The organism is Aliivibrio sifiae (genome assembly GCF_002954715.1).
GTDB lineage: Bacteria > Pseudomonadota > Gammaproteobacteria > Enterobacterales > Vibrionaceae > Aliivibrio > Aliivibrio sifiae.
In genome coordinates, this window is the sequence record NZ_MSCP01000002.1 from 3,010 (window position 1) to 233,695 (window position 230,686).

General features: G+C 37.9%; 202 protein-coding genes and 3 pseudogenes (1 of these 205 cut by a window edge). 103 read left to right on the plus strand and 102 right to left on the minus strand.

From position 1 onward, the window contains the following. Window positions 1-2,106 (minus strand): Ig-like domain-containing protein (locus BTO23_RS11360; RefSeq protein WP_170066732.1); only part of this gene is annotated, 2,106 nt, incomplete at its 3' end. Window positions 2,107-2,657: 551 nt separating this feature from the next. Here BTO23_RS11360 and BTO23_RS11365 point away from each other — a divergent pair. Then, on the plus strand, window positions 2,658-3,965 hold the full coding sequence (locus BTO23_RS11365) for a TolC family outer membrane protein (protein ID WP_211295939.1): 1,308 nt from the start codon (window positions 2,658-2,660) through the stop codon (window positions 3,963-3,965). 2 nt (window positions 3,966-3,967) lie between these two features. Beyond that, a complete protein-coding gene (locus tag BTO23_RS11370; RefSeq protein ID WP_105063553.1) occupies window positions 3,968-4,573 on the plus strand; it encodes an OmpA family protein in 606 nt (201 codons plus the stop codon). Window positions 4,574-4,643: 70 nt separating this feature from the next. On the opposite strand, the gene BTO23_RS11375 is transcribed toward BTO23_RS11370, so the two are convergent. The 5 genes from BTO23_RS11375 to BTO23_RS11395 form a co-directional block, all read right to left on the minus strand. After that, on the minus strand, window positions 4,644-6,758 hold the full coding sequence (locus BTO23_RS11375) for a type I secretion system permease/ATPase (RefSeq protein ID WP_060991856.1): 2,115 nt from the start codon (window positions 6,756-6,758) through the stop codon (window positions 4,644-4,646). Window position 6,759: 1 nt separating this feature from the next. After that, window positions 6,760-8,685, minus strand: a complete 1,926-nt coding sequence (locus BTO23_RS11380) for an EAL domain-containing protein (RefSeq protein ID WP_105063554.1) — start codon at window positions 8,683-8,685, stop codon at window positions 6,760-6,762. Between the two features lie 4 nt (window positions 8,686-8,689). Then, entirely contained in the window at window positions 8,690-9,358 is a 669-nt protein-coding gene (locus tag BTO23_RS11385; RefSeq protein ID WP_105063555.1) for a transglutaminase-like cysteine peptidase, read from the minus strand. A 25-nt stretch (window positions 9,359-9,383) separates the two neighbouring features. Then, a complete protein-coding gene (locus BTO23_RS11390) occupies window positions 9,384-10,775 on the minus strand; it encodes an HlyD family type I secretion periplasmic adaptor subunit (protein WP_105063556.1) in 1,392 nt (463 codons plus the stop codon). A 211-nt stretch (window positions 10,776-10,986) separates the two neighbouring features. Beyond that, the gene (locus BTO23_RS11395) at window positions 10,987-13,086 is read right to left on the minus strand and encodes a tRNA(Met) cytidine acetyltransferase TmcA domain-containing protein (protein ID WP_105063557.1); all 2,100 of its coding nucleotides are present in this window, start codon (window positions 13,084-13,086) and stop codon (window positions 10,987-10,989) included. A 150-nt stretch (window positions 13,087-13,236) separates the two neighbouring features. Between BTO23_RS11395 and BTO23_RS11400 the strand changes: the two genes are divergently transcribed. After that, window positions 13,237-13,809: a nucleoside triphosphate pyrophosphohydrolase family protein gene (locus BTO23_RS11400; RefSeq protein ID WP_061003259.1), complete on the plus strand. Its 573-nt coding sequence runs from the start codon at window positions 13,237-13,239 to the stop codon at window positions 13,807-13,809. 87 nt (window positions 13,810-13,896) lie between these two features. Here BTO23_RS11400 and BTO23_RS11405 read toward each other — a convergent pair whose 3' ends face one another. Both BTO23_RS11405 and BTO23_RS11410 read right to left on the minus strand, forming a co-directional pair. Next, entirely contained in the window at window positions 13,897-14,871 is a 975-nt protein-coding gene (locus BTO23_RS11405) for a ParB/RepB/Spo0J family partition protein (RefSeq protein WP_105063558.1), read from the minus strand. Between the two features lie 3 nt (window positions 14,872-14,874). Further along, window positions 14,875-16,098 carry a ParA family protein gene (locus BTO23_RS11410; protein WP_061003260.1) on the minus strand — a complete coding sequence of 408 codons (1,224 nt, stop codon included), beginning with the start codon at window positions 16,096-16,098 and terminating at the stop codon, window positions 14,875-14,877. A 1,078-nt stretch (window positions 16,099-17,176) separates the two neighbouring features. On the opposite strand from BTO23_RS11410, the gene BTO23_RS11415 reads away from it, so the two are divergent. From BTO23_RS11415 to BTO23_RS11425, 3 genes are all read left to right on the plus strand, one after another. After that, window positions 17,177-19,162: a replication initiator protein RctB domain-containing protein gene (locus BTO23_RS11415; RefSeq protein ID WP_060991864.1), complete on the plus strand. Its 1,986-nt coding sequence runs from the start codon at window positions 17,177-17,179 to the stop codon at window positions 19,160-19,162. A gap of 353 nt (window positions 19,163-19,515) precedes the next feature. Beyond that, a complete protein-coding gene (locus BTO23_RS11420; protein ID WP_061003264.1) occupies window positions 19,516-19,863 on the plus strand; it encodes a RidA family protein in 348 nt (115 codons plus the stop codon). 64 nt (window positions 19,864-19,927) lie between these two features. Beyond that, window positions 19,928-21,235, plus strand: a complete 1,308-nt coding sequence (locus BTO23_RS11425) for an alpha/beta fold hydrolase (RefSeq protein WP_105063559.1) — start codon at window positions 19,928-19,930, stop codon at window positions 21,233-21,235. A gap of 64 nt (window positions 21,236-21,299) precedes the next feature. On the opposite strand, the gene BTO23_RS11430 is transcribed toward BTO23_RS11425, so the two are convergent. Beyond that, complete coding sequence (locus BTO23_RS11430; RefSeq protein ID WP_170066733.1) at window positions 21,300-22,073, minus strand: DUF4344 domain-containing metallopeptidase; 774 nt, start codon at window positions 22,071-22,073, stop codon at window positions 21,300-21,302. A gap of 204 nt (window positions 22,074-22,277) precedes the next feature. On the opposite strand from BTO23_RS11430, the gene BTO23_RS11435 reads away from it, so the two are divergent. Further along, on the plus strand, window positions 22,278-23,789 hold the full coding sequence (locus tag BTO23_RS11435; protein ID WP_105063560.1) for a DUF4832 domain-containing protein: 1,512 nt from the start codon (window positions 22,278-22,280) through the stop codon (window positions 23,787-23,789). A gap of 50 nt (window positions 23,790-23,839) precedes the next feature. Here the strand turns inward: BTO23_RS11435 and BTO23_RS11440 are convergent, their stop codons facing one another. The 9 genes from BTO23_RS11440 to BTO23_RS11475 form a co-directional block, all read right to left on the minus strand. Further along, on the minus strand, window positions 23,840-25,003 hold the full coding sequence (locus tag BTO23_RS11440) for an alpha/beta hydrolase (RefSeq protein WP_105063561.1): 1,164 nt from the start codon (window positions 25,001-25,003) through the stop codon (window positions 23,840-23,842). Window positions 25,004-25,072: 69 nt separating this feature from the next. After that, window positions 25,073-25,534, minus strand: coding sequence for a hypothetical protein (locus BTO23_RS11445; RefSeq protein ID WP_245922103.1), 462 nt, complete (start codon window positions 25,532-25,534; stop codon window positions 25,073-25,075). Further along, window positions 25,534-25,944 carry a hypothetical protein gene (locus BTO23_RS11450; RefSeq protein ID WP_105063562.1) on the minus strand — a complete coding sequence of 137 codons (411 nt, stop codon included), beginning with the start codon at window positions 25,942-25,944 and terminating at the stop codon, window positions 25,534-25,536. The genes BTO23_RS11445 and BTO23_RS11450 overlap by 1 nt, the downstream gene beginning before the upstream one ends. Window positions 25,945-25,988: 44 nt before the next feature. After that, window positions 25,989-26,480, minus strand: a complete 492-nt coding sequence (locus BTO23_RS11455; protein WP_105063563.1) for a hypothetical protein — start codon at window positions 26,478-26,480, stop codon at window positions 25,989-25,991. Between the two features lie 2 nt (window positions 26,481-26,482). Further along, entirely contained in the window at window positions 26,483-26,923 is a 441-nt protein-coding gene (locus tag BTO23_RS11460; protein ID WP_061003278.1) for a hypothetical protein, read from the minus strand. A gap of 2 nt (window positions 26,924-26,925) precedes the next feature. Next, window positions 26,926-27,273: a hypothetical protein gene (locus BTO23_RS11465; RefSeq protein WP_061003280.1), complete on the minus strand. Its 348-nt coding sequence runs from the start codon at window positions 27,271-27,273 to the stop codon at window positions 26,926-26,928. Between the two features lie 167 nt (window positions 27,274-27,440). Then, entirely contained in the window at window positions 27,441-28,667 is a 1,227-nt protein-coding gene (gene gltS, locus BTO23_RS11470; protein ID WP_105063564.1) for a sodium/glutamate symporter, read from the minus strand. A gap of 146 nt (window positions 28,668-28,813) precedes the next feature. Continuing rightward, window positions 28,814-28,984, minus strand: a complete 171-nt coding sequence (locus BTO23_RS21335; protein WP_155643447.1) for a hypothetical protein — start codon at window positions 28,982-28,984, stop codon at window positions 28,814-28,816. 255 nt (window positions 28,985-29,239) lie between these two features. Continuing rightward, window positions 29,240-30,346, minus strand: coding sequence for a M20/M25/M40 family metallo-hydrolase (locus BTO23_RS11475; RefSeq protein ID WP_061003285.1), 1,107 nt, complete (start codon window positions 30,344-30,346; stop codon window positions 29,240-29,242). Between the two features lie 287 nt (window positions 30,347-30,633). On the opposite strand from BTO23_RS11475, the gene msrB reads away from it, so the two are divergent. From msrB to BTO23_RS11500, 5 genes are all read left to right on the plus strand, one after another. Beyond that, complete coding sequence (msrB, locus tag BTO23_RS11480) at window positions 30,634-31,719, plus strand: peptide-methionine (R)-S-oxide reductase MsrB (RefSeq protein WP_281260285.1); 1,086 nt, start codon at window positions 30,634-30,636, stop codon at window positions 31,717-31,719. Between the two features lie 182 nt (window positions 31,720-31,901). Beyond that, window positions 31,902-32,588: a response regulator transcription factor gene (locus BTO23_RS11485; RefSeq protein WP_105063565.1), complete on the plus strand. Its 687-nt coding sequence runs from the start codon at window positions 31,902-31,904 to the stop codon at window positions 32,586-32,588. Window positions 32,589-32,590: 2 nt separating this feature from the next. Next, window positions 32,591-33,874: a sensor histidine kinase gene (locus BTO23_RS11490; protein ID WP_060992366.1), complete on the plus strand. Its 1,284-nt coding sequence runs from the start codon at window positions 32,591-32,593 to the stop codon at window positions 33,872-33,874. A gap of 306 nt (window positions 33,875-34,180) precedes the next feature. Beyond that, window positions 34,181-35,383 carry an efflux RND transporter periplasmic adaptor subunit gene (locus tag BTO23_RS11495; RefSeq protein WP_105063566.1) on the plus strand — a complete coding sequence of 401 codons (1,203 nt, stop codon included), beginning with the start codon at window positions 34,181-34,183 and terminating at the stop codon, window positions 35,381-35,383. A gap of 3 nt (window positions 35,384-35,386) precedes the next feature. Further along, window positions 35,387-38,497: an efflux RND transporter permease subunit gene (locus BTO23_RS11500; RefSeq protein WP_105063567.1), complete on the plus strand. Its 3,111-nt coding sequence runs from the start codon at window positions 35,387-35,389 to the stop codon at window positions 38,495-38,497. A 95-nt stretch (window positions 38,498-38,592) separates the two neighbouring features. On the opposite strand, the gene gfa is transcribed toward BTO23_RS11500, so the two are convergent. Then, on the minus strand, window positions 38,593-39,156 hold the full coding sequence (gfa, locus tag BTO23_RS11505) for an S-(hydroxymethyl)glutathione synthase (RefSeq protein ID WP_060991896.1): 564 nt from the start codon (window positions 39,154-39,156) through the stop codon (window positions 38,593-38,595). 594 nt (window positions 39,157-39,750) lie between these two features. Between gfa and BTO23_RS11510 the strand changes: the two genes are divergently transcribed. The 6 genes from BTO23_RS11510 to BTO23_RS11535 all read left to right on the plus strand — a co-directional run bounded on the left by BTO23_RS11510 (window position 39,751) and on the right by BTO23_RS11535 (window position 47,354). Next, window positions 39,751-40,623 (plus strand): patatin-like phospholipase family protein, encoded by an 873-nt coding sequence (locus BTO23_RS11510; RefSeq protein WP_060991897.1) that lies wholly within the window; start codon window positions 39,751-39,753, stop codon window positions 40,621-40,623. A gap of 58 nt (window positions 40,624-40,681) precedes the next feature. Next, the gene (katE2, locus tag BTO23_RS11515; protein ID WP_105063568.1) at window positions 40,682-42,133 is read left to right on the plus strand and encodes a catalase KatE2; all 1,452 of its coding nucleotides are present in this window, start codon (window positions 40,682-40,684) and stop codon (window positions 42,131-42,133) included. A gap of 258 nt (window positions 42,134-42,391) precedes the next feature. Continuing rightward, a complete protein-coding gene (trhO, locus tag BTO23_RS11520; RefSeq protein WP_105063569.1) occupies window positions 42,392-43,372 on the plus strand; it encodes an oxygen-dependent tRNA uridine(34) hydroxylase TrhO in 981 nt (326 codons plus the stop codon). Between the two features lie 220 nt (window positions 43,373-43,592). Then, the gene (locus tag BTO23_RS11525; RefSeq protein WP_061012260.1) at window positions 43,593-44,780 is read left to right on the plus strand and encodes a lytic polysaccharide monooxygenase; all 1,188 of its coding nucleotides are present in this window, start codon (window positions 43,593-43,595) and stop codon (window positions 44,778-44,780) included. 189 nt (window positions 44,781-44,969) lie between these two features. Beyond that, the gene (locus BTO23_RS11530; protein ID WP_060991901.1) at window positions 44,970-45,509 is read left to right on the plus strand and encodes a porin family protein; all 540 of its coding nucleotides are present in this window, start codon (window positions 44,970-44,972) and stop codon (window positions 45,507-45,509) included. 231 nt (window positions 45,510-45,740) lie between these two features. After that, window positions 45,741-47,354: an ABC-F family ATPase gene (locus BTO23_RS11535; RefSeq protein ID WP_105063570.1), complete on the plus strand. Its 1,614-nt coding sequence runs from the start codon at window positions 45,741-45,743 to the stop codon at window positions 47,352-47,354. A 105-nt stretch (window positions 47,355-47,459) separates the two neighbouring features. Here the strand turns inward: BTO23_RS11535 and BTO23_RS11540 are convergent, their stop codons facing one another. From BTO23_RS11540 to BTO23_RS11560, 5 genes are read right to left on the minus strand one after another with little or no spacing between them, the layout of a single operon-like run. Next, window positions 47,460-48,410, minus strand: coding sequence for a nickel/cobalt transporter (locus tag BTO23_RS11540; protein ID WP_146107792.1), 951 nt, complete (start codon window positions 48,408-48,410; stop codon window positions 47,460-47,462). A gap of 11 nt (window positions 48,411-48,421) precedes the next feature. Further along, a complete protein-coding gene (locus BTO23_RS11545) occupies window positions 48,422-49,081 on the minus strand; it encodes a DUF1007 family protein (protein WP_105063571.1) in 660 nt (219 codons plus the stop codon). Window positions 49,082-49,089: 8 nt separating this feature from the next. Beyond that, complete coding sequence (locus BTO23_RS11550) at window positions 49,090-49,974, minus strand: metal ABC transporter solute-binding protein, Zn/Mn family (RefSeq protein WP_061003294.1); 885 nt, start codon at window positions 49,972-49,974, stop codon at window positions 49,090-49,092. Between the two features lie 27 nt (window positions 49,975-50,001). After that, window positions 50,002-50,844: a metal ABC transporter permease gene (locus BTO23_RS11555; RefSeq protein ID WP_105063572.1), complete on the minus strand. Its 843-nt coding sequence runs from the start codon at window positions 50,842-50,844 to the stop codon at window positions 50,002-50,004. Window positions 50,845-50,852: 8 nt separating this feature from the next. Further along, window positions 50,853-51,524 carry a metal ABC transporter ATP-binding protein gene (locus BTO23_RS11560; protein WP_061003298.1) on the minus strand — a complete coding sequence of 224 codons (672 nt, stop codon included), beginning with the start codon at window positions 51,522-51,524 and terminating at the stop codon, window positions 50,853-50,855. A gap of 328 nt (window positions 51,525-51,852) precedes the next feature. On the opposite strand from BTO23_RS11560, the gene BTO23_RS11565 reads away from it, so the two are divergent. Next, window positions 51,853-52,476, plus strand: a complete 624-nt coding sequence (locus BTO23_RS11565; RefSeq protein ID WP_060991908.1) for a 3'-5' exonuclease — start codon at window positions 51,853-51,855, stop codon at window positions 52,474-52,476. A gap of 51 nt (window positions 52,477-52,527) precedes the next feature. Here BTO23_RS11565 and BTO23_RS11570 read toward each other — a convergent pair whose 3' ends face one another. Then, complete coding sequence (locus tag BTO23_RS11570) at window positions 52,528-52,740, minus strand: TIGR02450 family Trp-rich protein (RefSeq protein WP_061003299.1); 213 nt, start codon at window positions 52,738-52,740, stop codon at window positions 52,528-52,530. A gap of 170 nt (window positions 52,741-52,910) precedes the next feature. Between BTO23_RS11570 and BTO23_RS11575 the strand changes: the two genes are divergently transcribed. Further along, complete coding sequence (locus BTO23_RS11575; protein ID WP_061003301.1) at window positions 52,911-53,504, plus strand: TetR/AcrR family transcriptional regulator; 594 nt, start codon at window positions 52,911-52,913, stop codon at window positions 53,502-53,504. Window positions 53,505-53,600: 96 nt separating this feature from the next. Here the strand turns inward: BTO23_RS11575 and BTO23_RS11580 are convergent, their stop codons facing one another. Then, window positions 53,601-56,456, minus strand: coding sequence for a M16 family metallopeptidase (locus tag BTO23_RS11580; protein WP_061003303.1), 2,856 nt, complete (start codon window positions 56,454-56,456; stop codon window positions 53,601-53,603). Between the two features lie 397 nt (window positions 56,457-56,853). Continuing rightward, complete coding sequence (locus BTO23_RS11585) at window positions 56,854-57,399, minus strand: carboxymuconolactone decarboxylase family protein (protein ID WP_060991912.1); 546 nt, start codon at window positions 57,397-57,399, stop codon at window positions 56,854-56,856. Between the two features lie 632 nt (window positions 57,400-58,031). Here BTO23_RS11585 and rsgA point away from each other — a divergent pair. The 5 genes from rsgA to BTO23_RS11610 all read left to right on the plus strand — a co-directional run bounded on the left by rsgA (window position 58,032) and on the right by BTO23_RS11610 (window position 61,268). Then, window positions 58,032-59,093, plus strand: coding sequence for a ribosome small subunit-dependent GTPase A (gene rsgA, locus BTO23_RS11590; protein WP_060992367.1), 1,062 nt, complete (start codon window positions 58,032-58,034; stop codon window positions 59,091-59,093). A 186-nt stretch (window positions 59,094-59,279) separates the two neighbouring features. Then, window positions 59,280-59,696 (plus strand): glycine zipper domain-containing protein, encoded by a 417-nt coding sequence (locus BTO23_RS11595; protein ID WP_105063573.1) that lies wholly within the window; start codon window positions 59,280-59,282, stop codon window positions 59,694-59,696. An 82-nt stretch (window positions 59,697-59,778) separates the two neighbouring features. Then, a complete protein-coding gene (locus BTO23_RS11600) occupies window positions 59,779-60,321 on the plus strand; it encodes a porin family protein (protein WP_105063574.1) in 543 nt (180 codons plus the stop codon). Between the two features lie 128 nt (window positions 60,322-60,449). Next, window positions 60,450-60,893 carry a redox-sensitive transcriptional activator SoxR gene (gene soxR / locus BTO23_RS11605; RefSeq protein ID WP_105063575.1) on the plus strand — a complete coding sequence of 148 codons (444 nt, stop codon included), beginning with the start codon at window positions 60,450-60,452 and terminating at the stop codon, window positions 60,891-60,893. A gap of 123 nt (window positions 60,894-61,016) precedes the next feature. Then, on the plus strand, window positions 61,017-61,268 hold the full coding sequence (locus BTO23_RS11610; protein ID WP_060991916.1) for a hypothetical protein: 252 nt from the start codon (window positions 61,017-61,019) through the stop codon (window positions 61,266-61,268). Between the two features lie 76 nt (window positions 61,269-61,344). Here BTO23_RS11610 and BTO23_RS11615 read toward each other — a convergent pair whose 3' ends face one another. The 3 genes from BTO23_RS11615 to BTO23_RS11625 form a co-directional block, all read right to left on the minus strand. Beyond that, window positions 61,345-61,590, minus strand: a complete 246-nt coding sequence (locus BTO23_RS11615) for a hypothetical protein (RefSeq protein ID WP_060991917.1) — start codon at window positions 61,588-61,590, stop codon at window positions 61,345-61,347. A gap of 237 nt (window positions 61,591-61,827) precedes the next feature. Continuing rightward, window positions 61,828-64,662: a M66 family metalloprotease gene (locus tag BTO23_RS11620; RefSeq protein ID WP_105063576.1), complete on the minus strand. Its 2,835-nt coding sequence runs from the start codon at window positions 64,660-64,662 to the stop codon at window positions 61,828-61,830. Between the two features lie 181 nt (window positions 64,663-64,843). After that, window positions 64,844-65,746 (minus strand): LysR family transcriptional regulator, encoded by a 903-nt coding sequence (locus tag BTO23_RS11625; RefSeq protein ID WP_060991919.1) that lies wholly within the window; start codon window positions 65,744-65,746, stop codon window positions 64,844-64,846. Between the two features lie 306 nt (window positions 65,747-66,052). On the opposite strand from BTO23_RS11625, the gene BTO23_RS11635 reads away from it, so the two are divergent. Continuing rightward, complete coding sequence (locus BTO23_RS11635; RefSeq protein WP_060991921.1) at window positions 66,053-66,238, plus strand: hypothetical protein; 186 nt, start codon at window positions 66,053-66,055, stop codon at window positions 66,236-66,238. A 57-nt stretch (window positions 66,239-66,295) separates the two neighbouring features. Here the strand turns inward: BTO23_RS11635 and BTO23_RS11640 are convergent, their stop codons facing one another. The 3 genes from BTO23_RS11640 to BTO23_RS11650 form a co-directional block, all read right to left on the minus strand. Beyond that, window positions 66,296-66,478 carry a penicillin-insensitive murein endopeptidase gene (locus tag BTO23_RS11640; RefSeq protein WP_425427819.1) on the minus strand — a complete coding sequence of 61 codons (183 nt, stop codon included), beginning with the start codon at window positions 66,476-66,478 and terminating at the stop codon, window positions 66,296-66,298. Window positions 66,479-66,554: 76 nt separating this feature from the next. Beyond that, the gene (locus tag BTO23_RS11645) at window positions 66,555-67,157 is read right to left on the minus strand and encodes a flavin reductase family protein (protein WP_105063579.1); all 603 of its coding nucleotides are present in this window, start codon (window positions 67,155-67,157) and stop codon (window positions 66,555-66,557) included. Between the two features lie 327 nt (window positions 67,158-67,484). Beyond that, window positions 67,485-67,910 (minus strand): MarR family winged helix-turn-helix transcriptional regulator, encoded by a 426-nt coding sequence (locus BTO23_RS11650; RefSeq protein ID WP_105063580.1) that lies wholly within the window; start codon window positions 67,908-67,910, stop codon window positions 67,485-67,487. A 148-nt stretch (window positions 67,911-68,058) separates the two neighbouring features. Here BTO23_RS11650 and BTO23_RS11655 point away from each other — a divergent pair, with 148 nt between their 5' ends. Then, entirely contained in the window at window positions 68,059-68,361 is a 303-nt protein-coding gene (locus tag BTO23_RS11655; protein ID WP_105063581.1) for a DUF3861 domain-containing protein, read from the plus strand. A 3-nt stretch (window positions 68,362-68,364) separates the two neighbouring features. Here BTO23_RS11655 and BTO23_RS11660 read toward each other — a convergent pair whose 3' ends face one another. Beyond that, entirely contained in the window at window positions 68,365-69,534 is a 1,170-nt protein-coding gene (locus BTO23_RS11660; RefSeq protein WP_105063582.1) for an alpha/beta hydrolase, read from the minus strand. A gap of 176 nt (window positions 69,535-69,710) precedes the next feature. Beyond that, entirely contained in the window at window positions 69,711-70,625 is a 915-nt protein-coding gene (locus tag BTO23_RS11665) for an aldo/keto reductase (protein ID WP_105063583.1), read from the minus strand. 160 nt (window positions 70,626-70,785) lie between these two features. On the opposite strand from BTO23_RS11665, the gene BTO23_RS11670 reads away from it, so the two are divergent. The 3 genes from BTO23_RS11670 (at window position 70,786) to BTO23_RS11680 (ending at window position 73,334) form a co-directional block, all read left to right on the plus strand. Continuing rightward, window positions 70,786-71,676: a LysR family transcriptional regulator gene (locus BTO23_RS11670; protein ID WP_105063584.1), complete on the plus strand. Its 891-nt coding sequence runs from the start codon at window positions 70,786-70,788 to the stop codon at window positions 71,674-71,676. 212 nt (window positions 71,677-71,888) lie between these two features. Further along, a complete protein-coding gene (locus BTO23_RS11675) occupies window positions 71,889-72,371 on the plus strand; it encodes a GNAT family N-acetyltransferase (protein WP_105063585.1) in 483 nt (160 codons plus the stop codon). A gap of 21 nt (window positions 72,372-72,392) precedes the next feature. Beyond that, window positions 72,393-73,334: a LysR family transcriptional regulator gene (locus tag BTO23_RS11680; protein ID WP_105063586.1), complete on the plus strand. Its 942-nt coding sequence runs from the start codon at window positions 72,393-72,395 to the stop codon at window positions 73,332-73,334. Window positions 73,335-73,351: 17 nt separating this feature from the next. Here BTO23_RS11680 and BTO23_RS11685 read toward each other — a convergent pair whose 3' ends face one another. From BTO23_RS11685 to BTO23_RS11695, 3 genes are all read right to left on the minus strand, one after another. After that, window positions 73,352-74,581, minus strand: coding sequence for a carbohydrate porin (locus BTO23_RS11685; RefSeq protein ID WP_425427824.1), 1,230 nt, complete (start codon window positions 74,579-74,581; stop codon window positions 73,352-73,354). Between the two features lie 288 nt (window positions 74,582-74,869). Continuing rightward, on the minus strand, window positions 74,870-76,042 hold the full coding sequence (locus BTO23_RS11690; protein WP_105063588.1) for a dipeptidase: 1,173 nt from the start codon (window positions 76,040-76,042) through the stop codon (window positions 74,870-74,872). Between the two features lie 11 nt (window positions 76,043-76,053). Beyond that, on the minus strand, window positions 76,054-76,695 hold the full coding sequence (locus BTO23_RS11695; RefSeq protein ID WP_105063589.1) for a DUF3299 domain-containing protein: 642 nt from the start codon (window positions 76,693-76,695) through the stop codon (window positions 76,054-76,056). A 215-nt stretch (window positions 76,696-76,910) separates the two neighbouring features. Here BTO23_RS11695 and BTO23_RS11700 point away from each other — a divergent pair, with 215 nt between their 5' ends. After that, window positions 76,911-77,909, plus strand: a complete 999-nt coding sequence (locus tag BTO23_RS11700; RefSeq protein WP_105063590.1) for an AraC family transcriptional regulator — start codon at window positions 76,911-76,913, stop codon at window positions 77,907-77,909. After that, complete coding sequence (locus BTO23_RS11705) at window positions 77,906-78,877, plus strand: helix-turn-helix domain-containing protein (protein ID WP_105063591.1); 972 nt, start codon at window positions 77,906-77,908, stop codon at window positions 78,875-78,877. Before BTO23_RS11700 ends, BTO23_RS11705 begins: the two co-directional genes overlap by 4 nt. 31 nt (window positions 78,878-78,908) lie before the next feature. Here BTO23_RS11705 and BTO23_RS11710 read toward each other — a convergent pair whose 3' ends face one another. Beyond that, window positions 78,909-80,144: a dipeptidase gene (locus BTO23_RS11710; protein WP_105063592.1), complete on the minus strand. Its 1,236-nt coding sequence runs from the start codon at window positions 80,142-80,144 to the stop codon at window positions 78,909-78,911. Window positions 80,145-80,164: 20 nt separating this feature from the next. Further along, window positions 80,165-80,395: a hypothetical protein gene (locus tag BTO23_RS11715; RefSeq protein WP_245922104.1), complete on the minus strand. Its 231-nt coding sequence runs from the start codon at window positions 80,393-80,395 to the stop codon at window positions 80,165-80,167. Between BTO23_RS11715 and BTO23_RS11720 the strand changes: the two are divergent. Then, a pseudogene (locus BTO23_RS11720) lies at window positions 80,388-80,935 on the plus strand (TetR/AcrR family transcriptional regulator). The gene BTO23_RS11715 and the pseudogene BTO23_RS11720 overlap by 8 nt on opposite strands. Before the next feature lie 200 nt (window positions 80,936-81,135). Continuing rightward, window positions 81,136-81,474 (plus strand): cytosolic protein, encoded by a 339-nt coding sequence (locus BTO23_RS11725; RefSeq protein WP_105063593.1) that lies wholly within the window; start codon window positions 81,136-81,138, stop codon window positions 81,472-81,474. Window positions 81,475-81,550: 76 nt separating this feature from the next. Here the strand turns inward: BTO23_RS11725 and BTO23_RS11730 are convergent, their stop codons facing one another. Together BTO23_RS11730 and BTO23_RS11735 are read right to left on the minus strand one after the other, a co-directional pair. After that, window positions 81,551-82,795, minus strand: coding sequence for an NADH:flavin oxidoreductase/NADH oxidase family protein (locus tag BTO23_RS11730; RefSeq protein ID WP_105063594.1), 1,245 nt, complete (start codon window positions 82,793-82,795; stop codon window positions 81,551-81,553). Between the two features lie 113 nt (window positions 82,796-82,908). Further along, on the minus strand, window positions 82,909-84,006 hold the full coding sequence (locus BTO23_RS11735) for an alkene reductase (protein ID WP_105063595.1): 1,098 nt from the start codon (window positions 84,004-84,006) through the stop codon (window positions 82,909-82,911). A 300-nt stretch (window positions 84,007-84,306) separates the two neighbouring features. Here BTO23_RS11735 and BTO23_RS11740 point away from each other — a divergent pair, with 300 nt between their 5' ends. The 4 genes from BTO23_RS11740 to BTO23_RS11755 all read left to right on the plus strand — a co-directional run bounded on the left by BTO23_RS11740 (window position 84,307) and on the right by BTO23_RS11755 (window position 87,029). Next, window positions 84,307-85,218: a DMT family transporter gene (locus BTO23_RS11740; RefSeq protein WP_170066734.1), complete on the plus strand. Its 912-nt coding sequence runs from the start codon at window positions 84,307-84,309 to the stop codon at window positions 85,216-85,218. A 166-nt stretch (window positions 85,219-85,384) separates the two neighbouring features. Beyond that, complete coding sequence (locus tag BTO23_RS11745) at window positions 85,385-85,696, plus strand: helix-turn-helix domain-containing protein (protein WP_105063597.1); 312 nt, start codon at window positions 85,385-85,387, stop codon at window positions 85,694-85,696. Next, complete coding sequence (locus BTO23_RS11750) at window positions 85,681-85,992, plus strand: HipA N-terminal domain-containing protein (protein WP_105063598.1); 312 nt, start codon at window positions 85,681-85,683, stop codon at window positions 85,990-85,992. Before BTO23_RS11745 ends, BTO23_RS11750 begins: the two co-directional genes overlap by 16 nt. Next, window positions 85,992-87,029: a type II toxin-antitoxin system HipA family toxin gene (locus BTO23_RS11755; RefSeq protein WP_105063599.1), complete on the plus strand. Its 1,038-nt coding sequence runs from the start codon at window positions 85,992-85,994 to the stop codon at window positions 87,027-87,029. Before BTO23_RS11750 ends, BTO23_RS11755 begins: the two co-directional genes overlap by 1 nt. A 222-nt stretch (window positions 87,030-87,251) precedes the next feature. Here the strand turns inward: BTO23_RS11755 and BTO23_RS11760 are convergent, their stop codons facing one another. Beyond that, window positions 87,252-88,130, minus strand: coding sequence for a LysR family transcriptional regulator (locus tag BTO23_RS11760; protein WP_105063600.1), 879 nt, complete (start codon window positions 88,128-88,130; stop codon window positions 87,252-87,254). A gap of 99 nt (window positions 88,131-88,229) precedes the next feature. Between BTO23_RS11760 and BTO23_RS11765 the strand changes: the two genes are divergently transcribed. Then, complete coding sequence (locus BTO23_RS11765; protein WP_105063601.1) at window positions 88,230-88,592, plus strand: DoxX family protein; 363 nt, start codon at window positions 88,230-88,232, stop codon at window positions 88,590-88,592. A gap of 90 nt (window positions 88,593-88,682) precedes the next feature. On the opposite strand, the gene BTO23_RS11770 is transcribed toward BTO23_RS11765, so the two are convergent. From BTO23_RS11770 to BTO23_RS11785, 4 genes and pseudogenes are all read right to left on the minus strand, one after another. After that, a complete protein-coding gene (locus tag BTO23_RS11770) occupies window positions 88,683-89,318 on the minus strand; it encodes a CatB-related O-acetyltransferase (RefSeq protein WP_105063602.1) in 636 nt (211 codons plus the stop codon). Window positions 89,319-89,572: 254 nt separating this feature from the next. Further along, complete coding sequence (locus BTO23_RS11775; protein WP_105063603.1) at window positions 89,573-89,947, minus strand: hypothetical protein; 375 nt, start codon at window positions 89,945-89,947, stop codon at window positions 89,573-89,575. A 400-nt stretch (window positions 89,948-90,347) separates the two neighbouring features. Continuing rightward, window positions 90,348-90,596, minus strand: a pseudogene (locus BTO23_RS11780) (cyclic-phosphate processing receiver domain-containing protein); the annotation flags it as partial. A 44-nt stretch (window positions 90,597-90,640) separates the two neighbouring features. Beyond that, the gene (locus BTO23_RS11785; RefSeq protein WP_211295929.1) at window positions 90,641-91,363 is read right to left on the minus strand and encodes an SIR2 family NAD-dependent protein deacylase; all 723 of its coding nucleotides are present in this window, start codon (window positions 91,361-91,363) and stop codon (window positions 90,641-90,643) included. A gap of 114 nt (window positions 91,364-91,477) precedes the next feature. Here BTO23_RS11785 and BTO23_RS11790 point away from each other — a divergent pair, with 114 nt between their 5' ends. Both BTO23_RS11790 and BTO23_RS11795 read left to right on the plus strand, forming a co-directional pair. Then, window positions 91,478-92,461, plus strand: coding sequence for a helix-turn-helix transcriptional regulator (locus tag BTO23_RS11790; protein WP_170066735.1), 984 nt, complete (start codon window positions 91,478-91,480; stop codon window positions 92,459-92,461). Window positions 92,462-92,463: 2 nt separating this feature from the next. Further along, entirely contained in the window at window positions 92,464-92,988 is a 525-nt protein-coding gene (locus tag BTO23_RS11795; protein ID WP_105063606.1) for a GIY-YIG nuclease family protein, read from the plus strand. A gap of 23 nt (window positions 92,989-93,011) precedes the next feature. On the opposite strand, the gene BTO23_RS21455 is transcribed toward BTO23_RS11795, so the two are convergent. From BTO23_RS21455 to BTO23_RS11815, 4 genes and pseudogenes are all read right to left on the minus strand, one after another. Then, on the minus strand, window positions 93,012-93,629 hold the full coding sequence (locus BTO23_RS21455) for a cyclic-phosphate processing receiver domain-containing protein (RefSeq protein ID WP_211295930.1): 618 nt from the start codon (window positions 93,627-93,629) through the stop codon (window positions 93,012-93,014). Beyond that, window positions 93,626-94,066, minus strand: coding sequence for a hypothetical protein (locus BTO23_RS11805; protein ID WP_105063607.1), 441 nt, complete (start codon window positions 94,064-94,066; stop codon window positions 93,626-93,628). Before BTO23_RS11805 ends, BTO23_RS21455 begins: the two co-directional genes overlap by 4 nt. 603 nt (window positions 94,067-94,669) lie before the next feature. Further along, window positions 94,670-94,861, minus strand: a pseudogene (locus tag BTO23_RS11810) (LysR family transcriptional regulator); the annotation flags it as partial. Window positions 94,862-94,998: 137 nt separating this feature from the next. After that, window positions 94,999-95,880: a LysR family transcriptional regulator gene (locus BTO23_RS11815; protein WP_105063608.1), complete on the minus strand. Its 882-nt coding sequence runs from the start codon at window positions 95,878-95,880 to the stop codon at window positions 94,999-95,001. A gap of 186 nt (window positions 95,881-96,066) precedes the next feature. On the opposite strand from BTO23_RS11815, the gene BTO23_RS11820 reads away from it, so the two are divergent. Continuing rightward, window positions 96,067-97,257, plus strand: coding sequence for an MFS transporter (locus tag BTO23_RS11820; protein WP_105063609.1), 1,191 nt, complete (start codon window positions 96,067-96,069; stop codon window positions 97,255-97,257). A gap of 148 nt (window positions 97,258-97,405) precedes the next feature. On the opposite strand, the gene BTO23_RS11825 is transcribed toward BTO23_RS11820, so the two are convergent. Beyond that, on the minus strand, window positions 97,406-98,611 hold the full coding sequence (locus BTO23_RS11825; RefSeq protein WP_105063610.1) for a sugar efflux transporter: 1,206 nt from the start codon (window positions 98,609-98,611) through the stop codon (window positions 97,406-97,408). A 180-nt stretch (window positions 98,612-98,791) separates the two neighbouring features. On the opposite strand from BTO23_RS11825, the gene BTO23_RS11830 reads away from it, so the two are divergent. Next, complete coding sequence (locus tag BTO23_RS11830; RefSeq protein WP_061012316.1) at window positions 98,792-99,682, plus strand: AraC family transcriptional regulator; 891 nt, start codon at window positions 98,792-98,794, stop codon at window positions 99,680-99,682. Between the two features lie 20 nt (window positions 99,683-99,702). On the opposite strand, the gene BTO23_RS11835 is transcribed toward BTO23_RS11830, so the two are convergent. After that, on the minus strand, window positions 99,703-100,668 hold the full coding sequence (locus BTO23_RS11835; RefSeq protein ID WP_060991937.1) for a LysR family transcriptional regulator: 966 nt from the start codon (window positions 100,666-100,668) through the stop codon (window positions 99,703-99,705). 97 nt (window positions 100,669-100,765) lie between these two features. Continuing rightward, the gene (gene manA / locus BTO23_RS11840; protein WP_105063611.1) at window positions 100,766-101,971 is read right to left on the minus strand and encodes a mannose-6-phosphate isomerase, class I; all 1,206 of its coding nucleotides are present in this window, start codon (window positions 101,969-101,971) and stop codon (window positions 100,766-100,768) included. 512 nt (window positions 101,972-102,483) lie between these two features. On the opposite strand from manA (BTO23_RS11840), the gene BTO23_RS11845 reads away from it, so the two are divergent. The 3 genes from BTO23_RS11845 (at window position 102,484) to BTO23_RS11855 (ending at window position 105,281) form a co-directional block, all read left to right on the plus strand. After that, the gene (locus tag BTO23_RS11845) at window positions 102,484-102,888 is read left to right on the plus strand and encodes a hypothetical protein (RefSeq protein WP_425427825.1); all 405 of its coding nucleotides are present in this window, start codon (window positions 102,484-102,486) and stop codon (window positions 102,886-102,888) included. Between the two features lie 84 nt (window positions 102,889-102,972). Further along, complete coding sequence (locus BTO23_RS11850; RefSeq protein ID WP_105063612.1) at window positions 102,973-104,493, plus strand: NAD(P)-binding protein; 1,521 nt, start codon at window positions 102,973-102,975, stop codon at window positions 104,491-104,493. Then, window positions 104,490-105,281, plus strand: a complete 792-nt coding sequence (locus BTO23_RS11855) for a hypothetical protein (RefSeq protein ID WP_105063613.1) — start codon at window positions 104,490-104,492, stop codon at window positions 105,279-105,281. Before BTO23_RS11850 ends, BTO23_RS11855 begins: the two co-directional genes overlap by 4 nt. Window positions 105,282-105,405: 124 nt before the next feature. On the opposite strand, the gene uhpC is transcribed toward BTO23_RS11855, so the two are convergent. From uhpC to BTO23_RS11890, 7 genes are all read right to left on the minus strand, one after another. After that, complete coding sequence (gene uhpC, locus BTO23_RS11860) at window positions 105,406-106,746, minus strand: MFS transporter (RefSeq protein WP_105063614.1); 1,341 nt, start codon at window positions 106,744-106,746, stop codon at window positions 105,406-105,408. An 8-nt stretch (window positions 106,747-106,754) separates the two neighbouring features. Further along, window positions 106,755-108,251, minus strand: coding sequence for a signal transduction histidine-protein kinase/phosphatase UhpB (gene uhpB / locus BTO23_RS11865; RefSeq protein WP_060991943.1), 1,497 nt, complete (start codon window positions 108,249-108,251; stop codon window positions 106,755-106,757). After that, on the minus strand, window positions 108,251-108,859 hold the full coding sequence (gene uhpA / locus BTO23_RS11870) for a response regulator transcription factor UhpA (protein WP_105063615.1): 609 nt from the start codon (window positions 108,857-108,859) through the stop codon (window positions 108,251-108,253). The genes uhpB and uhpA overlap by 1 nt, the downstream gene beginning before the upstream one ends. 153 nt (window positions 108,860-109,012) lie before the next feature. Next, window positions 109,013-110,407, minus strand: coding sequence for a hexose-6-phosphate:phosphate antiporter (gene uhpT / locus BTO23_RS11875; protein ID WP_060991944.1), 1,395 nt, complete (start codon window positions 110,405-110,407; stop codon window positions 109,013-109,015). A 699-nt stretch (window positions 110,408-111,106) separates the two neighbouring features. Beyond that, on the minus strand, window positions 111,107-111,961 hold the full coding sequence (locus BTO23_RS11880) for a nuclear transport factor 2 family protein (RefSeq protein ID WP_172794730.1): 855 nt from the start codon (window positions 111,959-111,961) through the stop codon (window positions 111,107-111,109). 111 nt (window positions 111,962-112,072) lie between these two features. Beyond that, on the minus strand, window positions 112,073-112,951 hold the full coding sequence (locus tag BTO23_RS11885; protein ID WP_061029924.1) for an AraC family transcriptional regulator: 879 nt from the start codon (window positions 112,949-112,951) through the stop codon (window positions 112,073-112,075). A 15-nt stretch (window positions 112,952-112,966) separates the two neighbouring features. Then, window positions 112,967-113,680, minus strand: a complete 714-nt coding sequence (locus BTO23_RS11890; protein WP_105063616.1) for a GntR family transcriptional regulator — start codon at window positions 113,678-113,680, stop codon at window positions 112,967-112,969. Between the two features lie 226 nt (window positions 113,681-113,906). Between BTO23_RS11890 and mngA the strand changes: the two genes are divergently transcribed. The 3 genes from mngA (at window position 113,907) to manA (BTO23_RS11905) (ending at window position 119,979) form a co-directional block, all read left to right on the plus strand. Then, window positions 113,907-115,865, plus strand: coding sequence for a PTS 2-O-a-mannosyl-D-glycerate transporter subunit IIABC (gene mngA / locus BTO23_RS11895; RefSeq protein ID WP_105063617.1), 1,959 nt, complete (start codon window positions 113,907-113,909; stop codon window positions 115,863-115,865). A 184-nt stretch (window positions 115,866-116,049) separates the two neighbouring features. Further along, window positions 116,050-118,689 carry a mannosylglycerate hydrolase gene (gene mngB / locus BTO23_RS11900; protein ID WP_105063618.1) on the plus strand — a complete coding sequence of 880 codons (2,640 nt, stop codon included), beginning with the start codon at window positions 116,050-116,052 and terminating at the stop codon, window positions 118,687-118,689. A gap of 96 nt (window positions 118,690-118,785) precedes the next feature. Further along, window positions 118,786-119,979: a mannose-6-phosphate isomerase, class I gene (gene manA, locus BTO23_RS11905; RefSeq protein ID WP_105063619.1), complete on the plus strand. Its 1,194-nt coding sequence runs from the start codon at window positions 118,786-118,788 to the stop codon at window positions 119,977-119,979. A 75-nt stretch (window positions 119,980-120,054) separates the two neighbouring features. On the opposite strand, the gene BTO23_RS11910 is transcribed toward manA (BTO23_RS11905), so the two are convergent. Then, window positions 120,055-120,774, minus strand: a complete 720-nt coding sequence (locus tag BTO23_RS11910) for a TetR/AcrR family transcriptional regulator (RefSeq protein WP_105063620.1) — start codon at window positions 120,772-120,774, stop codon at window positions 120,055-120,057. Window positions 120,775-121,017: 243 nt separating this feature from the next. On the opposite strand from BTO23_RS11910, the gene BTO23_RS11915 reads away from it, so the two are divergent. From BTO23_RS11915 to BTO23_RS11940, 6 genes are all read left to right on the plus strand, one after another. Beyond that, complete coding sequence (locus tag BTO23_RS11915; protein WP_105063621.1) at window positions 121,018-122,091, plus strand: efflux RND transporter periplasmic adaptor subunit; 1,074 nt, start codon at window positions 121,018-121,020, stop codon at window positions 122,089-122,091. After that, on the plus strand, window positions 122,091-123,152 hold the full coding sequence (locus tag BTO23_RS11920) for an efflux RND transporter periplasmic adaptor subunit (RefSeq protein WP_105063622.1): 1,062 nt from the start codon (window positions 122,091-122,093) through the stop codon (window positions 123,150-123,152). The genes BTO23_RS11915 and BTO23_RS11920 overlap by 1 nt, the downstream gene beginning before the upstream one ends. Continuing rightward, window positions 123,152-126,214, plus strand: a complete 3,063-nt coding sequence (locus BTO23_RS11925) for an efflux RND transporter permease subunit (RefSeq protein ID WP_105063623.1) — start codon at window positions 123,152-123,154, stop codon at window positions 126,212-126,214. The genes BTO23_RS11920 and BTO23_RS11925 overlap by 1 nt, the downstream gene beginning before the upstream one ends. A 215-nt stretch (window positions 126,215-126,429) precedes the next feature. Next, a complete protein-coding gene (locus tag BTO23_RS11930) occupies window positions 126,430-126,978 on the plus strand; it encodes a DUF2799 domain-containing protein (protein ID WP_105063624.1) in 549 nt (182 codons plus the stop codon). Between the two features lie 177 nt (window positions 126,979-127,155). After that, a complete protein-coding gene (locus BTO23_RS11935) occupies window positions 127,156-127,569 on the plus strand; it encodes a VF530 family protein (RefSeq protein ID WP_045103503.1) in 414 nt (137 codons plus the stop codon). 358 nt (window positions 127,570-127,927) lie between these two features. Next, window positions 127,928-128,461, plus strand: coding sequence for a type IV pilin protein (locus BTO23_RS11940; protein ID WP_061003355.1), 534 nt, complete (start codon window positions 127,928-127,930; stop codon window positions 128,459-128,461). A 105-nt stretch (window positions 128,462-128,566) separates the two neighbouring features. On the opposite strand, the gene BTO23_RS11945 is transcribed toward BTO23_RS11940, so the two are convergent. Beyond that, entirely contained in the window at window positions 128,567-129,286 is a 720-nt protein-coding gene (locus BTO23_RS11945) for an SDR family oxidoreductase (RefSeq protein ID WP_105063625.1), read from the minus strand. Between the two features lie 162 nt (window positions 129,287-129,448). Here BTO23_RS11945 and BTO23_RS11950 point away from each other — a divergent pair, with 162 nt between their 5' ends. Next, the gene (locus BTO23_RS11950) at window positions 129,449-130,354 is read left to right on the plus strand and encodes a LysR family transcriptional regulator (protein WP_060991957.1); all 906 of its coding nucleotides are present in this window, start codon (window positions 129,449-129,451) and stop codon (window positions 130,352-130,354) included. Window positions 130,355-130,405: 51 nt separating this feature from the next. Here the strand turns inward: BTO23_RS11950 and BTO23_RS11955 are convergent, their stop codons facing one another. Together BTO23_RS11955 and BTO23_RS11960 are read right to left on the minus strand one after the other, a co-directional pair. Further along, window positions 130,406-130,618, minus strand: a complete 213-nt coding sequence (locus tag BTO23_RS11955; protein WP_005421814.1) for a helix-turn-helix domain-containing protein — start codon at window positions 130,616-130,618, stop codon at window positions 130,406-130,408. 11 nt (window positions 130,619-130,629) lie between these two features. After that, window positions 130,630-131,160, minus strand: a complete 531-nt coding sequence (locus tag BTO23_RS11960) for a DUF2975 domain-containing protein (protein ID WP_061003359.1) — start codon at window positions 131,158-131,160, stop codon at window positions 130,630-130,632. A 256-nt stretch (window positions 131,161-131,416) separates the two neighbouring features. Between BTO23_RS11960 and BTO23_RS11965 the strand changes: the two genes are divergently transcribed. Next, a complete protein-coding gene (locus BTO23_RS11965; RefSeq protein WP_105063626.1) occupies window positions 131,417-132,739 on the plus strand; it encodes a diguanylate cyclase domain-containing protein in 1,323 nt (440 codons plus the stop codon). Here the strand turns inward: BTO23_RS11965 and BTO23_RS11970 are convergent. The 3 genes from BTO23_RS11970 to BTO23_RS11980 are packed head-to-tail and all read right to left on the minus strand — an operon-like array spanning window position 132,723 to window position 137,526. Beyond that, on the minus strand, window positions 132,723-134,723 hold the full coding sequence (locus BTO23_RS11970; protein ID WP_105063627.1) for a diguanylate cyclase domain-containing protein: 2,001 nt from the start codon (window positions 134,721-134,723) through the stop codon (window positions 132,723-132,725). The genes BTO23_RS11965 and BTO23_RS11970 overlap by 17 nt on opposite strands. Continuing rightward, window positions 134,720-135,313, minus strand: a complete 594-nt coding sequence (locus BTO23_RS11975) for a YfiR family protein (protein WP_105063628.1) — start codon at window positions 135,311-135,313, stop codon at window positions 134,720-134,722. Before BTO23_RS11975 ends, BTO23_RS11970 begins: the two co-directional genes overlap by 4 nt. Window positions 135,314-135,315: 2 nt before the next feature. Then, window positions 135,316-137,526, minus strand: coding sequence for a TonB-dependent receptor plug domain-containing protein (locus BTO23_RS11980; protein ID WP_105063629.1), 2,211 nt, complete (start codon window positions 137,524-137,526; stop codon window positions 135,316-135,318). Window positions 137,527-138,118: 592 nt separating this feature from the next. On the opposite strand from BTO23_RS11980, the gene BTO23_RS11985 reads away from it, so the two are divergent. The 6 genes from BTO23_RS11985 (at window position 138,119) to BTO23_RS12010 (ending at window position 143,391) form a co-directional block, all read left to right on the plus strand. Beyond that, the gene (locus BTO23_RS11985) at window positions 138,119-138,562 is read left to right on the plus strand and encodes a PTS sugar transporter subunit IIA (protein ID WP_061003376.1); all 444 of its coding nucleotides are present in this window, start codon (window positions 138,119-138,121) and stop codon (window positions 138,560-138,562) included. Window positions 138,563-138,575: 13 nt separating this feature from the next. Then, the gene (locus BTO23_RS11990; protein ID WP_258132656.1) at window positions 138,576-139,979 is read left to right on the plus strand and encodes a PTS mannitol transporter subunit IIBC; all 1,404 of its coding nucleotides are present in this window, start codon (window positions 138,576-138,578) and stop codon (window positions 139,977-139,979) included. 53 nt (window positions 139,980-140,032) lie between these two features. Next, window positions 140,033-141,304, plus strand: a complete 1,272-nt coding sequence (locus BTO23_RS11995; protein WP_061036431.1) for a zinc-binding dehydrogenase — start codon at window positions 140,033-140,035, stop codon at window positions 141,302-141,304. A 68-nt stretch (window positions 141,305-141,372) separates the two neighbouring features. Continuing rightward, window positions 141,373-141,891, plus strand: a complete 519-nt coding sequence (locus BTO23_RS12000; RefSeq protein WP_060991965.1) for an MltR family transcriptional regulator — start codon at window positions 141,373-141,375, stop codon at window positions 141,889-141,891. A 9-nt stretch (window positions 141,892-141,900) separates the two neighbouring features. After that, complete coding sequence (locus BTO23_RS12005) at window positions 141,901-142,635, plus strand: nucleoside/nucleotide kinase family protein (RefSeq protein WP_060991966.1); 735 nt, start codon at window positions 141,901-141,903, stop codon at window positions 142,633-142,635. Window positions 142,636-142,644: 9 nt separating this feature from the next. After that, window positions 142,645-143,391 (plus strand): phosphatase, encoded by a 747-nt coding sequence (locus tag BTO23_RS12010; RefSeq protein WP_061012179.1) that lies wholly within the window; start codon window positions 142,645-142,647, stop codon window positions 143,389-143,391. A gap of 113 nt (window positions 143,392-143,504) precedes the next feature. On the opposite strand, the gene BTO23_RS12015 is transcribed toward BTO23_RS12010, so the two are convergent. The 4 genes from BTO23_RS12015 to BTO23_RS12030 form a co-directional block, all read right to left on the minus strand. Continuing rightward, window positions 143,505-144,713, minus strand: coding sequence for an MFS transporter (locus tag BTO23_RS12015; protein ID WP_105063630.1), 1,209 nt, complete (start codon window positions 144,711-144,713; stop codon window positions 143,505-143,507). 9 nt (window positions 144,714-144,722) lie between these two features. After that, complete coding sequence (locus tag BTO23_RS12020) at window positions 144,723-144,905, minus strand: hypothetical protein (RefSeq protein WP_061029891.1); 183 nt, start codon at window positions 144,903-144,905, stop codon at window positions 144,723-144,725. A 128-nt stretch (window positions 144,906-145,033) separates the two neighbouring features. Continuing rightward, entirely contained in the window at window positions 145,034-145,498 is a 465-nt protein-coding gene (locus BTO23_RS12025) for a hypothetical protein (protein WP_061012176.1), read from the minus strand. 462 nt (window positions 145,499-145,960) lie between these two features. Further along, window positions 145,961-146,497, minus strand: coding sequence for a DUF924 family protein (locus tag BTO23_RS12030; protein ID WP_060991971.1), 537 nt, complete (start codon window positions 146,495-146,497; stop codon window positions 145,961-145,963). A 205-nt stretch (window positions 146,498-146,702) separates the two neighbouring features. On the opposite strand from BTO23_RS12030, the gene BTO23_RS12035 reads away from it, so the two are divergent. After that, window positions 146,703-147,236, plus strand: a complete 534-nt coding sequence (locus BTO23_RS12035; protein WP_105063631.1) for a heme NO-binding domain-containing protein — start codon at window positions 146,703-146,705, stop codon at window positions 147,234-147,236. A gap of 19 nt (window positions 147,237-147,255) precedes the next feature. Continuing rightward, a complete protein-coding gene (locus BTO23_RS12040) occupies window positions 147,256-149,013 on the plus strand; it encodes an ATP-binding protein (protein WP_105063632.1) in 1,758 nt (585 codons plus the stop codon). A 51-nt stretch (window positions 149,014-149,064) separates the two neighbouring features. On the opposite strand, the gene BTO23_RS12045 is transcribed toward BTO23_RS12040, so the two are convergent. The 8 genes from BTO23_RS12045 to BTO23_RS12080 form a co-directional block, all read right to left on the minus strand. Further along, window positions 149,065-150,537 (minus strand): peptide MFS transporter, encoded by a 1,473-nt coding sequence (locus tag BTO23_RS12045; RefSeq protein WP_105063633.1) that lies wholly within the window; start codon window positions 150,535-150,537, stop codon window positions 149,065-149,067. A 264-nt stretch (window positions 150,538-150,801) separates the two neighbouring features. Further along, window positions 150,802-151,722: a M14 family metallopeptidase gene (locus BTO23_RS12050; protein ID WP_060991975.1), complete on the minus strand. Its 921-nt coding sequence runs from the start codon at window positions 151,720-151,722 to the stop codon at window positions 150,802-150,804. A 60-nt stretch (window positions 151,723-151,782) separates the two neighbouring features. Continuing rightward, window positions 151,783-156,198 (minus strand): DUF6701 domain-containing protein, encoded by a 4,416-nt coding sequence (locus BTO23_RS12055; protein ID WP_105063634.1) that lies wholly within the window; start codon window positions 156,196-156,198, stop codon window positions 151,783-151,785. Beyond that, on the minus strand, window positions 156,188-156,619 hold the full coding sequence (locus tag BTO23_RS12060; RefSeq protein ID WP_060991977.1) for a hypothetical protein: 432 nt from the start codon (window positions 156,617-156,619) through the stop codon (window positions 156,188-156,190). The genes BTO23_RS12055 and BTO23_RS12060 overlap by 11 nt, the downstream gene beginning before the upstream one ends. Then, a complete protein-coding gene (locus BTO23_RS12065; protein ID WP_060991978.1) occupies window positions 156,591-157,388 on the minus strand; it encodes a PulJ/GspJ family protein in 798 nt (265 codons plus the stop codon). Before BTO23_RS12065 ends, BTO23_RS12060 begins: the two co-directional genes overlap by 29 nt. Continuing rightward, window positions 157,388-157,951 (minus strand): hypothetical protein, encoded by a 564-nt coding sequence (locus tag BTO23_RS12070; RefSeq protein WP_061003402.1) that lies wholly within the window; start codon window positions 157,949-157,951, stop codon window positions 157,388-157,390. Before BTO23_RS12070 ends, BTO23_RS12065 begins: the two co-directional genes overlap by 1 nt. Further along, window positions 157,941-158,468: a pilus assembly FimT family protein gene (locus BTO23_RS12075; protein ID WP_105063635.1), complete on the minus strand. Its 528-nt coding sequence runs from the start codon at window positions 158,466-158,468 to the stop codon at window positions 157,941-157,943. Before BTO23_RS12075 ends, BTO23_RS12070 begins: the two co-directional genes overlap by 11 nt. Before the next feature lie 416 nt (window positions 158,469-158,884). After that, complete coding sequence (locus tag BTO23_RS12080; RefSeq protein ID WP_105063636.1) at window positions 158,885-159,799, minus strand: LysR family transcriptional regulator; 915 nt, start codon at window positions 159,797-159,799, stop codon at window positions 158,885-158,887. A gap of 139 nt (window positions 159,800-159,938) precedes the next feature. On the opposite strand from BTO23_RS12080, the gene BTO23_RS12085 reads away from it, so the two are divergent. Then, on the plus strand, window positions 159,939-161,243 hold the full coding sequence (locus tag BTO23_RS12085) for a DUF1254 domain-containing protein (RefSeq protein WP_105063637.1): 1,305 nt from the start codon (window positions 159,939-159,941) through the stop codon (window positions 161,241-161,243). 15 nt (window positions 161,244-161,258) lie between these two features. Beyond that, window positions 161,259-162,743, plus strand: coding sequence for a DUF1254 domain-containing protein (locus tag BTO23_RS12090; protein ID WP_105063638.1), 1,485 nt, complete (start codon window positions 161,259-161,261; stop codon window positions 162,741-162,743). Window positions 162,744-162,812: 69 nt separating this feature from the next. On the opposite strand, the gene ggt is transcribed toward BTO23_RS12090, so the two are convergent. Then, window positions 162,813-164,567 (minus strand): gamma-glutamyltransferase, encoded by a 1,755-nt coding sequence (gene ggt, locus BTO23_RS12095; protein ID WP_105063639.1) that lies wholly within the window; start codon window positions 164,565-164,567, stop codon window positions 162,813-162,815. Between the two features lie 289 nt (window positions 164,568-164,856). On the opposite strand from ggt, the gene BTO23_RS12100 reads away from it, so the two are divergent. Continuing rightward, window positions 164,857-165,858: an esterase/lipase family protein gene (locus BTO23_RS12100; RefSeq protein ID WP_105063640.1), complete on the plus strand. Its 1,002-nt coding sequence runs from the start codon at window positions 164,857-164,859 to the stop codon at window positions 165,856-165,858. 33 nt (window positions 165,859-165,891) lie between these two features. Here BTO23_RS12100 and BTO23_RS12105 read toward each other — a convergent pair whose 3' ends face one another. The 3 genes from BTO23_RS12105 to BTO23_RS12115 form a co-directional block, all read right to left on the minus strand. Next, the gene (locus BTO23_RS12105; RefSeq protein WP_105063641.1) at window positions 165,892-167,739 is read right to left on the minus strand and encodes a M3 family metallopeptidase; all 1,848 of its coding nucleotides are present in this window, start codon (window positions 167,737-167,739) and stop codon (window positions 165,892-165,894) included. Between the two features lie 116 nt (window positions 167,740-167,855). Further along, the gene (locus tag BTO23_RS12110) at window positions 167,856-168,467 is read right to left on the minus strand and encodes a glutathione S-transferase family protein (RefSeq protein WP_060991989.1); all 612 of its coding nucleotides are present in this window, start codon (window positions 168,465-168,467) and stop codon (window positions 167,856-167,858) included. 40 nt (window positions 168,468-168,507) lie between these two features. Next, the gene (locus BTO23_RS12115; RefSeq protein WP_105063642.1) at window positions 168,508-169,197 is read right to left on the minus strand and encodes a type 1 glutamine amidotransferase domain-containing protein; all 690 of its coding nucleotides are present in this window, start codon (window positions 169,195-169,197) and stop codon (window positions 168,508-168,510) included. A gap of 143 nt (window positions 169,198-169,340) precedes the next feature. Here BTO23_RS12115 and BTO23_RS12120 point away from each other — a divergent pair, with 143 nt between their 5' ends. The 6 genes from BTO23_RS12120 to BTO23_RS12145 all read left to right on the plus strand — a co-directional run bounded on the left by BTO23_RS12120 (window position 169,341) and on the right by BTO23_RS12145 (window position 175,773). Then, window positions 169,341-170,261: a LysR family transcriptional regulator gene (locus BTO23_RS12120; protein WP_060991991.1), complete on the plus strand. Its 921-nt coding sequence runs from the start codon at window positions 169,341-169,343 to the stop codon at window positions 170,259-170,261. Window positions 170,262-170,509: 248 nt separating this feature from the next. Further along, complete coding sequence (locus BTO23_RS12125; RefSeq protein ID WP_060991992.1) at window positions 170,510-171,880, plus strand: NCS2 family permease; 1,371 nt, start codon at window positions 170,510-170,512, stop codon at window positions 171,878-171,880. A gap of 204 nt (window positions 171,881-172,084) precedes the next feature. After that, window positions 172,085-173,581, plus strand: a complete 1,497-nt coding sequence (locus tag BTO23_RS12130) for an arylsulfatase (protein ID WP_105063643.1) — start codon at window positions 172,085-172,087, stop codon at window positions 173,579-173,581. Between the two features lie 124 nt (window positions 173,582-173,705). Continuing rightward, on the plus strand, window positions 173,706-174,089 hold the full coding sequence (locus BTO23_RS12135; RefSeq protein ID WP_105063644.1) for a DUF4345 domain-containing protein: 384 nt from the start codon (window positions 173,706-173,708) through the stop codon (window positions 174,087-174,089). 35 nt (window positions 174,090-174,124) lie between these two features. After that, complete coding sequence (locus BTO23_RS12140; protein WP_105063645.1) at window positions 174,125-174,802, plus strand: NAD(P)H-binding protein; 678 nt, start codon at window positions 174,125-174,127, stop codon at window positions 174,800-174,802. Window positions 174,803-174,846: 44 nt separating this feature from the next. Next, on the plus strand, window positions 174,847-175,773 hold the full coding sequence (locus BTO23_RS12145; RefSeq protein WP_105063646.1) for a LysR family transcriptional regulator: 927 nt from the start codon (window positions 174,847-174,849) through the stop codon (window positions 175,771-175,773). A 55-nt stretch (window positions 175,774-175,828) separates the two neighbouring features. On the opposite strand, the gene BTO23_RS12150 is transcribed toward BTO23_RS12145, so the two are convergent. Both BTO23_RS12150 and BTO23_RS12155 read right to left on the minus strand, forming a co-directional pair. After that, window positions 175,829-178,237: a beta-mannosidase gene (locus tag BTO23_RS12150; RefSeq protein WP_105063647.1), complete on the minus strand. Its 2,409-nt coding sequence runs from the start codon at window positions 178,235-178,237 to the stop codon at window positions 175,829-175,831. Window positions 178,238-178,398: 161 nt separating this feature from the next. After that, window positions 178,399-179,040, minus strand: a complete 642-nt coding sequence (locus BTO23_RS12155; RefSeq protein WP_105063648.1) for a hypothetical protein — start codon at window positions 179,038-179,040, stop codon at window positions 178,399-178,401. A gap of 475 nt (window positions 179,041-179,515) precedes the next feature. On the opposite strand from BTO23_RS12155, the gene BTO23_RS12160 reads away from it, so the two are divergent. Continuing rightward, window positions 179,516-179,809: a hypothetical protein gene (locus tag BTO23_RS12160; protein ID WP_060991996.1), complete on the plus strand. Its 294-nt coding sequence runs from the start codon at window positions 179,516-179,518 to the stop codon at window positions 179,807-179,809. A 14-nt stretch (window positions 179,810-179,823) separates the two neighbouring features. Further along, window positions 179,824-180,249, plus strand: a complete 426-nt coding sequence (locus tag BTO23_RS12165) for a hypothetical protein (protein WP_060991997.1) — start codon at window positions 179,824-179,826, stop codon at window positions 180,247-180,249. Here BTO23_RS12165 and BTO23_RS12170 read toward each other — a convergent pair. Next, a complete protein-coding gene (locus BTO23_RS12170; protein ID WP_060991998.1) occupies window positions 180,241-180,726 on the minus strand; it encodes a hypothetical protein in 486 nt (161 codons plus the stop codon). The two genes, BTO23_RS12165 and BTO23_RS12170, sit on opposite strands and share 9 nt — an antisense overlap. A 436-nt stretch (window positions 180,727-181,162) precedes the next feature. Between BTO23_RS12170 and BTO23_RS21590 the strand changes: the two genes are divergently transcribed. Then, the gene (locus BTO23_RS21590; protein ID WP_281260271.1) at window positions 181,163-181,285 is read left to right on the plus strand and encodes a hypothetical protein; all 123 of its coding nucleotides are present in this window, start codon (window positions 181,163-181,165) and stop codon (window positions 181,283-181,285) included. Between the two features lie 67 nt (window positions 181,286-181,352). Here the strand turns inward: BTO23_RS21590 and BTO23_RS21340 are convergent, their stop codons facing one another. Then, a complete protein-coding gene (locus BTO23_RS21340; RefSeq protein WP_060991999.1) occupies window positions 181,353-183,134 on the minus strand; it encodes a methyl-accepting chemotaxis protein in 1,782 nt (593 codons plus the stop codon). A gap of 259 nt (window positions 183,135-183,393) precedes the next feature. Next, window positions 183,394-184,083, minus strand: a complete 690-nt coding sequence (locus BTO23_RS12180; RefSeq protein ID WP_061029832.1) for a DNA-3-methyladenine glycosylase I — start codon at window positions 184,081-184,083, stop codon at window positions 183,394-183,396. Between the two features lie 155 nt (window positions 184,084-184,238). Here BTO23_RS12180 and BTO23_RS12185 point away from each other — a divergent pair, with 155 nt between their 5' ends. Further along, complete coding sequence (locus BTO23_RS12185) at window positions 184,239-185,168, plus strand: Gfo/Idh/MocA family protein (protein ID WP_060992001.1); 930 nt, start codon at window positions 184,239-184,241, stop codon at window positions 185,166-185,168. A 50-nt stretch (window positions 185,169-185,218) separates the two neighbouring features. Next, window positions 185,219-186,190, plus strand: a complete 972-nt coding sequence (locus tag BTO23_RS12190; RefSeq protein WP_061003434.1) for a LysR family transcriptional regulator — start codon at window positions 185,219-185,221, stop codon at window positions 186,188-186,190. A gap of 51 nt (window positions 186,191-186,241) precedes the next feature. Here the strand turns inward: BTO23_RS12190 and BTO23_RS12195 are convergent, their stop codons facing one another. The 6 genes from BTO23_RS12195 to BTO23_RS12220 form a co-directional block, all read right to left on the minus strand. Continuing rightward, complete coding sequence (locus BTO23_RS12195; protein ID WP_060992003.1) at window positions 186,242-187,342, minus strand: alkene reductase; 1,101 nt, start codon at window positions 187,340-187,342, stop codon at window positions 186,242-186,244. 199 nt (window positions 187,343-187,541) lie between these two features. Next, a complete protein-coding gene (locus BTO23_RS12200) occupies window positions 187,542-188,201 on the minus strand; it encodes a nitroreductase family protein (RefSeq protein ID WP_105063649.1) in 660 nt (219 codons plus the stop codon). 246 nt (window positions 188,202-188,447) lie between these two features. Beyond that, complete coding sequence (gene proX, locus BTO23_RS12205) at window positions 188,448-189,455, minus strand: glycine betaine/L-proline ABC transporter substrate-binding protein ProX (RefSeq protein WP_105063650.1); 1,008 nt, start codon at window positions 189,453-189,455, stop codon at window positions 188,448-188,450. A gap of 2 nt (window positions 189,456-189,457) precedes the next feature. Further along, a complete protein-coding gene (gene proW, locus BTO23_RS12210) occupies window positions 189,458-190,543 on the minus strand; it encodes a glycine betaine/L-proline ABC transporter permease ProW (protein WP_105063651.1) in 1,086 nt (361 codons plus the stop codon). Window positions 190,544-190,547: 4 nt separating this feature from the next. Further along, on the minus strand, window positions 190,548-191,735 hold the full coding sequence (proV, locus tag BTO23_RS12215) for a glycine betaine/L-proline ABC transporter ATP-binding protein ProV (protein ID WP_105063652.1): 1,188 nt from the start codon (window positions 191,733-191,735) through the stop codon (window positions 190,548-190,550). Between the two features lie 473 nt (window positions 191,736-192,208). Continuing rightward, complete coding sequence (locus BTO23_RS12220; RefSeq protein WP_105063653.1) at window positions 192,209-193,321, minus strand: NADH:flavin oxidoreductase; 1,113 nt, start codon at window positions 193,319-193,321, stop codon at window positions 192,209-192,211. A 427-nt stretch (window positions 193,322-193,748) separates the two neighbouring features. Between BTO23_RS12220 and BTO23_RS12225 the strand changes: the two genes are divergently transcribed. The 7 genes from BTO23_RS12225 to BTO23_RS12255 all read left to right on the plus strand — a co-directional run bounded on the left by BTO23_RS12225 (window position 193,749) and on the right by BTO23_RS12255 (window position 204,111). Beyond that, entirely contained in the window at window positions 193,749-195,215 is a 1,467-nt protein-coding gene (locus BTO23_RS12225) for a peptide MFS transporter (RefSeq protein WP_061012135.1), read from the plus strand. Window positions 195,216-195,573: 358 nt separating this feature from the next. Continuing rightward, window positions 195,574-197,058 (plus strand): dipeptide/tripeptide permease DtpA, encoded by a 1,485-nt coding sequence (dtpA, locus tag BTO23_RS12230; protein WP_061003443.1) that lies wholly within the window; start codon window positions 195,574-195,576, stop codon window positions 197,056-197,058. A 187-nt stretch (window positions 197,059-197,245) separates the two neighbouring features. Next, on the plus strand, window positions 197,246-197,596 hold the full coding sequence (locus tag BTO23_RS12235; RefSeq protein ID WP_105063654.1) for a rhodanese-like domain-containing protein: 351 nt from the start codon (window positions 197,246-197,248) through the stop codon (window positions 197,594-197,596). A 177-nt stretch (window positions 197,597-197,773) separates the two neighbouring features. Further along, window positions 197,774-198,601 (plus strand): CPBP family intramembrane glutamic endopeptidase, encoded by an 828-nt coding sequence (locus BTO23_RS12240; protein WP_105063655.1) that lies wholly within the window; start codon window positions 197,774-197,776, stop codon window positions 198,599-198,601. 116 nt (window positions 198,602-198,717) lie between these two features. Further along, window positions 198,718-198,954, plus strand: a complete 237-nt coding sequence (locus BTO23_RS12245) for a hypothetical protein (protein ID WP_060992021.1) — start codon at window positions 198,718-198,720, stop codon at window positions 198,952-198,954. A 238-nt stretch (window positions 198,955-199,192) separates the two neighbouring features. Continuing rightward, the gene (locus tag BTO23_RS12250; RefSeq protein ID WP_105063656.1) at window positions 199,193-202,390 is read left to right on the plus strand and encodes a DUF3427 domain-containing protein; all 3,198 of its coding nucleotides are present in this window, start codon (window positions 199,193-199,195) and stop codon (window positions 202,388-202,390) included. Window positions 202,391-202,410: 20 nt separating this feature from the next. Continuing rightward, complete coding sequence (locus tag BTO23_RS12255; RefSeq protein ID WP_105063657.1) at window positions 202,411-204,111, plus strand: class I SAM-dependent methyltransferase; 1,701 nt, start codon at window positions 202,411-202,413, stop codon at window positions 204,109-204,111. 38 nt (window positions 204,112-204,149) lie between these two features. Here the strand turns inward: BTO23_RS12255 and BTO23_RS12260 are convergent, their stop codons facing one another. Beyond that, the gene (locus BTO23_RS12260; RefSeq protein WP_105063658.1) at window positions 204,150-205,205 is read right to left on the minus strand and encodes an alpha/beta hydrolase; all 1,056 of its coding nucleotides are present in this window, start codon (window positions 205,203-205,205) and stop codon (window positions 204,150-204,152) included. A 564-nt stretch (window positions 205,206-205,769) separates the two neighbouring features. Between BTO23_RS12260 and BTO23_RS12265 the strand changes: the two genes are divergently transcribed. Further along, entirely contained in the window at window positions 205,770-206,717 is a 948-nt protein-coding gene (locus BTO23_RS12265; protein ID WP_105063659.1) for a hypothetical protein, read from the plus strand. A 73-nt stretch (window positions 206,718-206,790) separates the two neighbouring features. Here the strand turns inward: BTO23_RS12265 and BTO23_RS12270 are convergent, their stop codons facing one another. Continuing rightward, on the minus strand, window positions 206,791-208,179 hold the full coding sequence (locus tag BTO23_RS12270) for an SLC13 family permease (RefSeq protein WP_061003456.1): 1,389 nt from the start codon (window positions 208,177-208,179) through the stop codon (window positions 206,791-206,793). A gap of 648 nt (window positions 208,180-208,827) precedes the next feature. Here BTO23_RS12270 and gbpA point away from each other — a divergent pair. Both gbpA and BTO23_RS12280 read left to right on the plus strand, forming a co-directional pair. Then, window positions 208,828-210,300, plus strand: a complete 1,473-nt coding sequence (gene gbpA / locus BTO23_RS12275; RefSeq protein ID WP_105063660.1) for an N-acetylglucosamine-binding protein GbpA — start codon at window positions 208,828-208,830, stop codon at window positions 210,298-210,300. 58 nt (window positions 210,301-210,358) lie between these two features. Further along, entirely contained in the window at window positions 210,359-210,925 is a 567-nt protein-coding gene (locus tag BTO23_RS12280) for a cytochrome b (RefSeq protein WP_060992029.1), read from the plus strand. Between the two features lie 32 nt (window positions 210,926-210,957). Here the strand turns inward: BTO23_RS12280 and BTO23_RS12285 are convergent, their stop codons facing one another. Then, window positions 210,958-211,242 carry a hypothetical protein gene (locus BTO23_RS12285; RefSeq protein WP_060992030.1) on the minus strand — a complete coding sequence of 95 codons (285 nt, stop codon included), beginning with the start codon at window positions 211,240-211,242 and terminating at the stop codon, window positions 210,958-210,960. A gap of 113 nt (window positions 211,243-211,355) precedes the next feature. On the opposite strand from BTO23_RS12285, the gene BTO23_RS12290 reads away from it, so the two are divergent. Beyond that, the gene (locus BTO23_RS12290; RefSeq protein ID WP_061012126.1) at window positions 211,356-211,847 is read left to right on the plus strand and encodes a M48 metallopeptidase family protein; all 492 of its coding nucleotides are present in this window, start codon (window positions 211,356-211,358) and stop codon (window positions 211,845-211,847) included. Between the two features lie 29 nt (window positions 211,848-211,876). Here the strand turns inward: BTO23_RS12290 and BTO23_RS12295 are convergent, their stop codons facing one another. Next, the gene (locus BTO23_RS12295) at window positions 211,877-212,233 is read right to left on the minus strand and encodes a YkgJ family cysteine cluster protein (RefSeq protein ID WP_245922143.1); all 357 of its coding nucleotides are present in this window, start codon (window positions 212,231-212,233) and stop codon (window positions 211,877-211,879) included. Between the two features lie 311 nt (window positions 212,234-212,544). Between BTO23_RS12295 and BTO23_RS12300 the strand changes: the two genes are divergently transcribed. Next, on the plus strand, window positions 212,545-212,739 hold the full coding sequence (locus BTO23_RS12300; protein ID WP_060992032.1) for a hypothetical protein: 195 nt from the start codon (window positions 212,545-212,547) through the stop codon (window positions 212,737-212,739). Window positions 212,740-212,829: 90 nt separating this feature from the next. Here BTO23_RS12300 and BTO23_RS12305 read toward each other — a convergent pair whose 3' ends face one another. Next, the gene (locus BTO23_RS12305) at window positions 212,830-213,195 is read right to left on the minus strand and encodes a hypothetical protein (RefSeq protein WP_060992033.1); all 366 of its coding nucleotides are present in this window, start codon (window positions 213,193-213,195) and stop codon (window positions 212,830-212,832) included. Window positions 213,196-213,528: 333 nt separating this feature from the next. Between BTO23_RS12305 and BTO23_RS12310 the strand changes: the two genes are divergently transcribed. From BTO23_RS12310 to emrD, 6 genes are all read left to right on the plus strand, one after another. Further along, window positions 213,529-213,735: a DUF3283 family protein gene (locus tag BTO23_RS12310; RefSeq protein ID WP_060992034.1), complete on the plus strand. Its 207-nt coding sequence runs from the start codon at window positions 213,529-213,531 to the stop codon at window positions 213,733-213,735. Between the two features lie 89 nt (window positions 213,736-213,824). Continuing rightward, a complete protein-coding gene (locus BTO23_RS12315) occupies window positions 213,825-214,547 on the plus strand; it encodes a YebC/PmpR family DNA-binding transcriptional regulator (protein ID WP_060992035.1) in 723 nt (240 codons plus the stop codon). A gap of 215 nt (window positions 214,548-214,762) precedes the next feature. Next, complete coding sequence (locus BTO23_RS12320; protein ID WP_060992036.1) at window positions 214,763-216,268, plus strand: DEAD/DEAH box helicase; 1,506 nt, start codon at window positions 214,763-214,765, stop codon at window positions 216,266-216,268. A gap of 259 nt (window positions 216,269-216,527) precedes the next feature. Continuing rightward, on the plus strand, window positions 216,528-217,940 hold the full coding sequence (locus BTO23_RS12325) for a sensor domain-containing diguanylate cyclase (protein WP_245922106.1): 1,413 nt from the start codon (window positions 216,528-216,530) through the stop codon (window positions 217,938-217,940). A gap of 132 nt (window positions 217,941-218,072) precedes the next feature. Then, entirely contained in the window at window positions 218,073-219,518 is a 1,446-nt protein-coding gene (locus tag BTO23_RS12330; RefSeq protein ID WP_170066736.1) for a sensor domain-containing diguanylate cyclase, read from the plus strand. 273 nt (window positions 219,519-219,791) lie between these two features. After that, window positions 219,792-220,994: a multidrug efflux MFS transporter EmrD gene (gene emrD, locus BTO23_RS12335; RefSeq protein WP_060992039.1), complete on the plus strand. Its 1,203-nt coding sequence runs from the start codon at window positions 219,792-219,794 to the stop codon at window positions 220,992-220,994. Window positions 220,995-221,116: 122 nt separating this feature from the next. Here the strand turns inward: emrD and dbpA are convergent, their stop codons facing one another. Beyond that, window positions 221,117-222,505: an ATP-dependent RNA helicase DbpA gene (gene dbpA / locus BTO23_RS12340; protein ID WP_060992040.1), complete on the minus strand. Its 1,389-nt coding sequence runs from the start codon at window positions 222,503-222,505 to the stop codon at window positions 221,117-221,119. Window positions 222,506-222,846: 341 nt separating this feature from the next. Between dbpA and BTO23_RS12345 the strand changes: the two genes are divergently transcribed. Beyond that, a complete protein-coding gene (locus BTO23_RS12345; protein WP_060992041.1) occupies window positions 222,847-224,328 on the plus strand; it encodes a sensor domain-containing diguanylate cyclase in 1,482 nt (493 codons plus the stop codon). Window positions 224,329-224,384: 56 nt separating this feature from the next. Continuing rightward, window positions 224,385-225,119 carry a siderophore ferric iron reductase gene (locus tag BTO23_RS12350; protein WP_061029798.1) on the plus strand — a complete coding sequence of 245 codons (735 nt, stop codon included), beginning with the start codon at window positions 224,385-224,387 and terminating at the stop codon, window positions 225,117-225,119. Window positions 225,120-225,121: 2 nt separating this feature from the next. On the opposite strand, the gene BTO23_RS12355 is transcribed toward BTO23_RS12350, so the two are convergent. Then, complete coding sequence (locus BTO23_RS12355) at window positions 225,122-226,333, minus strand: MFS transporter (RefSeq protein ID WP_061012116.1); 1,212 nt, start codon at window positions 226,331-226,333, stop codon at window positions 225,122-225,124. A gap of 134 nt (window positions 226,334-226,467) precedes the next feature. Between BTO23_RS12355 and BTO23_RS12360 the strand changes: the two genes are divergently transcribed. From BTO23_RS12360 to BTO23_RS12375, 4 genes are all read left to right on the plus strand, one after another. Next, entirely contained in the window at window positions 226,468-227,235 is a 768-nt protein-coding gene (locus BTO23_RS12360; RefSeq protein WP_060992044.1) for an ATP-binding cassette domain-containing protein, read from the plus strand. 41 nt (window positions 227,236-227,276) lie between these two features. Next, window positions 227,277-228,167 (plus strand): iron-siderophore ABC transporter substrate-binding protein, encoded by an 891-nt coding sequence (locus BTO23_RS12365; RefSeq protein WP_105063661.1) that lies wholly within the window; start codon window positions 227,277-227,279, stop codon window positions 228,165-228,167. Window positions 228,168-228,184: 17 nt separating this feature from the next. Then, entirely contained in the window at window positions 228,185-230,182 is a 1,998-nt protein-coding gene (fhuB, locus tag BTO23_RS12370) for a Fe(3+)-hydroxamate ABC transporter permease FhuB (protein ID WP_105063662.1), read from the plus strand. Between the two features lie 180 nt (window positions 230,183-230,362). Beyond that, on the plus strand, window positions 230,363-230,686 hold the start of the coding sequence (locus BTO23_RS12375; protein ID WP_061012111.1) for an IucA/IucC family protein. 1,452 nt of this gene lie beyond the right edge of the window; 324 of the gene's 1,776 nt are visible here — the first part of the coding sequence; its start codon is at window positions 230,363-230,365; its stop codon lies beyond the right edge, outside the window.

The following is a 230,686-nucleotide window of genomic DNA, read 5'->3' on the forward strand; positions in this document are numbered from 1 at the left end:
ACCACCCGTTGCTGTGCCCGTTACCGCAATAGTTTGTCCGCTTTCTGCCGCGTTAATCACGTCATCTGTCGTGATTAATGCCACCGTTACGGTACCTGCATCTGCAACCAGATCGACCGTGTGGGTTGATGTCGCAATGCTGTTTACTTCGTTGCCCGCCGCATCGGTTGATGCCACGCTTACCTCGAACTCGGTGTCGGCTGCAAGATCGGCGCCCGCCACATCCACTGTCCAGTTACCATTTTCATCAACCGTAGTGTCGTAAGCCTGACCATTGATGGTCATGCTCACCACATCGTTTTCACCGATGTCGCCACCCGTGGCTGTGCCCGTTACCGCAATAGTTTGTCCACTTTCTGCTGCATTAATCACGTCATCTGCCGTGATATCAGCTACCGTCACGGTGCCTGCATCCGCCGATGTATCTACTGTATGAGTTGAGGTCGCAGTGCTGTTGACTTCGTTGCCCGCTGCGTCCGTTGACGCCACGCTTACTTCGAACTCGGTGTCCGCAGCCAAATCGCTACCCGCAACATCGACACTCCAATTACCGTTTTCATCAACCGTGGTTTGGTAAGCCTGACCATTTATGGTCATGGTCACCACATCATTTTCACTGATGTCACCACCGATTGCCGTACCTGTCACTGCGATGGTTTGTCCACTTTCTGCCGCATTAATCACGTCATCTTCGGTGATATCGGCAACAGTTACTGTGCCAGCTTCTGCAACCAGATCAACCGTATGGGTTGAGGTCGCAGTACTTTCGATTGTATTACCCGCTGCATCGGTTGATGCCACGCTCACTTCAAACTCGGTATCGTTAGCTAGGTCACTGCCCGCCACATCAACACTCCAGTTGCCATTTTCATCAACCGTAGTTTGGTAAGCCTGACCATTGATGGTCATGCTCACCACATCGTTTTCACCGATGTCGCCACCCGTGGCTGTGCCCGTTACCGCAATAGTTTGTCCACTTTCTGCTGCATTAATCACGTCATCTGCCGTGATATCAGCTACCGTCACGGTGCCTGCATCCGCCGATGTATCTACTGTATGAGTTGAGGTCGCAGTGCTGTTTACTTCGTTGCCCGCCGCATCGGTTGACGCTACGCTTACCTCGAACTCGGTGTCGGCTGCAAGATCGGCGCCCGCCACATCCACTGTCCAGTTACCGTTCGCATCAACCGTGGTTTGGTAAGCCTGACCATTGATGGTCATGGTCACCACATCATTCTCGCTGATGTCACCACCGATTGCCGTACCTGTCACTGCGATGGTTTGTCCGCTTTCTGCTGCATTAATCACGTCATCTGCCGTGATATCAGCTACCGTGACAGTGCCCGCGTCCGCTGAGGTATCTAACTCAAAAGCAGTTTTATTTGATTCAGGACCTGACCGCCCCGAACTATCTGTAATATCAGCAATAAACTCATGGGTCCCGTCATCAGGTACCGAAACCGAAAGTTCAATCTTTCCATTAACAATGTCATTTTCAGTAATCAAATACTTACTAACAATATTACCTGCACTATCACGTAATTCGAGTCTATCGCCATTTTCTGTACCTAAAGGTAAAATAACGTCAACTTGAATACCATCAACAGCATTAATTCCGTTAATAACACCGTTACTATCCATTTCAGTTATCGAGATACTTGGAGCGATCTTTACAACGTCATTATTTATTCCTGATATATCAAAACTTCCAGTCTCTCTGAAAGACTTATACTGCTCTAATAATGTTAAACTCTGAGTTCTTGATAAACCAATAGCTTCTAATGACGAAGTATCAAAATTCGTTTCTGCAATTGTACTTTTACCTATACGTTGAATCTCAGTAGAAGCAGTTAGGCTGGAACCACTCTCTTCACCTGCTGCAGGAGATTCGGATACCACACTAGGATCTTCTCCATTAGCGATAGCATTAAGTATGCTATTAATATCATTTTCTTCAGTCGAGTCAGCTACATCAACTGATATTTCACCTGATTCATGCTCTACAATAATTTCACCAGGCAGTATCGCCTCACCTGGATTAATCAATTTCAGACTACCGTTTGTATCAATAATGATGATCTGTTGTTCTGATGTTATTAAAGCCATGATATTAATTCCCAAATCCATTTATAAGCAAAGAGTATTTATTGCAACAATGCTAATCACACACTCCATTTATTCATCATATACGCAACAAGCTCGCTACATGATAAAAAAAGTAGAAAACAGCCAAAGAAATGAGTCGAAAATCAATTTTATTCTTCGTTATTTTAACTAGGTCACAAAACGTGATATTAATTCCACTTTATTTAGGCAAACAATGGTTCAAACTAAATATTTCCAAGTGATTAATATCAAAAACCCGATCAAAGTCTTATATGTAATACTTTTTTATTCATATTTAGATTGTGATTTTAAAAACCACGTCAAGTTAACTATTCTTTTAATATGAGAAACTATTAATTCATAAGTTTTCAATAGGTTAAACTTTGCTTTTTAAATAGATATCACGTAGCATTTCATTAATGCAAATTAAACAAAAAAACTACGAATTAGTGACAATTAACTTATTACTGAATAGCTACTTTTTACTAAATGTCATGTTCACTGCTCCCATAATTTAAGATGCCGTGATTAGGAGAAACACTTTGAAATGGATGAAACTTGCGACTTACAGTAGCTTGCTAGTTTTGAGTGTATCAGCTCAAGCACAAACGTTAGAGCAAGCAATATCACAGACACTAACAACTAACCCAGAAGTAAAGAAAGCATATAATGCTTATTTAAGTTTTGTGGCAGATAGTGATAGTGTTTCGGGAAACTATTTACCATCGATTGATTTAGATGCTGGTATTGGCTACGAACAAATTAATCCAGCAAGCGGTAATGATACGGATCTAACACGTAAAGATGCGACTTTATCCTTAACTCAATTAATTTGGGATGGATCCAATACTATTAATGATATGGATCGGACGGATGCAGAAGCTGAATCAGCCCGTCTACAACTGATCTCTTTAGCTGAAAATAAAGCATTAGATGTTTCCCAAGTATATTTGGATGCGGTAAAAGCAACTGAAATTCTTGCGCTATCTGAAAGTAATCTTTCAATTCATAAAAAGATCTATAAAGACATTAAAAAAAGAGCCTATTCAGGAATAGGCTCTACAGCTGATGTATCTCAAATAGAAGCTCGTATTGCTAGAGCTCACGGTAATCTACTTGCAGCTCAAAATAATTTGTTTGATACACATACTGTGTTTACACAAATTGTAGGTTCCCCACCTCAAGCACTCATTTATCCTAGAGCAGATGCCAATACTCTGCCTCTAAGTTTACAGGAAGGTATTGAACGAGCTTATGAGCATCACCCTGTTATTTTAACTGCACAGTCAGATATACAAGCAGCTAAATATCAATATGCGCAATCAAAAAGCACAAATTACCCAACGTTTTCTTTAGAAGCTGCACAAACATGGCGTGATGATGCTGGCGGTATTGAAGGGAACAGCGATGAATTTTCAGCAATGATCCGCATGCGTTATAATTTATACAACGGCGGTAGTGACAGTGCTCTTTCTGATAAGAGTGCATATCAATTGAACATGGCAAAAGACTTACGTGACAGTGCTTATCGTAATGTTGAAGAAGGATTTCGTCTGTCATGGAGTGCCTTAGATTTAACACTACAACAAAAAGAATTTTTAGCGGATCATGTAGATGCTGCTTCAGATACCGTTATTGCTTATGAAAAACAATATCGTATAGGCAAGCGTACATTACTTGATTTATTAAATACTGAAAATGAGTTGTTTGAAGCTCGTAAGTCTTATTTAGATGCTCACTATTCTGAACAATTTGCAAAATTTAGAGTTTTACATGCAACAGGCACACTTTTACCTTCGCTATTGATAGATACACCTAAAGAGTGGAAGCCAAACCAGTCTAAAGAAGAGGAGAAATAAGAATGAAAAATCTAATTTACCCAACACTTATTACGTCTCTTTTTTTAACAGCCTGTGTATCTGGAGACAAAGACTACATTGAGACTCCGAAATCCGATCAAATTGCCGATCTAAGAGACGATGATTACGATGGTGTAATTAACGCAAGAGATATTTGCCCAGGTACTCCTCAGGGGGCTGAAATTGACAATGATGGCTGTGCGGAATATGTAGAATATTCAGATAAAAAAGATCTTAAAATTCTTTTTGCTAATAACTCTTCTGAAATTTCACCCATTTTTAAAAGTGAAATTAGAACAATGGCTGAATTCTTAAACGAATACAAAGAAGCCTCAATTCAGTTGCAAGGTTTTGCAAGTCAACAAGGTAATGCTGAATATAATATTCGCCTTTCAGAACTACGAGCATCAGCAGTAAGAGTCGCGTTAATCAAATATGGTGTAGAACCAGATAGAATTGAAACCATTGGTTTTGGGGATACGCTACTAACAGCAAAAGGGGATTCAGCCGTTAGTCATGCTTTAAACCGTCGTGTAGTGGCAACAGTTGTTGGCTTTAAAGGTGACGTAGTAAACGAGTGGAACATCTTCACACGTAAGAAAAAATAGAACACTAATGATAATAGCGTAAACAAAAAAGAGGCCGTGAATTCACAGCCTCTTTTTTATTGAAAGTTAACTAACTAACCCCTCTTACTTTTCCTGTTTTTAGCTCATTTAAGACCTGGCTTTTAGGTCCATCAGCAATGATATGTCCTTTCTCCATAACAATAATACGGTCAACGACATCAAGCATTGACGTTTTATGAGTGATCAGAATTAAGGTTTCAGAGGATTTTAAGTGTGATAACTGATTCTTAAATAACATCTCAGAACGATTATCCATACTACTTGTTGGTTCATCTAATAATAATACTGGAGGGCGCCCAATAAGTGCTCGAGCGATAGCAACTGATTGACGTTGGCCACCAGAAAGCAGTAATCCCCCCTCTCCAACTTGACGCTCTAATCCTGCAGGATCTTGTTGTGTAAATGCAGTAACACCAGCCCGATTTGCAGCATCCATCATTTCAGCATCATCGGATAACTCTCGCCCTAAAATAATATTTTCTCTAATAGAACCATAAAATAGAGTAATGTCTTGCGGTACACAGCCTATATTACGTCGTACATCAACGTGATGAAGCTGAGAGATATCTGTATCATCTATTCGAACAGAACCTTCAGTAGCTTGATATAACCCCATGATAAGACGTTCTAGCGTTGTTTTTCCAGATCCAATCCGACCAATAATGGCAACTTTTTCTCCAGGATTAATCGTAAGGCTAATGTCTCTAACCGCTGCAACTTGAGATTCTGGATAACTAAAATTCACCTTATCTAGTTCAATTTTTCCTTGAAGTATCGGGCGATGGATATAACGCTTCTCTTCTTCTTGTTCATCAGGCATTGCCATCAATTGCTCAATAATCGTCATTGATGATTTAGCTTGATTATAACGTGTAGATAACAGTGATATTTGAACTAATGGCCCAATGGCTTTGCCACTAAGCATTGTTGAAGCAATCAATGCCCCCATAGTTAAATCACCATTAGCAATCAGATAAACACCAACAATAATCATCCCGATATTAACCGCTTGTTGTACAAAGCCAGCCATATTTTGAATTGAATCAGTAATACGTCTGCTTTTGATGCTCCAATTTGAGATATGTGTTACTGCTTCTTCCCATTTATATTGAAACTGACTCTGAGCATTAAAAATCTTTAATGTTTCTAAACCAACTAAACTCTCAATTAAATTGGCATATTTTTGCGAAGCCAGGCGAGAACCTTCTTCTATTGTTTTCTTCAAAGGGCCTTGGATAATTGCAGCATGGATCAACAACAAAACAATACCAACGATAGGAACAAGAACAATTGGCCCTGCAACAAGATAAATAACGAACAAAAATAATAAGGCAAACGGAAGATCGATCAATGCAGCTATCGTTGCTGAAGTAAAAAACTCTCGAATAGATTCAAATTCTTGTAGATGCCTAGCAAAAGCACCTACAGATGGCGGCCTAGCCTCCATCCGAATACCCAGTACTTTCTGAAATAATTTAGATGAAATTAATACATCTGATTTTTTTCCAGCAACATCAATGAAATAGCCTCGCACATATTTCAGAATAAAATCAAAAATAAAGACAACAAAAATACCAGATGCTAGTACCCACAATGATTCGAAAGCTAAATTTGGCACCACCTTGTCATATACTAATCGAGTAAACATTGGTGTCGCAATCGCAAAGATATTAATTAATATAGAGGCAATGAAAACATCACGGTAGATATGTTTAGACTCAAACAAGGTACTCCAAAACCAATGTCCTTCTCGCTTCTTTAATATTTCAGGAGAACGATCGTCATATCTAAATTGTTTTTTCAACAGAAAATACCGTCCAACATACTGAACAGACAGCTCTTCTATTGAAATAGATATTGGCATCATGCCTGAACTAGCGGTTATTATTTCAGCATGTTCATTATCAGCATCAAAACCAATTAATACACAAGATTCACCACCTTTAAGTAAAAGAACCGCAGGCAAAACAAGTTGGGGGATTTTTAATAACTCAGTTTGGTTTTCTTTCGCAACTAAACCGGCTCTCTCTGCCGCACGAGAGAAAAGAAAAGGCGTTAACTTACCATCTTGTAAGGGTAAACCATTTATTAAGGCTTCAGGTGAGTTCACTTGCCCATAATAGCGACCAACGTAGCACAGTGAATGCAATAATGAATCTTTCATTTTATTCACCCTTTACTTTTTCGTTAACAAAAAAGCCTTGGAAAACATCAACATTATGCTCAGAAAGCAGCTCAAGCTGTTCTTTATTTTCTACTCGCGATGCAATAGTAATAATTCCTAAATTTTGAGCAGTTCTTGAAATTGAAGCAAGAATATAGCGTTGCTTTTCATCATCGAGTTGATGAGTAAATAAATAATCTAGCTTCACGTATTTAGGCCTAAAGGTTTCTATATATTCTAATGATTCAAAATTTCGACCAAAATTATCAACACCAAATTCAGCGCCAGATGAACGGATCACATTACATAGTAGTGCCGTATGATCTTCATTTTCAATAAATGACGTTTCTTGGATCTCAAAGTGAAGCTGTGATGCTATCGATTTATTTTTCTTCAATGAGTTTGTCAACCAACGAACAAAACTTGGGTCTTCAATACTTCGGTTTGCTAAATTAATCGCAACTGGTTGAGTTATTTCACCACTAACAATACGTTCAATCATTGTACTAATAACAAATTGATCAAAGGAGGTTGTTTCATTTAACTGCTCAAGAGCAAATAGATATTGATTCGCAGAATATCGTTGATTATCTTTTTCAATTGCAGAAAAGACTTCTTGATGAAAGATAGATCCAGCACGTGTTGTCGCTAATTGTAATGTAAAATCAAACAGGTGTTCATTTATGGCTTCATCCACAAATTGTTTCCATTGCTGTTTACCCATTAACTCATGTTCACTTTCATCAGCTATATAACCAAATAGTAACTCAGGACTAGCATGAGCTTGAGTTAGTGCATTATCAGCTAACGATAGAATATCTGTCGTTGTTTTCCTTGATTCATTAAATACTACCCCAAGGTTTGCATCAATAGGTGTAGTTGCTGTTGGATCTCCCTTAATATCTTGGGTATACGCTATAATATTTTCTGCGGCTAATTTCAGCTCATCTTCTTCAATGTTCGGAAAAATAAAACCAAATTCATAAGAATTAAGTCGCGTAAGAATGACATTTGTTGAAGGTAATGTGATCTTTAGTAAATCAGAAAGCTCTCTAACTTTTGCGTCTCCAGCCTCATAGCCTTCTTCTTCATACACTTTACTTATAAAATTCACCTTAAATAAAGCAATGCCTCCTTTAGCCGATTCAGATAGCCAAGTATTTAATTGAGCCATAAAGAAATCTCGATTTCCAAGTCCTGAAATAGGGTCAAGATAAACCTTATCTCTCAACTTCTCGGCTTCTTTGGCTTGTGATTTAAAGCTTTGTGCTATTTGAGATGACATAGTATTGATACCTACAATCACGGCTTCTAAATCTTTCGTTTTTGGCATCTCTAATTCATTACTAAAATTATTTTCTGAAACTTCTTTCATTTTCACAATTATTAATTGTAATGGGGCTAATGCCCTCTGAACAACAAAAGCAATGATAATAACGCCAGCCAACATAATGATTGCAAAAGTAGTTAGTAGCTGCGTAAATGCCAGCCATAACTGTTGATAAGCATAAGCAGGGTTAGTAACAATCTCTACTTCTGCCAGCTGTAACCAACCACTAGTAATAATACGATTTTCTGAAATAACACGAAATAAATGCAGCTCAGAAAACCATTGGGGTACTGCATCTATTCTTAATGGATAAACTCTAACTATCTCATCATTAGTACTGAGTAACGTTAAACGTACAGCAGAATAATAACTACCATCGAATAAAGCGTTAATAACAGATTCAGCAGCAACTTTATCTTCATTTTCTAGATATGGCGCCAGTGCTAAACCAACAGTATTGATACTGTTGTTTACTTCCGATCGTTGTTGATTTTCCAAAAATGCTTTTGTATTAAAAAATTCAATGGCAAAGACAGAGATCATTAATATTAAAAAGACGGCTGTCATCCATGATACTAGCTGTTTATATAATGTCATTTGGCTACTCATCATAATTTATAATTGGGTGGTTTAATCTCAGGCCTTTATTTCTTGCTCGTAAATCATTCCATAAACTTAGTCGCGAAGATTTACCTGCCTGTTGTCCATTTCCTTTACCTTTCATTAACCACAGATGTTGACCATTAAAACTATAAATAGGCAATAAATCTGTACGTTCTGTGGCTGGTTTTATTTCTTTATCTATATTATCTAAAATCAACGGAACTGAAGATGGTGTAGGGTAATACGCCAAGACCATATGAAATTGATTTAGCTCTAACGCTTTCAAATAAATTAGTCTTAATTTTTTATCTGACACACCTAGCTCCAATAAAGAGAAATACTTTGCAATAGTGAAATCTTCACAATCTCCTGCATTACTCCCCAAAAACTCTAGTGGTGTAGCCCAATAATCTTTTTCCCCCCAAAGCTTAATATCATCAACAAAATACAATTGATTAAAAAATTGGTTGATGCTGACTAACTGTTCTTTCTCTGTTTTATTATCTAACTCTGAAATGAGTTCACGCCAAGCATTAACTCGTTTTGACGCCCTCTCTCCATACTCTTCTTTTACTGCTTTAATCCAAAGGTTATCTTGTTTGGTTAAAGCGATTGTTGCTAGAGAGAATATAGTGAGAGGGATAATGAATAACCACTTAGCTCTCATTATTTATTATTCTCCTTATTCATTATTACTCTTTAAATGCAGAACCTTTTACTTGGATGATAGGTTTGAGTAGATAATCTAAAACACTTCGCTTTCCTGTAATAATATCTACAGACGTTGTCATTCCTGGAATAATATAAAACTGTGTCTTCTCAGCTAAATCTTCTTGTGACGTTCGAACTCTAACCAAGTAAAAACTATTCCCTTCTTCATCCTGAATAGTATCAGCACTGATATGCTCTAACGTTCCTTTCAATCCACCATAACGAGTAAAATCATAAGCACTAAATTTTACAATAGCAGCAAGGCCTGGTCTTAAAAAAGCAATATCTTGTGGTGCAATTTTAGCTTCAATCAATAAAGTATCTTCAGTAGGTACAATCTCAATTAAATCCATACCCGGCTGAATAACACCACCGACGGTATTAATGTAGATTTTCTTAATAGTTCCCGTAACAGGAGAAAGTACAATGGTTCGATTTACTTTATCTTTCAATCCCACTTGTGATTCTGTTAATGCTGAAAGCTTGTCTTGTATGCTATTTAATTTTTCTTGTTGTTCAGAACGAAATTTAAGTGCAGCATCAATTCGGTTTAATACAGCTTCTTGAATGGTTGAGGTTAATACTGGTATTTTTAATTCAGTTGACGTTAACTCTCGTTTTGTATCATTAACTTGTCTTTGTAACTTAAGAAGCTCAATTCGAGGAACTACGCCTTCATCTGCTAACGGTTTAGTGATATCTAACTCTTTCTTAGCTAGTCCATAGCTTCCTTTTAAACTTCGAACACGAGATTTAATTTCAATAAGGTCTTGTTGCTTTTGTTTGACTTGTTGATCAAATACATAAATACGGTTTTTTAAGTTATTCATATCTGCTTCGTATTCTGTCATTTGTCTTCTAACTACAACTGGATTTTCTTTAATGAACTCATCTTCAAATTTTAATTTATCGGTAGATAAAATTACTGACTCTTTCCAACGTTTTTTATTATTAATGTCTTGAATTAAAATACTGTCCATTGAAGCCGATAGTTGCATTGCACTTGCGGTAAGATTGATAAGTTGTTTTTTTCGTTCTCTAAAATCAGAACGGAAACGAGTATCATCAATTAATAATAATTGTTGGCCTTTTATTACCTTATCCCCTTCCTTGACTAGCATTTCTTTTACTAAACCACCTTCAAGGTTTTGAACTACTTGCAATTGAGAAGAAGGAATCACTTTACCTTGACCAACAGTAACCTTGTCGATCTCAGCCCACGATGCCCAAGCAATCGCGATACCGAAAAAGATAGCTATTATCCATAAAATAATTTTTGCGTTTGTTGGTGTATTTAAAAGTAAAGCAGCAGTTCTATCATCAACGAAATCCAGCTCTTCTTTCTTTAAATTATTAAATCCCTTTTCATTCATTTCAGTATCCCTAGACATCGTATAAATGAATAACATTCCTATTACATTAAGAATATAGCATTTATGAATAACTCACTAGATTAATTATCTGTATTTTAGGAGCTTGATTACAAAATGAGAAAAGAATTGATTGGGGAAATTTACAGTGTAAATCAAAACTCGAATAAAGGATTTACACTGTAAATTAGGATGTGATTTTAAATTGAAGATATTACGATTTACACTGTAAATTATAAACCATCGCTTTAATTGATTCGCGAAGCGTTCTTTCTGCGTTCTTGCGACCAACTAAATCACATTGAGCGACGACTAATGACCAATCTTGGACTTGAATCACTTTAGTTATAACAACCTCTATCTGCTGATTAGTTAACGAAGCAAACGTTGAAAGATTAGATAATACAAACTGACGTAATTCAAACTGAATTAGCTCAAAGCCTAAACCACCTTCAATAAAGATATTAATGCGTTTTTCCATTAAAGGTTTTATTGGTTCAATATTAGAAACTCCCATAAGCAAACTGTGAGTTTCATGATGATTCAAACTAGAAAAAGTAGACATTAATTGTTCAGGGAAAGACGTTTTAAAATAATCTATCGCGACAGGTAACCAAGCATCAGCTTTGTTACTTAATGGCTTCACCGCCAATAATGAATGCGTTCCACTGGCTTTATCTTTACTAATCCCTAAACGAACGAACTTAAAACCAAGGGAGTTCCAAAAATTATTAAGCTCTGCTGTTGAACCAAAGCTAGTACTAAGATAATCAATACCTTTTGTTGAGTAATAGTCTTCAATCGCTTTCATAAATTGAGAGCCAATTCCATTATGTTGATAGCCAACGGCAACCGCAATTCGCATCACTCTAATACTGGTTTGCAACGCAGGTTCATCAATGCATAATGTTTGAGTTAACGATACCGGAGCTAAATGACCTTTAGGTCTTCTTCTTCCATATTGAATATCATTAATTAAGTCGTTATCTAGCTCACCTTCTTTTGATAATAAGGTACAACAAAGTAATCGTTTTGAGTCTTTCTCAATCCCTACCCAACAAGAAAGCGTTGGATCCATTAATAATGATAGCCAATCATTTGGCGAGGTCTGATAGTGAGCGGAAACAAGTAATGAAAATAAAGATTGGGCAAGATCAGTATTGTCTAGCAAATCAGAAATGAGCAAAGAAGAAAAATCTATTGATAATGAAGATATATCCTCCAATGAAGAAGAGGTATCATCCATATGATTCAATAAAAATACAGAAGACAACCAAAGCTCGAGTGGATCATTCATATTCCATCGGATCGGTTGTTTCATTTCAATAACACGATAACTAGGACGTAATTGCGCTAGTTGCTTCTTAAATTTAATTTCAAAGCCACGCCCTGTTCCTTCATAACCATTAATTGTTGTAGAAAAAACCATACGTGAATACTGTTCAATTAAAGAAAGTAGCATAGGTGCTGGAATAGCAGCGGCTTCATCAACGCATAATAAATCTAGATTTTTAGACACTCTCAATAATTCATCAGGGGCAATATAAATAATTTGAGTTTCATTAATCGTTAACTGATTTTTTTGAATACTCACTTTTAGGTTATTAAGTAATGCGATCCTCTCTGCATGCATAAATATTTCATCAACACTCGCTCTTTGAGGGGCTGTAATTCCAATCGTTAACTTACGAGTTATTGCTAATTCAGCAATCGCAATTCCAATAGCAGATGATTTTCCTCTCCCGCGATCTGCGGTCATAACTAATGGACGCTTAGCATGACCAGTAACAACCTTCATAATCCCATGAACGGCTTTCTCTTGATCCAGTGAGCGATACATAGAAGTATGAACAATTGGCTGATTTAAGGGTGGTATTTGAGGTAACACATAACTAGACTCTGATTCTTTTAAGCAAACAGCAAGATGTTCAAAGTTCTTTAGCCAACGTTTTACGACTAAAGAAAGTTTAGAATCCGTTGATTGAATAAAAAAAACTAATCCGCCCCCAATGACTGTGCCGCAAATTGCATTAATAGCATTTGCATTAAATTCATCAGAAATATCGATTATCAGGAAATCACTCTCTTGGCCTAGCTTCTTTAATCCAGATTTAATTGAAAGTGGTGTTAAAGAGGCTATTTTCAATTCACCATACAATTCAACGCACTTTGACTCTAGTTCTTGAGTCATAAAATAAGACTCAACCAATGCCTCACACCAAGATTTTGTACCTTCAATAAGTATAGGGTAACGAATGTTAGCCACAGCAGCATACGAAGAAATTGTATTTAAGATTGACAGTGCTGAATGCATTGCAAAAGCCCATTAAGATAAGAGAAATGAAAGGTAAATTGTAGCATGAGATAGATATTTTCTTTCTATTCAGAAAAGAAAGTATGACGATACAAATAAGGAAAAGGTATAATACCATCACATTTAAGATTTCATCATTTAGGAAATATCATGCATTTAAGTCAACTAACACAACCTATTTACGAAAAGCTATACCAAGATATCTCTCAATTCAGAACAACATTTGACTTAGTAGTTGAAGCTCCTGAAACTCTAGATGAAAAAAATGACCTATTACATACTTCATTAGCTATTGAAGAATTAACAGAGCTAGCAGAAGCAGACAGCAAAATAGAACAAGCAGATGCAATTGTTGATACGGTTTATGTATTAATGGGACGAGCTGTTCATCTAGGCACAAAAAGGCTAGAGGATAATTTAAGTATCTCTTACTTAGTCGATTTACTATTAAACGTAGCGAAAAATTTAAATATAGATTTTTTACCATGTTGGGATGAAGTTCATTCAAGCAATATGAGTAAAGTATGTAAAACAGAAGAAGAGTACCAAGCAACATTTGCTTTCTATGCAGAGCAAGGCATTGAATTAATGTCGACAGAAAAAGGCGGATTTATTATCGCTAAATGTGCAAAGAATGTAGAACTAGATAATAAAGTAATTAAACAAGGTAAAGTTCTAAAATCAGTAAACTACCGTCCAGCGGATCTTGCCCCACTTGTTTAATACTAATTAGTATTGCGGGCTAGACATAAAAAAAGAGCCAGATTTAGTTAACTAAGTCTGGCTCTTTTTTATTAAAGAAAAACGAGTTTAAGATACTTTCTGACTAATATAAGCAAGAATATCTTCCATTAATGCATCGTCTACTTTTTTCAAATTTAATGTTAATGCAGAACCTTTACGCTTATAAGAAGCTCGCCCTTTCACTAATTCAGTACTTAGTGGCTTGGCTGCCTCTCTTTTCGGTAGTAAATCTTCAACCCAAACTTCAATAAGCTCTGTTACTTCTTTAGTCATTCTACTTACGCCAAGCGCTGTAGAACGGGTCCAAACAGCTCCTTGCTCGCCAGCACACTGTCCAAGTAAGGTTTTTTGTTCTTCGTCTGACAACGTATTATAGAGCTTATGAAGCTTAACGACTGTCGGGCGACCAATTTCACTCACACTTGGATATGCTTGTAATAATTCTAGAGGTAATGTGGCCGCTTTAAGAGCACCACTTACCAAAGCTTCACTGCATTGACACACTTTAGCCAATTCTTTTTGATCAGCTACATCACCACGAGCGAGCATTGCATGCATTTCTTTACCGCGTTCATATAATGAAAGAGGTTTGTGAGCATTTGCTACATCAGATAGAAACTTAGCGTGTTTTGTATTAATGCCTTCAGCAACATAGATTAAGAAATCTTGTTCTGCCAAAATACATGACATACGACGACGGCTACCGTCAAGGACCTCAATTTTTCCACCTTCAACAATACGACCAACAGCAGGATATTGCTGACCTCGGTCACGTAATGTCGTTAAAATATCAGATAAAGCGTGCTCAGTTAAAAATGATTGTTCGCGCGCATTCTCAGCAAAAACGACAGTGGAGTTACGAACTTCACCAGCTGGGATTTTACGTAGTTCAAACGTCACCATATCTTCACCAGCAACGGCTAATTCAATGACTTGAGCTTGAGATTTTGCTGCTTTTTGTGCTTCTACTGATGTTGTTGCTCTACGCTTATTTGTTTTACCAAATAACTTAGCGTTTAAGTCAGAAGTTTTAATTGCCATGGATTAGTACTCCCCTTTATTTAACGAATTCCAGTGACTGTGAAGTACGCGTTCAAACTCTAATGCACTTTTCTTAACCGCATCTTGAGCAACAGCAAGTGTCTTTTTACCACCTTCAAAATCAGCGGCTGTTAAATCAAAAACAGTACTGTATGTATCAGCACAAATCTCAAATGCACGACTTCTTGGTATCGTCGCCATCATCACTTGATCAGCCAATAAATAATTCATCTCAGTTAATACTGACACTTGCTTTTTATTATCGTCTTCAAACATGGTTGGCATTAAACGAACAAACTCTAATCCATGCCAATCTTCAGGAAACATCTCATATACTGTAGGTAAATGTTGAAAGAAATTAACCGTTGATGCCCAGTCTAAACGTTTTGCAGCACATGGAATTAATAATGAATTAGATGCATACATAGCATTCCATACTAATGGATCTACGTGTGGGCCAGTATCAATCATGATGACATCAAATTGATCAGCAATAGGATCGATAACCTTCTCTTTCAATAACTTAACAATATCTAAAGAGCCATTAGTTGATAAATCTTGCCACGCTTCAGCGTTAAACATTGCATCTTCAGGGAATGCTGAAATCGTTTTTAAATTTGGGTATTGTGTATTTAAGAGCACATTTTTAGCCATAAATTGGCCATCAATCACTTCATTTTCAGGTACATTATCCAGCATAATATCAACAGCTGAATAAATAGTATCTTGCTCAGAAACACTGATTTGTGGATTTAAAAATAAGCGTAATGAGCCTTGAGGATCCAAATCGATTAGGCAAATACGGTAACGTTTTTCTAAATTCAACGCTAAGCAAGCAGCCAAATGCACCGCAGACATAGACTTACCAGTTCCGCCTTTTTGGTTCTGAACATTTACAACCCAAGGCTTATTATTAATGTTTTTCTTTTGTTCATGGAAAGCAGGCATACCAGCAGCATCCATTAACATATGAGCTTCAGTTAAGGAAATCGAATAATGGTTTGCATTATTTTTTGTAAATTGATGCCCTTCAGACTCTAGACGAATAATTGCTTCATCTAATTTTCTTCTTGTTAAACCAGAACGAGTTTCCATCATTGCTTTTGACATTGGAGGGAAATGTTCGTTATTTCTTTCTTCAAGCACCAATTCGATACGATCGGATTGTACTTGTTGAGTCTGCTCTGCCAATGCAGCTAAATTAGCAATGGTTTTTTCTCTGTTCATAATATTCGCCATTAATATAACTATGAAATTAATTGTACAGCAATAAAGATGCATTTCAACTAATTGCTGAACATGAATTTAATTATGTGATATACATTAAAAAGAAAAAATAACCGACAAAGCTGTTTTTTATGTTAAATAGATCACGTTTTTATCTAGATAAGTCATCGTTAAACTGCATAAAACAAAAGTGTTACGTTGTCACTAAAATAGATTTACAGTGTAAATTAACACGGAAGCGTGAAATAAAAGTCATATATTACGGAGATTGTATTTTCAATAAAAAAAACAAAAAAATAATAATAAAAACACATATTTTAAAGGAGTAAAGAAGAACAATAATTAGATAAAATGAAGCATGATCAAGGTATAAATGATAGATAAATTAAGCTATATACACTGTAAATCGAATTTAAATTAAAGGAAGCATGATCAAGAATACAAAGTTATCGGAAGCATGATACTAATCGCATAAATTACAGAGAGTGTATATTCTATAAGGGTTCTTAAAGGATCTTCTAATAAACAATAGGATTCAGAAATTCAAAATATAACTTGATCATTCTTCTGGATCCGAATGCCATACAAAAATCAGATCTAAATACATTAAAAATACGACTTAAAACAAAAAACGGAGCTTAAATTAAATCAATAAATAGAAAGTGCGTTAAAAGATACAATAATGACTAAGAACAAAGGTATAAATTAACGAATCAAGATCCTATCTGTGGATAACCTGTGACGATACCATGATCATTCTTCAATAAAACTCATGATCATAGATTCATATTGACGATGATCATGCTTTTGAATATTAGTGATCATAGATCCGAGCTTATATTGATCATGCTTTCTAGAAAGTCTTGATCATGCTTTCATTGCGAAAAAAAATAAACCATTTATATACAACAACTTACAAACAAAAAACCAACCAGATCATAGATCAATATAATCATATAGATCAGTATTAATCATAAAGATCAGTTTAAAAGAATAATAATTTTTTTCTTTCTTTAAAGATCCAATTCATTTAACCTATACGAAAGAATGATTAAAATACAATGAATGTCAGTTGAAAATGAATCATATAAAAACAGCAGATAACGAAAAGATCTACATTCCTCTTCCAAGAGATCACAAGGGAGGGCACTTATTTGAGATACCTACAAACTTAGTTGATTGGATCACTCAATATCAACATTTTAAAGGTGTCACAAAAAGTATTTTAGAATTAATGAATCTAATTTCGTTAAAAGGATTTTCATCGACTGATGGTTTAGTTTCAACAACTGAAATTATAGAAACAACAGATGGACATCTCACTAGAGCGGCAATCCAACAACGTTTACGTACAGCGGTAAGTATCGGATTATTCGATCAATATCCAGTTCGTTTTGAGCAAGGATTAGCTGGCAAAACTATGTTACATAAATTTATTAACCCATCTCAGTTAATTTCAACGTTAGGTATTACAAGTTTAAAATCTGAACAAAGTCATGAGCAAGAAAAACAAAAACGTTCAAAAGCATTAGCTCAAACTCAAGTTAACCGCCAATTTTTGACAGAACACGGACTGGCTATACCTCCAAGCATGAGAGATGAAGCTGATCAATTTGTTGTTTCTCCAACAAATTGGGCGGGGATCATAGATCAAGCGTTAGCGCCACCACGTACACGTAAGAATTATCAAAAAGCAATGGTCGCGATCTCTGGGACTAAAGCAATCATAGAAACAAGATCATCAAAAAATATCATGACTGTTGATGATCTAATGACTCTTTTTGCTCTTTTTACGCTAACTGTTCAATATCATGATCATCATCAAGATGATTATCATATCCAAACTAAAACTATGGGGAATAAAACCCCAATTTACATTACCGATATTTTAACATTACGTGGGAAAAAAGACTCAGGTCCTGCACGTGACTCTATCCGTGAAAGTATTGATCGTATTGAATTTACTGATTTCCAACTTCATGAGCTTACAGGTCGTTGGTTAAGTGAAAATATGCCTAAAGGTTTCAAAAGTGATCGCTTCCGTTTTCTAGCAAGAACGATTACAGCATCAGATGAAGCACCCAAAGAAGGCAAAGATGGTGAAATTAAAATTAAACCTAATTTGTATATTTTAGTCTGGGAACCTTCATTTTATGATGAATTATTAACCAAAGATTACTTCTTTTTATTCCCACCAGAGATTTTGAAGCAACATACGCTAGTATTTCAACTCTATAGCTTCTTCAGAAGCCGTCTAGCGCGTCGAATGACCGACAACCTACTCTTAAGTGAAATAAACCAAAAACTCGCTCGTAACGTTGATTGGAGACGGTTTTCTTTAGATCTCATTAGAGAATTAAAAAAATTAGCCAAAGATAAAGTGACCGATGAATTGTTTATTGTAAATCTTTGGGGCTACCACTTAACGATCTCGATGCTTGATAGCAATGAAAAATTACCAGATTATCAGGTAGATATTCGTTGTGATCCTGAAGAAGTGATCCGCTATTCCCGAGCAAGAACCACAAATGCAGGGAAGCGTAATATGGCGCCAACAATGCCAAACCCATTACGTAATGAGATCATGCCTAAACAGCAGCTTGATCAGCTTTCCACGATCATTGATGGTGAATTTGAACCAATTAAACGTAATACTGCTAACAAGTCAGGTCGTTTAGGTCGAAGAGTGAAGCTACGTAAACATTCTGCTGAAATTAATGCGGATGAATTAACGATTACATTAACTAAATATACTTCAGAACAGGCTTTAGAGCGTAGTATTACCGCATTATCAGCAATGACTGGTCACAGTTCATCATCAATTTCTGAAGAGTGTAAAGAATTGCAAGAAAAGTTGGATTACTTAAAAGTTGGGGGAGAAATACTACCTTACGAAACACTAAGTAAAACAATTGAGTTCTATAATAGCCAAGATCATGGAAAACACTTATCTATTGAGAACTTGATCGCAGGTCTTGCGGTACGAAGAAAGATCAGTAAATTAGTTTATTCTCAGAACTATGATCAAGACGTTTTAAGAGCTTTGGATGAAATGGCGGGGTAGACAGGCTATTGACATTCTTATAGCCATACTCTGACAAGGTGCTGACAAAAGAATAAGGCTGAAGGTTATTATTACAAACGAATAGACAACCTTTGTCCTTTACCAATCGAAAGATTGGCTCATATTGTTACACATCTAACTTTTATTGTTTTCAATAATCGTATTGGCGAGCTTAGTGCTCGCCGTTTTTTTATCTATCTATAAATCCTTCTCACACTCTCCGTATCCTATGGGGCCATGATCATTCTTCCATTATGAAATAAGGCTTTATCACTAACAGCTCTCGTATTTTGTTTCATTTTTTATTACTCTATGGGCCTTAATTATCCTAATTATTTGAAGTAGAGTTGAGCATGATTGAACGTCAAGAGACAAAACAACGTATGAGCCGTATTGTTAAGCATAATGGAACCATTTATTTGTGTGGCCAAGTGTGTGCCGATGCAACAAAAGACATTACTGAACAAACTCAAACGATGTTAGATAAGGTGGATCTATTATTAGAGCAAGCGGGTAGCTCTCGTGAACATATGCTATCTGCAACGATCTATATTAAAGATATGAAAGACTTTGCTGAAATGAACGCGGTATGGGATGCATGGGTTCCAGAAGGTCATGCTCCTGCACGTGCATGTGTTGAGGCTAGTATGGCTCGTGAAGCTTTACTAGTTGAAATATCAGTAGTTGCTGCAGAAAAATAACTTTAGAATCAATGGAATACTTAGTTTTTATCTAAAGCTAAGTATTTAGATATAAGGAAATATCATGCTTAAACAATCGGAATCCGCTTTTTATCTTGATGGGATAAAATATCAATCTCATTATTTTTCTCTTCCTCTTAATTACGATGATTACACTACAACCCCTGATCATGTTTCCGTATTTTTTCGAGAATTAGTAAAAACAGAAAATGAAGATCGTGATCTTCCTTACTTAGTTTATTTTCAAGGTGGTCCTGGGTTTCCTGCGATGCGTCCGTGCAGTAATTCTGGTTGGCTAAAGCGTGCATTAGAGCAGTATCGAGTGATCTTGTTGGATCAGCGTGGAACTGGATTAAGCTCTCCTATTACAATACAAACAATTGGCCACCTAGATCCAAATCAGCAAGCTGAATATTTAAGTCATTTTCGAGCTGATAATATTATTCGTGATGCTGAAGCGATTAGAAAGCATCTAAATATTGATAAATGGGCGATTATTGGTCAGAGTTTTGGAGGATTTTGCTCTCTAACATACTTATCCATGTTTCCCGATAGTTTACTTGCGTCTTACATTACCGGTGGGATCCCATCGATAATTCGGCATATTGATGATGTCTATCATGCGACTTATCAACGAACGTTAGATAAAAACAGTGAATTTTTTGCTCGATTTCCACGGGCACAAGAGCTGTGTGATCGTATTGCAGATACATTGCTTGATAATAAAACAGTATTACCTAATGGTCAGATGTTTACGGTTGAGCAATTTCAACAAATGGGGATCTGTTTTGGTATGGCTGGTGGACCTGAAGAGCTATATTTTCAGCTAGAAGCGGCTTTTGTTGAAATGAATGGCAAGCCTGAGTTGAGTTATGGTTTCTTGAACTACGTTTTAGGTCAACAATCACACTTAACTAATCCATTGTATGCCATATTACATGAATCAATTTATTGTCAGCACAATGCATCTAATTGGTCAGCACATCGCGTTAGGAATAACTACCCTCAATTTAATCATCATAAAGGCGCTCCACTGCATTTTACCGGTGAAATGGTTTATCCATGGTTCTTTGACCAACTAGAAACGTTAAAGCCGTTAAAAGCCGCGGCAGAGATTTTAGCGGCAAAGTCTGATTGGCCAAATTTATATAATGTTGAACAATTGAAGAAGAATACGGTGCCAATGGCTGCGGCGACTTACGTCAATGATATGTTTGTAGAATTTGATTTCTCGCGTGAAACATTACGTTCAATGGGCAATGCGAGGGCATGGATGACCAGTGAGTATGAGCACAATGGTTTGCGAGTTGATGGTGAGAAGATCTTATCTACTCTAATATCAATGGCTGAAGATATTAAAGCTATCCAATAAGAATGTTTATTGATCCAGAAGCATGATCAAGAAAGATTAGATCCCTTGATCATGCTTCTAGTGTTTATTCTGATCTCTTAAAATAATGATCCCAATTCTGACTTAATGACTCAAATTGAAACTCGCAAAACTCTTTTCGGTCTTTTAAATAATCATTTTCGACTTCATCTAATAAATTGCTTTGTTTTTCAGGATCGCTACCATAAACAAGGCATAAGGTAGAGAAATAGCGCTGTAAATCAAAACTATGCTCATCAATATACTCGCCGAAATCGTAGTAGTCAGGTCTATTTTCTGACTCAAAAGCAAACATATCTGCCGCGCTTATCGCAATATCATCGCCATTATCTACATAATTTAATAATAGGATCGTTGCAAAGTTATCAACCGCATCTTCTTCTTTTCCTAAAACTGGAATGTTTTGATCGGCTATAAAAGCGTGCCCACTCTCATGTAATAACGTATGAAGCAAGGTATCAAGTGCACCTAGTTGTGGTGATTTATTAAAACGTTCTTGATATTTATTTTTTGAAAAATAATCGAGTGATTCTTGATAAAACGAATAAGGGATATGTATAGCATGAGAGTTAGGATCATATAGCGGCCCATCTGTACTTCCGTATTGAATGGTAACGGTTTTATTGAACGAAAAATAATGATCGGACAGAGTTATTAGTGTGTCATTTATATCGCTTTCTTTTATTACCTGTTGAATTGTGACTTCTTGTTGGGTCAAAGGTTTTAAGTATTGCATTGAAATATTAGGGTTTGCAGCAGAGCTATATAAACTGATACTCATTAAGGCAATAAAGAGAGAGAAGCGGATAGGCTGTTTCATAGTTAGTCCATTAATCATGTCTTGAGTTAGTGGTAGCATAGTATAAGTAAAGTAAGGATCTTTAAGAATACATTCTTGATCATGCTTCCGTTTTAATTTCTATTTTTACTAAAACAAGAATTAAGGAAGATCTGACAGAAGCTTTACACTTTTTATTATTTTATTTTGTAAAATCTATTTAGTTTATCTGTTTGGTTTTTATTTATGCATTTTTTAAAAGTATCTCCTTTCTTGTTGCCGTTATTTTTAGTGGGCTGTGGCTCTGATGACTCTTCGCCAACAGATCCCATAAATTATTGTGATACTACAATGGGCAGTACAATAACTGAAAAAGGAGATTTAGTTACAACGAAGCCAAAAATTAGCTGTCAAGTATTAGTTAATCCTGATATCGGTTTTACTGATTTTCATTCAATATCCATTCATGATTATAAATACGGTGCTATTCCATCGTATCCAGAGACGAGTACAGTCTATTTTCGGTGGTATTGGTCTGAATTGGAAAAAAGTGATGGTGTTTATAATTATACTTTGATAGATAAGCAATTAAATGACGCTAAAGCGGCTGGTAAAAAATTGATGTTTCGAGTTATGGCCATGGGAGAGACAGATTCTGGTGAAAACTCAATACCTTTATGGTTTCATGCGAAAGGAAAAGACGTAGTTGTAAATACTGAAAAAACAGTATTTATACCTGATTACACATCAAGTGATTTTCGAACTCAAATTGAAGATTTACTTGCTGCATTAAGCGCTAAATATAATGATCCAGACGATATTACGAGTGTTGATATTGGCGTTATAGGTTCTTGGGCTGAATGGCATTTAGAAGAAGCTTATCCTAATGAACCAGCTTTAGGAGCGCACTTAAACGATAATACTCTTTTTGAATCACCATCTGCTTTTACAGAATATGTCACAATGCATCAATCTAATTTTACTCGTGTTCCAACTGTGATGTTAATTGGCTCTGAAGATAAGAGAGAGACATTTCTAGCAAGTGCTGTAGCAAACGGTTCTGGATGGAGAGCGGATTGTCTAGGCGATAAAGAGGGTTATTATGGTCCAGGTTGGAACCACATGGAAGATGCCTATCCTCATGCGCTTGATAACGCGAATGCAAGCGGTGCATGGAAACAAGCTCCTGTTCAATTTGAAACTTGCAATGACATGACATTGTGGAAAACAGCTCATAATTTTACTGAAAAAGATGTCACTGAGGTATTCGATTATGCACTCGACCACCACGCATCCTTAATTAATGCGAAATCAAAACCTATTCCTGATGAGTTTCAACCTGCCGTGAAAGAGGTACTGAAAAAGTTAGGTTACCGTTTTGAATTGTTGTCATTAACTCATCAAAAAGAAGTTATTGCTGGCAATTTAATAACGATTAATTCTGAATGGAAAAACAGTGGGGTAGCGCCATCGTATTATCCTTATCGCGTTGCATATCGTTTTGTTGATTCTTCTGGGAATGTAGAGAAACAACAAGATACCTCAAGAGAAGTGTTAGATTGGTTACCAGCAGAAACTAGAATGGTGGATGCACCAGTGATCGCTATTAATGACGATATCACTGTTCCAACTTTAGCTGGAGAGTATGATTTACAAATCGCTTTAGTCAATGATCTGGGAGATGCCAAAATTAAACTAGCGATTGATATGCCACAAAAAGACAACTGGTATTCTATATCAACGATTACAGTCAACTAGCTTAAAACAGCAAGGCCAATTCTATCTATGAGTTGGCCTTGCTACTGGCGTTATTTACTTGTCATGACACTATCTAAAATTTGCATGCTTTGCTTAAAATAAGGATTATAAGTTAAGCGTGCAAAAATTTTACCTTCTTCTCGTATTCCGTAAGATGAAAACCATACATTATCTCCTTCTTCACAAGCCAGTTCTTGCTCTTCTGTCTGTCCATTACTGCAAATTCTCACGGTCCCTTTTTCGCCATATTCTGGATTATTTGGTGAGAAGAGTAGTCCCATATGAGACCCATCGACTATTTTCAGATCTGGACGGTTCATACTGAATGTTGTGGCATTATTTGCAGGGAATGTATTTTCTCCCTGCCATACTAAGTGATTTTTCACATTAGTGAATTGGGTTTCAAAAACAGAGGTTGCAAATGTCGTATCGATAACATGGTCTCCCTCACTTGCTATCATAAATACAGGTTTGGTGTATTTTTTACCCTCAAGATCCTGCTGGACAATTTTTGCAGTATCATAATAAACCGCGGCACCATGCATAGGGAGAGAGTTATAACGGATAGGGTTAGTTTCGGGATCTTGATCTGCCCATGTCACAAAATAGCTTGCGATTTTTGCAAATTTCACGGTCGATGATCCCGGTTTAAATGCCGGAGAAAATAAAAGTAACCCTTCAATATCACTGTCTTTTAGCGCTTCAGATGTTACTAGATTAGCACCTGTAGAGTAGCCTCCTAACCAAACTTCTTCTGTTTGCTCTTTTAGCAATTGAGTATGGTGGTGGACTACATTTTGCCAATCTTCAAGACTAGGTAGCATGAGATCTGCCACTTTACTGCCATGCCCTGGAAGTAATATTGAGCGAACTAAATAACCTTGATCAGCTAGGTGCTGAGCAACATCAGTAAATGAAAAAGGGGAATCGCCTAAACCATGAACTAAAAGTACGCCTTTTCCATTAGGTTTATTTGGCTTTATTTCAAAAGGTAAATTTACAGCAAGTTCTTTTTCTAGATCATTACTTTTAAATATTCGATGTTCAGCTAACCATTGTTTGGTTTCATCCATGTATTGTTGAAAGCTGCTTTGTGAGTAGTTAGGCAGAGAGTCTGATGGAACATAATTAGCATCTATGGTCGATTGACTGCATGCGGCCAATATTGCCAGAGAACCAATGAATGCAAAGCGAGAAAATAACGATGAAATCACGTAAATGACCTGTTGAATGATAATAAGTGGAGTTAGTATAATATAGGCTGAATGAACAAAGCGTGAATATTATAGACATTCTAATGACCACTCCATATTTAAGCGTATATCTCCTGCAGGTAACAGTAACTCAGGCTTATTAATACGTGCTTTAATATAAACGTCTTTACTGCGAGGTGCTGATATCTCAACCCCTTGCGTCCAATAATCAACATTACCCTCATAATAGTTTGGGGTTTCTAATCTAAAATAAACGTTATTATTTTGAATTTCATCAGATAAATCACCTAAATCAAAACGACTTAAACGAAGAAGTAAGCGTGCATTTTTTCTGTTTGATATGAGTTTAAGTGTAATGGCTTGTTGATCATAATCACGACCAAAATTGAGACCTCCAGAATCTTCAATAACAACCAGCCCACAGCGCTCTTTTATCTGTTTCTTAAAGCTAAGTGTTGAGTGGATATTATCAGCACTTGCGAAGAATGGAAAACACAATATCAATAAAAAGAAGGTCAAACGATTCATCATTAGTTCACCATTACTCGAACGATAAAATCAGTGACGGCTTGCTCTGTAATGGCAATACGACTGATTGTTTGGTTATTTTCGATTGATACCTGATAACTTGAATTAAGAACAATGTCTTTATCATCATATTGGTAGTTGATAACAAGATCGCATGTAAGGAGGTTTCGTCCTTCTTTTTGCTCTAAGGCAGTATCTGTGTAATTTAGGCGACTGACGGTATCAATCAATTTTATCTTGGACCAGTTTATATATTCTGAATTAGATAAAGCATCGAAGATCCTACGTTCATGACTCGTTGATGCATCAAGACAATGTTTGGTGAAGTCTTCAACTTCATTTTTATTTAATACAGAGCTAGTTACATAAGGGCTTATCAATGGAAGACTAAGAATCAATAGGTATTTTTTCATGGTTTCCTCTTATAAAAATAAGCCCTACTAAAAGGACTTACGAATTAGTGACACTCAATGGTCCAAGTGGTTTTTATTTCATAATTATCATTAGCATCAAGATCACCCTCATCAATATTAACTCGTGCTAATAAATCGATATGGTTATTCTGTTTTATGTCATCACGCTCAATAATGGTTTTCTTTAACCATTCGTCAGCGTTTTGATCTACAGCGATTGTGCCCTCTGTTTTAAAATACACATCTTTTGATTCGATCTGGCTTTCAAAAGAAGAGGTATCAATCGTTGAAGCTTTAAAGTGAACGTGCTGGCCACTGTTACTGATTAGTTTCACTTGTGCTTTTGAACTGTTATAAGCATCGCCAAAGGCTAAGTCAGCACTCGCTTCTGTCGCCTCAATTCCGCATTGTTCTTCTACTGTTCCAGAAAAAATGACCTCTCCTGTCGTACTAGAATCGGGGGGGCTTGCATGAACGGTGAGAGTTGTTAGTAAAGAAGCCGCAGCAATCACCAAGGCGTGTTTTTTATTTTTCATATTTACTCCGAGAACGTTGTGTTAGTTTGTTTCATTTTAAGTAATCGATATTTTTCGGCTTCTATTTGTAGAAGCTTCAGTTCGTGCTCAGCTTGAGCGAGTTCTTCTTCTCGAGTGCGATCGCGGAGCTCGAGTTCATAAAGCCTTGTACAATCCACTCTATCTTCTCCACCAAATTGGAATGTAACAGCAGCATAAATACCGGCTTCATCTTGATTTTGGTGGTAGTAATTATTGTAATAATTGTCACTGTCTTCATTACCTGATGAGCCATAAGTTCCGACTTGAAATGTTTTTCCTGTTGCTATTGCTTGCTCACAAGAGGATCCACCAGAGGTTCTTATCCTATCTGTACCTGATGGATTTGAGAGGCTAGGAATAGGATTAGCAAATACAGGGATCGCTAAAGATAGTCCTAAAAGACAATTTAATAAGTAGCGCATAATTAATGCCTTTTAAATGACAAGTTGGTACAGACTTCATAGCTATTTGGTGAATCTGAGACCATGCGAGTGCACACCTTTTTCTTTGTGGTTTGGCTCGGAGGTGTTTTTACGGTTATATCAAGTTCAATTTCTTGGTTAGGCTTCAATGTGAGTTTTGTCGGAAATGACTTGTTATCGATTCTTAAATAGTAATCTGCTGATTGGTTATAGCGATTAACTAATACAAATTGAACTTGCGTTTTATCTGAATAAGTTTCGAATGTTTTATTTTTCCATTTATGGACATTGGCTTGGGCAAAAGTAGTACTGAATAAAAATAGAAAAACAATAAACGATATGACTTTCATAGCAATCTCCTAAGTAAATAGACTTAACAAGAAGCTATGTTATAAATTTAAGGAAATGATACTTACCATTTTACGCCAGAATATTTTTTAGTTATTTATGTTCGTATTTAAGCGCAAAAAAATAGCCCGATACTAGGTCGGACTATTTTTAGGTGAAAAGAGGAGTGTTATCCGACTATTCCAATAAAATAAGGAATAATAAGCGCGTTAGCGAGATCGATAAAAAAGGCACAAACCAAAGGCACGATAATAAAGGCTTGATGTGAATTACCATATTTTTGTGCCACTGCTGACATATTTGCCATGGCGGTTGGAGTAGAGCCTAGAGATATCCCTCCAAATCCTGCACAAACTACCGCTGCATCGTACGTTTTTCCCATAAGAGGGAAGACAACAAAGATAGCAATACATATAGCAATAAAGAACTGAGCAGCCAAAATAATAAAGATAGGGCCAGCTAAATCCACTAAAGCCCATAATTGCATACTCATTAAAGACATCGATAAAAAAGCACCTAATGCCATATCTGCTATCAGAGCAACCGCAGGTTTACGTGCAGGCCAACGAGTACCTGTTAAACGAGGGTAAGAGGTAGGAATTAGATTAGAAATTAAAATACCGGCAAACAAGCAACTTACGAACAAAGGAAGATCTAACCCAAGCCCAGACACCACTTCATTTAATATTGCCCCTAATATAATACAGATATGGATAGCGAGCATTGCGTCTAAAAAATCATAAGAGGTAATGCGAGTTTGCTTGGAATCTTGCTGAGTACCGACATCAACTTTTTCACCTTCAATGGCTTTTAGGTTGTGTTTATTAATTAAGTATTTTGCGATTGGTCCACCCATTAAACTGGCAAGAATAAGTCCAAAGGTTGCACTTGCTATACCTATCTCCATAGCTGTATTTAAATCGAACTGCTCGCCAATTTTTGGCGCCCATGCGATAGCAGTTCCATGCCCACCAATTAAAGAGACTGAGCCACTTAATAAACCAAAAACAGCAGGTTGATCAAGCATCAAAGCAAAGCCTATTCCAGTGAGGTTTTGAATGAACATGTACCCGATGGTAATACTCAATAAAATAATGAGAGGTTTGCCACCTTTAAAGAGATCTTTCAGACTGGCGTTAATGCCAATAGTAGTGAAGAAGTAAACCAGTAGAAGATCTCGAGTAGCTAAATCAAAAGAGACATCAATCTGTGTTACGTAGTGGAGAATGGCGAAAAGAACAGAAACAAGAATACCGCCAGAAACGGGTTCTGGAATGCTAAATTCTTTTAGCCAATAGCTCATCTGTGTTAGTCGACGACCTAAGAAAAGAACAATTATCCCAAGTGTAATAGCAAGAAACGACTCGATGTGTAATACACCGTCAACGAAGTTCATAAATAATCCTTTAATATGAAAATATCGTAAAAACTCATCATAACTGGGTTTGATAACGGCTTTTATTCTGTAAGGTAATTCCGTGAACTGTTTCTAATTTTTATCTTGTTCTTTTAATCGTAATCATCGCTCAATGAATAAATACATTAACGTTGATTCAAGAGTAAATAGTCATAGATATGAGTTGCTTCTGATTGGGTAGGGACGTGTTCATTTATCTGGATTAGTTGTTGTTTAATCATATAAACCCTAAAGCCTATGATACTGATCAAAACAAACGCGATGACGTAGAGGATTGTTGTTTTTGGTATGTTCATGTTGCACCCACCTTATTGAAATATCAATGATAATGACCGCTAGATGTAACCATTTACTTGTTTTTTAGACACAATAATAAAAGTTTTTTCACTATTGTTATTTATTAATAATAAGGGATTTTAGAAAACAATCTACCGTTGGCTTCTCATTTTTAACGGGATTTTTCACTTTCTTTTTCTCAGGTAATCTCATAAAAAAAGAGCGACTCTCAGTTGGAGTCGCTCTTCCATTTATGTATCAATCAAAGTCGGTAATTAACGAGTTAAGTACGCGGTTAAGAAACGGGTAATATCTACCATGTCAGAGACTTTAATAAACTCTTCAGTGGTATGAACTTTAGACATACCAGTAGAAAGGTTTACTGTTGTTAAGCCTTTTTCATTAAATACGTTAGCATCAGAGCCACCACCAGTAGATTTAGTGAATGGGCTAATGTTAATGCTTTCAAATGCTTCTTTAATGCTTGCAACATGTGCATTATCGTCTGAAATTTTATACGCGTTATAAGCACGAGTAGAGATGATCTCGATTTCTGCACCATGTTTATCAGTAGCAGCTTTAAAGGTTGTTTCCATGTGTTCAACTTGTTTTGCCAGTTTCACATCATCAAGAGAACGGGCTTCACCTTCAATGTATAGCTCAGGCATAACGATGTTGGTTGCTTGACCACCATGAACCACACCGATATTTGCCGTAGTTTCTTCATCAATACGTGCAAGCGTCATGTTCATGATTGCATCCGCGGCAACCGTTAGGGCATTGATGCCTTCTTCTGGCGCTAAACCAGCGTGAGCTGGACGGCCAGTGATGGTTACTTTTAGGTTTTGCTGACCAGGAGCAGAAGTGATTATAGTGCCAATAGGGCCGCCTGAATCGAGTACGATAGCGTGGTTAGATTGAATGTAGCTCATGTCGTAGTTTTTAGAGCCGTGTAAGCCGCCTTCTTCATAGACAGTAAACGCTAACTCAATAGTTTTGTGAGCGTGGTTATTTTCTTTAATAACACGCACCGCTTCCATTACCGCTGAGATACCCGATTTATCATCACCACCAAGAACGGTGTTGCCTTTAGAGCGGATCACTCCATCTTCAATAATAGGTTCAATGCCATTACCTGGAGTAACCGTATCCATGTGAGAGCTAAATACAATGCTGCCCTCTAACTCGCCTTCCAATCTTGCGTAAATATTAAAGCCGTTTGATACGTGCTCTGGCACGGGTAATTTAGTGACGGTAAAGCCTAGTTCACCTAGTTGTTCTGCAAGTGCTTCTGCAATCGCTTTTTCATTTTTTGATTCACTGTCGATTTGAACAATATCTAGAAAGTGATTAATTAAACGCTCTTGATTCACTTGAGTCATGATTTATCTTCTATATTGAAAGGGAACAGAAAACCACTCTAACCAAAGAAATTGCTTAGAAAGATGCACTGAATCAATAAATCGTCCGACAGCACTATCATATTTATGAGCTATATCTTAATAACGAAAAGCTATAACACAGAATTAATATTTAACAACAAATTGCAACTTTTTCGAAGCACATCACTCTGATAACTATATTAATAAGAAACCATAAAGAGGTTGATATGAGATCCCGATTAAAAATTACAACAGTTGCTCTACTGTTTGCTTCATTTTTTGCTGCTATGACGAGTTTTTTTTCAACGGCTGAGGATATGTCTACGCCAATGAAAGGAGAGTATGAGATAGCCACTCTTGCTGGAGGTTGTTTCTGGTGTACTGAATCTGATTTAGAAAAATTAGATGGGGTGGTGGATGTGGTTTCTGGTTATGCCGGAGGCTCATTAGAAAATCCAACTTACAAACAAGTGTCATCAGGAAAATCAGGTCATATAGAAGTGATTCAAGTGACGTTTGATCCTAAGATCGTTAGCTATGAGCAAGTGCTTGATCAGCTATTTAGACATATGGATCCAACGGATAGCAAAGGCTCATTTGTGGATAGAGGTCCACAATATCGTCCCGCTATTTTCTTCCATAATGAAGATCAGCGAGTTATTGCTCAAGAGTTCATGAATGAGATTGATGCTGCGAAAATCTACCCAAAACCTTTAGCTACAGAGTTAATTGAATTTAAAAAGTTTTGGCCGGCAGAAGATTATCATCAAGATTATTACAAACGTAATCCTGTGCGTTATAAATATTATCGTCACGGATCTGGACGTGATAAATACTTAGATTTGGTTTTTGGTGAAGGTAGAGAAGATAACCCAAAAACATTACGTCAGTATATTGATGAGCAAAAAATGGCTCAAAACGTTAAGCAATATTCCAAACCATCAGAGTCAGAAATTAAGAAGATGCTGACGGATAAACAATATTACGTAACGCAAAAAGAGGGAACAGAACGTCCATTCGATAATGCGTATTGGGATAATAAAGCCGAAGGTATTTATGTTGATATCGTCAGTGGTGAGCCTTTGTTTTCATCAACTGACAAATATAAATCTGGTACAGGCTGGCCAAGTTTTACTAAACCAATCAATAAAGCGTACATAACCGAGGAAGACGATTTTGCATTATTCAGTAAACGTACCGAGATCCGCAGTAAATTTGCAGATTCACACTTAGGACATGTATTTAGTGATGGGCCGAAACCAACGGGATTACGTTACTGCATGAACTCAGCTGCAATGCGCTTTGTAGCAAAAGCAGATTTAGAGAAAGAAGGTTATGGAGAGTATTTATATCTGTTTAATCAATCGTCGTAATTAGATATGTATTAACTTTATAGTTATAAAAATAAAGCCCCTATGATGAATGTCATGAGGGCTTTTTTATTTGAGAGGCTATTAACCGAAAATTAACCCACCATTGAGTATCATTCAGTATCAACGTAAATTGGGTAATATCAGCATTATAAGCCACGTAAATGCATCTAGGGATTAATGAAATGGGATTAAATAAATTGCAGCTTTTATTAGTTGAGGATGATATTGATTTAGCGACAGCCATTATTGACTATCTTGAACTTGAAGATATTCATTGTGATCATGCCGCAAACGGCGTATCAGGGTTATCTTTGATTCAACACAATAAGTATGATGCGATAATCCTCGATCTTAACTTACCCAAAATGAGTGGTTTAAAGGTATGTGAAGCAATGCGTTCAGAAGGTATTGATATACCAGTGCTGATGTTGACAGCAAGAGACACATTAGAGGATAAGCTTGCTGGATTTGCAAAAGGTGCGGATGATTATTTAATTAAGCCTTTTGCAATGGAAGAACTTATTGTTCGGACTCAAGTATTATCTCGTCGCCGTAGTGGGCAAATTAATAGACTCATCGTGGCTGATTTAGAACTTAATATTGATGAAAAAACGGTACAGAGAAATGCGGTTTCACTCAAAGTGTCCCCAATTGAATTTAAAATTTTAGACGCCTTGATGCGAGCAAGTCCTAATCCACTTTCTCGAGAAAAATTAATGCACAGTGTTTGGGGGGATGATAAACCTGACAGTAATAGTCTCAAAGTGCATATGTTTAAGTTGCGTAAGGCCGTTGATAGTGAATACGAAAACAAATTAATCCATACGATTATAGGAAGAGGGTTTGTATTAAAAAGAGAAGACGATTAATGATGAAGATACGACCAAGTCTCAGAATGTATTTTTTTATCTCAATGGTTCTTACTGGGGTGATAACCGTCATTGCTATGTCGATAGTGAGTGTTAATTTCTACTTTGCAGGTATCGATTTTTCTAAAAGTAATGCAATGGCAATAAGTGCGTATAAAGAAAAAGTAGAAAATGGCAAAGCTAATAAAATTAACGATTTTATCGTTACGACTCGTTGGCAAGATCTTCCGAACGAAATTCAAACTCATTTTAATCAGAATGAATTAGTCGAAAATGAGTTACTAAAATATATTGTTGGTATCCCGCTCTTTGGCCCACCAAAAGAAGGGTACTTTGTCATGATGATAAAAAGAAATGGTGAAACGCGTTATATTTCATCCATGTTCAATTCTGAACTTGATAAGGTACAGAGGCCGATTTCTAATTCTAATTTTTTATATATTTTTCTTATCGCACTCATCGCTATTGTTCTTTTATCATTAGTGCCTTTTTTTATTTTACGATATGTAGCGACACCAATAGAAAAGCTGATTGTATGGGCAAAGCAATTAGATAATGAAAAATTGTCACAACCGATACCTCACTTTTATTATTATGAACTGGATAGTTTAGCTTTGATTATTCAGTCCAGTTTACGATCTGTACAAGAAAGCTTAGAGCGAGAAATGCGATTTTTAGGTTATGCCAGCCATGAGTTGCGAACACCGATAGCGGTGACCCGTACGAATACGGAGTTACTGCAAAAAATGATTCAAAAAGGCGTGACTAACGAAAAAAAATTAATCGTCTTAGATCGTATTGAGCGAGCAAGTTTAACCATGACCGATCTCACTGAAACTTTATTGTGGCTTAATAGGCAACAAGGTAAACCACTGCCACTTAAAACAGTGAAAATTGGAGAGTTAAGTCAGCAATTAGCCAGCGATCTTAATTATCTTCTTATTGGGAAAGAGGTTGAAGTGATGATCAAGGCTGATGATACGGAGCAGAAGCTTCCAGAAGCCTTGTGTCGGATCATTATTACTAACCTCATTCGTAATGCATTTCAACATACATTTGACGGTATTGTACTTATTGAGCAATCGACTCACCACTTGTGTATTACTAATGAAAATAAAGCCGATAACACTGTTCAAGAAGAGCTTGGTTTTGGGCTAGGATTGGAATTGACCGAGAGATTGGTAAAACACCAACGTTGGAAATACAAGAATAATAAAACCGATAATGGTTACTATGTTAGCGTTGAATTTAATCATGTATCGCTTAAGCATAAGATCGGACGATAAGAATAATGAGGCGCCACTAGCATAACGTTATATCAAGATAATGACGTTATGCTAGTGGCGCTTTTGGTATCATGTTTATGAAATATCTAAGGAATCGTCAGTAAATCTGCAAACTTATTTAAGACGTCAAATTGGTCACCCCTCGATATCGCTACTACACTTCACCTTGCATATTAAATGTTTAAAGAGATAGGCATTTTCTTACTTTAAATGGTAAGTGCTTACTAATTATCTAATGAGTTAACCCCTTCTTAACCCATTGTTGGTTATGCTATTAACATATTCATTTTTATTAAAGGACTTTCCATGTTTGTCACTAAATCATTCAGATACTCCTTCATTTTTTTACTTTCTTTAACTGTATTTGGGTGCAGTGAACAAGCTGAACTGGATATCAGACCCGCTCAAAGCGTTCATGTTGACACTCTCACTCTTGAGCCTTCTACGTTAAGATTAACTACGGAGTTACCTGGCCGTATTACTGCTTTTAAAGAAGCGGAAGTTCGCCCTCAAATAACGGGTATTATTCAAAGTCGTTTATATCAAGAAGGGGGTTATGTTGAGGCGGGAGATGTTCTTTTTCAAATTGATCCTACGACATACCAATCAACCGTTAATAGCGCAGAAGCTCAATTAAATAAAGCATTATCCAGTCAACAAATCGCTCAAAAAGAAGTGAAGCGTTATGCAAATTTATTAAAGAAAAAGCTGACGAGCCAACAACTCTATGATGAAGCTGATTCTACTTATTTACAGGCAAAAGCAGAAGTAGCTATTCGCCAAGCAGAATTAGATTATGCAAATATTGAACTCTCTTATACGCAAATTAAAGCGCCGATTTCAGGTCAAGCTGGTTTTTCTCTGGTTTCTGAAGGATCTTTATTAACGGCGGGGCAATCAGATTATATTACTACGATTATTCAAACGGATAATGTCTACGTAGACATGAAACAATCGTCAGTCTCACTGTATAAACTGCAACAAGAGTTTCGAACAATGATTAATCAAAGGCCTATCGTTCCTGTCTCTATTACCTTAGAAGATGGGACAACCTATAACGAAGAAGGCCGATTAGAATTTGCAGATACTCAAGTTGAAGGATCGACTGGTACGGTAACGTTACGTGCCATTATTCCAAATCCTGATAATGCATTGTTAGCTGGGATGTATGTTCGCGCTTATATTTCTATGCCAGAAGCGCGTGATTATCTTGTTATTCCTCAATCATCGGTCGTTAGAAGTCAATCGGGTATTCCTTCTGTTTACGTTGTGAATCAAGACAATATTATCGTTAAAAAAACAATCGTGTTAAGTAATGAAGTTGGCAATGGTTGGGTTGTAAAAGAAGGACTTGAAGCGGGAGATAAAGTGGTGCTTAACAACCTGATGAATGTAAAAAATAATTTATCAGTCATTATTGATAGCGATAAAAAGTCCAACCAAAAAAGCGATACAGAAGACAGCATCAAATCAGATAACAGTGTATCTAACTCACCAGAGCAGGATTAATTTATGTCTAATTTCTTTATTAATAGACCCATTTTTGCTTGGGTGCTCGCGATTATCATTATGCTCTCTGGTATCGCTTCAATCTTAAATCTGCCTGTTGCTCAATATCCTACTATTGCGCCACCGGCGATCACTATTTCAGCGTCTTATCCTGGTGCGTCGGCAAAAACGATTGAAGACAGTGTAACTCAGGTTATTGAGCAAAGCATGACGGGGTTGGATAATCTGCTTTATATGTCATCGATCAGTGACTCTTCTGGCAGTGCATCGATTACGCTGACTTTTAGTGCAGAAACAGATCCTGATATCGCACAAGTACAAGTACAAAATAACTTGCAACAAGCGACTAATCGTCTCCCTGCTGAGGTACAAAATCAAGGTACATCGGTGACTAAAAGTACGTCTGGATTTATGTCTGTGACTAATATTTATTCACCAGATGGAAGCATGAGTGCGTCGGATATTCAAGATTATGCAAATTCGAGCATTAAAGACATTATTAGCCGAGTGAATGGCGTAGGTAGTGTTACTATCTTTGGTCCATCTTATGCCATGCGTATTTGGTTAGACCCAGCTAAATTATACAGCTATAACTTAACGCCAGTGGATGTTTCTGATGCGGTATCAGTACAAAACAGTCAAGTAACTGTAGGGCAATTAGGGGGAACACCAGCAACAGAATCACAGTTAATTAATGCCACTATTACCGCGCAAAGCTTATTAACGACAGTTGATGAGTTTAAAAACATATTAGTTAAAGTTAACGAGGATGGATCTCAGATCCGATTGGAAGATGTTGCTCGCGTAGAACTCGCAGGTGAAGATTTAAGTGTTATCCCTACTTTTAATGGTTACGACTCTTCTGGTATTGCGATCACATTAGCATCAGGGGCTAATTCGTTAGATACACAAGCGGCGGTTGATGCAAAACTCGCGCAATTATCAAAGGGATTCCCTGATGGATTATCTCTTGCTAAGTCGACAGATAATAATGAATTTATTCGCTTGTCTATTTCTGAAGTTATAAAAACACTCTTTGAAGCCGTCGCTCTGGTATTTGTTGTTATTCTATTGTTCTTACAGAATTGGCGTGCAACGTTAATTCCAACCATTGCTGTTCCCGTGGTGTTGTTAGGTACTTTTGGGGTCATGTCAGCACTCGGTTTCTCCATTAATACGCTAACTATGTTTGGTATGGTCCTCGCGATTGGTTTGTTAGTGGATGATGCGATCGTGGTGGTCGAGAACGTAGAGCGGATCATGCATGAAGAAAATCTTTCTCCACTAGAAGCCACCAAAAAATCGATGGGACAGATCACGAGTGCGTTGATTGGTATTACTATGGTGTTGGCGGTTGTGTTTATTCCTATGGCCTTTATGTCGGGTTCTACAGGGGTTATATATCAACAATTCTCTTTAACGATTGTATCTGCGATGGTGCTGTCTGTATTGGTTGCATTGGTGCTAACTCCTGTACTTTGTGCCACCTTACTTAAACCAGCAGATAAAGAATCGAACATTAAAGTTTTTATGGCATTTAATCGTCTGTTCGATAAGTTATTAGCGAAATATCGTGCGTCAATTCATCATGTATTGTTACGTCCGATTCGTTTCCTATGTATCTATGGATTACTATTTTCGGGTACTGCTTACTTATATAATGTTTTACCTAGTTCTTTTTTACCAAGTGAAGATCAGGGTGATTTCATGGTGATGGTGCAATTACCGACGGGATCAACATTACGAGAAACGAATGAAGTAATGAGTGATGTAAAAGATTACTTTGAAGAAAATGAAGTGGATACAGTAAAATCGGTATTTACCGTTGCCGGCTTTAATTTTTCAGGTAAAGGTCAAAATGCAGGGATGGGGTTCATTGGTTTAAAGGATTGGTTAGAAAGAACGGAAACAGGAACGGATGTAGATTCAATTATTCAGCGTACGATGGGGCATTTCTCTAGCTATAAAAAAGCTTCTGTATTTGCGTTTAGTAGTCCTGCAATTCGTGAATTAGGCCAAGCATCAGGATTTGATTTTTATCTTGAAGATGTTGGTAACCTTGGTCATGACGGTTTAATTGAAGTACGTAATCAATTATTAGGGAAAGCAGCTAAAAGCTCTGTATTACAAAAAGTAAGACCGAATGGCTTAGAAGATAACGCTCAGTTTTTCCTTGATATTGATTATGAGAAAGCCAAAGTGCTTGGTATTGAAATCGCCGATATTAATCAATCCCTGTCGATTGCGTGGGCATCTTCTTATGTAAACGATTTTATTGACCGAGGACGGTCTAAAAAAGTATACATTCAAGCAGACTCTGAGTACCGAATGACACCGGAAGATCTTGATCTGTGGTTTGTGCGTAATAACAAAGGTGAGATGGTTCCTTTATCTGCTTTTAGTTCATCGCATTGGGGTCAGGGTTCTCCACAGTTGCTTCGTTATAATGGTAATCCAGCGGTTGAAATATTAGGTGAAGCAGCTCCCGGCTATAGTACGGGTGATGCGATGGCCGAAATCGATAGACTCGCTGCTGAGTTATCTGATGATGTTCAGGTAAGTTGGACGGGGATGTCGTATCAGGAATTAGAAGCAGGTAACCAAGCGCCTATTTTATATGGGATCTCAATATTGATGGTATTCCTTTGTCTTGCTGCGTTATATGAGAGTTGGACAATTCCTGTTTCTATTATTTTAGTCGTTCCATTAGGCGTTCTTGGTGCAGTGGCCACTATTATGATGAGAGGGCTTGAAAATGATGTCTATTTCCAAGTTGGGGTACTCACAACCATCGGCTTAACTGCAAAAAATGCAATTCTTATTGTTGAATTTGCGAAAGAATTATATGAAAAAGGCATGAACTTAATAGATGCGACCATTCAAGCGTGTGAAATGCGTTTGCGCCCAATAATAATGACGTCACTTGCTTTTGTATTAGGGGTATTGCCTCTGGTTATAAGTACCGGCGCAGGAGCAAATGCGCGTAATGCGATTGGTACTTCTGTTATGGGGGGAATGATAGCAGCGACGCTTCTTGTTATTTATTTCGCGCCATTGTTTTTTGTTTTAATATTGAAAATCTTTAAATCGACAAAAAATAGTACAGACAATTAATTATGGATTAGGTTTATCGATAACCTAATTATTAATAAATGGCCTCTGATGTGTTTACGTTGGAGGCCATTTTTATGTATTAAATAAATTTGATCTTATTTATTTTGTGCAGCAATGTGAGTTGCAATTGCATCCATTAGTGCTGGAGATAGGCAATCGTAAGTAGGAAGGCCTAATTCTTCAAAGCGAGAACGGATAGCATCCATGTCTTTAGGATCAGTACCAGTTTCAATGATTGATGATACAAATGCAGCGAATTGTGGTGCTGAGAAACCTGCATCTTCAGACAATTCAGTGTGAACGAAATCTAAACCAAAGAATGGGTGATCTTGGCTATCAATACGGCCATACATGTGAGTTCCACATTCTTTACACGCGTGACGTTTGATTGTTGCTTTTTCATCGATAACAACTAATTTTTCAGCGTTAGCAATTACTTCAACGTTATCACGAGAAATTACGGCAACCTGAGAGAAAATCGCGCCTTCTGGCTTCCAGCATTTAGAACAGCCACAAGCGTGATTATGTGCAGTTTGTGCCGTTAGTTTTACTGCTACTTTATTTTCTTTACATTGGCAGTGTAATGTTCCGCCTTGAAAGTTCTCATCGGTTGCAGAAAAGCCATTATCAATTGCAGGGTGTAGTTTTGTAATAGTCATCTTTTGTCCTGTAAATACCTTAAATATTTTTCGTAGTGTAATGTTCAAGCAGTGAACCTTTATCAATATTTTATGTAGTTGTTTTCGTTATTTGAGCGCTCAAACGATGGAAGGTATTTTTCGCCTTTCTTTCTTTTGAAACAATACTGAAAACAGTAAATGATTATTACCATTACGTAATAATAAGTATTTTATTCGTCATTTACCTGTCTTTATTGTAATCATATATTTGATGAATTAATTCGTAAGTTACTAATATTTAATAGTAAAAATATTTTTTTGTTTTTAAGAAGAATGCGATAAAAAGAAAAATAGAATAAAAAAATAGCTTTTGCAGTGAAATGTATTTTATTAAATCAAAGTGGGAGGTGGAAAGTTATTTCACTTGTGATAAATGTTATAACTTTATGTTTATTAAACCTTTTTATTTAAAGGTTCAATCTATTCTTTGTTGAAAGGCGAGTTATAAATGAAGTTCATGATGTAAATCTATTTTTTGATAGGTTTTGTAAATCACAGCTATAAGTACAAGCGATTATCTCTTATTCTCTTTAGTGTTTATTCTATACCCATAGTTTATTGAAGGGTAAAGAGATGGCGAAGAGTGCATTAGTCGTTGAAGGTGGAGCAATGCGTGGTATTTTTGCTAGCGGCGTATTAGATACATTCATGGAGAATGAATTTATGCCTTATGATTTTGCTATTGGTGTATCAGCAGGTGCGTCTAATTTACTGGGTTATCTTGCTCATTATCCACAACGTAGTTTTGACGTAATTACTAAACTCGCTACAAATAAGCGCTTTTTTAATCTTCCTCGATTTGCACGAGGTGGGGATTTAGTTGATGTTAAATGGTTGATTGATGAATCAAATACAAGACATCCTTTAAATTTAGAACGCTTATTTAATTCTATACCTCTTTATGCCGCGGTGACTAACATTGATAGTGGTAATGCTGATTACTACCAAGTAAATAAAGATAACTTGAATGATGTTATGGAGGCGACAACAGCACTTCCTATTGCTTATAAATCAACACCTTGCTTTTCTGGTGGTTGTTATACTGATGGTGGTGTTGCTGATTCTATTCCTGTAAAAGAAGCGTATCGAAGAGGGGCGAGAGACATTACGGTTATTCTATCTCATCCTCTTAGCTATCAAATGAAAGCAACGCGATCACCTTGGTTAATGACGAAATTATTAGCTCGTTATCCTCAGATAGCACAAGCTATGTTAGTGAGAGCTGAAAATTATAATCAATCATTAGAATTTATTCGTAACCCGCCTGAAGGAACGACGATTCGAGTGATCGCACCACCAGAAGAATTTGCAGTTAAGCGACTTTCAATGAAGTCGCCTACACTAATTGAGGGATACCAAATGGGTGTTTCTTCAGGGTTAAATCATTTATCAAGTCGTGACGGTACTTTCGGGTTAGATATTGAAAATTGTCATTTCTGTGTTTAATACGACTTTTAGAAAACCATTTTTCCGTGCACTTTATAATAATATTAAGGAATGAGTAATGAGTAAGAAATTAACCACAGCAGCAGGTTGCCCTGTTGCACATAACCAAAATGTTCAAACTGCGGGTAAACGTGGTCCTCAACTTCTGCAAGATGTTTGGTTTTTAGAAAAACTGGCGCATTTTGATCGTGAAGTTATTCCTGAGCGTCGTATGCACGCAAAAGGTTCTGGTGCTTACGGTACGTTTACGGTTACTCATGACATCACCAAATACACAAAAGCAAAAATATTTTCAGATATTGGCAAAAAAACAGACATGTTTGCGCGTTTCTCTACCGTTGCGGGTGAACGTGGCGCGGCAGATGCTGAGCGTGATATCCGTGGTTTCTCTCTGAAGTTTTACACTGAAGAAGGTAACTGGGATTTAGCGGGTAACAATACCCCGGTGTTTTTCTTACGTGATCCATTGAAATTCCCTGATTTAAACCACGCAGTAAAACGTGACCCTCGCACAAATATGCGAAGTGCGAAAAATAACTGGGATTTCTGGACGTCATTACCAGAAGCACTGCACCAAGTTACTATCGTGATGAGTGACCGTGGTATTCCTGCGACATACCGTCATATGCATGGTTTTGGTAGCCACACATTCAGCTTCATCAATAGCGATAACGAACGTTACTGGGTGAAATTTCACTTTGTCTCTCAACAAGGCATTAAAAACCTATCAGATGCAGAAGCGGGCGAATTAGTCGGTAATGATCGTGAAAGTCATCAACGTGACTTGCTAGACAGCATTGATAACCAAGATTTCCCTAAATGGACATTGAAAGTACAAGTAATGCCAGAAGCTGAAGCGGCAACAGTACCTTACAACCCATTCGACTTAACAAAAGTATGGCCACACAAAGATTACCCATTAATTGAAGTGGGTGAGTTTGAGTTAAACCGCAATCCACAAAACTATTTCGCAGAAGTAGAACAAGCGGCGTTTAACCCTGCAAACGTGGTTCCGGGTATCAGCTTCTCTCCTGATAAAATGCTACAAGGTCGTTTGTTTGCGTATGGCGATGCACAACGTTACCGTTTAGGCGTTAACCACCAGCACATCCCTGTGAATGCTCCTCGTTGTCCTGTACATAGTTACCACCGTGATGGCGCAATGCGTGTTGATGGCAACTTCGGTAGCACATTAGGTTATGAACCAAATGACCAAGGTCAATGGGCAGAACAACCAGATTTCTCTGAGCCACCACTAAATTTAGATGGTGCAGCAGCACATTGGGATCACCGTGAAGATGAAGATTACTTCTCACAACCAGGTGACTTATTCCGCTTAATGACAACTGAAAAACAAGCGATTTTGTTTGATAACACAGTACGTAATTTAAATGGTGTGCCAAAAGAGATTCAACTACGTCACGTAACTCATTGCTATAAAGCTGATCCAGCGTACGGTGAAGGTATCGGTAAGTTACTTGGCTTCGATATTAGTGAATATAATTCGTAATTAATCTGGTTAATTAAATAAATACCAAAGCGTTAAGAGTTCTTCTTAGCGCTTTTTTTATGTTGTTTACATTGTAAATTCAAATCGACTCCCTCGGCTTCTGACTAAAAAAGAATCTCTTTTGATTAAAAACCACAAAAAGTGTCCGTATTTGTATCGTTAGACCTTCGCTATACTCCCCCCACAACTATAAGCCATTAGGCACATATTCATTGCTCTGGACTTACGATCCAGCCTCGCAAAAAAGGAAAGTTACCCATGTCTCAATATATCGTTTGTGCGTTATACAAATTTGTTTCATTAGAAGATTACATCGACATTCGTCAACCATTAACCCAAGTGTTAGAAGAGAATAATATTCGCGGTACATTGCTGCTGGCTAGTGAAGGCATTAATGGTACGGTGGCGGGATCTCGCAAAGCCATTGATACACTATTAGCTTGGTTTAAAAAAGACGCGCGTTTAGCTGATGTGGTTTATAAAGAATCAATCAATGACGTTCAACCTTTCAATCGTACTAAAGTGAAATTGAAAAAAGAAATCGTCACCATGGGCGTAGAAGGTATTGATCCTCTTCATGTGGTGGGTACATATGTAAAACCAGCCGATTGGAATGCACTTATTTCTGATCCAGAAGTGCTACTGGTTGATACTCGTAACGATTATGAAGTGGATATCGGTACATTCAAACACGCTGTTAACCCAAAGACAGAAACATTCCGCGATTTCCCTCAATATGTAGCTGAGAATTTAGATCCTGCTAAGCATAAAAAAGTAGCTATGTTCTGTACCGGTGGTATTCGTTGTGAAAAATCGACTGCCTATATGAAAGAACAAGGATTTGATGAGGTGTATCACCTTGAAGGTGGGATCTTAAAGTACCTTGAAGAAGTGCCAGAGGAAAACAGCTTATGGGAAGGCGATTGTTATGTGTTTGATGGTCGAGTTGCTGTTAATCATCAATTAGAAAAGAGCCATTATGATGTGTGTAATGCGTGCCGTTTACCGATCACAGACGAAGATAAGCAATCTGATTCGTTTGAAAAAGGCGTAAGTTGCCCTAAATGTATTGACCAACATAGTGAAGAACAAAAAGGTCGTTTTCGTGAGCGAGAAAAACAGGTGCAATTAGCGAATGAAAGAGGGGAAACTCACGTAGGTGGTGATGCTGCCAAGCTCATTGAGCAACGTAAGCAAGAAAAGAAAGAGAGAAAGCAACAACAGAGAACATCTAAGTAGAGTTTTGTATTGATATGCACCATAAATAATGAACTGACTCGAAAGAATAAAATAGGGTTGCATTTTACTCATTATTAGGTGGAAAGCAGGTAACAAATGCGTGAATAAAGCGTGTTTTTATCTTTGGTTTTATCGCCAATCCATCAATCCTTGCTAATTTTATAAACGAAAGTGAGGCGTTAATCGCCTCGCTTTTATTATTTATAAACAAGGATGAAATATGATTAATAAAATAAAAATTAATTCGTTAACTATTGCTTTTGTTGGCGCATTATCATCAATGGGTACGCAGGCGCATGGTTGGGTTGAATACCCAAGCGCAAGACAAAATACATGTTATCTTGATGGTGGATTTTGGGATAACACCATTCCAAATCAGGCATGTCAGGCGGCGTATGATGAATCAGGTGCGTTTCCTTTTGTTCAACGTAATGAAGTGGCGGCCAATGTACCAAACTATAAAGACATGGCTCATGTTCAAGCTATTGTCCGTGACGGAAATTTATGTTCAGCAGGCGACAATGCAAAAGCGGGTTTAAGTGTTGGGTCTCCTCATTGGCAAAAAACAGCGATTAGGCTAGATGAAAATAATCAGATTGAACTTATCTTTAATGCGACAGCTCCTCATAACCCTTCTTACTGGCAATTCTATTTATCTAATTCGAATTACGATCCAACCGTTCCATTAACATGGGGTGACTTAGATTTAATTGATACCGCAGGCAATGTGCCTGTAGGGGAAGATAAGAAGTACCGTATTAATATTACTCTTCCTGCGGGTAGAGCAGATTCGGCCATCCTTTATACTCGCTGGCAGCGTGAAGATGCTGCTGGAGAGGGGTTTTATAACTGCAGTGATATTTCATTTGATGGAACGGGGACAACTCCTCCTGGGCCGACTGATCCAGTAGATCCACCACCATCATATTCTGATTTAGGTTATTACATTAGCCAAGGATTTGGGCCAGTAGAATCAGGCGATACGGTTCGATTCAGAACGTTTGATGCGACAGGGGCGGAAACAACAGACATCAGTTTAGCCATTACAGTGAACAATACGACGACATGGTCAGCGGAACTGGCAGGACAATTTAACCAATTGAAAAATAAAGAATGGTTTATTGGTATTTGGCACCAAGAAATGAATCATTATATGTATGACACTAATAATATTTACGCAAATCGAGTGTTTGCACCAAGTGCAAATCTTAGTTATCAACTTTCTTTAATTAAAGTGGATACCACGCCTCCAGTAGAACCACCTGTTGAACCTGAAAATAAGTGGCACAACAATAGTACCTACAATGCAGGAGATAGTGTGACACATCAAGGAAGAACATGGGTTGCTCAGTGGTGGACAAAGGGAGAAGAACCGGGAACAACAGGCGAATGGGGAGTGTGGCGATAACATTTCTGATTAACTATTTAGCACATAAAGCCCTAGATGATTCTGGGGTTTTTATGTAATAAGTGTCACTTATAATTGATATAACGGTTGTTACTTAGCCACTTTCTTTTGAACTGAATATGATGTGCTCACTGATTGATTACCTAATTCAAGGATGGATTTTTATTAAACTAAATGAGAGTACTTATTATGACATTACGATTAAAATCACTTCTAGCAATATCACTTTTATCTTCACCAACTGTTTTTGCTAATTCTTTTGAAGGCCACCGTGTTGGTCTTGGCTTTACGGCGACGGAAGTAGAAGATGTGTGGAGTGGTGAAGATTATTCAGCGAATGGAATGACGTTTGAGTATGGCTATGATATTAACCGCATCGTTGGTGTTAATGTTTCATATAATAAGGGATCTGGTGATGTGTCTTTTATCGACATTGATACCAGCACGTTTAAGATTGATACCGACATTGGTTATACTTTTCAATTAACTGATTTTACGATTAAGCCCTACGGTGCAATTGGATTTTCGAAGTATAAAGAAGAATTTAGCATTGTAGACAATAAGTTAGGTTCATGGAGTGATTCAACCATATTTGTTGGTGTTGGTACAAGAGCGGTGTTCAACAATCATTTTTATACTGATTTACGTGTTGATTTTATGAATTTAGAAGATGAAGGAGAGGATGTATTTGTCGACCAATTCTCTTTTACGGTTGGTTATAAGTTTTAATTAATTCCTCGTTTTTAGCATTATTACAACGTTAAACACCGATATAAAGCTCTAGATTATTCTGGGGCTTTTTTATTGTGTATTAAAACGTCATATTCCTCGACAATGTGATCAAGATCTCTGTATAATCCGCGGCTAGATTTTCTCATTCATCATACTTTCGTCCTTCATCTTTTTGGCTCTCTTAATAGCCTAATCATGACTTGTCAGTAAACCCTAGGAATTATTTCGTTGATACAATCAAACAACATCACAATGCAATTTGGCGCAGAGCCTTTATTTGAAAATATTTCAGCAAAATTTGGCAACGGTAACCGTTACGGTTTGATCGGCGCGAATGGTTGCGGAAAATCAACCTTCATGAAGATTCTAAGTGGTGCATTAACTCCTAGTTCTGGCAACGTATCAATGACGCCGGGACAAAAGTTAGGCGTATTGAGTCAAGATCAGTTTGCGTTTGAGAAATTCAACGTAGTTGATGTTGTTATCATGGGTGATAAGAAACTATGGGAAATCAAACAAGAGCGTGATCGCATTTATTCACTACCAGAAATGAGTGAAGAAGATGGCATGAAAGTAGCCGAGCTTGAAAGCGAATTCGCTGAAATGGACGGTTACAGTGCAGAGAGCCGTGCGGGTGATATCCTAATTCAAGCGGGTATTGATGAAACACTTCATTTTGGCCTAATGCAGCAAGTTGCCCCAGGTTGGAAATTGCGTGTGTTACTAGCGCAAGCATTGTTTGCAAACCCAGATATCTTGCTACTTGATGAACCAACCAACAACTTGGACATTAATACGATTAACTGGTTAGCAGAAGAGCTAAACAAGCGTAAATGTACAATGATCATCATTTCGCACGACAGACACTTCTTAAATTCTGTATGTACGCACATGGCCGATATTGACTACGGTGAATTGCGTATTTACCCTGGTAACTATGAGTACTTCTTAGAAGCATCAAGCCTGATCCGTGATCAGCTATTAGCAGGCAACGCGAAAAAAGAAGCTGAGATCAGTGAGCTACAAGACTTCGTAAACCGCTTTGGTGCTAATGCATCTAAAGCGAAACAAGCAAGTTCACGTGCGAAGAAAATGGACAAAATTTCACTGGATGAAGTGAAATCGTCAAGTCGTATGAGCCCATCAATTAACTTTGGTGAAGGTAAGAAATTGCATCGCCAAGCGTTAGAGCTTGAAAACTTAGGCCATGGTTTTGAAGGCGAAGTGTTATTTGAAGGCGGAAACTTATTACTAGAAGCAGGTACTCGTCTAGCAGTAATCGGTGAAAATGGTGTAGGTAAAACGACATTCTTACGCTGTTTAGTTAATGACCTAGAACAAAACGAAGGTATTGTTAAATGGTCTGAAAATGCGTCTTTTGGTTACTGTCCACAAGATAGCACAGCTGATTTTGATAACGATCTAAGTATCTTTGATTGGATTTCTCAGTGGCGTACAGTTAAGCATGATGACTTGATGGTTCGTGGTATTTTGGGGCGTCTGCTATTCACTGCTGATGATACAAATAAGCAAGCTAAAAACTGTTCTGGTGGTGAGAAAAACCGTCTATTGTTTGGCAAGTTAATGATGCAAGACATCAATGTCCTTGTTATGGATGAACCAACCAACCACATGGATATGGAAGCGATTGAAGCATTGAACGAAGCATTAAAAGTGTACACTGGTACATTAATCTTTGTAAGTCATGACCGTGAGTTTGTTTCTTCTCTAGCGACACAAATTATTGATGTTAAAGATAAGAAAATAGTGAACTTCCAAGGTACTTATGAAGAGTACTTAGATCACCAAGTGAAAATGCTACAGGTTAATATTGCTAAATAAGCGTATTTCTAAGCAGTAAAATATTAAGTATATTTTAAAACGCGAGACTGGTTATCAGCTCGCGTTTTTTATTTCACTCTTTCTGAAAATTGACATCTATGGATACTAGGACAATATCGGCGAAAGCCCATAGCTTGGTGTTAAAATAAGGATTAACGCCATTGTTATTAAAAATAATCCAGCAAAGCATTTAATAAACATAGGAATGATTGCGTTAACATCAAAAGATGCATTGGAATAAAGTTGTATTACTTTTCTTCCTGATACCGTTAAAAAAGCGATTGTTGATGTCGTAATTGCAGTACCGATTGACATCAAAAAAGTACCAATAATACCAATCCAATATAAATGAGTTAAGCTGGAAAAGAACAATACCAAAATAGATCCAGAACAAGGTCTTAAGCCTATACTTAAAATAATCATTAAGTATTCTTTAAGACTTGATGCTGCTGATAATTTTTCCGGATCGGCTGAATGATTATGACCGCATCCACATTGACCATCGTGCTTATCGGGATGAATTGATGAATAAGAAACATAAAACGACTTAATTGCCTTATAAATCAATTGCACACCTAATATTCCCACAACACCACCACTATAAATGGTTAAGTCACTAACGGTGGCATTGAGTTTATGCATTGTTTCCTTCAATACAAAAAGAAATACAGAGACCAAAGTAACAGCAACTATTGCTTGTAAAATGGCTGCGCAAACAGTAATAAAAATACCTGCTTTGAATTTTGTATTACTTGTTGCTAAGTAGGTACTGACAACAACTTTGCCATGTCCTGGTCCCAGAGCATGTAATATCCCATATAAAAAACAGACGCCAAGAATGATTAATTGAGCGTGTTTTCCACCATCATAAAATTGGTCAGTTAAATAATCTAATGACTCTTTCTGCCAGTGAATACTGTTCATTAATATTACTGGCCAAAAATGCCAAAGAGCTAATATCAAAAGAGAAAAAACACTTGAGATGAGTAAGGCTGGCCTAACAATACTTTTTGTATTTGTCTCTATGGTTAATGGTTTTATGTTGTATATCTTCACAATCAACCTTACTAATTAGGTTTACAATTCAATTTGACGCTTTGAGTAAATATTTGTCCTAACTGATAATCAGGATTAGCATCAATAGGCAAAGTCATCGCTCTGTTTATTTGAGCCGTGGTAGGGTGAGGTTTAATTAACTGAACATGGCAACTGGATTTGAGTGTTGTAGCGAATGTGATATCACTTTTAGAACGCCATGACATATCGACATAATAGGTAGGGTCAAAAATTTTTAGAGTAAGCAGTTTGTTATGAAATTCATAAGGTTTTTCAAGACTCAGTGTAAAGGTTAGTTTTGCCTTCCCCTTATATGTCGTTAGTTGTTCGTCATTAACCGATTTGAATGTCATTGGTTTCTGCTCATGGCTTACATTAGTAAAATAGTGAGATTTCCCCATGTTATCGATGACTGATTTTACTAATTTTTTTAATGTTTCTTTTTGATGGAGAGGAGACATATCTTCCCCATCAAATAAATAAGCGGTTGTCATCCTATCGAATGTCCACTGCATTTTAAAACCGGTTAATGTATGATTTTCACCTAACACTTTCGCCTGTAAGTCGACCCATGAATGAGGATGTGCCCAAACGGAGGTTGATACAAAACTAATCAAAAAAAGTGCAAATTTTAGATATATACGGTAATTAAATTTAGTCGACTTTCTCATGACTTCACCTATTTCATTGTGTTAGCAATGATTGTTACATTATGTTCAAATGCTTTGGCATAAGTGTTTGCATCATTGGCATCTGAAAGTGCTTCTGGATACAATTTACCACCTTCTTTAGCCCCTGTGGCTGCACCAATTTGACGAACTAATCTAGGGTCCGCTTGGTCTTCCATGAAGTATGTGTTGATGTCTTCTGCTTTAATTTGAGTGATTAAACTTGCAACCTTTTGCGTACTTGCTTCAGACTCTGTTGAATACCCCTGCGGAGCTAAAAATTCAACGCCATATTCAGCGCCAAAGTACCCAAAGGCATCATGGCTAGTTAGTACTTTTTTCTTTTCCTTCGGAATTGCGTTAAAAGTATCGATTGCCCAGTTATTCAGTTTTGTTAGTTCTGCAATATAGCGGTGACCACGCTCTTTAAAATACTCGGCATCTTGAGGGTCTGCTAAAATTAATGCGTTCATCACATTTGTCGCGTACACAATGCCATTTGCCATACTATTCCATGCATGTGGGTCAACCATTTTTTCACCGTCATCAATCATGCTACGAGTTTGAATTCCGGTCGATGCAGTAATGACTTCACCTTTATAACCCGATGCTTTGACTAACCTTTCCATCCAACCTTCTAGGCCAAAACCACTAATAAAAACAACGTCAGCTTGGTTTAGCGTAATACTGTCTTTAGGGGTAGGGTAAAAAGCATGGGGGTCACTATTAGGACCAATTAACGAGGTAACTTCAACATGCTCGCCACCAACTTGTTTAACAATATCAGCCAATACTGAAAAGCTTGCCACGGTGTTTACTGTTTTTGCCATAGCGGAGCCGCTGCATAGCAAGATTAGTGTCGCGCTGGATATTTTCATTGCTTTTAATACATTCATTACTTTATTTCTCTATCTTATTTATGATCATTGTCTAAACATTCCTTTTTTATTTCCCCACAAAATCGACAGTACAAAAAAGAATGTGGCGGATAAAATAATTGCAGGACCAGCCGGAATAGATTGATACCAAGACCACGTTAACCCAATAATAGAGCTTAAGATCCCGAACATTATAGATAGGAGCATCATATTCATAAGTTTGTCTGTCCAGCATCGTGCAGAGATTGCAGGTAACATCATTAACCCAACCGACATCAATGTACCAAGAACTTGAAAACCGGCAATTAAATTTAAAACAACCAATCCCATGAATAATCCATGTATATACATCGAATAATGAGGAGATCGAATAGAAAAGAAATTGGAATTAAAGGATTCATATACGATAGCCCTATATAAAACCGAAAGGACGACTAAAGTAATACTAACTACGATGCCAATAAAAATGAGTGCGTTATTATCTACCGCTAATAAAGAACCAAATAGAAGATGTAATAGATCAATGCTATTTTTCTTATACGAAACGAGAATAACCCCAAGAGCAAGAGAGCCTAAATACAATCCAGCAAAGGTCGAGTCCTCATTTAAACGAGCCTTTCGGCTAATGACTCCAGATAAAAGGGTTACGACTAACCCTGCGACAAATCCCCCAATGCCCATTGATAACAAAGACATTCCTGAGAATAGATAACCAATAGCGACTCCGGGTAATACGGCATGGGATAGAGCATCTCCCACAAGGCTCATTCTTCTTAATAAAAGAAAAATGCCAAGAGGAGGTAAGCTCAGAGAAAGAATTATGCAGGCAAGAATAGATCGGCGCATAAACCCAAATTGAAGATAGGCATCAAATATATGAATAGACATAAATAAGGTTAATTCTCTTTTTCTACAGTAGGCATTTCATTAAATTCCACGTCATTACAACCAGTGTGACGGTCAAAGCGAATCAAGTGTGTAAAATTATTTTCAACAATCGTACTGTCATGTAATACCGCAATAATTGTTTTCCCTTCTGTATTCAGCTTCATTATTAGTGCTAATAACACTTGTTGTGTTTCTTCATCGATGCCCGTAAATGGTTCATCCATTAGCATAATGGGTAAGTCTTGCACTAGCATTCGGGCAAATAACATTCTTTGAAATTCACCTCCAGATAAAGCGTTAATGCTTACACTTGATAAATGAGCAATCCCAACTTGTTCAAGAGCGGTGAACACGCGAGCTTTATCTGGATACAGCCAATGTGTGATCTTCTTTCTAGGCCAGCAGCCCATTGAGACGACTTCAAAAACATTAATAGGAAAATCATGATCGATATGAGAATGCTGAGGTAACCAAGCGATATTTTGCTTTAGCGTTATTGGGCATGAAATATTCCCTGAAATAGCGGGTAATAATCCGCAAAGAGTTTTAGAGAAAGTGGACTTCCCGCTGCCATTTGGGCCAACGATGGCTGTCAAACTTCCTTGTAATATTTCTCCAGAAATAGAAGATGATATAGGAAGGTTTTGATAGCCAATAACCAAATCTTGAATAATCATCATGCTAGAGAAATAGCCCAAAAAATACCTATCCACACTAATGTAAACAAGGGAAGTAACAACATTATCCGGATGAGACCTGACATTGATAATATGTTTCTATTTATCTGAACGAGTATTTTATGCATTATGTAGACTTCGATATAACCTATTAATTGTTATGTTATAACGTAACAAAATGTAAGTTTTGTTGCAAATATTAATATCAATTAAATAAGCCCGTCATTGGTACATTGTTGTTTTTACTAAATGAATATCTGTATTTAGATGTGTTATTTATAAGGCGTAGAAGTGGTATAATCATCGATTAATTACTCATTTGGAATCTTTTGTGTCCCTTACTCTATCTGCAAATACCGTTGTTGTACTCGATTTTGAAACGACTGGCTTATCACCTAATCAAGGCGATCGCGCTATAGAAATTGGTGCGGTGAAGTTAGAAAATGGTGTCATTGTTGATCGTTTCCAAAAACTGATGAACCCCGGTTTTAGAGTGAGTTCGTTCATTGCGAATTACACTGGTATTACTAATGCTATGCTGGCAGAGGCGGATGATTGTGCAACGGTCATGCATAACTTTGCTGATTTTATTCAAGGGTGTAATTTAGTTGCTCATAATGCCTCGTTTGACCAACGTTTTTTAGATGCTGAGCTTGATGTAATCCAACGAGATTATGATGGGACATTTGCATGTTCATTATTGGTATCAAGACGATTAACTCAAGATGCGCCATCGCATAAGTTGGGAGAATTAGTGGCTTATCACCAAATAGATAACGATGGTGTATTTCACCGAGCATTGGCCGATGCAGAAGTTACTGCATCATTGTGGCAAGTGTTGTTGGATACTTTACAAAGTGATTATTCAATTACAAACCCTGATTTTTCATTAATGCAAAAAATTGCGAAGATGCCAAAAGGATCAATCGATCAATTTTTAAAGAAACAGGGTTAATTAAGGCACTATATCCTATAAACGCTTATGCTTTATTTCAGCATAAGCGTTTTATTTCCAGCCAGAAAGCCAATGTTCTTGGTTTTTTAACTCTTGCCAATCCAAGACTTGTGTTCGTTTTGTCATTACTGCTTCTATCAAACAATGTGTCACTTCATGCTCTTCAAATTCAATCTCTGTAATTAAAAAATGCTTTTCTTTTTTTACTGGATTAACTGCTGTCCATTTGCTGTTTAATAGTTTTTTAGGATTAATTTGATTCATCATCATTCCTCAGGTATTTATTTTTAAGTCATTGTTATGTGGTTTATAAAGCATAGATCAAATAGATTAAGTTCGTGGTTTAGATACAATGATTTTTAATCAAAACTGTATTTCACAATATAAACTGATATTATTGAACAAGTGTTCAGGTTTTTTGAGAGTGATTCATTATGGCAAAAACAGCCAAATTTAATAGAGATGATGTCATAGAGAAGGCGACCAATCTTTATTGGGAAAAGGGATTTCATGCGACTTCAATGCGTAATCTTCAAGATGTGGTTGATATGCGTCCTGGCAGCATTTACGCGACATTTGGTAGCAAAGAAGGCTTATTTAAAGAAGTGTTGCACAAATACACAGAGATAGGTGTTGGGCAAATTGCTGAATGTAAAGCCAGTAGCTCATCCTCTCTTGAAGCACTGAAAAATTTCATCACTTTGATTGTGTTTGAAAGCCAAAAATCGGCTCCAAGTGGCATGTGCATGCTAGCAAAAACGATTGCAGAATTAACTGAAGAGAACGCAGAGCTACTTGTTGAAACGAAAAAAATGCTAACAATCATGGAAGGTCAATTTATTATCTTACTAGAAGAGGCTCAACAGCAGGATGAGGTAAGTAAAGATAAAGATGCAGTTCAATTGGCGCGTTTTGTTCAAGTACAAATTATGGGATTAAGAGCCTACGCGTGCGCTAGTAATGGAGATGCACCATTAAAACAAATGATTGATGATATGTTTACTCTTTTACAAGAACGTATTAATTAATGTTTCGTACCAAGAAAGAATAGAATGTGTTTTTATTAAAACTCTGCCTTTATCTATTGTAAAGGCAGGTGCTTTAATTTTAGTGCAACAAGTGTTTTACCTTTTTTTTTGAGGCAATAACACGGCTTCAAATTGACTCACATCCGTTAAAAAATCACGTAATACGCTATCAACTTTTTCTTTTGTTGCTTTGCTGTTTGCTTCTAAATTCGTAAACATAAGCGCAGGAGTATTTGTTTCTAAGTAGCTGTGTTCCATTGCATTTAATGACCCTGTATTTGATTGTAAATAGTGATCGAACTGCTCAGAGTGCTGTTGTAATTTATAATGCAATATTCTCTCATCTATTCCCTTGTTGCCAATTTCTTTCAACACCTGTTTTGTTAGTATTAAGAGTTCATCAACTCGCTCTGGCGCACACATAAATTTAATTTGGCCTTCTGCTTGTGCATTATTAATGTTTTGCCAAAATTCACTTGTGACAGAGTAAGTACCAGAAGCCTTTTCTCGTAGTGTTAGATGTAATTGCTCTTCGATGATCTCACTAGACAGTCTTAAATAGTAATCGTTAGCGCTTGCCCATTTAAGCGGTTGAGTTAAATAAAGCTCCACCTCTGCACGAGGCTCCCTTAAGAAATATCCCGTGTAACGCTCTTTGGGAGATACAGAAGTCATAAAATAAGGTTCTCTAATTTGTGTTTTGACCTCAATAGAGGCGAGGTAAGTTGCTGCAAACTTCTCCATTTCTTTCGCTGAAATATCACCCACAATAAAATATGTATAATCCGTTTTATTGGTTATGTACTTTTGGTAGGTATGGCTAAGCATACTGGCAGTAAAGTTAGCAATCTCTAGGTTTTTTTCACTGTATGCCGTATCAATATTAGGGTAGCGTAATGAATAAACATTACTCAAAAATTTATGATATCCATCTATTGTATTTTTATACTGTGAGGTTTCGATTTTACTTTGATAGAGAAGGGCTTCAGACACAGGGCTTGAAGCGAGTTTTAAGCGAAATAATTCAAACATGCTTGCTAAGTTATCTTTGTTAGCCCAACCTGAGTAACCTTGTTGATAATCAGCTAATACTGTAGATATCGTAATAGATTTCCCCTGGAATATATGTTGTAAATCTGTTCGTGATATCTCACCAATACCGGTGTCATCGACTAAAATGGTGGCAACCCTTAGTTGATTGTATTCGTCTTTAGGTATTGAGCGTAACCCCCCCTTTGTTAGAGCTCGAAAATAGATTTTATTGGGCTCGGTATTATTGAATTGATAAACTAATTTGCTGCCATTGCTTAAACGATATTCGGTGATGTTATGGCTTTCCCACTCTTTTTCTTTTGTTATAGCCCCTTTTTTTATTGTTATATCAGGCAGAAGTGTGCTTTTTTCGTTCTTTATTCGAAGAGGTTGATATGTCGCTATTACACTTTGCCATAAGGAGGTTAATTGCTCAGCAGACATAACTATTTTTTGTTGGGTCACTGGTTGAGTCGTTAGCAATAATTTAGATTGTGGTTCAATAAATGAAAGGAAGGCATTGTTTATATCTTCCACTGTTATTTCATTTAAGAAGCGTTTTTCAAGCTCATAAATTTTTCTTTTATTACGGTACAATTCGCCATTATTTGCTGAATAAAGGAATTGTTCAACAAGATCAATACTGTCTGTTTTATTTGTCTTTGTTATTTCGTTGACGTCTTTTAATTGAGCAATCTTATTACTCACTTCTTTTGAGTTAAAACCTTGTTGTTTTAGCTGAGCAAGAAAGGTGATTAGATCTTTTGTTGCTTCATCATAATTATCTTTTAATAATTGGAGAGTAAATATCGATTGAATTGTTTCTTTTCCCGCTAGTGTTATATCGAAATTAACTGAATTAATTGAGCTAGATTCTATTTTCCTTAATTCTTGTAAACGTTGATTTAATAAAAGCGTCGCAATTCTTTTTGTTAAGTTTTCTTTATAGCGAGCATCGCAGTCTTCTGGTTGGTAATGAGAAAAAAAGCTTAATTCAATCGTTGGAAACGAGATCCCTTGTTCTGATACTGTTGCCGTTCGCCATTCATTCTTGATAGGTACACTGTAATTAATTGGGTCTAATGCTTTTTGTGGTCTTGGAATGCTCCCTAGTTTTTGCTTAATAAGTTGTTTAACGTCTGTAGCATTTATATCCCCAACAACGATAATTGACATGTTATCTGGGCGATACCATTTTTTATAAAATTCAATAAGCTGTTGCTTTGACATGGTCTCTATTGAGTGTGGATTACCAAGAATCGATCGCATTACATATTGAGAATCCGCCATTTCAATCGCAATTTTCTTATTGTGTAATCGTGTTATTGGACCTAAATAAGCACGCCATTCTTCTAAAATAATGCCTCGTTCGTTATTCAGTTCCTCATTCGAGATTGTGATATTACTTGTCCAATCAGAAATAATGTTTAACGCGAGATCTAACGTTTTTTTATCATTATTAGGAAGGTTCAATGTATAGATTGTATTTTCGTAATAAGTCGCGGCATTGACATCAATATTTGATGTAATACCAATGTTCTCTAGCTCTGTAAAAAGGCTGTGCTTTGGGTAATTTTTGGTTCCGTTAAAAGCCATATGTTCAAGAAAATGAGCAGTCCCTTGTTGATCATCCTCTTCATTGAGTGCTCCCGCTTTAACCAATAACCGGATATATACTTTTGACTTTGGAGTGTGGTTTTCAGCAAGATAATAAGTTAATCCATTATTAAGCTCTCCGATATCAATATGTGGGATAACCTTTGGTTTCGAAATATACTTATTGGTTTGATTTAAAATAGTAAGAGATGATAGATCAGATGTATTTTTATCCGAATTTTTTATAGGCTCTGCATGTATATTTAATATCAAAAAAAGCAAGAATGGTACGATGAGAATAATGATGTTTTTTAATCGAAACATAATTAGTTAACCTAAGTGATTATTATTATTCGTCATTCTAACAATAAAATATTTATGCGAGCAATATCACAAAACCAGTGATTCAGTGTGTGTATTATTTAAATTATGGTGATTTTTGTTTTTACTTTGTAATCACATCGTTACTGATGTAATCGTTGGAAAAGTAAGATTGTAGTGATACCAGTAGGTAAATGATAATTAATACTATTTGAGTTTATACTCTAAGTCATTATTAACATTAACAATTATCAAACAAATATTTTTTCAGGAAAATATGTTTTTTATAAAAGAAAGTAAAATTAAAGATGTTTTATTGGATTTGTTATATTTATTGACCAATTAAAATCGCAATAGATTAATTGCTCCTATTGCGATTCTTTAATTCAACTACGAATTTTTACTTCCATTTAAACTTTTCAAATGCACTATCTAATGGTGTTTTTGCAATGTGATTTGTATAGTTACTCATTACTTTTTGAGCCATCCCCAAAACAATTTCTAACAATTGTTGTTGAGTAAATCCAGCATCAAAGAAAGCCTGCATTTCTGTTTGAGAAAGCTCACCACGGTTACGCACCATTAAGAGTGTTGTTGCGTGCAATACTTGCAGTTTTTCTGTTGGCATTACTTCTCGATTACGGAGTGCTTCCGTTATTGCTGAATCGACTTTCATCATATGTGCAATGCCAGTATGAGCAGGAACACAATAAGTACAATTGTGTTCTACGTTAATGGTTTGCCAAACAACCGTTAACTCATCTGCATTGAACGATGACTCAGTAAATAATTTATGTAGGGTTTGGTAGCCTTCAAGTAGCCCCGGAGCTTCTGCCATAATGGCATGAAGGTTAGGAAGCATTCCATTTGCCTTAAATGAATTCTCTAAGATTGGTTGGCTTTTAGCTGGTGCTGACTCAATGGTATGAATAGTAAATGCAGTCATGATTTTTTCCTTAATCATTATAGTTATTGAATGTGTCATTGTGTAGATAGAGAAAACTATAATTTATTTTGAACGACTGTTCAATTATTTATTTGAACAGTCGTTCATTTTATTTGTAATTTTATTTTATCTATTTGATAAGTAATAGTTTTAAGAGTGAAAATTATTTATACAAGGATAAAGGAGGTTTTGGTTTGAGGTTTACTTGGAATTTAGATGGTTTTTACTAATATTTTAAATTTCTTGTTATTGCTTTCTTCAACTTTCTACATTAATCAATTTTTTTTATCGTAATCACAAGGCAAACTTGTTTTACATGAATAAAAGTGAGGCCTATTTTATATGTTTGAGCTGCTATAGAGAGCAAATATCTCTGTTGTAATAAAGTCAGAGTAAAATAATTGCTACCAAGATCTTAAAACGATAAAAAGAAGCTCAAATTGAAAAAGTATTATTGCTATTTATCCAATAGAAAGTGCTAGTATTCTCGCACTTAAATGGGAAGCGAAAAGGCAATGAATTCAGTTGTATAAAGAGTGTTTACCATTGATGTACAGTGGCACATAAATAACGTTATGGATGGCGTTAGTATGATCAATGGTAAACAATCTACCATATGTATGGAGCAACAAATGAGTGAGCAAATTCTCACACTATCACAATTAGGCTGGCGTCCTTATTTTCAACAACAACTGACTCTAGATGATTTAACCGAGTTTCAAACGGGTCGAATTATTGAACAACACCGAAGCAGTATTATTGTTTTGAGTGAGAAAGGTCAAGTGAGTTTATTACCACCATCGGGTGATGATCGTGTTTGTGTGGGTGATTGGGTATTGTTTGATGAAAATCTACGAATTCAACGTGTACTGGATAGACAATCTTTGTTTGATCGTAAAGCTCCAGGATCAAAAGTCGCAACGCAATTGATTGCCGCGAATGTTGATAATGTCATGATTGTCTGTTCATTGAATAACGACTTTAATTTAAGCCGTATTGAGCGTTACCTTGCTATTGCAAAAGAAGCAGAAGTTGAGCCAGTGATTATCTTAACGAAAGCGGACCTGTGTGACGATGTGGATGATAAGCAAGACCAAGTTCAAAAGCTGAATCGTATGATGAGTGTTTACAGTGTAAATGCGCTTGATATGAATGATCTGGTTGCTTTACATAGTTACTGTAAAAATGGTCAAACTATCGCTTTCTTAGGCTCATCAGGTGTAGGTAAATCGACACTTGTAAATGGACTGCTTGGGTTTGAAGCATTGAAAACTGGAGATATCCGTGAAGATGACAGTAAAGGCCGACACACGACAACGCATCGAGCATTAAAATTGATGCCTCAAGGTGGTCTATTGATGGATACCCCTGGAATGCGTGAGCTTCAACTTAGTGATTGCGAGCAAGGCGTAAATGCTACTTTTAGTGAGATTACCGATCTTGCTGAAAAATGTCGCTTTGGTGATTGTTCTCATATTTCAGAACCTGGTTGTGCGGTTTTAAAAGCGGTTGAATCAGGTCAACTTGAAGAACGCCGTTTAGTTAGCTTTCAAAAATTAATGAGAGAGCAAGCGATTAATGGTGCGAGTGTGGCTGAACAACGAGCAAAAGATAAAGCGTTTGGCAAAATGGTTCATGGTGCTATCGCTGATGCCCGTAGCCGTAAAAAAGAATATGAAACGAGTGCTTATTAATACCAGAGCATAAGTTTAAATAAAAACCGCCCGTCTTTGATTGGCGGTTTTTTTTGTGCTTATTTTTTGGTAAAGATCATAGCCTGATAAATAGTGGTTATCGGCGCTATAACTAATGTTCAATTCTCAGTCCCCTCGATCTCTCTTAATATTCTCCTGTCCCCACAAAACAGAGAGAGTTTATTTATGTTCTTCCTCAACAATAAATTAAAAGCAGTACTGATTGCCTCTACATTTGTTGTCACAGGATGTGCGTCACCAGCGATGGATGCAGAAAATGAGAATGCAGCAAGAAACCGAGGTGCAGTTGGTGGAGCCTTAGTCGGCGCTACTTTAGGTGCAGTAACCGGCGATGCTAGGTTAGCTGTAAAAGGTGCAGCGGTTGGTGGTGTAACTGGCGGAGTCGCTGGTTCAATGAAAGATTTAGAAGACTCTCGAAATAGTAAAGACGTTCAAGTTTTAGCGGATGGACATTCTCAAGATAATCGTAGTGATGCTGAAAAACGCCTAGCAGAGTTTGAAGCCGAAATTAAAATTCATGAGTTAGAGCAACAATTTGCGGATCTAGAAGAGCAAAATAAACAAGATAATAAAGAAAGCTAATTTTTATCTTATCCAATTTAAAAATAATTAATTTAAACCAATTTATTGAATGGATTCGATGATCAATTAAGTGAGATTTATTATGAACAATACACCTAAATTTTTATTAGTAAGCCTATTTACTTTAGCATTAACTCCTTCTGTATCTGCTTCTATTTTTGAAGCCAATGAGTTTAGTGGTCACCGTGTTGGTGGTGGTTATTCGAATACCGATTTGATTCTTGATAACCGAGCTTTAGATTGGGGTGATGGTATTAAGTTAGAGTATGGTTATGACATTAACCAAATCGTCGGTATCAATGCGTCATATCAGAATAATAACGGTAGCAAACATGGTATTGATCTTGATGGTAGTACTTTAAAAGTAGATTCTGATATCGGTTATACATTTCAGTTTGAAGAGTGGTCGGTAAAACCATATGGTGCGGTTGGTTTAGCTAGAGTGAATGAAAAAGCATCATATGATGGCTATAGCGACTCTTTTAAAGAAATTTCACTGATGGGTGGGATGGGGGTTCGTGCGAATTTAGATATGGGGTTATACACCGATCTACGTTATGACTTCTTCAATGTAGACCATCAAGACCAAGATCAGCTATCTCTTACTGTAGGCTACCGTTTTTAGTTAGCATAGATCCTCTAGTTTTTGATTAGAAGCAGCTCTTACTTTTTAGTAAGGGCTGTTTTTTTATCTGTAATAGTGTGTATAAACGTAAAGTAAACTTTATATTTACAATAATGCATGGAGTGATGATGCTAGATGAAAGAACACTGCTCACTATAGGGCAACTTGCTGAGCGAAGTGGGGTTGCTCATTCTGCATTGCGTTTTTATGAGACCAAAGAGTTAATCGTTTCTATTCGAACCTCTGGTAATCAACGTCGTTATCACCCTTCAATGCTTCGTCGAATAGCCTTAATTCAAGTGGCTCAACTTGTGGGGTTTACACTCGAAGACATCGCAAAAGAGCTTGAAGGTTTATCAATGAAAAAAAACGCCACTAAGCGTGATTGGGAAAAGGTTGCTAATAAATGGCAAAAAGACCTCGATGCAAAATTACACCAAATTCAATCATTAAAAGAAAATCTAACAGGCTGTATAGGCTGTGGTTGTTTAAGCATGGAAAAGTGTCAGTTATTAAACCCTGATGATGTTTTGTACGAAGATGGCAGCGGTGCGCAGCGAATTTTATCGTAATAATGATAAGAGAATAGGCTGAGATACAAAAGAGTAGCTTTGTACGATAGCAATTATTGCCTTGATAAGATAAAAACCGTACCATTCTGTGATTATCGATTTAGCTTACAAGAGAATAGTCATATGAGCCAAGAATTAGAAATGATCTCGAATCTAGAAGATCTAGAAACATTTATCGTTGCTGCTGAAAATGGTGGTTTCGGTCTAACTAATGTTGCTGGTATTGCCATGGCGACAAATAATAAAGATGGTCGTCGTTTTGTTGCGGTATTAGATGACAAACACCAACTATTATTGTCACGCTGGGTAACAGAAGAGGTGTTTCAAACAGGTCAAGATTTAGTGCGTAATGGATCAAATCGTACTACTCACTAATAGTAAAATATTCAATTAAAGAAAAGGGTTAAGATACTTCAATTAGAAGTGCTTAACCCTTTTTATTTTTTATCAATCAGTGATCTTCAATCGTTCTAACGGTATCTAAATAGCCGATGTACTTATTTATAAAATAAGGCGGGATGAAAAACACCAGAAGATACAAAGACTCACTAAAGAACAGTGATGCGATCTTTTCTTCATGCGTAAAGTAAGCAAGTAAAGCAAACATATCTAGAAAAATATAGAGTGTAGCTAAAACAATTGAAATAATTAAAGCTAAGCCAAGAAGATCTCTTAGCAAAACTTTGGGTATGGTCATTTTTATTCCCTCAAAAATGTTAATTCCTATTTAACTTACGCTTAATGTTCCGATGCTTTTTTGAGCTATATCAATATTTAATTTATGGGCGTGGAAAGTAAGATTTACTATTTGATAATTAAACGAAAACTAAAGGTTCATTAATTAAAAAAGGGTTAAGATACTTCTTATAAGAAAGCACTTAACCCTTTTGATATGTCTAATAAAACATCATATATGACGTTTTTAGAGTGTTAATTAATGATTGTGCTCTGTGTTATCACAATGCTTAGGTTCATAGTGTTCAGCTTGAATTCTTGGTGTATTTGTTGGAAATTCAATTGAACGTTTTTCTTCACTGCCATCTTGAACGGTATAGACTGGTTCAAGTGTTGGGGTACTGATGGTCATTGAGTTTAATACTTTTCCGTCACACACAATAGATGCTGATGCTGGATTCTCTGAACGTGCCACGTTTACATGGAACTTATTCATGTTATCCGCGTTACGACGGTTATTCTTCAGTGCAAATTTTTGAATATCGCCATTTTTCATGCTGACTTCTAATGCACACTCACTTATTGTTAAGTTAGCTGAATCGTCAGGATAAACATAACCATAAGAGCCGTGTAGTGCAGGGAAGATATAGCTATCCAGTTTTCCTTGAGGATCGTAGTAACCCACTAATGTTGTAACAGGAATACCAAATGACGTTGGGCGGATAACTCTGTTTTGCTCATATTCGCCATCTTGAATCCATGTTTGACCATCAGATACAAATACTAAACGGCTACCATAGTTAACAACAATAGTTTCCCCATTAATAGCTAAATTTGAGTTGTAGCCAGCATCAGAATTAAAGGTAAATATTTTGCCTTTATTTGTTGTCGATGCTGCTGGTACTGACATATCTCGTACCCAATGTCCGTTCCATGTAGACAGATCTACTTTATCAAAATTAGTTAATAACGTAGCGATATAGCTTGCATTAGCGTCCCATGGGTTAACTGATGTCGTTTCTAAATCATCGATTGAATGTGTGTACTCAACCATGCTCTCTGTTGCTTCATCCCACTTTTTAAAGCCTGTTGATGAGGTTTCATCAAATACAATTTTGCTTTCTAAATTCTTCTGGATAAAGTGCATTGAATACGGCGTGTACAGCGTAAATCGTTGTGCGCCATACATTGCCCAGCCACCCGCCATAGAATCAGAACCAAAGCTGAACATGCCCTTAAATGGTTCAACACATTGACCATCAAGACAGCTTTGACCACCATTGTTTGATGGTGAAAAGTTTGGAATAAATACATCACGTGAAGAATCCCAACCCCATGTAGAGTTAGTCATGTTGGCTGGTTTATGAATAGACCCTTCAAATCCACCAGGGTAGTGGCCTAAACCGTAATTATGACCCACTTCATGACTAAACTCATTACCGATAGAGCTATCAAGTGTCACCATCCCTGCGCCACCAGAACCACCGTGAGTTTGTACGCCATTGTTGTAGTTACCACGAGTGTTATGAGCAGTTAATTGAGCTGCTACATAAGGATTTTCGCTTTCACCAACACCTACACTTGAGTTAATACCGTAGTTTGCGTTGTTGATACCGATAGAGATTAACTCTTTACCAATACGTTGACGCATCGTGCCTGAGTGCCAGCCGCCGTCACTTGGGTCAAGATCTGTTAATAGCGTGCCATTTGGCAGCATTACTTCAGTAAAGTGTACCGGTTCATATTCACTTACCACCATTTTACTGATTGGAGCAGTTTCGAAATATTCGCGCTGTGCCGCTTTGTCGGTTTGGAAATGGAAAGCACCACGAGGCTCAACAAGCATACCTACATCAATGGTATGAAGCAGTAACTCAGTTGGAGCACCTACTTTAATTTGAGCTAATGTGCCTTTTTTACCTTGGTTTTCAAATGACAATTGAAGACCTGTATTAAGCCACTCTTTTGGTAGCTCAGCAGACCAAAAACCATCAGCATAGCCGATTTCATTAAAAATCAAATCGTCTTCTAGTACCCATGCACCATTAACGTTTTTAAACACGGTAGTTGTGCCGTTAACAATTGTTTTAGAACGTTCAGGATAGTAACTTACGTTTGAGTTATAACCTGCGCTTGAAGTAAATACGAAGGTTTTGCCATCTAATTTAGGGTTATTTTGCTCAAGTACAATGTCTCGGATCCAATGACCATTCCATGTACTTAGTTTTACTACATTGTGATCAGCTAGTGCCGCAGAAATGGCTTCACTTGATACTTCACGCACATTGAATGCAGTAGCGTCATTGTAGCTAAAATCAATATTCGGATTAGTGATTTCAGGCATAGCCATCACATTTTGAGCCAATGAATCAGGACGTTTCATCTCTAACGTGCCTAATTTTTTACCATTACGGTCCATTGCTGTTAGAGCTACTGATGCATATGAAACAAAGGGTTCTGTTGGCTTAAACATAACTTTTGTTGCACGCTGAGCAACAAGATGCATGCGTTTTTCTTGTTCTGTTGCTTTTGCTGGAATGATATGAGCTTGAGCAAATAGTACGCCACCAGAAAGATCGCCAACTAATGCATTCTCTAGTTGATTGGTGTTGAAGAACATTGTTGGTTTTTCAATAACAGGAGTACATTCAGAGGTGTCGATTTCGGTCGACATCGTGTTTTCCCAAATGTAATTTCCTTCATTATCTTTAGAACCTCTTGCTGCGGCATAAAGACCAAATGTACATTTTTCAGCGACATCAAAGGTTTCTGGGTAAATATCAAAACCGCCGTCGTACCAATATTTTTCCCACTTAGTCGGAAGAAAATCGAATACCGTTTCAAATTCTGATTCAAAATCCATCAGGCCAAATTTCACATTGCCATCAAAGTTGATTCTTAATCTTTTTCCTTTGTATTCAAGATACTTTTGGTCGCCATCTTGGGTGACATTTGCTGGGTCACTAGCAAGCGCAGCCAATTCTGCCATTTTACTGATAATGTGAACGCTAGCATCGTTTAGTGGGTGGTTTGCTGCGTACACGTTAGTTGCTAACGTTGCTCCAATGAACATACCTAAAATTGTCTTTTTCATATAACCTCAATTTTTATTATTATTTGATAAGTCAGCGTTTTGAATCGCCGTTTATTATTTTTGAGACTTATAAATTAAAAATAAAAATAAGATATTTAAATATTTTGAAAATCAGATATTTATTCCATATTGGAATGTATATAAATTGGATATGTTAAAATATTAGGTACTAAAATCGCTATTATTTACCTTTTATTCTTGTTGCGATGAAATCGACAGCAGCTTTTACTTTTGGTGTTGCATAAGCCAGTTTTTGGTACAGCATATAGACACCAAGCGTGTGATTTTGAGTGATATTTAATGGTTCATTAAAATGCAACTCTATTAATCGGCTATTATCAAAATAGGGTTGTAATACCCATCTTGGCATCATAATTATGCCGTGACCTTGGACTGCCTTATCAGCTAACCATTGTCCGTTGTTAGTCGTGAGTAAGCTAGGCGCTGATACATCTTGCCATTCTCCATTTATCTCACTTAACCAAGGCGTTGGACCATGAGGTGTTTTGAAGAATAAACCCTTATGAGTGGGTAAGTCTTTTGTGCTTTTAGGTTGCCCATATTGTTCAAGATAAGCAGGTGAGGCGGCAGGAATAAACTGATTATCCATCAGATGAATGGCAACGACTCGCTCATCAGGCGCAAAGCCGCCACGAATGGCAATATCTACATCATCTCTATCAAGTTTTGATATTTGGTCGTTGAGTTCGACATCCAATACAATGTCTGGATAGAGAAGTGAAAAATCATCCAAAATTGGAGCAAGAATACGCTCTCCAAAGCCAACCATTGAACTGATTTTTAGTGTCCCTGTCGGTGTGGTTTGATAATCTTTAACTGCTTTATCGCATTGTTCTAATTGCTGAATAAGTGTCGTTACTTGTGAATAATACTGTAAACCAACCTCTGTTAACGAGACGGTTCTGGTAGTTCGTTTTAATAACTGAGCTCCGAGTGAGGCTTCAAGATCTGCTATTCGGCGAGAGATAGAAGAAGCAGGTACATCAAACTTTTTTGCTGCTGCTGAGAAATTTCCAGCCTCTACCGTTGCTGTAAAATATTTTAATGCTCGTAATTGGTCCATAATTTCATTGTTGCCTTTTTAACAATAGAATTACGTATATTATCTTCTATATTTAATTAAAAATAGAGGTAGTTCAAAAGATGAAATTTGGCATCGTATCTTTATTTTCATCAACTTTCGTAAAGGTATTATTGTGCGTGGAGCAAAAATCAATACAACTAAATAACAATGTACTAGCAATTTTAGGTGGCTATTTTTACACCGAAATTACAAATATAAAAAACCTTGTAATTTATAGGGTAAAAATCTGGTTTCATGAAATGAAAGTGGTAGCATGATCAAATATGTTATTAAAGGAATGGAAAAATGGTTACGACGACTCCAACGCATTTTAAAGTTAAAGTGAACACTAGCAAAGGAAGCTCTTACTGGACACTTAGTGGTTCTACTGCCATTTTAGAAGAAGCTGCCGTATTTTCCATGGATTCGATGCCCGATTTTTTTCGACAATCTCTAACTCAGAATTTTATTGAATTGATGCCCGTCGAATAACATTTTACGAGCATAAATTGAATATTCAGTAACCATTATTTTATAGTTACTGGCTAATTAAAGAGCATTTAGCATCTCAGAACATTGCTTTGGCATAATTGGGGCTGATGCTCTTTTTTTCTGTGGAGTTGGATTTAATCGCCAACTTTTGGTCTCGTGACCACAACCATCTCCTTCTGGTGGTTCCGCTTGGTTAATACAATATTTGTCTTCTTGTGGGCAATTAAGACGTACATGCATATGAGCACTGTGTCCCCACCAAGGACGAACCTTACGTAACCATTCAGTGTTTTCACCATTATTAATAAATCATAGTTTATGAGCGAGATAATTGGATTCGTTCTCTTGTTAAGCTGTAATCAGCACCTGACATTCGAGCAATCGCATCCAATTTATCACTATCAATTTTTCCATCATAAACAGCATCATCGGCGACATGCACCGCAATAACATCACCTAAGATCAAATGCCCTGATAAGGTTTCATCACCGAGATCAACGATTTGATTTAATCGACATTCAAAGCTGACGATAGCATCAGATACTCGTGGAGGCGTAATAAAGTCCGAAGGCGCTTTTTTTATTCCTGCGTAATCAAATTCATCAATATTATGCTCAACGCTATGGCAGGTTTTATTCATGACGTCTAACTGAGAGGCACTCACAGTGTTGATGACAAATTCACCTTGTTCTCTAATGTTTTTTAATGTGTCTTTGGCTTCTGAATCTTGATTATACATTGGATTAAAGCAAAGAATTGGCGGGTTTGCACTTGCAACGGTAAAGAAAGAAAACGGAGCTAAGTTTACTTCTCCCTTTAGTGAGATACTTGATACCCATGCAATAGGTCGAGGTAATATCCCCCCAATTAATAGCTTATAGTTATCTTGCGGTGTTAAGTTTTTCGTTTCAAATCGCATGAGTTTATCCTTAAACAAGAATGGGATTAACAATATAGTAACCTAAATAAAGACGACATACTCTGGTAGATTGTCTTCTGAACGAACTTTATAAGATAGGTGAATTAAAGAACTGAATAGTTTGTTTTTAGTAGCGCAAGTTGCTGTGCTTATGAGGGTATTGACGTTAAGGTTATCTAAAGTGATTCAAAGATTAATTGCTCGTGAAGAAGGGGTAGCATCAATGAAACCTGAAGCTCCGAATTAGTCTTTAATTATGAATACTGTTTAATTACCCAAAATAAAAAGGGCGAATGTCGCCCTTTTCTTATGTTTATTTGGTAGAAACTAGTCGTTAAGGTTGCTTGCCATCTTTTCTGCAACACGGTTAAAAGCCGCTATTTCTTCTTTAGATAAATCCGTCGACATCTTTTCAAACATTGTTTTATCAATCTTTGAAATCTTTTTCATTATCTCTTTTCCGCTTTCTGTAATGCGAAGGCATTGGCTACGCTTATCTTTAAGATTTGGTTCTTTAATGATGAGTTTTTGCGTAAGTAAACTGCTTAGAAGACGAGTAACTTGAGCTTTATCGCGATTTAAATAGTTGGCAATATCAACCGCAGTACAATGTGGTTTGTGGTTAATAATTTTGATAACGCGTACATGCATAGGCGTGATACCAAGATCTAATTCTTCAATTCGATCATGCAAATTACGTTTTAATGTATGTACTAACGTGAACAAACTATCTAATGATTTTCTTTCGGACATATAAATATCACCATTAAAAGTAGTTGACTTTATCAACTAAAAATATATAGTTGATATTATCAACTTAATTGAGCGTTCTTTCAAGGGAAAGCTTAAATAGGTTAACTGTTAATCATGACACCATTAAGATTATTAGAAGGTATGAACTATGATCCCTAAAATCAGAAAAGATAAATGCTACCGAGTGATAATTGAGGAAATAACGCCAGAGCAAGAAACTGCTCAAACATTGGCGTTTGAATTTCAAGATCGTGAAGATTTATTTACTATTGTCGATAAGCTAAAACAAAAGAGTGGGTTAGAGCCAGAAGTTGCAACAAAGGTGGGTGTAGCATTGCGTTTATTAGGCCCAGTTATGATGGCAAATCGTAAGCATGAATTGTTTTCTGATTTTATGCCTCATTTTAAAAGCTTTATGCAAAACCTGAAGAGTAAAGTAAAAGAAAAATAAACCTTAGCGTGAGTTTACCAATTTATTGATTTCATTATCTAAATTGTCAAAGTATGGGTTCCATGTCAGCCGAGCATAAGCCTTTCCTTCTTCTTGATAACCCCATGCAGAGAACCACACGTTTTCTCCTTGTTTGCAGGATCGGGTTTGTTCGTCATTTAAACTATTGGTACAGATCCGTTTTTCTGCTTTTTTCCCATAATAACTATTGTTGGGCGAAAATAGTGGACTCATATGTGATGCGGTGCTGATATGTAAAATATCTAACGTCATCGGGTAGGCTTGAGTTCGTTGCTTTATTAGTAAACTTTGTTGATCGCCATACCAAATCAATTGACTGTTAGGGTTTACAAATTTATCTGCGAAGAATTCTGTGGTCGCTTGTGAATTAATAATGCTATCAGCTTCACTAATGGCGATTAAGGTGGGTACGGTAATTTCTTTATTGGCGATCGTATTTCTAAATGCAACTGCACTGTCGGAGTATTGAGCCATGCCGTGCATGGATATAGAGCTATATCGTGCAAAATTATTTTCTTTTTTTGATATACCATCCCAAAATACAGAAACGACTGAACTTAGTTTTTCTAATGTAGGATTCAGTGATTCAAAGCCTGGCGAGACAAAGACAAGACCATCAATGTCTTCATTATTTAATGTATGAATCGCCGTTAAATTAGCGCCAGTTGAAAACCCACTTAACCACACTTCTTGATAGTCTTTTTTAAGTAGATTGGCGTAATGGTCAACAATATCTTGCCAGTCTTGATATGTTGTTAAATACATATCTTCAGGCTTACTTCCATGGCCTGGTAACAAAAGAACCTGCACATAGAATCCTTGATCTGAAAATGTCGTAGCAAGATCACTAAAGCTATATGGAGAATCACCTAGTCCGTGTACTAGTAAGACCGCTTTTTTTGAGTGTTTATCACCACGCTCAAAGGGCATATTCATCGTTAATTCTTTTTCATGATCATCAGAGATAAAAGCACGATGTTCAGAGAGCCAATCTTTGGTTTCCGCTAAGTACTGATCAAATGAGGGCTGAAGATAATTGTAATACTGTTCAGATAAATGCAAAGGTTTTGATTGATTGGAAAAAACGGAGCACCCGACAACAGGAAGTAACAGCAAACAGAGGGCAGGTAAATACATAATGAATTTACGCACGATGATTCCTTAAATTGTGAAGAGTGACGATGAATATTGTTCCGATATCGTGATTAACGGTTAATTATGACGCAAAACCTGAAGAGTTAAGTGAAATAAAAGCAGGATATGAAATATTAATTTTATTAATTTCATATCCCAAATAGATGACTTAATGGAGAGATTAAAGGTGAGGCTTATGCGACACCATGACCTTTTGATGCAACCCAAACGCGGTACCATTGCTCAGTATTCATTTGCAATGCAAGTGCATTAACCGCTTCTTTTACTCTTTCGATTTTACCTGAACCAATAAGCGCAACAGGATTTGATGGGTGCTTTAATACCCAAGCGAAAATCACTTGCTCAATCGAGGTAGCACCTAACTCTTCAGCTAGTTCAGTTAATGTATGACGTAAGCGTATTGCTTGCTCGGTTTGTTCACTAAAGATATTACCGCCCGCTAAACATGACCATGCCATTGGTCTAACACGGTATTGTTGTAGCTTGTCACATACACCGTTTTCTAGAACATCAAAGTTCATTGGGTTAATTTCAACTTGGTTTGTCACCAAAGGCATATCTAAACGTGATTGCAGTAAATCAAATTGAGAAGAAGTGAAGTTTGATACACCAAAGTGTTTAACTTTACCGCTTTGTTTTAACTCGGCGAAGGCTTCTGCAACGTGATCGGCATTCATTAAGAAATCAGGGCGATGCACTAGTAATGTATCTAGCTGCTCTACACCTAAACGTTGTAATGAGTTGTTTGTTGAGTCTAAAATCGCTTGCTTACTGCTGTCATAATGAGAAACACGTTTTTCGCCATTTCCGGTAGCAATACCATTGATACCAAATTTAGATACTATCTCAATTTGATCACGCATTGTTGGATCAAGCTTTAGTGCCTCACCAAATAAGACCTCACAATTGCCAGCACTGTAAATTGCAGCATGGTCAACGGTTGTGATGCCCATTTCTACATGTGTTTTTAGAAAAGACAGACGCTCTTGTGCGTTCATTTCCCATGACTCTAAACGCCAATAACCTTGAATTAGATTAGAAAATGTAGGGCCTTCTGGTGCCATTAGTACTTTTTCAACATGACTCATAACAAACACTCATTAATGTGGGTAGGCCTCAATTATAACCACAATAGTGAAGATTGATTAAGTATTCATAAATGAAATAATTGTTCGTTATAAAAAACAATACAAACATTCTTTTTGTTATAGCATAGAATATGAAGCCCTTTTGATATGGATATAAAAAATGCAGCAACATAAAAAGATAGAGTGTTTAATGCTATTTGTTGAGATTGCTCAGCAACTTAGTTTTACTAAAGCGGCAAAAAACTTATCAATATCTAAAGGGTATTTATCTGATCAAATAAAAAAACTAGAAGCGGAATTTCAATGTGCTTTATTGGTGAGAACCACTCGGAGTGTTCGTTTAACGGCGGAAGGTGAAAAGATATTAGAGCAGGGAAAAAAGATCAAAGCGACCATGCTAGATTTAGATCGAAATGTTTATCAAACGCACAACAGCATTTCAGGAACACTACGCATTACCGCGCCAACCTTATTTACAGAGCGATTTTTACTGGATATTTGTTTTGAGTTTAAATGTTTGTATCCAGACATCAATTTTGTGATTGATTCGAGCTATGTGAATTATGACTTGCACCATGATGATTTTGATTTGGCATTTCGTGCCACATTACATCCACCTGAAAATATGGTCGCGAAATTATTATTCTCTTATCAGCACTGTTTGTGTGCCTCTCCTCAATATTTAGAGGAAAATGGTATTCCAAAGACAATTGACGATCTCTCAGCGCAGCAATGTTTGTCTGCTGTAGAAACTCAGCTATGGCCATTAAAATCCAAAGAGAGTGTTATTTCAGGTTGGTTAACTGTTAATGATCACCATCTTTTAAAACAACAAGCTTTAAATGGAAGGGGGATCATTCGTGTCGCTAACTATTATGTGGATCAAGAATTAGAAAATGGAACGCTGCAAAAAGTATTAGAAGATGAATTTGTTCAAGGCCAAAATATCTATTTGTTATACCCACAACTTATTTATCCGCCAGAAAAACTATCAACCTTTATTGCTTTTGTTCAAGAGAAGCTGAGGGATAGAAGGTATCAAAACAGATAAGTTGCTTAGAAGATGGAGTCGTTGATATCGTGCAAGAGGGCTTTGAAATTGCCCTTCGTATTGATAAGCCAAAGAACACCGGTTTGATTTTTAATCATAGCTAACATTACTTAATGTGATTTTTAATCATAACTGTGTCATCTTATAGTTAATTCATCAAAGACAAAATGAGTGATACAAAGATGAATGTGATGAATCCTAAGAGAGCAATTATGGGCCTTGAAATAGTAGAAGTGTCAGCAGAGCATGACAAAGAATTAAGCCGTGTTATTAAATGCGTAGGCGAAGAATACGGAGCCGTCGGTGAGGGTTTTGGTCCATCGGATGCCGAAGTGGATGCGATGAGTTTGTCTTATACTAAAGAAAACCGCAGCCATTATTTGGTCGCGCTATTGGATGGAAAAGTCGTTGGTGGCTGTGGGCTTGCCCCATTTGGTAATGATCAAAATACCTGTGAATTGAAAAAACTGTTCTTGCTTGAAGAGAGCAGAGGACTCGGCCTTGGAAAGCAACTTGCTACCGCGTGTTTAGCGTTTGGCAAAGAGCAGGGCTTTACTCAGTGTTATCTTGATACACTTTCTAATATGGTCGCAGCGGTGCGATTGTATGAAAAACTAGGCTTTGAACATTTACCACAACCTCTTGAAGAGACTCTTCATGGTGCGTGTGATGTTTGGATGCTAAAACAGCTGTAAATAAGAACTCAAGGATGAGGTATGAATAACTACAAACTGCTACGCCCGTTATACACATTGCTACAGACGCGAAGTTTGACTGAATCTGCGAGGCGATTAAATGTCACGCAATCAGCAATGAGCAGAACCTTAACTCAAATAAGATCCGCCTTTGATGATCCTATTTTGATTCGGGAGGGAAACCAGTTTGTAGTGAGTGAAAAAGGTGAGGCATTACTGAAGAAGCTGCCATCAATATTGCTTACCCTTGATGGCTTATATGAGGTAGAGGTTTTCTCCCCTAAAGAATGCACACGAGAGTTTTCACTGGCTTACACCGCCTTTCTTTCTGAATCCATTGTTCCAGTTATATGCAAAGAAATAGTGGCTCACGCACCTAATGCGTCGTTATATGCTCAGCTTTGGCAAGAACAACACATACAAGCGCTTTCTGACAATAAAATTGAGTTAGTTGCCTCCACGTTAGATCATTTTCCTGAGAACATTTATGGAAAAAAACTGATTGATGATGAGTACGTGATCATCATGTCTGATTCACATCCCTTAGCTAATCAGCCACTAAGTCAACAGGCTTACTTTGAATCAAAACATGTATTGGTTCATGGATTACGAGAGATGAAGCAATACGTTAGTGAGTTATTTCAGCAGCATAAGAAAAAAAGAAAAGTGCTCGCCAAGACCCCATCATTTACTTCTGCCATAGAACTTGTATGCCAAACCGATGCGCTTGTAACGGCACCCCTGCATATTGCGGGTCAATTTGCCGATAAGCTACCAATTACAATTCAACCGTTGCCGTTTGAGCTTCCACTTCATAGTTATTATTTACTTTGGCACAGTAAATACCAGAATGACTCTGCTCACCGTTGGTTTAGAGAGCAAAGCTTTTCACTGTTACAACAGCATTTAAAAGAGACATATGAAGAGGGCCATCGTTATTTGCCTATTACTAATGGAGGGTGAGGACTGCCGTTATCTAATTAGATAATAATACGAGCCCTAATCCCCGCCACCCATGTACTGTCTTCATTTGAAAAGGCAGGATCTTTAATATATTGAAGATTAGGCGTGAGTTCGACAAATTCACCCAGTACCATTTTGTAATATAATTCACTGGTTAATTGAGAATGACTTGAGTTTGAAATCGTATTAATGCTTTTCATTACATCAGAGAAGTCACTGTTCACTTCACTCCAGTTAAACGCAAACCCTAAGTTATTTTTTGCGTTTCCTAAGCCAAAATATCCGAGCCCAGCCGTTACTGATTTATTGTAGAGTGCGACATCTCCTTCAGAGAACCCTCCTCGTAAAAATGGCATAATTTGTGGTGTTGCCATAAAACTGGCTGAAAAATTAATACCTTGGCCGCTTTCTCCATCGACGAGACTATGCTGAGTCCCTGAGTCTAAATGCCAAAATGTTAGATGAATATTATCGGTGTAAATTTGCTCTTTCGACGCAGTCCAACCCAGTTCAAACGTAGTAAATAATCGATGGTCATTGAATAAAGTATCAAAGCCTTCTAATGGGTCGTCAGACTTACCTTTACCATCAGCCACACCTGCAATGGCATACATATTGTCAGTTATCATATGTCCAACAGCGAAGCCAAGAATACCATCATCAGGCAAGCCAATTGCACCTGCTCCAGTACTGAATGCAAGATTGGTAAACCCATTCCATGGACTTGCCAAAGCATAAACATCGACATAATCCGTGGTATCTAAATAACCCACCATAAATGAGGTATTACCGTTATTTAGTTTTTGTTTCCAATATAAATTGGTTAGTCGAGATCCTTGGTCACTGTAAGCTGGACCAATCATTCCACCATAACCAATTCCGTTGCCTGCTCCAGTAAAGTTACCTTGGAAAGCAAACTCTTTTGGTGTCATGTCAGAATAGCCATGGCGGTGTTCTACTTTCCACACAACACCTCCGGTATTACCTGTTTCTAGCCCGACTAAACTCCATGATCCATAAAAGCGTGCGACACCAGAAGAGGCTTTATCGTCACCGCCAGTCACAGGATCTGAAGCACTAAGTCCAAGTACCTGATAATCAAGTCCAAAGGTGAGATTATGTTGTTCCGCTAAGTTTTCACGCCAGCTTTTCTTTTGTCGAGTATTCTCAGCAAGTGTGTTATCGACAGTATCTGGGCTGCCAAAGTTCGCACTTGCGAATAGAGGTGTCGATAATGTAAGTGCGATACTTGCTCCCAATATACTGATAGGCAGTAGATAACATTTACGATTAATTTGAGGAGGAAGATACGATGTTGAGGAAGCAGTATTTTTATTCATAGGGCTTTCCTATAAGTGGCATAAAAAGAATATTATGACGAAGTTTTGATTATTAAATTGTCATTTTACGCCATTTTAAATAACTCTATTTAAGACTTAACTCATTAACTAGAGTGTTTGATAAAGAGAAAAATACCGCCTATCAGCCATTAACGACAGCATTAGGCGGTTTCGCAATTGTAATTTAGATCTGCATTACCAAGTCTGTTCCCAAACTCGCATTAAGTTTCCAGAATACATTTTCAGAATGTCATCATTTGAATATCCACGCTTCCAAAGCTCGTCAGTCAGTGCAGGTAAGAACTTAGCAAGTTCGGCTCCGCTGTCTGCACCACGATCAAATGCATCAATCATATAGCCAAAGTCGTTGTAACTTTGAGGACTGTTTTTAGCGAATGTTTTAACTAATTCTGTACTGAACATATCATCAGTAGCAATCCCAACATGATCTATGCCGACTAACTTGATGTAGTATTCAAGCATATCAGCGCCTTGTTCAGGGGTGATGTCGTCAGGGAAGATGCCATCTAACATCCATTCAGTAAATGTTGGGCTGACAACACCACCCATCTTCGCAACGCGGATAGCTTGTTCATCCGTAATTAAACGATAACAAGGAGCTAGTGCATCTTTCTTTATTTTTTCTTTCGGACTGCATTCATATAGCCCTGCAGGACCAGAATGAGAGAATACAGCAGGAACACCTGGATGTTTATCTTCCATGTAACTCATGATGTCCATGGTTGTTTGATATGAAGTATGACTCATGTCGACCAAAATACCGTTTTTCACCATTTCATCAATGAGTGAACGTCCCCAATCAGATAAGCCGATATCAGTATAATGAAGCGCTTCAATAACGCCTAGACCAGTTCGGTAACGACCGTTATAAACGAGCTGCATGGTATTTACCCCCATGGCTTTAACCGTTGCTACTTTATTAAGGTCACCATTTAAAATCGTTGGTGTTTGCGAGTTCCAAATGAAGACATATTTACCGTTTTCTTTTGCTTGCTTAATATCTTCCACGGTGTACCCAACGGTCATTGTGTTGGGGTGTTTATTGATAACACTTTGCCACTTATTACGTTCGGCTTCGAACTGTTCAAATGTGTAATACGTTGCCGCTAATGTGGCACTTACCCCGGAGATCCCTGTATCAATAGCTCGTTGAATGTAGTCTTCCATTTGTTTATCTTCTGTCCAACCTGCACCATATGGTGAGGCAAACATATCCATGACTAACGCGTCTTTTACAAATGCCTGTGCTTTTTTCGAAGCATCCCAGCTTTTACTTTCTTGACTGGCGTAAGCACTGCCTGAGGCTAATGCGATAGAGATTAATGACACTGATAATTTTTTAAGCATATCCTTTACCTTTAATTATAGAGCTCTACTGAAGTTGCTAACATTGTGTAAGCTGTATCGACTTCTGCGATACCATCTGATAATTGAACGTCTGATTTACTGTTGCCTGCGCTTAATTCTCCTTCGATCCACACTGGCGTATACAGACTAATTAATTCAATACCTTCTTTTGGAGTGACTAGTACGATTTGATTGGCCGGTGGTGGTGGTGTGTGAACACAAGCACCAGCTGTTGGTACAAGCAAAAATTGTGTTACTAGCATACCGTCCATTTCTAACGGCACGATGTAGCCAGGCAAGCGGCCTGTTTTACCAATTAAGCTTTTATTGATTGAGTTTTGGGCGGAGTTTCGTTGCTTTGCGATTTCAAGCCGTTGTTCTATTAGTTTTAGAATATCAATGTTGGAATCACTAAAGCGTTGAATCGCAATCTCATAGTTTGTTTTAAGTTCGGGGTTATTTTTATCTTCTATGTAATTCATAATGTTATACAAATCGTATTTTTGCATAGAAGAAAAACGTACAAATGGGTCAATGAAAGATTTAGATTCTTCTGAAACTAAATCGCGCCAACTCCATTGTTCAGAAGCATAACTATTCGAGCTCAAAAATAAGCAACAAACTAAAAATAGAAAACGGGAAAGTGAAATCATAAAGCGTTCCTTCGCTATGTTTTGATTCAAGAATACAGATTTAGAGATTATAACGATGTGCAATTTGCACCATTCAGTTTAATATAACGGATGATAAATGTTTCTGTATTGTTAATAAGAATGAATCTAACATAGAAATAATTAATATGTAACCTAACAGGTATCATTTTACGACACCTTTAATATCAATAATTTAGGTATAAGGATTTATCTATATGCGACATACAATCTCTTTAGTGAAATCCAACCATTTGCATCCTTTTATGGCGGTTTTTTCTACCATTGGTGTGTCGATAGAGCGTTCTCTTGAATATGTAGGGCTTAACCCAGACAAAGTAATTGAGGGTGAGGTTTTTATTCCAGAATATGCCGCATGGCACTTACTCGATTACGTTAGTCATTCACAAGGCATTGATAATTTAGGCAGCTATATTTCAGAACAATATGCATTTGACCGTTATGGGGCATTTGGTGAGCATCTTTTAAGTGCGCCTAGCTTGTATACTGCATTACAGCGTCTTATTCATGATTTGCGAGATCATGCTAATTATCAAAACTACTGGCTGCAAGAGAGAGGGGAATATGTAGAGCTATGCAGAATAGGCACTCCGGGAATTGATGTTGGTAAGCATCAGATAGAACAACACATTATGGTACTCTTTATTGAATTGGTGAGATCATATTTAGGAGAGACTTGGTCGCCAGAGTATCTAAATATTCAATCTAGCTCTGAGCGTGGAGTTAAGCTATCTTCAACACTGAGAGCTCTAAACATTACTTATGGGCAAGTTTATGGTGTGCTTCCAATACATAAGTCACAATTGCTGAAACACACAATGTTTGAAAAACCGGTGACGCCGATAAGTCTTTTACAAAGTAGTCCGTCTCTTGCTATTGACCAGCAATTATGGGATCTGATCAGTCAGAATACTTTTCACGGGCATGCCAATTTACAATCCGTGACCCGAGCTATTGGTGTTAACGAGCGGCATCTGCAACGAGAACTCGCAAATTTGAACACCTCATTTAGAGATATTTCTAATCTTGCTATTCGTCATAAGGCGATGACGTTACTTAATGAGATCACTCGCCCTATTCAATCTATTGCCCAAGAGTTGGGGTACAGCAATCCCAAAAATTTCTCGCGTGCGTTTAAAGTGCTAACAGGACTAAGCCCGAGTGAATACCGAATTTATAATCGAGACTCACTATGAGTAAAACTATTCCACTTATTCATAAAGCCGCCGCAATAATACAATTAGACATCCTCAAACAATATGTGGAAGATGTTTGGCCAATAATCAATGACGCTCAATTGCCTATTTATCTGGAGTCTACTTCTGCGAAATACATCCCTTTTCGAGTGTTTTCGAAACTATTACAGGCAACATCTGAGCAGATGCCATCACAAGAATTTACGACTTTTATACAACAGGGAGCTGAGAGGTATTCGATGGTCATTGATACCATTAAACCGCCTACTAAAACAAGGCTGCCCTTACTTGATGTATTAGGGGAGGCGCTTCCTATCCATCAAGCGGAATTCTTACATAACCCTCTAAATAAGCAAAACTCACAGCTTTGTCTTGAATTAAAAGTAGAGGATATGGAACCCTTTAGCTTAGTCTGTGAGCTTTATACGATTTGTGTTGCTCATTACTACTTAACTCGGAACTGCTCTGATATTAAAGAACCTTCAAAATATCATTTGGTATCACAAGAAAAATCCGGTTTAGATAAGCTTCAAATTTCAACTGACACTCCTCAATTTATGGGTCAACCGAACACGGCTCTTTTTTATCATTCTACAATTAATAAATTAGGGAGTTTACAGCAATCAAATTGGGAGAAAGTGAACCACTCTTTTTCTTCCCAACTTTCTGATGCGCTTGAAAGCTACATCGGACGACAAGATTTAAGTTTGGAAGCGTTTAGTGACATCATTGGCATTCCGGTGCGGACTATTCAGCGCCACTTGGCGCAAGATGGTTCTAGCTACAGAAAAATAAAAGAATCGTTAAATATAGCATTTGCTAAGCGAGTGATGATTGAAAGAGAGGCATCGATCTCTGATGTTTCTGAGCATTTGGGCTATGCGGATCCTTCTCAGTTTATTCGCGCCTTTAGAAAAGCAGAAAATCTTACGCCACTTCAATGGTACAAACGTAAACAGCAGTTATGAAAAATGCCAACGTTAATGTTGGCATCATAATTTAAGCTTTAGGTGTCCAAGTCTGCTGGTAGACTCGCATTAAGTTGCCTGCGAATAGTTTCGCCAAATCTTCATTTGAATAACCCATCTTCCATAATTCATCGACAACGCCTGCAATGTGTTTAGACAGTTCAGCACACCCTGTAGCGCCTTTGCTAAAGGCATCAACCATATACCCGTTATCCGCATATTTATTGGCATTAGCTATTGCAAATGGAACTACTTTAGCTGTCGTCATCATATCATCAGTTGCAATACCGACATGATCAATACCCACAACTTTTATCGCACCATCAATCATCTCTGCGAACTGTTTTGGAGTTATATCTTCAGGCCAAACGCCATCCATCATCCACTCAGTTGCTGTCACTGCTATTACACCACCCATTTTCGCTACAGTTTCAGCTTGCTCATCAGAGATCAATCGGTAACACGCAGCTAAGCGATAATCTGGATGATCTTTTTGTAGGTTTTTCTCGGCCATTCGTTGCTTTGTTTCGCTGAGAGTTTCATGTGGCTGACAATTATAAGTCGAAGCAATAGGGGAGTGTGAATAAATGACGGGCACCCCTTTATGATGCTTTTGCATATAGTCGGTAATATCTTCTGTTGTGTAATGAGAAGTATGAGACAAGTCTACGGTGATGCCATGTTTAACCATTTCATCAATAACGTCTTTACCGAAATCAGTTAGACCTGATTTATCGCCATTTATCATAGAGATAACTCCCGAACCTGTTAGTTCGGTTTCGTTATATGTCAGTTGCATTGTTTTAATGCCATATTCAGCCATTACAGCGACGTTTGAAGCGTCCCCTTCTAAAGGCATCGTTGTTTGGCTTGCCCACATGATGGCGTATTCACCGTTTTTATGCGCTAATTGAAAGTCTTCAACGCTACGTACATAACGGATGGGTGTTTTTGCCGCAGAGGATGCTTTGGTCCATTTTGCATGCTCAGATTTAAAGGCAAGCATATTCGGAGTATGGGGTGCTGCAATGGTTACTGAAGCCCCTGTGACTCCGCGTTCATGTGCTAAATCAATATACTGTGCCACTTCAGAATCAGAAGTAAAACCTACCGCACTAGGAGAGGCGTAAAAATCTAATACTAGGTTATCTTTCACAAATTCTTTTGCTTCAGGAGATGCGAATTCATACCAATCCTTAGTTTCAATTGATGCTGCGGCTGTAGTTGAAAGAGAGGCGATAACTGTAGCGAGTAATATTTTTTTCATAGCAATACCTTATACATTATTTAACGATTTAACCCGTAGTTGATGTAGAAGATAATAAGACAATTAATATAGAAAAATATGCATTTTACGCCACCAAGCAGAGGTTTCTGTAGTTTTGTAATGTTAAGTTTTTCACCAATCATAGGTGTTACCAGTGATACATTCTGTTCTTCGCTTAATGCTGATACTTGTTCTAGAGGATCTTTCCAATCATGCAGTGCTAGATCAAAAGTACTGTTGTGAATCGGCATCGAAAAAAGCAGAAGTGAATTAAAGCGTGAAGCGATTCTTACTGCGGAAAAAAAGCATTTCAAGATGATGGAGTGCAAAATACCAGTATGGATAAGCTTGCTGCATTGGCTCAGGTATCAAAGCGAACGGTGTATAACCATTTTGAATCTAAAGAAGCCTTAGTGATGGAGCTTTTGTCGGATTTATGGAAAAACTCGATGGGAGAAATGGAGACTGAATTTCCCCAAGATATCAGTGTTCAACATCAACTTGAACAACTACTATTTGCAGAATTAAATGTGATTGGAGATAAATCGTATTTAGATTTAGCGAAGGTTGACTTTGGGCGTTTTTTCTATAAGCCTGAAGCATTGCAGCAACAGATTGAGAAAATATCAGAGCAAGAAACTGCGTTATCTCGTTGGTTGCAGGTGATGATAGACACACAACAGTTATCAATTAAAGATAAGCATAAAGCGAGTGTTCAATTGCACAGTCTACTTAAAGGAAGTGCATTTTGGCCGCAGCTTGTCGGCATGCGAAATGAGCTATCAGAGTAAGAAAAACAAGAGCTAGTAGAAGAGACAGCGATGCTGTTTTTGAGCCGTTATAATGTGGGTGTAAATCAGTGAGTTTTGTTTTTAGATTAATAATCAAGTTGGCCTAATAAATGTTCGGAAATAACTTTAGCAACTAAATCTCTACTACGTTCTTCCCTAATAGTGATAAAATCGCCACACCAGAATAACCGAGAAACTCTATGTTTATCCATCATGTTAACGACATCGACTGGCTGGTGATTACAGCTTTTGAAGAACTGAAAACTTTATTTATCGAAGAAGCCGGTGCGATCCCTTTTTGCTTCTCTACCGCCAGCGAATTGAACCTGATTGATCAAGCCAAGCGCTCTTATGGATATTTGCCTACATTTAGCGGCGTAATCACCGATACCGGAACTTTTCAAAGCCAGGATAACGAAGAAGATTTGAATCCACAGCTTGCCTGCCTAGTTGAGGGGCGTGGTCGTATATTTATTTATCACGGCGGCTTTGTGGCTTTTGTGGATGACGAGCAAACCTTTATTACCCGAATTGACTGAATATTCTCTATGAGCCAATAAAAAATAACCCTACTTAAAAAAGCGGGGTTACTTGGATTCTGTTATTTTATGGGCTTTACGCTCTGCGCTTTTTAAACGCGTGCCAGCCTGCACTTAAAATGGTTTTAAATACCACACCAAAGGCGCTTAATTGAGGGTCAGCTTCTTTTCCATCAGCAATACGCCACATTTGATGTTCATACCAAACAAGCCCAACCATCGCCATTTTATCTAATACAGGTTTGCCCGTTGTTGGTTCGGCTAGTGGCATCCCATGGCTTGGGTCTTCAATTAGTTTATTAGGGAAATCAGGGTCAACTGCCATGGTTCGTGCAATACCAATAAAGTCAGTTGTAGAGGTATTTAAAGCTTCATTCATTGCAGGAGCAGTACGAAAACCACCGGTAACAACCAAAGGTGTGCTCACTAGCTTTCTTACTTTTTCCATGTAATCCATAAAATAGGCCTCACGTTTTACGGTGCTTTCTTTTACAGGTTTATTTTTATCTTTGGCTCCCATCATCGATGGACTCTCGTAAGTGCCGCCGGATATTTCGATTAAATCGATGCCGTTATCACTTAGAGTTTGCACAACCTGCATCGACTCATCTTCTGTGAACCCGCCTTTCATAAAATCGGCACTGTTCAGCTTAATACCCACCGGAAAAGCATCACCAACTTCTTTACGGATAGCGCGATACACTTCGAGAACAAAACGCAGTCGATTCTCTAATGAGCCACCCCATTTGTCGTTTCGTTGGTTGTGTCTTGAGGATAAAAATTGACTGATAAGATAACCATGAGCCCCATGAATTTGCACACCAGTAAAGCCAACTTTTTTTGCTAGTTTGGCACTGGTGGCGAACTTATTAATGATCTCATGGATTTCATTATCAGTGAGTTCTCGTGGGGTATTAAAGCCTTTTTCTAATCCGCGCTCTAGTGAGATAGCAGAGGGAGCAACAGGGTCTGCACATAAGAATTTAGGAATTTGTTTACCTGGGTGATTAAGCTGCATCCATATGTGTGAGTCGTTTTGTTTTCCGGCATTCGCCCACTCAGTAAATAACGTAAGATCACTTTGTTCATCTAAAACCACATTCTTAGGCTCACCAAGGGCAGTTCTATCCACCATGACATTCCCCGTCATCGATAAACCAATACCGCCTTTAGCCCAACGTTGATAGAGGGTTGCTAAACCAGAAGTGGGGTTATGCTGCTTATCGCCAAGCTGTTCACTCATTGCTGATTTGAACAAACGATTTTTAATCACTTGGCCATTGGTAAGCGTAAATGGGTTACTGATATTTATCGAATTCATATTTGCTCTTACTGTGACATTATTGTTATTTAGTATGCCCTAAATAGCGATTAACCCCACTTAAATAAGCAGGGTTATATGATTTATTTTTTGAACTCTAACTAGTAAGGCAATTACGCTTGATACTCAGGGTAATCTGTTAAGCCTTGCTCTGCACCGCCAAATAACGTATTTGGATCATGTTGAGCTAGAGGATAACCGTGTTTAATGCGAGTCGGTAAATCAGGGTTCGCAACAAATAGACGACCAAAGCTGATCATGTTTGCTAAACCGCTTAATAATGCTTGATCTGCTTTTTCGGTATTGTAGCGACCAGCATAAATAATAGTGCCTTTGAATGCGTCACGAATTGCTTCTTTGAATTCTGTAGGTGTCTCAGGAGCATCATCCCAATCTACTTCAGCAATATGCATATAAACCACATTGAGTTTATTTAATAATACAGCAGCAGCGGTGTAGGTTTCAGTTGGAGTCTTATCAATGGTCCCATTTAATGAAGTAAACGGAGCAAGACGAACACCGACACGATCATGACCAATAGCGTCAGTCATTGCTTTAACCACTTCGCCTAAAAAGCGCAGACGATTTTCGATAGAGCCACCATATTCATCGGTACGATTATTGGCTTCAGAATCAATGAACTGATTAATTAAATAGCCATTTGCAGCATGAAGTTCAATGCCATCAAAACCTGCTTCTACTGCATTTAGCGCAGCTTGACGATACTCTGCAATAACATCAGCAATGTCTTGTTTTGTCATTTCACGAGGTTCAACCACATCAACAAAGCCCGGAGCGTCAGTGCCATTATCAATAAACACTTTTACGTTTTCTGCTTTTAAGGCTGACGATGAAATAGGCTGTTGTCCACCAATATTGTCAGGGTGAGTAACACGGCCAACGTGCCAAAGTTGAGCAAAAATAGCGCCGCCTTGTGCGTGTACAGCGTCAGTGACTTTTTTCCAACCTGCAATTTGTTCTTGAGAGTAGATACCTGGAGTCCATGCATAATCTTGGCCCATTTCTGAAATTTGAGTGCCCTCAGCAATGATAAGTCCTGCACTTGCGCGTTGTGCGTAATATTGCGCCATCATGTCGTTTGCAATGTTACCTGGTTGGGTAGCACGAGAGCGAGTCATTGGCGGCATAAGAATACGGTTTTTAAGCGTAAGATTACCCAGTTGCATTGGTTGAAATAGTGCATTTGTCATCGGTAAATCCTCTTTGTGCTTATGCGAAGGTTCTTATTATCTAATTAATGGAAGCGATGTGGTGCTTCCCTTTGCCTAACTAACGGTTGTTATTTTGTATGGGAGTAAGATATACAAAAAAGAGGGGTACATAAAATTATGATTACTTATTATTTTAATAACAAAGTGTAATGATCTATTGTGGGGAGAGCAGATATTTGGAATCGAGCCTGAATGTCGATGTGATTAAGATAAGAGCTTTGGGTGCAGCGAGTAAACTAGGCTATTATTCATTACCTTCTAAATTTGATTGATGTCCTTATGCCTACCTTTTCTTTTTCACTGATCCCGACAGGGGTTAGATTTATGTTTCTTTCTGCGCTTGGATTTGCGCTCATGTCGGCGTGCGTAAAATACGTGAGTAATTATGGCATTCCAGTCTTTGAAATTGTGGCAGCAAGGGCGCTCGTTTCTTTGATCATTAGCTATGTAGATGTGAAGCGAAAAGGCATTTCGATATGGGGGAATAATAAACCCTTACTTCTTGCGCGTGGTTCGGTAGGCACGGCTGCGCTTATGTGTGTTTATTATGCAGTGACAACCTTACCCTTAGCTGAAGCAACCATTTTGCAATACGTTCATCCCATATTTACCGCATTACTTGGTGTACTTTTTCTGAAAGAACACATTCAAAAATCAACCATGATATGTATTGCTTTTTGTCTTGTTGGCTTGTTTGTTATGGTTCAGCCAAGTATGAACAGTGGCAGTACGAGTGAATTACCGACATTGAGCATTATTATTGCGTTATGTGGTGCTTTAGGAAGCTCGATTGCTTATGTGATAGTGAGAAAACTCAGTCAAACAGAAGACAGCTCAGTAATTATCTTTTATTTCCCATTAGTGGCGTTACCTATCTCAAGCGTACTTATTTGGAATGACTTTGTATGGCCAAGTTTGTTCCTTACGATGATCCTGATTTTAATCGGCATCTTCACGCAAATTGGACAATATGGTTTGACTAAAGCAATGCAAACCCAAGCGGCAGGTAAAGCCTCTGCTTATTCTTATGTTCAGATTGTCTTTTCTGCGTTATTAGGTGTTTGGGTATTTAATGAAATGCCATCAATCTGGACGTATATCGGTGGTGGTTTGATTGTGACCGGTGCGCTAATTAATGTATTTGGTAAGCAGTCTGTTTCTATTCCTAAGAAAAAGAACTCACTTAACTAAACGGAAGTTATTCGTACTGGTCAAATATGAGTTTTTTATCCTTAAAATAATATTTTTATTCATATATGGCGAAATACATAGTATCATTATTATGTTATTTGCCAAATATGAATAAACTAATCAGTTTTTTATTCGTATATTCATTTTTGATAAGAGGGTTGCTGTTATGGATACTAATGAAGCTCAAGTAAAGCTAACTTCGCTATATAATGAAATGCAGGGGCTTATCGATGAGATCACACAATTAAAAACAAACCCAAGCAGTAAACTCCGTCTTGATCATCAATATGCAGAGCTAGAAAAAATACTTCTAGAAAAAAGAAAGCAATTGGGCATTTCAATTGAAGATCTTGAACTGCAAACCGATATTTCTTTTTCAACGATACAGCGGATCTTAAAAGACCCTCATAATGCCAAGTTATCTAATGTTCTTAGCATTTGTAATGAATTAGGAGTGAAGTTATGGATAGAAAAGTAAATGTCTATCTGTATAAGCAACTCGCAGGGATATTAACTCAAAAAGACAATTGCTTTACTTTTACTTATAGCGAGAGTTATCGAGGAAAACCACTGTCTTTAAGCTTTCCCCTAAACGAGAAAAGCTTTACAGAAGAGCGCTTACATCCATTTTTTGCAAGCCTAGCCCCTGAAGGTTGGTTAAAAAAACGGTATTCAGAAATTCAAAAAATAGATGAAAACGATACGTTAGGCATGTTAATACAAAATGGAAATAACCTAATTGGGGCAGTTCGTTTAGAGAGGTTTGAAGAATAATGTATCCAGAAGATAAATGTTTAATCAGCCTGACTCCTTTAACGGATAAGAACCAGTCTCAAGATGAATATACCAAAGCAGGAATTAAATACTTAACGGCTGATCCAACAACAATAATGCGCCTACCTTTTACACGTAGCGGATTTATTACGGAGCAACCTAAAAAACAAAAAGGAATGAGTATTTCAGGGTATCAACCCAAGCTATCACTTGTTATCAATGAACAACAATTTAAAGTCGTAGAGAACGAAGCGCAGTACATCCTTAAGCCATCACCAGAAGAGTTTCCTCATTTAGCAGAAAATGAGCACGCCACTATGCTAGTGATGAAAGATTTAGGCTTTGTTATACCGGCGTTTGGGCTCGTTCGATTTAAAAAAGATGAGCAAGGTAATGAAGAGAAGGCGTTTATCATTAAACGTTTTGATCGCAATGAAAACAAAGAGCCGATCCATCAAGAGCAATTAGATGCGGCAATGAATATTGCGGAAAAGTATGGGAAAATCAAAGATGATGGCGAGAACTATGTGAGCTATGAGCGGATCTGGGATTTCCTTTCTGAAAACTTAGATAATACGTTACAACTTAAAAAAGATTTTTTTCGCCGAGTATTTGTTGCTTATCTATTGGGCAATAACGATTTACACCTTAGAAACTTTGGAATACTTCGCCCTGAAGTTGCAGAAGATAGTTTAGCCCCTGTTTATGATTATGTATCAGTTGCGCCATATAAAGAATACATCAGTGACCGAATGGCATTACCGTTGCTTAAATTGGAGGAAGGGGGAGAGGTGCAAAGCAATGGCTTTGAGAAGCACTCGCACTACACTGGCTATGATTTTATTCAGTTTGGTAACGCCATGAATCTAAGCCCAAAAATGACAATTAAACTGATGGATGACGTACTAAAGCATAAGGATCGTATTTTAAATATATATCGAGAAAGTTTTATATCTAAAGAGCAATATAGTGCAATAGAGAAGTGGATAATTTCGATAGCGTTTTATGCACAAGATCGGGATGAGTACATCCCTTAACTCAACAATACCGTGATCTTGAAAGTGATACCAATTCCATTAATTATCTGATCATTATTCCTGGTTAAATAACTCAATAGTTGCGTTAAAAATTATTATTGTAGAATAACTACTTATAAGAATTTTTTCCTTACTCTTAAGTGATTTTCCTGCGTAATAAATAGATCACCTAATTAGTTACATTGGTATTAATATTTTTATTGTCAGCGAGTAACGCTACCTCTAAGAAAAGTAATTTGAAATAAAATCAATGAAAGCACGAATGCGTTGGGGTTGGTGCTCACTATCTTTATAGACCATATACATAGGTAACTTCACCGTTTTATATTGTTCTAATATTTGCGTTAGTGAGCCCGATTTTAATTCGTGTTCTACCATCCATTTTGGCATTGCCGCTACGCCTTGCCCTAGTTTTGCCATTTGAACCAGCATCTCTGGGCTGTCACTTCGTACTTGTTCTTTTATCTTAACTTTTGTCTCTTTTCCATCATTGAAGCGCCATAGGTTCGATGGTGTCGATAACGAATAAGTTAGGCACTGGTGTTGTGCTAAATCCTCAGCAATTTCGATAGTAGGATGTTTTTCTAAATAATCAGGAGATGCAAAATAGATGAGTTCATTATCTATTATCCATCTTGCTTTTAGCCCTGAATCTTTGAGATAGGCCGCTCGAATAGCAATGTCTATATCGCTTTCAACTAAATCAACAAATTTATCCGATACCGATACATCAACAGAAAGCTCTGGATGTAAATTTAGGAATTCATTGAGTGGCACAGAGAGTTTTTTAACACTGAAAGCACTAGGAACAGACAGCTTTAAAGTGCCAGAGATGGACGTTTGTTCCTGTCGTAATTGAGATTCAACAAGGTTCATTTCATCAGTAAGTTTCAGCGCTAAATTTAAATATTGTTTACCGCCTGTTGTTAGACTGATAGCGCGAGCGTGACGATGAAATAAAGTAATGCCTACTTGTTTTTCAAGCCATGCAATCTTTTTACTGACCGCGCTTTGGGTCGTATTGAGTTCGTTCGCAGCAGCAGTAAATGTGCCTAAGCTAGCGACACGACTAAAGACTTTTAAACAATCAAACTTATCCATAGTCATTCCTATTTGGAATAGTAATAAGCCTAATATTAGCGTTCTTCTGTCCCAATTGGAATGCTTTAATGGCTCTATTGTTTATAGAGGAGTTAAATCATGTTGTTTATTCAAGGGTTATTAATCGCGTTTTTCTTGTTTGCTAGTTCAGTCAAAATGTTTGGTTGGGTAAAGGCGATATTTGAGCCACAACTTGCCTTCTTTCATCGTTATGGCCTGAACCGTGCGGCAATGTTTGCCGTGGGTGTTATTGAAGCCACAGGTGCTGTTGTGATGTTAGTGGGAATGTTTACAGCAAACCCAGAATTAAGTGCGATGGGTGCTAGTTTGATCACGCTAACTTCCATTGGGGCGATGTTCTTTCATTTTCGATTTGATACTTGGAAAGACGCGATTCCATCAATGGTGACGTTAGTGCTGTCTCTTATTATTGCGTTACCTTTATTAGAGAGATTGATTTAATTATTTTTGAATAAAAAATGGTGCGACACTGTCGCACCATTTGAAGGATTTGATAGTAACTACCTGATGATATTCAGTAACCGCTAAGTTCTAATTAAACGCATCATATGATGTAATGGCTTGTTTTAGTTGCTCAAAATCAGGGCTGCATAAATGCGGTTTGAGAGCATTGAATTTATCAGTAGGCCATTCGTAAACTTTAAAAGATAACAGCTCTTCTATCATGGAAGGCTCAAAGCGATATGTCACGTGTTTTGCTGGAGAACCTGCAACCACGCTATATGGCTCAACATCTTTGGTGACGACACTATTTGCGGCAATCACGGCACCTTCTCCAATCGTTACTCCGGGCATGATCATTGATCTCATGCCTAACCAAGCGCCATCATGAATGTGAGTATCCCCTTTGTTCGCATAAGAGTCGTCAATAAAGTCCATAAATGGGTATAAACAAAACCAATCTATTCTGTGGTTATGGTTTCCGCCCATTAAGATAATAACTTCAGCGGCGATACAGACGTAGTCACCAATATGTAGCTTATCGATTTCCCATCTTGGTTCCCATTGACGGCTGATTTTATCTCCGTGTAAATACCTCACAACAGAGTCTTCAAAGCCGTTATTCCAGCAATCACTGTAATAGCTATGGGTGCCTTTAATGTGAATGTTTTTGTTGGTTACGACTTCATGAAGTAACTGAAACTTTGACCAGTGTTTTTCTTGCATAATAAACCTTTAAACTTATATAAAAATAATGGGGTTAGCATCAATTTAAAATAAGTCAGTGGATTCTAGGCTGTTTCAGTAGGGGGGTAAGCTTCATGATTATTGTCCTTGCCGTTTGAGGGGATAATAACACATTGAGTTATTTTATAGGCTACTTTTGATATTTAGAAATCTTGAGAAGCCAAAACAAAAAAGGCATTAGCAACTTTGATGTTGCTAATGCCTAGAATTTGTCTGTTGAGCGTTATTAACGCTTATTCAACGTCGCAATCAGTACAGCATTGTAGAGCGATTTCGTGCTCAAATACCGCTACCTCGCTACCATCTTTTAGCAACTCAGCGATTTCATCTGCAACTTCTTTCTCATCGTCTGCTTCAATTTGACCTTCTAGATCTTCTTCAGAGTAACCGTAGAAATTCAGCAATAAGTAATCACGAGCTTCTGCTTTAGTACAAGTCACGTTTACTGAAAGATCGGCTTCAACGCCTTCTTGCTCGATAATTGCAGCCGCTTGGGCTACGACATCATCTTTCATTGTTGCTGTTAACCAACCAAGATCAGTGTTTACTTTGGTTTTTTTACAGTTAAAACAAGGCAGTTTGTGAAAGTAATATTGAAAGTTAGTCATAGGTAATTTCTCTTTGAGTGTTGTATAGCAAGATTATGCGTATTTTGGGGAAAAATACTATCTTAAATTAGGTTATTGCCCCGAAACTAATTTTCTGCGGACTCAAAGATAAGTAAATGAACCTCTAGGGCCTTAATTCAAAGATACCTATATTTTACTGTGACACTCTTGTTGTCACTAAAGGATAAATACGCCATAAGTGTGACACTTTCATCCAGAAAAGTGTCACCCTTAAAAGGGTATCTGTCATGAATAGGTTTGAAATCCAACGCAATATCGAGCGAAGATAAAGAGGATTGTTAAACAAGTCATACTTACGCTTGAATATCAATCCCTTGATATCATTGAATAGTTTATTAATACTGACAAAAAACCAGAGGGGTGATTAAAATATGTTCAGTTAATTATGAGTAAATGAAAGTAATGCTATGTTGGCTATACTTAGTGACATCTTATGCTCCGCCGACGAGGCTCTATGTATCTGAATCATTAGTAGCTTAAAATCTCGCACAGCAACAGCTTCTTCGACCCACAATACTACATCATAGCCAGTACTATGCTCATCGTATCTTAAGTCATGATCAATACTGATTTCAGTGACATCGCCTTTCTCCAAAAACACAATAGCATCTTCTGGCCAATAAACTCTGCACCAACCATGGAGGGTTTATCTCTTATCATCTAAGTAGACCATCATGTGCATTTACTATTAACTTCCAACTTTCGCCAGTTCTTACATATAACAGGAACTACATTTGTTGCCTTACCTCTCATGAACTTGTAACTAAAAGGAATTTTCCCTTTAATTTCAAGGGAAACAAGAGTTTTCTCAGCCCTAAATGGGGCTTTATTGAGTAAGCTAGCGGCTGGCTGAACTGATAGAGAGCTTCCAACCCCAAGTACTTTGTAAGCAGACTTAATATGTTCCCTCGCTTCCTCTAAGTGCATCACAGGTTCGCCAAACCAAACAATATTAGGTCTCAATTGGCTATTTAATTCACAATATTGACCAATCTCAATCCGCTTATCCCAGTCATAAGTAATTGAAGGTTCAATACTACTTTGTGCGCGGTTTAACTGCCCATGTAGGTGAATAACTTTCGAACTGCCAGCTCTTTCATGCAAGTCATCAACATTCTGAGTAATAATGACCACGTCATATACATCCTCTAACTCAGCTAGTGCTATGTGAGCTTTGTTAGGTTGTGCATTTTTTGCGGCAACTTTACGCTGATTGTAAAAGCTCAGCACTAGCTTAGGGTTACGCTCAAAGGCATCTTTCGTTGCTAGTTCATGAATAGAATAACTTTCCCATAAGCCATCACCATCTCGAAAAGTGCGCAAACCACTTTCGGCACTTATACCCGCGCCTGTAAACACAACAATCTTTCTCTTTCCTAGATTATTCACCATCATTTTCTCCCATGATCTAACTGTTGTGATTAATAGTAAGATGATAAGCGACACATCTTGACGCATAGCGTAATATTCTATACAAACAGCAATAACCAATTGATGTATAGGAATATAATGGACAGCGGATTGAGAAAAATATCAGTGCTAGCTAAGTTGTCACGACACAGAAAAATATCAGCTCCTGAAATCCAACAACAACTGATGGATGAAGGTGAATATGTATCACTTAGGACTGTACAAAGGGATTTAGTGGAGCTTTCAAGTAAGTTTCCGGTGTGTAGTGACGACAGTAAGCCTATTGGGTGGCATCTAAATAAAAACGCTGAACTCACTTTACCTGATTATGATTTAACTACAGCAATCACTTTTTCAATGGTTGATAAATATCTATCTAATTTGCTCCCTCCAGCTATGTGTGACCGCCTGACTCCTTATGTAAGGACGGCTAATCAGTTTCTAGCCGCTGAAAGTAAAAATCCAGCGAGTCAATGGCCAAAAAAGGTAATAGTTCACTCAAGAGGTCTGCCTTTGCAAACAAGTACAATTTCAGCTGAGACTATAGAAGCAGTCTATAGCTCTTTGCTATCTGAAATGTGTCTACAGCTTACCTATAAGTCTTTGAAATCAGGAAAAGAAACTAACTTTGTTTTTCACCCTCATGGCATTGTCGTGCGCAGTGAGCGTTCATACCTAGTCGGAAAATATGATGGTGATGAAGACATGAAGTCATTGCTGTTAAGCCGAATTGTAAACGCCGAGAAATCCCAAAGAATTGCAGATATAGACGTGAGCTTTTCTCTTGTAAATTACGTTAACAATGGAGATATGGAAGTAAAAAGAGGTGAGCGTAAATTAGAAGTAAAGCTATGGATAACAGAAGTTTTAGCAAAGATTTTAGTAGAAACACCGCTATCAAAAGAACAAATTATTAGTCCTGAAGGGGATGATTTTACAGTGAGCGCATTTGTAGATGACACAGATGAGTTCAGGCATTGGATTTTATCAATGTGTAATCATGCGACCGTGCTATCTCCTAGATCTTTACGAGAAGAGATCAAAGATACCTTACTAACCAGTATTTCTTACTATGAGGATTAGACATGACAACTAACGAGAACTTTGTACACAATACTCCAATAATTGATGTTTATTGGGAAGGCCCTTACACCATAGATAATATTGATGAAGCACAGAAAAGTGCTCACTGTTTATATCAAGTTTATGGGCCACACCCAGTCTATGGAATTAGCACTTTACTCTACATAGGGAAAACCGAAGCACAGACAATTGATAAGCGGATTAAGCAACATTCTTGGATTTCTAACCAAGCGGACGAGTGCAAAATTTATGTTGCGACATGTGCACTTTTTTCAAACTGGAAAAATTGGGGAGGAGACGAGCGAGAAAGATACGAGAAATTTGAAGAAATCAATGGAATAACAATTTCCAACCTCGAAGCACTTCTAATTTACGCTCATCAACCAAGTTACAATAGTCAAAGCCTAAAATCTACAGGCTTTACTAAGAAGGCATTTCGTATATTTAATTCAGGTTCACGGGTATTACTATTACCTGAAATCAGTACTCAATTTTATGCAGATCCAAATGTGACACATCCAGAGTAAGACGATTTAAGTGAGCGATTTAGTTAGTCGATGATATAGATTTTAATAATACAGTGCGATAGAGGATGTCGCGCTGATAAGTATACTTTCTCAATAAATTTGGGAGATAATGTTGAGCAGCTAAAAGCATTGGCATCAGTAACGCTAACAATATTACCCGAACGGTTATATGTCGTAATACAATAATCAAACTCGAAATCATCACATCCGCTAGCAAGTCCCTCTTCAGCTTCGTATAATTCTCGTAAAGGTTTACTTAATTCAAAAACAAGTTTGGAGATACATAACAGTTTTTCATTTAGTTTTTTGACCTTTGATAATTTAACTCTTTTAAAAGATTTGTTCTTTTTAGCCAAAATTTGGATAGCTTCTATTGCAGCAAGCATTTTAGAGCGAGCTGAGGGGTTTGAGCTATGTATAGAAATAATACTTGGTGGTTCATAACCATTTATTACAACATGTTCTTCTATCCAAAGTAACACGGTATATCCTGTGCCTATACCTTCATCATCACCTAAATCATGATCGAGGCTAAGAGCTGTCACATTGTGTGTTTTCAATATTTCAATGGTTTGCTGTGGTGTATATGTCCTTGTCCAACCGTTTGGTGTTGTTCGACAATCATCGAGATAAACTTTCATAAGGTCACCACTGAGAACTCAAAATGTATTTGCCGTTGAACATTTGGTAAAACTGAATAAGTTGCTCTTGCCACAACAGTTAATAGTAACTCCCATGTTGGAAATTGGTTTGATGTGATTTTTGACACAAATGCATTGTCGGATAAATAGACAATTTCTCCCTTAAAGTACCTTTGTCCATTATAGTCATAGAGAGGCATAAGTTCCGGTGGTTGAAAGTGCATTAACTCGAACTCAATAAGTTTGCTCACAATGGTAAGCAAACTATCTCCACAAGAAGCGAATTCAAGCTTTTCAATTAAATGAGATAAAAATAAACATTCAGTTACTGACTCACCATACTTCTCATATAGTCTGGAAATATCTTCACAGTTGTGGAATATCTGGTGTTGAATTGCAAAATAGTGCATAGCGAAGCGAAAGGTGTTGTTAGGCATAAAAACTCTCTCTAGTTGGTTGAAGAGAGTATGCATTGAGGATGCGACAGGGGCTGTCGTATTAAATGCTAATCAGGATTGTTCAAGATCCAAAGGCAGTGCTTGTTTACTATCAGAATAAAACTGTGTGCTTATTTCTGGTAGCAACAATGCTCTTTTTCCCGTATTGAACAGGCGAAATGGTTTTGCCGCAAAAGACGTCGACTTTAATCCCGCACTAGTGTAGCTCGGCTGGTGTGCATAGATTAATAGTGATTCGATAGCTGACAGCGTAATGCTCTTGAAGTCGTAGCGATCATATCGTTTTCTCTCATCCTTGTTCCAAGCTTTCCAGCCAGCAAAATTTCCGCAGGAAGCAATGTAAATTTGACAAAGATCAGCTTGGTTTTGAATCCAAGTATGCTCCTCAAGTCGTATGAAAATTTCATCTCTCTTTGACATACCAATGTAAAGCAAACTATCACAGCCATAGACAGGGTGACTGCCGTAAATTTGATAGAGACAATGTTCCTTAATTTCCTTAAGTTTCTTTAACGCATCTGATGAGTATGGACCTTCCCAATAAGCATCAATAATTGGTACTGCTTCGTTTTCTAAATTACACATATTTGCCGGGCTTTGTCGCTCTCGATTATGGGTTAGTAAGCGATAGTTAACAGGCTTGGACGTAAATGGACAATCTAGTACCTGTATATCCAGCTTATCGGCAAATGTTGTTGCGATACTCTCGGTCACCACCGCAATGCAATTACTAGTAACAACCATAGACATTAGCGACACAAGAGACGTACATTCAACCGCTCTATTGTGGGTAATGCCAGTCAGTTAAGTTGACTGGCATTTTTTTAGTTTGATGAAGCAGAGAGAGGCACTTATTGGTTGATACGAATGGTTAGCGCAAGCAAGTGAGATCATTCGTTTATATTATCGAACTATAGTGTTAACTTAGGTTGAATAAAATCAATAAATGCTGAGATACGTTTTGCAACAGATGATGATTTATAGAACACTGCATTAATTTGTTCTCTCCCTGTACTTGTCAGCTTCTCACTCTCTAATAGCGTAATTAACCGTCCTTCTTCAATATCTTTCTTAACCATAAAACCCGATAAACAAGCGATACCATTACCAGCTAAAGTTAGTTGTCGAACGGTTTCTCCATTACTAGATGTCAGTATGGGACTTAACGATTCAAAACCTTTCAAAGGCCAGACATTGAGAATTTTAGGCCCCGTAAATCCAATTGTGTCATGCTTAACTAAATCACTGCATTTCTTTGGAATCCCCCTATGTGATAAATAATCAGGAGTAGCAACAATATATAATAAACTGCGTCCAAGTAATCGAGCATGAAGTGTCGAGTCATTGAGAACACCAATTCTAATCGCTAAGTCGGTTTTCTTTTCCAATAGGTCAACAAAACCTTCATTAGAAGTGAGTTCCAAATCGATATGTGGGTATTCTTGATTAAATGCTTGTATTAGAGGTATGAGCTGATGGAAAACAAATGGACTGGCCGCATCTACTCGTAAGCGCCCTTTTGGTAACTCGCCGCGAGTGATGATCTCTTCCTCTGCTAGTTGGATCTTAATTAATCCAACTCGTACCGACTCTATAAATTGACGCCCTTCGTCGGTTAACTCTACTCGCCTAGTTGTTCGGTTAAGAATCGAGACCCCAAGTTGTTTTTCTACCTTACTCACCGCTCTTGATACACGAGCAACTTGAATATCTAATGCCTCTGCAGCTGCCGTAAATCCGCCACTATCGACTACCGTCAACAATATTTCTAAATCGTCAGACCGAGTTCTCATATCATTCCTTTTTCTGTTTTTTACTATCTTTTATTGCATATATAACAAATATCTTTTGTTAAAGCCTCTATTTTTCTCAACTATTGTTCCAAGCATAATGCCTTCATTGAAACAGATCGCGGTATCACAGGTAATCAACTTCACCTCATATCGCTCTATATAATACTAAATATAAGTGAGTAAATTATGCCCTTAGCACTTCTTGCATTGACGCTCAGCGCCTTTGCTATAGGAACAACAGAATTTGTTATTGTTGGGTTGCTCCCAACAATGGCTACCGACTTAAACGTCTCTTTACCATCCGCAGGGCTTTTAGTTAGTCTTTACGCCCTTGGTGTTGCCATTGGCGCGCCAGTTTTAACTGCGCTTACGGGTAAATGGAATCGAAAGCACGTATTACTAAGCGTCATGTCTCTTTTTGTCGCAGGTAATCTACTCGCATGGCAAGCTCCTAGCTATAGCACCTTAATCGCTGCCCGAATTTTGACGGGTTTAGCACATGGTGTGTTCTTCTCTATTGGTTCGACTATCGCTACAGGTTTAGTTTCTAAAGAAAAGGCGGCCAGTGCCATTGCTATTATGTTTACAGGTTTAACTGTAGCATTAGTCACTGGTGTTCCACTTGGTACTTATATCGGTCAAGCTTTTGGTTGGCAGTCAACGTTCCTTATTGTGGCCGTTTTAGGTTTAGTCGCGTTAATTGGTAGTGCTTTCTTAGTACCGAATAACCTTAAACAACCTCCAGTGTCAAAACTATCTTCACAACTGAAGGTACTAACACAACCACGATTACTATTGGTCTATGCCATCACGGCATTAGGCTACGGTGGGACATTTACTGCATTTACGTTCCTTGCCCCTATTTTAGAGCAAGTTTCAGGATTCAACCCTAGCGCTATTAGTTTAATTATGTTGGTGTATGGTGTTTCTGTCGCTGTTGGTAACATTTTTGGCGGGAAAATGGCGGATAAAATTGGTCCAATCAAAGCGCTGACTATCATTTTTTCAGGTTTAGCTGCTATCTTAGTCGTATTTAATTTTACTGCAGTTCACCCTATTGCAGCAGTGGCGACTATCTTAGTTTGGGGAGCGTTTGCCTTTGGGAATGTTCCAGGGCTGCAAGTGTATGTCGTAAAACTAGCAGAGAAACATACTCCTGATGCTGTTGATGTAGCTTCTGGATTTAATATTGCTGCTTTTAATGTGGGTATTGCTCTTGGTTCTTGGGGAGGCGGCTTGATTGTTGCGAAAGCAGGACTTATGCATACGCCATGGGTTGGCGCTATCATTGTTCTTATTGCACTAGCTCTCACTCGTTATAGTGGTCGACTAGACCGTCGTAACGAAGAAAAATGCGAAGCGCTTAAATTAGCGTAAACAAAATTTTTTAAATTTGACTATTGTTTGTTGGTAATTTTGCAAGTGGAGTATGAGGAGGAACTCCATTTTTAGTGGATAACAACTCTAAGCTATTTTGGGGCAGTAGCAGGTTAGCTATTACCCCAAAGCTTACACAGTGTGAACCCTAAACCTCTCCCGCCACCGCGCATTGGCCTTCAATCATTATCTTCTGTTTCTTCTCTAGTATTTCAAATACAATCAACAACACCGCAGCTATAACAGCACCAACAAAGCATAAATACAGTGCGCTGTAGTAGTTGTATAACTCACCCACCACACCCACCATCACGCTTGATACCAACACACTGATATTTAACATGTTTGAGAAAAGGGTAGACGCAGTACCTAATCGGTCTTTCATCATATCTTGTAATGCCACCATACCTAGCGTTGCACAAACACCAATAAAGAACCCATTTAATATTTGAGCAATAAGCATTGAGGTAAAACTCGTACTTGATAGCATAACAAGAAAGAAAAAAGCACCAGAGATAACACCAAGAATTATCACTCTAATTGTCCCTAATTTTTCAGCCATTTTACCTGCAGCAAGCATTACTGGGATCTCGCAGGCTGCCGCCATACCAAACATCAAGCCTAACCAACTCACATTTACTTGTAGTTCTTGTGAAAGATATAAAGGCATACTGGTGATGTATAAATTGTTGGCAGAAAAGGCAAATACAATGATAAAGCAGTATAGAACAACCATACGGCCTAATGGTTTATGTTCTGTACTCACTGCACTTCGTTCTTCTTTACTTACCACATTATCAGGAATGAATTTAGCGACGATCAAGACAGCGACAGATACTGTGACTGCTGATACTGCAAACGCGGCACTAAAGCCAAATTGTGCTTTAAGCATAAATGCGGCAGGAGGACCAAATACCCACGCAATAGCAAGCCCTGCTCGCATGGTAGCTAAAAAGTTTGTGCTGTTAGCTATGTGTCTATCGCCATATTCTCGGCCTAATGCAAATAATTGACCAAATGAAGCGCCACTTACACTACCAAACACAACTGCAACCGTTACGGCTAACCAATAATCTCGCACTACAACAAAACTAGATACCAATAATAAATAGCTAGTGAGCGATACAATTAGGATGGTTTTGCGGTTCCAATGGCTGTCTGAGCGTTTGGCAATAAAGTGAGAGACAAACACAGAACTACTTACTGCAAGCGTCATATAAAGACTGAGCATCATTGGTGATGCGCCAAGTTCTTCGACAATAAATAGGCTCGATAATGGATAAAAAAAGGCGCCGCAAAGCCCAGTAACAAAAGCAGTAAAAATAAACAATAAAGAGGTTTTATCTTTGTACATAGTGTAATTCCAAAACGAATAAGGAGGATATTTGATTTATGGGTAGTCTACTCAATCATGACTGTGGTGATTGATGTTATTCGAGCTACCTCTAATACTATTCATTCATTTTATAAGGTCTCTTTGACAGATAAGACTCATCGCGATAGCCTGACATCTTACCCATATTTAGGAATGGCAATGAAACCATTTAAAGAGCATATCCAAGATCAACCCAGTTTTGATTGGTTATTTAGAGAGTTTCATTGCAGTGTGAAAGAGAGTGAGTTTACTTGCTCTTGGCACTATCATTCTGAATATGAATTGGTGCTGTACCTTGATCCTGAAGAAGAGTTTCAAGGCAATTATTTTGCTGGAGATTCCATTGGTGAAGTTAATAACAACACGTTATTACTTTATGGGCCAGGCTTGCCACATATGGTGGCAGGGCGAAGTATAAAATCAGAGCGTTTGAACAATCACCATACCGTTATCGTGTGGTTTGCTCATCATTGGGTAGAGCGTTTACAGGTGGTGTTGCCAGAGGCGAGAAACATTAAGCGATTGTTGGATAACTCCGCGTATGGCCTTTCTTTTAGCTCAGATCTTGCGAAAAAAGTATCTAGATTGCTTAATGAAATAAAAGGGTTAGAACGCCATTATCAAGCGATAAAAATTATCGAAGTGTTGATCTGTCTTTCTGACGATATAGCAGCAAAAAAGTTATCAACTACGCCTTATCGTATTAAGCAAGTATCAGAAGATTCAGAAGTAAACCAACGTATAGAGCGAGCTTCTCGTTATATCGAAAATTATTATGGTGATGGGATTAAAATTGCCGACTTGTGTAAGAAATTACACATGAGTGAAAGTTCGGCTTATCGAATGTTTGAGAAGCATTATGGGATGAGTTTTTCTGACCACCTAAAGCAATATCGAATAGGAAAAGCGTGTGAATTGCTAGCGAGTACTAACTTACCAATCACTCTGGTGGCTGAACAAACAGGCTTTAAAAACATTTCTAATTTCAATCGCCAATTTAAAGAGCTAAAAATCATGACGCCGACAGAGTTTCGACGTCGATTTAATTAGTATTACGATGTCTGTTTATCTCATCGATCCATGAGTGATTTTGGAAGAGAAAAATTTGAACTAATAGATTCTGTAATTACCGACTTTAACCAACAATGAGGAGCACTGGTTAGCGTTCTTCTGTGTTCAATTAGGTAAATATTGACCATATATGGCTCAGTATCAAAAGCTTTTATTGCCGTGAAATTTGAATCTAAAATAGAGTCTTTTTCTAATAAGTGCCCGCCAATAATAAGACGATCTGTCCCTTTAATTGACTCGATTAATGTTGATAGTTGTCCTGATTTAAGGGCGACAGCTCTTTTCTTTCCCTGCTTAACTAGTTCTGAATCGAGAGGGTTTAGGTATTCTCCAGTGGAGCGAATGTCTAACGATAAATCTACAAATGAATATTCAAGACAATCATTAATCGTAATGTTTTCTTTTTGCAGTAAAGGATGGTTTGAAGCGCCATAAATGACAGGGTAAGTATAACCAATCTTTTCTGAGCGATATTCATCACTGACAACGATATCTTGAATGTGTATAGAGAAATCAACGTGACCTTCTTTCAACAATAAAATAGGATCAATGGCTGAGGGGTATTCTTCAAGTGTCACTTTAGGTGCTATATCATAAATGGCTTTGGCCAATGGTGCGGTAAGCAATTTACTCATCAGTGGTGGGGTTGATATACGGAAGGCCTTTTCACATAGCTCAGCAGAAAAAGTAGAGCTATTTACCAAGCTATCAATCGAAAAGAGAATTGCATCAAGTTGCACTTCTAATTCCAGAGTTTTAGCGGTCGGCTGCAAGCCATTTGATTCTCGATAAAACAATGGGTCATCAAATAAATCTCTTAGGCGCCCTAAGATGCGACTCATTGCTGGCTGAGAAAGAAATAGCTTTTCTGCAGCTCGCGATACACTTCTCTCTTTAATTAATACACTAAGAGGCACAAGTAAGTTGAGATCAATCCGAGAAAGTTCTTGTTCCAGTGTTTTCATATTACCTCTTAATGGAATTAATCATAAATAAAGATATTACATTGTAGTATATCAGTTGTTTAATTTTATGACTTTTGTAAATGTCACTTTGAGCTCATTAATTAAAAGCTCTGGCGACACGGCCATTACTGCTTAGTAGGTAGCTTTCAATATATGCAGGTACAAAAACAGAGTGTCCTTTAGGCAGTGTCATTACATCGCCAGCTTGGTTGCATAGCTCTAAATCACTGTCTATTGCCATTAATATTTCAGCACCGAGAACCTCAATTGCTGTCTCTTTTGGTGAATGGATAATGCCAAAGTTAAAATCACCAACAGGAATAGGATAGTTATCGCATAGCCCTTCTTTTTGGGGAGATAAAATCAAATTTTCAAAGGCAATTGGAATAAAGTTGGTACATTCTACAAGTTCATTTACGTCAATGTGTTTTGGCGTTAAGCCTGCACGCAGTACATTATCGGAGTTCGCCATTATCTCTAATCCCGTTCCCTTTATGTAAGCATGCGGTGTATTAGCACTTAAATACATGGCCTCACCTGATTGTAAGGTAATCACATTAAGAAGCAGTGGTGAAAACAGCCCAACGTCATAAGGATATTGGTGGTTTAGATCTATGATTAACGCAAAGGCAATTTGATCTTGATGAGCTTGAGCATAGGTTAATAATTGATCTAAAGCGTTGTGTTTTCGCTGCTCACTTAGGGTTAATAAACCGCTGAAAAATGTCTTTAACCCCTGAGGTGTAAGTGCATGACTAAAATCATTCACTAGGTCTGCTAATTCAAGAATATTTAGGGCTACAAAAAATCCCATAATCTCATCGTATTTACGAAACCCATTCATTGCTTGGTAGTCGGTAAGTGCGTAAACCAATTCAGGTTTATGATTCGTGTCTTTATAGTTTCGATGATCGGCGGTAAGCGGGATCTTTGCTTTTTCTTCTTTCTCAAACCCTTTTTCTGCTTGATTCTTACTTGGGTGAACCTGAATCGATAAAGCTTTATCTGCCGCGAGAATTTTAAATAAAAAAGATAAATCTCCAAACTCTTGTGCTATCTCAGAGGACAAATAAGCCGATTTATTGATATTTATTAACTCAGATAAAGGAATTAAGTGTTGATCAAATGTCACCATTGAGCAGCCTTTAGGGTGGGTTCCCATCCATACTTCTGCTTGTGGTTGCAATGATTTATTCTCAAAACCAAATAGATCATGAATAGAAGACGTACTTCCCCATGCATAGTTTTGAATTTTGTTTTCCATTGGGAAGAAAGAATGAAGTGATAAATGGTTTGATGACATGAATTTTTCCGTAGTTAACTCTTCGAATTGATTCGGAAGAAAATGATTTCAGTGGTGTTGGGTTATTTGAAATACTAGGGAGTAGATAGAAAAATGCATGAGATAGGGTCTTAGAATCGTTAAGAAAAATTCTTAGAAATGGCACGAAGATATAAAAAGCGTGAAAAGAGTCACACTGAAAAAAACTCATCTGAAAATGAATCTTGTTCGATGGAGATAGTGTGTTGAACTTTTAATAGTGAAAGAGGATTTTTAACCAGAGATAGGATCGTAAATATGGAAGCAAGTACAAATTTTTCACATATTATCTTGCGGATTAAGTATTTGCACTATGAATGTATATTGCTTATTTAACATTATGTTTTATGTATTGTTTCTGGTTTTTTGTGATGGTTTCATGCGTATTTTCTTCGTAAGAAATTTAATATTATGTTGTTGCGTCAAATTTTTAATTGATATAAGTTCTCATTTGGGATCATTCCCAATAATATAATGGAGAATATATAATGAAAATTAATAGCGTCATTGGCCTTTTTGCTCTTTGCTCTTCTGTTTTTGCTAATGCAAATGGAACGATTGTTTTTCCTGGTCAGAATGTGTCATCAGGAGGTGGTTCAGTGGTTTTTCCTACAGCACAGCACCCTGTGACTCTTGTTGGTGGCTATAACATTGAAGGTGGGGTATTTAAATCTCGAACTTATGATTGTGGGATTAATATTAGTGATTTAAACCTAACAGCAAAATTGGTTTGGGAAGGAGCAACTCCAAAAATAGAGATAGTAGGAGATGATGTATTTATATGTCGCTCATTGGTTAATAGTCCATTTGAATTAGATATTAACTCGTTATTAAATAAGTTACCAAATCATGAAATGTATCGCCTTGAAGTCGCTAATCACGTAAATATTAGACGATAGTTTATAGGGTTCATGTCTTCTTAATACGAGATATTTTATGTTTGGCCAGATAGAAATATCTGGCTTCTTTGTTCAAGGTAAATTATGACTAACAGATGCAAAGTAGAAAAAGGACCACTTAAAATTGCTATTTTTGGTGCGGGTATTTCAGGATTAGCGATAGCACATCAATGTGTTAAACAAGGGTTCGAAGTTGCGATATATGATAAAGAAATGAGTACGGGAGGAAAGTGCAGAGGTACAGTGATTGATGGAAAGGTTCATGAACTTACTCATCGTCAGTTATTTGCTAAAAACCATCATCTTATTAATTTTTTAAAAGAAATCCCCTCGAGTACAGGCAGTTGTTTAGATTCTATATACCCTCAAAATAGAGTGCAATTTCATTGGGGAAAGAAAAACAAAACAATGCAATTTCAGCGTCTTTATTTTAAAGGAATCGATAAGCTATTAGATGACGCAAAATCGGCGTATTCCATGATGTATTCTCAAGTTTCATTGATTGATATCTTGTGGTTTAAGAAGCAAATCCAAAGTGACCATAATCCTAGTGAATTGCTTAAAAAAACGGTCAGTGAATTTTTTGAATATCAAACAAGGCCTAGCTTAGCTGCATTTTTACAGCCAGTTTTATTAGGTTGGATTGGCTGCACAGACGATACACCTGCCTTATCCGTTCTTGATTTATTAAATAATAAAATAGGAGAGTTTCACCCTGATGCCCCGCAAGCTTATAGTCTTGGAATTCGAGAACCGATTGGTGATGCCATCATTACCCCTTTAACGCATTACTTACGAGAAAAAGGGGTTCAGTTTTATTTAGGGCATGAACTCAGAGCTTTACATTCAAATAATAAAAAAACGCGTGTTGATTATGTTGAACTTAAAGATAACGATCCTGTTAAGGCTGATTTTTATGTATTGGCATTACCCGCTCATGTTACTCAATCGTTATTAGGAGAAGTGAGTAAGACGTTGGATTATCGTTATGTATTTAGTCATGGCTTTCAATTTCATTTTTCTTCTATGCCTGAAATATTAAAAGATAAAACGGTAGGACTTGTTCTTGATTCACCATGGGGATTGAGCTATCACATAACAACGCGTGAAGAAGGTAATGTCTGTTTATCGGTGACTGCTACCGATTTGGATAAAGCGATGGGTGTGATGTATTTGAAGCCTGTATTCGAGTGTAATGAAGAAGAAGTTAGGGATGAATTATTAGCGCAATTATTTGATGAGTTGAGTTTACTGGATGACCCAACTTATGAAGGGTTTTATATTGGTTTAGGTGCAAAGATAGTTAATAAAAATGAAGCAGAAACTTACTATTCTGATTGGTTTATCGGTCCTCCTATTCGTAATGAGGATGGGGACCGTCGTTATTGGATTGTGCAGCACGCATTAACGCAACCCACGTCACAAAGTCAATTTCCCCTTGTTGTTGAGCATTATTCTAACGTTTTTTTAAGCGGTGAATATTTATATGACCCGAAACAAAAATGGCGCGTACCTGTGACATTAGAGCGTTGTATCGAAACGGCTAATTTGTGTATGGAGCATTTATCAATAAAGGCTTCATTACTGGCTACGGAGGTTGTGTGAAAACGATTCTTTACTCCCCTTTATCCAACCTCTTGTTTTTGCTTATTTGTCTTATTTATTGCTATGGATTTTATCTTCTCGTTCAAAGCTCTATTTGGATCGCTTTTGTGTTGACGTTAATACTTCCTACTATTTTTTTGCCTTTGATTCAACCTGTTGATAATTCAAATGAGATTAAACGTATCTTATTACTTGAAACGGGGTTTAATCTGTTGTGTTTTTTCGCTGTTAGTCAATGGATTAGCGTTGAGTATATTGATAAAGCGTTAGTGACCTTCTTTATTCTTCAAGCCTCTGGTTTTATGTTGGTTCAATGGAAAAAACGTGCGTATTTATCCTTGTGTCTTTCTGTATTTTTGGCATTAGCTATTGGGTTTTGGATAAGAGGGAGTGGACAAACTTTATTACTAAACGATGGTGAACTTTTGATTTTTGGGAAGAGTGCCCCGTGGCAGTTAATGATCATTTATGGTGCTTGGTTAACTCAATTGTTATTCGTTGAATATCGCCATGTTTTACCCAAAATGACGTTAGTTATCTGCCATATTGCATCGTTCTCTATTGCTGTTAGTGCTGATGATTTTTTTCATGCTCGGATAATTACCGCAAGTCATCTTCTGTTTCTTAGCCTTTGTTTTAACTTTAAACTCAGGGAGTGGGGAGGGAAGGATTTTGTCATTGCTGAATCCTTTAGTGGTTATGTAACAGCGGCACGAGTTCAATGTGGTTTATCGATTGTTCTAGTTTGTGTTGCTGCTATCTCTTTTAGTGGACTTATCATCATGTGATCTAATGAGGTGACCGTTATTTCTTTTATCCCCTAGAGTAGATCTTAAATCAATCTTCATTGTGATGACATTAATAGTGAAAATGAAACACGAGATACTAAAGGGGAGAAGTCGGATATCTAGCTTATAAACGAGGCCTTGTATCCATTGTTTTCTGGGGTGACTGAGCTTGTAAGAAGGGTAAAAGAAGAAGTCCTATTACAGCAGCGCATGTCGAAATAGTGACGAAGAAGCCTGTCCAGCCATAGGTTTCTAAAATGAGAGCCAATGGATAACCAGATAATGCCGCCCCCATATAAGCGAATAGACCAACAAAACCAGTCGCTGCTCCTGCGGAATCTTTGTGCGAGCATTCTGCTGCTGCCATACCAATTAACATTTGAGGTCCAAAGACAAAAAAGCCTATACAGAAAAGCCCAGCGGCTTGAAAAACAAAGTTAGTCAAAGGCATTAACCACAACGCAGACACCGATAAGAAGATCCCAATTGCAAACAAGATATTCATTGGTCCACGGTTGCCTGCAAATAACTTGTCAGAACCCCAACCCGCAACGAGCGATCCAATAAACCCACCAATTTCAAATAGGGATAATGCAGCGTTAGCATTGATTAAACTGTAGTTATGCTCTTCGGTTAAATATAAATTTCCCCAGTCATTGACCGCGGTTCTCACGATATAAACCAACACATAACTAAAAGCGAGTAACCAAATATACTTATTACTAAATACATAGGTTTTTAATATTTCTCGATAACTTAGCCCTTGCCCATGATTTTCTTGGGCTAATTCTAAAGGATCATTTCGCCACTTTCCTACGCTAGGTAATCCCATCGTTGTTGGTTTATCGCGTAAACGCCAACACACAATTAACCCAATAATAATGCCTATGATACCGGGCCAAATAAAGCCCGCTCGCCAGCTATAGTGCAAAGTAAGATAACCAACCAAAATTGGGATAAGCGCACCACCAATATTATGTGCAGTGTTCCATGTTGCCCAACGAAACCCACGCTCTGAGCGTGAATACCAAGTGGTTAGAAGTTTGGAACATGAAGGCCATCCCCAGCCTTGAAACCATGCATTCAGCATCCAAAGAGAGATAAAGGCCATTAAAGAGCTAGAAAAACCAAAAGCGATATTAATTATCCCCGTCGCTATTAAGCCTATACCCATAAAATAGCGTGGGTTTGAGCGATCAGAAATTGTGCCGGAGATAAACTTTGAAAGACCATAAGTGATATAGAAAAGGGTGCCAATTAAACCTATATCCCCTTTATCTAAACCTAGATCGGTGATCATTGCAGGCGCGGCATAGTTAAAGGTTTTACGGGTAAAGTAAAATCCGGCATACCCAACGTACATCCCTAGCATGATATGCAAACGCCAGTAACGATAGCTTTGGTTAACCTTTTCTTCACTTAATAGTGCGGTGTTTGAGGTGGTTGAGCGTAAAAATCCAAACATATCTATACTCACACTTTAGGTAACGCAATGCTGATTTTAGTACCAGAAAGCGGGGTGTTTGAGTTAATTAACATCTTTCCTCCAAGAGCTTGAACACGTTCTTGCATACCGCGAACGCCCATTCCTTTCATTAAATCTTGCACTTTAAAACCAATGCCGTTATCAGAAATTAAAAGCGTCACTTGGTTATCAAGCATAAGCGTAATATGGATCTCACTGGCCTCTGCATATTTATAAGCGTTGTTTAATGACTCTTGGCATAAACGAAAAATGGTGACTTTGAGCGTATCACTTAAACACATGTAATCACCTTGCCAATTTAAGTTTATATCAACGCCATGATCAGAAAATTCCATTTCTCGGATAAGTTGTTCTACAGACTCTTTGAGATCGAGATCATCCAACATCTTTGGTCTTAGTTTCGTTAATAATCGTTTAGTGGTGTCATATACATTTAAGGAAAGTGTTTCTATCGTATCAGCACAACGAACACTCATCTCGGCGGCATCAATACGTTTTATGATGTTTGCCTGAGTTCGTATTGCGGTAATATTCTGACCAATTTCATCATGTAATTCACGAGCAATATCACGACGTACTGATTCTTCAGCGGTAATTAATTGGCGAGAGAGGTTTTGATTGCGTGAAAGCTCACTGCGTAGTTTATGGTTTAAATCTTTTTGTTTCTGCACCGCTAAACCAAGCAATATGCCTGTAATGGTTTGTGCAGAAAGAGATAATAGTAAGTCGGTAATTTCTAATTTAGATACGCCACTATGGGCTGCGATTAATGCGACGCTATTAAAGAGTGTGGCTAATAATGCACCTTGCCAACCGTAACGAACAGCAAGCAATATAATAGGGATCGCCATACAAAAAGGAGCAAAGCGTCTTAACTCTTCAGGCAAGCTCGTCTGTATAACAATACTGGCAATAAATAACAGGCTATACAGCGCAATATGCCGAATTTTAAATTCAACAACGGTATTTATTAAGTAAGAACTTAGTGGCGCCCATTTGTTTTGGAAGAGGTAATTCCAGACTAAATAACACATAGGGACTAACATAAGACCACCAGTGATACTGACTAACCACACCATATAAATCGAAGAGACATGGAAACCAACGGCAGAAAGATTAATAAAAGCCATGATAATGATAACGCTTGTCATGACTAATAGATGGCGATTTTGATCACCGTAGTAATAGCGTTTGGCCAATAAGGTTACAGGGATACTTAATGCACTGGCAATGAGGACGGTTAACCACTGAGGCTCATTAAGTAAAAGAGCGAGAGCAATTGTCAGGCCCCACTCTGCAATGTAAATGGCAGGCCAGTATCTTGTTCGTGTGTGCAGTGTCATCCCTAATCGTAAAGAAAAAGGAAACAACAAAATAGCCAGTTCAGGATCGTTAATGAAATAGTAGGCAATGACCCACAAGCAAAACCATGAACAACCAGCCATAAAGATGCCACAAACAGAAGTGGCTAAATAAGTTCGCATTAGTAAGCGTCTTGAGAGAACAGTTTGGCTAACTCAACGTTGTTTTTAACGCTCAGTTTATCCATTGCATTCGCACGGTGCACATGGACGGTTTTATGGCTTAGTCCCAATTCTGTTGCGATAGACCTAACATCTAATCCATTAGCAAGTAATTGACATACTTCGTTTTCTCGACGAGTTAACTGGCTGAGTGATGTGTTTCTTTTGACTGGTGTTGCGAGTTTTATTGCAATGTCAGGAGTAAGATAACATCCCCCGTTTGCTCCTGTTCGAACGGCTTGGATTAGCTCATCAGGGCTGCAACGTTTACTTAAATAGCCTTTTGCTCCCAGTTCTAAAGACTTTTCAACCATAGCGGGAGAGTCATGCACACTAAGCATAATACTGGCGATGCCAGAGGGAATATCTTCGAGCAGGCTTAAACCACTTTCATCCTGCATTGAAATATCTAAGATAACGACATCTGGATGACAACTCGGAAGTCCACGGCGAGCCTCTGCTGCAGAGCTGAATTCACCAACCACAGAGATATCAGATTCTAGACTGAGTAATTGGGCGAAACCAGAACGGACAATGACGTGGTCATCAACAAGTGCAACATTAATCATGATATTAACCAGAGTATAGAGTGAGAAACGGAATAAACTCCAGCGATAGGAGTGATAAGAGAATCAATATTAAGACGGAATAATGATACTTAATTGATAGGATGATTTGTATGATCTCGCGCGCTTTACGTGAGTTAAGCGCGCGAAAATTGATTACGCTTGTTGTGCAGCTAAGTGCAGTTTTTTAGCGTGACGGATCTTTTTCTCTTCAGCGATAGCGACAAAAAGAAGTAAGAAAATACAAATTGCAGCGGAGGTATCTAATGCGGCGAATGTGCCTTTCCAACCTGTTAGACCAAAGATAGGGGTACCATCGGCAATCATACCAAGGCCTAGTTTTGCAAAGCTGTCACCAATTAAGTAAGCGAAGGTGCCTTTAACACCATCAGCAACACTGATCGCTTTTTTAGGAACAAAACCAACAGCAGCAACACCAATCAATAATTGAGGACCAAACACTAAGAAACCAAGAATAAAGAGTGAACCAAGGTACATGAATTCGCTCGTCGCATTTTGATAGAACTCAAGAGATACAATGATCAAACCAAGAGAGACGCAAGCCACTAAAGCACGACGGCCATTAGCGAGGTCGGATAAATAGCCCCACATTAGCGTACCAACAAGTGCTCCAACCTCAAACAAAGTGAAGCCTGTGATAGCCGTTTCTTTTGATAGGCCAAGCTCTTGGTATGCGTACACGGTTGACCATTGATCGATACCGATACGAACAATGTATAAGAAAATGTTAGCGAAGCAGAGTAGCCAGATCACTTTATTTTTAAGTACGTACTCAACAAAGATCTCTTTTTTGGTCATTTGACTTTCTTCAGCAGCGGTATCTTCTTCACTGATTTCTTCATCAAAAAGTTCTTCTACCGTACCTAGGCCGTAAGCTTCTGGAGAGTCATTACCAAAACGCATTCCAATAAAACCAACGATGATCGCGATAATAGAAGGGAAAACGAACATACCAATAACGTTGCCGTTAAAAAAGTAGTTAGCACCAAATAGAGCGACACCAGCAGCACCAGCACCACCGACATTATGAGACATGTTCCATAGACCTAAATATGAACCGCGTTTATTACGTGGTGTCCATTTAGTGATGGTGGAATAACTTGATGGCCCACCTGTACTCTGGAAGAAACCGCTCAAAGCGTAAAAGGCAACCATCATGAATAAACTGGCACTGCCGCCGCCCATGCTGAAACTGAATCCTAGCATCGCTAAACCAGAAAGAATAAGCATGAAAGGTAAGAATTGTTTGGTGTTTTTACCATCGGCATAATAGGAAACAACCGTTTTACCAATGCCGTAAGTAATTGAAAATCCAAGGCCAATCAAGCCAAGTTCTGTCATCGATAATCCGTAAGTTGAAATCATGTCGTTTTGTGCGACATTGAAGTTCTTACGAATTAAATACATGGTTAGATAACCAATAAACACGACTAAGTAAGATTGTAGGAAAGGTTTAAACCACATCTTTCTTCTGACTTCTACCGGAAGATCTAGTGTCGGTTTTCTAACCTGCTCTAGGAACTTTAACATTGTGAACTCTCTTATAATGTATGAGGGTATGCATAAGAAGTTAATCCTTATGCGCTCTTTATATATTGGATTGGGTGAAATAGTAGAGAGTGGAGAGAAGGGCTGCATGAGAGAGGGTCTTAGAATGACTAGGAAAAATTCTTAGAAATGAACGGAGCGTATAGAAAGCGTGAAAAGAGTCACATTGTTGGGCTTTAAAAGAGAGTGAAGCGATTGCTGTGACTTTGCTGGCTAGTTATTAGATGGGAAAGATTACATTTTTAGCGTGAACAGCATCAAATTCAATAATTCAAAGAACAGCTATCGTTTTTTACGAAGGCATTTTAAAATATTGAATTTGATGATGTGATTCAGGAGCAATAGAGATAAATAATCATACAGATTGATGCTATAAAAGTGATACTTTCGATGAGCCATTCTTTGTCATCCCAGCCGAGCATTCTAATTTCTGATGGGGTGAAGGTGATTTCTAAGTCTTCAAAATCTTCATTTAAATCGCACATAACACGTCCTCTCAAATAGTCAGTAAAGAGAGGTTATTTGTTTTATTTGTTTAATTAAATTTAATAATTTAAAACTAGAGTTTAGTTTTGATTAACTTAGTGGTGATGTTATGGATAAGTTTTAGCCCTAAAAAGGATGAAAAAGAGACTCTTTCATCCTTTAAAGTGTAGGCTATTTATTTGCTAGGTATCTTAGTTAAAACCCAAATTTACCGTTAGTGTTTTTCCATTCTTTTTCTTCAGAAATTGCTTCAACCGTGTCCCAATGTTCTACGATCTTACCGTTATCTAGGCGAAATAAGTCATAAAAAGCCACGTGCTTGTTCATGAATATCCCTTCACTGATAGAAAGTACGAAATTACCTTCTCCGAATACTTTATGATTAGTTGTATATGACATTGGCATATTTGCTTTTGTCAATTCACCTAACGCGATGCCTAAACCACTCAATCCATCTGCAATATTAGGGTTATGCTGTAAGTAAGCATCGTCTTCGTTATCAATAAATTGATTAATTTTCGCCATGTCGCCATTCATTAAAATGGTGTTTACGAAATCAGCCACAATCGCTTTGTTTTCTTCTGTTTTATCTAAATCCGTTATGGTAGTTGTGCCATCTAATTGCGTGCGACCACTTGAGTTTTTAGGGGCAATTTCTTGTAAGTTGTCCCAATGCTCGACGATTTTCCCCTCTTCAAAGCGGAACACATCAAAGCCCACTTTGGGTCCAAAGAAATTGTATTCAGTTTGAGTTATTACGTAATCTCCATCTTGCAGAGCACGAATCACATTGGCTTTGGCGCTCCCTTTTGGTAATTGCTGTAATACTTCCCCAAAGCCTGCTAAGCCATCTCCAACTGCAAGGTTATGCTGAATGTATTTGTTTGAATTAATGTAATTAATAGCCTCTGGATTACCCGTTTCAATACTTGAAATTACCGCTACCGCTTTGTCTTTATTGGTTGGTTGCTTTGGTGTCTCTGTGTTTGCAGCTGCGGTTAGGCTTAGAATGCTTGTTGCTAATACAGTGTGTTTGATTTTAGTTGTCATGTTTTTCATTTTGTTGTCCTCTGTTGGCTTGAGAACAATAATAGAGACATTCCAACGAGCTGTGCAGAGTGGATATGGGCTTAAAAATGGTGAATATCGAACCCGATAAACTTACAACTTAGGTGTGGTGTATTTCTTTTGAAATTGATTAGGGGTAAGGGAAGTCTGCTTTTTAAAGTACTTTACAAAATTGCTGGCGTCCTCAAAGCCAAAATCATAGGCGATTTGTTGAGAAGGGGCGTTAGTTACTATTAAACGTCGTTTCATTTCAATCAGAGTAAAGGCATCTATCATCTGTTTTGCGGTTAACCCAGTGGCGACTTTGCACACTTGGTTTAACGTTTTATACGTGGTGTTAATTTGGTTTGCGTACCAATTGGCATCACGGATGTGCCCAAAGTGTTTTTGCATTAGGGTAAAGAAGCGAGCGAGTTTGAGGCTTTGTTCTGTCGATAATTTATCGTGACGCATTTCAGGGCGTAAGCGGTGCAGCAACAGCGCCAATGCAGAGAATAAATACATAATAAGCAAGGGGTCTGAATTGTCTAATTTGATCTCGGTGGTTATCTCATTAATCAACGTTTGGCTGCGCTTATTGTTTACTGCGTCTAGACAAAGCAATGGAGTGTGTTGTTGGTTAAGGTGCGTTGGGGTGTAATTTGGCAAACGCATATTGGTATGGACGTTATCAAGAAAGGCTTGGGTAAATAGCAACACTTTGCCTTTTGGTTTTGATGACAAATCAAACGCATGAACTTGCTCACGCTGCACAAATATCATCGAACCGGCACGGAAAGGGTATTCTTGAAAATCCACCATGTGAGTACCTTCACCTTCCTCAATATAAAGGAACATGAAAAAAGACACGCGGTGCGGAGCTTCCGGATCATGAGACAGGGAGGTTCTTTCATACAAAGAAGACAGTTCGATGATCTCTAATTCAGCATTATTGCTTTTGTCGTGATTAAAACCAACATTAGGGATATTCATAACTGTCCTTTTTTATTAGTGACGTTTTGCAACCAAGGTAAATTTATAATCTCTTGGTGAGATAAAGTTACGGCTGTATTCAAAGACGATGTCACCCTTTAAATAGCCTCGACTGCGTTTTTCAATAATAGGCACGCCTTCTTCTGTATTCAGATAATCGGCAATGTCTTTGGTTGGCAGAATTGGCACTAGTTCTTGCTCGCTGCGATCAATTGTTAACCCTTTGGTATTCTCAATAAAATCGTATTTAGACTGTTGCATGACTTGATAAGACAGATCCGGGAAGAGAGCAACTGGTAACCACGTTTCTTCGACAGCAATCGGGTTGTTATCAATATAACGCACACGTTTTACGTAAAACATGTGTTCGTTCTCTGCAATATCTAAATGCTCTGCCATTACGAGTGATGCTTTTTGAATCTCAAACGCCAATACATCGCTGTGAGTTGCTACATCTAAATGTGCCCACTTCTCTTGAAAGTTCGATTGTTGGTAAATATCGTAATTTACTTTGTTCTCTTTTACGTAAGTACCACTGCCTTGCACACTTTCGAGTTCATCATTTTCTATTAATAGTTTTAATGCTTGACGGATAGTCACTCGGCTAACAGAAAATAGTTCTCGTAATTGCGCTTCACTTGGAAGTGCTTCACCGACTTTATATTCACCTTGGCTTATCTTCTCTCGGATAGCATCAGCAATTTGACGATACATTGGGAGTCTTGCCATTAAAACCTCGTAATTTTACTGTAAAAATTGTCTACACTAACTTGTATCATACGAATAAAAGGTAATAAGACAAGAATTAATGCCATTTGTATTTGATTTATAGGTAATACCTTTTTAATACAAATTGTGATGGTTGTGATAATTGTCACAGATAAGTTGTATTAAAAAGGTATTATTGTTTCCGTTACAAAATACAAACACTCATTCGTGACATGGGACAAAGGTTATGAAACTGACTACTCTTACAAATAAGTCGCTCATTAATCTGCAAACTACATTTAATAGCAGAGAAGAAGCGATTTATGCACTTGCTGACCAATTAGAGCAACAAGGCAAGTTACATAATAAAGATGAATATTTAGAGGCTGTATTTGCTCGTGAAGTAGAAGGACCAACCGCGTTAGGTGAAGGGTTAGCAGTACCTCATGGAAAAACTGATGCGGTAAAAGAAGCCGCATTTGCCGTCGCAACCTTAACGCGAGATCTAAAGTGGAAAGGCGTTGATGAAGATGAGGACGAAGACGTAAACCTTATTTTCTTAATTGCGATTCCTAATGCAGAAGCGGGTTCTACTCACATGCATTTACTGACGGAATTAACGACAACCTTAGTGGATGATGACGTTCGTGAAGCCGTATTAAATGCGACCACAGCAGAAGAGATTTTTGCTCTGTTTGATGGGCATAAAGAAAAAGAAATTGAATCATACAACTTAGATACAAATGCACCGACAATTGTATGCGTAACCGCGTGCCCAGCAGGTATTGCACACACGTATATGGCTGCGGAATACCTTGAAAAAGCAGGGAAGAAGCTTGGTTATAACGTCCATGTTGAAAAACAAGGCGCAAATGGTATTGAAGATCGTATTACTGCCGAGCAATTGAATAAAGCCGTCGCGTGTGTTTTTGCAGCGGAAGTTGCGATTAAAGACGTTGAGCGATTCAAGGGTATTCCACGAGTTGAAATACCAGTTGCAGAGCCTATTCGTCATGCCGAACGCATTCTTAATGACGCGATAGAAGAAAGTAAAAAAGGGCGTTCTGCCGATTTTGTGGAAGCAACAGACGACAAGCCTAAAAAATTACCACTGAAAACAGAATTAAAACAAGCCTTATTAAGTGGTATTTCGTTTGCCGTACCATTGATCATCGCTGGCGGTACAGTGCTTGCGGTTGCCGTTCTTATTGCTCAAATTTTTGACTTACAAGAGCTGTACGCGACGGATGGTTCATGGTTATGGATGTACCGTAAATTAGGTGGTGGCTTGCTTGGCACGCTAATGGTTCCAGTGTTGGCAGCGTATACGGCTTATTCTCTTGCAGATAAACCGGCGTTAGGTCCGGGTTTTGCTGCGGGTCTTGCGGCTAACTTGATTGGTGCGGGTTTCCTTGGTGGTGTTGTTGGTGGCTTATTAGCTGGCTATGTGATGCGTTGGGTGAAAGAAAATATTCGCCTAGCCCCTGCATTCAACGGTTTCCTTACGTTTTATCTTTATCCTGTGATCGGTACTTTGGTCGTTGGTAGTTTAATGTTATTCGTTATTGGTAAGCCTGTTGCGTTTTTAAACCAAGGTTTAACGGATTGGCTAAATGGTTTGTCAGGTACTAATGCCATCTTACTTGGTGCAGTGTTAGGGTGTTTCGTTTCATTCGATTTAGGTGGTCCTGTTAATAAAGCCGCTTATGCCTTCTGTTTAGGTGCAATGGCGAATGGTGTTTATGGCCCTTACGCCATCTTCGGTTCAGTAAAAATGGTGTCAGCCTTTACGGTAACGGCGTCAACCATGATAGCGCCTCGTTTGTTCAAAGATTTTGAAATTGAAACGGGTAAATCAACATGGCTACTTGGCCTTGCGGGTATTACTGAAGGTGCGATTCCAATGGCGATTGAAGATCCTATTCGTGTTATCGGTTCATTCCTTGTGGGTTCTATTGTAACTGGTGCAATGGTTGGTGCCGCAGGTGTTGGTTTATCTACACCGGGTGCAGGCATCTTCTCGCTCTTCCTATTACAAGATGGTGGCTTAGGCTCATTCACAGCGGCAGCAGTTTGGCTCGGCGCAGCTCTAATTGGTACGGTGATTTCAACATCAATTCTTATTATGTGGAGAGGCCACGCAGTAAAGAAGGGAAAGCTTGAATTGCAAAAGTCTGAAAAAGTAACAGCAGCAACTCAGAACTAACGATAAAACGATTGGAGTATCGGGTTTCCCCCTAAAGTTTCTCGATACTCCTCTCATCTAAACTTCCGACGTTATCGATACATCACGGGGTTTTAAATGAGAGAGGCTCCACACTCGATTTATTTAAACGACATTAATTTCATTATTGCGGCTGTAAAGCGGCGAGAAAATCAGGTAAAAAATTATGACTACTACATCACGCGTTCATATTACTCCACACATGCACTGGGATCGTGAATGGTATTTCACAACAGAAGAGTCTCGCATTCTTCTTCTTAATAACATGGAAGAAATCATGACCCGTCTGGAAACGGATCCAGACTACAAATATTACGTATTAGATGGTCAAACCGCGTTATTAGAAGATTACTTTGCGATTAAACCAGAACACAAAGAACGAGTGAAAGCGCTGGTTCAAGCCGATAAACTGATTGTTGGCCCTTGGTATTCTCAAACGGATACGATGCAAGTATCAGGCGAATCGATTGTTCGTAATATGATGTATGGTCTACGAGATTGTTTAGAATTAGGCAACCCAATGAAGATTGGTTACCTGCCTGATTCATTTTCAATGAGCTCTCAACTGCCAATGATTTATAACGGTTTTGGCATCAATCGCACCATGTTTTGGCGTGGTTGTTCCGAGCGTCATGGCACGAATAAAACCGAATTTTTATGGCAGTCAAACGATGGCAGTGAAGTAACGGCACAAGTATTGCCATTGGGCTACGCGATTGGTAAGTACTTACCTGAAGATGAAGAAGCACTACGCAGCCGACTAGATACTTATTTTAAAGTATTAGAAACGGCATCAGTAACCAAAGATATTTTATTGCCAAATGGTCACGACCAAATGCCAATTCAAAACAATATTTTTGAAGTGATGGACACATTGCGTTCGGCTTACCCTGATCGTGAATTTATGATGAGCCGCTTTGAAGATGTGTTTGAAAAAATCGAAGGCATGCGTGATCAACTTGATACCATTAAAGGCGAGTTTAATGATGGCAAGTACATGCGTGTTCACCGCAGTATTTCATCAACACGTATGGACATTAAACTTATTCATGCTGAAGTCGAGAATAAGATCGTCAATATTCTTGAGCCATTAGCGTCTATTGCATGGACATTAGGGTTTGAATATCACCACGGTTTGATCGAGAAAATGTGGAAAGAAAGCATGAAAAACCATGCGCATGACTCGATTGGCTGTTGTTGTTCAGACAAGGTTCACGCTGAGATTTTAAACCGCTACATTCTTGCTGATGACATGGCGACTAACCTGATTAATTTCTACAAACGTAAAATTGTTGATCACATGCCTGCTCGTGAAGGTTGTGACAAATTGGCGTTCTTCAACTTATCGCCTTACGTTCGTGAAGAAGTGATTAACACAACAATTACTATTCGTGCTCAAGAGTTTTCTATTTTTGATGATGAAGGCAATCAAGTTGAGTACTTCATTCAAGACCAACGCGAGATTGACCCTGGTAAAATTGACCGTCAAATTGTGCATTACGGTAACTACGACCCATTTATTGAATACGACATTCAAATTAATCAAATGGTACCAGCAATGGGCTTTACGACCCTTCATATTCAGGCAAATGAAGAAGGGCGTGTAAAAGTTGCAGCGCAAAAAGATTACCTTATGGAAAATGAGTTCTATCGCATTGATGTGAACAGCAACGGCACATTAAATATTTTCGATAAAGAAACAAAAGAGACGTTTGAGCAAGTATTGCGTTTAGAGGATGGCTCTGATGATGGTGATGAATACGATTATTCACCTTCTCGTGAAGAATGGTTGATTCACTCTGATGAGTTTACCGCAGAAAAAAGCATTAAACATGAAGGTTATCAGTCAGTTGCTTCAATCAAGTTACGTATGCAAGTGCCTACTAACTTAGAAGCGCGTGAATCACGTTCAAACCAAGATGCATTCGTGGATATGGATTGCCAAGTGGTATTGAAGCAAGGTTCTCGTCGTATTGAAGTACGTATGGAGATGGATAACCAAGCGGATGATCACCGAGTTCGAGTGTTAATTCCAACGAAATTTGTTACCGACACCGTTGTTGCAGATAATCAATTTGGGGTTATTACTCGCCCAACGAATGATCCTGCGATGGAAGTATGGGAAGAAGAAAAGTGGAAAGAAGCACCAATCCCTATTTATCAGCTAATGAATTTTGCAGCGCTTGAAAATGGCACCTCAGGCATGGCCGTAATGACAAATGGTCTGCGTGAGTTTGAAGTGATTGCTTCACATAGTGAGCAGCGTGACACGTTAGCATTGACGTTATTTAGAGGGGTTGGCGTGTTAGGTAAAGAGAATTTACTTACTCGTCCAGGTCGTCCATCGGGTATTAAGATCCCAACACCAGATTCTCAAACACGTGGAAAAATAGTGTGTGAATTTGCATTGTTTGGTTTTGCTGGCAATCACATTGATGCAAATGTAATGGCCGAAGCGCGTGATAACGTGACACCAATTCAGTGTTATAACAAGATCCCATACAACGCAATGAAGCTTAATGTTGGTGAACAAAATCTGCCATTAACGTTCAGCTTATTAGAGAAAGAGAAAAAAGGCACGGTATTAAGTGTACTGAAAAAAGCAGAAGATTCTGATGCATTAATTTTGAGAGTCTACAACCCTGCGGAAGTGGGTGAAGTAGAAGACGGCGTGAGCTTTACTCAAAATGTAATGATGTGGTCTGAAGTTCAAATGGATGAGAAAGCATTAGCAACAGAAACTCAAGTTGAGCGTTTTGGAGTGGTAGCCCCCTGCCAAGCAAAATCCTTTAAGGTGACTTTCTAGTTCTTATTCATAATGTATTTGCCTTCTCTCTTTTTATTGTTTTGCAGAGAAGGCCAATAGATTTCTAACACTTGTGACTGGTTTTTAGGTAGTACGATGCAAGCAAATTTATTTAAGTTAGACAATGTGATTCAAAATTATGCATGGGGTAGTCAGACATCTATTCAACAATTGTTTGGCATAGAAAATAAAGCAGGTGAACCTCAAGCAGAAATTTGGATGGGAGCACATCCAAAAGGTTGTTCAAAAGTGGAAGCAACAGGTGAGTTGCTGTCAGATCTAATAAAAAAATACCCGATTGAAACATTAGGTCGTTATACGCATCAACGTTTTGGTGATTTACCTTATTTATTTAAAGTATTAGCCGCAGATAAGCCATTATCGGTGCAAGTTCATCCAAAGTTGAGCGATGCAAAGTTAGGTTTTGAGAAAGAAAACCAACAAGGTATTGAGCTGGGTGCATTTAACCGTAATTACAAAGATGCGAATCATAAACCAGAGTTGGTATACGCACTGACGTTTTATAGAGCAATGAATGGTTTTCGTCCTATTGCTGAAATGGTCTCTATTTTTGAACAAGCCAATGTCTCGATATTATCTGAGGCAGTCGCTCAATTAAAAGGCTCGCCAACAAGCAGTGGCTTACAAGCTTTCTTTACTACGGTAATGAGTTTGACAGGTAAAGACAAAACCGAAGCATTAGCGCAGCTGATTGAAGGCTCTGATATTAAAGCCAAAACCAAAGTAGCGCGCGAGGCGTTCGGTATGGTTGTGGAATTTAGTGAAGAATTTTCTGACGATATAGGGCTGTTTTCGCCATTAATGTTGAATGTGATTGAACTAGAGCCGGGTGAAGCGATGTTTTTACATGCAGCAACGCCCCATGCTTATGTCCAAGGCACAGGTTTAGAGATCATGGCGAACTCTGACAATGTATTAAGAGCTGGGTTAACGCCGAAACACATGGACATTGAAGAGCTGATTTCTCATACCGAGTTCCACTCTATTTCATTTGATGACATTCGTTTACTCCCGATAAAAAAAGATTGTAAACAGAGTTACCCGATCCCTGTTGATGATTTTGGTTTTGAAATTATCGAAGTGGTTGAAGAGAGTGCTGAACAATATGTTCGTGGTGCTGAAATTCTCTTTTGTATTGAAGGGGAAGTGATTATTGAAAGTGACGATTCGGTGATTACACTACACGCGGGACAATCGGTCTTTGTGTGTAATAACGCAGATGTTTATAGCTGTAAAGGGAAAGGCACACTAGCTCGAGCTTATAATTAGTTACCTACTACGTATTTAACTTACTAATTTTAATGTAAAAAGCCTCTAATTATAGAGGTTTTTTTATGCGTATTTTTATTCCTGCTCTAACGGGCACTGAACATCAACCAATAATTCACTAAGGTGAGTTGGACAAAGCATCTCTTCTTTTGTAATCGCAAACTTTGAAGCCATGATTTGGTTAAATAAATTCCAGTGCTGTAATAACAGTTTTTCATGGTTATCTGCAAATTGTGGCCAGGTTTCAGACATCATTGGCGTTAAGCTTGATGCGCCATGAGAAAAAATCAACATTTGCCATTTGGTTTCCCAAATATCGAGTTTCCCATCTGGATTGGCTTGGTTGTATTCTTCAAAGAGATCTTTAAATATGGCTTCAAATTCACACTTGGTTTTTAAGAAATACTCAAGTAATGCATTGTCATCTTGGCGGATCGCATCAGCAATCATTTTGATCGGCTGTGGATTCATCAGCGTAAATGCAGACAGTTTAGTGATGAACAGGTAAATGCGATAACTGGGAGATTTATCTTCTGGAAGTGAGGCAATAATCGCGTGAAGATAGCTTTGCATGTGAGCATCGCAAGCATCACTTATTTCTTTCCAAATCATATCCTTACTACCAAAGTGATGACGAATAAGACTATGGGAAACGCCCGCTTTCTCACTGATATTACGCAGTGATACACGCTCGTAACCTAGCTCGCCAAACATCGTTGCCGCAACCATTAAGATTTGACATTTTGTTTGTTCAGCAGCTTCGGTACTTCTTTTTCCCTGCTTTTTCTCTGTCATTATTCGCCCTTAGTTTTTTGCTATGAATTACCAATATATACGCATTAATTGTTGCTAATGGAACTGGTTTCTGAACAGCCTAGTACGTATTTATGGCCTAAGCATACCAAGTTCAGCGCCTAACGCGTACTTAAAAATGCACTTTTAAATTATTTTACTGCACAGGTGTAAAATATATTGATCTACTTCAAATTAAAACTATACTGCACGGGTGTGTAGTAAATAATATGAGTGGAGATACTTGTGCGAAAACAAAATATAAAGCGCACATTCCTAGGAGCTGTAATGGCACTAAGTCTGTCAGGAATGCTTACTGGTTGTGAAAAGGCCGTATCGGAAACAACGGACCAAACAATTAAACCGGTAAAATTATTATCAGTAAAAGATTTAGCAATGGCGGATTCTGACGCGTTTCTTGCGCGTATTGATGCTACGTATCGAGCACAATTGTCATTCCAAGTGGGTGGTGAAGTCTCTGATATTAAAGTGAAAATGGGGCAAGCGGTAACTAAAGGTGAGTTATTGGCGTCATTAGATCCAAACGATTTACAACTGGCATTGGATGCAGCGAAAGCGCAATTTTCATTAGCAAAAACCCAATGGAGTCGCGCTAAGAGTTTGTATAGTAAGAAGCTTATTAGTACCAATGATTACGATCAGCGTGAGACACAATATCAAGCAGCGCTGGCAAATTACGAACAAGCAAAAACGGATTTAAGTTATACCGAAATTCACGCGCCTTTCTCGGGCATTACTTCGTATACCTACGTAAAACCGCATCAAATTGTGGGTGAAAAACAAGAGATCTTAAACCTGATTGATAACTCAACATTGGATGTGTCGGTAACCTTACCTATTAGTTATGTGGATTCTGTATCTATTCCAGCTCTAACCAGTAGTGATATGTGGGTGACGATGGATAATGAACCTAACAATCAAATTAAAGGTAGATTTAAAGAGATCTCAACACAGCCTAATTTAGACACGAACAGTTATGAAGCCATTGTGACTATGGCCCTGCCAGAAGGGCGTAATTTATTAACAGGCATGACTGGACAGGTTCATATTCCAAAACAGAAAAGCTCTGATTATTTGCAACTTCCCCAAAGTGCGTGGGTAAATAAAAATACCAACCAAGGGCAAGTGTGGTTAATGGATTACGAAACAAATACCGTCACTAAAGCGACGTTACCTTTAAACGAGCAAGGGCTAGTGATATCAGGTTTAAATGCAAACGACTATGTTGTGATTGCTGGTGTTGATAGCCTTGTTGAAGGTCAAACAGTAAAAGCATGGCAACGTGAGGAAGGTATTTAATGAAGCGTTCATTATATTCATTATTGGTTCTGTCTCTCTTTATGCTAACGGGTTGCCAAGAAGAAAAGGTAACAGAAACCAGTGAGCCTCTTTATATTTCAGGCTTTACAGTTGGCACGCCTGTGACTCAACAATTTCGCTCTTTTAAAGGCCAAGTTGTTCCTGCTGAGCAAACGCCTATTGCATTCCGAGTTACGGGTGAAATCCAAGAAGTACTAGTTAAAGCCGGAGATGTGGTTAAACAAGGCCAACTCATTGCAAAACTAGAAGACAGCAAGGTAAAACAAGCAGTTAACGATGCTAAGTCGCAGTATTCGCTAGCGTCAAAACAGTATCAACGCGGTAAAGAATTGAACCGTCGCGCTATGATTTCAAAAGCAGAGCTTGATGAGTTATTTGCGAATAGAGAATTGGCACAAGCGACGTATCGTTCAGCAAAAAACCAATTAATTTATACTTATCTTGTTGCGCCATTTAACGGCAAAGTGCTTGATGTCTATAAAGAGCAGTTTGAGCGAGCAGCCGCTGGTGAGTCAATTTTGAGTTTGTATCAAAATGATAAAGTGTATGTGCGTATTGATCTTTCAGATAACGTGTTGGCCATGATAAATCCTGAAACGAATCGAGACTCTTATCATCCGGTGACTACATTTGTTGGCTTATCTGACTCCTATTCAATGGAGTATTTGGAGCACACCAGTGAGCCAAATGCTCAAACCCAAACTTATGAAATGTACTTAACCATGCCTCAACCGAGCACCGAGATTTTACCGGGTACCAGTGCCACAGTGAATGTAGATATGGTAGAAGCAGGGATCTCATCAATAGATGGCTACCATGTACCAGTAACGGCATTGCAAGCAGGGCAAGAAGCTGGTCTGTTTTATGTCTGGATCATACGTGATGGGCAAGCCGTTAAAGTGCCAGTAACCATTCGTCAAATTAACGGTGAAGGGGCAATTGTGGCTTCTGGTATTACTCAAGGTGATGTTCTTGCCAACTCAAGCTTACGAAAATTACGTGAAGGCAAAAAAGTAACATTAGTGGAGAATAAACAATAATGAACATTGCTGAATATTCGATAAAAAACAAAGTCATTAGCTGGCTATTCATTGTTATTCTAACTATTGGTGGTATCACCTCATTCTTAGATTTAGGTCGCTTAGAAGATCCTGCCTTTACGATTAAAGATGCGATGATTATTTCTACTTATCCGGGGGCAACCTCAAAAGAAGTAGAAGAAGAGCTAACGTATCCGTTAGAAAAAGCGATCCGTAAATTACCTTACATCGATAAAATCACATCGACGTCCTCTAATGGAATGTCACAGATCATGGTGAGTATGAAGATGGATTACGGTCCAGATGAATTGCCACAGATCTGGGATGAAATGCGTCGTAAAATTAATGATTTGAAACCAACTTTGCCTCAAGGGGTTCAATCTTTACAGATCATTGATGATTTTGGTGACGTGTTTGGCGTAATGATGATGCTGACGGGTGACGATTATAACTATGTTGAACTAAAACGTTATGCCGACACATTAACGCGTGAATTAGAACTGATTGATGGCGTAGGTAAAGTGTCTATCGCGGGCGATCAACAAGAAATGCTGTTTGTTGAGATCTCACTCGATCGCTTAGCGGCACTGAACCTAGACATGAACACCGTGGCTGGCCTATTAAACCAACAAAATAACGTGGTTCAGGCGGGTGAAGTATTGGTTAATGGTGAGAGCTTAACTATTCGTCCAAGCGGCACATTAACTACAATTGAATCGTTAGAAGACTTGATTATTCATGGTCGTGATACGGGCAATTTGATCCGCTTGAAAGACGTAGCAACTATCAGCCGTGGTACGCAAGAGAAACCGAGCAATGTGATCCGATTTAACGGTAAAGATGCATTAAATATCGGTTTGTCGTTCGCATCTGGCGTAAACGTGGTTGAAGTTGGTCAACGTGTTCAAGAAGAATTAACCTATTTAGAATCCATTAAGCCAGCTGGATTAGAATTGAGCTATTTCTATAACCAAGCACAAGAAGTTGATACGTCAGTTCGTGATTTTATTATCAGTTTAGGTGAAGCGGTTGCGATTGTTATCGTCGTTCTATTGTTTGCAATGGGTATGCGAAGTGGTTTGATTATTGGTGTTGTATTACTACTGACCGTATTCGGCACCTTTATTCTAATGAGTTACAACAACATTGATCTTCACCGTATCTCATTGGGTGCATTAATTATTGCGCTAGGGATGTTAGTAGACAATGCCATTGTAGTGGTTGAGGGGATTTTAGTTGGTCTTAAAAAAGGTCGCACTAAAGTTCAAGCAGCAGCAGATATTGTAAAACAAACGCAATGGCCTTTATTGGGTGCAACCGTGATTGCCATTGCGGCATTTGCTCCGATTGGTCTGTCTGAAGATGCCACTGGCGAGTTCATGGGCGATTTGTATTGGGTGCTGTGTTATTCGCTATTTTTAAGTTGGGTAACAGCAATTACAATTACGCCATTCTTAGCTAATTTATTACTGAAAGAAGAAGATAAAAATATTGGAGAAGAAGAGGAAGCATATAAAGGATTCTTATTCACGGTGTTTGGTTCTTCACTGAAGTTTGCTCTGCGCTTTCGTTGGTTAACCGTAGCGTCATTGGTTGGTCTACTTGTGGTTGCGGTGATTGCTTTTGGTAATGTGAAGCAGCAATTCTTTCCCGCATCAAACACGCCAATGTTTTATGTAGATATGTGGATGCCAGAAGGTACAGATATTCGTGAAACTATTCTGCAAGCAGAGGCCGTCGAAAGCTATATCAATAAAGAAAGTAATATTGAGTTTGTGTCAGCCTCTATTGGCCAAGGTATGCAGCGTTTTGCTCTGACGTATCAGCCAGAAAAAAGCTACGAAGCCTATGCGCAATTCCAGATCCGTTCAACTGATCGTGAATCGATGTTCAGCTTGTTAGAAAGCCTGACTAACTCATTAGATAAAACGTTTGATAAGCCGACATTCCAATTCAAAATGATGGAATTTGGTCCATCGCCAGCTTCTAAAATAGAAGTGCGCATCTCGGGGCCTGATCCACAAATACTGCGTGAGCTAGCAACGAATGTTGAAGATATATTATTAACCGACTCTGGTGCACGTAATATTCGACACGATTGGCGTGAACGAACAAAAGAGCTCACACCTGAATTTAACGAATCAAAAGCACGTCGTTTAGGGATTTCAAAAGAAGATTTATCCAACACATTGCAAATGGCATTCGGTGGTTCAACGCTAGGTATGCTACGTGATGGTACACATACATTGCCGATTGTAACTCGTTTACCTGAATCAGAGCGTGTGGACTTTGAATCACTACAAAATGTGAAGATCTGGAGTCCGTCACTGCAAACCTATATTCCAGTTGATCAAGTGATCGATGGTGTAAACTTGGATTGGAGTGAGCCTCTTATTCAGCGCCGTGACAGAAAACGCACTATTACGGTCATGGCTGATCATGACTTATTAAGTAACGACACACCTGCAAGTTTATTCGCGCGAATTCACCCGAAAGTAATGGAAATGCCATTGCCAGAAGGGTATGAGATCACATGGGGTGGCGAATATGAATCATCAAAAGATGCACAAGAGTCTTTATTTGGTTCGCTGCCGATGGGCTACTTGTTCATGTTTATCATTACAATGTTGCTGTTTAACTCCTTTAAAAAGCCGCTAGTGATTTGGTTTACAGTTCCGCTTTCTATTATTGGTGTTTCGTTTGGTTTATTGAGTACTAATATGCCGTTTAGCTTTACCGCGTTCTTAGGCTTATTAAGCTTGAGCGGTATGATTTTGAAAAATGGCATTGTATTGCTTGATCAAATCAACCTTGAATTAGCATCAGGAAAAGACCCATACATAGCGATAGTAGATAGTGCGATCAGCCGTGTGCGCCCAGTGAGTATGGCGGCGTTAACGACAATACTAGGGCTTATCCCATTATTGTTTGATGCGTTCTTTAGCTCAATGGCGATCACTATCATGGCGGGTTTAGGTTTTGCGACCATTCTGACACTGATTGTAGTACCTGTAATATTTGCGATTTTGTTTAAAGTGCACCCAACACAAAGTCACACATAGAAAATACTGCCCTTGAGTAATATTTCTCACCAACCACAATGGCTTTAGAGTTTATTGTGGTTGGTTTTTTTATATCTAATTTTCCTCAATGACAGGAATATTATTTTATTTGAATTGGTATTCGTTAAGAAGACGGTGTTAAAGCAAGGGTATCTTCCTAAGCTATCCATTGATAATATAACTAAGATTTTTATAAAACCGCTTGGATATATATTATGAATAAAACCCTAACAGTAGCACTACTACTAAGTGCTACTTTAGTTACAGGTTGTACTACAATGACACCAGAAGAGTGTCAGAATGCAAACTGGCAAGCCATTGGCTATCAAGATGGAAAGAATGGCTCTGATTACAGTCTACTTCAAACATATGTAGAAGAGTGCAAAGAAGCAGGAATTAGTGTCGATCAGAAAGAGTGGTTTGTTGGCCAAAAATCAGGGTTAAGGCTCTATTGTTTACCTGATAATGGCTATCGTGTCGGGCTTGCAGGAAACCACTATAATGGCGTTTGTGCAAATGGAGAATTTGTAGAGCAATATAATCTTGGTTATAAAACGTATCAAATTGAAAAAGAGATCTCTGAAGTAGAATCAGAACTCCAGCAGATAAATTGGCAGTTAGATGCTCTTGATTCAAAAGAAAAAGATAAACGCAAACAGTTAAAAGAAGAACGTAAGCGTTTAGATATGAAGCGGATAGGACTCATGTTTGAAAAAACTCGGCTAGCGAAGCCTCAATATGGCTTTTCATTTGAGTTCTACTAAGTATAGTCAATGCCGCTGAAATCAGCGGTATTTTTTAGAATAGTGCTTTATGATGATAAAATCATGAGCATGATGAGTGAGAATATTTCAAGAGTAAAAGCTATATTTTGCGTGATAACCCTGTATAATCCGCCGCCTATTTACCTTGTTTGAATAACCAATACTTAGGAATTCCTTATGACTGAAGAAGAAAGAATTGAACTGCAACAGAACAACCCATTACACGGTCTTAAGTTAGAAATCTTACTGCAAGAGTTGGTTGATCATTACGGATGGGAAATTCTAGATACCGCAATGCGTTTAAACTGCTTCAACACAAACCCGTCAATGGCGAGTAGTGTTAAATATCTAAAGAAAACACAGTGGGCAAGAGAGAAGGTTGAAAACTTCTACTTGTATCGTTTTAAACGTATGCCTAAAGCGTCTGATCTTGAATATCAAATGCCTCCACGTTCACGCACATTCGCTCATGGTCTTGAGCCTCGTGAACCAATGGAATTGACGGTTGAATCAATTTTGCTTTCTCAAGCTAAATCAGCGTCGGCACACCAAGCACGTTCTCAAAACCGTGGTGGTAACTACCGCCGTTAATTGGTATAACGAAATGAACGGGTGTTAATTAAAAGGCACGTTCAGTTAAGTTAAAAATAAAAAGCCAAACAAGGTTATCCCTGTTTGGCTTTTTTTATACCTGTGTTTATTCATTCTCTAGGGTAAAGCAATGGATATTATTGGTATTTAAAATCTTGATTTTGAGAAATAACGACAAATGCTGTTTTTTTATACTTAATTTGCGACAGTGTTAAAAATTAACGATTCAATTACTTATTTGGGTTAAATTTGACGGTATAATGTACCAATAATGATAAAAATAATATTTAGTGCGTTATATAATGGTAAATTATCTCGCTAATTTATAAGGCTATGTTTAATTTTTACGAAGATAAATATGAAAAAACAAGTTGGATTTACTTTAATTGAGTTGGTCGTAGTTATTATATTGTTAGGTATTCTTGCTGTTATTGCTGCACCTAAGTTCTTAGGCATACAAAAAGATGCCAGAGACGCTCGTCTAGAGGGAATGAAAGGTGCGATTGCTTCTGCATTAGAGCTTGGATACGGTGCAATGGTTATTGCCGGCTTAGAGAATAGAGCTTATGTGTCTAATACTGCAGATGATGGAAGCAGTGGGTTGCCAAAGCAGGATCTCCCGTTTGATGGGTGTGAAGTTGGAGGGCCAAATAGCTGTACTTTTAGATATGTTTACCCTGACGCAGACAGTTCGTCGTTACCGATTCTTGTTTCTAATTTATCTGATCAAGATGAGACTGATTGGAAGATTTTACGTGACGGTAGTTCTAGTAACGTTGAAATTTTTATTGCCCCAAAAGAACATGATGATAAAACACAATGTGTTATTCGTTATGGCCCACCGACAAGTTTAGGTGGTGAATATATCCTAGATATTTTACCTTGCTTATAAAAGAAAAGACCATAAAAAGCCAAACAAGATTATCCCTGTTTGGCTTTTTTGTAACTTAATTTTTTATAGTGTAACTATAATATAGTTACGTTTAGTTAGTACTTATTATGGTTGCTGTTTAGTTGGAGCTAAAGCAATTTCACGGATACAAACGTTTTGAGGTTGTTGGTAAGCAAAAGAAACTGCACGTGCAATATCATCAGCAGCTAGAACGCCACCCATGCTTTCTTTCCATTCGCCGTAACCGTCTTTAATGTCTTGAGATGTTGTATGAGACAGAAGCTCAGTTTCAACCGCACCCGGTGCAATCGTTGTAACGCGAACGTTTGATAATGCCACTTCTTCACGTACGTTTTCAGAGATAGCGTGAACCGCAAATTTAGTACCACAGTAAGCCGCATGGCTTGGGAATGTTTTCTTACCAGCGATAGAACTGATGTTGATGATAGTACCTGTGTTGCGTTCCATCATAGGTGCTAGAACCGCTTGCATACCGTTTAGAAGGCCAATAACGTTTACATCAAACATTGTCTTCCACTCTTGTGCGTCTTGTGTGTCAATTTGACCAAGAAGCATTGCGCCTGCATTGTTGATTAGTGCATCAACAGGACCAAATTTAGCTTCGCCTTGAGCAATTGCGGCATCAAAAGACGCTTTGTTTGTTACATCCACTTTTACAGAAAGTGAGTTTGGTAGGTTTAGAGCTTCTAAACGCTCAATACGACGAGCAAGAAGAAGTAGAGGGTGACCTTCATCGCTTAAACGACGAGCGATTGCTTCACCAATACCAGAACTTGCACCTGTAATAACAACTAATTTTTTCATCTTCTATTTCCTCAATAAATTCAATAAGCAAGCGAACTCAGAACCCTGTTTCGTTGCGATGGAGGTATATTACTGTGACTTGTATTGTTGATATATAGTCATTTACTTGAAACTCTGTTGCTGTGCTGCAACAATAAGGGATATCTTTACTGTGGTGGCTTTATGATCAACCAAATCAATCTTACTGATATTCGCTCTTTTGTACTTATTGCTCGTTTAGGCAATTTTACCAAAGCGGCAGAAACCCTTGATGTGTCGCGCTCACATGTTTCTCGTCAAATAAGCAGTCTTGAAAAACAGATGGGCGTGACGTTATTAATTCGCACGACTCGTACTTTACGCTTAACAGAAGCGGGAAAGCATTTTTACTACCAGTGTGAGCAAGCTCTTCATACTATAGACCAAGCGCTGTTATCTGCTGTTGATGATGTGGAAAAAGTACAAGGAGAGATAAAAGTGAACTGCGTAGGTGGGCATTTAGGTGAGGTTGTTATTGCTGAGATCGTAAATACGTTTATGAAACAATACCCAGATGTATCGATCAGTTTAGATTTTAGTAGTAACCGAGTCGATTTGATTGAGGAAGAGTTTGATATTGCGTTTCGAATGGGAGCATTAGATGACTCAGGGTTTATCGCTAAAAAGTTATTAACCATAGAAATGGGAACATTAGCAAGTCCAGAGTATTTAGCTCAACGAGGCCGCCCGTTACATCCTAAAGAGTTAAATCAACATCATTGTCTAACGGGTTCTGTGCGTAAGTGGCATTTTGAATCAATTAAGACAAAAGAACATTATGATGTGACGGTTAAAGGGAATTTACAGTGTAAAAATGGACGGGTATTAGTTGCTGGTGCAATAGCAGGTAACGGCATAATTCGTGTACCTCTGATTTATTGCCAACAAGAATTGGATGAAAAGAAACTTGAACAAGTGTTTGAAGAGTGGGTGATCCCTAGTGTCGATTTCTCAGCCATTTATCATCGTGATCGTTATCAACCTAAGCGAATAAGGACATTTATTGATTTTGTGAAACAGCATTCAGAGTTATTTACTCGCATAAATTAAAAAACGCCATGAGACACATATGAGTGAGTCATGGCTATTTATTATCGAATATTATTCTTCTTCTGCTTGGTATTCTAAAATATCCGCAGGCTGACATTCCAAGTGTTTACAAATGGCTTCTAAGGTTGAGAACTTTATTGCCTTCGCTCTGCTATTTTTTAGTACAGATAAGTTTTGCTCAGTGATACCAATTAATTGAGCTAGCTGATTTGAGCGCATTTTTCGCTTAGCTAACATGATATCGAGGTTTACAACTATAGGCATACATACCGTCTCTAGATTGTGAGTTCTTGTTCTTCACGGATAAGGCTTGCTTCTTCCATCACTTTCGCGATAACTCGCACGATTAAGCCAACGACTAACATACTGATTTCACTGTCTGAAATGTTAAACCCACCTTCTACATTATCCTCAGTATAAGAGAGAGCAATACTAAGGAGTATATCTGATAACACTTTAACAAATGGCATCATAATTAAGATGTTAGCGATTTTACGATATCTAATGGTGTTATCAAGCGTAAACACTTGCCCTTTCTTGTATAAACGAAATAAAAGTATTAACTGCCATAAGATTGCGCAGGTTAATAGCGTTGGTAGCATGCTTGGCAGATAACCTAACGCTGAACGAGTGAAAGACAGTGGAAGAGTGACTTCAATAGGAAAAGTACTTTGGAATGATTGTGAGTTATAAAGGGTTGCGGCAAACCAAAGGGCAGTGTCCATTAATGGTAAGGCAACAAGCGCAAATCCAAAGACAATAAGCAGTTTTGAACTAAAAGATTGAATGTTATTTAAGTTATTCATGGTATTCCCTAATCATTATTTGTGGTGAGAATATATGGCTCTGGAAAATAAATGTCAATAAATATTTATCGTAAAACGATAACTTGTTATCGCCTTACGTTTTTTGTCTTTAAAGGTAAAAAGGAATATTTACCATCTTTATTTATGAAAAAATGACATTGAGCCATTAATTTAAAAGATTTATTGTCAGTATTGTAGATAGGGTCTAGTATTCAGAATAACGGATTGTTAAATGTTTATTATCAGGATTGATATAATGAATGTTCGCTTAAAATTAGCTCTATTTCTTTTGGTTTTATTCTCTATTTCTATTGTTGGTTCTATATTGACCTTTAAATTGGAATCTTATGGTGATGAGAAGCTTGCTTGGGTGATTCATACCCATAATGTGATTACTGATTCTGAAAAGTTGCTTAGCAGCATGAAAGATGCCGAGACAGGGCAGCGAGGTTATTTGTTAACCCAAGAGATTACTTATCTAGAGCCCTATTACACTGGTATGTCGAATGCTCAAAAAATGTTTCAAGAGCTAAGGTTATTAACCAAAGATACCCCAGAACAACAGGCCGCTCTTGATAATATTGATAAGTCAATGAAACTAAAGTTTGATGAATTAGCGTTGACAGTAGAGTTGACTCAGTACGACAATTTATCCCAAGCACTTAAAGTGGTAAAAGAAGATCGAGGTAAAGATTATATGGATAGCTTAAGAGCTGATCTGACTCAATTTATCAACATTGAGATGATATTGCTTGAAAAGCGTAAAGGGGACTTTAAAGAAAATCGAACGCAATTAGTCACGTTAATTAAAATGCAGATCGTAGTATTAATCTTCTTAGCTATCGCCACTATTTCCTTTATGAAGCGTAACTTGTTTGATCCACTCAACCTTTTACTTTCAAGTACTAAAAAAATGCAACAAGGTGAAAAATTAGAGATTGCAGATGTTGTAGAAAAAAATGAAATGGGCAACCTGCTTGCGGCTTTCTTTAAAATGAATGAAGTGGTACATGAAAAAGCAGAAGTGCTGGCGTATAAAGCACATCATGATGAACTCACAGGGTTACAGAACCGAAGTATGGTGAATACTGAGCTGCAATGCGCTATTCATCATGGAGAGAAAACAAACACTAAAGTTGCTGTTTACTTCTTAGATTTGAATAAATTCAAAGAGATAAATGATTCTCTAGGTCATGATATCGGCGATCAAGTATTAATCAAAACATCACAACTTCTGGCTGAAACAATTCGATCTAAAGATAAAGTTTTTCGATTAGGGGGAGATGAATTCTTGGTTATAGGACAAGATATCTCACAGCATTCTGGAATAAAAAAGCTGACATCTAAATTGTTAGAACAGTTCAAATTCCCCGTTATAATTAACGAGACTTCGATGCTTATATCGCCTTCGATTGGCGTGGCCATTTATCCCGATGATAGCGTCAAAGGAGAGGAGCTAATTAAGTTTGCAGACATTGCTATGTACGAAGCGAAAAAAGAGCAAGGCAATAGCTGTTGTGAGTTTGCTCCGTCAATGCTTAAAAGAGACGTAGACCAACCGCTTAATATTCATAAATAAATTCACTTTGTTGTCTTAAATGATAACGATTTTTCCCTAATAGTTTAGCGCGATACATCGCTTTATCAGCTTGTTGTAACGCGCTTTCTAAATCACTTCTGCTGTATTTATCCCAATAATAAACCCCAATACTTGCCGAGACTTTTGCTGTGTTATTTTTGATTATGATTGGTTGATTAATCGTATCTAAAATATGCTGCAATACAGTATTAATATTATGGTCTTCAGTTGATGTTTCTTTCGATAAATAAATACCAAGTAAGAATTCATCACCAGATAAGCGCGCAACAAGGTCCTTTTGGCAAACGCAGTGCGTTAGTCGTTGAGCAATTACTTTTAATAGCTCATCACCACATTGATGTCCATAAGTATCATTTACGGCTTTAAAGCCATCTAAATCAACAAAGAGCAGATAAGCAGATTCTTGTTGTTGATGTGATTTTATTAGACGTTGATATGCATTCTTACGGTTTGCTAATCCTGTTAACGCATCGTGATTGGATTCAAAACTTAGTCTTTTAAGTTCAAGTATTTGAGTTTGGTCACTGATTGAAACGATAAATGATTCAACTTTATTATCACTATTCTTAATGGTTTTTATGGTAACTAAACAAGGCAGCCAAGCAGAAGTGTCTTTCAGGTTATTGGATAGCTCAGAGCTAGAGACTTCGGCATTGATTTTAAGAAATCCATGAGTGAGTAATTGTTTAAAAACAGAAAAATTCAGGCCGAGAGTTTGGCGTAAATAAAGCTTGTTTAGATTATCAATATCACCAAAAATGCGAATGAATGCGTTGTTTTTTGTCTCTATGTTTAGCTTTCTAGTTAATACGATGACTGAGCTTGGATTTTGATCGAAAATCATCTCAGCCATGCGTTGGCGTTGCTCTGCAAGATAACGAGCACTGATGTCTTCAATATGAATCAGTGAGTTGTTGACTCCTGCAATAGGGTAGGTCGACACTTGGTATAACTGATTGGTCAGTTGATGACGAATTATGATCGGTTCTAAACGTTTGTGTTGTTCAATGTGTTCTTCTAGTGCTAATAATTTATTTATAGGTTCGAAATCATTGAATATGGCGCCAAGTGGGGCAGTGATAAGTTCAGTAGACGCATCTTGCTCATCATGGGTAATATAAGGCAATAATCGACGAGCAGCTGGATTGTAATAAGTGATTTTTTTATTTGGGGGAACAACTAATAATCCTTGTTCAAGAGAATCAAGCACTTGGTTTATATAATGGTTTTTATCTTCTAAATGCTGAAATGCTTGTGATAATAAGCTATCTCGATGGCTAAGATTATCTAGCATGTCATTAAAACAACGAGTCACCATGCCAAGTTCATCTGGATGTATGACTTCTAAGCGTTGGTTTGTTACCCCTTTTTTTATCACACTTTGCATCGAATGGAAGATAGATAATAAAGGGGTTGCGATAAGTCGATGTACTCGGTGAGCAAAAAACAAAGCAAATGCTGATAACAATACGCTTGTGAATAAGAAAATGGTGATTATTTGATTGCGTTGTTTAAACATCTTGTCTTTTGACGCCCACACAGTAAGGTTTCCCAGATGTTCATTATCAAGTGTTATTGGGTGAGTGATGGCAAAAAATATAGAACTATGGCAGTTAATATTTTGATTAATCCATTGGCAATTACTTGGCAAATTATCAAGCTTTGCAAACACTTCTTTGTTTGCGCCTTCGACATAGGCAGCAATGACTTCTGGGTCAAACGACAGAGCATCCATTTGGTCTAACCCTGTTTGCTTATCATTAAATATCAATGCGCCAGATAAGTTGCTTGCAATTCCTTGAGTTAAAATAGACGTTCGAGTGTATAAATTTGCACTGTGAGTAATTCCAACAAAATGAGCAACGCTGGCACCTAAAATGATGGTGCTAAGCGTTAACAGTGTCCAAATAGGATAAATGACTTTTTTGCGTAGTGGTAACGCACTGAACCAATGATGGATCATTGTTTTTCCTTAGCGCTAGCGATTTCTGAAACGGAAAGTAACTGTGAACGTAAAGAGAGTTCAGTTGGCGCTAGATTTTCTAAACTGATTAAGGGTTTGATTCGGTTATTCACTTTAATAAAAGCAATCATGCCCCCAGACGAAATGAAGGGTTTTCCATCACCGACTAAAATGGCATGTGGTTGCGCTGTTTTAAATTTTTGAATTTTAAGTGGGTTATTGGAATTTGAATAAATGATATGGCAGTGATGTTGTTTAATATCATTTACTGATGAATAAGGTATAAAAACGGCTTGAGCCGGTTTTTTATTGATTAAAGCTTCTAGGGTATAGCTGACATCTAAGGACGCTTCTGAGCAGAAGTTGAATTGCTTATTTGTGGGTGCAAAGTTTCCCCAAGAAGTTAAAAAGACGAATCTAAAGAGATAAACGGCTTTTAGCTCATGGTCTTGAATATTTTGGTTACTTGCTTGGAGCGAAAAACTACTGATTGGAAGAATGAGTAAAAGGATCAGGCACACCATCACTTTATGGCAAAAACCATAAAATGGTGGTGATAATGAACTTGCCCGTGCTTTTACTTTGAGCATAGCTATATGAAGCTCCAGCTCAATTCAGCATAGTATTGAGTACCGTTAGCAAAAGGATTAAATTGTTCTGAGTATTCTTTTACTTGGTCATTTCCTAGGTTTTCAGCACTGATTTTTATGCTTGGCCATGTTGGTTTGTGTTGCCAGTGAATTGACATGTCGAGTGTAACTAACTCTGGCCATACAAGATAATCCTCGCCATAGCTTTGATATGCGGCTACCAATTTGTCATCAGGCTTAGAGGCTGAAACGTAGTTAACAACAGAAGAAACCCAAAGTGTTGGATGAATATCCCACATCAGGTGCAATGTTGCATAGTGATTTGGTGTGTTTTCAAGATCTAATATTGGTAGATCGTTTGAACCACAAACAGATCCAGAACACTCGCCTTTAATCGTTTTATAGCTGTAGTTGGCATTAACTTGCAATACGTTAATTGGCTGCCATTGCATACTTAATTCACCACCCATCGTCTCTTGAGAAAGAGGGTCGATGAGTTGGGCATACATATCATGAATGACAGTACCAATAGCACCGTTTGAATGATCTTGGGAGATATAAACAAATCCCCCCTGATTCTGATACGCCCTTACATTATCGTGTTGACTATAAAATAGGCTTACACTGAACTGAAATTGGTTATGTTGCCAATAGCGATATCCAATTTCATAAGTATCAACGGATTCCATTTCTAGATCACGATTACCTAAGTATTTATAGGCTTGCAGATAATCAACAGGACCAATCGTGCCATTTACAGGTTTGTCATAAACATTTCCCGTTGCTGGGTCATAATAACCACATGAGCTACAAGAGTAATTTTCTTGAAACTGTGAATCTAACTCTAAACGAGCAGGTGTAATAACCGATCGACCCCAACCCATCCATAAGCGTTGATTATCCGTCAGTTTTTGCAGCAATCTAGCTTGTGGTTGAGAATAAAGCTCTTCAGTTATATTGGTATGCTGCCAGCGATTACCTAATGTAACCTCTGTTGATTCAGTAAGGTTTATGGTCCAGTTAGCATATAAACCATAGCTTTCATTTAAAAATTCATGCTCTTCAATTGTACGGACATAAGGCGATAGGTATTGTTCTTGCTCTGAAAATTGTGCGTATTCTTCATCGATAATACGTACGTTCGCACCAAGAGTCAGTATTCCCCAATCTTGAGTATTAAATGTATAACGACTGTCTAAATCTATACGAGTAAAACTTGCCGGTTCATTGGTGCTATCAGAGTCACTGTAGGTTACCCAAACCTGATTCTCCCATTGGTCGCCATCTGATTTTTCATGAAGGTATTGAATGCCAGCAAAGAGTTCTTGAGAATTCATTTCTGTTATAAACGCATCATAATCATCTTGATATGATGCCGGATCCAAAAATGCAGGAGTATAGGTTAACCATTGATAGTCTTCGCGTGATCGAATACCACCAAATTGAATCGAAACGGTATCTTGAAGATTTTGGTAGTCAGCACGTAAGCCAAATCGCTCAGTTTGTACTTTTAAGTCACGTAATTCTTTAAGGTGAGCGTCTTCATCGGTAAAAGGAGAGTGGTTTAATAATTCGATATAACCAGAGAGATGTGTGCTCTCGTTAAGTTGTATATTGTGATGCGCTTTGTATTCACGATAATCATAATTACCTACTGAGGCACTTACTTGTGCTTTAGGAGCACTTTCAGCATCTTTAGTGATGATATTTACAACGCCATTAACTGCGTTTCCACCCCACATAGTACCTACAGGTCCTAATACAACTTCAATGTGATCAACATTGTCTAAGCTTACAGGTAGAGTATCCCAATTTACGCCAGAGTAGAGGGGGTTAACGACACTGCGACCATCAATCATGACAAGTAATGTGTTGTTCTCACCTTGGTTTTTGCTGCGTGCAGAAATCGTCCAATCATAATCTGAGTACTTTGTGACATGAAGACCAGGAGCAAGAACTAATACATCTGCGATTGAGCGAGCACTAGAGCGCTCAATTTCTTTAGCGGTAATAACATGCACCGAAGCAGGGACATCAGATAAGCTCAATGACGTCTTAGTGACAGTGACTACCTTGGTGTCAGCTAATGAGTCTAATGGCATATTCAGCAATGCGTCGAGCTCATCGAATCCATCCTCTGTATTGGCAATAACAGGAAAAGACATAAAGAGGCATAGAGCATACAAAAATGGGATTCGAGATAGCGTCGGCATAATGTTCCATTAACACCAAATATAATTAATTTAAATGCAGGGCATAAAGTAAATACCCATTTTGTGTATTTTGAATTAAATCTTATATTTAAGATATTTTTCAGAAGTTTATTTCATTCAAAATGCGAGTGATCGTGAAATAAATTACATTTTAAAATGTTAATTATTTTGTGGCTTATATTTTAGGAGGAAGGAGTGACATTTATTGGTTATTTAGTGACAAAAAGAAGTAATAAATATAGCTAAAGTGATGATTCTCACATTATAGCCTTGATTCATTAGGTGAATTAGAAAAGTAAAAAATGCCAGCTATCACAAGTTTACACCTGTCAATTGGTCAAGCTTGATTTGTATCACAAAGTGGGTTTTATATTATTTTACTGTAAATGTGCGTCATGTCGGATTTAGCTTATTGAAATGTAGTAAAAATAAAATATGTAATTTTATTTCATGTCTATTTTGAGGGTTGAGGCATTTTAAAATGATTGACTCGTATTATTTGGAGAGGTTCGTCACAACTCTTGGTTCATTGCGGAGTGACCTCATATGTATTGATAATAGAACTATCAAATACAAACCAAAAGGCACGCTCATGTTATACGATTTAATTGACCATGATCTTATCGATGTTGTTAATCACAATAGTGATGCGTGGGAAGACGCAGTGAAAACGACAACCAGTTACCTAGAGAAAAAAGGTTATGTAACTGCAAATTATGCCGAGGCGATAATTCAATCTACTTATGATAATGGACCTTATTATGTTCTTTGCCCAGGTATTGCTATGCCACATGCTCGCCCAGAAGCGGGAGTATTAAAAACAGGTTTAGGCATTCACATATTTCCAACCGCCATTGAATTTGGTTCTGACCTTGGTCCTGCAAATATCTTATTAACACTTGCTGCAACAGATCCAGATACGCATATTGAAGTCATTCAAGCGTTAAGTGAAATGTTAGTGGATGAAGAAAATATCGCAAGATTAACCGCCGCCACTTCAAAAAATGAAGTGCTCGATATTATTAAAGCGTACTAAGAAGGAACGTCACGTGACAATAAATTTTAGAGCAAAAGTGCAAACCTTTGGTGGTCATTTGACCGCAATGGTGTTACCAAATATTGGAGCCTTTATTGCTTGGGGCTTTATTACCGCCTTATTTATTCCAACTGGTTGGATGCCAAATGAGCAGTTTGGTGAAATTGTTGGTCCTATGATTACCTATTTACTGCCATTACTTATCGGTTATACCGGAGGTCAGTTAGTTGGTGATAAACGTGGAGCGGTAGCCGGTGCTATCGGTACGATGGGGGTTATTGTTGGGGCTGATATTCCGATGTTCGTTGGTGCAATGATCATGGGGCCACTAAGTGCTTGGGCGATTGTTCAGTTTGATAAAAGGGTTGAGCATAAAATCCCATCAGGTTTTGAAATGGTGGTTAATAACTTCTCATTAGGCATTATAGGCATGATTTGCTGTTTGGTTGCTTATGAAGTTGTTGGCCCTGCGGTAACTGCTGCGAATCTTTTTGTGAAATCAGGTATCGAAGCGCTTGTTGCTACAGGATTCTTGCCTTTATTAGCTGTAATTAATGAGCCTGCAAAAGTGCTCTTTTTAAATAACGCGATTGACCAAGGTATTTATTATCCTTTAGGTCTACAAGCTGCCGCTGAAACCGGTAAATCTATCTTTTTTATGGTGGCATCTAACCCAGGGCCTGGTCTTGGTATGCTATTAGCGTACGCAAAATTTGGTCAAGGTTTAAGTAAGCGTTCAGCACCAAGTGCGATCATTATCCATTTCTTTGGTGGTATTCATGAATTGTATTTCCCATACGTATTAATGAAACCAATCATGATTTTGGCAATGATTGCCGGTGCAGCAACAGGTATTGCAACGTTTAACTTGCTAGGTGCTGGCTTAGTTGCGGGTCCTAGTCCAGGTTCGATTTTCTCTTACTTAGCGTTAACGCCAAAAGGTGGCTTTATCGCGATGATTGCAGGTGTTGCAAGTGCTGCGGTTGTCTCTTTCTTTGTAGCTAGTGCGATTCTTAAAATGAGTAAGAAAGAAGGTTCAGAAGATGAGTTTGAACAATCTATTACTAATATGAAAGAAATGAAAGCAGAAGGTAAAGCACAACCACAAGCAGTAACAGAAAAGGAGAATGATCGACCAATCCAATTCGTCGCTTTTGCTTGTGATGCAGGAATGGGTTCAAGTGCTATGGGAGCATCGACTTTTAAGCGTAAATTGGTTCAAGCAGGGTATGACATTGAGGTTAAGAACTTCGCGATAGAAAAAGTGCCAAGCAATGCTGATGTGGTAATTACCCATGAAAGCTTAGAAGACAGAGCAATAAAAGCCACAGGCTTACCAGTAATTACAATTACTAATTTCTTAAATGACCCAGCGCTTAATGAACTGCTAAATAAGATTGAGCAGCAACAGGCCTAACCTAAATTAATTTTTGAGAGGTGGACAGCACCTCTTTATTTGGAGATACGATCATGGTTCAAACAACGGCTGCGGTTATTTGCGGTGAAAAAAATATCCAATTACGAACGTTCGATTTACCACACATCTCAGCAGATGAATTATTAATTAAGAACATTTCAAACAGTATTTGTTTGTCGACTTACAAAGCCGCTTTGCTTGGCAGCAAGCATAAACGAGTTCCTGAAAATATAGCTGATGTTCCAGTGATTACAGGACATGAATATGCAGGCATTATTGTTGAGGTTGGTGAAAATTTAAAAGAACAATTTACTGCTGGGCAGCCTTTTGTTCTTCAACCCGCGATGGGATTACCGACAGGGTACTCCGCGGGTTATAGCTATGAAACATTTGGCGGTAATGCAACGTATTCGATTATACCTAAAATTGCGATTGAATTAGGCTGTGTGCTGCCGTACAAGGGATCATATTTTGCTGATGCCTCTTTAGCTGAACCAATGTCGTGCATTATTGGCGCTTTCCATGCAAGCTATCATACAACTCAGTATGTATATGAGCATGAAATGGGTATCAAAGAAGGTGGAACGCTTGCTCTATTAGCTTGTGCTGGTCCTATGGGCATTGGTGCTATTGATTATGCAATTAATGGCCCAGTGAAACCAATACGAATTGTCGTTACTGATATTGATGAAGAGCGCCTGTCTCGTGCAGAAAGCTTAATTCCAGTAAGTGCGGCAAAAGCTCAAGGAATTGAACTTATTTATGTTAATACTATTGAGATGGATGATCCTGTAACTTACTTAAAATCTCTGAACGATGATCAAGGTTATGATGATGTCATGGTGTATGCAGCAGTAGCACAAGTACTTGAACAAGCTGATGATCTTCTGGGAAATGACGGTTGTTTAAATTTCTTTGCTGGTCCAACAGATAAAGCATTTAAAGTCCCATTTAACTTTTATAATGTGCATTATGAATCAACCCATATTGTAGGTACGTCAGGAGGTTCGACAGGAGATATGTTGGAATCCCTTGAACTATCAGCTAACAATAATATCAATCCATCTTTTATGGTTACGCACGTTGGAGGACTACAAGCTGCGCCTCATACTATTTTGAATCAATTGGATATTCCGGGTGGAAAGAAACTTATTTATCCTCATATAGATTTGCCGTTAACTGCAATCGATGACTTTAAGTCACTCTCGGACCAAGACTCATTTTTTACTGAGTTAGACGCAATATTAGCGAAGAATAACTATGTCTGGAATGAGCACGCAGAAAAAGCATTATTAGAGTTTTATGACGTGAGTTTTACGGTTTAGTTCTATGAAGTTTATGTGGTAGCCTTGAGCCCTGCTGAGGTCGCCACATATAATAGAGAGGTTTTACGTTGATACAAAAAATTGAATTGTTAGAAGGGCTAGAGGCGTGTGAAAACGCAACTGATTTTCTTCTGGTTTCTAACAAATTAATTAATCTCAAATTAAAAGCATTACTTCCAAACGTCTTTGTTCAAGACAAATTGGTTATGGAATATGCTGTGGAGCCTCTTTTAAAAGAAGATGGTCCGCTTGTGACGACTGATGTTATGTCTAAACTGATTTTAGCTATGGGTAAGATTTCATTGGGAACTTACGCAGATATTGGTCTATATCATCAAGTGCTAGAATATGCAGAAAGTCAGTCAGATAAGGTGTCGTTTGGTCATGATATGGTTTATGACTTTATTACAAATCAAGCGATACTCTCAACACAGCAAGATAGTTTTTATATTGAATCAATCAATCAATTAAAGTTTTCTTCTTTTGAAATTTTCTCTCAAATGAGATACGAATCTCTGATCAAAACGGTACTTAAGCTGTCTTGTGAAATGTTGCTAGAAAAAATCGAAGAGGAAATAACGAAGTAAGGTTTCGTAATGAAAGTGAACTTAAACGTGAGTGGTTTTGATACAGAAGCATTTTTTTCGAATAAAGACATAGCTAAAATTCATAAGCCCTTAGTTGAGAAATTTACTCGTTTATATCAAGAGCAAGAAGAGAGGGTGATAGTCTTCTTATGTGCGCCTCCCGGCAGTGGAAAGTCGACCTTAGCGGCATTTTGGGAATACTTATCTCAGCAGTCACCTCAATTAGAACCACTACAGGTCCTTCCTTTTGATGGATTTCATTACACTAATGAGATTTTAGAAAGTAATACCATTCAACGAAACAATGAAACAATATCACTTAGAAATATTAAAGGGGCTTCTGAAACATTTAATTTGACGGATCTCATCGATAAATTAAAGCAGCTCCAAACACGTTCGCCAAAGTGGCCATATTATGATCGTAATCTACATGATCCCGTTGATGATGCAATTCAAGTGGATAAGAATATTGTTGTTGTCGAGGGGAATTGGCTATTACTAAATGAACCTGTGTGGTGTGATTTATATAAACTTGCTGACTTTACTGTTTTTATTGATACCGATGCTGATTTTCTAAAAGAACGCTTAGTAAATAGAAAGGTGAGAGGTGGTGCATCAGAACAAGAAGCGGTTACTTTTTATGAAAATTCGGATGCCATTAATGTCAATAAGGTCTTAACCCAATCTGTTCGGGCTGATCTGAATTTATACATGAATAAGAATGGTTCGTTTGAGATTCAATAGGAGATTGTCATGAATATTGTTGTAGATACCCATACTCATACACTTGCCAGTGGTCATGCTTATAGTACGATTATTGAAAATGCACTTTCAGCACAGAATAAGGGGTTAAAACTTCTTTGTACAACAGATCATGCTCCTGAAATGCCAGGTGCCCCCCACTATTGGTATTTCAATAACCAAAGAATTTTACCCCGCTTTCTTCATAATGTAGGGATCCTACGTGGCGTAGAAGCGAATATATTAAATGTAAAAGGTGAGATTGATTTACCTGCATCTTCTGATCAACATTTAGATTGGGTCATCGCAAGTTTACATGAACCAGTATTTGCTCCAGCAAGTGAAGCGGAACATACAGCAGCTCTTATTAATGTGATTAAGAGTGGGCGTATTGATGTATTGGGCCATTCTGGAAATCCAAACTATCCGTTTGATATAGAGAGAGTACTGCAATGCGCTAAAGAATATAATGTTGCGGTAGAAGTTAATAATACATCGCTCACAGGAAAGAGCCGAAAAGGAAGTGATGTTCGCTGCGATAAAATAGTAGCAATAGGAAAAGAGGTAGGAGTGTACTTTACAACAGGATCTGATGCGCATTTTTGTGAAGAAATTGCACAGTTAGATTTGGCAGTTACATTACTAGCAAAGTATGGTGTTGAAGAGAATAAAATACTTACAACGTCGACTTCTCGTTTTCTTAATTTTTTATTATTAAGAGGAAAATCTGCAATTCCAGAGTTTGAAGATCTTTATTAACATTAGTTTTAGTAAGTAGAATTGTGACCTAATTATTGAGTTGATATCAAACCTTCAAATAACAAAAAAGCCGATACGCGTTATAATGTATCGGCTTTGTTTTTATTTGAAAGTTAGGCTGTTTGTAATTTCAGTCTTTGTATTGGCTTATCATTAATTGGTAAGTGAATTAACGCCGCACAGAAAGCCAGAACAACCGTAGACCACCAGATTGGTTCGTATGAGCCATAGTAATCGTAAATACGACCGCCAGCCCAAGCGCCTAAAAAGCTACCAACCTGATGAGTAAAGAACACTAAACCATACAGAGTTGATAGGTAATGAGCACCAAAGATCTGACGAACTAAGCCAGATGTTAATGGCACTGTACCTAACCAACAGAAGCCAATTGCGCCACCAAAGATAGCCGCTGTGTGTTCAGTAACTGGTAGCGTTACAAATGCACCAATCACAATAGTACGGACAAAATACAGAGCAGACATTACGTGTCGCTTGCTGTACTTATCGCCCATTACACCCCAGAAATAGGAACCGAAGATATTAAAAATACCTACATAAGCTAATGCCATTGCCGCACTTGAAGCGGGCAGATCCTTATCAGCTAAGTAACTAGGTAAATGCGTAGCAATGAACATCACATGAAAGCCACATACAAAAAAGCCGGCATGAATTAGCCAGTAGCTTTTGTTAGAAAATGCTTCTTTTAACGCTTCTGTTAGGGTTTGTGTATTTTCTTCTTCTGTTTGTTTTTCTGATGGCTTTGCTGTCTTCATAAACAAAGCAAAGGTAATAATAAGCGTACATAGCATGGCGAATATTTGTAATGCAAATTGCCAGTTAAAATCATGCATTAAAGTTTGAGCACCAGGAATAACAGCAAACATACCAAAAGAGCCCGCTGCGGTTGTTAAACCAAAAGCTTTTGCTGCGTGTTCAGCAGGAACGACTTTAGCGACAGCACCTAAAATAATCACATAACTTGTGGCACTTAAACCAAAGCCGACTAATGCGCCAAGAGATAAATACAACATGCTTGGCTCAGTCGCTACTGATGTGAGAGCAAGCCCTAAAGCATAAGCAACAGCTCCTAACATTATAATGCGCTTAGAGCCCCACTTATCTGATGCCATACCAACAAATGGCTGGAAAACACCAAATAATAGGTTTTGTAGCGCGATAGCAAAGCTAAAAAATTCACGTCCAGTTTGGAAATGGTCTGAAATTGGCATCATGAAGATGCCGAATGATTGTCTGATCCCTAGACTGATAATTAAAATCCCGATCCCAAGCCATACTAGTGGTGGAAAGCGAAAAATACTCATAATGTGCTCTTAATGGTGGTGATGAGAGTGGTGGTGGTTATCGTCTTGACCTGTTTGCTGATGGCACCCACTATTTACTGCTTGTTGAGCTAATAAGTTCAGCAAAGCAGGTGAGTTATGAACGGCAATAAGGGATAAAACTAATAACACACTCATTCTGATCAATTGAGCGAAAATGGATTGTGAAAACATGCTGCGCTCTTAGGGTTAAAAATAAGAGCGCGAATAGTAGGGAAAGGGAGACTATGAAGCAAATGACTATTTGTAACGATAACTATGATTTTTGTGCATAGATTCTATAGAAGCATTGTCTTATTTTATTAATCGATTATTTCACCAACAACAACGTCTTCTACTTTGCTGTTTAGAAATAAATTACGTTTAATAATAGGTTCTACCGCAGCTAATGATGCAGTTACACCAGGCCAACCATCGGTATGTGCCGCTAGCTCTACATAAGCTACGTTATCTCTTATTCTAAAGTGTGTTACTCGACCTGAGTTTTTATAATTTGAAATTAAAATATCTTTTGCGCTACGCTCAGCAAGTTCTTTAAATGAGGTTTTAGGTATGCATTCACTCACAAATTGAACTGAGTTTAATGGATTCTCGCCACCCTCTTGCGAGAAAGTCGCCATAGAATCTCTATAATCTAAAATATGCTTTGGTAATGAAAAAAGGAATTCATCCTTGTTGCATACAACGGTTTCAGATTCAATCTCTTGCTCTAATTGGCAACCATTAAGAAAAAGTAAGAATGGAATGAGAGACAGTAATGTTTTCATGAATTGAACTCGAATGATTTATATATTCTATTAATAATATTAAGTCTATAGGATTACGTAAAAAAAGAGTGCCTTTATTTTAATAATTGTTCAAATAAAAGTAAAATAGAGACAATTCTTACTTTGATTTGTAGTCTGTAGTCTCAAAACTATTATGATATGAAGGTACGCAGATAAATAAAGGAAGAACGATGAAGTTTATTTGGTTAAAAATCGTAATTACTGTACTGGTTTTTGTTGCACTGTTTGGTGTTGTTTTTTATAAAGTGCAGAGTGGGGTTATGTAATTATGGGCTTTATACATTGCTTAATGATATCGAATCAAGGCGACTTATGCCCAAATTGTGGGGTAATTATTAGTATGCCTCCGAACCTAATGACTAACTGTTTAGGTTGCGGTTATGATTTATCTAAAGAGCAATTATCATAACCGCTGTAACGTTATTTTTACTGTGAATATTATTAGAAGCTGGAATTAGGCAGAGAAAGAAATATTAGTTCTTCAGTTGTACTTTTTCTGTCTAAAATCGCGTTACGGTGGGGGTAGCGGCCAAATCGGTCGATAATCTCTTTATGTTTTAACTCAAAGTCATAATTATTTTTGTTATCTAGAGAGTTAAAAAGAGCCAGCGCCTCTTTGTGAATCACGTTTGATTCACTGTGCATAAAAGGCATATAGAGAAAACTGCGCTGTACGTCGGATAAATGGGAATCAATTCCGAGGGATATGGCTTCTTGTGCAAGAGCTAATGCAAGAGGATCTTGAGAGAAAGCGTAAGGAGTGTTCCGGTAAATATTACGTGAAAACTGATCGAGGACGATAATTTCTGCTAATCGGCCTAATGGTTCTTTTCGCCATAAAAAAAGCTCTGCTTGAGAGGCTTGTTGTAAAATGGGTAAGAATCGATTTTTAATCATGTTATCAACGTCTTCATTGCTAACAAACCAGTCCTTAGGTTGTAATTCAGCAAACCAAAAATCAATAATTTCTTGATGCATATATCCCTCTCTTTAGAATGATGCTTACTGCTTAAGTGCACTTTAAAATAGTATGTTGCTGGGTTTTTATAAAAAATACAGGTTTCATGTCTAGTAAATGACAAAAACAGAATAAATATCAGTATATCAATTACCTTCTATTGCTATTTTTACCTAAGCTTAAGAGGTGAAATAATAAAAATATAAAGCGATAAAAGGGCGTAATATGAAAGGAATTATATTTTCAGAGTTTTTAGAGTTAGTTGAAGATACATTTGGGCTGGAAATTTGCCAAGAAATGCTCGATCAGAATAATGATGAAGGGGCTTATACCTCGGTTGGTACTTATGATCATAAAGACTTAGTTAAGTTGATCATTTCATTGAGTAAATTGACAGGCATTAGTATTGAAGATTTACAAGAAGTCTATGGTAAATCAATATTTTTAACCTTGTTTAATAGCATGCCAGGTTTGCATGGTAAATCCTCTTCGACGTTCGATTTTATTAGACAGGTAGAAAACTATATTCATATTGAAGTGAAAAAGTTATACGCTGATGCAAATCCTCCTCAATTTATCTTCATTTCAAATACCGACTCCGAAATGGTAATGGACTACATTTCAGCACGATGCTTCTCTCATGTTTGTTTTGGCCTAATCCAAGGGTGCGCAGAGTACTTCAATGAAAATATAGATATTCAAATGCAGGCGATACAACAAGATGGTTCTCAAGTTCGTTTTACCTTAAAAATGCAATGATGTGTGTTAAGAGGTGATTATGGATAATGATAAAATGGTCGAGCTATTAAACCGGAAAATGCAACGAGAAAAAGCGGCTCGTAAGGCAGCAGAAATGCTGCTTGAGCAGAAGAGCCGTGAGCTATTTATGGCTAAGCAATTAGTGGAAGAAACCTTACTTGTTGTACAAGAAAAAGCAGAAAAAGACGTCGCATTACTCCAATTGAAAGGGTATTTAGACGTTATTTTATTAGATTATAACCAAGCTTTTTTGAAAGCCGAACCGTCAAGTATACTCCTACAGCGTTTGTTGGACGATTTAGCTAGTATTGATGGGATTTCTGCATTATGTCTCACTGTTTTTCCTGAGTTTAACCTCCATGGGCACCTTCAATCTGTATTAATTGCCGGTGAATATTCACAATGTGATGATGAATTAGCGCATTCTAGTGCTGAGTTTAACTGGAGTCAGAATGGGGCCCATATCATTGTTTACTTGCATCATAAGAATGAACGATGCGGTTCACTACAATTTACGTTTAATAATCCACCAAGTAAGACATGGCATCAAACGATTGAAAAGCAATGTCGTTTGTTTTCTGAGATGTTAAGTGCCGCATTTATACGTCAACAACTGCTTGAAAAAACAATGATAGAAAAGCAGAGAGCAGAGAACTCGGAGCAATCAACCCGTGATTTTGTTGCCATGATAAATCATGAGTTACGGACGCCGCTTAATGGGCTTTTAGGATCTGCGGAGTTGATGGAAGACACTGAAATAACGAGTTATCAGCAAACGTTATTAACGACTATTCATCAATCAGGTGAGATGTTAAGGGTGATTATTAATGACCTACTTGACTTTAGTAAAATGAATGCAGGGATGCTTAAGTTAACGAGTATTCAATTTGAACCCGCGATATTGATTCAAACTATTAAACATATTTTTGCTCATCAGATAGAAGAGAAAAGGTTGAGTTTTGTTGTTGATATTGAAAATACATTACCCGTTGAATTGTGGGGCGATGTCGATCGAATTCAACAGATATTAGTAAACTTGATTGGTAACGCGATTAAATTTACGAAAGAAGGTGAGATCCGTTTTTCTATTTCTTGGCATGAAAATGCGTTGCGTTTTATTGTATCGGATAGTGGGTGCGGTATACCACTTGAAAAACAAGCGACATTATTTGATCCATTTACTCAGGTTGATAATTCAAGCCAACGACAGTTTGAAGGTACTGGCTTGGGGCTTTCTATTTGTAAATCACTCGTTGATAAAATGGAGGGTGAGTTAACGTTAAAAAGTGAGTTAGGTAAAGGCGCAGTATTTACGGCTATTATCCCACTAATTGTCGCTTCTGAAAAAAAACTGGAATTGAAAGAATGCACGGATTGTACTCATTCAATTGATGGACTTTCAGTCTTGGCTGTCGAAGACATTAAGATGAACCAAGTCATTTTGAATATGATGTTAGCTAAAGTTAATATACAGCCCGATTTTGCTAATGATGGTCAAGAGGCGTTAGGTTTCTTAGATCAGAAAGAGGTTGAGATTATCTTAATGGATTGCCGAATGCCAATAATGGACGGTTTTGAAACGACCAGAAAATTGAGAGAGCAAGGATACAGTAAACCGATAATTGCCTTGACCGCGGGAACAACATCAACAGAAGTAGACAGCTGTATGAGTGCTGGAATGGATGATATTTTACATAAGCCATATAAAGCAAAAGAGTTAGAGAAAATGCTAATGAAATGGAGTTGTTCTTCTTTTTCTGGTAACAAAAATACATAAAAAAGCCCAACGCTCATTACGAGTGCTGGGCTTTGTCTTTTAAATCAAGCGTTATGCATTTGATTCAGATAACGCGATTTCTGCTTGTTTACTGCTTTCAAGCATTTTACGAATAACAAACGAAGCAACAAATGCGACTACTACCATCACAACAGCAAGTATTGTTAATAACTGGAAGTAACTACCGTAAACCGTTTGCACAAACTCTTGTGTAATCACTTGGCCCTTTTCTTGAGCGATAGAGGTTGAGAATACGGCACCTACGATACCACTCAGAGCGATAGCAACAGAGAATAAGCTTACAGAGAAGTTCTCAATGTGCTTTGGTGCTACAGACAAGATGAATGCGACGACTAAACTACCCACAATAACTTCAGCGAACGCTTGGAAGAAGTGGATAAGTAAGAACACTTCAGGGCGAATAATCGCATCTTCACCAACACCCATAACCGCCATGGTTAAAATACCAAATGCAATTGCCGTTAAGATAAATGCAAAGCCAATTTTCGTTGCTGTTGAAAGGTGAATGTCACGCTTTTCAAGTGCAGAGAAAATCATAGCGATCACAGGACCGGCAATGATACACCATAATGGATTCATTGCCATTGATGCTTCTGGTGCGATAGGAATAAGATCAAACAGATCACCACGCATTGTATTAATGGTTACCATTGTCATTGATGTCATCATTTGACCATAGTAAACAAAGAATGCAGTGGTTAAGGCTGTCATAATAAGGATTGTGCCCATTTTTAACGCATCTGATTTTTCAGATTTAAGCATTAAGAAAATGAAATAACCAATTGCAGCTAAACCAATGGCATAAACGATGTTTTGGCCAATATCCATGTTGGAGAACATGAAGAACACAAGAGCGATCATCGCTGCAGAAGTAACTAAGAATGAAATCCAATTTTTAGAGCTTACTGGCTTCTGATCAATCTCTGCACCTACCGTTAATAGAGATTTACGGAAAATAACTAAAGTAGCTAAAGCGAAAAATGCCAAAATGGAAGATAACAAGAAGCTTCCGTGGAAACCAAGAACAAGCACAAACATTGGGAATAAGTATTGACCCAATAGAGCACCAACGTTATTAACCGAATAGTTTACAGGATAGCAATTCTCAAAGTGTTCTTGAGTATCAAAGGTACGTTTGTAAAGGCTAGGGTAAGACGGCGACATTAAACCACGAGCGTAACTTGCTAATGCGATACCACATAGTGCCATGGGTACATTCGTAGTGTACGAGCCAAGAACCAATAAAGCATAACCCGTAGAAAAGCCAAGATAACTGATCGTTAGTGAGCGATAAGCCCCTAAGAATTTATCAGCAATGAAGCCACCAGCAATAGCAAATAAAGGACCTATTGATGAGAAAGCACCAACCACCATCATGGTATCAGCTTCGCTATAGTTTAGCTCTTCAAGGAAAAAGCGAGTTAAAATGACCATTACGCCATAGAATGATAAGCCAAACATCATTTGGCAAAACATCATGGACTTATTTAGTTTGTTCCACATAAGGATTCTCTTTTAGATAATTACTCTTTGTATTTTACCATCAAAAGAATGTAACAAAGTACGTTATTCTTAAAGTTCCATTATGTAAATAGTGTAAGTAAGGGTATTTTTTAGGGTTTTATTTTATTAAATAGTAATAAATGTTTACATTATGTTCCTATTGATGAGTAAGTAATCAATAGTTAAATGGGAAATAGATGAATCATTCAAAATTTGGATTTCTTGAGTGAGTTCATCTATTTTCTAAATACGAGAACGTAATCGTTAACGTTGAGCTAGTAGGTACTCTAATGCGCCAATAATTGCAGCAACTTGAGCATCATTACACTCTTTATCTGTCACTTTATCACTGTCAGGATAAACTTCTGTTGTCGAAACAAAATCCGCATCGGTTAATCCTGCACATAATCCCAATTTCTTTGTTGGGTAGTTTATTACACCTTCTTGTTCGACATCTGAACCAATGATTTGGTTGTTCTCATCAGGTGGTGCAATGTGCGTTACAGTGCGAACTGAATCGATGATTGCTTTTTGAAATTCAGGCGCAGGCTTATCTGTATCCCCTACAGTATAGAAACCATCAGGAATATAACCTTCGATGTACTCTAATCCATCACGCGCGGCTAATGCAGGGCGAAACTCTGTTTCATCACTGTCGGTCGTTTCATGTAAATCGATATGAGCAAATACAGGCGTTTCTAATGAAGCGACTAATGCCATTAAACCAGCAGACTCTTCTGCTGGTGTGTCAGCGTAGAATGAACGGTTAGGATCGGTTGCTGTAGGATTCCAACGATTAATGACCTCGTAGCCCCAAGGGCTAACACAAGGTGCAACGACAATATTGAACCATTGACTGTAATGTTCTGCTTTAGTGTCTACAAATTGTAAGGCACCATGAACACCTGATGTTTCATAGCCGTGAACACCACCACTGATTAGAAGTGTCGGTTTCGCATTATCCCATTGGCGAGTTTTTATGCATAACAGTGGAAAGCGTGCTTTGTCGTACGATAATGCACCATATTGAGATACATCGAAACGATCAGAAAGCGCATTAATTTTGGTTACTACTTCTTCCTGATAAGAACGTTTGACTGTCATAGTAACAAGCCATGCTGCTTTTTCTTTTTCGTTCCAAGCTTGACCCGGAGTACCAATTGGATAGATGTAATCGTTTTTCATGGAATTTCCTTTATTCTTATGTGGCTTTGATGCCGTAGAGCAAACTGAGACATAATAACACTAATTCAGTTGCTCACGGCTCCATATAATACGATCGCTGCCTCTATAAATTCCGAAATGAATAATGGCTTGAATGGAATCTTCAAATGAGTCATTTCTGTCTGCATCTTGTTGTAGCCAAGGTAATTCAAGCAAAGAAAGAGTTGGGATTACTTTCCCTTGGTTACCATTACCTGGCGCACTAAACGTCATACTTGTTAAGCCATTATTAACGCTAGTGTCAGTCAAACTTGCTGATGTTGTTCCTTTTCCTACTGGTAATGCAGCAGGATCATTTCCTACATCAAAGGTGAAGTAATTCGGTTTTAGAGCCGTGCAATTGTCGCTATTCTTTTCAAAACGTCCTGCAATGTATGATTCTGTTGTTATTTTTGATTCTAAAGATGAAAGTTCAGAACCATAAGAATCAGCCATAGTAATACGTCCCCATTCTTGGCGATGCGTCGATGTGGCAGGGAAATGATAGTTAAGACACGTGCCTGATGAGTTTACTTTATAACAAATGCCATCAGCATCTTTTAAATCATCAGCCGTTAAGGTTAGTGTAATGGCATCATTAGTTGGCGCATGAGGAGCAAAAGGTTTCTTATAGCGTAATTCGGCATCTTGCAGTTGAACTTGATTTTTGTTCGTTAGTTTCACTACATTGCCCGGTTTAGCAAATCCACTACGGCGGTTAAGAATAGATAGACTGTCCGTATCGATAACTTCAATTCCAGAAGGCGCTGCGGCGTACGTTCTAAAATCCCATCCATTGCGGTATAGCCACCAATCACCAATGTTGTAATTTTGAAGCTGTCCACCAGTTTGAGAAAGCGGTGTTATTTCAAGCGTGGGAAGATCATCAAATTCAAAGGTTTGCCCCATGTAAGTATAAGAGCCACAGGCATCGGTAATGCTTGGTTGTTCAGCTGACATTGCAAAATAAGCAGGCGTAAAACGGCCAACACTGCCTGTTGATGCTGATTGAATTTGATAAGCGGTACTGCCAAGATAATTATCTGGCGGTGTTATTGATATATCAAAAACGCCGACTTCACTGATGCTTTGTGTAATGCGATAAGTACCATCTTGTGATGCGATGTGGTTGTATTCATTGACTAATAAATTACCAGCATTACCACCTGATGACGCAATAGGTGCGATCAATTGGTGATCAAGTAACAGCATGTTTTGTGCATAGTTAGGCGTTGTTGGGTTGTTTGCAATATAGATATCACTATCGCTTACCCATGCGTGCGCTTTTACATATAAATTAAATTCTTCTCCTGCATGAGCGAATATGGTGCAAGTTGGATCTTCTGAAGGGCAGCGACTATTCGCCGTTGAATTATTACTGTCAGCCACAAATGCACTCAATCCAAGAGGGAAGCTTACAAAAGTATCACTGCCTCTAATGATTTGTTGCTGAGGTAGAGTGTGTTTTACATTTAATTGTAATTGACCTGCATCAGAGTAATTTAGAGGGAGTTTCGCTTCGTTATTTACAAAATTTAAAGAAACGGACGTTGCTGACGATTCGGTATTTCCTACTGTTTTCCATGCATTATTTTCAACAATAGAGACGGTTGGCGAGCCAATAATATTCGCAGTGTTTGGGTTTATATAATCAGACCATAACTGAATTTGTTTGGTGCCAGTAAAAGTGTTACCACATCCTTTAATCGTCGCATACACAGGTTTATTTGCTAGCTTATCTGGAACAATAAGAGTTAACCCTTCAGGTTTGAACGTTAAAGAACAATTATTCTTACTTAATGACTGACCATTAATACTACACAAGGTATCACTAAATGGTTTGGTTGATGGTTCAGAACTCACAACGCCCAAGGTTACATTACCTTGAGTCGGTTTTCCGATAGATAAATTAGCAACGCCGTTACGCATGGTAATATGATTGCCATTTAACCAGTAACCATCACTGCCTAGATTTGAGGTATTTAAAGTAACATCAACATCATCAGTAAATAAAGTCGAGCAAGATTCATCAGCACAAGCTCGTAAAGTCACATCAGAGACATCACAAGTAGATCCTTCTCCTGAATGATCAAATTCAAAGTGATCTATTTGTTCTCCAATCGGCTTTGAGTACAAAGCACACACTTTGAAGTTGTCGATTTCATGAGTGTTATACAGTTGCCCTGTCGAGCCGGTTAGCGACATGATGAAATTTTCAGGAACCGCTGCTTGATTGTATTGAGGAGCAAGCACGTTGATAGGGCCGATAATTGTGCCAAAACGAGGGCTATCCCCTTTCCATTGGACACTGCGTTCAACTGTGACATTTGCAGTATTCCTGTTTCTTGAATCGATAGTAATACGGTAGCGATGTGTTTTGCTATTGCCGTTATTATTATCAATGTCAGGGGTTACTTTATTACCACTAATATAATTATAACCAGCGAAACTTTGCCCCGAACCTCTTAATACAACAGATTGATCAGTTGAATTTGAATTACGGTTTACTGAGCCGCCTTCTTTAGAGTAGTTACCATATTCATCAAGACCAATACCAAGCCAACCACCAGTAAAACCGGGCTTTACTGCCTCATAGTTTTTTTTGAATCCATAACCTAAAGGCCCACCAAAAGCGCCGGCTTGAGGGGTTATATTTGCATCAGAAAATACAATAGCAAGGCCATCAGCACCATTACCGCCATACGCCATATAATCAAATTCAACTTCAATCTTGTTACCAAGAGCAGGGTAAAGGTATTGATAAGATGATGCGGTAGATTGCGCCCTTTGCGCCTGTGTTAATTGTAAGCGACCATTAATAATTCTAGGGATAAAGTTACCACTACTCGCACTCGTTACCCAATTACTGTCGAGATTTCCATTGTTGAAGTTATCTTCGTAACAGGTCGGTAAGATATTATCTGGGCATGGGTGACGAAATTCATACAATTTATGAATTTGTGCATTACTTAATGCTTGGTCAAAAATATTCACTTCATCGATTAGACCATCAAAGGTACGAGACAAATCATAGTCATTAGCTACTTGTACCGGTTGAGTATTTTCTTTTAGGTGTCGTAATGGTTGCACGTCTTCAACAATCGATTTTACTTCTTGTCCATTAATAAAAATGGATGCTTTATTTCTATTATGTGCGTTATAGCGAATCGCAATATGAGACCAGCGATTTTCAGGAATGCTTTGGGAAGTAGTCAGGTTCATTGGGTAATTGGTGTTTTTTAGTTCCCAATACCAATTGATTTGACCACGAGAATTTAAATGAAATTCATAGTTACCATTTTTAGAAACTATAGTATAGAGCCTACCATTATGTGGATAAGAGCGAGGATTTACCCATGCACTCACTGTAATCTCGTCTTCGTTCGATAATTTACTGTTATGAGGCACTTCAATATATTGTGCCTGAGCGTGGTTAAAGTTGCCGTAACCACAGGTGCCCATTTTATTGATATCAATAGGTAGAGCTGGGTTGTCTTTTCTTGGTTGAGGTGAATTTTTAGTTGTGCCGTTAAAGCCATTTCCTGAGCTATCAAGCACTTCTCCATATGAACCATTCCAACTGTCTTCATCTAGGCGAAGTGATAATACTGGGAAAGCTGTCGGTTCAGGGGGAGTAACTTCATCATTGATACGGCTATCGCCTTCCATAAATAGTTTTTTACTTGAGACTCGTCCATTGATATAGCTATCATTATTTAATGAAAGAAGGCCATTTGCATACACATCACCTTCTAAAGAGGAGTCATTGTTTAGCTGTACATCATTAAATCCAACAACGGTCAGCGACGCACCTTGTTCAAGTGTGATTTTAGTGTCGTTATTCAAAAGAAAATCATAATAAACAAATAAACGTACGTCTCCGGAAATCTTAATATGCGCATCGTCACTGGTTGATATTTGAACGATCCAATAATCACCAGATGATAAGGTGAGGGTTGCGTCGTCTTCAAGAGCTAAACTATTGAGGTAAGTTGTGCCGCTTGAGTTTTTAAAGCTAGCGCGACATGAATTACGGAGTTCAACCTGATTATATTTTCGATTAGTAAATTCCTTTGAACCTGAATGACACTCTCTGTATTTAGAGGAGCTTTGGGTTTGGAAATAACCTAACGCTAAAGAGGGAGTGTTATAACCTGTGATTTCACATGATTGATAACCACCATGGCCATTATCGCAACTGTCACTTGGTAATCCTGCTCCTTTATTACTGGAGCAATAATTTAACGCCGCACCTTGAGTCTCATTAATTTTAGCTGAATTATTGAGTTCTAATTGAGCGTACTGGCAATTTCCATAATAACTTCCGTGCCCTTGAGCAATACCAGGAAAGTAAGTGTCACGATCGATATTTTGAAAAGCGTGTGCATTTAAAGAAAAAAAACATATACCAAGGAAAAACGATAAAAATCCGATTTTAGAAGACAAATTAGCTTGCATCGCGAATACCTACTTCAATAATACGTTGTAAGGTGGTGGAACCAAATTTACATTGAGCTGTACTGACCAACTGGTGGACGACTATCCCAGAATCTAACTTGCCATTATTTGAGCAGGTCACACTTGCGCTGCACTGAGACAAGCCATCGCCTTCAAAGGTATAGGTAACTGCGGTGTCTTTTGGAACGAAGCAGCTGCCTTCACCTGACATATAAAAAGCACTAATATCAAGTTGTACGCCCGATTGGGCAGCCATATTAGTGCGAGTACCCATAACGGCAGTGACTGTATGAGAGTTCACTTTTTGCTGGTTTTTCATCATCATTAGAGCAATAAAAGCCACAACAACAAGAATAAATACAGTAAGAATTAGGGCTGAGCCTTGTGAGCGACTAGGGCGTGTTGAAGATAAGAACATCATGATCTAATCTCACCTCTTCGTTATTATCGCTAAAAATAAATTGCAACTTAATTAAACCATTACGAACTAAAGAAGGATGCTCTATTTGGAATGAGGCAGTTTTGATATTGTCTGACATCAATTGACGTTTTCCGCTAGATAACCCAGTAGGGGATAATTCGCTACGCGATAATGGATAATCTGAATATCTAAATAGTTGAGACCCTTCTAAACAGTAAGCAAGTGGCGTTCGATACATATATAAACGATGGGCTGGTGAGTTGACCTCAAAACTCGTTGTTTGAGTTAAGGGAACATTGACCATTGTTGCATTCTCACCAGCGGTAAAGTCCACATCTTGTTTAACTTGAGCCATTCGTCCAGTACCATTTGTAGGAAGTGCAGATAATAAATTTGCTGCAGAGGTTGGCATGACAACCAGTCTGTCACCAAGTTTGATGGCTCTTTCTGGTAAAACCCGAACAGAAGTTGAACTCATTGGCGTTATTGGTAGACTTTCATAAACAGCAGTATTGACTATAGGTAACCACTCAATGCAGGTTTCTGTAGAGTTAACCTGAAGGCTATTTGGAACTGCGTCGCGGATCTCCTTATGCATGCGCTCTGTGACAAAGCGACCTTGGAGGATAAGTTCTTCTCTGTCAGTAGTATCAGCATACATTGTCATACTGTGTTGGATTATGGCACCAAGAGAAAGGCCAATGACGGCAAGTAATACAATTGAAATCGTCATCTCAATTAGAGTGAATCCACGATTAGATAAGCGCATTAAAAATTGCCTCTAATAACAGAGAACACATAATGTTGCCCACTTGGATCCGTCACATCAACAACAATACGCTTGCTGTTACCTGAAATAACATCAGGAACGCCATCCAGTTTTCTATTGATATTAGCATCATAGAAAACACGAATAGAAATAGAAAAATTCGGGTAGATTTGAGCTAAATCATCGCCTAATACATTTCTAACGCTGCCTGATAATCCATTAAAATCATCGACATCGTTAAATAAGGTGCGATCGGGAATACCATTGATAATCTCGGCAGGATCAGGACCTAGCTGAGCGGGAACTGTGCAGGTTTTACCTAATAGACTATTACATTCAGGTACTCCGCCATTTGGGCCGCTGTTCTCATCGTATTTGCGTCCGATGATTTCATCCATTACCGCAGCGCCTAACTCTGCCGCTTTAGTTGAATGAATAAGTTGAGCGCTGTCTTGAGCGCGTGGAAATAGCAATACAGTTAATGTCATCAATGCAAAACTAATCAGAATAATTGAAAGCACAATAGAGATTAAACTAAAGCCTGTTTGTTGATTAGCATGCATGGATATAGCCTTCCGTCTCAATACATATTTTTTGTGTTGATATACCATAAATAATTATTTCACAGCGCGTATTTGAGCATTGTTTAACTCTTCCTATTGAATCGAAATCTAATGCATAAGGTGTAGTTGGCGTGATTAAATTTGAATCAACCTTTAATGCAAAAATAGCATTATATTTTGCTAGCGAAGCAACGTAAGTGACATCTTGATTTTCAAGATATTCATCACTTTTTTGTGTATTAGGGAATGCAGTTGAGCAATTATCTGGTTTTTTATCTAGGTCGATTTGCTGTGCTCTATGTTCGTTAATTAACCAGCGATTACAAAAACCGTTTCTATTCATAGCTCGGATTTGTGTTAAGCGTAGTGAATGCAGTAATTCTGTTTTTAATGTTTGCGTCGATACGCTACTAATTCCGGAGAAATAGCTATTAGCACTGAGAGATACGATTGAGATTAAAACGATGACCGCAATAAGCTCAATTAAGGTGAATCCATGTATATGATTACGAGGCATTTTTTTCGTTACAAAACATTAACCGTATGAAAGTTTGACAGTCTACGGATAAAAGTTTTTAAGAGAAGTAAAATAAGCATAAATTTAGTGAGTACTTTCCTATTTTTATGTATATCCAATGTGAAGCATTTTCATATTCACAGTGTTTATTTGCGAGTTGCTTCAAATAATTTCCGATAATGCTTTATTGCTCACTTTTTGTTAACAGTCAATAAGTATTTTTTATAATCTGTATAAGATCTCGGTTTTGTTTGTTTTATTTGGCTTTGATTGACTTTAAAAAGAATTATTTTTCTCGGAATCTTGTCGTTGAGGTAAGTTTAATTAAATAAAGAGTTGTGATCGTGGCGATGAAGTTTGTACGCTCTACATGTCTTATTAGAGCGGTACAAACGGCGTGTATTTTGTAAAACGTTTTACTGATTGAGTTGAGTATTTACTAGTGTGGAAATTGAGGTGTTCAACCATTTTAATAGAGGGTCATTACGCCATTTTACTGCATATACAAACCCAAAATTACCCTGTGGTGTGTCTAATTTATTATCAAATTCAATATAACTAAAACGTTCTTCAAGGCTTTGTGCTAAGTGCTTAGAGCAAGGTAAGAGCATGTCTGATTGCTCAATTGCCTGTAAAATAATATTTAAATGTGAGCTACGCAGTTTAATGGACGGCATGATATCCATTGGTGTTAATATACGAGAAAGGTGGTCTTTTTTATCATTCCAATCTTGTATAACGTGAATGGCAATTGGGTAATGTTGGAAGTCTATTGCACTCATGACCTTACCAACATGTTCATGTTCTTTTCTACATACTAATACAAAAGAATCGATGCCTCCTTTTTTCTGTATTAAATGTTTCGGTAATTCCATAGGGAAGTAATTAATACCGTATTGCACGTTTCCTGCGGCGATATCATCAGGAGATGATTCAGTCCAATCAACAATGGTTAAAGATAGGTTTGGAGCAATGTGTGATATATGTTGAATTAAAATAGGCGCAAACCATTGAGCTATTGAAGAATTCATTGCAATAATGACATTACTTGATGCTGCTAGCGGTTCAAAAGGTTCGGCATTCCACATCAGTTCATCAATATCATTAAAAATGGCAGGAAGCGCTTGCGCTAATGCTTCTGCTTTAATGGTTAATTCAAAGCGTCCACTCTTTCTAATTAATAAATCATCTTGAAATAAATCACGCAGTTTACGAAGTGAACGGCTAATGGCTGATTGGCTTGTATGTAATCTTTCTGCGGTAATTGTAGTACTGCGAGTCTCTAATAAGATGGTTAAAATTCGCAATAAATTTAAATCAAAATTCTTCATTTAACATATCCATACTGATTTTAGGTTTAAGGCACTATATCAAATTAGATATAATCCGTATCAAAACTTGCTATTCGTTTTTTGTGGTTAGAGTTTTTATAGTGTAACGACTTAGTTGCGAACACGTTGGAGTAATAGAATGAAATTAAAACATATGATCGGTGCTGCTTGTTTAGTTGTTGGTAGTACAAATGCAGCATTTGCGCAGATCCCAGAGAAACTTGCAGAAGATGCATATCTTTATGCTTATTCAATGGATGAAGCGTACCAGTTTTTTTATGAAACAGCGGTAAAGTCTGATTATCCATTAAATCGTTTTCAAAATATTCGCAATTTGGCGGATGATACTTATACAGCGCATCCAACCATTAACAATGACACATTACATTTAATGGGTTGGTTAGATGTAGCGCAAGAACCGATTATTGTTAGTGTACCGAATATGAACGATGACAGGTATTGGATCCTTCATACTATGGACATGGGTCATTATACAGACAGTATGTTTGGTTCTCGTACTCGCGGTAAAGAAGGTGGACAGTTTATGTATGCTTCACCGACATGGAAAGGTGAAGTACCAGCTTCTGTTGATGAAGTGGTTAGAGTGGACTCAAATTTTGTGAAGCTGATGGGGAGAATCATGGCAAATGGTCCAGAAGATACTAAAATTGCTCAGTCGTATATGGACCAATGGAACATTCGAACATTATCTGAATACCTTGGTAAGAATGGACCAAAACCATTGGTTCGCCATTATCCAGATCCAGCGACATCTACATGGTTAGAAACAACAAACTTTGTACTGTGTGAAGGAAATTTAGCTCAGGCAGATAAACAGTGGTTACAACAATACAAATCAGTCGGCTTAGAAGCTTGTAAATATGAGTTCAATAATGAACAACTTAAAATGCAAACTATTGGTAAAGAGCAAGGTTTGAAACGTATCGCGGAATTATCAAATAAAGTAACAGATGCTCGTTTAATTTTAGGTACGCGCAAAAGTTTGGGTGATTCTAAACGTGGTATTTTCTCTGTTGGAACTTATGTTGGTCAGTGGGGCTTACCACCAGAAGAAGCTGCTTATCGTAAATTAGAAAAAGATCCTCAAGGCAATAAGTTAAATGGCGCAAAACACAGTTACACCATGCGCTTTAAAGCCCCTGATGTGAGTGAGTTTTGGTCAGTGACTGTTTATGGTGCTGATAATCGTTTAATGGCAAAAAATGATTTAAACAGACATAGCCGAGGAGATCGAACGTTAACCGCTGACAAAGATGGATACTACACTATCACGTTAAGTGCAGATGAGAAGGCAAACAAAAATAAATCGAATTATCTTCCGATCCCTGAAAAAAATTTCTATTTAGTTATGCGCCTATATGGTGCGAGTGAATCGGTACAAAAAGGGGATTATCAAATGCCTGAAGCGACGATTTCAAAATAATATAGGAATAGAATCATGAAATTAAATAGAATTTGCTTATTATTACCATTTGCTTTGTTGATGAGTGGTTGCCAAAGTACGAATGCTGCTGAAAATAATCAAGATGATATCTTACCTCCATCATTATCTTATGAACAAGGAGCAAAAGGGCCTACAGGTTCAATTATGACAGAAGGTTATGCAAGAGCCGTTGCAAATTATGCATATGCTTGGGGTTGGCCGATGGTCAATATGCATAACCGTCGTGAAGCCTTTAAGTTAGTGCCATATCAAGGGTATTTAGGTGGTGCAATGCCTGCCGCTCCTATTAATTATTTAACTATGTTGTCTGATTATATTTCACCCAATATGCGAGACATTGCTCACCCTAATCAAGATGTTGTATATGGGCTTGGTATGCTATCTCTGGATAAAGAGCCCGTTGTAATACAGGTTCCTGATTTTGGTGAACGCTTTTGGACTGTAATGGCTGAAGATCAAAGAACGGATAGTTTTGCGCAGTTAAGTAGTATTTATGGTTCTAAACCGGGGTTTTATATGATTGTGTCGCCTGAATGGGATGGTGAGATACCTAAAGGTATTAATCAAGTATTCCGTTCATCAACAGATCTTGCCGTCGTTATTCCACGTGTCTTTATGAATGATACAGCAGAAGATCGAAAAGCAATTCAACCTTTAGTGAATCAACTAGCTACTTACCCGTTGTCTGAATTTACAGGAACCATGAAAATTACAGACTGGAAAACATTGCCAGATATTCCTGAAGAAAAACAGACTAAGTCTGAGAAAAAATGGGTTAATCCAAATACGTTCTTTAGTGCAGAACAACTTGGCAGAGTGTTAGAAGAAGTCCCACCTCTTTCTGGTGAGGAAGCGATGTACGCGCAATTTCAAGAGTTATTAGTACAAGCCAAAGGTAATCAAGAGTTACAAGACATTTTGAACGATGTTGCTAACAAAGCAGAAACGGACATGGTAGATCCGTTATTCCGTTTAGAGAATGTAGGTAAAGAGATTAATAATTACTGGACCCGTCCGCAGGATAATGGGCGATTTGGTACTGATTATTTAACACGATTAGCAGTAGCTAAATCAAACATTTTTACTAATGATGTTACAGAAACCAGTTACCTTTACCAGTATAAGGATGGTAGTGGAGCTCGTATAAATGGAAATAACAATTATACGTTAACTTTTAAAAAGGGAGAGCTTCCTCCTGTGAAAGGCTTTTGGTCTTTAACTATGTATAACGCTAATCATTTCTTTGTATCAAATGATATTAAACGTTACTCAATTGGCACTAAGAATAAAGAGATGAAATACAATAAAGATGGTTCATTAACTATATATATTCAAAATAAAAAGCCGACTGAAGATAAGGTAGGTAATTGGTTACCTGCACCAAAAGATGATATAGCGATGACAATTCGTGCTTATGGTCCAAAAGACACAATGTTAAGTGGTGCTTGGCAACCACCTGCTGTTGTTAAAGTAAAATAACTATAATTTTTAAATTTGATAATCCCCACTCAAATATGAGTGGGGATTTTTTATTGGTCTGTAGAAGTATTATTGAGCTATCACTTTACCCTCACGGCGAGGATCAGCAGCACCCACAAGAGAATTCCCTTGCAGTTTAATCGCTTGAACCCCTGAGTTTAGCTCCTTAACTTGGATGGTAAATCCAAGCTTTTCTAACTTAGGAACCCATACTTCAGCGGTGGTGTCTTTTTCTATTTCAAATGCCCCAAATCGATTATTCATATTAGGTAAATCGATGGCTTGTTGTAGGTTTAAGCCCCAATCAAGATGAGCAACTAGAGTCTTAGCCACATAACCAATGATTTGACTGCCTCCCGGAGAACCAATCGCCATGTACGGTTTGTTGTTTTCCATGACAATGGTGGGTGCCATAGATGAACGTGGACGTTTCCCCGGTTCAATGCGGTTGGCAATAGGTACGCCATCAACTTGGCTGCGGAAAGAGAAATCGGTTAATTCATTATTTAATAAGAACCCACCGACCATTAAACGAGAGCCAAATCCATTTTCTATTGTGGTGGTAATTGAAACCACATTACGGTCTCTATCGACAATGGATAAATGACTGGTTGAAGGTAACTCAATCGCTTCATCTAATGCGTAATTCTTGGCATGAGACCACGGAGGTGATCCCGCAGAGGTTTTCGTTAATGCCTCTTTCCCTTTGAGTAATTCAGCGCGTTTTTCTAAATAATTGCTATCTAATAAGCCTTGAGTTGGCATTGGCACATAGTCACTGTCGGCCATGTATTTACCGCGATCAGCAAAAGCTAGGCGAGAAGCATCCCCTAATAACCTCCAACTTTGCACATTGTCTTTACCCATGCTAGAAATTGGATAATGGCTTAATACTCCCATTATTTGTCCAAGCGTCAATGCCCCTGAACTTGGCGGCCCCATCCCACAAATAGAGTATTGGCGATAAGGAGCACAAACCGGTTCACGCTCTTTTACTTGATAAGCAGTAAAATCGATTAGATTAAGTACCCCAGGGTTTGAGGTCTCATTTCTTACAGTGTTAACAATATCTTGTGCAATTTTGCCTTGATAAAAAGCCTTTGCGCCTTGCTCTGAAATTACTTGTAATGTTTTGGCATAATCAGGATTTTTAAGTTGTTGTCCTGCCTTAATTGGAGAACCGTCTTGATTAAAGAAGTAGGTTTTAGCGGCAGGAGAGCGTTGTAGAAACTCTTGGTCATTATCAACCAATTTTGCTAAACGAGGACTTACGGTGAATCCATTAGTTGCAAGCTCAATAGCTGGTTCAAACAAGGCTTTCCAATCCAGTTTACCTAGTTTTTGATGAGTATCCCACATCAATTTTATTGTGCCAGGAGTACCAACAGATCGCCCCCCGACTACGGCATCATAAAACTTAAGAGGTTGGCCTTTGTCATCTTGAAATAATTGAGGCGTCACTTCTAATGGTGCTGTCTCTCGCCCATCAAAGGTTGTGAGTTCTTGCTGTTTTCCATCCCAATATACAAGAAATGCACCGCCCCCAATACCTGATGATTGCGGCTCTACTAGCCCAAGAACCAATTGCGTTGCAACCATGGCATCAATCGCATTACCACCTTTACGTAGCATCTTAGCCCCCGCTTCACTGGCATAAGGGTTTGCAGAGGCGATCATCCACTCTTTTCCTTCAACGAGGTTCTGCTTGGTTAAGCCCGTTGCGGCTTCAGGGGCGACATTATCGGTCGTTTGAGCTGCAAATAAGGTTGGGACCATAAGAGAGGTTGAAACCAGTAACGCAAGAGTTGATGCTTTCCATCGCATAGGAATTCCTTAATTGTATTGGTAAGGTATTGGTAAAAGTGCAGAGATGTAAAATGAAGCCAGAAAAAGAGTGGCAGAGAAAATAAATGACGTCGAATAAGTTATAAGTGTTCTTGGTAGGTGTTCACATTTTAAACGAATTTGTCGTAGCAATCTTACCAGTTGAAGACGCAACTCCGATAGACATCACATCAATCAAGCATATCGCTCTTTGTTCCTCATATTAAGGGTGATAATTGAATGAAAAATACCCTATTATTGTTTGATATTGTGCTTATGGATGAACTTAATGAATCAAATGGATTTTTTGCGATGTGCCAGTGTTGGAGTACTTTTCAGCCTTACCGGCTGTTCGTCAAATTCTGTCAGTGATATTGATAGGATTGAAGAACCAAGCATGTTAACAAAGCAAACCTTACATATTGAAGGTTTAAAACACTGTAATAATGCCAATGATGACAGTATTCACTTAAACCCAGATGAGCCATTAACGGTTATTGTTCATGGCTGCTTCGCTTCTGCAGGTCAATTTAAAACCTTAGCGGATGTTTATGGTTTATATGATCAACAAGCTATCTGTTTTGAATATGATGACAGAAAAAGTTTAGAAGAAACCTCTGGGGAGCTTGTTTCTGCTTTAAATCAATTATCAGATGAAAACCCTGAACAACCTCTGCATATTATTGGCCATAGCCAAGGTGGATTGGTAGCTCGTAGAGCACTTACGGTTGATAGAGAAGATGAGAAAAAAGTCGCCACAAAACAACTGCAACTTACCACTGTATCTTCCCCATTTAATGGCATTGAAATATCGTCACATTGTGGCATGACTTCTCTACGGATTTTGTCTTTGGGGATTGTTGATTTGATCTGTTATGCAGTGACGGGAGAAAAGTATCAACAGATCCCACCAAACGCAGATTTTATTGAACAACCGGGTGATCTTCTTTCTTCTGTTTCTCAGCATTTAGTGATAAAAACGGATGAGCGTAATACGTGTCGAAGAACGAATGATGAGGGAATATGCGTCGAAGATGATTACGTTTTTAGCGTTAATGAACAGTCGAATCAAGAAGTGGATGATATTGTTAATGCGAATCCAATAACGGTGCAAGCAGGTCATGTTGAAATTGTTGGTAGTGGAGATTCTGTTCCGACGGATTTAATTGATATTTTAAAAGATCAAAAATTGCTGATTGATAATGGAAAAATTGACCAAGTAGAGCAAGCCCGTTTAGTTGAACAGCTTTATTTTCAAGAAGAAAGTTTTAATCAGTCTATATTGAAATAAATAGGGTGGCATAAATACCACCCTGAAATAGACTTATCGTCCGTAGGTTTCCATAATATACGCTTCAAATTCATCACACATTTTTGCGTTTGATTCAGCGTTACTTGCTAATGTTTTTGCACCATCAATCACCGTGATATTGGCATGTAATGGCGAAATGTCAGCTTGAGCACGTGTGTTCATGTCTGCAATCTTTTGTTGTTCTGTTTTCCAAGCATCTTCCACTGATAGATTACATTCATCCGCTAAGTATTTAGCATTAAATCCCTCACCAGTTAGGGCAATAATAGAATCATTATGATTTACGCTGTTGCCTGCATTCCAATAATGTTTCGCAAGTAAAGGCCCGATCTTAGGGTTATCTGCTAAGAAGCCGAATTTCTTAGTAAAGTATGCACGTGTTTGATAGACCGCCATGTGCGCCAACAAATAACCATGATAAGCACACGAAGCTTCATCAGACACTAAGTGTGGAATCGCCATTAATGGGCGAGGGCTGCATTCTAAGCCAAGAATCTTTTTCTCAGAAGCACGAGCTAACTTGGTGATGTTTTCTGGTGTTAAGTTTGAATCGCTTAGCTGGTATAAAGCACGTTCAAAATACGGCACGACTAAAATACTGCGCTCTTGGTACGCTTTAAACGGTTGTTTACTGTTGATCATCGCTTTAATGATACCGTCAGGCACTGGTTTTCCATCAGTATCTAACGCGTATTGTTTTAACCAATCAGCATCGGATAATAAGCTGTCACAAAACATAGATTGTGTTTCAGCATAAGCCATTGACGTAGGAGCAAATTCTTGTGAAAAGCATGGTGCATTCATCTTCACGTTAGAGAAATGTGCCGCATGGCCGCCTTCATGGAATAAGGTGTTCATACCGTCATAACCACTGCCAACTTGGTCTGGTTTTGCGTTGCTAGTAAAGTTAACTTTAGCGGCAACCCATTGGTCCTGATTATAAAAAGAAGGAATAGGACCGTGACAAAAACCATTCGGGTATTTGCCTTTACGGTCGAGTAAATCAAGGGTTAATTCTGCGCCTGAGAATTCAATATTTAAACGACCAAACGATTCTACCCAACGACGTAGTGATTTTGAGAACGGTACGTAAGGGTCTAAATCACGCATTACATCGCCAGCAAACGAAAATACAAAGTTGTGTGCGAGCAGTGATTCGTTTCCTTTGTTTGTGGCAAGTTGGTCTAAGCTGTTTTGATGACAATCGCGTGTGCGTTTCTCAAAGTCATCCAAAATAGTAAACAGCTCATCTGCGCTCATTTTCTCTTTTTTAGTGACTGAATAATCAAAAAAAGTATCAAACCCTTGAGAGCGAGCAAATTTGTTACGAAGTTTAATTAATTCAATAAAGCCGTTTTGTAATAACCATTGCTCTAAACCAAGAAACGCTTGGTGAGCTGATTGACGTGTTGCGGCATTAGCACTGGTGCGAACAATAGATGCTAACACAGGAAGAGAGCCTTCAACCGTGTCGCCTTCTTCGTTTACATACGTCATGGTGTGGTTCTGTTTTTTCTCAAACAAACCGGCTTCAAATTTGATCAGTTCTGCTTTGATATTTTGAGCTTGTTCTGATTCAATTGCATGAGATTCAAACGTGGCTAACCAACCTTGAAGGCCAATAATGGTTTGTTTTTTTTCTTGTTCATCAGCAATGTTTTCTGCGTGAGTTAGTTGCTCTCTGATGGCAGATATTTGTTCTGCATTACTCAAAAATTGAGTCCATGCCGTTTCTGCTTTAGTTGAGCCTTGGTGATCATCACTCAACCCCATATAGGTATCCCAAAAGAAATTTTCTTTAGTGCGATGAATAGAGAGATAGCGTTGGTTTAAATCATTAAGGTAAGTAGTGGCAGTCATTTTCATCCCTTTAAATACAGCGTATGCAAAGGATTATTATGACATAGATGATATGGGTATGAGGAGATTAAAATAGAAAGCTCAATCTATAACCGATCGAGCTTCATAAAATAAGCTTAGTATTGCGCTTCTAATTGGTCGGCTTTATTTAGTGCGGGATGCGTCTCTAATTGTTCAGAATAAGCACTGATATTAGGAAATAAGCCAAGCTGCCCACGTTGCTTTAGAATATCAACAATGAACGACATCATGATATCTGCACCAGATAAGGTATCACCCACAAGGTAGCGTTTATCGGCGAGTGAAGATTCAAAATAGTTAAGCACTTTACTCGTTTCTGCACTGGCATAAGCGGGTAAGAAGTTCATTTCAGCGCCGTCTTTCTCTACAAAAAGAGTTAGCAGTAATGGAAGCATGGCTGAGCTTTCAGCAAAGTGCATCCATTGTGAATATTCTACATAGTCGTTACTGCCTGCTTTTGGTGCTAGTTGAGTATTGTACTTATTAATCAAATATTCAGTAATGGCACCCGACTCCGCAATAATTAATCCATTATCTTCAATGACAGGGGATTTACCAAGTGGATGAATATCTTTTAATTCCTGTGGTGCAAGTTGAGTAACTTTATCTCTTTGATAGCCTTTAATCTGATAATCTACGCCCAACTCTTCTAGTAACCAGATAATGCGTTTTGAGCGTGATTTATTCAGGTGATGCAATGTGATCATGTGGATGTCCTATCTTTTTAATCGTGGTAATTATTGGATTCTATAGAGCAAGTAATAGCTTTTCAGCCGTGCTTTCAGAACTTGCTGGGTTTTGTCCAGTAATGATAAGACCATCTTGAATAACAAAAGATGCCCAATCACTGACTTTTTGATAGTCGCCGCCTTGTTTCTTAAGCTCATCTTCTAATAAAAACGGCACAATGTCTGTTAAGGCAACTGCTTCTTCTTCCGTGTTACTGAACCCCGTTACGGCTTTGTTTTTTACTATCGGTTGACCAGCAGTATTTTTTGCGTTCAATAATACCGCACCGGCGTGACAAACGGCGGCAACGGGTTTGTTGTTGCTCAGTAGTGTTTCAATAAGGGCAATAGAGTTTTTATCATCAACTAGATCCCATAATGGTCCGTGACCGCCTGGGTAGAATACAGCATCAAAATCATCAGCCTTGATGTCGTTTAGCGTGTGAGTACTTGCTAACTGTTGTTGTGCTGATTCATCGTTATCAAAACGACGAGTGGCTTCAGTTTGAAAGTTTTCTAATTCACTGTTTGGATCGATAGGTGGTTGTCCACCCAGTGGAGAGGCGAGTGTGATTTCAATGCCTGCATCCAGAAATACGTAATAAGGTGCCGCAAACTCTTCAATCCAAAATCCTGTTTTTTCGCCAGTATTACCAAGATCAGAATGTGAAGTCAGAACCATCAAAATGCGTTTTTTATGTGTTGTCATTATTCTATTCCTTTAATTATTGGTTGACCCTTGAAGAGATGAATCAAGGCATGGATAAAATATAGAGTGTAAACCTCAGTTAGACAATGCAGATTAATTTGATTACATTGATTTAAAAATTCGACTAATAAGGTGAGATAACAATGAAGTTGTCGTTTGAACAACTAAAAAGCATGGTGGTATTCACACATGTAGTGGATCAGGGTAGCTTTAGTGCGGCAGCAAAGCAGTTGGAATTATCACGTACCGTGGTTAGTTATCACATTAAGAAATTAGAAACGAACTTAGGAGTGACATTAATCAATCGTTCGACGCGAAGTTTGTCACTCACTGATGCGGGAATTGAATTTTACAGCAGTTGTCGGTTGATCTCAGAGCAAGCGCAATTTGCGAATCAGAAAATGGAAAACTATAAAAATGAACCTGAAGGGGTATTAAAAATAACGTGTCCTGTGAACATGGGATTACAGGTCATTGTGCCTGCATTGAACGTCTTTAAAGCGCAGTTTCCTAAGATTGAGTTGGATTTAATTTTGTCTGATGAGGTGATTAATATCATTCAAGAAGGCATTGATTTGGCCATTCGAGGAGCTGCATTGCCTGACTCTGGCTTAAAAGCTCGTAAGCTCTCTTCTTTACCTACTTGCTTATGTGCATCCCCAAGTTATTTAACTCGCTGTGGTAAACCGCTTACTCCTGCTGAACTAGAGCAGCACAACTGGGTGATGTATAAGTTGGGATCGCCAACGCTAGAGCTGACAAAAGGGACAAGATCCTATCGCATTAAAATGAGTGGCGATATCACCACCAATAATGCCGCAGCACGAACCGCTTTTGTTGAGGGCGGACACGGCTTAGGACGAATACCTGTTTATGATGCGATGCCTAAAATTAAAGAAGGCACGCTACAAACCTTATTAGATGATTATGAACTGGCAGATATTGAGGTGTATGGTGTGTACCCACCTGGTGCAACGGATTCTAAAAAAGTACGTTTATTGTTGGATTTTTTAATTCAATATTTTGATAGTGCGCACCCAAGAAGCTCAATGTTATTGGGATAATATTGAACACTGGCTATTTAATTAATAAGAATAGTGATAAAAAATGAGATTTATTTTTGGTTGAATTTTAGGTGTTTTTGTATAAAAAATACATAAATTACTTTTTTTTCATTTACTTATCTTATTATTGTAAGTGATTGTAATATCGTGACGACAACGATTGCTTATTTATATTTCTCTCAATTTGTGCAAAAATGCGCGCAGAAAATTAATCGCACTTTTATGCTACTTAGTTTAAGGAATGTTCCATGTCTCAGGGCAATGCGCAAAATACGGCACCACAATCCAATATGGATAGAAAACTTGATGGTTTCTTTAAAATTTCAGAACGCGGAAGTACCGTAAAAACTGAAATGATTGCGGGTCTTACGACATTTTTAGCAATGGTATATTCAGTCATTGTTGTTCCAAGTATGCTCGGTGCTGCAGGATTTGATACGGGTGCTGTTTTTGTTGCAACGTGTTTAGTTGCGGCTTTTGGTTCATTATTGATGGGCTTGTGGGTTAACTTACCAATGGCGATTGGTTGTGCAATATCATTAACTGCCTTTACCGCTTTTAGCTTGGTATTAGGGCAAGGTGTTAGTATTCCTGTTGCTCTTGGTGCTGTCTTTATTATGGGTGCATTGTTTACGTTAATTACAGTAACCGGCATTCGCCAGTGGATTTTAAATAACTTACCAACCGGTATTGCTCATGGTACAGGGATTGGTATTGGTCTGTTTCTTCTATTGATTGCTGCTGATGGCACAGGTCTTATTGTTAAAAACGCGCATGCTGGTTTACCTATTATGTTAGGTGATATCACGTCGTTCTCAGTAATGATGTCGGTACTTGGTCTTGCTGCTATTTTTGGCTTAGAAAAAAAACGTGTTCCGGGCGGTATTCTATTAGTGATTGTCGCTATTTCTATTATTGGTTTAATCTTCGATCCAAGCGTAACTTACAATGGCTTCTTTGCTTTACCTAGCCTAGAAACGGCAGATGGTGGTTCATTGATTGGTTCTATGGATATCATGGGCGCATTAACTCCTGCGATTCTTCCTGTTGTTATTGCACTCGTCATGACGGCGGTATTTGATGCGACAGGTACAATTCGTGCATTAGCAGGCCAAGCTAATTTATTAGATGAAGACGGTAAAATCATTAACGGCGGTAAAGCATTAACGGCGGATTCAGCAAGCTCAATGGTTGCAGGTTTAGTGGGTGGTGCTCCAGCAGCGGTTTACATCGAATCAGCAGCAGGTACAGCGGCTGGTGGTAAAACGGGTTTAACAGCAACGGTTGTTGGTGTTTTATTTCTTGTTATGATTTTCTTATCTCCAGTAAGTTACCTAGTGCCAGTTTATGCGACAGCTCCTGCATTAATGTACGTTGGTCTATTAATGCTAAGTAACGTGTCTAAGTTGGATTTTGATGACTCAGTAGATGCGTTATCTGGCCTTGTTTGTGCCGTATTCATTATTTTATCTGCCAACATCGTAACGGGTATTATGATTGGTTTTACTACGTTAGTTGTAGGTCGTATCTTTGCTGGTGAGTTTAAGAAATTGAATGTAGGGATTGTTTCAATCACGATTGCGTTGATTGTATTTTATGTCGGTGGTTGGGCTATTTAACGCTTAATATAACAAACGATGATGATTGAAAAACGGATGCTTAATCGCATTCGTTTTTTTATGCATGTAATAAAAACATCAGTATTAAATTGGTTTATTTTTTAAGCGTGTCCTATCTTTTAGATCAGATACTTGTACCAGAGCAAAGCACTTTTAAAAGTGATTAATGGTAACAATGAAAGTAATTAAAGATAAGGAATCATTATGAATAGGATGTTCAAGAATTTGTCGGTGACCGCTGCACTTTCATTTTCATTGGTAGCGAATGCAGCGCAAGAAAAGCCCAATATATTTGTTATTTTTACCGATGATATCGGCATTTCAAACCTCAGTGCTTATCACAATGGCGTAATGAGCAGTGATACGCCAAACATTGATAGCATTGCTGAAAAAGGGATGCTACTTACCGACTATTACGCTCAACCTTCTTGTACCGCTGGTCGCTCTGCCTTTTTGACTGGACAATTACCTGTGAGAACAGGGATGCACTCTGTTGGTTTACCCGGCGGCCCTGTCGGTCTTAATCAAGATACGCCAACGCTTCCTGAAGTATTAAAAACCCTTGGCTATACAACCGGTCAATTTGGTAAAAACCATTTGGGGGATAGAGATGAATTTCTACCCACAATGCATGGTTTTGATGAGTACTGGGGATGGCTATATCACCTAAATGCGATGGAATACACCGAAGATCCTGATTGGCCACAAGATGAAGCATTTCAAAAGTTTGCTCCACGCAATGTGATTCACTCCACCTCAGATGGTAAAGGCAATCAAACCATTAAAGACGATGGACGATTATCCACTGAACGGATGAAAACCTTAGATGATGAGGTGAACAAACACGCCATTAACTTCATCGAAAAAGCGGTTAAGAATAATAAACCTTTCTTTACTTGGTATTGCCCATCGAGAGGTCATGTTTGGACTCATTTATCTCCTAAGTATGAAAAGATGCTAGGAAAAAATGGATGGGGACTACAAGAAGTCGTGATGAAAGACTTGGATGATCATGTTGGTGAAATGCTCGCAAAAATTGAAGAATTAGGCATTTTAGATAACACCATTATAATCTTTACTGCCGATAATGGGCCTGAAATCATGACATGGCCAGATGGTGGTATGACGCCTTTTCGTGGCGAAAAAGGAACAACTTGGGAAGGGGGAGTACGTGCGCCTTTCTTAATTCAATGGCCCGATAAGATCCCGAAAAATACGGTGCATAACGGCATGTTTGATGGTATGGATTTGTTACCAACATTAGTTGAAGCTGCGGGTGGTCCGGCGGATGTCAAACAACAAATGTTGAAAGGTTACAAAGGCTTTAAAGCACATCTAGATGGTTACAACCAAATGGAGATGTTAACCACAGATGGTGAGTCGAATCGTAAAGAGTTGTTTTATTATGAAAGAGACAAGCTGCAAGCGGTACGTGTCAACGATTGGAAAGCACACTTTGTGGTGCAAAATCATGGCTGGAGTGGCGCTAAAGAAGAGTTAAATGCCCCATTACTGTTTAACTTACGTCGTGATCCTTATGAGCGTACCGCGGAAGAATCTGGCATGTATTTAAAATGGATGGGACAAAAAATGTGGGCGTTCGGTCCAGCTCAAGCAGCCGTTGGTCAGCACTTAGAAACATTTAAACAATGGCCGCCAGTTACTTCGGATACCGTAACCACTGGTGGTGTGGGCAACTAACTGACTAGAATCAATAAGTGATAGCAAAGGTGTAGGTATGTTTTTTTTCATTGTGATTAAGAATGTAAATACACCTTTATTTTTATGTATAGAGTAATATATACCAATATATAGGAAATATAATATGAATCGATTATTTTTACTTTCAGCGTCTTCTGGGTTAATCGTAATAGCGCTTGCCTATGGATTAATGCCTGCGCAATCTCTGCCTTTTCTGTTTGATATTGATCCAACACCAATTAATGTCACGCATATCTTCCGAGCCGTTATGGGGTTGTATTTAGGATTTGCTATGCTTTGGTTAGTCGGAGCATTCAATCAAAAATATCAATTATCAGCCTTGTATAGCTTAGTTGTTTTTATGGTTGGATTGGCGTTTGGACGTTTATTAAGTATGACTCTTGATGGGGTGCCAAACGGATTGCTTCTTTTCTATCTGTTTTTAGAGTTTGGATTTGGTATTCTAGGGGTTATTCTGATTAAAAACACAGAGAAAAACGCTGTGTGATTCTATTCTCAATTAAGGTTGAGTAAGGGCATATTATGAAGGAACCGTCATCTATCATTATTGCTGGGTCTACTGGTTTGATAGGACATCATTTATTGAATGAAGCCTTAAAAAACGAAGAGATTCAACACGTTTATAGTCTCACTCGCCGACCTCTTGATGATATATGCTCGAAGCTAATTCAGGTGATCAATCCTGAATTGACGATTGATAAAGAGCAAGTTAAAGATAATGTACCTAAGGTCGGTTTTATTACGCTAGGCACAACCATTAAAAAGGCTGGCAGTAAGGCTAGATTAAAAGCGATTGATGTTTCGCTAGTGGTGGACGTAGCTCAATCTATGCATGATATTGGCGTTGAGCGTATTTATGTCGTTTCTTGTGTTGGGGCATCAAGCTCTGCGTTTTCGCATTATTTAAAATGCAAAGGGGAAATGGAAGAAAAGGTATCTGCGATTGGTTTTAAAAATGTCACGTTTATGCAGCCAGGTCCTTTGTCAGGAACAAGAGCAAAAACACGATCCGACGAAGCGTTATTACAATGGATCATGAAACTCTTTAATCCATTGATGAAAGGCTTTTTATTAAACTATAAGCCGATCCATGGAGAAATTGTTGCTCAAAGTATGCTTGATTTAGCATTGAGAAATAGTGATAGCGAGGGGGGTTATCGATACACCTCAAGAGACATGTTTGCATTAATAAATAAGTAGTGTTTCACAGTGTATATTGTGATGAATAAAGGAATGGACAGTTAGTGCAGCAATTTGATTATAACTTACTAAATACGCTAGAAGTCTTATTAGAAGAACAAAGCGTAACCTCTGCTGCTTTACGATTGCATCTAAGTCAATCTGCAGTCAGCAAGCAGCTAGCTAAATTGCGTGAAGTCTTTGGTGATCCATTATTTGAGCGGACGTCTTATGGATTACGGGCAACCCCTAGAGCAAAGCAATTAGCACCAGAGTTACGTCAAGTATTACAACATCTGGAGCTATTTACTCGACCACAGCATTTTGAACCCAGTGAAAGCCAAAGAACGTTTGATATTCACATGGTTGAACCTGCATATTCTTTAACTTACCCTCATTTTATGCCTGAGATCTTAAAGCAAGCCCCCCAAGTCAATGTGCATGCAAAAACATGGCGTCGTGATAGTTTAGATCAATTATTACGCTGTGAAATTGATATGGCAATAAGTTGCTGGGAATGGGACTCACGCTCTAAATGGCATATGGAGAATATTCCCAACGAATTGAATTATGTTGAACTAGTTAAAGATCATGCGGTGTGTTTGGTACGAGAAGAGCATCCGCTATTTCAAGAAAAATGGGGATTAGATACCTTCTTAAAGTATCGTCACCTACAAGTGGTTTTTGGTGGTATCGAGCAATGGTTGTTGGATGACATTCTAAATTTAGAACACCTAAAACGAGATATTGCCGTTAATTTAACAGACTTTCATTCTGCCATGGAATTGTGTGAACACAGTGATTTAATTTTATGTGCGCCAGCAAAATACGTAGGCAACATGTTGAAAGGTTCACCGCTAAAAATATTATCAGCACCTGTAGAAATGGAAGCCGGCTGTTATGTTCTTATGTGGCATAAGCATTTTGATTTTGACCATTCACATCGTTGGTTTAGAGAGTTGATTATTGATCGAGTAAAAGCAGAGTATTAATGATATTACATGAGATTGGAGGTACAGAAAACGTACCTCCATGTAGAAATAAACCTTAGTAGCTATTAGATAAATCGTAGATACGCAAAGAGTGAGTTAGTGTCTCTAAATCGTCTCCCAAGTACTCCACTGTTATTGGTTCTTGAGGTAAAAGGGTAAAACTTGAATCACTGAACCTGCCTTTTCCATCGTGCTCTAAATGCACAAAGAAAGCAGGATAATCAGATTGCAGAGTAATACGATTATCTTCCTGAGTTACTTCAATATTGGCTTTTTTAATCGTCAGTTGTTTGATTGTTGGTGTAGCAAACCATGTATTTTGAACTTTCTCGCCATTAACCGTTATTTCAACAAAGAAAAAACTGTTATTGGCGCTGACTTGAAATTTCTCTTTTGTTAATGACCAAATGACATCATTACCATCTTCTTCAATAGAATAATTGATTGTCCACTGACCAAGAACCTCCCCATTGAAGTCCATCCAATACACATTACCGTCGATATGGTTTTCAAATCGGGAGTCATTTACGACTCTGATTTGAACTTCTTTATCGGTTTCTTCAAAAGGAATGTAGGTCGGTGCAAAAAATCGCTTCGCATGATAATGAAGTTGTTTCCAACGACCGCTGTATTCAATGCTAGACCAAGAACTTACTGGCCAGTTGTCATTTAATTGCCAATACAACATACCTCTGCAAATAGGACTTATCGCTCGCCAATATTCACAGCCTGTTTTAATCGCAATAGATTGCTGCACTTGGCTTAAGTACAGCATCTGCTCAAAATTGGATGGGAAGCGGAAGTAACGAGTAAACATTTCTGTGATGATGCTGTTCCCACGACCATTTTTTTGGTGCGCCTCAAATGTAGGTGAGGTGACGTTCCAATCATGCTCTGGAACAAAACGTTTTACTTCAGCAAAAGAAGGCCACGATTGAAACCCAAACTCTGAGCAAAAACGCGGTTTAATGTCTAAATAAGCACTGAATGATTTACCCGAATGCCAGACATCCCAGAAGTGCATATCACCACGATTATCGTTGTGCCATGCGTCACCAAAATCCATGTCACCATTACAAGGAGAGCTTGTCCAAAAACGTCGGCTAGGATCTTCTTCTGCAATCCATTGTGCGATATTACGGTTTAGACGGTCATAATTAACGGTGTAGGTTGTTTTGTTATTTTTGGATTCATCATACCAACCAATAGCACCAATCACTTCGTTGTCACCACACCAAAGTACAATCGATGGGTGGTCTTTAAGTCGGTTTATTTGTTGGCGGATTTCAGGTTCAACTTCGCTTAAGAAAGCCTCTGTCGAAGGATAGAGTGAACATGCAAACATCATATCTTGCCATACCATCAGACCGAGTTCATCACAAATCTCATAGAAGGTATCTGACTCGTATTGACCACCGCCCCACACGCGGATCATATTCATACTCGCGTCTTTTGCACTGCTTAACAATTCACGATAACGAGCTTCAGACTCTAAGCTTGGCATGGCATCCATCGGGATCCAATTAGCCCCTTTTGAATTGATAGGGAAGCCATTAATCACAAATTCCATTGCAGACCCAATGGTATCTACTTTATTGTTTAAGGTGAGTTGGCGAAGCCCTATTTTTTTAGAGATTGATTGAGTATTAAGATCAACATGCAAAGAGTATAATGGTTGTTCTCCGTATCCTGCTGGCCACCAAAGCTCTGGGTCTTCAATATGGAAATTAACGACAGTGAGCCCAGACCCACAAGTAGTGGTCATTTGTATTTGATCACCGAATGTCACTGTGAGTTCATGATCACTTATCTGGTCGTGATGAACTACAGCACTGACATCAACGCTTCCTTGCTGCCAAATCTGCTCAGTATGAACGGACAGTAACGTAATTTGATCAATCACTTCAATATAAACAGGATCGTAAATACCAGAAACCAATAAACAAATTCCCCAATCCCAGCCTGAGTGACATTGGGTTTTACGGATAAGATTCATGTGCGGAACTTGGTTGTTACCTACCGCCCAAGGAATTGGCATTGGCAGGGTATTAGCTCGTTGTTTGCCTTCTTCATTTACGCGCGAAAAATGCACTTCAATATGGTTCTCACCGAGTATTGCAAAAGGTTTGATATCAATTCGGTGTTGTTGGAACATATTTGTACTGCGTAATGCTAACTCGCCATTAATAAAAACATCAGCAAGAGTATCGAGACGGCTTAGGTTTAAGAGTAGTGAAGAAGCGCTGAGTTCTGATGATGAAAGAGAGAAAGTACGAGATAAATGCCAGTCGCATTCTCTTACCCATTGAACCTGTTTTTCATTGGTTTCTTGGTAAGGATCGGCAATGAGATTTGCACTCAATAATGCGTGATAATTATCTCCAGGAATAGACATTGGAATAGAGAGCTGAGAGTGTGTAGGCGAGGTTAGTGTCCAATCACCATTAAGAGAAACCTGCGACATAAAGAATCCTTCTGATGCCGTTGATATAGGGAGTATCAGAGAAGTGTATGTCTGAGTAGAAAATAAAAACGTGATGGCACTCTCGAACAAAACAAGAGTAAGTCGTTTTATTTATACAAATTAGATGGTTAGCACAATTATTTTTTGTTATTTTCACAACATTAACAGAGTTGAAAAAATTGACTGATTTCTTGCCCTGTTGCGACTTCTCTGTGACTTTCTTTTATTAACCAATTTAATGGATTTCTCACCCAAGGTTGAGGATCTTTTACAGGAAAGTCATCTACACAACGTAATCCAACAACATTCCAACCTTGTTGCTTACAGGTATTGATGCAGCGTTTCGCATGCCAAGATTGGGCAACGACCACAACATTACGTGAATGAATGTTGTTTAAGGCCTTACGCGCAATATCTGTGGTGGTTTGGTAATCCTTATTTTCAATAACACTGATTTGTCTGTCTTTAGGGAAGTGGAGTGCAATTTCTTGTTGAAGTTGTACATGTATATTGGGATGTAAATGCTGGATATTTGCAGCCAGTTCACTTAGTTGAATGTTTACATCAGGGCTGTCACCAAATGAGAAGGCAATTAAAGTGTCAGCTTGATTTAGATCCCCAAAAGGTATTAGAAACGGTTGACCTAAAGCAAGGTAATTTTCTAAGCGTTGTTTTGATGGTATTGGTAGTTGGTATGATGGATTACAGTAGCTAAATACTTGAGGATTAAGGCGTAAGGAAGAAGCAAAATCGTGGTGGATTTTGATATCAGAGTTTGAAAAGTAATTCATAAGATCACGCATTGCTTTATCCTTTTGAAAGAATGATAGCCACTGAGATTAACAATCCGTTGTTATATAATTAAGGCTAACAATGAAGCGATATTATGAGTAGAAATTAATCAACTAATGCGCTTTAATCTTATAAATTAAACTTTATTTTTGTAAGGTTATTTTGTTGTCAGAATTTATATTATTTAAAAAATCCATAGTATCACTTACTCTTATTGCTACATGGCTAGAAATAAGAATTAAAAATGGAAAGGTAATGTAACTTTGGGAGGTCAAAATTTAATGATCATAAATCAAGATGAAAACACTTAAACTAATGAACGTAATGTGATGAACGCCTCTTTTATAAAATAATTACATTGATAGCTAGGGTGTAAGTGAATACATTTATTCACATAGCTTATAAAAACTATTAACTCTAAAAATAAAATATCACACCAATTTCAAACCATTTTTGAGACGTTTTATTTAAATAGAGGAAAGTCACATGGCTAAGTATCAATTTTTTTGCATCCCTAATAGCGATCGCAAGCAATATACCTTTCTTGATATGAGTTCAAGCACATTTCTACGAGAGAAAACCGCGATATTAGATCAAGGTTTTGAGGTCGAAGATGATGTCATCTATGCCGATACTCCAGAAGAAGCGGTTGAAAAATTCAAATCAAACTTTATTTATGCTGTTGATGAATATGGCAAAACGAATCCTAGCTATGGTTTTGCTGTGTTTTTCCAATCCCTTTATAAAATGATTTTTACTAAGAAAGTAAATAATAAATAAGAAGGGTGAGAGTTATGGATAACATATTGTTTGAATCGGAAAAATTTAAATTAACAAGGACGAATTTCACTTATCAAGGACATAAAGAAGAAATAGAAAATATCTTAAGTCTGAATGTTATTGAATGGAGTAAAAAAGATCGAATCAAGTATGGAATGGGGCTGGGTATTTTCAGTATTATTATGTTTTATACTATTGGTTGGTTTTTAATATTACCTGTACTTGGGGCTCTAAGTGAGGATTTTTCATCATATTTTGTTGAAGCAACAACGTCTGTCGTATTTATCTTTTTCAGTGTGTTAGGTTACCTTTCTCGTAAAGGGTATACATTAGAATTAGAACGCAGTAATGGGAACAAAGGTACGATTGGAAAGAGTATTAAACGGTCTGATTTTGACCCGTTGCTCTTGGCGTTTATGCAAGCTAAAGCATCAAAATAGGTCGTCGAATGATAACTGAAGATGGTGCATGAAAATCACCCCCTTTGAGTCAGGCACAATCCCGTTTACGAGAGATATGGAGATTGTGTCTGTTACAGGGTAAGAAAGAGTAAGTTGAGGGATTAAATAAAGGCTAATGTCGTCATTAATATAAGTAATTATTTGTTCTTGTTCATAGCCTGTTACTACACCAACCATCGCTCCTAAACGAAATGACAACTTCTGTATTTTAAGGTCATTATCCATTCTAAAGTTCCAGCCAATAAGAGTGGAGTTATTATTATAAGAATTGATAAAATGAGCAGCACTAAAGCCATTGTTAATGCTAAAACCAATCAGTTTATGATTTTCATTATAATCATAGTTTCGGTCTACATGATGGTTACTGTAGCCTAAAAAAGCAATTTGAAGTGACACTGCAGAAGCGCCAAATGAATATAAAAATAAACAAAAGCTACATATTGAAATCCATTTCATATTATTCCCTAAGTTAAGAGCTATGAAATATAATAATAGTCAGAAAATATTGATTTTGCTTAATTTTTGCTATGCAATAAAAATCACATGCCCACAAATACAGTACCAAATACAGCTTGTTTCGCTATAAAACCACTCTTGATGTTGACGGCAGCATGGGCAAACTAACTTATTCATATATCCTCTATCATTCTTATTATTTATAGATTCAGTATGGGATCTATTTATGTTTAATCAAACCAATATCTGGGTTCGTCGGGCTCATTTAGACGTAAGCAACATTTATATGTAATTGTTACAAATAATGGTCAGGATATTTGATTTTTCGTCGTATTTTTATGTGCAAATTGCTCATGATTTTGGCCGCAGTCACATTATATATACCTTGTTATGTTTAAAATGAGTGACCGAAAAGAAATTTGCTCAAGGAGGAGTTATGTTGATATCGGAAGGGTTAAGTCCACTAACAGAGTTGGTTATTTGGATGAGCTACGCAGTGACTATTGTTTTAGCAGTACTTGCTGTTGGTATCGTACTTGAACTCAATAAAAAGGAATAATCTTCCTTCTTATTTTATATAAAGCACCTTATTTTAGAAAGGTGCTTTTTTAGTTATGTATGAAGGGCTAACTTGTTTTAAATTGTGAAACTTGCTCTTTCATTTCTTCTGCTTGCTTTGCAACCTGTTGGATCTCTGTAAGGCAAGCTTGCGCAGAATGAATATTACTTTCGGTTAAATCATTGAGTTCTGTGATGGTCTGGCTAACTTCATTCGTTGTTGTATTTTGCTCTTCAATCGCAGATGCAATTTGGATTGATGAATCAGAAATCGTCGCCATATCAATAATTATTTTATTTAAGATAGCTTCTGCGCTGCTTGCTTTTTCTACTGAATTTTCACCTTGTATACTGCACTGTTCAATATTGGTGACGACTTTGTCTGTTTGGGTTTGAATTGATTCAATGATAGCTCGAATCTCTTCAGTGGATGCCTGAGTTCGAGTTGCAAGAGATCGTACTTCATCTGCAACAACAGCAAATCCGCGTCCTTGCTCACCTGCGCGAGCGGCTTCAATCGCGGCGTTTAGAGCAAGTAAGTTAGTTTGTTCAGCAATGCTTTGAATCATTTCGACAACACTACCCACCTGACCAACAAATTCACTTAAACGAGATATATCGGCTTGGCTTGAAGATAAGGTGCCAGATAGTTGAGAGATCTCTTGAGATGCGGCCTGAAGTACGGCTTGACCTTCGGTGGCATTTTGATGAGATTGGGTGGCATTGGTCGCTGCTGCTTCTGTGTTATTTGCAATTTCAGCAACGGTTAAGCTCATTTCATTTACAGCCGTTGCCATCATCATTGTATGTTGTGATTGCATGTCAAAATCGCGTAATACACCTTCTAATTGAGTTCGCATTTCTGATGCACTTCCAGCTAAGTTGATAGATTTGAGTTGAGAATCACCAACTAAAGACTGAATTTTGTCTAATAAAACGTTAAAGCTTAGACCAATTTGACTGATCTCATCATTACTCATATTTTCAGTGCGAAGCGCGATATTATTAGTGTCTGTAATTTTTTTTATTACATTGGCTTGGTTTGTAATACGACGAACAATAACTAAGGATAAAGCAATAGAAAGTGAGATTAGTGAAATAATTAATAGGGCTGAGACAATGTATTGTTGCCAGTTTAGATAAGTAAGATGCTCATTCACTTTTTCATCAAGTTCTTTGGCAAGCAAAGAGAAGTTTTGCTCTACCTCAGCAGAGTGTAAGCGAGTTTGTCCTTTTAGGCCTTGATCGTATTTTAACCCTAGCTTGGTTTTTTGTTGAATAATTGAGTTTGCATAAGAGGCTAAATTAAATAATTCCCCCGCATAATTTGCCGTTGTAATCGGTATACCTTTTGCGATGCTGTCATCAAAAAAGAGTATTCCCTCTAGTAAAGTGACGTTCTGTTGGCGAAACGCTTTAGAGAAAAGCCCTTTTCTATTATCGTAATATTTCCCGAGTAAGCCATCTTTTTGGGTAAGACCAAGCTCTTGATAGGCAGAGACTAAATTCATAAACGTTACTTTATATTCTTCAAGTTCATTTTGGATGATGTCTTTTCGATTAAGGACGATTCCAAAGCTATCAAGAATATGAGAAATTTCTTGGTTCTTGTTGATAAATACCTGAGAGTTTTTTTCAAAAGTGGAGAGGTATTTTAAATTCATTCGAGCCATAAAATCTTTTTCATTGCGGCGCATATTTAACAGGCTGATTTCTAATTCAGCTAAGTCGAGGCGAGCCTGACTCAGTTGGTTGGAGTCTTGAGTAATTTTATATGCATATCCAAGTGTAAAAATCATGCCTAGCACACCAACAAGGCACAAAGAATAAAGTATGTGTTTAATTTTCATCTAATGATTATCCATAATATTGATTATTTTGCGACCATACGTGCTATTTTGTTAATTATCAATAGTGAGAATGCAATGGTGTGACGTATTTGGCTAGTTTATGGTTTGGCGTGTAAAGTGGTTTATTTTATATATAGGCTTATTACTTTAAAGGGTAATTAATAAACTTGCCGTATATCATATAGATAATGTTTTTTAAATTATGCTATAGCTAAATGGCCTGTAAATAAGACCATTTAGTAAGGGGATTATATTTTTATTACAGAATTCGGTTATCACCACAGCTATAGGCAATGATTTGGCTTATTTCAGATAAACTACGACCAGATTCACTCTTCCATTGTGAAAATGCCTTATTTGCTGCTTGCTGTGCTCGTTTAGTATCTCGCCCGCTGTCTATAATTCCGCAATTACGTAAATGAGATTCTACATCTGATGATAAAATAAAAGTATCAACGCCCATTTGACGTAAAGCGTATGCACCAGTATTTCCGCCTAAACGTTTCCCGTTTTTCTTTAAATATCCCCATAGACCAGTAATGTCATCACTCGGCCAGTTTGCGACCATTTTTCCAAAAGATCCGTATTTAAGACTTGCAATATTAATCATCATTGCATTGGCAGGGACCGTCATTACTTTTGTTAAGTGGCGGATAATTCGAGGATCTTGGGCTTTCTTTTCCCATGCTTCATCAGGTTGAAGTAATAATGGTTGAATTCGAAATTGGAAAAACACATCTTCAAATTCTGGCCATTTTTTGCGAACTACATTCCATGAGATACCACATTGAAATACCTTTTCTGTAAATGCAGCCAACCAACGGTCATCTGGAATTGTCGCTATTTCTTGTGGAGATAATGGCTTATGCAGTAGTTGTTCTAATTGTGCTTCTCCACCCTTACGTTCTGCTGCTCGTTGGTAGATGGATTCAAATTTTTCGATTGTCATGGTGTTCTCATCTAAAAGAGGCGATGGGGAGATTGAACCATAAATGGCAATTTTTTTGTATGATTTGTAATGAATTTTTCTCCAATAACTTTTAACATTCCAAGAATGTTAAAATAATTTAAATTATACTGAAAAAAGAATAAATAAGGACAGACATGAAAATTGGAATCATCGGTTTAGGGGATATTGCGCAAAAGGCTTATTTACCTATTATTACTCAGCGTCAAGATGTTCACCCTGTATTTTGTACTCGAAATGCAGATACATTAAAACAGTTATCATCGAAATACAGAGTGGATCAGATTTGTCGTGATTACCAACAATTGCTTGGTATGGGGGTTGATGCGGTGATGATCCATGCTGCAACCAACGTTCATTTTGATATTGCTTCTTTTTTCTTAAAAAATGGCATTCCAACATTTGTAGATAAACCATTAGCCGATTCAGCTGAAGAGGTTGAACAACTTTACGCTATTGCTGCACAACAAAACCAACCACTTTATGTTGGTTTTAATCGTCGTCATATTCCGCTTTATAATCAGTCTTTACCTGAGCTTGCGAAGGGAAAAGTGGGAGATTTAAGATCGTTTCGTTGGGAAAAGCATCGCCACGATCTTCCTGGAGATCTTCGCACGTTTATTTTTGATGATTTCATTCATCCTCTTGATAGCATTAACCTTAATGCTCAATCATCAGTTGATGATCTTTATATTACTCATCAACAAAAAGGGAACCAGTTGTCGAGATTGGATGTGCAATGGCAAGCAGGGAACACACTTTTACATGCATCAATGGACCGAAATTTTGGTATTACTACTGAGCGAGTCTCAGCAAGTTATGATAACTGTGCGTATGAATTTTCCTCTTTTACAGAAGGGAAAGTGTGGAAGAATAGTAGCGAACAAAAACTTAACTTGAAAGATTGGACTCCGATGCTTGCTAGTAAGGGGTTTGATAATATGCTTAAAGATTGGATTACAGTGATTGAAAAAGGCAGTATGGCGACTCATGTTATTGACCGTAATATAGCAAGCCACCAGTTAGCTGAACGTATTTATCAAAAAATACGTAATCAAATTAAATAATCGCACTCAGATTTCGGGCACTTTACTTCTATAGAATAAAAGGAACATTCATGTCACTGGTTAATCAGCTCTCGCTTTTTATTGATGTTGTGCAACAAGGCTCATTTACTAAAGCTGCGGCATTACATGATATGGATAATTCGTCATTATCTAAGCAGATTAAAAAGCTAGAAACTGAGCTTGGAGTACAGCTGCTTAACCGTTCTACTCGTTCCTTCTCTTTAACTCCAGCAGGTGAAGAGATCTTAGAGCAAGCTCATAATTTAGTGAGCACTATTGGGCATGTGCAAACCATTGCTGATTCTTATCATGCAGAGCCAAAAGGACGTATCCGAATTACTGCGCCATTGCATATCGGACAACACTATCTGCAACCTGTAATTAGTCAATTTATGAAGCGCTATCCTGAAGTGGAGATCGTCCTTTTGATGGATGATAAACGTTCAGATATCATTTCAGATCACTTCGATGTGGCTTTTCGATTAGGTCGATTAGATGACTCGAGTTTAATCGCGAAAAAAATTGCAGATATTCGCGCTGTTGTATTAGCTTCCCATGATTTTATTGCTCAATATGGTGAGCCAAAAACACCTGAAGAGTTAGTGAGTCTACCTTCGGTAATTTACAGCAATGGTTCATTGACTGTTGATGTTGTTAGATGCAGTGAAACACCAGATTCAGGTGTGTTTAATAATTATAAAATGAAAGGAAATTACAAGGTGAATGATGTAAGTACTTTGCTTACAGCAGTTCAAGATGGGTTAGGTTACGCTACGATAGCATCATCTAACTTGGCTCGTTCAATAGACGAAATGCAATTAACGCCATTATTAACAAATTACACTATTTGTAATCAAGGGTTAGCGGTTTATGCTATCTACCCACACAGACAGCAAACAGCTTTAGTTCGTGAGTTTATTGCAGCCGTTCAATCTTATATTGGTGAATCACCACGCTGGGAGCAACACATCCCGAACTTTGACACCATGTACCAAATAAATAAGAACGTAATAAAAAAATAACCCCACTCAAAAAAGCAGGGTTATAGATTATTTTCAATAAGATAGGCTTACTTAGATTGCTTGATATTCAGGGTAATCAAGTAAGCCTTTTTCAGCCCCACCAAATAACGTGCTTGGCTCGTGATTTGCTAATGGGTAATCGTTTTTGATGCGGCTTGGTAAATCAGGATTGGCAATAAATGGACGACCAAAGCCAACCATATCTGCAACACCACTGATCAATGCTTGCCCAGCTTTATCTGTATTATAACGGCCAGCATAAATAATGGTTCCTGTATAAGCTTCACGAATCGCTTGTTTAAATTCTGACGGTGTATCTGGCGCATCGTCCCAATCAACTTCAGCAATGTGCATATAAACCACATTTAGGTAATCGAGTAAAATAGCTGCAGCAGTGTAGGTTTCAACCGGTGCCTTATCTACTGTGCCATTGAGTGATGTAAATGGCGCGAGACGAACACCTACACGATCAGTGCCAATAGCATCGACCATTGCTTCAATAACTTCGCCTAAAAAACGTAGACGATTTTCTATACAGCCACCGTATTCATCATCACGATTATTTGCTTCTGAATCGATGAATTGATTAATCAAGTAGCCATTAGCCGCATGAAGTTCAACACCGTCAAAGCCAGCTTCAATTGCATTTAATGCCGCTTGACGATACTCAGCGACGACATTTTTAATATCTTGTTTTGTCATTTCACGTGGTTCAACAACATCAACAAAACCGGGCTCATCAGTACCGTTATCGATAAATACTTTTACATTCTCTGCTTTGATAGCCGAAGATGAAATTGGCTGTTGACCACCAATGTTGTCTGGGTGTGTTACACGACCGACATGCCAAAGCTGAGCAAAGATAGCTCCGCCTTTTGCGTGGACAGCGTCAGTTACTTTTTTCCAACCTGTGATTTGTTCTTGAGAGTAAATACCCGGAGTCCATGCATAGCCTTGAGCCATTGCTGATATTTGAGTTCCTTCAGCAATAATAAGGCCAGCACTTGCTCGTTGAGCGTAGTATTCAGCCATCATATCGTTAGCAGCATTACCAGGTTGGCTTGCACGAGAACGCGTCATTGGTGGCATTACAATACGGTTTTTAAGTGTAAGGTTACCAAGTTGCATTGGTTGGAAGAGTGCGTTTTTCATTGGTAGATCCTCTTATTTTACTCATAAATGGGTTCGCAAATTTTAAAAGAGGATATCGTGTTGGATGATAAAACTGAAATTATGATTTTTTATCGATTTAATAATGTTCTGTTATTATTTATTACGGTGAACACAAAAAAGGTCAGACATCTGTCTGACCTTCTATTTCTATGATTAGCACATAGGACTGCTTTGTATATTATAGAACAGTAATTACGTCTTCCATTGGTAGACGTGCTTTTGGAAGACCGTAGTTATAATCTTCAACGTCTTTGTGGTAACCCAGAGCAAGAGCAAAGTCACAAACGTAACCATCAAGCTCATCTTTAAATGTTTCGCCAATTAGCTGTGCATCAACGCCTTCCATAGAAGTAGAAGCGATACCCATACGAGCAAGCGTATGTAGTGTGTTGCCTAAAGCAATGTAAGATTGTGCTTTAGTCCAATTGCCGTTAAAGCCAGTTTCATCAGTATTTAATTCAACAAAACCGTACGCACCATCAAGCATATCGTTGTAACGTTCAGCAGGAAGGTGGCCTGAACTTACTTCTGCATCAACCACTTTTCTGTATTGGTCTTTATCAAACTTAGGGTTGTGTGCAAATAAAATCGTATGTGATGCTTCTTTTGCGTGCGGTTGGTTAAATTGGAACATGTTCGCGAATGTACCGTGGAAACGCTCTTTAGCTTCATCACTTTCAAGAACGATGAATTTCCAAGGCTGAGAGTTAATTGAAGACGCTGATAAACGGATAGCTTCTTTAATCACATCCATATCTTCTGCAGAGATGCGTTTAGTTGCATCGTATTTTTTAGCTGTGTAACGAGAGTTTAAATCGGCAATAATTGGATGAGTCATATCTACTTCCTAAAATAAGATGAACAAAAGCACAAGACAGAACATCCGTCTAACGCGTTGTTGATGAAAGTAATATAAATAAAACGAAGCAAGAGAAACAGAGCGTATTTATCCAATGACTATGGAACAAAAATACCATAATCCATTAAATTGAAAAATACCGAGATAAAAAAGGCCAGTAGCTTATGCTATTGGCCTTAATATTATTTACAAATAATGAGTGTAAACTAAATGTAAGTAGATAAACTATAGAGCTGCTTTTTTCGCTTCAGCAATCCAAGCATCGAATTGAGTACGGTTTGCTTTTATCCAACCGTTTACGTGTGATTCGATATCTGCGGTACTGTTTTTCCCTTTACTCATCATCATATTTTGAGCACTTACATCATTGATATTCAATTTAATGATTTCAAATAATTTTGCTGCTGATGGGTTCTGTGCTGCAAACTCTTTGTTTGCAATAATACGCATAGAGTTCATCTCAAAACCGTAGTTCTTACCGTTAGATAACGTAGTATCAATGTTCTTACGATCTCCAGGTAATGCAGAGAAAGGAACTTCCAACCATGTTACATCTTTATTAGGAACAAGCACGCCACTCACCCAGTAAGGAGTCCAAGTGTAATAAAGGATAGGCTCGCCATTCTTATAACGTGAAATCGTATCAGCAATGATGGCTGCATAATTACCTTGGTTATGAGTTACCGTATCTTCAAGTTGGAATGCAGATATTTGGTGTTCAATAACCATTTCACAGCCCCAACCTGGGTTACAGCCTGTTAGATCTGCTTTACCATCACCATTAGCATCAAATAACTTAGCAATTTTAGGATCTTTTAATTGACCGATATTCGTAATGCCGTATTTATCAGCGGTTTTCTTATCAATTAAATAACCTTGAGCAGCACCACTAACGTATTGACCTTGACGAAAGAACTTATCATCACCACCAGACATTTTGTATTTATCAGCATGAAGAGGGAACCAACCAACAGCTAAAAAAGTAGCATCGCCTTTTGCGATAGAGGTATAAGCAACGTTGTAATCCACTTCTTTTGTAGGTAATACATCATAACCAAGCTCTTCAAGTGCGCGGTTTACAATCGATGTTTGGAATGTCTCTTCAGCAACAGTAGATTGAAGTGCTTGAACGGTTACCCCTTCGCCAGGAAGTTTCTCTGCCCAAACATTCGTTGATAGAGCGAGTGTTGAAACGATACTTACTGTTAGTGCTTTCTTCCATGAATTAATCATTCTTATTTCTCCTTAAGTTTTAGTTCTGGTTTTTGTTCTTTCTTTTGAGCAAAAATACGTAGCAGGATAGAAACGGGTCCCATGTGATACCAACGCAGTTTAGTGTTACCTGCATTGACACCTAATACTTGAGTTATTCGGTCAAGTAAGATGGCAAGAATAACAATGCCTAAACCACCGACAGCAGCAAGCCCCATATCTAAACGGCCGATCCCTCGTAATACCATTTGACCTAAACCACCAACGGCAATCATTGAGGCGATAACTACCATTGATAGCGATAGCATTAAGGTTTGGTTTACACCTGCCATAATTGTTGGCAGTGCAAGAGGGAGTTGAATTCGGTACAGCATCTGTTTTTTATTCGCACCAAATGAATGGCCCGCTTCGATTAACTCTTCTGGTACTTGTTGAATACCAAGAATGGTTAAACGGACAACAGGTGGCAGTGCGAAAATAATGGTTACAACAACGCCCGGAACATTACCAATACCAAACAACATAACGATTGGAACTAAGTAAACAAAAGCGGGGGTTGTTTGCATGGCATCGAGTATTGGTCGAATAAATTTTGCAGCCGTTTTACTTCTTGCTAGCCAAATTCCCATGGGCAGGCCAATAAGCAGACAGAAAAAGACCGAAGTCATAACCAAAGCAAGAGTTGTCATTGCTTGAGACCATGCGCCGATAAGACCAATAACTAACAAGGATACAGCGGTTGATACGCCAAGTTTAAAGTTAGAAAACTGCCATGCTAATAAAAATAAGATAAGTAGCATGAAAGGGGCAGGCGTAGAAACTAACGTGGTTTCAAATGAACTCAAGATAAAATCGATAGGAACACGAATTGCTTGGAATAATGGGCGTCCATGTTCAACTAACCAATTCAAGCCTGATTCAACCCAAGTATCAACGGGTAGAACGGCTTCTTCAAATGGGTTCAAAATATCAAAAGGTTTGGTTTCAACTACTTCGCTGTTGAGCCAATCTGCCGTTGTTGATGTATCGCCAGTTTGACCCCAAGGATCAGCACTTGGTGCTGTTGTCGTTTGTGACCATGGGTCATTATTTGTTTGAACTGATGACATCGTTCTACCCCTTATCTAACGTCTGAAGTAGTCGTGATTTCGTCACAACACCAAAATAATTGCCATTCTCATCAACCACAGGTACCGAATAAGGTACATCTGCAACAACACCTAAAATGTCATTAATCGGTTGGTTTGGTTTGAGTGTTAAACCCTCAGGTAGCTGTGCACTGATAAGAGAACGGTTGTCGTTATGAGCTTCACCAAGAGAGTCGACAGAAACAATGCCAGAGTAGAGACTGCTTTTATCTACGACAATGCCGTATTCTCTGTCGTTATCCATTAAGTACTGAAGGGCAGAAGCTGGACCATCATGTTCTGATTTTTTAAACATCGCCGCTGGTTTTTTACGAGCAATGTCTTTTGCTGTTAAAACATTAGCGACATTAACACCACGGAAAAAGGCTTCTACATAATCATTAGCAGGATTATTAAGAATATCGTCAGGAGTCCCAACTTGAACGACTTCACCATTTTGCATGATGGCAATTCTATCCCCGATACGCATTGCTTCATCCAAATCATGGGAGATAAAGACAATAGTACGTTTATCATCATTTTGGAGACGAATAAGTTCATCTTGCATTTCTGTTCTGATCAAAGGATCAAGCGCAGAGAAGGCTTCGTCCATTAATAGAATGTCTGGGTCACAAGCCAATGCTCGTGCTAAACCAACACGTTGTTTCATACCACCTGATAATTCATCAGGGTAAGATTCAGCGTAAACATCCAGTCCAACTCTTTCTAATGCACTTAATGCACATTGTTTGCGTTTTTCAATATCAACACCAGCAAGCTCTAAACCAAAAGCAGCATTTTCGATGACTGTCATGTGTGGCATTAGGGCGAAGTTTTGAAAAACCATTGAGATGTTATTGCGGCGGACTTGGCGAAGCTCATCTTCAGAGATGTGAGCAATGTCTTTACCTCTAAGGAAAACATTACCTTTGGTCGGTTCGATGAGTCGATTTAGGAGGCGAACTAAAGTGGATTTACCTGAACCAGATAGGCCCATAATGACGAAAATTTCACCTTCTTGAATAGTGAGAGAGACGTCATTAACACCAATTGTTAATCCTGTTTTTTCAAAAACGTCATCTTTATTTGCGCCTTCATTAATCATTGAAAATGCGCGATCAGTGTCCTCTCCAAACACTTTATACAGTCCCTTAACTTCCAGTATGGGATTCATTTTTTAATTCCTTTGATTGAAAAATCATTAGTACTATAATTAAATTGACATTGTTTATCAAGGGTTCCTGTACGGTAAAGTTACGACTACTCTTCTTTTCTTGTTGTTTATAATAAAAAAAACAACACTTGTATTTGTTCTAACTTGTTGTTTTGTTGTTATTTTCTGTGTTTTTATCGTATATTCCATAATTGAGCATTATATTTTTTGTGAACATGAGGTAACAAGTTTATTATTGAATGAATAAGTGGCAGGTATGGTGTCTTTTGTAATTTAGTTCGAGTACGAACTAAAAGTGTGTAACTGTTCTTTAACCGCTTCAGATTACGGATATTACTCTGGATTGATATGGTTATGGACAGACAAAAGTTTGAGAGGGTAGTGAAGTGACAGGGAAGTCGTGATGGGTAAAATAAATGTTGCGGTTTTGGCCAAGGGTTAGTGAGGCACTAACCCTTATTGCTATCTATGCATTAGTCTTGTGATTTCTTAGGTTTTCTTTTCTTATACACCACACAGAAATTTCCACGTTTAGTTCGGCATTTAGAGCAACGCTCGCAGTCAACTTCTGCTCGGTTACCTTCTTTCCAACGTTTAATCAGTTGAGGCTCTGCAAGTAGAGGGCGTGATAAGGCAAAATATTGGATATTGGTATTCGCCAACATTGATTCCATGGCCGCAATGTCTGTTAGTCCACCAACCGTGATCACGGGTACGGAAATATCTTGGCTGATCGCATTACCATATTCATGAAAATAGCCTTCTTCTTGAAGCGTGTAGCCATCAAAAGATTCACCAATCATGGTGCTTGCATTACCGTGAATATTTCCTGAAATGATGATGGCATCAACGCCAATTTCTTCCAGTTTTCTACAGATAATGCGAGTTTCATCAAAGGTTAATCCGCCTTCAAAAAACTCAGATGCAGTGAGCTTAACTAAGATAGGGAAGCCATTACCAACCCGTCTTCTGATCTCGGCGTAAATCTCTAATAAGAACCTCATGCGATTATCTAAGCTACCACCGTATTCATCTTCACGACGGTTGTAATATGGGCTTAAAAATTGGTTAATGAGATAGGTATGTGCAGCGTGGATCTCTACGCCATCAAAGCCGGATTCTTGTGCTCGCTGACTTGCTTGAGCAAAAGCCGTAACGATGTAATCGATTTCATCTTTCGTCATCGCTTTGCCCAAGGTCTTTGTGCCTCTTTCACACACTTTACTTGGTGCAAATATAACTCTTTCACCTACATTGTAGGTTGTTTTTGTGCCGCCATAGGCAAGCTGCATGACGATTTTAGAATCATGAGTATGTACTAATTCGGTTAGCTTTTTATATTCAGCAATAAAAGAATCGTTATACATTCCCATCATGCCAGCATTTGGTTTTTCTTCTTCCACAATGTTTGCATAACCGGTAACAATAAGTCCGACTTCACCCTTAGCGAGTTCTTCGTAGATATCATATAGTTTATCGGTCATGTGACCGTCTTCGGTCGCCATGTTTTCCCATGTTGCGCTTCGCATAAAGCGGTTTTTTAATTTCATATTGCCAATATGGGTTTCAGTAAACAAAGTGCTCAAGTGTCATCCTCTTTAATTATGTTTTTCTGGTCACCAGAAGACTAAAAGGACAAAAAAGAACAGCCGTACACTCATTGGCAGGGCTGTTCTTTTTTTGTGCATTTTCGTCAGGTTTGATGAATCGTCGTCAATATAACCGACAATATAACTAAAAATCCTTAATCTATATTAAGAACCAGTCATATCGATGAGGGAATGCTTCTGATTGCTTGTCTTTTATTCAATTTTTTATAAATTTATCAGTTGGTTATATATGAGATTTTTATGTCATTTTTTGACCTCTATTTTTGAAAACTTATGTTGCACGAGATTTGCCGCAAACTTCTTGGTGTTTTAATCGTTGCTGTGTATGTTTACTCAATATTACTGAATAAGTACCGAAGTAACTTATTGATACTTATTCGATGCAGCAGTCACGAGGCAACAGATGAATACGATTAAACAACCAAAAGGGATATTCCATATTATTGCAATACAGATGTGGGAATTCTTTAGCTATTACGGCATGCGCTCTTTATTGATTCTTTTCTTAACGGAAAAGCTATTAATGTCAGACCAACATGCCTATGCCTTGTATGGTGCGTATACATCACTTGTGTATGTAACACCTATTATTGGTGGTTATTTAGCAGATAAGTACCTTGGTAATTACTGGTCAGTGGTTCTTGGTAGCTTGCTTATGGTTGGTGGGCACTTTGTATTGAGCATTCCAAGCAGTGATCACTCGACATTGTATTTAGCCTTGTCACTTATTATTTGCGGTTATGGCTTCTTTAAAACCAATTCTAGTTGTTTGTTAGGTGAACTTTATCAAACCAAAGAGCAAGAGCATGGGCGTGAAGCCGGTTTCTCTATCTCTTATATTGGTGGCAATATTGGCTCAATGATTGCGCCTATTTTATGTGGTTTCGCTGCAATGAAATGGGGTTGGAATGTTGGCTTCTCATTGGCCGGTATTGGTATGTTTATCGGTTTGTGTGTGTTTATCTCAGGCCGTAAATACTTTAGCCACGTAAGCCAACCAAATATGCCAGCGTTAAAGAAAAAAAGTGCCGGTATTCCACATTGGTCTTTATTGATCGCAGCAGTTGCAGTAGCAACGCTAGGTTTAGTCTTTGTGCTTAAAAACCTATGGGCAGGGTATATTTTATTTGTTATCTGTCTAATGTCTTTGGTTCATATCATTAATCTATATCGTAAAAGTGATGCAGAAGATCGTCAAAAGCTAAATTCAATCATGTACTTCATGTTATTTGGTACGGTTTTTTGGGCATTCGATCAGCAGGGTGGTAGTTCTATCAGCTTGTTCATTGAGCGTAACATTAATACTAATATTGGTGGCTTTACGATCCCAACGGCTTTTTTCCAAGCGATTAACCCAATTGCAGTTATTGTTGGTGGCGCAGCGGTTGCTTGGTTATGGAAAATTCTGGATTCAAAAAGTATCTCTGTAAGAACATTAACTAAGTTAAATATTGGTCTTTTATTATTAACCGCAGGGTTTAGCTTAATTACATTGTCTTCTAAATTAGCGATGGCCAGCGGTGAAACCACCTTTGTTTGGTTAATGGTTGGCTTGTTATGTATTGGGGTCGCCGAGCTGTTTATTGATCCAGTGGCCCTTGCTGCGATTACACGACTAAACCCACAAGGTGCAACAGGAACATTAGCAGGTATCTACATGCTTGCAGGGGGATCTGTAGCTAACTATTTAGCGGCTGATATTGCACAGTTTACCTCAACAGATACTGGAGCAAATGCAGGCACATTGGATCTGATTGTGTCAGCGACTCAATATCACCATGTATTTCAAAGTATCCTATTTGTGACGGTAGGCGTATTTGTACTTGGCATGCTGGTTGATTTTAAACACCGTAAACAAGCCGCAATGTAATTCTTCTTATGAGCAACAACAAATCATGGGGTTTGTTGTTGCTTCTATATCCTCTTTATCGCTTCTATTCTCTTTCGTCTTTGTAAGTCCTTCATTTATATTTCTTAAATTTCGCTCTGCATTAAAAGTCATTTTAAGTTGTCATCACTATGTCAGTAAAATTTGTTACTAAATGTTTCTTAGTGTTTCATTTTGTAAGTTGTTGATTAAATGAGACCTTATTGATGGTTCCAAAAATAGCATTTTAGATTTCATTTATGGCTAGTGATAACTAAATGTTAAATAAGTAAGTTGGTTGTGTAATTAGTAAAAAAGCATAAAAAAAATAGCAAACCACAACATACACAAGGATTTATTTATGTCTAACTTGAATGTATTCAAGCAGCCTAAGCAGTTTTATTTAATCTTTTCTATCGAGTTTTGGGAGCGTTTTGGCTTCTACGGTATGCAAGCCATTTTAGCTGTTTATTTGGTTAAAATTTTAGGAATGTCAGAGTCTGAGTCTTTCATTCTTTTTGGTGCATTCTCAGCATTAATCTTTGGCTCTGTAGCCATTGGCGGTTGGGTTGGTGATAAAGTCATTGGCACCAAACGAACCATCACACTCGGCGCGTTAATATTAACCATAGGTTACGCACTCTTAGGTGTTTCAGCATCAGCTGGTAATATTGGCGGTTCAGGTCTTATCTATGTTGCAATGGGCTTCATTACTATGGGTAATGGTCTATTTAAAGCAAACCCATCAAGCCTACTTGCTAAAGTATACGATCAAGACGATAAGCGTTTAGATGGCGCATTTACCATGTACTACATGGCGATTAACCTTGGCTCATTCTTCTCAATGTTACTTACCCCATGGATAGCAAGTCAGTTTGGCTACGGCATGGCGTTTAGTGTCAGTGCCGTTGGTTTGATCATTACCGTGATTAACTTCTTAATGTGTTCTCGCATGGTAAAAGGGGTAGGCTCAGAACCTGATCTAATTGCTGTAAATAAAACGCGGTACTTAGGCGTTGTAATTGGTGCCGTTGCATTGAGCTTCTTGTGTTCAGTACTGCTGCAACATCTATTTTATGCTCACGCTATTTTAGTGGTTGTTGGTATTACGATTGTTGTTCTTTACATGAAAGAAGCGTTCAAAATACAAGGCCTAGAACGCGCGAAAATGCTCGTTGCATTCGCATTAATGCTGCAAGGTGTTGTGTTCTTCGTTCTTTACTTTCAAATGCCAACGTCGTTGAACTTCTTCGCAATTCATAATATCGAGCATAACTTGTTTGGCTTATCTGTTGCGCCAGAGCAATTCCAAGCGTTAAACCCATTCTGGATCATGATTGCGAGCCCAATCCTAGCCATCGCCTATAACAACCTAGGTGAGCGCTTTGCAATGCCATACAAATTCGCATTTGGCATGGTGCTGTGTGCCTTATCTTTCCTTGTTCTAAAATTTGGCGCAAGCTTTGCAAACGCAGATGGCATCATGAGCTCAAACTGGTTAGTCGCTTGTTATGCTTTCCAATCATTAGGTGAGCTACTGGTTTCTGGTTTAGGTCTTGCGATGGTGGCACAACTTGTACCACAACGCATGATGGGGTTTGCGATGGGGATGTGGTTCTTAACCTCAGCAACTGCCGCTGTTATTGCAGGTTGGGTTGCAGCATTGACTACAGCTCCTGCAGGTTTAACAGATGCAAACCAAACATTAGCTATCTACAGCGATGTGTTTGGCAAAATTGGTTACGCAACAGCTATCGTAGCGGTAATTACACTAATGATTGCACCTAAGTTAACACGCATTATTCGTGGTGAAACAACAGGGCAAACAGAAGCCGCTAGCGCGTAATAAAAAAGAGCATCAGCTTAATTTAATCCAGTTGATATAAAAAGAAAGCCAGTGTTATTTCCTGATAAAGGTGAATACGCTGGCTTTTTTTGATCTCGCCTATAAATACGACCAACACTTTATACAGGAAATCACAATCCAGATTAAAATAAGACAAATTTTACTAAGCATTTAACAAGGACAATAAATGAAAATCAAAGCAGGATTGTGTCTGCTACTTGCTATGGCCTCTTTTAACAGTGTGGCCTCAGAGCGAAGCGATAAAGCGTGGGAACTTGTGGATCACGGTGCGTTATTAATTGATGTACGCACTCCTAACGAATTTAACCAAGGACACGTAAAGGGAGCCGCAAACCTTCCTTTAAACACCGTGAATACCGCCTTTGCAGACATAGATAAAAACACCCCAATTGTAGTGTATTGCCGCAGCGGTAATCGTTCAGGGAAAGCCATGAGTTACCTACAACAAGAAGGCTTTACTCAAGTACACAATGGTGGTGGTTTAGATGAAATGCTCTCAAGCCAACCGACAAAATAAATAACATTTAGAGTTCATTAAAAGATTATTGCTTAAAATATATTCACCTAATACAAAGTCCTTTAAAAATAGCGACAAAAAAGCGTATTTATCTTTTCATTGTAGCAACCTATAAGTAGGCTTAGCTTCACATTTAAGACGCGCTTAGACGTCGCTATTACTTTTAAAGGACTTGCTATGATTTTAGATATCTCAATGTGGATTTGGTTGCCACTCTCCCTAGCCATCATATTTGCTTTTGCTCATCAAACCAAACCCAGTTTAGCTCTGCTTGCTATTAGCTTAATCGGCGGATTAATAGAACAAAGACTCAATATAATAGGCTTAGTTGCCCTTATTGTTGGCCTCTTTATCGCTTATAAAACCCCAAGCCTAGAGCGCAAATGGCAGATAGGAGCTTACCTATTTCTCTTCCTTTGGTGTATCGCTCTTTTCCTACACCTAATACCAGGGTTTACCAATGCCAAAGTGCTTGATGCGGTTATTACTGGCCCACAAAGCATCCCTTTTTCAATGTACTTAAACCTAGATAAGCCATTCATCTTTTTTGGATTGCTACTCGCTTATCCTGCAATTTTAGGAAATAAGGTGACGTTGAATAAAAAAGCTATTCTACTCACCGCGATTCCATTATTTAGTTTATTACCAATAGCATGGGGATTAGGCGCTTTACAACCAGAGCTAACTATCCCTAATTGGTGGTGGTTATTTGCGTTAAATAACTTACTGCTTACTTGTGTAGCAGAAGAAGCCTTTTTCCGTGGTTTTGTGCAGCAATCATTAAGTAAACAATTTGGTTGGATAGCAGGCGTAGCAGTGGCAAGTCTATTATTTGGTTTAGCACACATTGGCGGCGGTTTACTCTTGGTTGCTTTTGCTACGCTAGCGGGTGTTGGTTATGGCTTGGTTTATCACTACAGTTCACGTTTGTGGGTTGCTGTGCTATTCCACTTCTTATTTAATTTTGCTCATCTATTGTTCTTCACCTACCCAATGATGAAATAAAAAACAGAGGCGCTCTTCATACTTACAGACAGAGCGCTTTCAGTTTTACTTGACCGCTACAGAACTTGGATCTAATGTGCCATAAAATAATAAAAATATCCTAGTCAGAGGTTTATATGAAAATAGAAGCGATTGGTAAAATTCAAACCGAATCTATTGAACGAGACAGAAGCCAAGAAGAGCTTAAAAACAGCATCAGTAATATGAAGATGCAAAACGAAGGCGTGTACGATCAGCAAGCCATCAAGTTCGCAATGAAGCGAGGTGAGCTAAAAGAAAAAGAGATTGAATCAAGAGTAAACCGCTTAAAAGTCTACATGGACCAACAGCGCAATTTAAACAACGTAATGTAAGCACCCTTCGGGCAACCTGCTTTATCTCGCGAATTGGGGTTGCTCATTCTTCGTAAACCCCAATGGCTCAACCAAGCCACAAAACGCTTCGCTGTGTCTTGGCCCTACGGGTCACAATCAGGGCTAGGTATTTTTATGAAATATAGAGCAAGTTTAATAGGTTTGACTATTTAATTATGCTTACTGCCTTTATTATAAGGTAATCATTTTTAGGTATATAAAATTTTAAAGGCTAACAGTGAAAGCATCTGGAATATATGAACAGCTTATAACTCAGCTTGTTGAGAAAAAATTGGAAAGTAATTCTAATGATTTTTATATCGGTAAGCGGAGCTTAGAAAAAGAGGAAGCCGCTATTTGGGTTACTCGTTTTTTAAGTCATCTAATTGAAAGAGTAATGGCGTGTATTCCAGATAATAATGATAGTCGAATATATGAACAAATCTCATTAGCTAACCGTATGATTCATTGGTTGAGTGAACACATTAATGATGATGATTTTATTTCTGAAAATCTATTGGATACTCAAGGGCGAATTTTAACTGCGTTATTTGATAAGGCGGATCCAATAGCAGCTGATCTTACTAAGTATGCAGAATCAATCATGCCAGAAACAGGACTAACTCATAGTGAGCTTTTTTGTGGCAGCAATGTTGGCGTTTCATTAGAAAGTGAGATTAAGCGTGAAATACAGTCTGCTGATGAAATATATTGGTTAGTATCATTTATTAAATGGACAGGTATCCGTATTTTTAAAAAGGAACTTGAAAATTTTACTAGAGCAGGTAAAAAATTACGAATCATTACTACTTCATATATGGGAGCTACAGATGCCAAAGCCGTTGAATTTTTAGCTTCGTTGCCTAATACCCAAGTAAAATTAAGTTACAATACTCAACGTGAACGATTACATGCAAAATCATATCTTTTTAAACGAAATACTGGTTATCACACAGGTTACATTGGCTCATCAAATCTATCCTATTCAGCTTTAACTAAAGGTCTTGAATGGAATTTGAAAATCACGTCACAAGAAATTTCTCAGGTAATTGATAAAAGTCTAAAGACGTTTGAAACCTATTGGGAATCAGCAGATTTTGAATTATTTGATGGTCAGAGTGAAAGTAAGGAAAAATTGAATCAAGCTTTACAAGAAGCTCGAGGTGGGAAAGGATTACCGGTCTCTAATTTTTATTTTGATATAACACCACACTCACATCAACAGCGGATACTTGAACAGCTTCAAGCAGAAAGAGATATTCATCAGCGCTATAAAAATTTAGTAGTTTCAGCGACTGGAACAGGTAAAACAATCATTTCAGCATTTGATTTTGAACGTTATTATAAAGCTAATCCAGAAGCTAATTTTTTATTTATAGCACACAGAGAAGAGATTTTAAAACAAGCACAAGGTGCATATAGAGGTGTATTGAAAAATAGTTCTTTTGGTGAACTATGGGTAGGTAATTATAAGCCTACTAGCTATAAGCATTTATTTACTTCAATTCAAAGTTTAAACAATAACCTAACAAGCTTAGGGTTAAGTCCAAGTTATTATGACTATATCGTAATAGATGAAGTTCACCATATTGCAGCTAGTTCTTATCGGTCTGTTTTAGAACACTTTTCTCCAAATATATTACTTGGACTAACGGCTACGCCTGAAAGACAAGATGGAGCTGATATCCTAAGTGATTTTGGTGGCGTAATAGCTGCTGATATTCGTTTACCTGAAGCGATCAATCAAAGGCTTCTGACTCCATTCCAGTATTTTGGTATAGATGATGATACTGATATATCGGCAGTTCCTTGGGTAAAAGGTCGATATGATATTGCTGAATTAACTCATGTATATACTCATAATGATCAGCGTGTATCTCGTATTATTCAATCATTGAATGAGATTGTTACTGATATTACACAAATGCGAGCATTAGCTTTTTGTGTTAGTAAGAATCACGCTAAATATATGGCCCAAAAATTCAGTCTATATAATATTCCCTGTGGTGTTCTTACATCTGACAATCGTAATGAGCGAGAATTGCAACTTCAGAGATTGAAATCTAAGCAAATACATGTGCTTTTTGTCGTTGATATGTTTAATGAAGGTGTAGATATTCCTGAATTAGATACTTTACTTTTCTTACGACCAACAGAGAGCCTAACTGTATTTTTACAACAATTAGGACGTGGTTTGCGTTTAACAAAAGGTAAAGAGTGTTGCACTATTTTAGATTTTGTTGGCAATGTGCGTCCGGATTATGATTTTACTCATAAATTTAGTGCATTGATGGATAGGACAACACAATCGATGGCGAAAGAAATCAAACAAGGATTTCCTCACCTCCCTCTTGGTTGTCGTATTGAGTTACAAGAAAAATCCCAAGCAATTATCCTGAAGAGTATTAATCAAGCAATATTAAATAAAAATAAACTTCTGAATTTAATAAGAAATTTTTCGAATGTAAGTAGTTTACCTTTAACGTTATCTAATTTTTTAGTTATTTATCCTCATATAAACCTAGAAGACATCTATAAAGTCAAAATTGGTAAATGTGGAGGGTGGCAAGCATTATTGCTTGAAAGCCGTGGATTATCCTTAGATAAAAAAGAATTAGATATTTACACTGCTTATTATCGGGCTATTAATAATCGCTTACTCATTTGTACATCACTTTCATACTTGAACTTTGTTAAATATGGTATTGAAAATGAATTTAATTGGGACCTCTATCAGGTTGAAGACTGTAAAAAAGGTTTAATGTCTTTAATGCTACATTATGATTACTGGGATAAATCAGGCCAGCACTGTGGATTTAGTGAACTTTCTGATAGCTTTAAGAAAGTTAGACATACTGAACTACAAAAAGAGATATTAGAAGTCGTTCAACTATTAATTAAGAGATTAAATGTAAATGAATTTAGCATGACTCCTTTTTCAAAGCTTGTAGCTAATGTAGTTCCTTTAAATATGCATGCTCGCTACCCTAAAGAGCATATATTGGTTGCTTTTGGTGATAGTTCATTTGAAAAGAAATCATCAAGTAGAGAAGGTGTTTTAAGTATTAAAAATGCAAATACTGAACTTCTTTTTGTGACATTAAATAAATGTGAAAAACAGTTTTCTGTGACAACGATGTATCATGATTATGCTATCAGCGATACCTTGTTTCATTGGCAGACTCAGAATAGCGCTAAGCCTCAATCTGGTCGAGGATTGAGCTATATACAGCAAGCTCAAACAGAAAAAACCTATGTTTTATTTGTGAGAGAACAAGCTAAAGATGAGTTTGGACGAACTATGGGGTTTGTTAATTTTGGTCCCGTTGATTTTGTTAAATATGAAGGGAGTCAACCAATGAACATAACATGGAAACTAAAGCATCCAATGCCTGCTTACATGTGGCATGATACCGCGAAACTTTCGATAGGTTGATAAGGCAGTACATAACAGTCATGAAGAACATTCAATTCTATAATCAACATTCAGAAGAGCTACTTCAACATTACACATCAGTAATGTTTGAAGAAGTTCATGCTAGTTGGAAACTATTCTGGCCATTTTCTGGTGAGAAAATTTTGGATGTGGGGGCAGGTGTTGGTCGAGATGCCAAATGGTTCTCAGATCAAAAATGTACTGTTATTGCGTTAGAACCCGCGAAGAAAATGCGAGATTTAGGTAAAAAATACACAGGCGAGCAAGTGCAATGGTTGGATGATTCATTACCTGAATTGAGCCATACCATCGGATTAGGTATGCGCTTTGATGTAATTTTAGTTAGCGCAGTGTGGATGCACATTCCACCTAGTTCCCGGGCTCGTGCTTTTCGAAAGCTTTCTAATCTTCTTGCTCCAAATGGCCGTTTGGTTATCAGTTTACGTCATGGTGATTTTAGTGATGGAAGAAACTCGTATTCATGTTCAACTGATGAATTAGCTCAATTTTCAAAAGATGCTTGTTTACATACTCGTTTAGTTACAGATATTGAGCCTGATGCGTTAAAACGTGGTGAGGTTCAATGGCAAACCATTGTGATGAGTTTACCTGACGATGGTTCAGGTGATCTTAATAAAGTCCGTCATATCATTGTTAATGACAGTAAAAGTTCAACCTACAAATTAGCACTACTGCGTGTGTTATTGCGTATTGCAGATGCTCATTCTGGTTGTGTGATGGATAGGACTGATGGCGAAGTTTCTATTCCGTTAGGGCTAGTTGCTCTTTATTGGATTAAAGCTTATAAACGATTAATTGATGTCGGAAATATCCAGCAAAACAGCAATACTAAAAAAGGCCTAGCATTTATAACTGAAGACGGGTGGGAGAAACTGACTCATTTATCGGCGGATGATTTAGCTATTGGCGCTGTATTTTGTAATGAAGACGCAAAAGCCTTACAAAAAGCAATACAAGCGACGATAAAAACTATGAAAGATGGACCTATTAAGTTTATTTATTCAGGCTCTTTAGAAGATAATAATCAAGAGTTTTCTACAGTAACCCCTTCTAAAAGACGTAAAGTTGAATCAAGTATCGTGCTCGATTCTGCTTTTTTTGAGAGCTTTGGTTCGTTTGTATTAAAGCAGAATCTTTGGGAGTGTTTCCGTCTTTATTATTCGTGGATTGAACCATTAGTGGTGAATCAGTGGATTTCTGAAATGCAGCGATTTGAGGCGAATAGAGAGAATAATATAACGCTACAAACGTATCATGATTGTTTAGTTTGGTTAGATAAAAAGCATGATACGAATCGTATTCGCTCGAAAATAGAAGACTTAAAATCAAAGGGCCATTCGATTCAATGTGTTTGGGGGCAAACTAAAATCAATGACGAGTATCATGTAGATCATTGTTTACCCTTTGCGTATTGGCCAAATAATGATCATTGGAATTTATTGCCTTCGAGTAAGGCGCTAAATTTAAAGAAAAGCGATAGAGTCCCTTCACTAAATCGACTTGAAAAATCTAAGCCAACAATTTTGGCTTGGTGGGAAATGGCATGGGAAAATCCAAATGAGCAGCAACGCTTTTTTAATGAAGCCGCTCTTTCATTACCAAATATTCCTCCTCAATGTAGGGATTTTGAGGAGGTGTTCAATGCTATGGGATTTCAAATTAAAGGAGTTCAAAGTCGTTTATTAGTTAGAGAGTGGTAAATATTCCCTACTTTTATTGATGAGTTAAGGAAGCTGTACTACCTCAGCCTACCTGACAGCTTCCCTCTGTTTTTTACAATCCCAATCGTTACGGGCTTTTTCACTTTTAAGCTTAATTCTCCGTTTGTTCTTTCTCGGGTTGGTATGGCCAATCTATCAATATCGCCTAATAAGGTTTGTGCTAAATCTTCCGCAAAGTGTTTGCAGTAAAAGTGCCATGAGTGGGTCCAATTATCATTAGTATCTTGCGAAAAAGGGCTGGTGAGTGATAACCAGTGGGCACCACAATGCACATTAACGACATGATCGGGGGCATTATTCGGGATCCCTACGCGTCCACAACGAGGAGATAGTCCAGAGCGGTTTATACCTGATATTTTTAAGGCCGTATCATAAGGACTTTGGTAATTAGTAATACGAGTGGATTGTTCAAACAAAGGTTGTGATTTGCTGTCATCTTTCTGTAATGATTTTTGGGCAATATCTCCCCCAATAAAACATATTTGGTTAACGTTCCAATGAATGCGTTGTAAGGTTCGGTTTTTACTGGCTTGGTAAAATGCTTCTCTAATCACATAAGCCCCAGTCGAATGCCCAAGTAAATGAACATCAATATCGCATTGGTTTTTACGTTCGTTGAGTTGGTTAATAGCTAATGGAGTGATCCCTGAAATAACCAATTGTAATGCACTTTGATAAGCATCCATCCTGTCTTCTAAATTGTTTAAAGTGTAAGGAGTGCAAGGCCAATCGAAGCTGACAATGGTGCCTATGAATCCTTGCTCTTTAAGGTTTTTATTTAACAGTTTATGGCGTTGTATGACCTCTTCTTGGTTATTGTTATACCCATGTACAAAGAAAAGAATGTTTCCTGTTTTAAATTGAGCTAATGGATGGTGGTCAGGGTGGTGCCCACTGGTTGCTGCTTTTGTTAACTCAGTAATCCAACGCTCTTGGTTTGTGTGATGAATATTATGATCAGAACTTATCGCATCATCAGGCAAGATCAAGTAATGAGCACAGGCCGCTTCATTTATGCATTGAGCGTTTATTGAGCCTTTTTTAGGGTGACGTGTACTTAATATGAATATCACTTAACATCCTTGTTACGTAATTTTATAAGCTTACAGAATAGAAGGTTTTTAAAAGATAAGAAGTCTTAGTGTAAGAAGTTGCGAAGGAGAGTTAAGAGGAATGAAATAAGCGTGCAAGATTGTCTTTTTTTTAAGAATTAAATGTCAATCTAATTTAATTATGTTTTATATCAGTAAGTTATTTTATATTAATATTTGTGAATCATGATCGTATGTTTGTGAATAAATGATACTAATTACTTTTTAAATGCAGCATAATGACTGCCATAAAAAACGCAAGAGAGTATTCTCTGCAATAAAAAAACCAGAAAGAAACAGAAAATACTGTTTCTGGTCTAGGTGATAGTGGCTTAAACAACATAGGGTAATGAGATGTTATTAAATGGTTCTCAGAGTTCATTCATGGTATTTATGGAATTTTTAATCGTAGGGTTAGCGATTGTGTTAATTCCGATGGCAATACATACACTTCGTATTTTGAGAGAGAAAGAGTAATCACACCTTTTCTTTCTTAATGTAAATTATTGGGTAAAATAGGGTTTTCTTCTTTAGTTCGGAAACCCTATGGCCCACTACTCCCTTATTGATATTCCTTTTAACCTCAGACACACTTGTTGGTTCTGTGGTGAGCCTTCGTTTGATCTTCTTTCTTTTCCAAAATCATCCCATCAAATCGCACAAATATCGCATCAGCCAATAGAGCTACCTGCTTGTAAAGAGTGTTTGTCCTTACCTACCGGTGGAGTGGTCGAATCGATCTGGTCGTTTAGAGATAATATTAAACATGCGTTAATGAACAAATACGCTAAACATTTAGGTATAGGATTACAGTGGACAAAAGAAGAGTTAGAAGACTCTGAGTTTCACGGTGCTATTTTAGAAGGGTTTGGTAAAAGTGCATGGCCAATGTATGAAATCGCAAAAGAACGAGTTGAGTATGTTGGGTGGGATATTACTGTCGATGGTGAACCGCTTGATGGTTATGATGAAAGTTATGGTTATGAGTTTAATGGTGTGCGCTATTTAAGTATTCAAGCATGTATTGAATACCATGTGAAAGCGTTATCGTTGGATCTTGTTTTACTTGAAACCTTGATTGAAATAGTGGGCTCTGAGCGCTTTGCTTATGCTTTACGTATTGCTGAGCTAAATCGAAACATTTCAAGCAGAGATCGCAATACCATTATTAATGAAGTCTTAAACCAAGAACAAGATAAGGCCGATATTGCAGAATATGAGTTATCAAATCAAACCACTCAAACACTGCCTTTAGTTTCTGTATTAATTGATGGCATGGTCGCTCAACCCGAAGCAATTGAATGGGCGATTAAAAATAAATGCATTAATTTAGGTATATTGGTTGAACAAGAAGATGCATTTTTTGATGAGTTTGAACATTTAGGCGGACCAATGGCATTTGCTTTGTTTGATGGCTTGCAGTCATATTTAAATGCAAGAACGGTAAAAGAATGGTGCGAAGAGAATGATCCAAATGATGAATTTTGGCGTTAACTGATAAGACTTCTTCTGTAAACATACGGCCTCTGTTTTTAGCAGAGGCCGTTGTTGTTTTTAAAGGTCTTAATTACGCCCAGAAGATAGAAGCAAATGCGGTTAAGATAACAATACAGACTAAGTTAAGGTAAATACCAACGCGCATCATTTCAGATTGTTTGATATGACCAGAGCCAAAGACTATCGCATTTGGTGGCGTGGCCACTGGCAGCATAAAGGCACAAGAGGCTGAGATTGCGATCATAGCTGATAACACAACCGGTGAGATCCCAAGAACTTCTGCTACGCTTGCAAATACCGGTATTAACAAAGCAGCACTTGCGGTGTTACTTGCAAACTCTGTTAAGAACACCACAAACGCGGCAACGGTAAGTATGGTAAATAAAATACCGGCTTGAGATAAAATATCACTCAGGCTATGTGCTAAAAAGCTGCTTGTTCCTGTTGCTTTTAAGATGTTACTTAAACAAATACCACCTCCAAATAACAGTAGAACGCCCCAATCCGTTGTTTTCTCGACATCTTTCCAGTGCACAACGCGAGAGAAGCCAAGTAAGACAATCGCCATCAGTGCAACCAAAGTATCGAACTTTGAGAACCCACCTAACATCGCATTAATAGGCTTACTAAAAATCCATAAAGTAACGGTAAGACCAAAGATCATTAGAGTGACGACTTTACCTTTGTCCCATGTTACTGGTTCGTGGTTAAGTTCAAACACTTCATTAAGGTTCGGTTTTAGCATTACGTATAACAGAGCAACAGTGACAGGTAATAAAATCAATGTGACGGGCACACCAAAGGCCATCCACTCTGTGAAACTTAACCCTACTTCGGCAGCAGCAATGGCATTTGGTGGACTACCAACAATGGTCGAAATTCCGCCGATACTTGCGCAGTAGGCAATTCCTAAAAGAACAAAGACATACGTATTGTGACCTGTTTTTGAGTTAACTTTACTTAGCACGCCTAAAACTAATGGCAGCATCATTGCTGTGGTGGCTGTGTTACTTATCCACATAGATAAACCAGCGGTGACACCAAAAAGCATATAAACCGCAGTACTCATCTTTCCTTTCGCTAAGACTAATACTTTATCTGCAATGACTTTATCCAGTTCTTGTCGGTGCAGTGCAGCTGCAAGAGCAAAGCCTCCTAAGAATAAGAAGATGATCGGATTAGAGAAGTTGCTCAAGGCTTTAGCGGTATCAAAAATACCAAAGGCAACGGCTAAAAGAGGAACAAGTAATGCGGTAATACTGACGTGTAGTGCTTCGGTAAGCCACAAAATAGCGACAAAAACTAAAATACTTAAGCCAAGAACAACCTCTCTTTCAAAAGGTAAAAAATGGTATAGAAGAGCAAAAAGAATAATATCACAGAGAATGATAAGGCTATTTTTATTTAGAAACCATTCCTTGGTATTGGTGGGTAAAGGTAGATGTTCGTTTTTGTGCATGTTGAGCTCCATTCTAACGATGAATTGTTTCTGATGAGCAAGATTTACTGTGGAATACAGAGTCTTATTCGATAGTTATTGATTAACTTTTTTTGTTATTGTCACAGAATAGTAACCTTAGTAAATAAAAGGTTATGAGCTTTGTCGTTTTGATCGTTTCTGTAATGTCATAAATATGCTTTGCTTCACCATTTAAACAGAAAATTACCGTTTATTGTTATTGTAATGTTATCTGATTTTCTATTAATAACATCACGTTATTCCTACTCATTCTTACTATTGGCTATTGACCTTTGTGTTGCTGTATCAGTATTTATTTGCTGATTATTCGTTATGAATTGATTCGTTTCGTGAATTAACTTTGTTTGATGTATTTGTTTTATTGCTATTTTATCCTTAATTTACAATTAGTTAGCCTATTTTCTTTTGTGATTTGACTTCCATTTTATGTCAATGTTAGTCGTGTTTATTTATGCTTTCGACTACATTCCACCATTCACGCAGTAGACTTATTAATTTATAAAATAAACAGAAAGCCATTCTCTTTTGTTGTTTTTAAATGTATAGGTTTCTCGCGTTGGCTTATCGTTATTACAGTCAATTAGCGGCGTGATATGAATAATATAATTATAATTTTAAGGAATAATGATGAACAAATGCTCAACAAAAACGTTCTTGGCGTTATCGCTGATTGCGGCTAGCACAGGGGTTTCTGCCCATGGTTATGTTTCTGAAACAAACGGTGGTATTGCAGCTTCACGTGCGGCTCTATGTAAATTCCCAACCTCAGATACACAAGAAAAAAATACAAATTGTGGCTCTGTTCAATGGGAACCTCAAAGTGTTGAAGGCCCTGAAGGTTTCCCAGAAAAAGGCCCAGCAGATGGTCAAATCGCAGGCGCAGGTTTAGTTCAATTTTCTGAGTTAAATGAGCAAACGTCTGATCGCTGGATAAAACGCCCAATGACGGCTGGCAAACACACGTTTGAATGGACGTTTACGGCAAACCACGTCACTAAAACGTGGAAATATTACATGACAAAGCAGAATTGGAATCAAAATGCAGTATTAACGCGTGATTCTTTTGATTTGACTCCGTTCTGTGAGCTTGAATACAACATGGAAAAACCACCTCTATATCCACAAACATTCTCTCATGAGTGTGTGGTTCCTGAGCGTGAAGGCTACCAAGTGATCCTAGCGGTTTGGGATGTGGGTGATACTGCGGCTGCATTCTATAACGTGATTGATGTAAAATTCGAGGGCGATGGTGGTGTGGTTGACCCAACTTGGACTCAAGGTGGACAAATCAATCCAACTCGTGATTTAAATGTGGGTGATAGTGTCTTTACTCGTGTTTTTGATGCTGCCGGTGAAAATAATGGATTATCAACAAGCGTAACGATTGAAAACGCAACTCAAGGACAAGCGAACAATTGGACTCATGAGTTAGCGACTAAGATCAACCAAGAGCAATCCAATATTGGTGCAGGTCAATTAAATGACAAAGGTGAGTTTGTTCCTGTATTTGGTTCAAACCCTGTGTATTTAAAAGCCGGCAGCGGCTTGAAGAGTGTTGAAATTGGTTACAAAATCGAAACACCAGAACCAACATACGAGTTAGATATTCAAGGTCTAGAGCCTATGTATATGATTGGTGATGAGGCTACTGAATTAGATCTTACTCTGTATGCGGTAGGCGATATTAACGTTGAACTAACGGTATATAACCACGCAAGAGAAGCGCTATCTAATGCTGTTGTTAACTTGAAAGATGGTGATGTTGAACCTGTAGTAATGACATTATCTAAATCAGAAGAAGGTCATCATATGCTTATCTCTCGTATCAAAAATACAGAAGGTGAGTTAATTGAACAAACTACATCTGATTTCCATTTAATGGAAGAGCAAACACCACCACCAGCAGGTGATTATGATTTCGTTTTCCCTGAGAACGTGAAAAATTACCAAGCTGGAACTAAAGTATTAGCGGAAGATGGTGCTATCTACCAATGTAAACCATTCCCTTATTCTGGTTACTGTGTTCAGTGGACAGAAACAGCAACAAGCTTTGCTCCTGGTGTTGGTTCTGATTGGCCAATGGCTTGGGACAAGATCTAACTAAAATCGATATTATTGGCCGTATTTTTTAATACGGCCAATTTTTTAAAGAGGTTATATGAACTTACCAACTTCTTATGATCGTTTTAGTCAAATATTGCATTGGGTTATGGCTGTCATTATCATTTATGCCACCATAGCTGGCTATGTTATGCATTTAGTCATTGATAGCGATAAAGAACTTTTTTATGCGTTATCAATTGTTAATATGTCATTAGCAACAGTAGGCACTATCTTATTTGTGGTTCGTTGGCTTTGGTCTTATTTCCGTCCAGCGGTTAAAGCGGTACAACACAATAATATGACTGAAGCGAATGTTGCGCATTTTATGCATGCGTTACTGTACTTCTTAATGTTCATTGTTTTTATATCGGGTTATTTGATGTTAGAAAACCCATACACCTTCTTTTGGTTATTTAGCATTGATAATATGGTTGAAGATCTGGCGATTAATCAATTCTTTTTTATGGTTCATCGTGTGGGGTGTGTTGTTCTTGCTGGTAGCGTAGTGCTACATATTCTTGCAGCTTGTTATCATCACTTTGTGCGAAAAAATAATCTGTTTGATAGAATGACTAAAAGTAATAAATATCTGAAAATGATGCAGTACGATCAAAACATATAGCAGCAAAAGGTCTTTAGAAATAAGGGCCTTTTTTATTTCACTCGCATTAATCTATGCTCTACGTTATTAAGCATCAATACCACGATTTGCGAGCGTTTCATTGCATCCACTTTCGCTATCATCTCTGCAGTATATTGTCTTCTTACCATCCACTGCATTGGTTCTTGAAAGTTATCCTCATTAATAATGAATGATTCATCATTTAATGTGCCTTCATGAATGTTAATAACCCAAATACGAGATTGAAACTCAATCACTTCACCAATGGCAGTTTTTATTTGATTAACGGTGTGAGCAAATGAGCGACGAAAATTCATAGAATCTCTTTGATTAGGGTCAGAAAGTGAAGAAAGAAGAGGGGTAGAGTAGCGATAAAGAAAGTAGGGTACAATAGTGCATTATAAGTAAAATGAGATCATGAGCAGAAACCATGACTAAATTGCGATATTTGAAAGGCTATCCTGAGCACATTTTAGCTCAAGTTGAACCCATGATAGCTAATGGTAAGTTAGCTGAATGGGTGAAAAATAAATACCCAACCATGCATGACATTACGTCAGAAAAAGCGTTGTTTGATTACACTCAAGCGCTAAAAAATAAGTACATTAAAAAATCATCGCCTTTAAACAAAGTCGTGTATGACCCTAAAATTCATATTGTGAATAACGCGTTAGGCTTGCATACGTTTGTTTCGCGTATTCATGGCAATAAACTGAAAGCAAAAAATGAGATACGTATTTCGAGTGTGTTTCGTAAAGCGCCTGAGCCTTTGTTGAGGATGCTTGTAGTGCATGAATTGGCGCACATCAAAGAGAAGGATCATAACAAAGCCTTTTATGCATTATGCTGCCATATGGAGCCTGATTACCATCAACTAGAATTTGATGCGCGTTTATACTTAACGTATTTAGAAACGATATAGATTTAATGCTGATTTAGACGTTGGGGCGTCTATTTATCGATGCCCTGCTCTTTACGCTCTTCTTCACATTCATAAGATGCCATTTCAAATTCACGACAGATCCATGGGCGATTTTCATAAATCGTACACATTAACGTGTCGCGATCAACTGCAGCACACCAACCATCATCTAATCGCAACATAACTTCGCTTCCCCACTCATCACGGTCGATGTACTCTTCTGGTACGCCTGTGTCAGTAATGATCATAACTTCTAATTTACAGCAGCATGCTTGGCAATTCTCGCAAGTAATACCAGAGGCGGTATTTAATGAGGCTGTTGTCAGTAGAGATTCAGTTGAAGATGATTCGGTAAGTACCGTAATGTCGATGGCGTTGATGGTCATAGTTGTCATTATTTTTATCAATGTAGAAACTTAGGGTAACTCACCTGAGTGGATATCACGAATAATAAAAAATAAATTTTGTAAATGATAAAAATATAGAGAATGGGTGACACTAAATACGTGATGTAAAGCAGGTGATTTTATTACGAGTAGAACCTTAAATGTAGTTCAACTGATACAATTAAAGATAGTGTTTTTTGGGAAAAAAATCACAAACCTAACTTAGGTCACATTATGAGATAAATAGGTTTAACAAGTGCAATTGGCTTTGCTAAACATACGTCTGAAGGGTATGAATTTAGGAGGTTATTATGTCTATTAATTCTATTGATCACGGTGAAATCACCGACATGAAAGGCAAGTATGATCTTGCTGATGAAGTAGTAACAAATATTACAGAGTGTCAGAAAAAAGCAGCAGCACGTCGTCGTATTGAAGCAATGCGAGAAATTAGAGAAAGTGGTCTTACGCTAGAAGAAGCGAAAGACTTGGGCCTTATCCATTAATTATTGAGTTCTACCTTCATACCTTCAGAGTTGTATTATTAATGCGCCTATTTACGGCGCATTTTTGTTGTATGTAATAATTTTAAACAATTAGCATCCACTATTTTCTATAGTTGAGCTTGATTCTGTCGTTGTTTTATTTCCTTGAGTGTAAAGAAAATAGCATTGTCCATTCTCTAATTCTTCAATTGAATCAGCAAAACCAATATAGGCTTTATCCTCATCAAATGATGTTAGTAAGCTATCTTGAGGATTAATTAAAGCAACAACCGATGTTGTATTGAGTTCTCGAGTTTTATCTGCCTGTTCCACAGATTTTTTTATTTGATCCAAAGTTCTTACTTTAGATTGATGTTCAATGTTTGATAAGAAAGGCTTTGCAGCGATACCAAATACAGTTAATACAATGAATATAATGATGAAGTTTCGAGTAGTGATTTGTTTATTATTTTGCATTATGAGCACTTAATCTCAGTAAGGTTTTGATATTTAAGCATTATTGTTATATTGCGACATTAAGCCGACAAAAATCTATTTAGGTGGTGATAATGTTGTAACTATTCATTATCGACAGTTATGGGAATATACTACCGCACTAATTGATAGAAAAGACATTAATGCGAGTATTATAATTAAGAATTGTGATAGTGTTTCAAATTTGCACATCTAGATATTTGGTGTGTGAATGGTTCTTTTGTCATTGGGGTTTGTGTGAATGTGGTTTTTTGGCTAGAAAATTTCACGGTGAAGTATTAAACTTTATCCGTAATTAATTAAATTGAGCTTGTTATGAAAAACCTGTCACTACTGCCTCCTAAAGAGAAAAACGAAATTGAACTTGATAAACAAGCGGCGTTCTTTGTTTGGAAGGTAAAAAATGCAAAAGCAGGTCCAGATCTTTGGATAACAGAAGCAAATAAGCTAGAAGATGAGGCGGAACGTCTCTTTTTTCAGCAATCTATTGAAAAATACAAGTCAAAAATGGGCGTAGCGTAAGGTTCCTTGATCTTTACTAGCGTATCACCTCAGTAATTTGGTAGAATCTGCCGATAATTTTAAGTCCACAAACATAAGAGAGAATCCCGATGGGAAGAAGTTTTGAAGTGCGCAAGGCCTCAATGGCTAAAACACAAGGCGCAAAAATCAAAGTTTATTCTAAATACGGTAAAGAAATTTACATGTGTGCTAAGAATGGCGGCCCTGATCCAGACATGAACTTGTCTCTAAAACATCTTATTTCGAAAGCGAAAAAAGATCAGGTTCCTACACACATCATTGATAAAGCAATTGATAAAGCAACAGGCGGCGGTGGTGAAGATTACCAACACGCACGTTATGAAGGTTTTGCACCAGGCGGCGCAAGCGTAATCGTAGACTGTTTAACAGATAACGGTAACCGTACTTTCCAAGACGTTCGCCAATGTTTTGTTAAAACTGGTGCTAAAATTGGTAGCCCAGGTACAAGTTCTCACATGTTTGATCACCAAGCTGTATTCCAGTTTAAAGGTGATGATGAAGAAGCAGTACTTGAAGCCCTAATGATGCAAGATGCTGACGTGACTGACATCGAGCTTGAAGATGGTGTGATCACAGTATTCGCACCAAACACTGAGTTCTTTAAAGTGAAAACAGCACTGGCTGCTGAGTTCCCAGAATTAGTTGTTGATGTTGAAGAAATTACATTCGTTCCTCAAAACCCAATGGCGGTTACAGGCGAAGATGCTGAGAAATTCCAAAAATTCTTAGATCTATTAGACGATTGTGATGATGTACAACAAGTTTATCACAACGCAGAATTAGAAGATTAATAGTAGACTTCAATTTAATCGATAAAAACCGAGCCATGTGCTCGGTTTTTTTATGGTTGAAATATCAATTAAATTAGTAATATTGTTATTTTTAAGTGGAATAAATTAGGCTTTGAAGGGTTATGGTAATCAAAGATTGAGTAATCTCTCAGTTGCTGTATCCTACAGCGCTCGCAGTTTTGCGCTTAATGAACATTGATAGAGTAAATTTTAGTATGGGTTTTACCTCTCTGGGCTTATCTGCCCCTATTTTAAAAGCTGTAGAAGCACAAGGTTACAGCACACCTTCACCAATCCAATTACAAGCTATCCCAGCGGTAATTGAAGGGAAGGATGTTATGGCAGCAGCTCAAACGGGTACAGGTAAAACAGCAGGCTTTACACTTCCTCTTCTTGAGCGTTTATCAAAAGGTCCTACACGTAAGTTTAATCAAGTTCGTGCATTGGTATTAACACCAACACGTGAGCTTGCAGCACAAGTACACGAAAGTGTTGAGAAATACAGCGTGAACCTTCCTCTTACTTCTGATGTGGTATTTGGTGGTGTTAAAGCAAACCCACAAATGCAACGTCTTCGTAAAGGGGTTGATGTATTAGTTGCAACGCCTGGTCGTTTATTGGATCTTGCTAATCAAAACGCAATCAAATTCGATCAATTAGAAATTCTAGTCTTGGATGAAGCTGACCGTATGTTAGATATGGGCTTTATTCATGACATCAAAAAAATCTTAGCGAAACTGCCTAAGAACCGTCAAAACCTACTGTTCTCTGCAACGTTTTCTGACGATATTCGTCAGCTAGCAAAAGGCCTTGTAAATAACCCGGTAGAGATTTCGGTAGCAACTCGTAATACAACAGCAGAAACCGTTGAGCAATCAGTGTACGTTGTAGATAAAACGAAAAAAGCTCGTGTTCTTACTAAGTTAATTAAAGACAATGACTGGAAACAAGTCTTAGTTTTCAGCAAAACTAAACATGGTGCAAACCGTTTAGCGAAAACGCTTGAAGAAAAAGGCATTAGCTCTGCTGCTATTCATGGTAATAAGAGCCAAGGCGCTCGTACTAAAGCATTAGCTAACTTCAAAAGCGGTCAAGTACGTGTATTAGTAGCAACAGATATCGCAGCTCGTGGTTTAGATATCGAACAATTACCACAAGTTATCAACGTTGATTTACCAAAAGTTCCTGAAGATTACGTTCACCGTATTGGCCGTACTGGTCGCGCTGGCGCAACGGGTAAAGCGGTTTCTTTTGTGAGTGAAGATGAAGCGGGTGAACTATTCGCTATTGAACGTTTGATTCAAAAAATCTTACCTCGCCACACGCTGGAAGGTTTTGAACCTACGCTAAAAGTGCCAGAATCTAGATTAGATACTCGCCCGATTAAAGCGAAAAAACCAAAGAAAGCGAAAGCTCCAAGACAAGATCATAAAGATGGTCAACGCTCTGGTGAAAACCGTAGTGGCCACAGACAAGGTGCTAAGCCTGCTCCAAGACGTAATACGGAGAACAAAGAAGGCGGCGTAGCTAAGAAAGAGGACGGTAATAATAAGAAGCGCCCTATGAATGGTGGTAAACCAACTAGCTCTGGTAAACCAAAGTCAAAGGGCAATGGTGAAAGTCGTGGTAATGGCAGTAACTTCTCTAAGCCAAAGGCTGATGGAACAAAGCCACGTCGTCAAGGCCCGCGTCCTGCTCGTAAACCTCAACCACAAAAATAGTGGTAAATAGGTCATAGAATTCAAAAGCCAGCTAAATTAGCTGGCTTTTTTATGCCTGTTACTGCAGATTCTTGTCTTAATTTTTAGAATTAGATTGTGTTACTTTTGAGTTGATGTGTTATTCGTAATACTGCTGTTAAAATCATCAATAAATTGTTTTTGAGTAAATTCTGTTCATGTACCTTGTTAATATTGATCGTTAGTGTGAATGTTTTGGGGAAAAATGAGGGTTAAGTGAATAGTTTTAGGTGCTTCATTAATGTTATTAGGAGTTGCTCTAGTTTGTGCGATTTCTTATGTATTAAAAAGCTATAATAAGCAAAGTCGGGTTATTGAAGATGAATTGAGGTTTAACGCTAATTTTGTTTCAATATGGCTGCAGACGGCTTTCTATCATTCCAATTCGGTATTAGATCAATTATCTGAAGATTTGACTGACAATGGATTTGTCGAATTAAGTGTTTCTGATAAGCACTATCAAGAACAAAGAGAAGTGTTTGAACTTCATCATCAAACGCTTATGAATGCGATACATGTTTTTGCTGTTGATAAAGATTGTGTGCTATTAAAAACAAAAACAATGGGTGGCGTTGATTTATCTTCACGAGAATATTGTCAGAAGTTAAACAATGACAATAGCGATATTGACTCGGTAATTACTGCACCATTTAAAGATATTACAAATCGAAGCGTGATTGTTCAAGGAGTGAAAATAACGGATAAAAAGGGCAACTTTGCAGGTATTGTTGGTCTATTAACGGATTTTTCATTTTTTACTCGAGCTTTACGAAGTGTAAACTTGTCTGAAGAATCAACAACGACTATTTTAAGTAGCGATTTTACAATATTGGCGACCAGCATCCCTAAGTTTTTGCCTATAGGTAAAAAGCTGGATCTTAACTTGATCCCACCTTCTGTACTTCGAGGACTTAAATATGATCAAGAGCTGATGTTTGATTCTAAAAAAGAATATAACGGCTCATCACAAAGCGTATTTATTAAGAAAGTATCAGATTTACCTTTTATTATTTTAGTCACTAAAGCAAAGCATTATTTGTTTAATCCCCTTTACGTAACCATCTTTACCGTTTTTTCTTTGATTCTTGCTCTGAGTATCTTTCTGATAAAAAATGCCTATTACTTCCATCAATTAGATAATGAAGCCCAGCGTTATTCAATCTTAGCACTGTTTGATGATTTGACTGGTTCGTGTAATCGTCGCTGCTTTGAATCGAAGATAACAAGTTACCTGACTGATTATCATATTCACCAAAAGGTGTTCTCTGTTGCTCTTTTTGATATCGATTATTTTAAACAGATTAATGATACTTATGGGCATGATATGGGAGATGAAGTATTACGTTTATTCAGCAAAGAATGTGAAAAAATATGCACTTCGGGTGATCTATTTGCTCGCTTAGGCGGCGATGAATTTGTGATGATATTGGCAAATAAAACAGCCCAAGAAGCAGAATCCATTATTATAGAGTTATTAAATAAGATTAGAGATCTATCGGTTACAACTACTATGGGAGAGTTGAGAATATCGAGTAGTATTGGCATTACGCAAGTGAACTCACCTGATGATGATTTTTCGGTGTTATTAGAGCGAGCAGATAAGGCGCTTTATGAAGTAAAAAGAGAGGGGCGAAATGGCGTCGCCATTCAATAAGGTGGTAATGTTTCGTTACTGAGATGCCTTGTTTCGTAAACTATACAGATGAAAAATTAAATTAAAGATTTCTTGTTGATGTAACTATTATTAGTGTAGCTTGTCTATAATCATTATTTATTTGGTTTTTACATGAAAGAAAGGGTATCTATTTTTTATGGTTCAATGTTATTTGTTATATTAATATCTACAACATTAGTCATTACTATTTCAAATAATTATCAGCAACATAATAAAAAATTAGAAAGTGAATTGAGGTTTAATGCAAACTTTGTTTCTACGTGGCTAAATTTAATATATAAGCATTCGCATAATGTTCTAGAAGGAATGGCGACCGATCTTCATAACAACCATTTATTGACTGTTCCTTTCAGTTCTTCTGTATTAAAAGAGCAGAAAGAATTATTGAGTATAGAAGCTGAAATGCTTGTGAATGCCTCCAATGTATTTGCGATTAATAACGAATGTATTCTAGTTAACGCTAGCTCTGATGTTGGTGCAGACCTTTCTTCGCGTGAGTATTGTAAACAAATACAAGAGAGTACCGAGCATGATATTTTTACGGATCCGTTTGTAAATTTATTTGGAAAAATAGTTGTTGCTCAAGGCGTTAGGGTTACAAATAAATCCGATCAATTTATAGGCATGGTTGGTATTTTAAGTAGCTTAGATTTTTTTTCTAGTGCATTGAACTCATTACATATATCGACAAATTCATCGGTATCTATTTTAAGCTCTGACCTTATGGTGTTAGCAACGAATGGGTCTGACTCACTGCAAGTAGGTAGTCGGCCTACTATTAGTAAAGAGTCGACTAAAATACTTCAAGGTTTGACTGACAATCAAGAAGTATTTTTTGAAGCAATGAGGAAGCACCACGGCTTTAATCAAATGGTGTTTGCCAAAAAAGTACCTGGTTATCCTTTTATATTACTCGTTTCAAAACCTAAGTACTTTTGGGCTGATTATGCATATATTTCAATTATCTTTTTCATTCTAATTATTTCGTTTGTCATTGCGTTATTAATGAAAAATACGGTTTTATTATCTAAGTTACTTTCTCAGAATGATCATTATTTTAAACTCGCTCTACATGATGAGTTAACAGGAATTTTAAATCGTCGAGGATTTGAAAAAAATACAAAGCAGGTACTTGAATCTGCAAAACAGGATCCAATCTCTATTTCTGCGGTTTTGTTTGATATTGATTACTTTAAACAAATTAATGATACCTATGGTCATGATAAAGGTGATGAAGTATTAAGACGATTTACAAGAGTATGCCAAGATCACATAACCCATAGTGATGTGTTTGCCAGACTTGGTGGCGATGAATTTGTCATGTTGTTGCCTAATAAAAATGGCCAAGAAGCCACACAATCCATTAGTGAGTTATTAGATAAGATCAGAATGATACGAGTTGAAACACCATTAGGAGAAATGAATATATCGAGTAGCATCGGTATTTCTGAAGTTCGTTCTTCTAAAGAATCAATCGCTAAGTGGCTAGATAGGGCAGACAAAGCACTTTATCAAGCTAAAAATAAAGGACGAAACTGTGTTGTTTTGACGGTTTAGCCTTGGTTTATAGAGCTAAACAAAATAAAGGTATTTATTTTGCTTTTCTTTATTTAGAAGTACGACATTTTTTCATTAGAAAAACTAATCCAAATCACATAAAAAATCTCTCCTGAAATAAGGCTGAATTTGATTGCCAGTTTTAGCTAATCGCCTTATTATCCGCCTCATTATAGAGGGCTACATTGCTCTCTTTTCTTTTTTGAATTTTGTTATCAATCTACTTAATTTAACTTATCTTATTAATATTTTGCTGTTTTTCGGAGAGCAGTCATGCAAAAGTCGTATTCACTTGCGACGTTCAGTTTCCTGATCGTTATTTTAGTTGCTGTTGGTCAAATGAGCCAAACTATGTATGTACCTTCTATTGGTTACATGGCAAGTGAATTCAAAGTAAGTCCAGCATCATTACAAGCAGTTATGGCTGTGTACTTAATTCCTTATGGCTTGTCACAGTTCTTTTATGGGCCAATTTCCGACCGTATTGGACGTCGAGTTGTCATTTTATCAGGTCTTACTCTTTATATTGCAGGGACATTACTTGCCCTATTTGCTCATGACTACACATTATTCCTAGCGGGCTGTTTTGTTCAAGGTTTAGGTATTGGTGCGGCAGGGGTAATGTGCCGTACTATCCCTCGTGATTGCTTTTCCGGTGAAGAGCTACATAGAACGAACAGCATTATTAGTATGTGTATGATGTTTTCTCCATTGTTGGCTCCTGTGCTGGGGGGCTATTTAACGGAAGCATTTGGTTGGCGTTCAAGCTACTTATTTTTAGCTCTGTTCAGTATTGCTGTATTAATCATAATGACAACGTCAATGAAAGAAACGCTGCCATTAGAAGTGCGTCGTAAAGAGCCTGTGTGGAAGAGCTACCGTCATGTATTGTCTGAGCACCGCTTCCAAGGGTATTTAATTTGCTTAGTTGCAACGTTTGCTGGTGTGGCTGTATTTGAAGCGGCAGCGGGTGTGTTGTTAGGTGGTAAACTTAAACTTCCAGCAACAACGGTGAGTATCTTGTTTATTCTACCTATTCCTGGTTATTTAGCTGGTGCGGCATTATCAAGTGTGATCGCAAAACGTTGGTCTGAAAAGAAATCGTTGGATGTGGGATTAGTATCGATTGTCCTTGGTGCCGCGATTGTTCTTGTTCCTGGAATTATGGGATTAACTACTGCACCGACATTGATTGGTGGCGCGGTATTGTACTTTTTAGGAGCGGGCATTTTATTTCCTGCAGCAACGACTGGTGCGCTATCACCTTTCCCACAACATGCGGGAACGGCGGGTGCATTATTAGGTGGTATGCAGAATTTAGGTGCAGGTTTAGCAACCATGGTTGCATCCATGATCCCTGCGAATAGCCAAATGCCTGTGGGGTTGATTATGTTCTTGATGTCATTGCTTGCGGTATATGGATTACGTAAAGTGCACTCAATTCCACCATCAAGCGAGATGCCATTAGCAATATAATATCGATATTGGTATAACAGAATTAAAAAGGCCGAGTAGAAATTATCTACTCGGCCTTTTTGTTATAACCTCAGCAAAGTGATTTATCGTGCTCGCTGAGGTTACATATATTATGTATGGTATTAACCGCGCATACGACTTACACGGAATGTACGCCCTTTCATTTTGCCTGTTGCGATTTTATCTAGTGCCGCTTTAGCAATTGAGCTATGAACAGCAACATAAGCGTGGAAATCAAACACGTTGATCTTGCCTACTTTCTTGCCATCAACGCCGTCTTTACCGGTTAATGCACCAAGAATATCACCAGGACGTAATTTGTTTTTCTTACCGCCATCAATCCAAAGTGTTACCATTTCTGGGTAGTGTGGTTGCTCACTTAGGTGATCTTCGCTTGGTAGTGGCTCATCATTAATAGTGATGCCCATGTAGTCTTCAATTTGAGCAAAGCTGTTAGTTTCTTTGTTATTGAACAAGCTTAATGCGATGCCTTTTTTACCAGCACGGCCAGTACGACCGATACGGTGAACATGAACTTCAGGATCTCGAGATAATTCGAAGTTGATTACTGCATCTAGAGATTCGATATCAAGACCACGAGCTGCAACATCAGTAGCAACTAGGATAGAGGTACTCTTGTTAGCAAAACGAACTAACGCTTTATCACGGTCACGTTGTTCTAAATCACCGTGAAGAGCAGTAACGCTGAAATCAAAATGACGTAATTCATCAGCGACTTCTTGAGTAACACGTTTTGTATTACAGAAGATAACCGTCGATTCTGGGCGGTGTTTAAGCAGTAAGATTTGAAGTGCTTTCAAGCGATCTTCAAAATCGTCTACTTTGTAGAAATGCTGTTCAATAGAAGTATTTTCTACTTTATCTTCTGCTTTTGCCATGATCGGATCATTCATGATGCGGTCAGCAATAGATTTTATTTGTGGTGGGAACGTAGCACTGAACAGTAAGTTTTGACGCTTAGCTGGTGCGTGATCTAATACCATATCAATAGCGTCTTGGAAGCCCATTTCTAACATACGGTCAGCTTCATCTAGTACAAACGTATTTAGGTTGTCTAGGTTTAAGTAACCTTTACGTAGGTGTTCTTCAACACGACCAGGAGTACCAACGATGATATGAGCACCGTGCTCAAGTGATCCGATTTGTGGACCAAATGGAACACCACCGCATAAAGTCAGTACTTTAATATTGTGGATAGAACGAGCAAGCTTACGGATTTCTACCGCAACTTGGTCTGCCAGTTCACGCGTAGGGCAAAGAACCAGAGATTGAACGCGAAAACGTTTTACATCTAGGTTCGCTAGTAGGCCTAAACCAAACGCTGCTGTTTTACCTGAACCCGTTTTCCCTTGGGCAATGACATCTTTCCCTTTCAGCATGAATGGTAAGCTTTGAGCTTGAATTGGTGTCATCTCTGTATAACCTAAAGTATCTAGGTTTTGTAGAAGAGATGGGTTCAGATCTAATGATGAGAAAGATGTTTGGCTCAAGGTGATTTCCTATAAACAAGTAGAAGCAAGGTAAGAATTACCTAATGGATGGCAGAGTAATAAGAAGAGGGCTAAAAAGCAAGTTAGATCACGTTTTTTCTGTTTATAAAAACAGCAAATAAAGGGAGCGGAGTAAATTTTTATTCAGAAGCGTTTTATTCGGGTTTTTAACGGCATTATTGACATAAATAAGAATGGTTATTATTTAAACAATGCATGTTAACTCAACTAAAGCTTAGGTAAATAAATGAATATATTATCATTAGCATTGATTTTACAAATTTATTACCTATGTTATATTCCGGCACGAAATAAAGTTGTCTCCCAAATATAGGAAAGGTATGAGGAAAAGAAGCGCATTTGTTTATAGCTCAATGATCATTGGATTCCTTATCTTTTTCCTTTCTGCGTTATATATTTACAATGCTTATCAAAGTGATCGAATTAGAGTGATTGATCGCCTTCATTTTAATGCGAGCTTTGTCGACCTCTGGTTAACAAAATCTTTTTATGATTCATCCCTTGTCTTAGAAGATATGGTTGATGACCTTTCCTCTAGTGGTTTGCATTCGAAAAATAGTACCGATCAAGACTATCAACGTGAGCTAGATTATCTTCGAGAAAAAGAGGATGCGCTCCCTAACGCAACCAGTGCTTTTATTGTTAATAAAGATTGCCTGCTAACTCACAGTAAGGGCTTTATTAATATTGATTTATCTCAACGAGAATATTGTCGAACGTTTAAGGCTCATCCTGAAAAAACGACAGTAGTAACCTTACCTTTTACCGATTTAGCTGGGCGAAATGTCGTGGTTCAAGGTCAAAAAATAACAAACGAAGACAATGAATTTTTAGGGATGATTGGTATATCGACCAACTTAACTTTTTTTAATTCGACTATCAGTCAATTAGACTTACCTTCTCCTACTGGCATTGCAATTCTAAGCTCTAATCTTAAATTATTGTCTTCAGTACCAAAAGGAAATAGCCTCATTGGTAAAAGAATCAATGTTGCGAAGATTAAACCTGAGGTTTTTGAAGCACTTTATAAACATGGTGAGGTTGTTTTTAATTCTGATATTTATAACGATGGAAGCATGGATACAATTTATGCTCGTAAAATTAAAGATCTCCCTTTCATTATTGTCGTAACAAGACAGCAAGACTATTTACGAACCATGGTGTCGGTTTCATTGCTTACTATCGTGGGCTGTTTCTTTGTCATTATTGGTCTTTTATTATTTAATTTACATTATGTGAAGCGAACAAAAGAACAAAAAGAGAAATATTCAGAACTGGCGTATAACGATTACCTTACTGGAATTAATAACCGCCGTTCTTTTGATTTAAAGGCGTCGCAAGTGCTTGCTACCTATCGCCGTAAGAGAAAGCCTTTTTCTATTATTATGTGCGATATTGATAATTTTAAAGAATATAACGATCAATACGGTCATGAAGTGGGGGATATTATGATCACTGCTTTTGCTGAAGCGTGTTTAAATAATTTGCGAGATTCAGATATCTTAGGTCGTTTTGGTGGTGATGAGTTTGTAATTTTAGTCCCTGAACAAAACTGTACCCAAGCACTTCTTGTGGCTAAAAAACTTCAAGAAGTTGTGCGTGACATTTCTGTTTTGGTTGAGGATACAGAGCTTACAATGACTTGTAGTATGGGCGTGAGCACAATTTCGGATCCTAAGATGACGATTCAAGAATTACTCAACATTGCGGATAATCGCTTATATGAAGCGAAAGAATCAGGTCGTAACTGTGTAAGATGCGATTCAAAAATTAACTGTAGTGATAATTATTTGCATTCATGAGTTTGGTTAGTTACTCTACTTACCCTTTGTGATTGTAGAGATAACGTGCCATTTTTATGCAGAATAATGATGTTTTTGAGTTGCTTTTTTCATTGTCTAAACAAGTCACTCCTTATTTATCTGGACAACTTTTATCGCAACTAACAACGGATGACGAGCAAGAGAATCTCCACATTTCTCGTGATAATAGTCTCTCTATTCAAGCGCTTTACGATCGTTTATCACAAGAGTCAGAAGAAGCAGGCAATGCATATTGGTTAACTCGAACCTGGGATTTACTTTGTTGGCAGCCAATCTATATTAGTTTCATTTCTGTTTATCAGCTTCACGCTATCCCTGATATTAAAAATATGAGTCAATTGGTTCAATCTAACTTTATTGCAGGGTTTACATTTCATCATTCCGAATTGACGTTTGGTTCACCTGAAAAGATTGTTCCCGTTGCTGCTTCACAATTAATGACCTTGTTTGATTCGTATCGAGAAGATATCTCTCTTTGGACTCGTATTCGTCCGGGTTTCACTAATCATTTAATAGCCGATGGATTATTAAACTGCGTTATTAAACTACAAACATTTCATCCAGAGCTATCAAATGAGTATTTAATCGAACAGGCAGAGTTATGGTTAACCGCTTTTAATTTACCTAATAAGCATTTATCAAGTTTAAAGGTTGATCTTGTTAGTAACCAGCTGAAACTTGTTCGTACCAGTTGCTGTTTAGTCTATAAATGCAATGGTAGGAATTTGTGTGAGGACTGCCCTCGTCATCCTGATAACAAAGGCTTATAACTCTATTTTTTCATTTCAACTATCTCTGCTATTTGAGGTTTCATAAAAGCAATTGCCATAATTACACTAGAAAATAGGATACAAATATAGATAGGATAAATAGGTGAGAGTGTAGACGTATAGGCCAACAATGAAGCAATGCCATATCCTAATGTGTGCGACATAGAAATATAACCGGCAACAATTCCAGGGTTGTAAGGATCCATCGCCGTGGCCTTTGAGGTATAAGCCGGTACAAGTAAAGCAGCTCCACACGCACTGATCGCCATTGCGATAGCTGTCGCCCAAATATTACCAATTAAAAAACAAAGAAAACCAGCCAGTAATAACAGAGAGCCGAGTTGATACATAACCAATAATTTAAGTTTTTTCTTTTTAACGACGGCAATTTGAGTTGTGAGTGTGACCGCTGCGCTGATAGTGAGTAATAACCCTATAGCATCACTTATTTTATTAGTATCCCACTGGGTGATACTTTTAATTAATGGTGAGAAACTGTATTGCAATAACGCAATGGTTAAACAAAGAGATAAACCAGTGAGCAAGTAAGGCACTAAATTGAGATTGGGAATAAAAGAATGCGCAGTGCTGCTTATTGGTTTTTCTATTATTTTAGGATTTGGTAGAAAAGCCGCGATTAATAGAGCCAAGAAAGGAAAAACCACCATCATAGCTAATGGAGAGAAAGGCCCTAGCTTTAATAAAATAATAGATAATACTGGACCAAGGAGGCGGCCTAAACTAAGTCCAATGCTGACTGAGGTGATAGCTTTTAGTCTGTTTTTTTCTCCGCAGATAAGAATGGCCCAGTGTTGGCTTGCGGGAACCATGCCTGCAACAGTACAACCATAAATGATCCTTGCTAACACTAAACCAATTAACCAATAGTGTGTTTCTGTTGGGTAATGACCACTTAGAAACGCAAAAGAGAGTAAAAGTAAAAAGCTGATACTCATGCCACATAACGCTTGCAGTACGACCTTTCTCGGTCCTTTTTTATCGCTGTATCTCCCCCAGAATGGCGCAGCAGGTAAGAATAGAAAACTACCGATCGCAATAACAATAGACCATGTTGGAAGAGAGAAGGCAGAGTGACTTACTAAAAAGGGTAAAGAGACTAATAAACCATTTTGCCCAATTCCCATTAGTGCAGCAATTAACCCTATGATCGTTAATTGAATTTTTGAATTGTGTATTCTTGTGATGAAAGGCATTCGAACTTCCTGTTTGAATTTATAAATCTTACGTATCCTACTTCTATTTTATGAGAATAAAAACAATTATCATTATCATTTCTTTGTGTTACAGTTCTGCGCATTACTCACGGACTGGATAATTAGCTTACCTCATGTACCAACTTGTTGATGCGTCGTTTGAAATTGACGGAAAACAGATCCTTCATCCTACTAATTTACTTTTTCCAAAAGGCAAAGTGACCACGTTACTTGGGCATAATGGCTGTGGAAAATCTACGTTAGTTAAATTACTTAGCCGTCAAAATATACCAACGGCAGGGACGGTTCTGTTTAATGAGAAAGCCGTTAATCTTTTATCCCACCAAGAGTTTGCTCTTAATGTTGCCTATCTTCCTCAGCACCCACCAATCACTGATGGCGTAACGGTTCGTGAACTTGTGTGTTTTGGTCGTTTTCCATGGAAAGGGGCTTTCGGGCGATACAGTAAACAAGATTACCAACGGGTTGATGACGCAATAGAAAAGGTAGGTTTAACGTTATTTAGTGATCGCTTTGTTGCTACCTTATCAGGAGGAGAGCGGCAAAGGGCTTGGGTTGCCATGTTATTAGCTCAACAAAGTCAGTGTATTTTACTTGATGAGCCGACTTCTGCACTGGATGTTGCTCATCAATATGAATTATTAACGTTAATCCGAGAATTAAATCAAACCTTAGGGCTGACGGTCATTATGGTATTGCATGATGTCAACATGGCGGCCAAGTTCAGTGACCATCTCATCGCATTGCATTCCGGTGAAGTTATTGCTCAAGGTGCGCCTGAGAGCTTAATGAATCAAGACACATTACAACAGATCTATGGAATGGAATTAGCGTTATTTCCTCATCCTGAAACCGGTCAACCCATCAGTTATATACCGTAAATATCACTGTTCGATTAATTAAAGAATAACAAGGAAGAAAGATGAATAAGATGTTTGGTTTGATAATGATGGTTTGTATCTCATCAGTGCAAGCAATGGAGATTAAGCATGAGCTAGGTAATGCTCACTTAGATAACCCCCCAAAGAAGGTAATAGCACTTGATTGGGCATTAACAGAAACGGTATTGAGTTTAGGTGTTAATCCAATCGGTATCGCAGATGTTAAAGGCTATCAAGAGTGGGTTAAAAACCCTGAATTGAATGGCTCTATAATGGATGTTGGTTCAAGAAGAGAACCTAATTTAGAGTTAATTACAGAGTTGAAGCCGGATGTTATTTTGATCAGTCAATATATGTCACCAATGTATGAAAAATTGAATGCGATAGCACCGACGTTAGTTTATACCACTTATAACAATAAAAAAACGCCCTTGGTTTCTGCAAAAGAGATCACGATTCAGGTTGGTAAGCTATTGAATAAAGAGCAACAAGCTCAAGATGTGATAGCAAAGACAGATCAAAGATTAAAAAAGAATGGTGATAAAATCCGCCGTCTTCAACCAAATAATAAACCTCTTCTTTTTATCCGCTTTGTTAATGATAAAACCGTACGAGTTCATAGTGATGGTTCATTAGCACAAGCGACAATTCATGAAATGGGGTTAGCAAACGCATGGTATGAAGCTACGAATATGTGGGGGTTTACAACCGTAGGATTTGAAGCGTTAGCGCAGCATCAGCAATCGAATGTATTGATCTTTGGTCCATTAAAAGAGACAGAAAAGAAGCAATTAACTCAATCGGCGTTATGGCAAGCAATGGCTTTCTCCCGAACCAATTCGGTATATGAACTTCCTGCTATTTGGACATTTGGTGGATTAATCTCAGCGCAGCGCTTTAGTGACAATATTACTCAACAACTTACTCAATAATTGTGAAAATAGCCGTTATGTTGACATTAAATCATCACTCTACTTTACCGCTTCAAACCATCAAAACATGTATTGGTCTTGTGACATTATTATTAATGATTATTTTAGGACTATTACAATGGACTGCGCCTTATTCCCAAGGTGTCGGTTTATTGTGGCAAACCATGTTTCATTATGACTCAGCTAATTATCAACATTTAATCACTCACCTTACTTATCTTCCACGTTTGGTTATTGCTTTATTGTGTGGTTTTGCGCTTGCTGTTGCTGGTTGTGTGATGCAATTTGTATTACGTAATCCGATTGCATCACCGACGACTCTTGGTGTGGCTGCGGGAGCTGAATTAGGCATGGTTCTTGGGATATTATTCTTGCCTGTAAACAGCATGATTAATGGATTTATTCCTGCATTTTTGGGAGGAGGGTTTGCCACAGGGTTGGTTTTTTTATTGTCTGCTAAACGTGGTTTTTCACCCGTTCACATGGTGCTGTCTGGCATGGTTATTAGTTTGTTTTTTGGCTCACTAAATACCATGTTATTGTTATTAAATGAGCAGCACTTAGCGAGTGTTTTTGTCTGGGGTGCAGGGACATTGAATCAAAATGACTGGTCGAGTGTAATCACACTGCTTCCATTAATTGTATTGTCCATTTTTATTCTTTTACTACTTTCAAGGCCTTTATCTGCACTTCAATTAGGAGATCAAGTTTCAACGTCTATTGGCATTAATATTAAGCAAATTAAAGTAATTTCATTGACGTTAGCGATATTTATTACTGCTGCGGTTGTAAGTGAAGTTGGCTTAATTGGTTTTGTTGGAATTGTTGCTCCTGCTATTGCTCGTATGTGCGGAGCGAGGAAACTAGTACCGCAGATCTTAGTTAGTGGGGTAGTTGGCAGTATGATGTTATTACTTGCCGATTTGGTTATTCAGCCATTCTCCGGTGTTGGGGGCGAGTTATTACCAACGGGCGCAATGACAGCATTATTGGGAGCTCCATTTCTTCTTTGGTTACTAAATCGAAAAGTATTTCAATCGGACATGAAAGCCAGAGAAACCACTCAACTTAATTATAAATATACACCTTTACAGAGAGTGGTTTTGCCTCTGTCAGCTCTGATTGTTGTCTTGTTTATTATCGCTGTGTTTGTAGGTAAAGGGCAAGCTGGATGGGTGATTTCGCTAAACCCATCGATAGTGGAATTGCGCGTTCCTCGGGTGTTTATTTCGTTTCTGGCTGGAGTTGGACTCGCTATTGCAGGTACTGTTATTCAGCGAGTCTCAACCAATCCAATGGCAAGCCCTGAAATTTTAGGCATTAGCTCAGGAGCGGCATTGGCTCTGGTACTTGGCGCTATGTTTGATATTGCAACGGAAAGACATGAGCAGATGTTGCTGGGTACGGCTGGCGCATTATTTGTCACAGGTATTATTTGGTTTATGGGACGTAAACAGAACTTTGCCCCTGCTCAAATGTTATTAACCGGAATTGCCTTGAGTGCAGGTTTGGACGCTTTTTTACGTATTGCTATGTCGTCAGGCCAAGATAATGTCATGGCCTTATTAACATGGCTTTCAGGTTCCACCTACTTAGTTAACATGAGTGATGTCTATCTGCTAGGTATAGGCGTTACGTTATTTTTTATTCTCGCAATGAGCAGGCATCGATGGTTGGATATTATTGGTTTAGGTGAAATAACGTCGGCCAGTGTTGGGTTGCATTGTCGTAAAGTTAGAGTGCTTTTACTGCTCCTTGTTGCAGCATTAACAACCCTTTGCACTATTATTATAGGTCCACTCAGTTTTATTGGTTTGTTAGCACCACATATGGCTAGCTCGCTTCATCAATATCGAGCGTCTCACCAATTATTAACTGCCTGTTTATTAGGAGGATGTTTGATGATTGTTGCCGATTGGGTTGGCAGAACGGTGTGGTTTCCATGGCAATTTCCGGCAGGTTTATTAGCTTCATTACTTGGTGGAATGTATTTCTTATATTTAATGAGAAAATAATACCCTCACCTTAATTGTTGATAAATAAGTATTTATTATCTTGTTACTTATAAAATTACATAAATATAAAGCATGGGTTCAAGAAAATTGTTTATTTTATAAATTTCATAAAAAGTAGTTGATCAATTTAATGAGAATCATTAGCATTCTCATCTATCGATCAAAAACAACGGAAGTGTTATGAAAACGAATGATCAATTGGACTACATAATAAACGGCGGTAATGACGTTCCTGCGGCATGTTTTCTTAATTCTTTAGCAAGAGAATGTTCTGCAATTCAAATTATTGAAAATCAATATGATGCTTATTATTTAATCCCATTAGGTAATAAGCATGAGATACATATTCCACTGAGCTATGTCTCTTCAGTTGGTTTACATGAATACAGTTTTCCAGCGGTGTTATATGCAGAAGAAGCGATTGCTATCGGCTTTGAACAAATATTATGTCGAGTTTTAGAGCAACCAGCATTAGTGGGTGTTATCTCCAAAGAGCAAAGAGAC

Excerpts from the sequence above, each read along its gene's own strand:
- BTO23_RS11365 (WP_211295939.1), top strand. The coding sequence starts at position 2,658 with ATGAAACTTGCGACTTACAGTAGCTTGCTAGTTTTGAGTGTATCAGCT.
- BTO23_RS11370 (WP_105063553.1), top strand. The coding sequence starts at position 3,968 with ATGAAAAATCTAATTTACCCAACACTTATTACGTCTCTTTTTTTAACA.
- BTO23_RS11375 (WP_060991856.1), bottom strand. The coding sequence starts at position 6,758 with ATGAAAGATTCATTATTGCATTCACTGTGCTACGTTGGTCGCTATTAT.
- BTO23_RS11380 (WP_105063554.1), bottom strand. The coding sequence starts at position 8,685 with ATGACATTATATAAACAGCTAGTATCATGGATGACAGCCGTCTTTTTA.
- BTO23_RS11385 (WP_105063555.1), bottom strand. The coding sequence starts at position 9,358 with ATGAGAGCTAAGTGGTTATTCATTATCCCTCTCACTATATTCTCTCTA.
- BTO23_RS11390 (WP_105063556.1), bottom strand. The coding sequence starts at position 10,775 with ATGAATGAAAAGGGATTTAATAATTTAAAGAAAGAAGAGCTGGATTTC.
- BTO23_RS11395 (WP_105063557.1), bottom strand. The coding sequence starts at position 13,086 with ATGCATTCAGCACTGTCAATCTTAAATACAATTTCTTCGTATGCTGCT.
- BTO23_RS11400 (WP_061003259.1), top strand. The coding sequence starts at position 13,237 with ATGCATTTAAGTCAACTAACACAACCTATTTACGAAAAGCTATACCAA.
- BTO23_RS11405 (WP_105063558.1), bottom strand. The coding sequence starts at position 14,871 with ATGGCAATTAAAACTTCTGACTTAAACGCTAAGTTATTTGGTAAAACA.
- BTO23_RS11410 (WP_061003260.1), bottom strand. The coding sequence starts at position 16,098 with ATGAACAGAGAAAAAACCATTGCTAATTTAGCTGCATTGGCAGAGCAG.
- BTO23_RS11415 (WP_060991864.1), top strand. The coding sequence starts at position 17,177 with ATGAATCATATAAAAACAGCAGATAACGAAAAGATCTACATTCCTCTT.
- BTO23_RS11420 (WP_061003264.1), top strand. The coding sequence starts at position 19,516 with ATGATTGAACGTCAAGAGACAAAACAACGTATGAGCCGTATTGTTAAG.
- BTO23_RS11425 (WP_105063559.1), top strand. The coding sequence starts at position 19,928 with ATGCTTAAACAATCGGAATCCGCTTTTTATCTTGATGGGATAAAATAT.
- BTO23_RS11430 (WP_170066733.1), bottom strand. The coding sequence starts at position 22,073 with ATGAAACAGCCTATCCGCTTCTCTCTCTTTATTGCCTTAATGAGTATC.
- BTO23_RS11435 (WP_105063560.1), top strand. The coding sequence starts at position 22,278 with ATGCATTTTTTAAAAGTATCTCCTTTCTTGTTGCCGTTATTTTTAGTG.
- BTO23_RS11445 (WP_245922103.1), bottom strand. The coding sequence starts at position 25,534 with ATGATGAATCGTTTGACCTTCTTTTTATTGATATTGTGTTTTCCATTC.
- BTO23_RS11450 (WP_105063562.1), bottom strand. The coding sequence starts at position 25,944 with ATGAAAAAATACCTATTGATTCTTAGTCTTCCATTGATAAGCCCTTAT.
- BTO23_RS11455 (WP_105063563.1), bottom strand. The coding sequence starts at position 26,480 with ATGAAAAATAAAAAACACGCCTTGGTGATTGCTGCGGCTTCTTTACTA.
- BTO23_RS11460 (WP_061003278.1), bottom strand. The coding sequence starts at position 26,923 with ATGCGCTACTTATTAAATTGTCTTTTAGGACTATCTTTAGCGATCCCT.
- BTO23_RS11465 (WP_061003280.1), bottom strand. The coding sequence starts at position 27,273 with ATGAAAGTCATATCGTTTATTGTTTTTCTATTTTTATTCAGTACTACT.
- gltS (WP_105063564.1), bottom strand. The coding sequence starts at position 28,667 with ATGAACTTCGTTGACGGTGTATTACACATCGAGTCGTTTCTTGCTATT.
- BTO23_RS21335 (WP_155643447.1), bottom strand. The coding sequence starts at position 28,984 with ATGAACATACCAAAAACAACAATCCTCTACGTCATCGCGTTTGTTTTG.
- BTO23_RS11475 (WP_061003285.1), bottom strand. The coding sequence starts at position 30,346 with ATGACTCAAGTGAATCAAGAGCGTTTAATTAATCACTTTCTAGATATT.
- msrB (WP_281260285.1), top strand. The coding sequence starts at position 30,634 with ATGACGAGTTTTTTTTCAACGGCTGAGGATATGTCTACGCCAATGAAA.
- BTO23_RS11485 (WP_105063565.1), top strand. The coding sequence starts at position 31,902 with ATGGGATTAAATAAATTGCAGCTTTTATTAGTTGAGGATGATATTGAT.
- BTO23_RS11490 (WP_060992366.1), top strand. The coding sequence starts at position 32,591 with ATGAAGATACGACCAAGTCTCAGAATGTATTTTTTTATCTCAATGGTT.
- BTO23_RS11495 (WP_105063566.1), top strand. The coding sequence starts at position 34,181 with ATGTTTGTCACTAAATCATTCAGATACTCCTTCATTTTTTTACTTTCT.
- BTO23_RS11500 (WP_105063567.1), top strand. The coding sequence starts at position 35,387 with ATGTCTAATTTCTTTATTAATAGACCCATTTTTGCTTGGGTGCTCGCG.
- gfa (WP_060991896.1), bottom strand. The coding sequence starts at position 39,156 with ATGACTATTACAAAACTACACCCTGCAATTGATAATGGCTTTTCTGCA.
- BTO23_RS11510 (WP_060991897.1), top strand. The coding sequence starts at position 39,751 with ATGGCGAAGAGTGCATTAGTCGTTGAAGGTGGAGCAATGCGTGGTATT.
- katE2 (WP_105063568.1), top strand. The coding sequence starts at position 40,682 with ATGAGTAAGAAATTAACCACAGCAGCAGGTTGCCCTGTTGCACATAAC.
- trhO (WP_105063569.1), top strand. The coding sequence starts at position 42,392 with ATGTCTCAATATATCGTTTGTGCGTTATACAAATTTGTTTCATTAGAA.
- BTO23_RS11525 (WP_061012260.1), top strand. The coding sequence starts at position 43,593 with ATGATTAATAAAATAAAAATTAATTCGTTAACTATTGCTTTTGTTGGC.
- BTO23_RS11530 (WP_060991901.1), top strand. The coding sequence starts at position 44,970 with ATGACATTACGATTAAAATCACTTCTAGCAATATCACTTTTATCTTCA.
- BTO23_RS11545 (WP_105063571.1), bottom strand. The coding sequence starts at position 49,081 with ATGAGAAAGTCGACTAAATTTAATTACCGTATATATCTAAAATTTGCA.
- BTO23_RS11550 (WP_061003294.1), bottom strand. The coding sequence starts at position 49,974 with ATGAATGTATTAAAAGCAATGAAAATATCCAGCGCGACACTAATCTTG.
- BTO23_RS11555 (WP_105063572.1), bottom strand. The coding sequence starts at position 50,844 with ATGTCTATTCATATATTTGATGCCTATCTTCAATTTGGGTTTATGCGC.
- BTO23_RS11560 (WP_061003298.1), bottom strand. The coding sequence starts at position 51,524 with ATGATGATTATTCAAGATTTGGTTATTGGCTATCAAAACCTTCCTATA.
- BTO23_RS11570 (WP_061003299.1), bottom strand. The coding sequence starts at position 52,740 with ATGAATCAAATTAATCCTAAAAAACTATTAAACAGCAAATGGACAGCA.
- BTO23_RS11575 (WP_061003301.1), top strand. The coding sequence starts at position 52,911 with ATGGCAAAAACAGCCAAATTTAATAGAGATGATGTCATAGAGAAGGCG.
- BTO23_RS11580 (WP_061003303.1), bottom strand. The coding sequence starts at position 56,456 with ATGTTTCGATTAAAAAACATCATTATTCTCATCGTACCATTCTTGCTT.
- BTO23_RS11585 (WP_060991912.1), bottom strand. The coding sequence starts at position 57,399 with ATGACTGCATTTACTATTCATACCATTGAGTCAGCACCAGCTAAAAGC.
- rsgA (WP_060992367.1), top strand. The coding sequence starts at position 58,032 with ATGAGTGAGCAAATTCTCACACTATCACAATTAGGCTGGCGTCCTTAT.
- BTO23_RS11595 (WP_105063573.1), top strand. The coding sequence starts at position 59,280 with ATGTTCTTCCTCAACAATAAATTAAAAGCAGTACTGATTGCCTCTACA.
- BTO23_RS11600 (WP_105063574.1), top strand. The coding sequence starts at position 59,779 with ATGAACAATACACCTAAATTTTTATTAGTAAGCCTATTTACTTTAGCA.
- soxR (WP_105063575.1), top strand. The coding sequence starts at position 60,450 with ATGCTAGATGAAAGAACACTGCTCACTATAGGGCAACTTGCTGAGCGA.
- BTO23_RS11610 (WP_060991916.1), top strand. The coding sequence starts at position 61,017 with ATGAGCCAAGAATTAGAAATGATCTCGAATCTAGAAGATCTAGAAACA.
- BTO23_RS11615 (WP_060991917.1), bottom strand. The coding sequence starts at position 61,590 with ATGACCATACCCAAAGTTTTGCTAAGAGATCTTCTTGGCTTAGCTTTA.
- BTO23_RS11620 (WP_105063576.1), bottom strand. The coding sequence starts at position 64,662 with ATGAAAAAGACAATTTTAGGTATGTTCATTGGAGCAACGTTAGCAACT.
- BTO23_RS11625 (WP_060991919.1), bottom strand. The coding sequence starts at position 65,746 with ATGGACCAATTACGAGCATTAAAATATTTTACAGCAACGGTAGAGGCT.
- BTO23_RS11635 (WP_060991921.1), top strand. The coding sequence starts at position 66,053 with ATGGTTACGACGACTCCAACGCATTTTAAAGTTAAAGTGAACACTAGC.
- BTO23_RS11640 (WP_425427819.1), bottom strand. The coding sequence starts at position 66,478 with ATGCATGTACGTCTTAATTGCCCACAAGAAGACAAATATTGTATTAAC.
- BTO23_RS11645 (WP_105063579.1), bottom strand. The coding sequence starts at position 67,157 with ATGCGATTTGAAACGAAAAACTTAACACCGCAAGATAACTATAAGCTA.
- BTO23_RS11650 (WP_105063580.1), bottom strand. The coding sequence starts at position 67,910 with ATGTCCGAAAGAAAATCATTAGATAGTTTGTTCACGTTAGTACATACA.
- BTO23_RS11655 (WP_105063581.1), top strand. The coding sequence starts at position 68,059 with ATGATCCCTAAAATCAGAAAAGATAAATGCTACCGAGTGATAATTGAG.
- BTO23_RS11665 (WP_105063583.1), bottom strand. The coding sequence starts at position 70,625 with ATGAGTCATGTTGAAAAAGTACTAATGGCACCAGAAGGCCCTACATTT.
- BTO23_RS11670 (WP_105063584.1), top strand. The coding sequence starts at position 70,786 with ATGCAGCAACATAAAAAGATAGAGTGTTTAATGCTATTTGTTGAGATT.
- BTO23_RS11675 (WP_105063585.1), top strand. The coding sequence starts at position 71,889 with ATGGGCCTTGAAATAGTAGAAGTGTCAGCAGAGCATGACAAAGAATTA.
- BTO23_RS11680 (WP_105063586.1), top strand. The coding sequence starts at position 72,393 with ATGAATAACTACAAACTGCTACGCCCGTTATACACATTGCTACAGACG.
- BTO23_RS11690 (WP_105063588.1), bottom strand. The coding sequence starts at position 76,042 with ATGCTTAAAAAATTATCAGTGTCATTAATCTCTATCGCATTAGCCTCA.
- BTO23_RS11695 (WP_105063589.1), bottom strand. The coding sequence starts at position 76,695 with ATGATTTCACTTTCCCGTTTTCTATTTTTAGTTTGTTGCTTATTTTTG.
- BTO23_RS11700 (WP_105063590.1), top strand. The coding sequence starts at position 76,911 with ATGCGACATACAATCTCTTTAGTGAAATCCAACCATTTGCATCCTTTT.
- BTO23_RS11705 (WP_105063591.1), top strand. The coding sequence starts at position 77,906 with ATGAGTAAAACTATTCCACTTATTCATAAAGCCGCCGCAATAATACAA.
- BTO23_RS11710 (WP_105063592.1), bottom strand. The coding sequence starts at position 80,144 with ATGAAAAAAATATTACTCGCTACAGTTATCGCCTCTCTTTCAACTACA.
- BTO23_RS11715 (WP_245922104.1), bottom strand. The coding sequence starts at position 80,395 with ATGCCGATTCACAACAGTACTTTTGATCTAGCACTGCATGATTGGAAA.
- BTO23_RS11725 (WP_105063593.1), top strand. The coding sequence starts at position 81,136 with ATGTTTATCCATCATGTTAACGACATCGACTGGCTGGTGATTACAGCT.
- BTO23_RS11730 (WP_105063594.1), bottom strand. The coding sequence starts at position 82,795 with ATGAATTCGATAAATATCAGTAACCCATTTACGCTTACCAATGGCCAA.
- BTO23_RS11735 (WP_105063595.1), bottom strand. The coding sequence starts at position 84,006 with ATGACAAATGCACTATTTCAACCAATGCAACTGGGTAATCTTACGCTT.
- BTO23_RS11740 (WP_170066734.1), top strand. The coding sequence starts at position 84,307 with ATGCCTACCTTTTCTTTTTCACTGATCCCGACAGGGGTTAGATTTATG.
- BTO23_RS11745 (WP_105063597.1), top strand. The coding sequence starts at position 85,385 with ATGGATACTAATGAAGCTCAAGTAAAGCTAACTTCGCTATATAATGAA.
- BTO23_RS11750 (WP_105063598.1), top strand. The coding sequence starts at position 85,681 with ATGGATAGAAAAGTAAATGTCTATCTGTATAAGCAACTCGCAGGGATA.
- BTO23_RS11755 (WP_105063599.1), top strand. The coding sequence starts at position 85,992 with ATGTATCCAGAAGATAAATGTTTAATCAGCCTGACTCCTTTAACGGAT.
- BTO23_RS11760 (WP_105063600.1), bottom strand. The coding sequence starts at position 88,130 with ATGGATAAGTTTGATTGTTTAAAAGTCTTTAGTCGTGTCGCTAGCTTA.
- BTO23_RS11765 (WP_105063601.1), top strand. The coding sequence starts at position 88,230 with ATGTTGTTTATTCAAGGGTTATTAATCGCGTTTTTCTTGTTTGCTAGT.
- BTO23_RS11770 (WP_105063602.1), bottom strand. The coding sequence starts at position 89,318 with ATGCAAGAAAAACACTGGTCAAAGTTTCAGTTACTTCATGAAGTCGTA.
- BTO23_RS11775 (WP_105063603.1), bottom strand. The coding sequence starts at position 89,947 with ATGACTAACTTTCAATATTACTTTCACAAACTGCCTTGTTTTAACTGT.
- BTO23_RS11785 (WP_211295929.1), bottom strand. The coding sequence starts at position 91,363 with ATGATGGTGAATAATCTAGGAAAGAGAAAGATTGTTGTGTTTACAGGC.
- BTO23_RS11790 (WP_170066735.1), top strand. The coding sequence starts at position 91,478 with ATGGACAGCGGATTGAGAAAAATATCAGTGCTAGCTAAGTTGTCACGA.
- BTO23_RS11795 (WP_105063606.1), top strand. The coding sequence starts at position 92,464 with ATGACAACTAACGAGAACTTTGTACACAATACTCCAATAATTGATGTT.
- BTO23_RS21455 (WP_211295930.1), bottom strand. The coding sequence starts at position 93,629 with ATGAAAGTTTATCTCGATGATTGTCGAACAACACCAAACGGTTGGACA.
- BTO23_RS11805 (WP_105063607.1), bottom strand. The coding sequence starts at position 94,066 with ATGCCTAACAACACCTTTCGCTTCGCTATGCACTATTTTGCAATTCAA.
- BTO23_RS11815 (WP_105063608.1), bottom strand. The coding sequence starts at position 95,880 with ATGAGAACTCGGTCTGACGATTTAGAAATATTGTTGACGGTAGTCGAT.
- BTO23_RS11820 (WP_105063609.1), top strand. The coding sequence starts at position 96,067 with ATGCCCTTAGCACTTCTTGCATTGACGCTCAGCGCCTTTGCTATAGGA.
- BTO23_RS11825 (WP_105063610.1), bottom strand. The coding sequence starts at position 98,611 with ATGTACAAAGATAAAACCTCTTTATTGTTTATTTTTACTGCTTTTGTT.
- BTO23_RS11830 (WP_061012316.1), top strand. The coding sequence starts at position 98,792 with ATGAAACCATTTAAAGAGCATATCCAAGATCAACCCAGTTTTGATTGG.
- BTO23_RS11835 (WP_060991937.1), bottom strand. The coding sequence starts at position 100,668 with ATGAAAACACTGGAACAAGAACTTTCTCGGATTGATCTCAACTTACTT.
- manA (WP_105063611.1), bottom strand. The coding sequence starts at position 101,971 with ATGTCATCAAACCATTTATCACTTCATTCTTTCTTCCCAATGGAAAAC.
- BTO23_RS11850 (WP_105063612.1), top strand. The coding sequence starts at position 102,973 with ATGACTAACAGATGCAAAGTAGAAAAAGGACCACTTAAAATTGCTATT.
- uhpC (WP_105063614.1), bottom strand. The coding sequence starts at position 106,746 with ATGTTTGGATTTTTACGCTCAACCACCTCAAACACCGCACTATTAAGT.
- uhpB (WP_060991943.1), bottom strand. The coding sequence starts at position 108,251 with ATGCGAACTTATTTAGCCACTTCTGTTTGTGGCATCTTTATGGCTGGT.
- uhpA (WP_105063615.1), bottom strand. The coding sequence starts at position 108,859 with ATGATTAATGTTGCACTTGTTGATGACCACGTCATTGTCCGTTCTGGT.
- uhpT (WP_060991944.1), bottom strand. The coding sequence starts at position 110,407 with ATGTTAAAGTTCCTAGAGCAGGTTAGAAAACCGACACTAGATCTTCCG.
- BTO23_RS11880 (WP_172794730.1), bottom strand. The coding sequence starts at position 111,961 with ATGACAACTAAAATCAAACACACTGTATTAGCAACAAGCATTCTAAGC.
- BTO23_RS11885 (WP_061029924.1), bottom strand. The coding sequence starts at position 112,951 with ATGAATATCCCTAATGTTGGTTTTAATCACGACAAAAGCAATAATGCT.
- BTO23_RS11890 (WP_105063616.1), bottom strand. The coding sequence starts at position 113,680 with ATGGCAAGACTCCCAATGTATCGTCAAATTGCTGATGCTATCCGAGAG.
- mngA (WP_105063617.1), top strand. The coding sequence starts at position 113,907 with ATGAAACTGACTACTCTTACAAATAAGTCGCTCATTAATCTGCAAACT.
- mngB (WP_105063618.1), top strand. The coding sequence starts at position 116,050 with ATGACTACTACATCACGCGTTCATATTACTCCACACATGCACTGGGAT.
- manA (WP_105063619.1), top strand. The coding sequence starts at position 118,786 with ATGCAAGCAAATTTATTTAAGTTAGACAATGTGATTCAAAATTATGCA.
- BTO23_RS11910 (WP_105063620.1), bottom strand. The coding sequence starts at position 120,774 with ATGACAGAGAAAAAGCAGGGAAAAAGAAGTACCGAAGCTGCTGAACAA.
- BTO23_RS11920 (WP_105063622.1), top strand. The coding sequence starts at position 122,091 with ATGAAGCGTTCATTATATTCATTATTGGTTCTGTCTCTCTTTATGCTA.
- BTO23_RS11925 (WP_105063623.1), top strand. The coding sequence starts at position 123,152 with ATGAACATTGCTGAATATTCGATAAAAAACAAAGTCATTAGCTGGCTA.
- BTO23_RS11930 (WP_105063624.1), top strand. The coding sequence starts at position 126,430 with ATGAATAAAACCCTAACAGTAGCACTACTACTAAGTGCTACTTTAGTT.
- BTO23_RS11935 (WP_045103503.1), top strand. The coding sequence starts at position 127,156 with ATGACTGAAGAAGAAAGAATTGAACTGCAACAGAACAACCCATTACAC.
- BTO23_RS11940 (WP_061003355.1), top strand. The coding sequence starts at position 127,928 with ATGAAAAAACAAGTTGGATTTACTTTAATTGAGTTGGTCGTAGTTATT.
- BTO23_RS11945 (WP_105063625.1), bottom strand. The coding sequence starts at position 129,286 with ATGAAAAAATTAGTTGTTATTACAGGTGCAAGTTCTGGTATTGGTGAA.
- BTO23_RS11950 (WP_060991957.1), top strand. The coding sequence starts at position 129,449 with ATGATCAACCAAATCAATCTTACTGATATTCGCTCTTTTGTACTTATT.
- BTO23_RS11955 (WP_005421814.1), bottom strand. The coding sequence starts at position 130,618 with ATGCCTATAGTTGTAAACCTCGATATCATGTTAGCTAAGCGAAAAATG.
- BTO23_RS11960 (WP_061003359.1), bottom strand. The coding sequence starts at position 131,160 with ATGAATAACTTAAATAACATTCAATCTTTTAGTTCAAAACTGCTTATT.
- BTO23_RS11965 (WP_105063626.1), top strand. The coding sequence starts at position 131,417 with ATGAATGTTCGCTTAAAATTAGCTCTATTTCTTTTGGTTTTATTCTCT.
- BTO23_RS11970 (WP_105063627.1), bottom strand. The coding sequence starts at position 134,723 with ATGATCCATCATTGGTTCAGTGCGTTACCACTACGCAAAAAAGTCATT.
- BTO23_RS11975 (WP_105063628.1), bottom strand. The coding sequence starts at position 135,313 with ATGCTCAAAGTAAAAGCACGGGCAAGTTCATTATCACCACCATTTTAT.
- BTO23_RS11980 (WP_105063629.1), bottom strand. The coding sequence starts at position 137,526 with ATGCCGACGCTATCTCGAATCCCATTTTTGTATGCTCTATGCCTCTTT.
- BTO23_RS11985 (WP_061003376.1), top strand. The coding sequence starts at position 138,119 with ATGTTATACGATTTAATTGACCATGATCTTATCGATGTTGTTAATCAC.
- BTO23_RS11995 (WP_061036431.1), top strand. The coding sequence starts at position 140,033 with ATGGTTCAAACAACGGCTGCGGTTATTTGCGGTGAAAAAAATATCCAA.
- BTO23_RS12005 (WP_060991966.1), top strand. The coding sequence starts at position 141,901 with ATGAAAGTGAACTTAAACGTGAGTGGTTTTGATACAGAAGCATTTTTT.
- BTO23_RS12010 (WP_061012179.1), top strand. The coding sequence starts at position 142,645 with ATGAATATTGTTGTAGATACCCATACTCATACACTTGCCAGTGGTCAT.
- BTO23_RS12015 (WP_105063630.1), bottom strand. The coding sequence starts at position 144,713 with ATGAGTATTTTTCGCTTTCCACCACTAGTATGGCTTGGGATCGGGATT.
- BTO23_RS12020 (WP_061029891.1), bottom strand. The coding sequence starts at position 144,905 with ATGTTTTCACAATCCATTTTCGCTCAATTGATCAGAATGAGTGTGTTA.
- BTO23_RS12025 (WP_061012176.1), bottom strand. The coding sequence starts at position 145,498 with ATGAAAACATTACTGTCTCTCATTCCATTCTTACTTTTTCTTAATGGT.
- BTO23_RS12030 (WP_060991971.1), bottom strand. The coding sequence starts at position 146,497 with ATGCATCAAGAAATTATTGATTTTTGGTTTGCTGAATTACAACCTAAG.
- BTO23_RS12035 (WP_105063631.1), top strand. The coding sequence starts at position 146,703 with ATGAAAGGAATTATATTTTCAGAGTTTTTAGAGTTAGTTGAAGATACA.
- BTO23_RS12040 (WP_105063632.1), top strand. The coding sequence starts at position 147,256 with ATGGATAATGATAAAATGGTCGAGCTATTAAACCGGAAAATGCAACGA.
- BTO23_RS12045 (WP_105063633.1), bottom strand. The coding sequence starts at position 150,537 with ATGTGGAACAAACTAAATAAGTCCATGATGTTTTGCCAAATGATGTTT.
- BTO23_RS12050 (WP_060991975.1), bottom strand. The coding sequence starts at position 151,722 with ATGAAAAACGATTACATCTATCCAATTGGTACTCCGGGTCAAGCTTGG.
- BTO23_RS12055 (WP_105063634.1), bottom strand. The coding sequence starts at position 156,198 with ATGCAAGCTAATTTGTCTTCTAAAATCGGATTTTTATCGTTTTTCCTT.
- BTO23_RS12060 (WP_060991977.1), bottom strand. The coding sequence starts at position 156,619 with ATGATGTTCTTATCTTCAACACGCCCTAGTCGCTCACAAGGCTCAGCC.
- BTO23_RS12065 (WP_060991978.1), bottom strand. The coding sequence starts at position 157,388 with ATGCGCTTATCTAATCGTGGATTCACTCTAATTGAGATGACGATTTCA.
- BTO23_RS12070 (WP_061003402.1), bottom strand. The coding sequence starts at position 157,951 with ATGCATGCTAATCAACAAACAGGCTTTAGTTTAATCTCTATTGTGCTT.
- BTO23_RS12075 (WP_105063635.1), bottom strand. The coding sequence starts at position 158,468 with ATGCCTCGTAATCATATACATGGATTCACCTTAATTGAGCTTATTGCG.
- BTO23_RS12080 (WP_105063636.1), bottom strand. The coding sequence starts at position 159,799 with ATGAAGAATTTTGATTTAAATTTATTGCGAATTTTAACCATCTTATTA.
- BTO23_RS12085 (WP_105063637.1), top strand. The coding sequence starts at position 159,939 with ATGAAATTAAAACATATGATCGGTGCTGCTTGTTTAGTTGTTGGTAGT.
- BTO23_RS12090 (WP_105063638.1), top strand. The coding sequence starts at position 161,259 with ATGAAATTAAATAGAATTTGCTTATTATTACCATTTGCTTTGTTGATG.
- ggt (WP_105063639.1), bottom strand. The coding sequence starts at position 164,567 with ATGCGATGGAAAGCATCAACTCTTGCGTTACTGGTTTCAACCTCTCTT.
- BTO23_RS12100 (WP_105063640.1), top strand. The coding sequence starts at position 164,857 with ATGAATCAAATGGATTTTTTGCGATGTGCCAGTGTTGGAGTACTTTTC.
- BTO23_RS12105 (WP_105063641.1), bottom strand. The coding sequence starts at position 167,739 with ATGACTGCCACTACTTACCTTAATGATTTAAACCAACGCTATCTCTCT.
- BTO23_RS12110 (WP_060991989.1), bottom strand. The coding sequence starts at position 168,467 with ATGATCACATTGCATCACCTGAATAAATCACGCTCAAAACGCATTATC.
- BTO23_RS12115 (WP_105063642.1), bottom strand. The coding sequence starts at position 169,197 with ATGACAACACATAAAAAACGCATTTTGATGGTTCTGACTTCACATTCT.
- BTO23_RS12120 (WP_060991991.1), top strand. The coding sequence starts at position 169,341 with ATGAAGTTGTCGTTTGAACAACTAAAAAGCATGGTGGTATTCACACAT.
- BTO23_RS12125 (WP_060991992.1), top strand. The coding sequence starts at position 170,510 with ATGTCTCAGGGCAATGCGCAAAATACGGCACCACAATCCAATATGGAT.
- BTO23_RS12130 (WP_105063643.1), top strand. The coding sequence starts at position 172,085 with ATGAATAGGATGTTCAAGAATTTGTCGGTGACCGCTGCACTTTCATTT.
- BTO23_RS12135 (WP_105063644.1), top strand. The coding sequence starts at position 173,706 with ATGAATCGATTATTTTTACTTTCAGCGTCTTCTGGGTTAATCGTAATA.
- BTO23_RS12140 (WP_105063645.1), top strand. The coding sequence starts at position 174,125 with ATGAAGGAACCGTCATCTATCATTATTGCTGGGTCTACTGGTTTGATA.
- BTO23_RS12150 (WP_105063647.1), bottom strand. The coding sequence starts at position 178,237 with ATGTCGCAGGTTTCTCTTAATGGTGATTGGACACTAACCTCGCCTACA.
- BTO23_RS12155 (WP_105063648.1), bottom strand. The coding sequence starts at position 179,040 with ATGCGTGATCTTATGAATTACTTTTCAAACTCTGATATCAAAATCCAC.
- BTO23_RS12160 (WP_060991996.1), top strand. The coding sequence starts at position 179,516 with ATGGCTAAGTATCAATTTTTTTGCATCCCTAATAGCGATCGCAAGCAA.
- BTO23_RS12165 (WP_060991997.1), top strand. The coding sequence starts at position 179,824 with ATGGATAACATATTGTTTGAATCGGAAAAATTTAAATTAACAAGGACG.
- BTO23_RS12170 (WP_060991998.1), bottom strand. The coding sequence starts at position 180,726 with ATGAAATGGATTTCAATATGTAGCTTTTGTTTATTTTTATATTCATTT.
- BTO23_RS21590 (WP_281260271.1), top strand. The coding sequence starts at position 181,163 with ATGTTGATATCGGAAGGGTTAAGTCCACTAACAGAGTTGGTTATTTGG.
- BTO23_RS21340 (WP_060991999.1), bottom strand. The coding sequence starts at position 183,134 with ATGAAAATTAAACACATACTTTATTCTTTGTGCCTTGTTGGTGTGCTA.
- BTO23_RS12180 (WP_061029832.1), bottom strand. The coding sequence starts at position 184,083 with ATGACAATCGAAAAATTTGAATCCATCTACCAACGAGCAGCAGAACGT.
- BTO23_RS12185 (WP_060992001.1), top strand. The coding sequence starts at position 184,239 with ATGAAAATTGGAATCATCGGTTTAGGGGATATTGCGCAAAAGGCTTAT.
- BTO23_RS12190 (WP_061003434.1), top strand. The coding sequence starts at position 185,219 with ATGTCACTGGTTAATCAGCTCTCGCTTTTTATTGATGTTGTGCAACAA.
- BTO23_RS12195 (WP_060992003.1), bottom strand. The coding sequence starts at position 187,342 with ATGAAAAACGCACTCTTCCAACCAATGCAACTTGGTAACCTTACACTT.
- BTO23_RS12200 (WP_105063649.1), bottom strand. The coding sequence starts at position 188,201 with ATGACTCATCCAATTATTGCCGATTTAAACTCTCGTTACACAGCTAAA.
- proX (WP_105063650.1), bottom strand. The coding sequence starts at position 189,455 with ATGATTAATTCATGGAAGAAAGCACTAACAGTAAGTATCGTTTCAACA.
- proW (WP_105063651.1), bottom strand. The coding sequence starts at position 190,543 with ATGTCATCAGTTCAAACAAATAATGACCCATGGTCACAAACGACAACA.
- proV (WP_105063652.1), bottom strand. The coding sequence starts at position 191,735 with ATGAATCCCATACTGGAAGTTAAGGGACTGTATAAAGTGTTTGGAGAG.
- BTO23_RS12225 (WP_061012135.1), top strand. The coding sequence starts at position 193,749 with ATGAATACGATTAAACAACCAAAAGGGATATTCCATATTATTGCAATA.
- dtpA (WP_061003443.1), top strand. The coding sequence starts at position 195,574 with ATGTCTAACTTGAATGTATTCAAGCAGCCTAAGCAGTTTTATTTAATC.
- BTO23_RS12235 (WP_105063654.1), top strand. The coding sequence starts at position 197,246 with ATGAAAATCAAAGCAGGATTGTGTCTGCTACTTGCTATGGCCTCTTTT.
- BTO23_RS12240 (WP_105063655.1), top strand. The coding sequence starts at position 197,774 with ATGATTTTAGATATCTCAATGTGGATTTGGTTGCCACTCTCCCTAGCC.
- BTO23_RS12245 (WP_060992021.1), top strand. The coding sequence starts at position 198,718 with ATGAAAATAGAAGCGATTGGTAAAATTCAAACCGAATCTATTGAACGA.
- BTO23_RS12255 (WP_105063657.1), top strand. The coding sequence starts at position 202,411 with ATGAAGAACATTCAATTCTATAATCAACATTCAGAAGAGCTACTTCAA.
- BTO23_RS12265 (WP_105063659.1), top strand. The coding sequence starts at position 205,770 with ATGGCCCACTACTCCCTTATTGATATTCCTTTTAACCTCAGACACACT.
- BTO23_RS12270 (WP_061003456.1), bottom strand. The coding sequence starts at position 208,179 with ATGCACAAAAACGAACATCTACCTTTACCCACCAATACCAAGGAATGG.
- gbpA (WP_105063660.1), top strand. The coding sequence starts at position 208,828 with ATGAACAAATGCTCAACAAAAACGTTCTTGGCGTTATCGCTGATTGCG.
- BTO23_RS12280 (WP_060992029.1), top strand. The coding sequence starts at position 210,359 with ATGAACTTACCAACTTCTTATGATCGTTTTAGTCAAATATTGCATTGG.
- BTO23_RS12285 (WP_060992030.1), bottom strand. The coding sequence starts at position 211,242 with ATGAATTTTCGTCGCTCATTTGCTCACACCGTTAATCAAATAAAAACT.
- BTO23_RS12290 (WP_061012126.1), top strand. The coding sequence starts at position 211,356 with ATGACTAAATTGCGATATTTGAAAGGCTATCCTGAGCACATTTTAGCT.
- BTO23_RS12295 (WP_245922143.1), bottom strand. The coding sequence starts at position 212,233 with ATGACCATCAACGCCATCGACATTACGGTACTTACCGAATCATCTTCA.
- BTO23_RS12300 (WP_060992032.1), top strand. The coding sequence starts at position 212,545 with ATGTCTATTAATTCTATTGATCACGGTGAAATCACCGACATGAAAGGC.
- BTO23_RS12305 (WP_060992033.1), bottom strand. The coding sequence starts at position 213,195 with ATGCAAAATAATAAACAAATCACTACTCGAAACTTCATCATTATATTC.
- BTO23_RS12310 (WP_060992034.1), top strand. The coding sequence starts at position 213,529 with ATGAAAAACCTGTCACTACTGCCTCCTAAAGAGAAAAACGAAATTGAA.
- BTO23_RS12315 (WP_060992035.1), top strand. The coding sequence starts at position 213,825 with ATGGGAAGAAGTTTTGAAGTGCGCAAGGCCTCAATGGCTAAAACACAA.
- BTO23_RS12320 (WP_060992036.1), top strand. The coding sequence starts at position 214,763 with ATGGGTTTTACCTCTCTGGGCTTATCTGCCCCTATTTTAAAAGCTGTA.
- BTO23_RS12325 (WP_245922106.1), top strand. The coding sequence starts at position 216,528 with ATGTTATTAGGAGTTGCTCTAGTTTGTGCGATTTCTTATGTATTAAAA.
- BTO23_RS12330 (WP_170066736.1), top strand. The coding sequence starts at position 218,073 with ATGAAAGAAAGGGTATCTATTTTTTATGGTTCAATGTTATTTGTTATA.
- emrD (WP_060992039.1), top strand. The coding sequence starts at position 219,792 with ATGCAAAAGTCGTATTCACTTGCGACGTTCAGTTTCCTGATCGTTATT.
- BTO23_RS12345 (WP_060992041.1), top strand. The coding sequence starts at position 222,847 with ATGAGGAAAAGAAGCGCATTTGTTTATAGCTCAATGATCATTGGATTC.
- BTO23_RS12350 (WP_061029798.1), top strand. The coding sequence starts at position 224,385 with ATGCAGAATAATGATGTTTTTGAGTTGCTTTTTTCATTGTCTAAACAA.
- BTO23_RS12355 (WP_061012116.1), bottom strand. The coding sequence starts at position 226,333 with ATGCCTTTCATCACAAGAATACACAATTCAAAAATTCAATTAACGATC.
- BTO23_RS12360 (WP_060992044.1), top strand. The coding sequence starts at position 226,468 with ATGTACCAACTTGTTGATGCGTCGTTTGAAATTGACGGAAAACAGATC.
- BTO23_RS12365 (WP_105063661.1), top strand. The coding sequence starts at position 227,277 with ATGAATAAGATGTTTGGTTTGATAATGATGGTTTGTATCTCATCAGTG.
- fhuB (WP_105063662.1), top strand. The coding sequence starts at position 228,185 with ATGTTGACATTAAATCATCACTCTACTTTACCGCTTCAAACCATCAAA.